At 66.3% G+C, this 230686-nt stretch carries 194 protein-coding genes, 2 tRNA genes and 3 pseudogenes (1 of these 199 cut by a window edge); 102 read left to right on the plus strand and 97 right to left on the minus strand.

The window, feature by feature from the left end:
• The coding region (locus U1703_RS00005) for an integrase core domain-containing protein (RefSeq protein ID WP_332784056.1) at positions 1 to 313 on the plus strand (313 nt) is incomplete at its 5' end.
• On the opposite strand, the gene U1703_RS00010 is transcribed toward U1703_RS00005, so the two are convergent.
• Positions 299 to 907: a class I SAM-dependent methyltransferase gene (locus U1703_RS00010; protein WP_332784057.1), complete on the minus strand. Its 609-nt coding sequence runs from the start codon at positions 905 to 907 to the stop codon at positions 299 to 301. The two genes, U1703_RS00005 and U1703_RS00010, sit on opposite strands and share 15 nt — an antisense overlap.
• Before the next feature lie 87 nt (positions 908 to 994).
• Here U1703_RS00010 and U1703_RS00015 point away from each other — a divergent pair, with 87 nt between their 5' ends.
• Positions 995 to 1426 (plus strand): Rrf2 family transcriptional regulator, encoded by a 432-nt coding sequence (locus U1703_RS00015; RefSeq protein ID WP_332784396.1) that lies wholly within the window; start codon positions 995 to 997, stop codon positions 1424 to 1426.
• Here U1703_RS00015 and U1703_RS00020 read toward each other — a convergent pair.
• Positions 1423 to 2331 carry a LysR family transcriptional regulator gene (locus U1703_RS00020; protein WP_320451219.1) on the minus strand — a complete coding sequence of 303 codons (909 nt, stop codon included), beginning with the start codon at positions 2329 to 2331 and terminating at the stop codon, positions 1423 to 1425. The genes U1703_RS00015 and U1703_RS00020 overlap by 4 nt on opposite strands.
• A 106-nt stretch (positions 2332 to 2437) precedes the next feature.
• On the opposite strand from U1703_RS00020, the gene U1703_RS00025 reads away from it, so the two are divergent.
• From U1703_RS00025 to U1703_RS00035, 3 genes and pseudogenes are all read left to right on the plus strand, one after another.
• The gene (locus U1703_RS00025) at positions 2438 to 3265 is read left to right on the plus strand and encodes an oxidoreductase (protein WP_332784058.1); all 828 of its coding nucleotides are present in this window, start codon (positions 2438 to 2440) and stop codon (positions 3263 to 3265) included.
• A gap of 181 nt (positions 3266 to 3446) precedes the next feature.
• Positions 3447 to 4433, plus strand: coding sequence for an alpha/beta hydrolase (locus U1703_RS00030; RefSeq protein ID WP_332784059.1), 987 nt, complete (start codon positions 3447 to 3449; stop codon positions 4431 to 4433).
• A 198-nt stretch (positions 4434 to 4631) separates the two neighbouring features.
• Positions 4632 to 5188: pseudogene (locus U1703_RS00035) on the plus strand (transposase family protein); the annotation flags it as partial.
• Positions 5189 to 5692: 504 nt separating this feature from the next.
• On the opposite strand, the pseudogene U1703_RS18945 reads toward U1703_RS00035, so the two are convergent.
• Together U1703_RS18945 and U1703_RS00045 are read right to left on the minus strand one after the other, a co-directional pair.
• A pseudogene (locus tag U1703_RS18945) lies at positions 5693 to 5815 on the minus strand (IS630 family transposase); the annotation flags it as partial.
• An 82-nt stretch (positions 5816 to 5897) separates the two neighbouring features.
• A complete protein-coding gene (locus tag U1703_RS00045) occupies positions 5898 to 7475 on the minus strand; it encodes a hypothetical protein (protein WP_332784060.1) in 1578 nt (525 codons plus the stop codon).
• Between the two features lie 202 nt (positions 7476 to 7677).
• On the opposite strand from U1703_RS00045, the gene U1703_RS00050 reads away from it, so the two are divergent.
• From U1703_RS00050 to U1703_RS18950, 3 genes and pseudogenes are all read left to right on the plus strand, one after another.
• Entirely contained in the window at positions 7678 to 8223 is a 546-nt protein-coding gene (locus U1703_RS00050) for a hypothetical protein (protein WP_332784061.1), read from the plus strand.
• On the plus strand, positions 8216 to 8458 hold the full coding sequence (locus tag U1703_RS00055; protein ID WP_332784062.1) for a hypothetical protein: 243 nt from the start codon (positions 8216 to 8218) through the stop codon (positions 8456 to 8458). Before U1703_RS00050 ends, U1703_RS00055 begins: the two co-directional genes overlap by 8 nt.
• Before the next feature lie 124 nt (positions 8459 to 8582).
• A pseudogene (locus tag U1703_RS18950) lies at positions 8583 to 8663 on the plus strand (CorA family divalent cation transporter); the annotation flags it as partial.
• 8 nt (positions 8664 to 8671) lie between these two features.
• Here the strand turns inward: U1703_RS18950 and U1703_RS00060 are convergent.
• From U1703_RS00060 to U1703_RS00070, 3 genes are all read right to left on the minus strand, one after another.
• On the minus strand, positions 8672 to 11635 hold the full coding sequence (locus tag U1703_RS00060) for a TIM-barrel domain-containing protein (RefSeq protein WP_332784063.1): 2964 nt from the start codon (positions 11633 to 11635) through the stop codon (positions 8672 to 8674).
• A 378-nt stretch (positions 11636 to 12013) separates the two neighbouring features.
• Positions 12014 to 12955, minus strand: coding sequence for an SMP-30/gluconolactonase/LRE family protein (locus tag U1703_RS00065; protein ID WP_332784064.1), 942 nt, complete (start codon positions 12953 to 12955; stop codon positions 12014 to 12016).
• Positions 12952 to 13437, minus strand: a complete 486-nt coding sequence (locus tag U1703_RS00070) for a cupin domain-containing protein (protein WP_332784065.1) — start codon at positions 13435 to 13437, stop codon at positions 12952 to 12954. The genes U1703_RS00065 and U1703_RS00070 overlap by 4 nt, the downstream gene beginning before the upstream one ends.
• A 284-nt stretch (positions 13438 to 13721) precedes the next feature.
• Between U1703_RS00070 and U1703_RS00075 the strand changes: the two genes are divergently transcribed.
• The gene (locus tag U1703_RS00075) at positions 13722 to 15224 is read left to right on the plus strand and encodes an FAD/NAD(P)-binding protein (RefSeq protein ID WP_332784066.1); all 1503 of its coding nucleotides are present in this window, start codon (positions 13722 to 13724) and stop codon (positions 15222 to 15224) included.
• On the plus strand, positions 15221 to 16156 hold the full coding sequence (locus U1703_RS00080) for an AEC family transporter (RefSeq protein ID WP_332784067.1): 936 nt from the start codon (positions 15221 to 15223) through the stop codon (positions 16154 to 16156). Before U1703_RS00075 ends, U1703_RS00080 begins: the two co-directional genes overlap by 4 nt.
• A gap of 5 nt (positions 16157 to 16161) precedes the next feature.
• Here U1703_RS00080 and U1703_RS00085 read toward each other — a convergent pair whose 3' ends face one another.
• The 4 genes from U1703_RS00085 to U1703_RS00100 all read right to left on the minus strand — a co-directional run bounded on the left by U1703_RS00085 (position 16162) and on the right by U1703_RS00100 (position 20179).
• Entirely contained in the window at positions 16162 to 17259 is a 1098-nt protein-coding gene (locus U1703_RS00085; protein WP_332784068.1) for an alpha/beta fold hydrolase, read from the minus strand.
• A gap of 100 nt (positions 17260 to 17359) precedes the next feature.
• Positions 17360 to 18478 carry an acyl-CoA synthetase gene (locus tag U1703_RS00090; RefSeq protein WP_332784069.1) on the minus strand — a complete coding sequence of 373 codons (1119 nt, stop codon included), beginning with the start codon at positions 18476 to 18478 and terminating at the stop codon, positions 17360 to 17362.
• 32 nt (positions 18479 to 18510) lie between these two features.
• Positions 18511 to 19800, minus strand: a complete 1290-nt coding sequence (locus tag U1703_RS00095; protein ID WP_332784070.1) for a sensor domain-containing diguanylate cyclase — start codon at positions 19798 to 19800, stop codon at positions 18511 to 18513.
• A 10-nt stretch (positions 19801 to 19810) separates the two neighbouring features.
• Positions 19811 to 20179, minus strand: coding sequence for a PAS domain-containing protein (locus tag U1703_RS00100; RefSeq protein WP_332784071.1), 369 nt, complete (start codon positions 20177 to 20179; stop codon positions 19811 to 19813).
• A 353-nt stretch (positions 20180 to 20532) separates the two neighbouring features.
• Between U1703_RS00100 and U1703_RS00105 the strand changes: the two genes are divergently transcribed.
• Positions 20533 to 21900, plus strand: coding sequence for an amino acid permease (locus tag U1703_RS00105; RefSeq protein ID WP_332784072.1), 1368 nt, complete (start codon positions 20533 to 20535; stop codon positions 21898 to 21900).
• Positions 21901 to 22025: 125 nt separating this feature from the next.
• Here the strand turns inward: U1703_RS00105 and U1703_RS00110 are convergent, their stop codons facing one another.
• From U1703_RS00110 to U1703_RS00125, 5 genes are all read right to left on the minus strand, one after another.
• Positions 22026 to 22874: a YihY/virulence factor BrkB family protein gene (locus U1703_RS00110; RefSeq protein ID WP_332784073.1), complete on the minus strand. Its 849-nt coding sequence runs from the start codon at positions 22872 to 22874 to the stop codon at positions 22026 to 22028.
• A gap of 212 nt (positions 22875 to 23086) precedes the next feature.
• A complete protein-coding gene (locus tag U1703_RS18955; RefSeq protein ID WP_443025739.1) occupies positions 23087 to 23380 on the minus strand; it encodes an aminotransferase class V-fold PLP-dependent enzyme in 294 nt (97 codons plus the stop codon).
• A gap of 72 nt (positions 23381 to 23452) precedes the next feature.
• On the minus strand, positions 23453 to 24346 hold the full coding sequence (locus tag U1703_RS00115) for an aminotransferase class V-fold PLP-dependent enzyme (protein ID WP_443025740.1): 894 nt from the start codon (positions 24344 to 24346) through the stop codon (positions 23453 to 23455).
• Complete coding sequence (locus tag U1703_RS00120) at positions 24346 to 26745, minus strand: TonB-dependent receptor plug domain-containing protein (protein ID WP_332784074.1); 2400 nt, start codon at positions 26743 to 26745, stop codon at positions 24346 to 24348. The genes U1703_RS00115 and U1703_RS00120 overlap by 1 nt, the downstream gene beginning before the upstream one ends.
• A gap of 291 nt (positions 26746 to 27036) precedes the next feature.
• A complete protein-coding gene (locus U1703_RS00125; RefSeq protein ID WP_332784075.1) occupies positions 27037 to 27630 on the minus strand; it encodes a TetR/AcrR family transcriptional regulator in 594 nt (197 codons plus the stop codon).
• Between the two features lie 101 nt (positions 27631 to 27731).
• Between U1703_RS00125 and U1703_RS00130 the strand changes: the two genes are divergently transcribed.
• The 3 genes from U1703_RS00130 to U1703_RS00140 are packed head-to-tail and all read left to right on the plus strand — an operon-like array spanning position 27732 to position 33680.
• Positions 27732 to 28937, plus strand: a complete 1206-nt coding sequence (locus U1703_RS00130) for an efflux RND transporter periplasmic adaptor subunit (protein WP_332784076.1) — start codon at positions 27732 to 27734, stop codon at positions 28935 to 28937.
• A gap of 6 nt (positions 28938 to 28943) precedes the next feature.
• Positions 28944 to 32147, plus strand: a complete 3204-nt coding sequence (locus U1703_RS00135) for an efflux RND transporter permease subunit (RefSeq protein ID WP_332784077.1) — start codon at positions 28944 to 28946, stop codon at positions 32145 to 32147.
• 3 nt (positions 32148 to 32150) lie between these two features.
• On the plus strand, positions 32151 to 33680 hold the full coding sequence (locus U1703_RS00140) for an efflux transporter outer membrane subunit (protein WP_332784078.1): 1530 nt from the start codon (positions 32151 to 32153) through the stop codon (positions 33678 to 33680).
• A 244-nt stretch (positions 33681 to 33924) separates the two neighbouring features.
• On the opposite strand, the gene U1703_RS00145 is transcribed toward U1703_RS00140, so the two are convergent.
• From U1703_RS00145 to U1703_RS00155, 3 genes are all read right to left on the minus strand, one after another.
• Entirely contained in the window at positions 33925 to 35697 is a 1773-nt protein-coding gene (locus U1703_RS00145) for a HAMP domain-containing methyl-accepting chemotaxis protein (RefSeq protein ID WP_332784079.1), read from the minus strand.
• A 250-nt stretch (positions 35698 to 35947) separates the two neighbouring features.
• Positions 35948 to 36955: a DUF2332 domain-containing protein gene (locus tag U1703_RS00150; RefSeq protein ID WP_332784080.1), complete on the minus strand. Its 1008-nt coding sequence runs from the start codon at positions 36953 to 36955 to the stop codon at positions 35948 to 35950.
• A 158-nt stretch (positions 36956 to 37113) separates the two neighbouring features.
• Entirely contained in the window at positions 37114 to 40137 is a 3024-nt protein-coding gene (locus U1703_RS00155) for a TonB-dependent receptor domain-containing protein (protein WP_332784397.1), read from the minus strand.
• Positions 40138 to 40478: 341 nt separating this feature from the next.
• On the opposite strand from U1703_RS00155, the gene U1703_RS00160 reads away from it, so the two are divergent.
• Positions 40479 to 41726 (plus strand): MFS transporter, encoded by a 1248-nt coding sequence (locus tag U1703_RS00160; RefSeq protein WP_332784081.1) that lies wholly within the window; start codon positions 40479 to 40481, stop codon positions 41724 to 41726.
• Here U1703_RS00160 and U1703_RS00165 read toward each other — a convergent pair.
• A complete protein-coding gene (locus U1703_RS00165; RefSeq protein ID WP_332784082.1) occupies positions 41654 to 42697 on the minus strand; it encodes a LacI family DNA-binding transcriptional regulator in 1044 nt (347 codons plus the stop codon). The genes U1703_RS00160 and U1703_RS00165 overlap by 73 nt on opposite strands.
• A 309-nt stretch (positions 42698 to 43006) precedes the next feature.
• On the opposite strand from U1703_RS00165, the gene U1703_RS00170 reads away from it, so the two are divergent.
• The 5 genes from U1703_RS00170 to U1703_RS00190 all read left to right on the plus strand — a co-directional run bounded on the left by U1703_RS00170 (position 43007) and on the right by U1703_RS00190 (position 51937).
• Complete coding sequence (locus U1703_RS00170; RefSeq protein WP_332784083.1) at positions 43007 to 45271, plus strand: beta-glucosidase; 2265 nt, start codon at positions 43007 to 43009, stop codon at positions 45269 to 45271.
• A 138-nt stretch (positions 45272 to 45409) separates the two neighbouring features.
• On the plus strand, positions 45410 to 48661 hold the full coding sequence (locus U1703_RS00175) for a TonB-dependent receptor (RefSeq protein WP_332784084.1): 3252 nt from the start codon (positions 45410 to 45412) through the stop codon (positions 48659 to 48661).
• Positions 48662 to 48721: 60 nt separating this feature from the next.
• Positions 48722 to 49426 (plus strand): SapC family protein, encoded by a 705-nt coding sequence (locus tag U1703_RS00180; protein ID WP_332784085.1) that lies wholly within the window; start codon positions 48722 to 48724, stop codon positions 49424 to 49426.
• Complete coding sequence (locus U1703_RS00185) at positions 49419 to 50447, plus strand: cupin-like domain-containing protein (protein ID WP_332784086.1); 1029 nt, start codon at positions 49419 to 49421, stop codon at positions 50445 to 50447. Before U1703_RS00180 ends, U1703_RS00185 begins: the two co-directional genes overlap by 8 nt.
• Positions 50444 to 51937, plus strand: coding sequence for a tryptophan halogenase family protein (locus U1703_RS00190; RefSeq protein WP_332784087.1), 1494 nt, complete (start codon positions 50444 to 50446; stop codon positions 51935 to 51937). The genes U1703_RS00185 and U1703_RS00190 overlap by 4 nt, the downstream gene beginning before the upstream one ends.
• Positions 51938 to 52041: 104 nt before the next feature.
• Here the strand turns inward: U1703_RS00190 and U1703_RS00195 are convergent, their stop codons facing one another.
• Positions 52042 to 52224: an alpha/beta fold hydrolase gene (locus tag U1703_RS00195; RefSeq protein ID WP_332784088.1), complete on the minus strand. Its 183-nt coding sequence runs from the start codon at positions 52222 to 52224 to the stop codon at positions 52042 to 52044.
• A gap of 35 nt (positions 52225 to 52259) precedes the next feature.
• On the opposite strand from U1703_RS00195, the gene U1703_RS00200 reads away from it, so the two are divergent.
• Genes U1703_RS00200 through U1703_RS00210 form a run of 3 tightly spaced genes read left to right on the plus strand, consistent with a single transcriptional unit; the run spans position 52260 to position 54767 of the window.
• Positions 52260 to 52985 carry a sensor histidine kinase gene (locus tag U1703_RS00200; RefSeq protein WP_332784089.1) on the plus strand — a complete coding sequence of 242 codons (726 nt, stop codon included), beginning with the start codon at positions 52260 to 52262 and terminating at the stop codon, positions 52983 to 52985.
• Positions 52982 to 53953, plus strand: a complete 972-nt coding sequence (locus U1703_RS00205; protein ID WP_332784090.1) for a 2-hydroxyacid dehydrogenase — start codon at positions 52982 to 52984, stop codon at positions 53951 to 53953. Before U1703_RS00200 ends, U1703_RS00205 begins: the two co-directional genes overlap by 4 nt.
• Positions 53943 to 54767, plus strand: a complete 825-nt coding sequence (locus U1703_RS00210) for an AAA family ATPase (RefSeq protein WP_332784091.1) — start codon at positions 53943 to 53945, stop codon at positions 54765 to 54767. Before U1703_RS00205 ends, U1703_RS00210 begins: the two co-directional genes overlap by 11 nt.
• Here U1703_RS00210 and U1703_RS00215 read toward each other — a convergent pair.
• Positions 54739 to 56172: a serine hydrolase domain-containing protein gene (locus tag U1703_RS00215; RefSeq protein ID WP_332784092.1), complete on the minus strand. Its 1434-nt coding sequence runs from the start codon at positions 56170 to 56172 to the stop codon at positions 54739 to 54741. The genes U1703_RS00210 and U1703_RS00215 overlap by 29 nt on opposite strands.
• 197 nt (positions 56173 to 56369) lie before the next feature.
• On the opposite strand from U1703_RS00215, the gene U1703_RS00220 reads away from it, so the two are divergent.
• Positions 56370 to 58151: a M14 family metallopeptidase gene (locus U1703_RS00220; RefSeq protein WP_443025741.1), complete on the plus strand. Its 1782-nt coding sequence runs from the start codon at positions 56370 to 56372 to the stop codon at positions 58149 to 58151.
• 25 nt (positions 58152 to 58176) lie between these two features.
• On the opposite strand, the gene U1703_RS00225 is transcribed toward U1703_RS00220, so the two are convergent.
• The 3 genes from U1703_RS00225 to U1703_RS00235 all read right to left on the minus strand — a co-directional run bounded on the left by U1703_RS00225 (position 58177) and on the right by U1703_RS00235 (position 60179).
• Positions 58177 to 58752, minus strand: a complete 576-nt coding sequence (locus U1703_RS00225; protein WP_332784093.1) for an FKBP-type peptidyl-prolyl cis-trans isomerase — start codon at positions 58750 to 58752, stop codon at positions 58177 to 58179.
• A 49-nt stretch (positions 58753 to 58801) separates the two neighbouring features.
• Positions 58802 to 59269: a YaiI/YqxD family protein gene (locus U1703_RS00230; protein ID WP_320451182.1), complete on the minus strand. Its 468-nt coding sequence runs from the start codon at positions 59267 to 59269 to the stop codon at positions 58802 to 58804.
• Between the two features lie 67 nt (positions 59270 to 59336).
• A complete protein-coding gene (locus tag U1703_RS00235; RefSeq protein ID WP_332784094.1) occupies positions 59337 to 60179 on the minus strand; it encodes a hydroxypyruvate isomerase family protein in 843 nt (280 codons plus the stop codon).
• A gap of 118 nt (positions 60180 to 60297) precedes the next feature.
• On the opposite strand from U1703_RS00235, the gene U1703_RS00240 reads away from it, so the two are divergent.
• Positions 60298 to 62502, plus strand: coding sequence for a putative bifunctional diguanylate cyclase/phosphodiesterase (locus U1703_RS00240; protein WP_332784095.1), 2205 nt, complete (start codon positions 60298 to 60300; stop codon positions 62500 to 62502).
• Positions 62503 to 62590: 88 nt separating this feature from the next.
• Here the strand turns inward: U1703_RS00240 and U1703_RS00245 are convergent, their stop codons facing one another.
• Genes U1703_RS00245 through U1703_RS00255 form a run of 3 tightly spaced genes read right to left on the minus strand, consistent with a single transcriptional unit; the run spans position 62591 to position 66132 of the window.
• On the minus strand, positions 62591 to 63181 hold the full coding sequence (locus U1703_RS00245; RefSeq protein WP_332784096.1) for an NADPH-dependent FMN reductase: 591 nt from the start codon (positions 63179 to 63181) through the stop codon (positions 62591 to 62593).
• Between the two features lie 33 nt (positions 63182 to 63214).
• The gene (locus U1703_RS00250; RefSeq protein ID WP_332784097.1) at positions 63215 to 65068 is read right to left on the minus strand and encodes a DUF885 domain-containing protein; all 1854 of its coding nucleotides are present in this window, start codon (positions 65066 to 65068) and stop codon (positions 63215 to 63217) included.
• Positions 65069 to 65118: 50 nt separating this feature from the next.
• A complete protein-coding gene (locus U1703_RS00255) occupies positions 65119 to 66132 on the minus strand; it encodes an SDR family oxidoreductase (protein ID WP_332784098.1) in 1014 nt (337 codons plus the stop codon).
• 124 nt (positions 66133 to 66256) lie between these two features.
• Between U1703_RS00255 and U1703_RS00260 the strand changes: the two genes are divergently transcribed.
• Positions 66257 to 66850, plus strand: coding sequence for an exopolysaccharide biosynthesis protein (locus U1703_RS00260; protein WP_332784099.1), 594 nt, complete (start codon positions 66257 to 66259; stop codon positions 66848 to 66850).
• Between the two features lie 101 nt (positions 66851 to 66951).
• Here U1703_RS00260 and U1703_RS00265 read toward each other — a convergent pair whose 3' ends face one another.
• Positions 66952 to 67866, minus strand: coding sequence for an alpha/beta hydrolase (locus tag U1703_RS00265; RefSeq protein WP_332784100.1), 915 nt, complete (start codon positions 67864 to 67866; stop codon positions 66952 to 66954).
• 223 nt (positions 67867 to 68089) lie between these two features.
• Here U1703_RS00265 and U1703_RS00270 point away from each other — a divergent pair, with 223 nt between their 5' ends.
• Together U1703_RS00270 and U1703_RS00275 are read left to right on the plus strand one after the other, a co-directional pair.
• On the plus strand, positions 68090 to 68776 hold the full coding sequence (locus U1703_RS00270) for an acetylxylan esterase (RefSeq protein WP_332784101.1): 687 nt from the start codon (positions 68090 to 68092) through the stop codon (positions 68774 to 68776).
• A gap of 32 nt (positions 68777 to 68808) precedes the next feature.
• On the plus strand, positions 68809 to 70275 hold the full coding sequence (locus U1703_RS00275; RefSeq protein ID WP_332784102.1) for a family 43 glycosylhydrolase: 1467 nt from the start codon (positions 68809 to 68811) through the stop codon (positions 70273 to 70275).
• Here U1703_RS00275 and U1703_RS00280 read toward each other — a convergent pair.
• Both U1703_RS00280 and U1703_RS00285 read right to left on the minus strand, forming a co-directional pair.
• Positions 70250 to 73852, minus strand: a complete 3603-nt coding sequence (locus U1703_RS00280) for a family 43 glycosylhydrolase (RefSeq protein ID WP_332784103.1) — start codon at positions 73850 to 73852, stop codon at positions 70250 to 70252. The genes U1703_RS00275 and U1703_RS00280 overlap by 26 nt on opposite strands.
• A gap of 313 nt (positions 73853 to 74165) precedes the next feature.
• Positions 74166 to 74255 (minus strand) — tRNA-Ser (locus tag U1703_RS00285).
• 190 nt (positions 74256 to 74445) lie between these two features.
• Between U1703_RS00285 and U1703_RS00290 the strand changes: the two genes are divergently transcribed.
• Genes U1703_RS00290 through U1703_RS00305 form a run of 4 tightly spaced genes read left to right on the plus strand, consistent with a single transcriptional unit; the run spans position 74446 to position 78309 of the window.
• Positions 74446 to 75462: a lytic murein transglycosylase gene (locus U1703_RS00290; protein WP_332784399.1), complete on the plus strand. Its 1017-nt coding sequence runs from the start codon at positions 74446 to 74448 to the stop codon at positions 75460 to 75462.
• Positions 75446 to 76123 (plus strand): septal ring lytic transglycosylase RlpA family protein, encoded by a 678-nt coding sequence (locus tag U1703_RS00295; protein ID WP_332784104.1) that lies wholly within the window; start codon positions 75446 to 75448, stop codon positions 76121 to 76123. The genes U1703_RS00290 and U1703_RS00295 overlap by 17 nt, the downstream gene beginning before the upstream one ends.
• Before the next feature lie 31 nt (positions 76124 to 76154).
• Positions 76155 to 77327, plus strand: coding sequence for a D-alanyl-D-alanine carboxypeptidase family protein (locus U1703_RS00300; RefSeq protein WP_414712000.1), 1173 nt, complete (start codon positions 76155 to 76157; stop codon positions 77325 to 77327).
• Between the two features lie 10 nt (positions 77328 to 77337).
• A complete protein-coding gene (locus tag U1703_RS00305; protein ID WP_332784400.1) occupies positions 77338 to 78309 on the plus strand; it encodes a DNA polymerase III delta subunit-related protein in 972 nt (323 codons plus the stop codon).
• Positions 78310 to 78443: 134 nt separating this feature from the next.
• Here the strand turns inward: U1703_RS00305 and U1703_RS00310 are convergent, their stop codons facing one another.
• Both U1703_RS00310 and purF read right to left on the minus strand, forming a co-directional pair.
• A complete protein-coding gene (locus U1703_RS00310) occupies positions 78444 to 79154 on the minus strand; it encodes an SDR family NAD(P)-dependent oxidoreductase (RefSeq protein ID WP_332784105.1) in 711 nt (236 codons plus the stop codon).
• On the minus strand, positions 79154 to 80605 hold the full coding sequence (purF, locus tag U1703_RS00315) for an amidophosphoribosyltransferase (RefSeq protein WP_320451171.1): 1452 nt from the start codon (positions 80603 to 80605) through the stop codon (positions 79154 to 79156). The genes U1703_RS00310 and purF overlap by 1 nt, the downstream gene beginning before the upstream one ends.
• 144 nt (positions 80606 to 80749) lie before the next feature.
• Between purF and U1703_RS00320 the strand changes: the two genes are divergently transcribed.
• The 4 genes from U1703_RS00320 to U1703_RS00335 all read left to right on the plus strand — a co-directional run bounded on the left by U1703_RS00320 (position 80750) and on the right by U1703_RS00335 (position 82378).
• Positions 80750 to 81001, plus strand: a complete 252-nt coding sequence (locus U1703_RS00320; RefSeq protein ID WP_332784106.1) for a Rho termination factor N-terminal domain-containing protein — start codon at positions 80750 to 80752, stop codon at positions 80999 to 81001.
• 68 nt (positions 81002 to 81069) lie between these two features.
• On the plus strand, positions 81070 to 81432 hold the full coding sequence (hisI, locus tag U1703_RS00325; RefSeq protein WP_332784107.1) for a phosphoribosyl-AMP cyclohydrolase: 363 nt from the start codon (positions 81070 to 81072) through the stop codon (positions 81430 to 81432).
• An 8-nt stretch (positions 81433 to 81440) separates the two neighbouring features.
• Positions 81441 to 81935: a hypothetical protein gene (locus U1703_RS00330; protein WP_332784108.1), complete on the plus strand. Its 495-nt coding sequence runs from the start codon at positions 81441 to 81443 to the stop codon at positions 81933 to 81935.
• A gap of 32 nt (positions 81936 to 81967) precedes the next feature.
• On the plus strand, positions 81968 to 82378 hold the full coding sequence (locus U1703_RS00335; RefSeq protein WP_332784109.1) for a MerR family transcriptional regulator: 411 nt from the start codon (positions 81968 to 81970) through the stop codon (positions 82376 to 82378).
• Between the two features lie 4 nt (positions 82379 to 82382).
• Here U1703_RS00335 and U1703_RS00340 read toward each other — a convergent pair whose 3' ends face one another.
• The 3 genes from U1703_RS00340 to U1703_RS00350 are packed head-to-tail and all read right to left on the minus strand — an operon-like array spanning position 82383 to position 85935.
• A complete protein-coding gene (locus tag U1703_RS00340) occupies positions 82383 to 83669 on the minus strand; it encodes a cell wall hydrolase (protein WP_332784110.1) in 1287 nt (428 codons plus the stop codon).
• Positions 83666 to 84586 carry a cysteine synthase A gene (cysK, locus tag U1703_RS00345; RefSeq protein ID WP_332784111.1) on the minus strand — a complete coding sequence of 307 codons (921 nt, stop codon included), beginning with the start codon at positions 84584 to 84586 and terminating at the stop codon, positions 83666 to 83668. The genes U1703_RS00340 and cysK overlap by 4 nt, the downstream gene beginning before the upstream one ends.
• Entirely contained in the window at positions 84583 to 85935 is a 1353-nt protein-coding gene (locus U1703_RS00350; RefSeq protein ID WP_332784112.1) for an MFS transporter, read from the minus strand. The genes cysK and U1703_RS00350 overlap by 4 nt, the downstream gene beginning before the upstream one ends.
• A gap of 171 nt (positions 85936 to 86106) precedes the next feature.
• On the opposite strand from U1703_RS00350, the gene pdhA reads away from it, so the two are divergent.
• The 4 genes from pdhA (at position 86107) to U1703_RS00370 (ending at position 90127) form a co-directional block, all read left to right on the plus strand.
• On the plus strand, positions 86107 to 87150 hold the full coding sequence (gene pdhA, locus U1703_RS00355) for a pyruvate dehydrogenase (acetyl-transferring) E1 component subunit alpha (protein ID WP_320451163.1): 1044 nt from the start codon (positions 86107 to 86109) through the stop codon (positions 87148 to 87150).
• A 1-nt stretch (position 87151) separates the two neighbouring features.
• Positions 87152 to 88582 (plus strand): pyruvate dehydrogenase complex E1 component subunit beta, encoded by a 1431-nt coding sequence (locus tag U1703_RS00360; RefSeq protein ID WP_332784113.1) that lies wholly within the window; start codon positions 87152 to 87154, stop codon positions 88580 to 88582.
• A gap of 88 nt (positions 88583 to 88670) precedes the next feature.
• A complete protein-coding gene (locus U1703_RS00365) occupies positions 88671 to 89363 on the plus strand; it encodes a squalene/phytoene synthase family protein (protein WP_332784114.1) in 693 nt (230 codons plus the stop codon).
• Positions 89364 to 89635: 272 nt separating this feature from the next.
• Entirely contained in the window at positions 89636 to 90127 is a 492-nt protein-coding gene (locus tag U1703_RS00370) for an EF-hand domain-containing protein (protein ID WP_332784115.1), read from the plus strand.
• Here the strand turns inward: U1703_RS00370 and trmFO are convergent.
• Entirely contained in the window at positions 90036 to 91430 is a 1395-nt protein-coding gene (gene trmFO / locus U1703_RS00375) for a methylenetetrahydrofolate--tRNA-(uracil(54)-C(5))-methyltransferase (FADH(2)-oxidizing) TrmFO (protein ID WP_332784116.1), read from the minus strand. The two genes, U1703_RS00370 and trmFO, sit on opposite strands and share 92 nt — an antisense overlap.
• Before the next feature lie 74 nt (positions 91431 to 91504).
• Here trmFO and U1703_RS00380 point away from each other — a divergent pair, with 74 nt between their 5' ends.
• Positions 91505 to 91939, plus strand: a complete 435-nt coding sequence (locus U1703_RS00380; RefSeq protein ID WP_332784117.1) for a DUF488 domain-containing protein — start codon at positions 91505 to 91507, stop codon at positions 91937 to 91939.
• Between the two features lie 4 nt (positions 91940 to 91943).
• Here the strand turns inward: U1703_RS00380 and U1703_RS00385 are convergent, their stop codons facing one another.
• The 6 genes from U1703_RS00385 to U1703_RS00410 form a co-directional block, all read right to left on the minus strand.
• Positions 91944 to 93227, minus strand: coding sequence for a methyl-accepting chemotaxis protein (locus U1703_RS00385; protein ID WP_332784118.1), 1284 nt, complete (start codon positions 93225 to 93227; stop codon positions 91944 to 91946).
• Between the two features lie 73 nt (positions 93228 to 93300).
• Positions 93301 to 93651 carry a DUF952 domain-containing protein gene (locus U1703_RS00390; RefSeq protein ID WP_332784119.1) on the minus strand — a complete coding sequence of 117 codons (351 nt, stop codon included), beginning with the start codon at positions 93649 to 93651 and terminating at the stop codon, positions 93301 to 93303.
• Complete coding sequence (gene gyrA / locus U1703_RS00395) at positions 93648 to 96398, minus strand: DNA gyrase subunit A (RefSeq protein ID WP_332784120.1); 2751 nt, start codon at positions 96396 to 96398, stop codon at positions 93648 to 93650. The genes U1703_RS00390 and gyrA overlap by 4 nt, the downstream gene beginning before the upstream one ends.
• Before the next feature lie 346 nt (positions 96399 to 96744).
• Positions 96745 to 97761 carry an LLM class flavin-dependent oxidoreductase gene (locus U1703_RS00400; RefSeq protein WP_332784121.1) on the minus strand — a complete coding sequence of 339 codons (1017 nt, stop codon included), beginning with the start codon at positions 97759 to 97761 and terminating at the stop codon, positions 96745 to 96747.
• Between the two features lie 73 nt (positions 97762 to 97834).
• Positions 97835 to 98545: an anti-sigma factor family protein gene (locus U1703_RS00405; RefSeq protein ID WP_332784122.1), complete on the minus strand. Its 711-nt coding sequence runs from the start codon at positions 98543 to 98545 to the stop codon at positions 97835 to 97837.
• Positions 98542 to 99033 carry an RNA polymerase sigma factor gene (locus tag U1703_RS00410; protein WP_443025745.1) on the minus strand — a complete coding sequence of 164 codons (492 nt, stop codon included), beginning with the start codon at positions 99031 to 99033 and terminating at the stop codon, positions 98542 to 98544. The genes U1703_RS00405 and U1703_RS00410 overlap by 4 nt, the downstream gene beginning before the upstream one ends.
• Positions 99034 to 99157: 124 nt before the next feature.
• Between U1703_RS00410 and U1703_RS00415 the strand changes: the two genes are divergently transcribed.
• Positions 99158 to 100408, plus strand: coding sequence for a S8 family serine peptidase (locus U1703_RS00415; RefSeq protein WP_443025746.1), 1251 nt, complete (start codon positions 99158 to 99160; stop codon positions 100406 to 100408).
• A 69-nt stretch (positions 100409 to 100477) separates the two neighbouring features.
• Entirely contained in the window at positions 100478 to 101335 is an 858-nt protein-coding gene (locus U1703_RS00420) for a hypothetical protein (RefSeq protein WP_332784125.1), read from the plus strand.
• Positions 101336 to 101397: 62 nt separating this feature from the next.
• Here U1703_RS00420 and U1703_RS00425 read toward each other — a convergent pair whose 3' ends face one another.
• The 3 genes from U1703_RS00425 to U1703_RS00435 all read right to left on the minus strand — a co-directional run bounded on the left by U1703_RS00425 (position 101398) and on the right by U1703_RS00435 (position 106950).
• Positions 101398 to 102513, minus strand: coding sequence for a glycoside hydrolase family 43 protein (locus tag U1703_RS00425; RefSeq protein ID WP_332784126.1), 1116 nt, complete (start codon positions 102511 to 102513; stop codon positions 101398 to 101400).
• Between the two features lie 113 nt (positions 102514 to 102626).
• Complete coding sequence (gene mgrA / locus U1703_RS00430) at positions 102627 to 103709, minus strand: L-glyceraldehyde 3-phosphate reductase (protein ID WP_332784127.1); 1083 nt, start codon at positions 103707 to 103709, stop codon at positions 102627 to 102629.
• A gap of 61 nt (positions 103710 to 103770) precedes the next feature.
• Positions 103771 to 106950, minus strand: coding sequence for a helicase-related protein (locus tag U1703_RS00435; protein WP_332784128.1), 3180 nt, complete (start codon positions 106948 to 106950; stop codon positions 103771 to 103773).
• 152 nt (positions 106951 to 107102) lie between these two features.
• On the opposite strand from U1703_RS00435, the gene U1703_RS00440 reads away from it, so the two are divergent.
• Positions 107103 to 107906: an SDR family NAD(P)-dependent oxidoreductase gene (locus tag U1703_RS00440; protein WP_332784129.1), complete on the plus strand. Its 804-nt coding sequence runs from the start codon at positions 107103 to 107105 to the stop codon at positions 107904 to 107906.
• A gap of 76 nt (positions 107907 to 107982) precedes the next feature.
• Complete coding sequence (locus U1703_RS00445; RefSeq protein ID WP_332784130.1) at positions 107983 to 108840, plus strand: glycoside hydrolase family 16 protein; 858 nt, start codon at positions 107983 to 107985, stop codon at positions 108838 to 108840.
• A 6-nt stretch (positions 108841 to 108846) separates the two neighbouring features.
• Here the strand turns inward: U1703_RS00445 and mgtE are convergent, their stop codons facing one another.
• On the minus strand, positions 108847 to 110205 hold the full coding sequence (gene mgtE / locus U1703_RS00450) for a magnesium transporter (RefSeq protein WP_332784131.1): 1359 nt from the start codon (positions 110203 to 110205) through the stop codon (positions 108847 to 108849).
• A gap of 276 nt (positions 110206 to 110481) precedes the next feature.
• Between mgtE and U1703_RS00455 the strand changes: the two genes are divergently transcribed.
• The 4 genes from U1703_RS00455 to U1703_RS00470 all read left to right on the plus strand — a co-directional run bounded on the left by U1703_RS00455 (position 110482) and on the right by U1703_RS00470 (position 117606).
• The gene (locus U1703_RS00455; RefSeq protein WP_332784132.1) at positions 110482 to 113631 is read left to right on the plus strand and encodes an autotransporter outer membrane beta-barrel domain-containing protein; all 3150 of its coding nucleotides are present in this window, start codon (positions 110482 to 110484) and stop codon (positions 113629 to 113631) included.
• A gap of 140 nt (positions 113632 to 113771) precedes the next feature.
• Positions 113772 to 114266 (plus strand): RNA polymerase sigma factor, encoded by a 495-nt coding sequence (locus U1703_RS00460; protein ID WP_332784133.1) that lies wholly within the window; start codon positions 113772 to 113774, stop codon positions 114264 to 114266.
• On the plus strand, positions 114263 to 115210 hold the full coding sequence (locus U1703_RS00465) for a FecR family protein (RefSeq protein ID WP_332784134.1): 948 nt from the start codon (positions 114263 to 114265) through the stop codon (positions 115208 to 115210). Before U1703_RS00460 ends, U1703_RS00465 begins: the two co-directional genes overlap by 4 nt.
• 32 nt (positions 115211 to 115242) lie before the next feature.
• Entirely contained in the window at positions 115243 to 117606 is a 2364-nt protein-coding gene (locus U1703_RS00470; RefSeq protein ID WP_332784135.1) for a TonB-dependent receptor, read from the plus strand.
• A gap of 1 nt (position 117607) precedes the next feature.
• Here the strand turns inward: U1703_RS00470 and U1703_RS00475 are convergent, their stop codons facing one another.
• Positions 117608 to 118846: an SGNH/GDSL hydrolase family protein gene (locus tag U1703_RS00475; protein ID WP_332784136.1), complete on the minus strand. Its 1239-nt coding sequence runs from the start codon at positions 118844 to 118846 to the stop codon at positions 117608 to 117610.
• A gap of 119 nt (positions 118847 to 118965) precedes the next feature.
• On the opposite strand from U1703_RS00475, the gene U1703_RS00480 reads away from it, so the two are divergent.
• Positions 118966 to 121428 carry a glycosyl hydrolase 115 family protein gene (locus U1703_RS00480; RefSeq protein WP_332784137.1) on the plus strand — a complete coding sequence of 821 codons (2463 nt, stop codon included), beginning with the start codon at positions 118966 to 118968 and terminating at the stop codon, positions 121426 to 121428.
• On the opposite strand, the gene U1703_RS00485 is transcribed toward U1703_RS00480, so the two are convergent.
• The gene (locus U1703_RS00485) at positions 121425 to 122429 is read right to left on the minus strand and encodes a cupin-like domain-containing protein (protein ID WP_332784138.1); all 1005 of its coding nucleotides are present in this window, start codon (positions 122427 to 122429) and stop codon (positions 121425 to 121427) included. The two genes, U1703_RS00480 and U1703_RS00485, sit on opposite strands and share 4 nt — an antisense overlap.
• Positions 122426 to 123115: a SapC family protein gene (locus U1703_RS00490; protein WP_332784139.1), complete on the minus strand. Its 690-nt coding sequence runs from the start codon at positions 123113 to 123115 to the stop codon at positions 122426 to 122428. Before U1703_RS00490 ends, U1703_RS00485 begins: the two co-directional genes overlap by 4 nt.
• Before the next feature lie 236 nt (positions 123116 to 123351).
• On the opposite strand from U1703_RS00490, the gene U1703_RS00495 reads away from it, so the two are divergent.
• Positions 123352 to 126375, plus strand: a complete 3024-nt coding sequence (locus U1703_RS00495; protein WP_332784140.1) for a TonB-dependent receptor — start codon at positions 123352 to 123354, stop codon at positions 126373 to 126375.
• 69 nt (positions 126376 to 126444) lie between these two features.
• The gene (locus U1703_RS00500) at positions 126445 to 127989 is read left to right on the plus strand and encodes a tryptophan halogenase family protein (protein WP_332784141.1); all 1545 of its coding nucleotides are present in this window, start codon (positions 126445 to 126447) and stop codon (positions 127987 to 127989) included.
• Positions 127990 to 128000: 11 nt separating this feature from the next.
• Here U1703_RS00500 and U1703_RS00505 read toward each other — a convergent pair whose 3' ends face one another.
• The 6 genes from U1703_RS00505 to U1703_RS00530 form a co-directional block, all read right to left on the minus strand.
• On the minus strand, positions 128001 to 129557 hold the full coding sequence (locus tag U1703_RS00505; protein WP_332784142.1) for a glycoside hydrolase family 43 protein: 1557 nt from the start codon (positions 129555 to 129557) through the stop codon (positions 128001 to 128003).
• Entirely contained in the window at positions 129554 to 131221 is a 1668-nt protein-coding gene (locus U1703_RS00510) for a glycoside hydrolase family 43 protein (protein ID WP_332784143.1), read from the minus strand. Before U1703_RS00510 ends, U1703_RS00505 begins: the two co-directional genes overlap by 4 nt.
• A complete protein-coding gene (locus U1703_RS00515) occupies positions 131218 to 132354 on the minus strand; it encodes an endo-1,4-beta-xylanase (RefSeq protein ID WP_332784144.1) in 1137 nt (378 codons plus the stop codon). The genes U1703_RS00510 and U1703_RS00515 overlap by 4 nt, the downstream gene beginning before the upstream one ends.
• 81 nt (positions 132355 to 132435) lie before the next feature.
• Positions 132436 to 134346: an NPCBM/NEW2 domain-containing protein gene (locus U1703_RS00520; RefSeq protein ID WP_332784145.1), complete on the minus strand. Its 1911-nt coding sequence runs from the start codon at positions 134344 to 134346 to the stop codon at positions 132436 to 132438.
• Between the two features lie 96 nt (positions 134347 to 134442).
• Positions 134443 to 136779 carry a glycoside hydrolase family 95 protein gene (locus tag U1703_RS00525; protein ID WP_332784146.1) on the minus strand — a complete coding sequence of 779 codons (2337 nt, stop codon included), beginning with the start codon at positions 136777 to 136779 and terminating at the stop codon, positions 134443 to 134445.
• Entirely contained in the window at positions 136779 to 137849 is a 1071-nt protein-coding gene (locus U1703_RS00530; RefSeq protein WP_332784147.1) for an alpha/beta hydrolase, read from the minus strand. Before U1703_RS00530 ends, U1703_RS00525 begins: the two co-directional genes overlap by 1 nt.
• A 304-nt stretch (positions 137850 to 138153) precedes the next feature.
• Here U1703_RS00530 and U1703_RS00535 point away from each other — a divergent pair, with 304 nt between their 5' ends.
• The 3 genes from U1703_RS00535 to xylA are packed head-to-tail and all read left to right on the plus strand — an operon-like array spanning position 138154 to position 142076.
• Positions 138154 to 139296 (plus strand): glycoside hydrolase family 43 protein, encoded by a 1143-nt coding sequence (locus tag U1703_RS00535; RefSeq protein WP_332784148.1) that lies wholly within the window; start codon positions 138154 to 138156, stop codon positions 139294 to 139296.
• An 8-nt stretch (positions 139297 to 139304) separates the two neighbouring features.
• On the plus strand, positions 139305 to 140753 hold the full coding sequence (gene xylB, locus U1703_RS00540; protein ID WP_332784149.1) for a xylulokinase: 1449 nt from the start codon (positions 139305 to 139307) through the stop codon (positions 140751 to 140753).
• Positions 140754 to 142076: a xylose isomerase gene (gene xylA / locus U1703_RS00545; RefSeq protein WP_332784150.1), complete on the plus strand. Its 1323-nt coding sequence runs from the start codon at positions 140754 to 140756 to the stop codon at positions 142074 to 142076.
• 132 nt (positions 142077 to 142208) lie between these two features.
• Here the strand turns inward: xylA and U1703_RS00550 are convergent, their stop codons facing one another.
• Entirely contained in the window at positions 142209 to 143399 is a 1191-nt protein-coding gene (locus U1703_RS00550; protein ID WP_332784151.1) for an amino acid aminotransferase, read from the minus strand.
• A gap of 501 nt (positions 143400 to 143900) precedes the next feature.
• Between U1703_RS00550 and U1703_RS00555 the strand changes: the two genes are divergently transcribed.
• From U1703_RS00555 to U1703_RS00570, 4 genes are all read left to right on the plus strand, one after another.
• Positions 143901 to 144620 (plus strand): Crp/Fnr family transcriptional regulator, encoded by a 720-nt coding sequence (locus U1703_RS00555; RefSeq protein ID WP_332784152.1) that lies wholly within the window; start codon positions 143901 to 143903, stop codon positions 144618 to 144620.
• A gap of 116 nt (positions 144621 to 144736) precedes the next feature.
• A complete protein-coding gene (locus tag U1703_RS00560; RefSeq protein WP_332784153.1) occupies positions 144737 to 145327 on the plus strand; it encodes an SRPBCC family protein in 591 nt (196 codons plus the stop codon).
• On the plus strand, positions 145324 to 146499 hold the full coding sequence (locus U1703_RS00565; protein ID WP_332784154.1) for a zinc-dependent alcohol dehydrogenase: 1176 nt from the start codon (positions 145324 to 145326) through the stop codon (positions 146497 to 146499). Before U1703_RS00560 ends, U1703_RS00565 begins: the two co-directional genes overlap by 4 nt.
• Before the next feature lie 11 nt (positions 146500 to 146510).
• Entirely contained in the window at positions 146511 to 147293 is a 783-nt protein-coding gene (locus U1703_RS00570) for an SDR family NAD(P)-dependent oxidoreductase (RefSeq protein WP_332784155.1), read from the plus strand.
• A 52-nt stretch (positions 147294 to 147345) separates the two neighbouring features.
• Here U1703_RS00570 and U1703_RS00575 read toward each other — a convergent pair whose 3' ends face one another.
• The 11 genes from U1703_RS00575 to U1703_RS00625 are packed head-to-tail and all read right to left on the minus strand — an operon-like array spanning position 147346 to position 157906.
• Positions 147346 to 148056: a ZIP family metal transporter gene (locus U1703_RS00575; protein ID WP_332784156.1), complete on the minus strand. Its 711-nt coding sequence runs from the start codon at positions 148054 to 148056 to the stop codon at positions 147346 to 147348.
• A gap of 57 nt (positions 148057 to 148113) precedes the next feature.
• On the minus strand, positions 148114 to 148845 hold the full coding sequence (locus U1703_RS00580) for a 3'(2'),5'-bisphosphate nucleotidase CysQ (protein ID WP_332784157.1): 732 nt from the start codon (positions 148843 to 148845) through the stop codon (positions 148114 to 148116).
• Positions 148842 to 150755 (minus strand): sulfate adenylyltransferase subunit CysN, encoded by a 1914-nt coding sequence (gene cysN, locus U1703_RS00585; protein ID WP_332784158.1) that lies wholly within the window; start codon positions 150753 to 150755, stop codon positions 148842 to 148844. The genes U1703_RS00580 and cysN overlap by 4 nt, the downstream gene beginning before the upstream one ends.
• A 1-nt stretch (position 150756) precedes the next feature.
• On the minus strand, positions 150757 to 151656 hold the full coding sequence (gene cysD, locus U1703_RS00590; protein WP_332784159.1) for a sulfate adenylyltransferase subunit CysD: 900 nt from the start codon (positions 151654 to 151656) through the stop codon (positions 150757 to 150759).
• A 49-nt stretch (positions 151657 to 151705) separates the two neighbouring features.
• Entirely contained in the window at positions 151706 to 151924 is a 219-nt protein-coding gene (locus tag U1703_RS00595; RefSeq protein ID WP_320451116.1) for a hypothetical protein, read from the minus strand.
• Positions 151925 to 151962: 38 nt separating this feature from the next.
• On the minus strand, positions 151963 to 153216 hold the full coding sequence (locus U1703_RS00600) for an N-succinylarginine dihydrolase (protein ID WP_332784160.1): 1254 nt from the start codon (positions 153214 to 153216) through the stop codon (positions 151963 to 151965).
• Positions 153217 to 153221: 5 nt separating this feature from the next.
• On the minus strand, positions 153222 to 154241 hold the full coding sequence (locus tag U1703_RS00605; RefSeq protein WP_332784161.1) for an arginine N-succinyltransferase: 1020 nt from the start codon (positions 154239 to 154241) through the stop codon (positions 153222 to 153224).
• Positions 154238 to 155440 (minus strand): hydrolase, encoded by a 1203-nt coding sequence (locus tag U1703_RS00610; protein ID WP_332784162.1) that lies wholly within the window; start codon positions 155438 to 155440, stop codon positions 154238 to 154240. The genes U1703_RS00605 and U1703_RS00610 overlap by 4 nt, the downstream gene beginning before the upstream one ends.
• A gap of 50 nt (positions 155441 to 155490) precedes the next feature.
• On the minus strand, positions 155491 to 156402 hold the full coding sequence (locus U1703_RS00615; protein ID WP_320451112.1) for a DUF481 domain-containing protein: 912 nt from the start codon (positions 156400 to 156402) through the stop codon (positions 155491 to 155493).
• Between the two features lie 11 nt (positions 156403 to 156413).
• Positions 156414 to 156929, minus strand: coding sequence for an RNA pyrophosphohydrolase (locus U1703_RS00620; RefSeq protein ID WP_332784163.1), 516 nt, complete (start codon positions 156927 to 156929; stop codon positions 156414 to 156416).
• Positions 156930 to 156931: 2 nt separating this feature from the next.
• Positions 156932 to 157906, minus strand: a complete 975-nt coding sequence (locus tag U1703_RS00625; RefSeq protein ID WP_332784164.1) for an alpha/beta hydrolase — start codon at positions 157904 to 157906, stop codon at positions 156932 to 156934.
• Positions 157907 to 157925: 19 nt separating this feature from the next.
• Between U1703_RS00625 and U1703_RS00630 the strand changes: the two genes are divergently transcribed.
• Both U1703_RS00630 and U1703_RS00635 read left to right on the plus strand, forming a co-directional pair.
• Positions 157926 to 158849, plus strand: coding sequence for a histone deacetylase family protein (locus tag U1703_RS00630; protein ID WP_332784165.1), 924 nt, complete (start codon positions 157926 to 157928; stop codon positions 158847 to 158849).
• A 7-nt stretch (positions 158850 to 158856) separates the two neighbouring features.
• Positions 158857 to 160227, plus strand: a complete 1371-nt coding sequence (locus U1703_RS00635; protein ID WP_332784166.1) for a cryptochrome/photolyase family protein — start codon at positions 158857 to 158859, stop codon at positions 160225 to 160227.
• A gap of 60 nt (positions 160228 to 160287) precedes the next feature.
• On the opposite strand, the gene U1703_RS00640 is transcribed toward U1703_RS00635, so the two are convergent.
• Genes U1703_RS00640 through U1703_RS00650 form a run of 3 tightly spaced genes read right to left on the minus strand, consistent with a single transcriptional unit; the run spans position 160288 to position 162067 of the window.
• Complete coding sequence (locus U1703_RS00640) at positions 160288 to 160428, minus strand: DUF2256 domain-containing protein (protein ID WP_332784167.1); 141 nt, start codon at positions 160426 to 160428, stop codon at positions 160288 to 160290.
• The gene (gene aroB, locus U1703_RS00645) at positions 160428 to 161528 is read right to left on the minus strand and encodes a 3-dehydroquinate synthase (RefSeq protein ID WP_332784168.1); all 1101 of its coding nucleotides are present in this window, start codon (positions 161526 to 161528) and stop codon (positions 160428 to 160430) included. Before aroB ends, U1703_RS00640 begins: the two co-directional genes overlap by 1 nt.
• Positions 161525 to 162067 (minus strand): shikimate kinase, encoded by a 543-nt coding sequence (locus U1703_RS00650; protein ID WP_332784169.1) that lies wholly within the window; start codon positions 162065 to 162067, stop codon positions 161525 to 161527. Before U1703_RS00650 ends, aroB begins: the two co-directional genes overlap by 4 nt.
• 81 nt (positions 162068 to 162148) lie before the next feature.
• On the opposite strand from U1703_RS00650, the gene U1703_RS00655 reads away from it, so the two are divergent.
• The 4 genes from U1703_RS00655 to U1703_RS00670 are packed head-to-tail and all read left to right on the plus strand — an operon-like array spanning position 162149 to position 165963.
• On the plus strand, positions 162149 to 162283 hold the full coding sequence (locus U1703_RS00655) for a hypothetical protein (RefSeq protein WP_320451105.1): 135 nt from the start codon (positions 162149 to 162151) through the stop codon (positions 162281 to 162283).
• Positions 162267 to 164105, plus strand: a complete 1839-nt coding sequence (locus U1703_RS00660; RefSeq protein WP_332784170.1) for a hypothetical protein — start codon at positions 162267 to 162269, stop codon at positions 164103 to 164105. Before U1703_RS00655 ends, U1703_RS00660 begins: the two co-directional genes overlap by 17 nt.
• On the plus strand, positions 164102 to 165001 hold the full coding sequence (locus U1703_RS00665) for a tyrosine-type recombinase/integrase (RefSeq protein ID WP_332784171.1): 900 nt from the start codon (positions 164102 to 164104) through the stop codon (positions 164999 to 165001). The genes U1703_RS00660 and U1703_RS00665 overlap by 4 nt, the downstream gene beginning before the upstream one ends.
• A gap of 11 nt (positions 165002 to 165012) precedes the next feature.
• Positions 165013 to 165963, plus strand: coding sequence for an acetyl-CoA carboxylase carboxyltransferase subunit alpha (locus U1703_RS00670; RefSeq protein ID WP_332784172.1), 951 nt, complete (start codon positions 165013 to 165015; stop codon positions 165961 to 165963).
• A gap of 66 nt (positions 165964 to 166029) precedes the next feature.
• Here U1703_RS00670 and U1703_RS00675 read toward each other — a convergent pair whose 3' ends face one another.
• The 3 genes from U1703_RS00675 to U1703_RS00685 all read right to left on the minus strand — a co-directional run bounded on the left by U1703_RS00675 (position 166030) and on the right by U1703_RS00685 (position 166888).
• The gene (locus U1703_RS00675) at positions 166030 to 166242 is read right to left on the minus strand and encodes a Flp family type IVb pilin (RefSeq protein WP_332784173.1); all 213 of its coding nucleotides are present in this window, start codon (positions 166240 to 166242) and stop codon (positions 166030 to 166032) included.
• A 157-nt stretch (positions 166243 to 166399) separates the two neighbouring features.
• A complete protein-coding gene (locus U1703_RS00680; RefSeq protein WP_332784174.1) occupies positions 166400 to 166573 on the minus strand; it encodes a Flp family type IVb pilin in 174 nt (57 codons plus the stop codon).
• A 129-nt stretch (positions 166574 to 166702) separates the two neighbouring features.
• Entirely contained in the window at positions 166703 to 166888 is a 186-nt protein-coding gene (locus U1703_RS00685) for a Flp family type IVb pilin (RefSeq protein ID WP_332784175.1), read from the minus strand.
• 40 nt (positions 166889 to 166928) lie between these two features.
• Between U1703_RS00685 and U1703_RS00690 the strand changes: the two genes are divergently transcribed.
• Positions 166929 to 167399 (plus strand): (deoxy)nucleoside triphosphate pyrophosphohydrolase, encoded by a 471-nt coding sequence (locus U1703_RS00690; RefSeq protein ID WP_332784176.1) that lies wholly within the window; start codon positions 166929 to 166931, stop codon positions 167397 to 167399.
• Here U1703_RS00690 and U1703_RS00695 read toward each other — a convergent pair.
• Positions 167345 to 170092: a DUF5695 domain-containing protein gene (locus U1703_RS00695; RefSeq protein WP_332784177.1), complete on the minus strand. Its 2748-nt coding sequence runs from the start codon at positions 170090 to 170092 to the stop codon at positions 167345 to 167347. The genes U1703_RS00690 and U1703_RS00695 overlap by 55 nt on opposite strands.
• Positions 170093 to 170194: 102 nt before the next feature.
• Here U1703_RS00695 and U1703_RS00700 point away from each other — a divergent pair, with 102 nt between their 5' ends.
• The 9 genes from U1703_RS00700 to U1703_RS00740 all read left to right on the plus strand — a co-directional run bounded on the left by U1703_RS00700 (position 170195) and on the right by U1703_RS00740 (position 180504).
• Positions 170195 to 172570 (plus strand): beta-L-arabinofuranosidase domain-containing protein, encoded by a 2376-nt coding sequence (locus tag U1703_RS00700; protein ID WP_332784178.1) that lies wholly within the window; start codon positions 170195 to 170197, stop codon positions 172568 to 172570.
• Positions 172567 to 173577 (plus strand): Ldh family oxidoreductase, encoded by a 1011-nt coding sequence (locus U1703_RS00705; protein WP_332784179.1) that lies wholly within the window; start codon positions 172567 to 172569, stop codon positions 173575 to 173577. Before U1703_RS00700 ends, U1703_RS00705 begins: the two co-directional genes overlap by 4 nt.
• Before the next feature lie 74 nt (positions 173578 to 173651).
• Complete coding sequence (locus U1703_RS00710) at positions 173652 to 175385, plus strand: DUF885 domain-containing protein (RefSeq protein ID WP_332784180.1); 1734 nt, start codon at positions 173652 to 173654, stop codon at positions 175383 to 175385.
• A 71-nt stretch (positions 175386 to 175456) separates the two neighbouring features.
• Positions 175457 to 176371 carry a dihydrodipicolinate synthase family protein gene (locus U1703_RS00715; RefSeq protein ID WP_320451093.1) on the plus strand — a complete coding sequence of 305 codons (915 nt, stop codon included), beginning with the start codon at positions 175457 to 175459 and terminating at the stop codon, positions 176369 to 176371.
• Positions 176371 to 177081 (plus strand): GntR family transcriptional regulator, encoded by a 711-nt coding sequence (locus U1703_RS00720; protein ID WP_332784181.1) that lies wholly within the window; start codon positions 176371 to 176373, stop codon positions 177079 to 177081. Before U1703_RS00715 ends, U1703_RS00720 begins: the two co-directional genes overlap by 1 nt.
• Positions 177082 to 177120: 39 nt before the next feature.
• Positions 177121 to 178524, plus strand: coding sequence for an amino acid permease (locus U1703_RS00725; protein WP_332784182.1), 1404 nt, complete (start codon positions 177121 to 177123; stop codon positions 178522 to 178524).
• Positions 178525 to 178601: 77 nt separating this feature from the next.
• Positions 178602 to 179210: a TetR/AcrR family transcriptional regulator gene (locus U1703_RS00730; RefSeq protein ID WP_332784183.1), complete on the plus strand. Its 609-nt coding sequence runs from the start codon at positions 178602 to 178604 to the stop codon at positions 179208 to 179210.
• 198 nt (positions 179211 to 179408) lie between these two features.
• Positions 179409 to 179828 (plus strand): hypothetical protein, encoded by a 420-nt coding sequence (locus U1703_RS00735; RefSeq protein ID WP_320451089.1) that lies wholly within the window; start codon positions 179409 to 179411, stop codon positions 179826 to 179828.
• A 79-nt stretch (positions 179829 to 179907) separates the two neighbouring features.
• Positions 179908 to 180504 carry an alpha/beta hydrolase gene (locus U1703_RS00740; protein ID WP_332784184.1) on the plus strand — a complete coding sequence of 199 codons (597 nt, stop codon included), beginning with the start codon at positions 179908 to 179910 and terminating at the stop codon, positions 180502 to 180504.
• Between the two features lie 111 nt (positions 180505 to 180615).
• Here U1703_RS00740 and U1703_RS00745 read toward each other — a convergent pair whose 3' ends face one another.
• Positions 180616 to 180846 carry a hypothetical protein gene (locus U1703_RS00745; protein ID WP_332784185.1) on the minus strand — a complete coding sequence of 77 codons (231 nt, stop codon included), beginning with the start codon at positions 180844 to 180846 and terminating at the stop codon, positions 180616 to 180618.
• Between the two features lie 69 nt (positions 180847 to 180915).
• Between U1703_RS00745 and U1703_RS00750 the strand changes: the two genes are divergently transcribed.
• Both U1703_RS00750 and U1703_RS00755 read left to right on the plus strand, forming a co-directional pair.
• On the plus strand, positions 180916 to 182166 hold the full coding sequence (locus U1703_RS00750; protein WP_332784186.1) for a chymotrypsin family serine protease: 1251 nt from the start codon (positions 180916 to 180918) through the stop codon (positions 182164 to 182166).
• Between the two features lie 64 nt (positions 182167 to 182230).
• Positions 182231 to 183235 carry a zinc-dependent alcohol dehydrogenase family protein gene (locus U1703_RS00755; RefSeq protein ID WP_332784187.1) on the plus strand — a complete coding sequence of 335 codons (1005 nt, stop codon included), beginning with the start codon at positions 182231 to 182233 and terminating at the stop codon, positions 183233 to 183235.
• A 71-nt stretch (positions 183236 to 183306) separates the two neighbouring features.
• Here the strand turns inward: U1703_RS00755 and U1703_RS00760 are convergent, their stop codons facing one another.
• Positions 183307 to 183951 carry a GntR family transcriptional regulator gene (locus tag U1703_RS00760; RefSeq protein ID WP_320451084.1) on the minus strand — a complete coding sequence of 215 codons (645 nt, stop codon included), beginning with the start codon at positions 183949 to 183951 and terminating at the stop codon, positions 183307 to 183309.
• Positions 183952 to 184059: 108 nt separating this feature from the next.
• Entirely contained in the window at positions 184060 to 186114 is a 2055-nt protein-coding gene (locus tag U1703_RS00765; RefSeq protein WP_332784188.1) for an NAD(+) synthase, read from the minus strand.
• Between the two features lie 239 nt (positions 186115 to 186353).
• Between U1703_RS00765 and U1703_RS00770 the strand changes: the two genes are divergently transcribed.
• The 5 genes from U1703_RS00770 to der all read left to right on the plus strand — a co-directional run bounded on the left by U1703_RS00770 (position 186354) and on the right by der (position 191191).
• Positions 186354 to 186698 (plus strand): ArsC family reductase, encoded by a 345-nt coding sequence (locus tag U1703_RS00770; RefSeq protein ID WP_332784189.1) that lies wholly within the window; start codon positions 186354 to 186356, stop codon positions 186696 to 186698.
• Positions 186699 to 186748: 50 nt separating this feature from the next.
• Positions 186749 to 187615 carry a 3-methyl-2-oxobutanoate hydroxymethyltransferase gene (gene panB / locus U1703_RS00775; RefSeq protein WP_332784190.1) on the plus strand — a complete coding sequence of 289 codons (867 nt, stop codon included), beginning with the start codon at positions 186749 to 186751 and terminating at the stop codon, positions 187613 to 187615.
• 117 nt (positions 187616 to 187732) lie between these two features.
• Positions 187733 to 188401: a tetratricopeptide repeat protein gene (locus U1703_RS00780; RefSeq protein ID WP_332784191.1), complete on the plus strand. Its 669-nt coding sequence runs from the start codon at positions 187733 to 187735 to the stop codon at positions 188399 to 188401.
• Positions 188398 to 189720 carry an outer membrane protein assembly factor BamB family protein gene (locus tag U1703_RS00785; protein ID WP_320451079.1) on the plus strand — a complete coding sequence of 441 codons (1323 nt, stop codon included), beginning with the start codon at positions 188398 to 188400 and terminating at the stop codon, positions 189718 to 189720. The genes U1703_RS00780 and U1703_RS00785 overlap by 4 nt, the downstream gene beginning before the upstream one ends.
• Before the next feature lie 97 nt (positions 189721 to 189817).
• Positions 189818 to 191191 (plus strand): ribosome biogenesis GTPase Der, encoded by a 1374-nt coding sequence (gene der, locus U1703_RS00790; RefSeq protein WP_320451078.1) that lies wholly within the window; start codon positions 189818 to 189820, stop codon positions 191189 to 191191.
• A 188-nt stretch (positions 191192 to 191379) separates the two neighbouring features.
• On the opposite strand, the gene bfr is transcribed toward der, so the two are convergent.
• From bfr to U1703_RS00810, 4 genes are all read right to left on the minus strand, one after another.
• A complete protein-coding gene (gene bfr / locus U1703_RS00795; RefSeq protein WP_332784192.1) occupies positions 191380 to 191901 on the minus strand; it encodes a bacterioferritin in 522 nt (173 codons plus the stop codon).
• An 86-nt stretch (positions 191902 to 191987) separates the two neighbouring features.
• Positions 191988 to 192063 (minus strand) — tRNA-Ile (locus U1703_RS00800).
• Between the two features lie 136 nt (positions 192064 to 192199).
• Positions 192200 to 192466 (minus strand): hypothetical protein, encoded by a 267-nt coding sequence (locus U1703_RS00805; RefSeq protein WP_320451076.1) that lies wholly within the window; start codon positions 192464 to 192466, stop codon positions 192200 to 192202.
• A gap of 191 nt (positions 192467 to 192657) precedes the next feature.
• The gene (locus U1703_RS00810; protein WP_332784193.1) at positions 192658 to 194055 is read right to left on the minus strand and encodes a M20/M25/M40 family metallo-hydrolase; all 1398 of its coding nucleotides are present in this window, start codon (positions 194053 to 194055) and stop codon (positions 192658 to 192660) included.
• A gap of 107 nt (positions 194056 to 194162) precedes the next feature.
• Here U1703_RS00810 and ettA point away from each other — a divergent pair, with 107 nt between their 5' ends.
• Positions 194163 to 195842 carry an energy-dependent translational throttle protein EttA gene (gene ettA, locus U1703_RS00815; protein ID WP_320451074.1) on the plus strand — a complete coding sequence of 560 codons (1680 nt, stop codon included), beginning with the start codon at positions 194163 to 194165 and terminating at the stop codon, positions 195840 to 195842.
• Between the two features lie 148 nt (positions 195843 to 195990).
• Positions 195991 to 197175, plus strand: coding sequence for a sensor histidine kinase (locus U1703_RS00820; protein ID WP_332784194.1), 1185 nt, complete (start codon positions 195991 to 195993; stop codon positions 197173 to 197175).
• Between the two features lie 24 nt (positions 197176 to 197199).
• Here U1703_RS00820 and U1703_RS00825 read toward each other — a convergent pair whose 3' ends face one another.
• The 4 genes from U1703_RS00825 to U1703_RS00840 all read right to left on the minus strand — a co-directional run bounded on the left by U1703_RS00825 (position 197200) and on the right by U1703_RS00840 (position 201029).
• Entirely contained in the window at positions 197200 to 197976 is a 777-nt protein-coding gene (locus U1703_RS00825) for an NYN domain-containing protein (RefSeq protein ID WP_332784195.1), read from the minus strand.
• 26 nt (positions 197977 to 198002) lie between these two features.
• Positions 198003 to 198383, minus strand: coding sequence for a DoxX family protein (locus U1703_RS00830; protein WP_320451071.1), 381 nt, complete (start codon positions 198381 to 198383; stop codon positions 198003 to 198005).
• Positions 198384 to 198495: 112 nt separating this feature from the next.
• Positions 198496 to 198978, minus strand: a complete 483-nt coding sequence (greB, locus tag U1703_RS00835; RefSeq protein WP_332784196.1) for a transcription elongation factor GreB — start codon at positions 198976 to 198978, stop codon at positions 198496 to 198498.
• Positions 198979 to 199019: 41 nt separating this feature from the next.
• Complete coding sequence (locus tag U1703_RS00840; RefSeq protein ID WP_332784197.1) at positions 199020 to 201029, minus strand: lytic transglycosylase domain-containing protein; 2010 nt, start codon at positions 201027 to 201029, stop codon at positions 199020 to 199022.
• Between the two features lie 80 nt (positions 201030 to 201109).
• Here U1703_RS00840 and dapA point away from each other — a divergent pair, with 80 nt between their 5' ends.
• The 12 genes from dapA (at position 201110) to U1703_RS00900 (ending at position 215496) form a co-directional block, all read left to right on the plus strand.
• On the plus strand, positions 201110 to 202009 hold the full coding sequence (gene dapA, locus U1703_RS00845; RefSeq protein WP_320451068.1) for a 4-hydroxy-tetrahydrodipicolinate synthase: 900 nt from the start codon (positions 201110 to 201112) through the stop codon (positions 202007 to 202009).
• A 65-nt stretch (positions 202010 to 202074) separates the two neighbouring features.
• The gene (locus U1703_RS00850) at positions 202075 to 202401 is read left to right on the plus strand and encodes a 5'-nucleotidase (RefSeq protein WP_332784198.1); all 327 of its coding nucleotides are present in this window, start codon (positions 202075 to 202077) and stop codon (positions 202399 to 202401) included.
• Positions 202402 to 202479: 78 nt separating this feature from the next.
• Positions 202480 to 202959, plus strand: coding sequence for an SsrA-binding protein SmpB (gene smpB / locus U1703_RS00855; protein WP_320451276.1), 480 nt, complete (start codon positions 202480 to 202482; stop codon positions 202957 to 202959).
• Positions 202959 to 203534 carry a DUF2062 domain-containing protein gene (locus U1703_RS00860; RefSeq protein WP_414712005.1) on the plus strand — a complete coding sequence of 192 codons (576 nt, stop codon included), beginning with the start codon at positions 202959 to 202961 and terminating at the stop codon, positions 203532 to 203534. The genes smpB and U1703_RS00860 overlap by 1 nt, the downstream gene beginning before the upstream one ends.
• A gap of 95 nt (positions 203535 to 203629) precedes the next feature.
• Positions 203630 to 205687 (plus strand): M13 family metallopeptidase, encoded by a 2058-nt coding sequence (locus U1703_RS00865; protein ID WP_332784199.1) that lies wholly within the window; start codon positions 203630 to 203632, stop codon positions 205685 to 205687.
• A gap of 60 nt (positions 205688 to 205747) precedes the next feature.
• Positions 205748 to 207775 carry a M13 family metallopeptidase gene (locus U1703_RS00870; protein WP_332784200.1) on the plus strand — a complete coding sequence of 676 codons (2028 nt, stop codon included), beginning with the start codon at positions 205748 to 205750 and terminating at the stop codon, positions 207773 to 207775.
• Positions 207776 to 207850: 75 nt separating this feature from the next.
• Positions 207851 to 210268, plus strand: a complete 2418-nt coding sequence (locus U1703_RS00875) for a hybrid sensor histidine kinase/response regulator (protein ID WP_332784201.1) — start codon at positions 207851 to 207853, stop codon at positions 210266 to 210268.
• A gap of 43 nt (positions 210269 to 210311) precedes the next feature.
• Complete coding sequence (locus tag U1703_RS00880) at positions 210312 to 210662, plus strand: response regulator (RefSeq protein WP_320451275.1); 351 nt, start codon at positions 210312 to 210314, stop codon at positions 210660 to 210662.
• Positions 210663 to 210821: 159 nt separating this feature from the next.
• The gene (ilvD, locus tag U1703_RS00885; protein ID WP_332784202.1) at positions 210822 to 212543 is read left to right on the plus strand and encodes a dihydroxy-acid dehydratase; all 1722 of its coding nucleotides are present in this window, start codon (positions 210822 to 210824) and stop codon (positions 212541 to 212543) included.
• Complete coding sequence (locus tag U1703_RS00890; RefSeq protein WP_332784203.1) at positions 212530 to 212916, plus strand: hypothetical protein; 387 nt, start codon at positions 212530 to 212532, stop codon at positions 212914 to 212916. Before ilvD ends, U1703_RS00890 begins: the two co-directional genes overlap by 14 nt.
• Positions 212913 to 214295: an NAD(P)H-hydrate dehydratase gene (locus U1703_RS00895; RefSeq protein WP_332784204.1), complete on the plus strand. Its 1383-nt coding sequence runs from the start codon at positions 212913 to 212915 to the stop codon at positions 214293 to 214295. The genes U1703_RS00890 and U1703_RS00895 overlap by 4 nt, the downstream gene beginning before the upstream one ends.
• A gap of 4 nt (positions 214296 to 214299) precedes the next feature.
• Positions 214300 to 215496 (plus strand): class I SAM-dependent RNA methyltransferase, encoded by a 1197-nt coding sequence (locus tag U1703_RS00900; RefSeq protein WP_332784205.1) that lies wholly within the window; start codon positions 214300 to 214302, stop codon positions 215494 to 215496.
• On the opposite strand, the gene truA is transcribed toward U1703_RS00900, so the two are convergent.
• Entirely contained in the window at positions 215478 to 216227 is a 750-nt protein-coding gene (gene truA, locus U1703_RS00905; RefSeq protein ID WP_332784206.1) for a tRNA pseudouridine(38-40) synthase TruA, read from the minus strand. The genes U1703_RS00900 and truA overlap by 19 nt on opposite strands.
• Positions 216224 to 217129 carry a methionyl-tRNA formyltransferase gene (gene fmt / locus U1703_RS00910; protein WP_332784207.1) on the minus strand — a complete coding sequence of 302 codons (906 nt, stop codon included), beginning with the start codon at positions 217127 to 217129 and terminating at the stop codon, positions 216224 to 216226. The genes truA and fmt overlap by 4 nt, the downstream gene beginning before the upstream one ends.
• A 55-nt stretch (positions 217130 to 217184) precedes the next feature.
• On the opposite strand from fmt, the gene recR reads away from it, so the two are divergent.
• From recR to U1703_RS00925, 3 genes are all read left to right on the plus strand, one after another.
• A complete protein-coding gene (gene recR, locus U1703_RS00915; RefSeq protein ID WP_320451056.1) occupies positions 217185 to 217781 on the plus strand; it encodes a recombination mediator RecR in 597 nt (198 codons plus the stop codon).
• 45 nt (positions 217782 to 217826) lie between these two features.
• The gene (def, locus tag U1703_RS00920) at positions 217827 to 218348 is read left to right on the plus strand and encodes a peptide deformylase (RefSeq protein WP_332784208.1); all 522 of its coding nucleotides are present in this window, start codon (positions 217827 to 217829) and stop codon (positions 218346 to 218348) included.
• A gap of 106 nt (positions 218349 to 218454) precedes the next feature.
• Positions 218455 to 219921: a DNA recombination protein RmuC gene (locus U1703_RS00925; protein ID WP_332784209.1), complete on the plus strand. Its 1467-nt coding sequence runs from the start codon at positions 218455 to 218457 to the stop codon at positions 219919 to 219921.
• A 117-nt stretch (positions 219922 to 220038) separates the two neighbouring features.
• On the opposite strand, the gene U1703_RS00930 is transcribed toward U1703_RS00925, so the two are convergent.
• The 7 genes from U1703_RS00930 to U1703_RS00960 are packed head-to-tail and all read right to left on the minus strand — an operon-like array spanning position 220039 to position 225138.
• Positions 220039 to 220851, minus strand: a complete 813-nt coding sequence (locus U1703_RS00930) for a TrmH family RNA methyltransferase (protein ID WP_332784210.1) — start codon at positions 220849 to 220851, stop codon at positions 220039 to 220041.
• Entirely contained in the window at positions 220851 to 221123 is a 273-nt protein-coding gene (locus U1703_RS00935; RefSeq protein WP_320451052.1) for an HPr family phosphocarrier protein, read from the minus strand. The genes U1703_RS00930 and U1703_RS00935 overlap by 1 nt, the downstream gene beginning before the upstream one ends.
• Positions 221120 to 221527 carry a PTS sugar transporter subunit IIA gene (locus U1703_RS00940; RefSeq protein WP_320451274.1) on the minus strand — a complete coding sequence of 136 codons (408 nt, stop codon included), beginning with the start codon at positions 221525 to 221527 and terminating at the stop codon, positions 221120 to 221122. The genes U1703_RS00935 and U1703_RS00940 overlap by 4 nt, the downstream gene beginning before the upstream one ends.
• 18 nt (positions 221528 to 221545) lie before the next feature.
• Entirely contained in the window at positions 221546 to 222457 is a 912-nt protein-coding gene (rapZ, locus tag U1703_RS00945) for an RNase adapter RapZ (protein ID WP_332784211.1), read from the minus strand.
• Entirely contained in the window at positions 222457 to 222894 is a 438-nt protein-coding gene (locus tag U1703_RS00950; RefSeq protein ID WP_332784212.1) for an HPr kinase/phosphorylase, read from the minus strand. Before U1703_RS00950 ends, rapZ begins: the two co-directional genes overlap by 1 nt.
• 2 nt (positions 222895 to 222896) lie before the next feature.
• On the minus strand, positions 222897 to 224462 hold the full coding sequence (locus tag U1703_RS00955; protein WP_332784213.1) for a sensor histidine kinase: 1566 nt from the start codon (positions 224460 to 224462) through the stop codon (positions 222897 to 222899).
• Positions 224431 to 225138, minus strand: coding sequence for a response regulator (locus U1703_RS00960; protein ID WP_320451048.1), 708 nt, complete (start codon positions 225136 to 225138; stop codon positions 224431 to 224433). Before U1703_RS00960 ends, U1703_RS00955 begins: the two co-directional genes overlap by 32 nt.
• A gap of 215 nt (positions 225139 to 225353) precedes the next feature.
• Between U1703_RS00960 and U1703_RS00965 the strand changes: the two genes are divergently transcribed.
• Positions 225354 to 226961, plus strand: coding sequence for a phosphoenolpyruvate carboxykinase (locus U1703_RS00965; protein WP_332784214.1), 1608 nt, complete (start codon positions 225354 to 225356; stop codon positions 226959 to 226961).
• 53 nt (positions 226962 to 227014) lie between these two features.
• Here U1703_RS00965 and U1703_RS00970 read toward each other — a convergent pair whose 3' ends face one another.
• Positions 227015 to 227458, minus strand: coding sequence for an NfeD family protein (locus tag U1703_RS00970; protein ID WP_332784215.1), 444 nt, complete (start codon positions 227456 to 227458; stop codon positions 227015 to 227017).
• Between the two features lie 2 nt (positions 227459 to 227460).
• Complete coding sequence (locus tag U1703_RS00975; protein WP_332784216.1) at positions 227461 to 228435, minus strand: SPFH domain-containing protein; 975 nt, start codon at positions 228433 to 228435, stop codon at positions 227461 to 227463.
• Positions 228436 to 228561: 126 nt separating this feature from the next.
• Here U1703_RS00975 and guaB point away from each other — a divergent pair, with 126 nt between their 5' ends.
• Positions 228562 to 230019: an IMP dehydrogenase gene (guaB, locus tag U1703_RS00980; RefSeq protein WP_320451044.1), complete on the plus strand. Its 1458-nt coding sequence runs from the start codon at positions 228562 to 228564 to the stop codon at positions 230017 to 230019.
• Between the two features lie 18 nt (positions 230020 to 230037).
• Positions 230038 to 230686, plus strand: the 5' portion of a protein-coding gene (locus tag U1703_RS00985; protein ID WP_332784217.1) for an RsmB/NOP family class I SAM-dependent RNA methyltransferase. 539 nt of this gene lie beyond the right edge of the window; only the first 649 of its 1188 coding nucleotides appear in the window; it begins with the start codon at positions 230038 to 230040; its stop codon lies off the right edge, out of view.

Below are 230686 nucleotides of genomic sequence, written 5' to 3' on the forward strand. Positions count from 1 at the left end.
CGGCACCGAACTGACCAGTCATGCCGTGCTCGCCTGGTGCCAGGACACCGGCGTCGAGTGGCATTACATTGCGCCCGGCAAGCCGCAGCAGAACGGCTTCGTAGAATCGTTCAATGGGCGCTTGCGCGACGAATGCCTGAACGAGCACCTGTTCCCCTCGCTGGCTGCGGCAAGACGGATCATCGAAGCATGGCGGACGGACTACAACACCGTGCGTCCGCACAGCAGCCTCGGCGGCATGGCACCCGCCGACTTCACCAACCGCCCGCGCCACGGGCATGAGGACACCGAAGCTAACTTATCGGTGGCCTGAAAATGGGGAGCAGGTCAGGGGATCCTGATATCCCGCGGCGATGAGTTCGCGGGCAAAATCGCTCGGGTCGCTCAACGCCTTGACGGCATTCGGCATGGTCATGCCGTCGCGCCCGGGAAACAGCTTGCGACGGATCTGGCCGAGCAGGAGAAAGGTTGCCGCCCCGCCATCCTGCCAAGTCGTGATCACGCCGTGGCCACCCGGCCGCGTTACTCGTGCCATTTCCGATAGACCCTTGCGCCAGTCAGGAAACATGATGACTCCGAAGATCGAGAAGACCGCATCAAAACGGCCGTCTTCCAGAGTCAGGGCCTGTCCATCCATGATGCATGCTTCGACATTGGGCAGGTTCGCAGCAGCGATGCGTGCCACCATGCCGGGGGAAAAGTCGGTCGCAAGCACGCATGCGCCGGTACGCGCCGCTGCCAACGTCAGCGCGCCAGTCCCGGCCGCCACGTCCAGCACGTGGCTTCCCGATGTCAGAGCGACCTTTGCGAGTGCCGCCTCGGCATAAAGCGACGTGAATGGATGCGCCGTCTTCTCATAATGCAGGGCGGCTGTGTCCCAATGATCTGGGTTTTCATAGGCAGACATAATCGACGCTCCGCGAATCACGTAACATTATAAGTATCGTGATACTGAGCCCTTGCCAATCTCGATGGCGCCGTGAAGGATCTCATCGTGCGTAACGACAGCCGCCTTTCGCGAATGCTCCATGTGCTGCTCCACATGGCGCGGCATGAGGGACCAATGACCTCCGAGGCGCTCGCCCGCATGCTGGGTACCAACCCGGTCGTGGTACGGCGCACGATGGCTGGTCTTCGGGATGCAGGGTATGTGCGGTCGGAAAAGGGCCATGGCGGCGGCTGGGTGATCGCGCAGCCCTTGCAGAACGTTTCGTTGCTGGACGTACACCGCGCGGTTGGCGGACCCCGCCTGTTCGCTATCGGCCATGAGAACGCCAATGCCGACTGCGCTGTCGAGAAAGCCGTTAATACTGCGCTGGAGGGTGTGCTCCGTGACGCCGAGGCGCTGCTGGTGGCGCGCCTCGATTCCGTCAGCCTGGCCGAACTGGCGCGCGATTTCGACGCACACTGCGATGCGGCTAGCTAGAAAGCCGCATCCTCACCCGATCTGATCATATCGATTACCGCGCGCAGGGCCGGTGCCATCTGCCGTTGCTGGGGGTAACACAAATAATAGCCGGGAAAGGGAACCGACCACTCCGCCAGCAGCGGAACGAGGGCACCTTGCGCAAAAGCGTTGACGACAGACTCCTCCTTAAGGAAGGCGATCCCGATGCCAGCAAGCGCGGCGTCCACCATCACGGCGCGGCTGCTGGTGATCAACGGCCCTTCGACCGCCACCGAGAACCAGTGGCCCTTCTCGAAAAACTCCCATGCATAGGGGCCGGGCTGCCCCGGCCAGCGCCAGCGGATGCAACGATGCTGGAGCAGATCCTTTGGCGTTTGCGGAACGCCGTGCTCGGCCAAGTATGCGGGCGCGGCGACAGCCAGCTGGCGAATATCCTCGCCTAGCCGAAGTGCGACCATGTCGCGTTCGATCACCTCGCCGATACGGATTGCGGCATCATAGCCGCTGCCGACGATGTCGACGCCCGTGTCATCAATCGTGAGATCGAGCGTGATGTCGGGGAATGCGCGCGCCAGCCTCGGCAGGATCGGCACCACGAACCTGTCTGCGGCAGCATGGAAGCAGTGCAGGCGGACTGTACCGGCCGGCAGCTTCGCGGCAGTACGCGCCTGCTCCAGGGCGCCCGTCAGGCTGTCGATCGCGGGTGCGATATCACCGAGCAGCGCGGCGCCAGCCTCGGTCAACGACACGCTGCGGGTGGTGCGATGGAGCAGGCGGATGCCTAGCCGCTCCTCCAGGCCGCGGATCAACTGGCTCAGCGCCGAGGACGATACCCCCAACTGCTCGGCCGCCCGGCTGAAACTCCGTTGCTCGGCGACGGCTGCAAAGGCGCGCAAGGCACCGAACTCGCTAGGATGGATCATAGGGGGCATCTCAGCATTGTGAAGCTGACCTTACAAGCCTGGGTGGCAAATGGTCGATTATCCGCTTGGAGTGAAGCGCTACATCTGGCGGTGAAGGAGAACAGCTATGAAGACATGGTTCATCACGGGTATTTCCCGCGGCCTCGGCAAGGCGCTCGCGCAGGCAGCGCTCGCCCGGGGCGACACCGTCGTCGGCACGGTGCGCGAGGCTGCGCCGGATTTGGAAGTGGGTCATGGTACGCTGCATGTCCTGACCGTCGATCTTACCGATGCGGCGGCGATCGCACCGGCTGTAAGTGCGGCGTTCGACAAGGTTGGCCACATCGACGTGCTGGTCAACAACGCCGGCTATGGCCTGCTCGGGGCGATCGAGGAAGCGACGGACGCCGAGTTTCAACGGCTGTTCGCGGTCAACGTCTTTGCACCCTTTGCCATCATCCGCGCCGCGCTTCCCGTCTTGCGGCGGCAGGGCAGCGGTCACATCCTGAACATCACCTCGATCGCAGGCCGTGCGCCGGCGGGATCATCCGGCCTCTATTCGGCGACCAAATCCGCGCTCGAAGGCCTAACACAGAGCCTAGCCCAGGAAGTCGCGCCTTTCGGTCTCAAGGCCACGGCCATCGCACCCGGTGCCTTTCGCACCGACTTTCTCAGCGATCATTCGATCCGCCGCAGTCAGGGCAGCGAGCAGTATGCCGAAAGCGTCGGGACCGGAATCGCACGGCTTGACGCGATGGCCGGGCGCCAGATCGGCGATCCGGACAAGGCGGCTGCGGCGATCCTCGAATTGGTCGACACGCCCAATCCGCCGCTTCATCTGCTGCTTGGGAGAGACGCGCTGCGACGTGCCCGAGAGAAGCTCGACGTGGTGATCGACGAGATGAATCGCTGGGAAAGCGTAACGCGTTCGACCGATTATGAGGAAGATGCCTGAGCGGCTGGGCCTGAGCAGCTATCACCTTAAACGACGGCGCAACCCAGCGGTGCAAGACCAACCCGCTCAAGGTCCGTTTGCGGGAATAGGGGAGGGGGCGCTTTGACGCAATGCTTGGGCCCTGTCAGCATCGCTTGCGGCGCAGCTGCGATCCAGCGCGCGTCATGAGGAGCGCAACGACATGACCGGCCAGAAGAGCGGCATCATGGTCCAGGGCCGTTTGATACCGTTTCCCTCATCGATAAGCCAGGAAGCTCGCGCCAGTCTCGAACGACTGGTGAATGACGATGGCGTCCCGATCAACGCGCTCTACTTGATGCCACCGCCGGACGATCATGCGGGCTGGATGAAGATCAAGGCGGCAGCGGACGGGCATTATGCGGCTGCAGTGAAAGGGCTGGCCGGTACGTTGCGTGCCAGCGCTGAGACGCTTCGCATCGGCGAGACCACGATCCATGTCGCGACGCCCGAGACCATATCGGTGCCGGATGGCGCCTATGTGGATTTCCATGGCGGAGCGTTCGTGTTTGGTGGCGGCGAGGCGTGTCGCGTGCAGGCGCGAATGCAGGCGGATCGGCTTGGGGCGCTCAGCTACGGCGTCGATTACAGGATGCCGCCCGAGCATCCCTATCCGGCGGCATTGGATGACGCGATGGCGGCGTATCGCTACGTGCTGGAACGGCACGCACCATCGCGCATCGTCGTGGGCGGGCGATCGGCGGGCGGCAACCTTGCTGTCGCGATGCTCCTGCGCGCGAAGGACGAAGGGCTGCCCATGCCCGCCGGCATGGTTCTCCTGTCTCCAGAGGTCGATCTGACCGAGTCCGGCGACAGTTTTCAGGTTAATCAGATGGTGGATGTCGTGCTGCCCGGATCATTGATGCGGAACAACGCGCTGTATGCCGGTGGGGCAGACCTGTCGCATCCTTATCTCTCGCCATTGTTCGGAGATTTAAAAGGCCTGCCGCCGGCCTTCCTTCAATCCGGCACGCGAGACCTCTTCCTGTCCAACGCTGTACGGATGCACCGTGCACTGCGCCAAGCGGATGTGGATGCCGAACTGCATGTCTTTGAAGGGATGCCGCACGGAGGATTTCAAGGGAACACCCCGGAGGACGACGACTTGGCGGCCGAGATAGCCCGGTTCGTTAAAGCTCGCTGGCAGTGACGTACTCTCCCGCAATTGTACCCCAGTGAAAACATTGATGCATTCAGTCTCGATGCGACTTGCAGCCTCATAGTCGAGCCGCCGATGCTTGGACCATTTGTCGCAGATTTTCACCGCATCGGCGCCTTCAGACCCGGCTAGGTGTTTGATCCCACGGTTTGATGGTGCGATCCTTTCGTTGGAATGGAAGAAGGCTGTATGGGACAAGTACGTCATGGATGCGCCACGACCGCGCACGCCGTCCGAGCAGCAATACAGCGATCGCAAGCTTCGCTCTCGACGCTGAGCCGTGAGCTGGCGATGAACCCGAAGACGGTCGCGAAATGGCGCAAGCGAGCAACCGTTGAGGACCTGAAGACCGGGCCAAAGGCCCCTCATTCAACGACCTTGTCCGAGGCGGAGGAGGCGATGGTTGTAGCGTTCCGGCGCCACACGCTGCTGCCGCTCGACGACTGTCTCTATGCGTTGCAGCCGCCGATGCCGCACCTGACGCGGTCAGCGTTGCATCGTTGCCTGCAGCGTATGGCATCTCCCGCCTGCCCGACATCGAAGGCGACAAACCGAAGCGGCAGCGCTTCAAGCGTTATCCGATCGGCTTCTTCCACATCGATATCGCCGAGGTCCAGACCGCCGAAGGCAAGCTATACCTGTTTGTTGGCATCGACCGCACAAGCAAGTTCGCCGTCACGCAACTGGTCGACAAGGCCGATCGCCGGACAGCGTGGGAGTTCCTCGAACACCTGCTGAAAGCCGTATGGGAGCACCGCCACCGGAGGTCGCTGCTCAAGCCGAGATGAATGGATGTCCGATTGTAGGGCTGGACTCGGGCGCGTTGAGCGTCTGCAAGTGGGTCTCTTACGCGTCGTAACCGGCCGCCGACTATCCCGCGATATGCGATGGGCTGCCACGTCTCATCGCACATTTCTGTCACGTTAACGCGTTAGCATTCAGGTGGGGGTACTCGCGGGGGTGCTTACGGCCCGCCTTTCGAAATCGCGAGCAAATCCAACTTGTTGAGGTACGCCGTGGGTGCGAAATCATCCTGCCCCCGCAACCATTACGCCACATATACCATACGCCGCCCTCCAGGGCGGCGTCGGCGTTTGGGCAATACCCCATCAGCGATGCCACACTCGCAACCACCTCAGCCTCTGGGCCATCCGGCGTGCCCTGGCGGCTTGATCCCGTACCGCAGGGTCTTCCAGCATAGTGCGCAGGCACCAATCAGCTGGTGAGCAGAGGTCGAGGATGCCCCCAGTAGCGTTCCAGAGGCAACGACTCGCGCGCTCGGCTGCGTTGCGTGGATGAGTGTTCAGCTTTGCGAAGGGCTGTTCGATCGGGTTGAAGTCTGGGCTCGACGGCAGGAGATAGAGAAGACTCGCGAAGACAACTCATCTCATCTCGCATATTGTTGGCGTCCGGCCTATGACCTCATGCCCGAAAGAATAACGGCGCGGCGCAGGGTCAGACCGAACCGGGCCCTAGCGGCTTGTCGCTGGGGCGCGTCCGGAAGGGATCGAAGCCTTCTGGAATACCTCGGTTGAGCGGTTGAGGCAGGATGCGACCGACCTTGTTCGCTGCTGCGATCACATCAGGTGCGCTGCGAACCGCCTGCTCGACCGGTTTGATCAACCGGTCGAGTGGCGTGACGACCAAGTCCGCGCTCACCGGCTGCACGAAGCGCAGCGCCCAGTCGCGGCTGGACAGATCGGCCAGCCGCGACACGACCAGCGCGCGTGCGCCCGCGCTGTCGCCGCGGCAAAGATAAAGGTCCATCGCCGTGCCGGGCATCAGGGCCTCGGTCAAAAAGACATTGGCCGCCGCCCGCTGTGCCGCGTCCTTGCGGCCGAGCCGGTGCAGGGCGCAGGCCCGCCACGCCTCGACCTGCAATGTCGCCGATCGATTGACGCTGGGCCCAAGGCTCTTGGCTCTGGCCAGGAACAGGTCCGCCCGCTTCACGACCTCGGGCCAATCGGTCTGGAGCGATGCCAGCGTCAGATAGGCTCCGTCAATGTTCAGCGCATTGCCCTGGTCGTCGGCGGGCATCGCGGCGGCCACCTTCGCCAACAGCCCGCGCGCTTCGGCTTCACGGCCCTGTAATAGCAGGGCGCGCGCGACGATCGGGGCAAGGAACTCGGCACCCTCCTGTTGCTCCGCATCGGGATCGGGGCGTACCCGGTCGAACATCGGCAGGAAGAGCGTCGTGATCGCCTTGTACGCCTGCATGCTCGCCAGCTGCCGGGCATAGGGGGCGGCCGTCTCGAAGCTGTCGGCCGTTTGCCAGTCGGCGCGCAATTCCTCCAGATAACGGCGGCTCTGGCCGGTCAGATCGGGGCCTGCCCAGTCGGCGATGCGCGGCCACAGGTCCGCATAACCCCGATCGATATAGATGGTCAGCAGGTCGTTGGGGTCCCCGATGGCCGACACGGATGCCGCCGCGTCTTCCGTGCGCTGGTCGCGCCATGCTTCGCGCGTTCGGGCCAGCGCGGCGTGCGACCGGTCGGGCGCTACGCCGGTGCTGAAGCCGATCTCGGCCAATCGGGCGTTGAGCCGGTCCGCGCGCACCCGGTCGCCAATGTCCACCAGACGCCCCGCCAGCGCCATGATCATGTAGCGATCGGTCATCCGCGCATAATCAGGGGCCACACGGCTGACCTCAATCCACAAATCCGCCGCACGCTGCGGCGAACCGGAAAAGGTGAAGATGCCGGCGGCTACCAGTTTGGGGCGCGGATCGTCGGGCAGCAGGCGCAGTGCCTCCTCGATCGCGGCCACCGCCGGTCCCGCATCCTTCTGATTGGCCAGCACACCGGCGCGGACGGTCTGCACCATGCCGCGCAAAGGCGTCGGGCGCGGCAGCTTGGCGAGGACCATGTTCAGTCGCGCCAGATCGGGCGTTCGGCTCGATATGGCGGATGCCGCTTCGGCCATGACCGCCTGGTCTCCGGCATCGGTCGTCATCGCGAGCGGATCGGCCAACTGCGCCGCACCCGGAGCCGCCATCGCCAGCAGCAACACCATCGCCGACGCCCGATACACCATGCCATTCCCCCTTCTGGACCTGTCCGGTCCCCTTCGCCCCGATCACCGATGTGACATGCCGTGGCGCTGGCCGCCAGCCAAAGATGGGGCATGTCCGCCGTAAATCCCGCTGCACTATGCCAACACTATGTCATTGCCGGAAATCGATCTCGAATTGCTATGCCGCGGTCGATAGCTGGAGGGCCGTAACAAGGATTATGGCATGGCGGCGTGGCATCGGTCGCGGCGCGCCGACGTCGGTCTGCGCGCCACGGGACTTCTTCTTGGCTCCCTGAGCTATGTGGCGTTCGCGCGGCTGTTCGCGCTGCATCCGGTGTCGCCGTCGGCGGGTATCCTGGCTTACGGGCTGGCCACGATCGGCTTCATGGCGGGAAGCAGCGGCAGCGCGCTCGCCTTGCTGGGGCGTCATCTGTTCGACGAGGTCGAGGTCGGAACGCGGTGGCAGCACCGCGCCGTCGCCAGCCATTTCCCACAATCGGAGACTGTACCCGCAATGGATATGCCGGAACCGGTCATGCTGGTCGTCGGTCGCGATGTCGATGGCGACTGGACCGTAAGCGACAGCGTGGGCGGAGTGCTCGGTCGCTTCGCCTCGGCGCAGGCGGCGCAGCGTTTCGCCGAGGCGGAACGGCGCGGCTGGTCCTCCGTGACGGTCGCCACCTCGGCGGGCAGCCCGCGCCGGATCGACGGGCGACTGAGCCTCGGCTTGGCGGGGCATGCCTCGCGGGCGGGCACCGCGCGTGGCTAGACTGCCGCCGCGTTTCTGGGGCGTTGTCCTCCTGGCCGGGTCGGTGGGTTCGACGCTGGTCCACCGCACGGTCTATGAAGCAGCGCGCCACGGCCCGGCACAGGTTGCGGAGTTCGGCCTGGCGCTGTTGACCTTCATTCTTGCGGGCACCGGGGTGCTGCTGCTGATCCATGGCGGGCGGCTGTTCGCGCCCGTCACTCCTCCGACCGGTCCAAGTTCGTCTGGATCGGCCTGACCGACCCGTACGCCGAAGAGATCGAAACTCTTCAGCGGTATACCAGTTGAATCCTCTGGCGACGGGAGAAGCCACTGAAGGGTGGCGAGCGCGCTGCGCGACCTGCCGTCCTCGGTGCTCGAGTGAAGAGCAGCGAGCTGGTGCGATCACCCGCCAGCTCGCCGCCTGGGCTGCGATACTGGCGGTTCCGCAAGGTGGGGGGGGGTGCGGTTTTCAGAACGTCAGCCGCATCGCCTTGCCGGTATAGGTCACCGTCCTCGTCGCGGGCCGCTCTGCGACGCCGCCCTCCGTGCCGGGCTTCACGACGACGATGTTCAGTTGCCGGGTCGGCACCATGCCGGGGAACCTGCCGGTGCGTGCGCCGATGGTCAGGGTGCGACGGGCATCGTCCCATGCCAGCTCGTAGGTCGCGCGCTGGCCCCGCTCATAGGCATAGGTTTCGTTGTCGTCCTCATAAAGGGTGAAGCGGCCGTTCGCGCCGGGATAGACGCGGATTTCATACGGCGCTTCGGGTTTTTCGGTCGCATATTGCTGCACCGGCCCCATCGGCAGGATCGTACCCGCGCGGACATAGAGCGGCATGATGTCGAGGGGGACGTCACGCGACACGTCCCGGCCGCCCGCCAGTCGAGCGTTGGTCCAGAAATCATACCAGTCGCCGCCTGCGGGCAGATAGGTCTGCACCGCCAGCTGCGGCCGCTCGCTGGCGCGGGCGGTCACGCGGGCCAGTTCGTCGGGCCGCCGCCATGCAAAGCGCAGGTCGCGCTGGCCGTCGCCCTGATAATATTCGATACGGATCGGCACTCGCTGGCCCTTGCGCAGCGTCACCTTCGCACCGCGATACCGCGACGCGCCACCCGTCCAGTCGTCGACCAGCTTGCGACCGTCGACGAACAGCCGCACGCCGTCGTCGCCCTGCAGGCCGAGTTCATATTCGCCGTCCTCGGGCGCCTCCAGCATACCCTCCCACCGCGCGGAGAAATCACTCAGGCCGGTCAGGCCGGGCGGCAGCGGCTGGAGCGGGGGCTCGGGCCAGCTCTTGTCGATGATCGTGTCGACGACGCGACCGGCGGGCTTGTCAAAATTGCGGCCCTGGAAATACTGGCCTGCCAGCCCCGGCTTGCCGTCCATCGTCGACAGTACGGAGGCAGGCACCGTCGCGGCGGGTTCCGGTTCGACATGGTACATCGCCCGCGTGACCGGATGGACCAGCAGCGACCCGCCGAACATGAAGGCGTCCTTGATGCCGTGCACCCGCGCATCGTCGGGGAAGTCCATCGCCAGCGGGCGCATCATCGTATAGCCGCCCGAGGTCACCTGCCATCCCATCCCGTAGATATAGGGCAGCAGGCGATAGCGCAGGTTCGTCGCGCCCAGCAGCGAGGAATAGACCTGCGGGTCGATCGTCTTGAAGATATAGGGCTCGCGCTCGATGTCGGTGCCGTGCACGCGCATCAGCGGGTTGAACGTCGCATATTGGAACCAGCGCGCGAACAATTCGCGATAGGCGGGATTTCGGGCACCGCCATTATAACCGCTGACGAAGAAGCCGCCGGTATCCTGCGTCCAATAGGGGTTGCCGGTGACGGTGACGTTCACCCCGCCCGCGATCTGATGGCGCAGCGTTTCCCAGCTCGCCTGTGTATCGCCCGACCAGGATGTCGCGGCGGTCCGCTGTGCCCCCGCCCAGGCCGATCGGGTCAGGGTCAGCGCCCGCTTGTCGCTCGTCGCCCGCTGCCCCTCATAGGTCCCCAGCGTCGTCATCAGCGTATAGGCGTTCAGGTAGCGCGAAAAGTCGCCCATGGCGTTGCGGCCCAGCGACTTGATGTCGTCGACCGCCGCCTTGGCGTCGTGCATCGCGGTGCTGACCTCGACCTCGGTCCCGTCCATCCACAGCGCGTCGACGCCTTTGTCGAGCAGCCCGGATTTGGCATATTTGAAGTAGATTTGCCGCCCCAGCGGGCTGAACGCGTCATAGATCCGCGCCTTTTTCGAAATCCAGTGCAGCGGTGCGAAGCGCAGGCCGTGCTGGTCCAGTTCCTTGCCCAGCGCGGTATCGTTGCCAACCGAAGGCCAGATCGACACCATCAGCTTCATGTGCAGGTCGTGGATGCGGCGGATCGCGCCGACCGGATCGGGAAAGCGGGTCTTGTCCCACGTCATCCCGCTCCAGCTGCCGTCGTTGCCACCCCAATATTGCCAGTCCTGAACGATGTAATCGAGCGGGAAGCGCTCGCGCCGGAACGTCTCCGCCACCTCGACCAGGCGGGCCTGCGTCGTGTAACGCTCCTTGCTCATGAACAGGCCGAAGGCCTGCTTGGGATACATGGGGGCATCGCCGGTCAGCTTGCGATAGGCCTGGACCACGCCGTCCATCGTGTCGGCGCCCATGAAGTAATAATCGACCCCGCCCGGCGCATCCTCCGCCCAGAGCCGCGTGCCGCGGGCATCGTCGGCAAAGCGCATGTGGGAATAGGTATCCCACATCACCCCGTAACGGCGGTTCGACACCATGACCGGGATGATGATGCCGATATTGGTCTGGACGAGGTTCAGTTCGGTGCCGCGCCGGTTGATCGCCCCGTCGTCGGTGAAGCCGAAACCATAGATCGCCTCGTCCGGGGCCAGGCGGAAACGGTTCTCGACCTCGTAGCTGGGATCCTTGGCGCTGGTGATCGGCTTGATGCTCTGCGGGGCGGCAGGGTCCTCGCTCGTGTACAGCCGACCGGCCGCGTCGAGGAAGCGGACAGCGCCGGTCGCCTTGTCGATCGCCACGCGGAGCCGGGCGCTGGCGATGGTCAGCGTCCCGGCGTCATCGGCGAGGGTGAAGTCGATATCGGCCGGGGGCGCGACGACGACGATGCTCTTGGCGGTCCAGTGATTGCGGCCCAGATTGGCGTTCACGCGCACGGTCGACGGACCGTAGAACAGGATGGTCTTCGATACCCCGTTCACGCGGACCTGCACGCCGTTGCGCAGCCGGGTATAGGCAAAGCCCTGAGCCGGCACGGCGCCGACCGCTATCGGCTGTCCGTGTTCGTCCAGCGCGGTCGGCAGTAACGGGGCAGGGGCCGGTGCCTGAGCCGCGCCCACCTGAGCGACGGCTGGTACGTTTGCCGTAAGCCCCGCCATGCCTACGCCGATGAACAACGCCGTCCGATATAGCCCATGCCGCATATTCGTCTCTCCCGTGACCGCCCTCTGATCCGTTGCCGATCCGACAGGCCGGTTTTCCAAACCACCGGATCACTCGACCTTTTGTCGGACTTAACACAGGTGATATCGTATCCGTCCTCAGGCGCAAGAGGGGATGTGACGCTCGGCTGATCTGGCGCGTTTTTCTCTCGCCCCTATGTCCGGTGAGGTGCGCAAAGCTCTGCGGGACACCGGCCTAGACAGCACGTGGTGCACCGCTCAGCGCCCTCGCGGTCAAGACCTCCAGCAGGGCAGCCTGTTACAGAGCGAAACCGTCGATCTCGCGCGTCACACGGGCCGCGTTGATGCTCCACGATCGCGACCGGCTTCATTCCATGGCGTCGCCATGGCTGTGCGCATTCAGGGCAGCGATAGCATCCACAGGCAGGACCCGCCGGTGACGAACAACCGCCTCTGATCGGCGTCGAACGTACAGTTGCTGCACAGCCCCGGTGTCGGCACGGTGGCGAGATGGCGTCCGGCGTCGTCGAAGATCTCCACCCCCGCACTCGAACTGCTCCATAGCCAACCGCGCCGGTCGACCGTGAAACCGTCTGGAATCCCCTCGGCCACCGTGGCGAAGCGGCGGCGGTTGGACAGCGCCTCGCCATCCCAGTCGAAGGCGAAGATCGCGACCTCGCCTTCGCCATGTTCGGGCGTTTGCGATGCGTAGAGGATGCGGCCGTCCGGTGAGAAGGCCAAACCGTTGGGCTGGGCCATGTCGACCATTCGCCTTGCCGCGCCGTCGGTGCCGATCCGGCATATCGCGGTCCGCCCGCTTTCGCTGTGGCCGGGCACGCCCTGTTTGGGATTTTCCAGGCCGAAGGTCGGGTCGCTGAACCAGATCGCGCCATCGGCGGCGACGATCAGGTCGTTAGGCGCATTCAGGCATGTCCCCTCCGCGTGGCGAGCGATCACGGTCGCGACGCCGGTCCCGTCGGACCGACTGATCGCCCGACGACCATGTTCGCAATGCACCAGCGTGCCGTCGGGCAGCACGGCGTTGCCGTTGGTGAACGGGGTCGCGTCGAGCAGCACGTCCACCGCCCCGTCCTCGCGCCAGCCGAGCACGCGGCGGCCGACGATATCGCTCCATACCAGGTTCGCCTCGCGCGGCCACCATATCGGCCCCTCGCTCCAGCTCGCCTGATCGTACAGCGTGACGAGGATGGCCCCGCCCAGCACCGCGCGCGCTTCATCACGGTGGATGCGGGGCGGGGGCATGTCGGTCGGCGCGGGCGGGCCGGGTTGGCGCAGCCGTGCCGGGGTCAACAGTGCGGGCTGCATCGTCGCGTCGGTCATGCCCCGAACGGATCGCGCGTCTGCGCGGCGGGCGAGGTAGCGAACTGGATCATGATCTGCAGGCACGGTTCGTCGCCGATCTGGCCGGAGCGATGCCCCTTTTCGTCCGTCGTGCCCTGGTCCTGGCCGAAATGGATATCGCCTGGCCCCATCTCCACACGGTTGCCGTCCATCGTCTCGATGAACCAGCGGCCACGCAGCGGGATCACCCATTGCGGCTTGGGACTTTCATGCCAGTCGCCGGTCCAGCCGACCGGCAGGATGGCGAAGTTGATCGCGGCGACCTCACCGGGGAAGGGGCGCATCCATTGCGGATCGGCTCCGCCGCCCACGCTCTTCATGCCGAACCCCGTCATGCGGGACAGGTCGATCCGGCTGATGCCGTCGAGTTGGGTCCACATGTGTAGGAACGGCAGGACCGGGGGCTGGTCGGCGTCGCTGCCGTCATTCGGCAGAGGTGTCTGGGTCGGCAGATCGGTCATTCCTGTCTCCTGATCGGCTGCGGAAAACGCCGCGAAGGACACGCATGGCTTTCGCGCGTCGTCCGTTCAACGATGCGAAGGCGATGCGGTTTCGCTCGGAACATGTCGGAGTTTTCAAGGCTATCGTTGCGCTTGCGAGGTGAGGGTTGCAGCACTTCCAACCGTCACCAGAGTACTTTCAGAAACAAAACGTAACACCGGCTGCGCGGAACGCTGACTGACACGAAGCCCTTTAAGTCCGCGATCGCGCCTGACCCTTTGGCGCTGTGGCGCACGGGGACAAAATGGCTTTTTCCATCACCATCATCGGCATGGGGACATGCGGTGTCGCCGCCTTTGCCGAAGCGACCATCCGGCTTGCGGCGGCGCCCATTCCCGGCATCGAACTGCACCTCGTGTCGCGGGAGGAGGACATGGGGCCCGGACTGGCGTTCGGGACCGACCAGCCGGGGCATCTGCTCAACACGGAGTCGCGGCTGATGGGACTATATGCGAACGAGCCGGGCCATTTCCGCGAATGGCTCGCCGAACGTCGGCCGCTTGACCCGGACGGTGTCGAATATGCGCCGCGCGCGGAATATGGCGAATATATCCGCCAAGTGCTTGCCGATGCCCATCGCCGTGCCGACGCGGCAGGCGTTCCCGTGCACGTGCATCGCAGCGAGGCGGTCGCGATCGAGGGCAACCGGGATGCGGCCCTTATTCACCTGCGGGACGGAAGCGTCGTCGAGAGCCACTATACGCTATTGGCCATCGGCACCCCCAAACCGATCCGGTTCGAGGATCTGGAGAACCAGCCGGGCTATTTCGATTTCCCCTGGCCCGCCCGGCGGTTGCGCGAAGGGATCGGCGAGGAGCAGGACGTGATCGTCCTGGGCAGCAGCCTGAGCGCGATCGACACCTTTGCGACGCTGATGGACCAGGATCATCGCGGCCTGATCCATTTCGTATCCAAGGACGGGATGCTGCCGCGGGTTGAAATTCCGGCACCCGAGGATAGCTATCCCAGGGTCCATTTCACGCTGTCGGAGATGCGACGCCTGATCCGCGAGCGGGGACCGCGCTTTTCGATCGTCGACCTTTTCCGCCTGTTCCGCCGGGAAGCCGACGAAGCGGCGGCGGCGCAAGGCGAGCGGATCGACTGGCAGGCCGAGGATCGGATGCGGCGATCCGCCCTGGAGCTGCTGCCGATCGACATAGCCCGGGCCGACAGCCGCCGCGAGATCTTCCAGCGCATCCTGACCTCGGCCCGGTTCGAGGCATCGGAGATGTGGGACCTGCTGGGGCCGCGCGATCGCGATCGCTTTACCCGGTGGCTTGCCCCGCATTTCGCCACCGCACGCTTCACCATGCCGATGACGAATGCGTGCAGGCTTGCCGAAGCGGCCGAGCGGGGGCAGTTGCAGGTCCTTGGCGGCGTAGCGAACACGGTGCGCGATGCGGAGAAACCGCTGTTCGTCTCCACCCTCGCCGATGGACGGACGGTTAGCGCGCCGGTCGTCGTCAATGCGACGGGCACCGCGATGACGCTGGACGAGATACCCGACGACTTGATCGTCCAGCTGGCCGAACGACGATGGCTGCATCCGCACCCCTCGGGCGGGATCGAGGCGCATCGCCAGACGGGTGAGGTCATCACCCATGACCGCGAAGCGCCCCGCCTCTACGCGGTGGGCCAGCTGGTCAACGGCGTACAGCGCGATACGAACGCGGTGTGGTTCAACGTGCAATGCGCCGAGCGGGCGGTGCAGGACATGCTGATCAAGATCGCAGGGGAAAGCCGATGAACGGAAGCGTGGGCGATGTTCTGGCCCAGGTTCTGCCGCTGTTCGGTGTCATCATGCTCGCCTGGGGCGGGGGGCGGTGGTTGCCATGGGCGCCGAAGCTGATCTCCGCATTGCTGGTCTATGGACTGATCCCGCTTCTGGTCATCGACAAGGTGCTGCGGGCCGAACCCGCCGAACTGGCCGTCATTCCGCCGATGATGTTCGTGGTCGCCGCGCTGATGGCGCTGCCCGCGCATTGGCTGTCGAAGAGACACGGTGACGATTTCGATCCGCAGCTTCTGTCGGCGAGCTTCTCGTTCTTCAACGTCGCCTTCTTCGGCATGCCGGTCGCCAGCGCGTTGTTCGGTGAAGCGGCGGTGTCGACCATCATCTGCGCCTTCGTCGGCACCGCGCTCTATGGCGACACGATCGGCTATTACCGCGTCGCGCGGACCAAGGAGGGGCGTGCCAAGGCCGCGTCAAAGGCTTTGCGGATCCCGCTATTCTACGCGTTCGTCGTGGCCGTCATATTGAAGCTGTCCGGGGTTCAGGCACCGCAATCGCTGCGCGGACCGGCCGACATGGTGTCGACCCTCGTCTCGATCCTTGGGATGGCGGTGATCGGGTTCAATCTGGCCAAGGTGAAGACCGGTGAGACAAACGGACGGGTGCTGGTCCGCATCCTGGCCGTGCGACAGGTCAGCGCGGTGGTGCTGGTCGCGGCCGCCTTGGCGATCGAAGCGCTGTTCGTCGGGGTGCTGGGCCAGCGCGAACAGATCCTTGTCGGTCTGATCGCATTGTTCCCCATCGCGGCCAACGTCTCGCTCTTCGCATCGCTGCTCGGCACGCGCGAGAAGGAGGCCGCCACCCTGGTTGCGCTGTCGAGCGTGGTGGCACTGATCCTCGTGACGGCGGCGATCGGGCTGCTGGGGCTGGCCGGCTTGCAGGGCTGACCCGCCTATTCGGTGCGTCGCAGCAGGTCGGTCAGGTCCTGCGACCAGAACCGGGCTGCGGTGTGCGTTCCATGGCCGCGCGTGTCTGCCGTCTCGGGGATCAGGCGGAAGCGGGCGTCCTGCATCCGCTTCACCGCGCGCTGCGGATAATCGAGACCGCGCGGGTTGATGAAATCGTCGGCCGAGTTCACCCACATGGTCGGCGCGGTGATCGCCTCCAGTCGCGGCCATGGATTATAGGTTCGTGAAGCGTCGATCTGGTAGATCAGGTCGTTCGCGTCGGTTCCCGCTATGGACGCGGCCACCCGTTCGCGCGCGAACGCCTCGGCCGCTTCCCGGCGGGGATATTGTGACTGGAAATAAAGCGGGGCGGCCCCTGCGACAAAGAGCAGGCTGGCGGCGGTGCGCAGTCCTTGGCTCGGCGGCGAACGATAGTCGCCACCCGACCATGCGGGGTCCGCCTGGATCCCGTCGATCGCCAGCTTGCGCCACATGCGGTTGAGACCGGCGATCTCGACCGGCTCGCACGCCAGCGGCATCAACGCGCGGGCAAAGTCGGGATGGCTCTCACCCCAGACCAGGCTGTGCATGCAGCCCATGGAGGTTCCCATGATCAGGCGCATCCGGCGGATGCCGAGCCCGTCATGCAACAGCCGATATTGCGCCTCGACCATGTCGTCATAATCGTAATGCGGGAACCGCATGCGCAGGCCGTCGGACGGCTTGGACGACTTGCCATGCCCGATCCCGTCGGGAAGAATGATCCAATAGCGCGTGATGTCGAGTGGCTGCCCCGGGCCATAGAGCGCATCTGCGAACTGCGGCGCCAGGAACTGCCGACCGGTGCCACCGGTACCGTGCAGCACCATGACGGCATTGTCGATCTCGCCCCGGGCGTTGCGGTGTGGCGACCCCAGCATGGTATAGTTGATGCGCAACGCCGGCATCGTCTCACCCGAGCGAAAGCGAAAATCGCGTATCGTGAACTGCGCATCCCGCGCGGGCCATTTGGAGACGGACGGCGCGGGCCTGCTCGCCGGGGTCAGTGGAGGCACCTGAACCGGCGCGGCCTGGAGGAGCAGAAGCGGGAGGAGGGACAGCATGCCGCATCGTCACGCCGGATCGCCCGGCGCGCAAGCGGGCATTTGCGTGTGGCCCGTGCTTGCCCGGAATATCGCCACGTCAGTTAGATAAGGGCGTGGATCATGTCCAGTCGGCAAGCTTGCCCATGGTATTCTTCGGCAGGGCAGGGCCGAACGTCAGGTTGCGTGGCCTTTCCGGGACGGACAGCGACGCGGCCATGCTTTCCTCGATGACCTTGGCCAGTTCGGCGGGATCACGGCTGTCCTCCGGCACGACAAACGCCTTCAGGCGGCCATTCCCATGCAAGCGGACGGCGGCATCCGCCACGCCGTCGATGCGACGAAGCGTCTCCGCCACATGGGTCAGGCTGACATTATGCCCCCCGATCTGTACGGCGCCGTCACGCCGCCCCGTGGGGCGGATGCGGCGTTCGCCCGTCCGATCGATATGATCGGGCAGGGCGTATCGCGCGCCGCGCCCGTCGGTCAGTTCCCAGTCGCCATCGCTTGGCAACAGGCTCCAGCGTGGCAGCAGGTCGTATTCGGTCGCCGGATGCTCGCGTATCGCGATCCCCCCGGTTTCGGACGATCCGTAGATATCGAACAATCCGGCAAGCCCTGCGGCGATCAGCGCATCGGCGAGCATGTCCTGCAACGGAGCGGCGGAGCTGACGCCGATGATATCGCCGGGAAACTGGCGGGTCAGCATGCCGATGGCCTGCCACTGATCGGGCACCGCCACGACAAGGTCGCCGGGCACGAGGTCGAGCGCGGTGCCGATCTCGCGCATGACCACCGGTACGCCCAGGGCATCGGGCAGCAGCGCGGTCCAGATCAGTCCATAGAGATGATGTGCGGGGACTAGGGCGACGATACGACGGCGGTCGGCCAGTCGCTGCGCGAAATATCCTGCTTCGTCGACGAGGTCCGACAGGGGGTGGGTGCAGGAGACGGACGGACCGGTCGAACCCGATGTCTTGATCGTGATCCGGCTTCCGCCCGGTGGATGGCCTTGCATGACCCAGTCGACCCAGTCGCCGACGTATCGCGCGGGCCGGTCGGGCAGGGTCGCGTCGTCCAGGCCGAACACCTCCGCCAGTCCCCCCAGCGCGCCCAGCCGTTCGAGCGAGTCCAGCCCCAGTCCCTGGTCACCGATCGGCGTCGTATCTTCCCAGTCGGGCGAATTGGGAAGGTCCGCGTGGCGGAGACGGCGTATTTCGGCCGCGACCACGGCGGTCACAATTCGCCGGAAGGCCGGGCGCCCTATGATCGTCACGCAGCATGGGCCTGTGGACGACAGACCTGGTTCCGGCCACCGCGTTTGGCCGCGTAAAGGCGTTCGTCGGCCAGCTTGATCAGCCCGTCGATCGATCCATTGGCTTCGTCCAGCGCGGCACAGCCCAGGCTGGCGGTCGCCGTCAGTATGCCGAGCGGGGTTTCGATCTGCAGCGCGGCGATCGCCTCGCGCATTTCTTCCGCCAGGGCGAAGGCCTGATCACGATCGAAGCGTGGCAGCAGTGCGCCGAACTCCTCCCCGCCGAGCCGCGCGAAGATGCCGCGAGGGGGAAGCAGGGCGGTGCAGGTTTCGACGACGCGACACAGCAGCGCGTCGCCGATCGGATGGCCGTAGGTATCGTTGACGGCCTTGAAGTGATCCAGATCGACCACGACGAGCGAGAGCGACTGGCGCAATTCGCGCCACAGCACCTGCTCGCGTTCCATGACGTCGCCGAAATGGCGGCGGTTGGCGGCGCCCGTCAGATGATCGCAGGTGAGGAGGCGGCGCAAATCCTCGGCCGCACCTTCGCGGCGCGGCACGTTGCGCAGGACCACCGAATAGCCGGACGGGCCACCCATCGCTTTGTCCGACTGCGCGACCACCAGGCGCTGGCACCAGTAGCGTTCGCCGTCGGCCCGCATCTGCCACCCCTCCTGAAGGTGCCAGCCGTCCCGCCCGGCGATCTGGATCTGTTCGTTCAGGCGAAGGTCCCCGCCTTGGTCGGTTTCCTTCAGAACCTCGGCAAGGCCCCGCCCGACCGCCGCGTCCCAGGCATGGCCCGTCTGCCTGGTAAAACAGGTATTGGCCGAGGTGATCATTCCATCGGGGCCGATCATCAGCGCGGCATAGTCGTGGACGCCGTCCAGCAGCGTGGCGAACCAGGTGTCGGCCTGGCGCAGCCTGTCCTCCTGGACGACCTGTTGGCTGATATCCGACAGCGTGGCCATCAGGCGATCCGGGCCCAGCTTTACGATGGTGCAGGCCAGGACCTTGGGCACCTGCGCCCGGCGGTCGCGCCCCAGGTCGACGAAGATGCGATGGCCATCGCATATCCGGCCCGTCGAGGATGCATAGGCCGCGACGAGGCTGCGCAGTTCGGGGGCATGCTGTTCCAGGGTGGTGAACAGGTTGCCCGCATCGCGCCCGCCCGCCAGTGGCAGCAGGTGCTGCATCGCGTGCGGGTTCATCAGGCCGATGTCGCCGACCATATTGCACTCGATCAGGCCGACCGGGCATGCGTACAGGAATTCGAGGAGCTGCTCTTCGCTGGACTTTTCGCTCACGGGAGCTTCCTCACCGTTCGATCAGGACATAGCGGCATGGCACCTCGGGGTCCGCGAGGAGGCGGAGACGGACCTTGGTCGGGCGCATGCGGAGCGTCAGCACATAAGGAATGATATCGTCGATCGACGGCTCGTCCTCGAAACGCTGGGCGACCAGGAAATTGTTCATGCACTGGGCCACGGCGTCGAAAAACGGAACGCCGATCACCGTCGACGGGTCCAGCCCGGACATGCGCGCTTCGGTGGCGTTATACACCCGGACGATCGTGTCCGCGCCAATGCCGACCACGCCGAACGGCAGAGCGTCGCGATCCGTCCCGTCCATCCGTTCCAGGTCGTTCAGGGTAACGGTTTCGAAACTCGGTTCTTCGATCGACAAGGGGCAACTCCTCCAATTGGGCCGTTATGGACCCTAAGGAGTTAAACATAGGATAAAAATGACGTCAGCCTAGGGCTTTGCGCGACCCGAAGGATGCCGACTTCGCATGGCGAAACCGGACGGTATTTGGGATGCCGTCCCCGATCGGGCGCGCACCTTCGACCTTTGTCGGTCAGCCCCGCCGCCTGAGGCCGATCGTGGTGCGGCGATATCCGCGGGGCAGGGACGTCGAATGGGACTGGCGCCTGACGGCTGCGCTGTCCTACGCCTTTGCCGATGGATTTGTCTTTGGGGCGACCTCGCAATGACCCGCGCGGATTTAATGACGATCTCCAGCAATGCGGGGTGGTGACGTGACGGAAGCGGCCGAGCAGGGCGATCTTCACCGCCGGTTGACCTCGGGTCAGTTGGCGATGATCGCGATCGGCGGCGCGATCGGTACGGGCCTGTTCCTGGGCAGCGGCCTGGCGATTGGCCTTGCCGGACCTGCGGTACTGATCAGCTATGCCATTGGCGGGGTCATTGCCCTCCTGCTGATGGGGTGTCTGGCCGAGATGACCGTCGCGCACCCGACCAGTGGTTCGTTCGGCGATCTGGCCGAGCATTATCTCGGCCCATGGGCCGGGTTCGTCGTACGCTATGCCTATTGGTCGGCGCTGGTGCTGGCGGTCGGCACCGAACTGACAGCGGTTGCGATCTACATGCAGTTCTGGTTGCCGACGATGCCCGGCTGGATTTGGATGCTGCTGTTCGGCACCGCGTTGCTGCTGGTGAACGCGGCCAGCGTCGGCCTGTTCGGCACGGTCGAATATATCTTCTCCGCGATCAAGATCGTCGCGATCCTCGGTTTTCTGCTCCTCGGCTCGCTGGTGGTCGCGCGGGCGCCTGCTGGATCGGCGATCGGCCTGGCGAATTACGTGTCCCATGGCGGCTTCCTGCCGCATGGGCTGGGCGGCCTTTGGAGTGCGGTCATCGTCTCCATCTTCAGCTATCTCAGCATCGAGATGATCGCCGTCGCGGCGGGCGAGGCCGTCGATCCCGAACGGGCGATCGTGCGGGCGTTTCGCGCCACGATGCTGCGGCTGGCGATCTTCTATCTCGGCACGCTGGCGTTGATGCTCGCGATCGTCCCCTGGACACAGGCCGGTACGGCATCGAGCCCGTTCGTCGCCGTGATGCTCGCGATCGGCATTCCGGGCGGGGCCGGTCTGCTCAACGCCGTGGTTCTGATCGCCGCGCTGTCGGCGATGAACAGCCAGCTCTACACCTCGACGCGCATGTTGTTCAGCCTTGCGCGGGCGCGGCAGGCACCCCGGCGCCTGGGTCGGGTGAGCCCCGCGGGGGTGCCGCTCATGGCGCTCCTCGCATCCGCGTTGGGTATCGCACCGGCGACGCTGCTGTACCTGATCGAGCCGCAGCGGGCTTTCGGCATCATGATCGGCATCTCTGCATTCGGTGCGATGTTCGCCTGGATGATGATCTTCCTGACGCACCTCGCCTTTCGGCGGCGCTCGGGGGCTGGCGAGCAGGGATTTCGCATGTGGGGCTATCCCTTCACCAGCATTGCCGGTGCGGCGGCGATGGCGGCCATCCTGCTTTCCACGCCCTTCACCGGCCCGTTCGCATCGACCTTGCTCTATGGTGTTCCGTTTCTGGTGCTCCTGTCGCTGAGCTATCTCTTCGTCAGGCGGACAAGCCCCGGCAACCTGCCCCGCGAATGACCCTCCGCTTTCGGAAGATCACCGTTCATAGGAACAGCCGCTTGCCGCTATCTGGGGCGGCGTGGCGGCCGTCGCTGCCCCTTGCTCCGGTGCGCATCGTTGCCATCATGCGCGGGAAGTAGCGGTCATTCACGATGTTCCTTGATACGTGTCCCGGCATCGTCCATCGCCTCGGCATTCAGGCGTGCACCGAGCAGCAGCGCCCAGGCGGACACCATCAGCCACAGCATCAGGACGACCGCGGCCGCCAGTGAGCCATAGGTGTCATCGAACCGCGCGACATGGGCGACATAAGCGCGGAAGAGGATGGTCGAGGCGAGCCACATCGTCACGCCCGCGATCGTCCCCGGCAACGCGTCACGCCACGCGATCGCCTCCTCGGCGGCCGAGCCATAACGATAGACCAGGATCAGACCGGCCCCCGCTCCCAAAGTGAGCGACCCGAACAGCGTCAGGGTCGAGACAAGCCGCGCACCGGGCAGGCCGTCGGGCACATAGCTTTGCAGGAAGGCCAGGACCGACAGCGAGGCGAGGGCGGTCAGTACGAGCGCCGCGCAGCCCAGCGCCAGAAGCGTGGATACAAGCTGCCGCCGCAGACCGCGCCGCTCGACTTCGATACGATAGGCCAGGTTGATGCCGTGGAGAAGCGACCGCCCGGCACGCCGCGCGCTGAACACCGCAATGCCGACCGACACCAGCAGCGTCGCGATCGAGGCGCGGTCGATGTTGAGTGCGTTGTGCAATCCCCGGATCACGATCTGTCGCGCCTCGAGCGGCATGATCGCGGTCAGTGTCGCCAGATTGCGCGCGACCGTCGCGGGCGGCACGAACAGGCTATAGGCAAGGGTGATCATGCCGACCAGCGGGATGATGGCCAGAAAGGCCGCGAAGGCGATCGAGCTGGCGGCGATGCCGAAATCGTCGCGCAGGCCGCTGCGGACCGTTCGGAACGACAAAATGGCCCATCGCAGCAAATGCGACGAAAACCTCGTCCGGCCCCTGCCGGCAAGCAGCCGGATAGCCCATGCCATATCGCGATACCCCCGTTCGATCCCGATGCCCTCAACCGGGTGTATAGGGCCGTAACGATCATCGTCGCTTTCGGTGGCATCGACATCCGAAACGAATGGGCAGCGCGGTCATCTGGGGGCAGGGGACGGATGCCGCAGCGGCTTTCGACAGTGGCCTACACTCGCCCGGCTATATCCCGCAGGGCGGCGACCAGGTGGTCGATATCGGCCATGCTGGTAAACAGGAAAGGCGTCACCCGGACGCAGGCGCCCTTGGCCACGCCCGTCCGGTGCACCGTGAAGATACGATGCCGGTCGAGCAGTTGCCGGGTGATGGCGGCGTTGGCCTCCGGGCTGGTGGCGCCGTTTAGGCGAAACGACGTGATGGCGCCGTGCATCGCGGTGTCATCGGGCGTCAGTACCTCCAGACCCGGAATGGCGCGGGCCTGCCGAACCCAGTGGTCGCGCAAAGCCCGCAGCCGCGCGGCGCGGGCGGCACGGTCGATCCGCTGCTGAAAGGCAAGCGCGGCGGGGGCGGTGAGCTAGGCGGCATAGTCGAGCGTCCCCGTATGGATACGCGCCATGACGGTGTCGGGCCCGTCGGTCGGCTCGGCCGGATCGCGATCGATGCGGGCGAGCGCGGCTTTGCGGATATGAAGGATCCCAAGGCCGAGCGGCGCGCCCAGCCATTTGTGGCCGTTCAGCCCGACGAAATCGCAATCGAGATCGGGCAGCGCGAAATCGAGCTGCTGCCAGCTATGCGCCGCGTCGACGATCACGTCGATGCCGCGCGCGCGCGCCATGGCGGCGATTTCCCGCACTGGAATGACCAGCCCCGTCCGGTGGCTGAGATGGGTGAGCAGGATCAGCTTCAGCCGGGGTTCGTCGGCCATGACCTGTGCATAGGCGTCGATCACGTTGGCACGGGTCGCCGGTTCGGGCAGGGCGATACGGCGGACCCGGACGCCGCGACGCCGGGCCAGGCTCTCCATGCACGCCTGCATGCTGTCATAATCGAGATCGGCGTACAGGATCGTGTCGCCCGCGCTGAGGCGATTATAGCCGAGGATCAAGGCCTTCAACGCCTCGGTCGCGTTGCGCGTGAAGGCGATCTCGTCGGCGGGCACGCCCAGCTCGCCGGCGATGGCGGTGCGCGCGGCGGCAAGGTCGGCCACCATCCCGCGCCGGGCATAATAGCTTGTGTCGCGGTTCACCCGCGCGACGGCCTGTTCATAGGCGGCCTGGACCGGGCGTGCCATCGGCCCCCAATTCCCGTTTTCCAGCTGTATGACGTCCGCCGGAACGTCATATTCACCGGCCACCCTTGCCCAGAAGCCCTCGTCGTCGGCCGCCGGGTGCGCCAATGGCTCGGCGCGCGTCGTCAGGGGCAGGGTGGCGGCCATCCCGCCCGCCAGCAACGCGCGCCGATCGATCATCAGAAGCTCACCCCGAGCCGAACGTAGTAACGGCCGCCATCGGTATCGTAGGGGGCGTTGCGCGAATAGATCAGACCGCGATTGGCCTGGTTGGTCGCCTCGGCCGGATAGGTGCCGAAGACGTTCTCCGCTCCGCCCCGGATCGAGATACTGGGCGTCATCCGGTAAGTGAGCGACGCGTCGAACAGGGCGATGCCGCCGAACCGCTGGAACAGCTCGCCGGTCGCATTGCCGGTCACGTCGGTCCACGGCCCGTAATAGCGACCGCGCAGCATCACGCCCACGGGGCCGATGTCGTAACCCAGCGTGCCGGTCGCATTATGCTGCGGCAGGCGTTCCTGGAAGATGCGCCGCTGCGTGTCGTTGGCGATCGCCGCGCTGTTGCCGCTGCGCACCGTGGTGCGGTTGTAGTTATACGCCAGCGTGGCGCTCGCCCGGCCGGTTCCGAGCGACCGGGCATAGCTCACCACGACGTCGACGCCCCGCGTGCGGGTGTTGAAGTCGTTGGTGAAATAGCTGATCGACGTGAAACGGTTGGGGTTGGGCAGGCTGGCCGGAATGGCGATCGTCGCCGACTGGCTGAAGCGATCGTCGACATCGATCTGATAGAGGTCGAGCGTCGCGCCGAGCCCGATATGCGTCTGCGCGACGAGGCCCGCGCTGATGTTGCGCGACGTTTCGGGACGCAGCGGCTTGGCCCCGAGCGCGACGGCCAGCGTATCGCTGGGGGCGAGACGCCCCTGGTTGAACACCTGCAGCGTGCGGGTGTCGAGGCCCTGGCTCACCACGCGGGTGTTGAGCTGCGCCGGGGTCGGCGCGCGGAATCCGGTGGAATAGGTGCCGCGCAGCGCCAGCCACTCGACCGGCTCGACCCGGCCGGAGAATTTATAGGTGAACTTGTCGCCGAAGCTCGAGAAATCCTCGTAACGGCCCGCCGCGCCCAGCGTCAGCATCGTGATCGGATGCCAGGCGAGGTCGACGTAACCGGCATTGCTCGTCTGCTGGAAATTGCCCGCCTGTTGCGGACCGAAGCCGGGGAAGCCGTTGGAATTGGGGGCCAGGCCCGTCGCCGCCCCCGCACCGATCGCATAGGAGGCGGGGTCGCCGACGCCGACCGCATAACGCTCGATCCGCCGTTCACCGCCAAAGGCGATGTTGAGCGGTTCCACGCCGCCCACGGGCAGGCGATAGACGAAGTCGGCGTTCAGGTTCGTCTCGCGCTGCGTCAGGCGGCCGAGATAGAAGCTGGTCGGACTGGAGGGCCCAAGCGAGGCGTTGAGGGTCTGCGAAATCGTATAGTCGATGCGGCTGCGCCCGGCCGAGGCGCTGAGGTCGTAGCTCAGCGCGTCCGACAGGTTGCCCCGCAGCCCGCTGACGAGTTGCAGGTCGGCGAATTGCGTACCGAAACGCGGCGTGAAGCCCGCCGGATAGATGCTGCGAAAGGTGAAGCCGGGAAAGGCGCTGCTGGCGTTGTAGACGCTGCCGGTGTTGCTGGGGTTGCGCCAGTTGAAGTCGGTCAGCCCCTCACCCTGCTGCACTGTGCCGAAGGCATAGACGGTCGCCGCATCGGCCAGGTCATAGTGCATGTCCACCGCACCACGTACGCGCTCCTCGTCGGGCTGGCCCCAGCGCTGGACCGGATTGGGAACGGCGAGCGTCGGATTTGCCGTCTGGAAGGCGATGGCGTCGGGGCGCTGGCGGGTGCGTGAGGTCGCTTCGCCATGCTCGAACTGGCCGGTGAAGACGATGGCGCCCTTGTCGTCCAGCGCGATGCCGCCGCGTGCGCCGGACTGATAGTTGTTGCCGTCACCGGCATAATATTGGCTGAACTGGCCATAGGCTTCCATCCCCGGCTGGTCGTCGAGGATGATGTTGACGACGCCCGCGATCGCGTCGGAGCCGTATTGCGCCGACGCACCGTCACGCAGCACCTCGATACGCTTGATCGCGAGGGCAGGGATACTGGCCAGGTCGGGCGCCTGCGCACCACGCGTGCCGAGCAGCGCCGAGCGGTGATAGCGTTTGCCGTTGACGAGGACGAGCGTCTGGTCGGCGGACAGGCCGCGGAGCGTCGCCGGGCGAACGAACGCCTGGCCGTCCGCTGCGGGCAGCCGCTGGACGTTGAAGGAGGGCAGAAGCTGGGCCAGCGCGGTGTTGAGATCGCCCGACGCGCTGGACCGTATCAACGCCTCCGGCAGCACGTCGACGGGCGCGAGCGTGTCGAACTGGGTACGCCCCCGCTCGCGCGTGCCGGTGACCACGACATCGTCGCCCGTCGGCGCATCCGCCACCGTCTGGTCGGACCCGGAAGCCGCAGGCGACACGGTGTTCTGCGCGAAGACCACAGGCGCGAACAGAATTTGCAACGCCACGACGGCGCTGGCTGTAGCGAATTTCATGATGGTGCTTTCCCCCCAGGGGCCGCTCTTCCCGGCTCCCGTGGGCGGCGCGCTAAAAGGGTTTCGTGACACTGTGACTTCGATTTCGAGTCACTGCCGTTTCGGAAATGTGAAGATCGTCAGTCAGCATCAGCGCTCGGATGGCGTGACCATTCCTCCCCTCGCAGGGGAGGTGGCGCGCCGCAGGCCTGACGCAGGGGTGTCGCAGGCCGAGAGGTTGGACTCAACCGACGACCAATGACACCCCTCCACCGTGCTTCGGATGGTCTTGCAGGCGGAAAAAGCGCCGCATCACGGACGGGCGCAGTCGATCAGGCAGGCGATCAGCGTGTCGCTGCCGGGCTTCACATTTTCCTGATGCAGTGTTCTGGCGCAGACCGAGCCCAGCGAGATGATCATGAACGCCTGGGCAAGCTTGCGATGCTCGTCATTGATCGAGTCGCTTCCCATCAGGCCCGCAAAGGCCCGGCTGATATTTTCGAACGCCCGCTCGCGCACGTCGAGGAAGATCGCCCTGATCCGATCGTTGCGGGCCGCCTCCGCCGCGATCTCCAGGAACAGGCGGTCGCTGGCATCGTCCTTGCGGCACGGGTTTCCGACCAGCCAGGCGATGATCCCCTCGCGGTCCTTGGTCGACAATGCGGCGTTGAGCGTATTCTGGTCAGCGATGCGTTCGCAATCCGCCGCCACGATGGCGGCGATGATGTCCTCTTTCGATGGAAAGTCGCGGTACAGCTGCTGCACGGCGACGCCCGATTCCTTGGCGATCGCGGCGATGCCGGTGGCGTGAAAGCCATTCTCCACAAACAGGCGACGCGCTACCTCCTTGATATTGCACCGACGCAACTCCGCGCGGGTGGGAAGCGAGCACTTGGTATTCGACACGACGGAACCTCTCTCAAGCATGTTGACGCACTCGAATGGCGGGTCTAACGACGTGCTTTGTGAGTGATCGCTCTCATACAATTTAGCAAGCGGGAAATGATATGTCTTCCAATCGGCTTATGGGTCGTGTGTTGGCATCGGCCGCCCTGCTGGCCCTGGCCGCTTGCGGCAGCGGTGGCAAGCAGCAGCAGCAGGCGGCGCAGGGACCGGCACCGGTCGCTTATGTGGTGGCCAAGGAACAGCCTGTCACCCTGACGACCGAATTGCCGGGCCGGACGGCCGCCTTCGAAACCTCGGACGTCCGCCCCCAGGTCAATGGCCTGATCACCCAGCGGCTGTTCGTCGAGGGAGACGTGGTTCGCGAAGGCCAGCCGCTCTACCGAATCGACCCGGCCCCGTATCAGGCCCAGGTGGCCAGCGCCCGCGCCGCGCTGACCCGCGCCCGCGCCAGCATCGCGTCCACCGCAGCACTCGCACGCCGTTACGGCGAACTGGTCAAGATCAACGCGATCGCCCGCCAGGAGGTCGAGAACGCCCAGACCAGCGCGGACCAGGCCCGCGCCGATGTCGCCGCGCAGCAGGCCGCGCTGCGCACCGCCGAGATCGATCTGGCCCGCACCACCATCCGTGCGCCGATCACCGGCCGGATCGGCCGGTCGGTCTTCACCACCGGCGCGCTGGTTTCCGCCTCGCAGACGGGCGCGCTGGCGACCATCCAGCGGCTGGACCCCATCTATGTCGATATCCAGGAGCCGAGCGCCGAGTTGCTGAAGCTGCGGCGGCAGATCATGAGCGGCCAGCTGACCCGCGACGGCAATGCCCGCGTCAAGCTGACGCTCGAGGATGGCAGCGAGTACGGGCCGCAGGGCACGTTGCGCTTCGCCGACGTCACCGTCGATCCGACCACGGGATCGCAGGTGATCCGCGCGCTGTTCCCCAATCCCAACGGCCTTTTGCTGCCCGGCATGTTCGTGCGCGCCTCGCTGGTCGAGGGAACGCGGTCCAACGCCATGCTGGTGCCGCAGCGCGCGGTCAGCCGCGACGAGAAGGGCCAGGCGACCGTGATGGTGATCGGTGCAGGCAACAAGGTCGAGGGTCGTACGCTCCAGACCGGCCGGTCGATCGGCGACAACTGGCTGGTGACCGGCGGCCTGAAGCCCGGCGACAAGATCATCGTCGAAGGCGGCATGATGCTGCGTCCCGGCATGCCCGTGCAGGGCAAGCCATGGGACCCCAATGCCAAGCCCGCCGGCGCACAGCCGCAAGCGGGCAAGCCCCAGGCTCAGGCCCAAGCACAGGCGAAGTAACCAGCCATGTCACGCTATTTCATCGATCGCCCGATCTTCGCCTATGTGCTGGCGGTGCTGGTCGTCATCGCCGGCCTGTTGTCGCTGCGCACGCTGCCGATCGCGCAGTTCCCGGCGATCGCACCGCCCGCGGTGTCGATCACGGCCAATTATCCGGGCGCCGACGCGCAGACGCTGGAGAACACCACCACCCAGATCATCGAGCAGCAGATGAAGGGGATCGACCACCTTCGCTACTTCTCGTCCTCGTCCTCCTCGGCGGGCAGCGTGACGATCACGCTGACCTTCGAACAGGGGACCGATCCCGACATCGCGCAGGTGCAGGTCCAGAACAAGCTGCAGGCGGCGACCCCGCTGCTGCCGCAGGAGGTCCAGCGCCAGGGCATCATCGTCGCCAAGGCGACGCAGAATTTCCTGCTGTTCGTCGGTCTCTATTCCGAGAACGGCAAGCACAACGCCGACGACTTGGCCGACATCGTCGCCTCGCGGATTTCCGATCCGCTGTCGCGCGTCACCGGCGTCGGCGATACCCAGATCTTCGGCTCGCAATATGCGATGCGCATCTGGGTCGACCCGATCAAGCTGAACAACTATGCGCTGACCATGGCGGACGTGACCAACGCGGTCACGGCGCAGAACGCGCAGGTCTCGGCGGGCCAGATCGGCGCGCAGCCCGCGCCGAAGGAACAGATGCTCAACGCCACCGTCTCGGTGTCGTCGCGGCTGACCTCGCCCGAACAGTTCGCCAAGATCCGCCTCAAGAGCAACACCGACGGCTCGATCGTCCGCCTGAGCGACGTCGCGCGGGTCGAGATCGGCGCGGAGAATTACGCCTTCTCGGCGCAGTGGAACGGCAAGCCCGCCTCGGGCATCGGCATCAAGCTGGCGCCGGGCGCCAACGCGCTGGACACCGTCGTCGCGGTCAAGGAGCGGGTGAACGAGCTCGCCAAGACCTTCCCGTCGGACGTCAAGGTCATCTTCCCCTACGACACCTCGCCGTTCGTGCGCCTGTCGATCGAGCAGGTCATCGAGACGCTGGTCGAGGCGGTCGTGCTCGTCTTCCTCGTGATGTTCCTGTTCCTCCAGAATTTCCGCGCCACGCTGATCCCGACGATCGCGGTGCCGGTGGTGCTGACGGGCACGTTCGCGGTGCTGGCGGCGTTCGGCTATTCGATCAACACGCTGACCCTGTTCGGCATGGTGCTGGCCATCGGCCTGTTGGTCGATGACGCCATCGTCGTGGTCGAGAATGTCGAGCGGCTGATCACCACCGAGCATCTGTCGCCGAAGGAAGCGGCGCGAAAGTCGATGGACGAGATCACCGGCGCGCTGATCGGCATCGCCGCGGTGCTGTCCGCCGTGTTCCTGCCGATGGCGTTCTTCGGCGGGTCGACCGGCGTCATCTATCGCCAGTTCTCGATCACCATCGTCTCGGCCATGGTGCTGTCGGTCGCGGTCGCGCTGATCCTGACGCCCGCGCTGTGCGCCACCATCCTGAAACCGCACGATCCCAACAAGGGCGAGGGCCATGGTCCGCTGGCGCGCTTCTTCCGCTGGTTCAACGACCGGTTCGACCGGGGTCGCGACCGGTATGAGAAGGGCGCACGCTCCACTGCGCGTCGCTGGGGCCGCTCGCTGATCGTCTATGCGCTGATCGTCGCGGGCATGGTCGTGCTGTTTGTGCGACTGCCCAGCGGCTTTCTTCCCGATGAGGATCAGGGCGTGATGATCGCTCTGGTCCAGGGACCGCCGGGCTCGACCACGGCGCGCACGCAGAAGGGCCTCGACCTGGTCCGCGATCACTTCCTGAGCGATGCGGGCGGTGCCATTCGCGGCGTCTATACGATCAACGGGTTCAGCTTTGCGGGGCAGGGCCAGAATAGCGGCATCGCCTTCATTCCGATGAAGGAATGGAAGGACCGACCCGGCGCGGAGAACAAGGCGCAGGCGATCGTCGGCCGGGCGATGGGTGCGTTCGCGCGCTACAGCGACGGCCTGATCTTCGCGATCATCCCGCCTGCCGTCCAGGAACTGGGCAACGCCACCGGCTTCGACATGCAGCTGGTCGACGAAGGCGGGATCGGCCACGACAAGCTGCTCGCCGCGCGCAACATGTTGCTCGGCATGGCGTCGCAGAACAAGGCGCTGGTCGGCGTGCGTCCCAACGCGCTCGACGATGCGCCGCAGCTGAAGGTCGATGTCGACCAGGACAAGGCGCGCGCGCTGGGCCTGGACCTGTCGACCGTCAACAACACGATCGCGACCGCCTGGGGCGGGTCCTATGTCAACGACTTCATCGACCGGGGCCGCGTGAAGCGCGTCTATATCCAGGCCGATGCCGCCTATCGCATGGCGCCCGAGGATATCGGCGACCTGTATGTGCGCGGGGACACCGGCACGATGGCGCCGTTCACCGCCTTCTCGTCGGTCGCCTGGAAGCAGGGGCCGATGCAGCTGACCCGCTATAACGGCCAGCCGTCGATGGAAATCCTGGGCCAGGCCGCACCGGGCGTCTCGTCCGGCGCCGCGATCAAGGCGATGGAGGAAATGCAGGCCAAGCTGCCGCCCGGCACCCGCCTCGACTGGACCGGCCTCAGCTATGAGGAACAGCTGTCCGGCGGTCAGGCGCCCGCGCTCTACGGCCTGTCGCTGCTGATCGTCTTCCTGTGCCTTGCCGCGCTGTATGAAAGCTGGTCGGTGCCGGTCTCGGTCATGCTGGTCGTGCCGCTGGGCGTGGTCGGCGCGCTGCTCGCCGCGCTTCTGACGGGCCTGAACAACGACATCTATCTGCAGGTCGGCCTGATCACCACGATCGGCGTGTCGGCGAAGAACGCGATCCTGATCGTCGAATTCGCCGAGGAGCGGATGCGCGAGGGGTATAATGCCTTCGACGCGGCGATCGAGGCGGCCAAGCTGCGCCTGCGACCGATCCTGATGACCAGCCTCGCCTTCATCTTCGGCGTGTTCCCGCTGGCCATCGCCAATGGCGCGGGCGCGGGTGGGCAGAACGCCATCGGTCGCGCGGTGGTGGGCGGCATGTTTTCGGCGACGATCCTGGCGATCTTCTTCGTGCCGATGTTCTTCGTCGTCGTCATGCGCCTGTTCGATCGCGGAAAGGGTGACAAGCCCCAGGGCGACGTGCGTCATCCCGATGATGCACGGCCCGACCATGGCGAACCGGGCTCGCCATCCATGCCGCAGGGAGTTTGATCGATGATCCGTTCCAAATCCGCACTCGCCCTGCTGGCCGCCAGCGCGCTCGCCGGGTGCAATTTCGCCCCAAAATATATTCGCCCCGTGGGGGCCGTCCCGGCGACGCTGCCCCAGGACGGCATCTATCCGGCCGCGGCGTCCGACGCCCCCGACGTGACGAAGATCGGATGGCAGTCGTTCTTCACCGACGATCGCCTGCGCCGCACCATCGCGATGGGGCTGGAGAATAACCGCGACCTGCGCATCGCGGCGGCCAATGTGCTGCAGGCCAGGGCGCAGTACCGCATCCAGCGGGCGGACCTGGTCCCCTCGACGACCCTGTCGGGCTCCGCGACCTATACCAACAACATCCAGGGCGCGACCGGCGCGCTGGGCGGTGCGGCCGGTGGCGGCACCGGGACGGGTACGGGCGGGGGTACGGGAACCGGCACAGGCACGGGGACCGGTGCCGGGACCGGCGGCGGCACCGGCCTGGGCGTCGGGGTCGGGGCCTCGTCGCCTAACCTGGAATTCTACTCGGTCAATGCCGGTTTCTCGGCCTTCGAGCTCGATTTGTTCGGCCGTGTCCGCAATCTCAATCGTGCCGCGCTCGAGCAGTATTTCGCGACCGAGGAGGCCCAGCGCGCGACCCGTATCAGCCTGATCGCCGAGATCGCGACGGCGTGGCTGACCTATGCCTCCGATCAGGACCAGCTCCGCATCTCGCAGGAATCGCTGACCTCGTTCGGCAAGTCGCTCGAATTGACGCGGGCGCAGTTCCGGATCGGCGTCGCCTCCGAACTGGAGGCGCGGCAGGCCGAAACCACTTATCAGGGCGCGCGCAACGACATCGCCGTCCTGAAGACGCGGGTGGCGCAGGACAAGAACGCGCTCGACCTGCTGGTCGGCGCGCCCGTGGTCGCCGAGCTGCTGCCCCAGGGGCTGGGCGACGGCAATGCGGCCTTGCCGCTGTTGCCCACCGGCCTGTCCTCCGAGATACTGTTGCGTCGGCCCGACGTCATTCAGGCCGAGCATCAGCTGATCGCGCAGAACGCCAATATCGGCGCGGCGCGTGCGGCGATGTTCCCCCGCATCTCGCTGACCGCCACGCTCGGCACGATCAGCACCGCGCTCAGCGGCCTCTTCGCGGGCGGCAGCTTCACCTATACGGGTGCACCGGCGGTATCGTTGCCGCTGTTCGACGGCGGGCGGCTGCGCGGCAATCTCGACGTCGCCCGCGCCCAGCAGCAGGCGGCCGTCTCGACCTATGAAAAGACGGTCCAGACCGCGTTCCGCGAGGTCGCCGATGCCCTGGCCCAGCGCGGCACCATCGACGAGCAGATCGCGGCCCAGACGGCACGGGTGGAGGCGGCGAACGTCGCTTTCAAAATTTCGGATGCGCGTTACCGCACGGGGGTCACGTCCTTCCTGACGACGCTCGACTCTCAGCGCACCGCCTATTCGGCGCAGCAGCTGCTGGTCACGACCCGGCTCAATCGCGAGAGCAATATGGTCGAGCTGTACCGGTCGCTGGGCGGCGGGCTGAATTAAGGACCAAACGACGTTCAGGCTACCCCCCTTGAATTCCTCCGCTGCAAGGGGAAGGGGGGGGCATGGTGGCGGGGTGTCGAGGGGCGTGAGGTTTGACCAACCTCTCAAGGCCGGGACACCCCTCCGTCAGGCCTTCGGCCTGCCACCTCCCCTTACAGGGGAGGAATGAAATGGATGTTGACTGGCCATAGGCGCCATGAGCGGCGGTCCCAGCAGTCGGATCGGAGAACGTCCCGTCCCGTGGTTACGCGGCCCGCATGGCGGGGGACGCACGTAAATCATCGGAGCGATACGCCGGTGATCGGGGTGCGGGAGCCGTATCCACATTGAAGCGCATGACCGATGCCATCAGCGTCCCGCATTCCTGGGCGAGCAGGCTGGCGGCCGCGGTCGATTCCTCGACCATTGCGGCATTCTGCTGCGTGACCGAGTCGATTTCCCCGATCGCGATATTGACCTGGCCCAGGCTGTGCGCCTGCTGTTCGGACGAGCGGGCGATGACGTCGACGACGGTGCTGACGTCCGACACCTTGCCGATGATCCGGTGCAGCGCGTTGCCGGTCTCGTCGACCAGCACGACGCCCGATTTGACATGCTCGATCGCCGACAGGATGCGTGCCTTGACGTCCGACGCAGCGGCGGCGGAACGCTGCGCCAGCGCGCGGACTTCGGAGGCGACGACCGCGAAGCCCTTGCCCGCATCGCCCGCGCGTGCCGCCTCGACACCCGCATTGAGTGCGAGCAGGTTGGTCTGGAACGCGATGCCGTCGATGACGGTGATGATGTCGACGATCTCGCGGCTGGCCTGGTCGATGCCGTTCATCGCCGCGATCGACTTGGTGACGATCTCGCCGCCCTTTTCGGCCTCGTCGCGCGCCTCGGTCACCGCGCGATTGGCCTGGCTGGCGCTGGCGGCGCCGTCGCGCACGCCCTGGGTGATCTCGCCCACGGCGGCCGCCGTTTCGCGCAGGCTCGCCGCCTGCTGCTCGCTGCGGGCCGAGAGATTGTCGGTGGCCTGACGGATTTCCTCGATGTTGGAGCGGATCGTGCCCGCACTGCCGCGCACGTCGCTGGTCAGGCCCGACAGGTTCTGGATCGCCCGGTTGAAGTCGGCCGCCAGCTCGTGGAACGACGGCGGCAGGCCGGTCAGGCGGACGGTCAGGTCCGCCTCCGACAGGCTGTGCAGGCCAGCGCCGATTGCCTGAAGGGCCTGGTCCCGCTCTTGATCGTCTCGGACCTTGGCCGTGGCGGCATCGCGGAAGATGACGACGGCGCGGGCCATGTCGCCCAGTTCGTCGCCCCGCTCGCTGCCGGGCACCTCGATATCGTTGCGACCGCGCGCCAGTTCGGCCATCAGCCGGGTCAGGGCGGTCACCGGCCGGGCGATGCTGCGGCTGAGCAACATCTGGAAAGTGATGACGACGCCGATCAGCATCACGCCGCCCACGATCAGGGCGATGATGGCGGTGCTGATCGCGTGCTCCTGCGAGGCCGCGTTGCTGGCGATCGCGGCGGTTTCCTGTTCGCGAATCGCGCGAAGCGGCAAGACGATGTCGCTGGTCAGCACGGCCTTGCCCGCGTCGCGGACCGCCTGCTGCGCTTCGTCGCGTCGTCCGTCCTTGACCCAGCGGGTCAGCCGGTCGCTCCAGTCATGGCGCCACTTCGCCGTTTCGGCATGGGATTTGGCCACCAGCGCCAGTTCGGTCTGGTCGGTCAGCATCGCGGTCAGGTCGCGACTGGTGGTGTCGTAATCCTTGCGCGCTTCTTCATAGGATTTCAGGTAGCTTTTGTCGGCCGTGACCAGAAAGCCGCGCAACTGACTGTTTTCGCGCAGGATCGACGTCTCCAGGGTCAGCGCCTTGGCATAGACGTCCTGGGCGTGGTTGTTCCGCTGCGTCGCGTTGCGGATTTCCCAGATGTTGGTGAAGAAGACGATCGTCATGATCGCGGCCGACAAGCTCACGATCAGGAACGACACACCCAGCTTCTTGGGAATGTTCATGTTCGTCAGCATCATGAATTCTTCTCAACAGATCGGTCGGACGCCGATGTGCAAGGATCGACGAGTCCGTCGGTACGACCGGCGCTGGCCTGCAACGGCCTGTATCCTGGCGTGACGAGTACCAAATTCGACGGTGGCACTGTTATTGCCCGATGCTCGCTCGTCATGACCCCCCACGCTGAACTTCGTTTTGCTGGCTAAGTCGTAGATTTGCACCGTTAATTATGGATGAAGCCGCCAAATATTGTCCGCGACGGGGCAAATTTTAGACGTCGAGCCATTCGAGCCATGCGCCGTAAGGGTGGCAGTACGCCAGCACCCGGTCGCGGCCGTCCGGCCAGGAGCGCAGGCGCAGTTCGACGCGGTCGCGCGCAGCATTCCATTCGAAGCCTATACAGGCAAAGGGCCGGGCTTCCGTCGCGGCTGCCCCGGCCTGTTGCAGGCTCGCCTCGATCGTCGCGCGGCTTGCGGCGCCCAGATATTGCAGCACCATCGAATGCAGCACGACGCGGTGCCGATGATCGGCACCGGGCGCGGCCAGTCGGTCCGCCAGCCAGATCGCGGCATCGCCGGTATCGAGCTGGGGCGGATGCCGCCGTGCGATGTCGAGCGCGCGATCCAGGCGGCGGGCGCGGTCGGGCTGGTCGGCGAAGATGAAAGAGGCCAGCCGCTCGCAGGCCGCCGGGTCGTTTACGTCGAGCGGATGGAGATCGACGCCGCGTGCCTGCGCGACGGTCACGATCGCAGCGGGCGGCGGCGGGCCGCGCCACTCGGGTGCGATCCGCACCGTCGAGGCCGCATCGCCCGTGCGGACCCCGCCCAGTTCATAGGCATAGCGTGCCAGATTGAGGTTCAACCCGGCGCTCGCCCCGATCTCGAACAGGTGGAAGGGGTGGCCATGGTCCGTCGCCAGGACCATGAGCGCGGCGTGGAAGCCAGCGGCGCGGCCGATCTCATTGGTTTGCGGAACGCGCAGCAGCCAGTCGACCAGGAATTCGTCATGGCTGGCCAGCGCCAGCGCGACCGCCTCGTCGAAACGGGCATGTTCTCCGGCGTAAAGGGCGGCAAGCTCGGGCTCCGCCCCTCGCCGGGCAAGAGCGTGCAGCGCGGCATTGATCCGCATGGCGATCGCCGAAGAGGCGGCGGTGTCTCCCCATGACCGGATCAGTGCGGCGCTGAGCGGTGCCTTGTCCAGTTGTCGGTCGACCGCTGCCAGCAGATCGGCGACGAAGGGCGTGCCGATCGCCCGCATGACCTGGGACTGGCGGTGCAATTCACTCGGCAACCCAGCCGGTTCGTTCGAACCCAGACCCATGATTGTGGAACGCTCCGGCTGCATCGGTCGCCTATGAGACCGCGATAGGGACCATGGCAAGACGCATCGGGACGACGGGAAGGCCGTCCCGATGCGCTTTACCCCGGCGGGCGAAATCAGAAGTTGAAGTTCGCGCCGGCGCTGAAGTTACGACCGACCAGCCCTGCATAATGCCAGCTGCTCAGATAGTTCGGGTTGCTGGTATAGGCCCCTGCCGCCAGCGGAGCGCGGGCGTTGGTCAGGTTCTGGACGCTGAAGAAGAAGCGGAAGTCGTCGTTGACCCGCACGCCGATGTTCAGGTCCGTATAGATGAACGGCCGCACATAGCACTGGTTGTTATAATCCGTCGTGCGCGACACGACGGGCACCAGCGTGTTCTTGCACGACAGGTCGATCACGCCGTTCACCGGATCGATGCGGTCGGCCGCCACCTGCTTGATCCGCCCGACATAATAGGTCGTGGAGGTCAGCGAGACGTTGCCGAACTCGATCGTGTTCTGCCAGTTGCCACGGATGCGCGGGGTGCCGCCGCCCGACGACAGCTCGTACGGCCCCAGCGTACCCGCATATTTCTGGACCACGCCCGCCGGGGTGACGAGGTCGAGGCGAAGGACGCGGGTCACGTCGACGCGGCTGATGAACTTCACGTCGTTCGTCAGGTGGACGACCGCATTGGCCTGCATGTCGATGCCCGAGCTGACCATGTAGTTGGCGTTGACGTAGGGCACGTCGAACACGAGCAGACGGGGCAGGGCGTTCGGGTTGATGGGATCCGGCGCGTCGATGACGTTGCACTTGTAACCAGGACCCACCTTCGCCAGCGCGGCGCAGGCGTCGGCCGTGTTGGTCTGGCCATAATAGGCCTTGATCGCTTCGGCGCGCAGCGGCCCGCTGACGATCAGGTTCGACTTGCGGATGTTGTAATAGTCGACCGTGAGGTTCAGCCAGGGCACCGGGTTCAGGATCGTTCCGACCGTGAAGCTGCGCGACACTTCCGGCAGGATGTCCGGATTGCCCTGTGCGCCGCTGCCGATGTTGTAGGTGGTGTTATAGGCCGGGTTGCCCGGATGCGCCGCGATGAAGCTGTCGGGCGGGGTGTAGGACGAGAAGCCCGAATAGCTGCTCGCCGGGTTGTATTCGGCGAAGGTCGGCGCGCGGAAGCCCTGCGAATAGGTCGCACGGAGCGAGAATTCGTGGACCGGCGTGAACTTGGCGCCGATCTTGGGCGAAAAGTGGCTATAGCCCTGCGAGTAATGGTCGTACCGGCCCGAAACGTTCAGGTCGAACGAACGCGCAAACGGCGCGTCGATTTCGAAGAACCCGGCGGTGACGGTCTGGGCACCCTGCGCCGACGAGGTGTTCAAGCCGTAATAGGACAGGTCGAAATTCTGGTTGCGGTTCATCAGCGTCTCGCGACGCACCTGGAAACCGGCACCCACATTCAGGTCGCCGCCGGGCAGCTTCATCAGCGACTTCAACAGCGAACCGCCGATCGTCGCGATCGTCGAATAGGACGGGGTCGTCCGCTCCGGCGAAATCTGGTTGCGCACGGCCTGCGTGTTCTGCTCCGGATTGACGAAGTTGTATGCGCCGGTGTTGACCGCGTTCAGCAGGCCCTGGATGTTGATGAAGCCGCGCTGCGTGACCGCGAAGTTGTCGCGGGCATAGACACCGTTCAGACGGAACTTGAAGCCGTCACCCAGATCGCCCGAAATGCCGCCGGTCGCGCGGAATACGTCGACATAACGGTGGCTGCCTGCCGGGATGTCACCGAACAGGTAATAGATACGCGCGGCGTTCTCCGCCGGGTTGGCACCCGCCACCGCATAGGGATTGTTCGGGTTCAGGCGACGATCGGCCGCCGTCGCGCAGTTCACCCCCGCCGAGCAGACATACATGGGCAGCACGATGCCCGGGCTGCTTGAGGCCAGCGCGGCCGAGCCGCCGAACGGCTGGGTCTGGCGGATGCCCGCCGGGGTGCCGCGAATATCGACTTCGGAATGCGAATAGCTGCCGCTGGCGAAGGCTTCCCAGCCCTCGGCGATGCGGACGTTCAGGCGCGCGGTGGTCGAATACCGCTCCTGGCGCGGCTGGATGATCGAGTACTCGTCCGGCAGGTTGTGCTTGCAGCCGGTGCCCTGGGCCGCGCCCGAGGTCACGGTGAAGGTGCCGAAGGGGCAGGCATTCGGGTTGAGCAGGCGATACTGGTTGGTCGGCGGCGAGCCGACCTGGCCCGACAGCGGGTTGTTCAGGTCGCTCTGCGACACGCGGGTGACGACGGCCTGCGGATTGGCCGCCAGCAGCGAGTCGTCGTTGCGGTTGCGGTCCAGCAGCCCGCTCGGGCTCAGGTCCAGCGTGTTGAAGGGATAGCCGCGCGAGTTGTTGGTGATGAACCCGTCATAGGTATACTCACCATTGACGTAGAAGTTGAACCCCTGTTCGCGATAATCGCCGAAACCGGCGGTCAACGTGGCGCGATAGTGCGAACCATCGGCCTTTTCGGTGGTGCCGCCCTGGACTGTGCCCGAAATGCCCTGGACGTTCTTCTTGCTGATCAGGTTGACGACACCGCCGATTGCGTCCGCGCCATAGGTCGACGATGCGCCGTCCTTCAGCACTTCGATCCGCTCGATGGTGCTGAACGGGATCGAGTTCAGGTCGACATAGGCGTTGTGGCCGTCATCGTTCAGCGGGAAGTTGGCCGAACGCAGGCCGTCGATCAGCACGACGGTCGACGACACGCCCAGGCCGCGCAGCGACACCGCCGCGCCACCGGCCGAGAAACCGTTCTTGAAGCCGGTCGAGATCGACCCGGCGCTGTCGGCCGACACCGAGCGGATGGCCTCCTGCGCGGTCGTGATGTTCGCACGCTGGAGCACGTTCGAGCTGACGACGGTCACGGGCGAGATCGAGCTGGCGTTGGAATCGCGGAACAGTGTGCCGGTGACGACGACCGTGGCGTTTTCGCCCGAGACCGGGGCGGGTGCCGCCCGCTTGATCTGCACGTCCTGCGTGCCCTGAACCTGCGTGGTCAGCGTCTGCGGATCCGATGCGGCAGGGTCGGTCGGTTCGGCCGTCGTGGCCGGTGCCGCCTGCTGTGCATACGCCGGGGCGGACAGTGCGGTTAGTAGCGCTACCATCGAGATGCCGACGGGCAGTTTGCCAAATGTAGTTTTCGTCAAAGTCACGTAGATGTTCCCCCTCCGCGCAGTAGCGGCCACCGTTGCCGGTGTCCTGCGCGCCATCCCCTGGCGCTGCGCTAAGAGGCTCTTATTCCGCGCTAAGTTACCGAGCCGTTAAAGTGACGTTCAGGTCATGGCATGAGGTTCGGCGAGGCGTTGCCGCTGCGAACATGATGCTCCGCGTCCTGTAAAGACCGGCAAATCCCGCGTCGAATGGGGGCGGCTACTCGGTTCGACCAAGGGTTCAAATGTCGGATCGGGTCTGGCGATCGGGCGGGTCACGCTGATAGGGTGCGAGGATGACCAAGGCCGAGCCCCGCGCGACATCGCATGACTGGATTGCGGCGAGGCTGTTCCGCCTGTCGCTGGGCGTCTTCTTCATCGGCGGGTTCGTGGCGTCGTCGGTCAGTCTGCTGGTGCCCCGGCTGCGGCTGGCCTGGGGACTGAGCTATGGGGAGGCCGGGGCGGTACAGTTCGCCTCCTTCTCCAGCTATCTGGTCTTTGCGTTGCCGGTCGCCACTTTTGTCGGTCGCCGTGGATATATGCGGGCCAGCGCGGTGGGGCTCGTCGTGATGGCCATGGGCTGCGCGCTGTTGATCGGAGGCTTGGGCAGCCGCCATTATCCCATGGTCCTGGCAGCGCTCCTCTGCGTGGCGACCGGTGCGACCTTTTTGCAGATTGCCGGAAACAACGTCGTGACCGTGGTCGGTGATCCGCGCCGCGCCGCGACCAGGCTGAACGTGCTCCAGGGGTTCAACTCGCTGGGGACGGTCGTCGGGCCACTGGTGGGGGCCACGACCTTGATCCCTGCCGTGCCTGGAGGGCAGGGCGGGGCGATACTGCCTGCATTGTCCTTCGGCTTTGCGGCGCTGATGCTCGCGGCTCTGGCCTGGGCTTTTGCGCGCAACAGGAACCTGCTTCGCGGGCAGGATGCCGGTCGGGCAAGCGGTCTTGGCGGCGGATGGCGCTTTGCCCTGCGCGATCGGCGGTTGCAGGGCGGGGCGATCGCCATCTTCGCCTATGTCGGCGCGGAGGTGACGATCGGGGCGCTGCTGACCGATTTCCTGATGTCGGCGCATGCGGCGGCCTGGCCGCCGGTCGTCGCCGCGCGGCTGGTCGCGCTTTATTGGGGCGGGGCGATGGTCGGCCGCTTCGTCGGTGCCGCCGTGCTGCGGCACATGGCTCCGTCACGGTTGCTGAGCATGGCGGCGGCCATCGCGCCCGCCCTGGTCCTTGTCGCGGTGATCGGAAGTGGCTGGACCGCGGCGGCTGCCTTGCTGGCGGTCGGGCTGGTCAATTCGGTCATGTACCCGACCATCTATACGATCGCGCTGCCGCCCCAGGCCGATCGGGCACCCGTCGGGGGAATGGTCCTGTGCGTCGCGGTGGTGGGCGGTGCGATCATTCCCGTGCTGACCGGCCTGCTGGCCGATCGGATCGGGCTGGTCCCGGCACTGCTCATGCCGGGCCTGTGCTATTTGCCGATATTGGTCTTTGCGCTGGCCGAGCCGAATGCGCAGGAACTGGCCCTGACGATCAACTCATAGGGAAGTTCGATCGACCTCCGCGCGCCATCCGGTCCGTCGCCGCGATCCGCCAACAGGCTGATGGCGGCGGCGGCCAGATCGGCATTGGGCTGGCGCACGGTGGTCAGTTGCGGCCATGCCATGCGCGCAAGCTGGGCGTCGTCGAACCCGGTGATGGACAGTGCCTGCGGCACTGCGACCTGCGCCCGCATCGCCGCCACCATCACGCCGAGCGCCATCTCGTCATTGCTGGCGAAGATTGCGCTGGGGCGGCGGGGGGCATTGAGCAGCGCCTCGGCCGCGAGGATGCCGGACCGGAAGGTAAAGTCGCCCTGGCACACCAGGCTCTCGTCCAGGGGCACGCCCGCCGTCTCCAGCGCGTCGCAAAAGCCCAGCCAGCGGCGCTGTGCGGCCGTATGCGTCGGATTGCCCTTGATGAAGGCGATGTCGCGGTGACCCAGGCCGAGCAGATGCTCGGCCATGGTCCGTGCCGCAGCCCGGTCGTCGATGGTGACATGGGGCGTCCGGCCGACATCCGTGCCGGGGGCGATGCGGACCAAGGGCACGCCGTGCCGCTCGAAGATCGCGATCAGTTCCTCGTTATCGCAGATCGGCGGCGTCAAGATCGCACCGCCGAGTTTCAGCCCGGCCAGGCTTTCGTCCAGCCGCGCCTGCCAGTCCGGGCGGTCGAGCGACACCGTCTCGATGACGACATGGCGGCCGAGCGAGCGTGCCCGGTCGAGCGCACCGAGCAGGACGTCATTGGCGTAGCTGCACGCCGGATCGTCGAAGAACAGCCCGATCAGGAAGGAGCGGGCGCTCGACAGGCTGCGGGCAAAGGCGTTGGGCTGGTAGTTCATCTCCGCCACGACGCGGGCGACGGCTTCGCGCACTTCGGGCCGGACATGCGCTTCGCCGTTGATGACGCGCGAGACGGTCTTGGGGGAAACGCCGGCCCGGCGGGCCACGTCCTTGATGGTAAGCGCCTTCATGGAAAGATCCGGACGAAAGACAAAAGGCGGCACGCCGCACGGGCGGGGCCGAGAAGATGCGAGGGACGAAGGCGAACCGTCCCACAGGCCGGGGCCTTATGCAATCGGGTGCGTTCCGCGCGCGCTAAGTGCCGTGCCCCTAATTGGGAAGCCACGTAATTGACCGTTGACATCGTTGTCAGTCTTCAGGACAACGCAAGGCGAAAACGGGAAAACCGGGAGAGGATCATCACGTCGACCTGCGCGCTGCGATGGCGCGGCGTCGGGTGAACCCCAGCCTAGATCCCGCGCCATCGTTGGGAGCGCCTCATGACCTATCGCCACGCCCTGATCGTCGCGCTGCTTGCGGGCGCTGCTCCGGTCGGCGTCTCTGCCCAGCAGGGTGCCCCGGCACCGGCTGGTTCCGACGAGGGTGCCTGGCGCAACAAGGGGGCGCCAGCGCTTGATCGGGCGCGGGCACTGGTCAAGGCGATGACCCGCGAGGAAAAGCTGGCCTATGTCCACGGGCTGTTCCCGCCGATGACCAAAGAACGTCATGCCGACATGATCCCGTCGGCGGGTTATGTGCCGGGTGTGCCGCGCCTGGGCATCCCGACCTTGCGCGAAAGCGACGCCAGCCTGGGCGTGGCCAACCAGGTCGAGCAGCGCAAGGGCGATACCGCGACCGCGCTGCCCGCCAGCCTGGCGACGGCAGCCAGCTTCGATCCCGCCATCGCCTATGCGGGCGGCGCGATGATCGGGGCGGAGGCGCGCGCCAAGACCTTCAACGTGTTGCTGGCGGGCGGCGTGAACCTGACGCGCGACGCATGGAACGGGCGGAATTTCGAATATCTGGGCGAGGATCCGCTGCTCTCCGGGATCATGGCGGGGGAGTCCATCCGCGGCGTCGAATCCCGGCACATCGTGTCGACCGTCAAACATTATGCGCTGAACGCACAGGAGACGGGCCGCAACATCCTGGATGCCCGTATCGACGAGAAGGCCCTGCGCGAAAGCGACCTGCTGGCGTTCAAGATTGCGATCGACGGGGGCAAGCCGGGATCGGTCATGTGCGCGTACAACAAGGTCAATGGCGACTATGCGTGCGAGAATAGTTTCCTACTGACCAGGGTCTTGCGCGACGAGTGGCGCTATCCCGGCTTCGTGATGAGCGACTGGGGCGGCGTCCATTCCACCGAGAAGGCCGCGCTGGCCGGGCTTGACCAGGAATCCGGGCAGGAACTGGACAAGCGGATCTATTTCGGCAAGCCGCTGGCCGAGGCGGTGGCGAGCGGCCGGGTGCCCGAGGCACGGCTGAACGAGATGGTGACCCGGATCCTGACCGGGGTCATCGCCAGCGGCCTGTATGACGACCCGACACCGGCGAGCGCACAGCCCATCGACTATACCGCCCATGCCGATGTCGCGCAGCGCGCCGCCGAGGCGGGCATCGTCCTGCTGAAGAACGATCGCGGCGTCCTGCCATTGGCGGCGACGGCGAAGCGGATCGTGCTGATCGGTGGCCATGCCGATGTCGGCGTGCTGTCGGGCGGCGGGTCGAGCCAGGTCCGCTCGGTCGGCGGCGTGCCGATCGAAATCCCGCTGACCAAGGGGGCGGCGGCGTCCTTTGCGCGGATCACCTATCACAATTCATCGCCGCTGCGCGCGATGCGGGCGATCGCCGGCAACGCGCAAGTGAGTTTCGTCGACGGACGCGACCCGGCGGCGGCGGCCGAGGCCGCCAGGACAGCCGATGTCGCGATTGTCTTTGCGACCCAGTGGCAGACCGAGGCGCAGGACGCGACCTCGCTGTCGCTGCCCGATGGCCAGGACGCCCTGATCGCCGCCGTGGCCAAGGCCAACCCGCGCAGCGTGGTGGTGCTGGAGACGGGCGGGCCGGTTCTGATGCCCTGGGCCGGTCAGGTCGCGGGTATCGTCCAGGCCTGGTATCCCGGCCAGCGCGGGGGTGAGGCCTTGGCGCGTGTCCTGTTCGGTCGGGTCGATGCGTCGGGCCATCTGCCGATCAGCTTCCCGGCGCGCGTCGACCAACTGCCCAGACCGCGTCCGGTGCTGCCCGCCGGGGTGACCGCGCTAACCGACGCGTCCAGCAATGCGGGCGTCGTCGACACCGGCGATCTGGCCCCGTTTCCCGTCGATTATGCGGAGGGCAGCAATGTCGGGTATCGCTGGTACGCCGCGCGCGGCGACAAGCCGCTCTATCCATTCGGCTATGGCCTGAGCTACACGCGTTTCCGTTATGGCGCGGCACGGTTCACCGGCGGCGCGACCCCGGCGGTCGAGGTTGCCGTGACCAACACCGGGCGGCGTCGCGGCGTGGCCGTGCCGCAGCTATACGTGACGGCCGCGGGGCAGGGGCCGCTTCGGCTGGCTGGCTTCCGGCGTGTCGAGCTCGCGCCCGGCGAAACCAAAAAAGTGTCGATCGCCGCCGATCCGCGCATCCTGGCGCGGTGGACGGCGGGCAGCGGCTGGGCGACCGCGCCGGGCCGTTATCGCCTGACGCTCGCCACCGATGCGCAAAACCCGGTCGCGAATGGTGAGGTGAGTGTGGCGGCGGGAACACAGTCGCCCGGCTGATTGACCGGGCACCGCCCCGTCGCGGCATTTTGATTGACACCGATGTCGGTCGGTATAGCAATGATCTATAAAGAAAATAATTAGCCGAAACCATCGGCGTAAACGCGGCGCAACGAAAGCCGCAAAGGGAGAGGTGGGATGAAGGGGAAGACGCTTGCGCGCGTGCTCGTGCGCTCGACATCGGTTCTGGGCCTGACGGCGGGATTGCTGCTGGCCTCGCAGGGCCAGGCACAGACCGCGCCGATCGATCCGCAACAGGGTACGCCCCAGGCCGATACCGGCAGTCAAACACCCCCGCCGGGCGAGGCCAGCCCGACCAATCCCCAGCCCGAAACCAGCTCCGGCGACATCGTCGTTACTGGCGTTCGCGCCTCGCTGGAACGCTCGATCGCCATCAAGCGCGACTCCAACGGCGTCGTCGACGCGATCAGCGCGGAGGATATCGGCAAGTTCGCCAACACCAACCTGGCCGAGTCGCTTCAGCGGATCACCGGCGTTTCTATCGACCGGCGCAATGGCGAAGGTTCGACCGTCACCGTGCGCGGTTTCGGCGCGCAGTATAATCTCGTCACGCTCAACGGCCGCCAGTTGGCGACGTCCAACATCGTGGCCGTCGGCGGCGACCAGGGCGGCGACGGCGCTGGCGGCTTCGGGCGCTCGTTCGACTTCTCCAACCTCGCCTCGGAAGGGGTCAAGACGCTGGAGGTCTACAAGACCGGACGCGCGGCCATTCCGTCGGGCGGTATCGGCGCGACGGTCAACGTGGTCAGCCGCCGCCCGCTCGACAATGCCGATACGGGCCTGGTCGGGTCGCTGGGCGTCAAGGGCAGCTATGACAACAGCTCGGCCGATTGCATCGACTGCGGCGCGCGGGTCACCCCGGAAGCGTCGGGCACCGCCAGCTGGACCGACAGCGAGAAGCGCGTCGGCGTGTCGCTGTTCGGCAGCTATCAGAAGCGCAATTTCAGCTTCGCCAGCGTGGCGCCCGACAACTGGAATATCCGGTCGCTGAACGACTTCCTGAACCCCTCGAACGGCTTCGTGAACGGCGCGACCAAGATCAACAATCGCCCGACCGGCAACCCGCTGGTATCGGTGCCCAACGACTTCCGCTACCACTTCTCCGAGGCCAGCCGCGAGCGGATCAACGGGCAGGCGATCCTGCAATTCCGCCCGACCGACACGCTGACCTTCACCGCCGACGGCCTCTATGCCCAGCTTCGCCAGTCCGAACGCCGGTCGAGCCAGTCCAACTGGTTCAATCGTCCGTTCAGCGAGGTGACGTTCGACGATGCCAGCAACGGCATCGCCACCACCCAGTTCCTGGCCGAGACGATCAACGGCGTGAAGGACGCCGCGTTCGAGCAGGCCTATCGCGCGCAGAAGAACAAGCTCTACGATATCGGTGGCAATATCGAATGGAAGCCGAGCGAGCGCTTCACCCTGTCGATCGATGGCCATGTCGGTGAGGCGCAGAGCCTGCCCGACAATCCCAATGGCCAGACCTCGACCACCGTGGCGATCAACGCGCCGGTCGTGACCGGCCACACGCTGCGCTGGACCGATCGCGGCTTCCCGCAGCAGACGCTGGCGATCAACGACGGCACCACCAGCGTGTCGCCGACGGGTCAGACCTTCATCAAGGGCAACAATAACGGTGTGTTGGACGTCGGCGATCTGGCGAGCGCGGTGCAGCGCCAATTCGCCTCCAACCAGACGCAGCGTATCCGCGAATTGCGGGCGGACGCCGCCTGGGAACTGACCGACCAGGTCCGCTTCGATGCCGGTGCCGATTACCGCACCACGACGACCCGCCAGACCCAGTTCAACACGCGTCAGGTGCTGGGCGACTGGGGCAACTCGCTGCCGCCCGATATCGCGCGGCTGGCACCCGGGCAGGTCTTCCAGTTCTGCAACACCTGCAAGTTCGAGCATAACAACCCCAACGCCGATCCGAACACCCAGATCGCCTTCCGTACAGAGGATGCGACCAAGCTCTACAACACGCTGTTCAACTATTATTCCGGCGTGACGAACGACGGGGTCGACCACCGCAACAATATCGACGCCAACAGCGACAATTCGGTGCGCGAGAATATCTGGTCCGGCTATCTTCAGGGGAGCTGGAACGGGCAGGTCTTCGGCCGCAACGCACAGGTCGTGGCGGGGCTACGCTACGAGAATACCAAGGTGCGCGCCGTGTCGTTGCAGCCGGTGCCGCTGGCGATCGTGTGGACCGCGGACAATGACTTCGTGGTGCAGAACAGCACCGACCAGCAGGCGATCTCCGCGCGGGGATCCTACAACAACTGGCTGCCCGCCGTGGACGCCAAGATCGAGGTGCTGGACAATCTGTTCGCCCGCGCCTCTTACAGCAAGACCATCTCGCGGGCGCCATATGGCAACCTCTTCGCCTCGACCGGGGTCGGTGCGCCGGGGCGGCCGACCGCGATCGGCGGCATCGCGACGGGCTCGTCCAACAATACCGGCCTGCTGCCGCTGTCGTCGGACAATATCGACCTTTCGGTCGAATGGTATCCGCGCAAGGACGTCTTCCTGTCGGCGGGCTTCTTCGACAAGCGGGTGCACGATTTCATCGGCAACACGGTCGTGAACCGCAACCTGTTCGGCCTGCGCGATGCGACGTCGGGGCAGGCGGGCACCCGGTCGGGCACGGCCCGCGAGCAGCTGGCGAACACGTTCGGTGCGGACATCACCGACGTGAACCTGTTCACCTATACGGCCCTCCTGCAGCAGAATGCGGGCAATGTCGCGGCGGCCAATGCGCAGTTCGCGGCCAATTACAACACGCAGAGCCGCGCGCTGAACCAGGGCTTCGTCGACTCGATCCTTAGCCAGATCGACATCAGCCCGAACTCCAGCGACCCGCTGTTCAACTTCGCGGTGAACACGCCGATCAACAATCGCGATGCGCATATCTACGGCGTCGAGCTAGCGGGCCAGTATTTCTTGGGCGACACCGGCTTCGGCGTGGCCGCCAGTTACACGCTGGTCCGCGGCAATATCGGCATCGACATCGCCGCCGATCCCAGCGTGAACACCTTCGCGCTGGTCGGCCTGTCCGACACCGCCAACGCCACGCTGATTTATGACAAGAGCGGCATTTCGGTGCGCCTGTCCTATAACTGGCGCGACAAGTTCCTGAGCGACATCAACCGTGGCGGCGATCGCAACCCGGTCTTTACCGCGCCCTATGGGCAGCTCGACCTTTCGATGAGCTTCGACCTGACGCCGCGCTTCGCGCTCGGCTTCGAGGCGATCAACCTGACCGAGGAGGGTGTCCAGACCTATGGCCGCGACCGGATGAATACCTGGTATCTGGCGGAAGGCTCCGCCCGCTATCTGGTCGGCGCCCGGTATCGTTTCTGATTTCGTGAAACTCGGAAGGCCGCTGTCCCCCCTGCGGTCTTCCGGGTACATGGGGCGATCATGGCCGCACCTGTCCTGCTCAACAATATCGACCATCGCGACCTGCGCGTCGCGATCGGCCATCACGCGCGCTTCGGCGATGCCGTCAACCAGACGCGGGTGTTTCCGGCCGAATATGAGGAGTTGCAGCGCGAATATGCCATCGTGCTGCGCCGGGACGAGGCGGGGGCGTTCTATGCGACCGTCCTGCTGGGCCTGGACCCCGACGAAAATCTGTTCTTGGCCGACGACCGCTGGGACGCGCGCTACATTCCCGCGACCCGCGCACGCGGGCCCTTTTCGATCGGCCATGACCCGGATGGCGAACCGATGGTGTTCGTGGATCCCGAGCATCCGCGCCTGACCGCCGATGGCATGGCGGTATTTCGTCCGCATGGTGGCAACGCGCCGCTGCTCGACCATGTCTCGGTCATGCTCCAGCGCATCTATCAGGGGGTGCAGGGTGAGCAGGCACTGTTCCAGGCCTGGGACGCGCTGGGCCTGCTGATGCCCGCCGTCCTCCAGCTCGATCTGGACGAGGGGCGGCGGTACAATGTCCCGGATTGCCTGACCATCGACACCGGGCGGCTGGCGGCGTTGGAGGGCGAGGTGCTGGGCGGACTCCATGCGCGCGACCATCTGCGTCCCGCGTTCTGGATCGCGTCCTCGCTCGGCAATCTCCAGCATCTGATCGACCGCAAGCTGCGCCGGGACGTCCATGGCTGATCGCCTGCCCGTTGCGCGGCAGGCGCATGAGATGACGATCACAGGCGAGCCCGACCTGGCCGCACTGGTCCTGCGGAACGAGCCGGTGATCCTGCGAGGCTATGCGGCGAACTGGCCGCTGGTCCGCGCCGGTCTGGAGTCCGCCCGCACGGCCGCCGACTATGTGCTGCGCTTCGATCGCGGGCGGCCTGTCACCGGTTATGTCGGCGATGCGGCGATCGAGGGGCGGTTCCACTATGACGCCACCGCGACCGGCCTGAATTTCCAGGCCGTGACCGTGCCGCTGCGCGACTTCATGGCGCAGGTGCTGGACGGGGCGGAGGGTTCGCCCGCGCTATACATGGGGTCGACCGATCTCGACACCTATCTGCCCGGTTTTCGGGACGAGAACGCGCTCGTGCCGTCGGACGGGCTGTTCGCGCGGCATCCGCCGATGGCCAGCATCTGGATCGGCAACCGCACCATCGCCTCGGCACATTACGACATGGCGAACAATGCGGCGATCTGTGCGGTTGGTCGGCGCCGGTTCACGCTGTTCCCGCCCGACCAGATCGGCAATCTTTATCCCGGCCCGCTGGCCCCGACGCCGGGCGGCCAGGTCGTCAGCATGGTCGATTTCGCCAGCCCCGACCTGACACGCTATCCTCGCTTCGCCGAGGCGATCGACCATGCGGTCGTGGCCGAGCTCGAACCCGGCGACATGCTCGTCTATCCGGCGCTGTGGTGGCATCATGTCGAGGCGCTGGAGGCGTTCAATATCCTCGTCAATTACTGGTGGAACGCCGCGCCGGATTATCTCGACACGCCGATGGACACGGTGCTGCACGCGATACTGTCTTTGCGTGACCGGCCGGACGCCGAGAAGCAGGCCTGGCGGGCGATCTTCGACCATTATGTTTTCAGCCAGCCCGAGGCGGTTATCGGTCATCTGCCCCCGGCGTCGCACGGTCCGCTCGCCCCGCTGGACGAAGCCACGGCACGGCGGCTTCGTGCCTATCTTCTGCAAAGGCTCAACCGATGAGCGATCCCCGGCCGCAGACCCGTGTCGTCATCGCAGGCGGCGGGACGGCGGGGTGGCTGGCGGCGACCGCATTGGTGCGGCAACTGGGGCCGCTGGTCGATGTCGTGCTGGTCGAGTCCGACGAAATCGGAACCGTCGGCGTGGGCGAGTCCACCATCCCCACGGCGCGCAGCTTTCATGCGTTCCTGGGGATCGACGAAGCGGCGTTCATGAAGGCGACGCAGGCGACCTTCAAACTCGGCATCGCGTTCGAGAATTGGGGAGGACTGGGCGAGCGCTATTTCCACCCCTTCGGAACGGTGGGCCGATCGGTAGCGATCGCCGATTTCCAGCATTTCTGGCTGGAGGCGCGGCGGCACGGTTTCGGCGGCGCCTATACCGATTACTCGCTGGAAGCGCGGGCGGCGGCGGCGGGCCGGTTCGGGCGCGATGGCGCCGATACGCTGGCCTATGCCTATCATCTCGACGCGACGGCCTATGCGCGTTTCCTGCGCGGAATCGCCGAACCCGCCGGCGTGCGACGGATCGAGGGACGTATCGTGCAGGTCGAGCGCGACGATGCCAATGGCGACATCGCGGCGCTGCACCTGGCAACGGGTGACCGGATCGCGGGGGACCTGTTCCTCGACTGCACCGGATTTCGCGCGCTGCTGATCGACGGGGCGCTTCAGACCGGCTTCGAGGATTGGAGTGAATGGCTGGCCTGCGACCGCGCGCTGGCCGTCCAGACCGAAGCGGTCGGCGCGCCAGTGCCCTATACACGGGCCATCGCACATCGGGCGGGGTGGCGCTGGCGGATACCGTTGCAGACGCGGGTCGGAAACGGCCTGGTCTATTCCTCCGATCATATGAGCGAGGACGAGGCGACGGCCACCCTGCTCGACGGCATCGAGGGGACCCCGTTGTTCGCCCCCCGTGCCCTGCGCTTCCGCGCCGGGATGCGGCGAAAGGCGTGGAGTCATAATTGCGTCGCGCTGGGTCTGGCGGCGGGTTTCATCGAGCCGCTGGAGTCGACCAGCATCCACCTGGCCATGATTGCGGTGATGCGCCTGATCCAGTCCTTCCCGTTCCAGGGCGGGGAGAGCACGGCGCTGGCGGCGCGGTTCAACGCCCAGTGCCGCCACGAATGGGAGCATATCCGCGACTTCATCATCCTGCACTACGCACAGACCGAACGTGCGGACTCACTATTCTGGGATCGTTGTCGATCGATGGCGGTGCCCGAGACACTGGCCCAGCGCATGGCGCTGTTCGCCGAGAGCGCGGGGGCGTGGCAGGGGCAGGACGACCTGTTCAAGATCGACTCCTGGGTTTCGGTCATGTTGGGGCAGAAGCTGATCCCCAAGGACCATCACCGGATCGTGCGGATGCTGTCCGAACAGGCGCTGCGGGAGTCGCTACAGGGGCTGGACGAACAGCTGTCGAGGCAGCTGCAGCCCATTCCTGATCATGCCGCCTTCCTCGCGCGATATTGCCCGCATTCCGCTTAGTCCAAGGCCTGGCCGCCTACCGCGCGCCGTTCAACCAGTCGCATAACAGCATGGTGACTTCCCCCCAGCCGCTTGATCGGTGCCAAGTGGCCGCAGTTGCCGGTTTAATGGAAACGGGCACCTGCAATGCGAACGGACAAAGCGCGCGCGTCGGTGGGCACGCAGATACGGTCGCGCTCGCCCCCGGCCACCAGCGTCGGCACCCGGACGGCGGCGTTGGCGGGCCTGCGCGGGGCGGTGGCGGCACGCGACACGCACGCGACGCCCGACCTGTCGCCGCTCGACACCGGGCCGCTGCCGGTCGAGCTGCGTCCGCTCGCCGATGCAGTTCAACCATCTCCTTGCCCGGCTGGACAGCGCGACGGCGGGGATGCGGCGCTTTACCGCCGATGCCTCGCACCAGATGCGCACGCCGCTGGCGGCGCTGAAGGTGCAGGTGGCGCTGGCCCGCCGGGGCAGTCCGGCTGCGCTGGGCGAGATTGCCGACGCCGCCGATCGGCTGGAGCATCTGGTGACGCAGCTCCTGTCCTTGGTCCGCGCCGAGGAGGCAGGCGTCGCACCGCCGCGCGAGCGCGTCGATCTGCGCAAGGTGGCGGTCGCGGTCATCAATCGCCGGATCGCGCAGGCGATCGAGGCCGGGGTGGAGATCGATCTCGACGCCCACGCCAAGATCGTCATCGCCAGCCACCGGACCCTGTTGTTCGAGATCCTGTCCAACCTGCTCGACAATGCGATCCGCTATAATCGGCGCGGCGGGCATGTGATGCTGACGGTAACGGACGAAGTCGGGGAAGGTGTCAGGGTCATGGTGGCCGATGACGGCCCCGGCCTGCCCGAGGGCGAACTGGCCCGGCTGGGCGAGGGGTTCATGCGTCTGTCGACCGCGCGGGATAGCGAGGGCAGCGGGCTGGGCCTCGCCATCGTCCGTTCCGCCGCATTGCGGCTCGACGCCGCGTTGGACATCGTCAACACGCGGCCGGGGTTGCGGATCACGCTGGGTTTTCCGGAGTTGGTCCTGGCCCGCCATGAGGATTGTCGACGACCATGACCGACCGACCCAAGCTGCTCGTGACCCGCCGCCTTCCCGAGGCGGTGGAGCGTCATTTGGCCGAGACCTGGGACACGACGCTCAGCACCGATGACCGGCCGCTCGACGCCGTCGCGCTGGCCGAGGCGATGACGGGTTACGATGCCTGGATGCCGACGATCACCGACCGGATCCCCGCCGAACTGTTCGCCGTGCCGGGGCGGCGGGTGCGGATCATCGCCAATTACGGGGCAGGCGTCGACCATATCGACCTGGCGGCGGCGGGTGAGGCGGGCGTGGTCGTGACGAACACCCCGGACGTCCTGACCGAGGCGACCGCCGAGATCGCGATCCTGCTGATGCTGATGACCGCACGACGCGCGGGCGAAGGCGAGCGCGAATTGCGCGCAGGCCAGTGGCGCGGATGGCGCCCCTCGCATCTGATCGGGCAGGGGCTGTCGGGCAAGACGCTGGGGCTTGTCGGTTTCGGCCGGATCGCGCAGGCGACGGCGGCCAAGGCGCGCGGGCTGGGTATGACGATCCGTTATGCCAGTCGCTCGGCCGCTATGCCGGAGGTCGAGCAGGCGCTCGGTGCCGAGCGCGTGCCGTCGATCGCGGAACTGGCGCAGGCTTGCGATGTCCTGTCGCTGCATGTGCCGGGTGGGGCGGACACCCGGCACATGGTCGATGCAAGCCTGCTGTCGCAGATGCGGCCCCATGCCATCGTGGTGAACACCGCGCGCGGGTCGGTGATCGACGAGGCGGCGCTGGTCGATGCGTTGGATCGGGGTGTCATCGGCGGCGTCGGGCTCGATGTCTATGAGCGGGAGCCGCAGGTTCATCCCGGCCTGCTGGCGCATCCCCGTGCGGTCCTTTTGCCGCATATGGGCAGCGCGACGATCGAAGCACGGACCGCGATGGGCCTGCGCGCGGCGGACAATCTGGCGGCTTTTTTTCGTGGCGAGGAGCCTGCTGATCGTGTCGCCTGAGGCCGTGATCGCCGCATTGAGCCGCGACCGGCTGGCGGCGCGCGGGGCAGGCGATCCGCCGCTGGTCCTGGGCCTGTGCGGCGCGCAGGGCAGCGGCAAGTCGACCGTCGCCGCCCGGCTGGCCGAACAATTTGCGGGCACCGCGATCCTGTCGCTCGACGACCTGTACCTTACCCTTGCCGAGCGGCGGCGGCTGGCGGCCGAGGTCCATCCCCTGTTCCGGACGCGCGGGGTGCCGGGCACGCATGACGTCGCGCTGGGCGTCGAGACGCTGGCGGCGATCCGGCGCGGCGAACGGCCCGCCTTGCCCCGGTTCGACAAGGCGATCGACGACCGAGCCTGCGCCAGTGGCTGGCCCCGAGCGCCGGCGTCCTGTTCGTTGCTGATCTTCGAGGGCTGGTGCGTGGGCGCGCGCCCGGATAGCGACGAGGCGCTGATCGCGCCGCTCAACCGGCTGGAGGCGGAGGAAGATGCCGACGGCGTCTGGCGCCGCCATGTCAATCATGCCCTGGCCACCGCCTATCGGCCGCTGTTCGATCCCATCGACCTGCTCGCCGTGATGACGCCCCCCGACTGGTCCATGGTGCTGCGCTGGCGCACGCAACAGGAAGAAGCGTTGCGCCGCTCGCGGGGGCGTGAAGATGGGGTGATGGACGCCGCGCGGCTGACCCGCTTCGTCAGCCATTATGAGCGGCTGACCCGCCACATCTGCGCAGAAATGCCGAGCCGGGCCGACCTGTGGCTACCGCTGAACCCCGATCGCACCCTGGCGGCCGTGCCCGGTGTCAGTCCTGTTTGCGAAAGGCCATGTTGAACGGACCGGTGACGATCCGGCCGGTGATCGGCGTGGTGCCGGGGTCGAGCTGGACGATCAGGTCGGTCGACAGGATGAAGAAGCGGTCGGGGCCTGCGGCGTAGAGCTGCTCGCTGGCGCCGTCCTTCAGCGACAGGGTCAGGCCATCCGCCGCCCCGCCGATCGAAAAAGTGCCAAGCCCGGGAATGGCGTAGGTCCCGGCCAGTCGCGCCCGCGTCGCGGCGGGGATCGGGACGCGGGCGCGCTCGATGGTGCGATAACGTGGCCAGTCATAGGCGGCCGCGACGCTGCGCGTGATTTCGAGCGCGAGTTCGTTGCCCTGCGCGCCGTTGGTCATGACCGCGACGCCGTCTCCGGTCCCGGTGAAGCTGACCAGGAAATTTTCATACCCCATATTGCTGCCGCCATGGGAGGCATCACGATTGTCGGGCGCGCCGTGCACCTCCAGGCCCAGGCCGTAATCGCCCTTGCCGGGCGTCAGCATCTCAGTCGCAAGCTGCTGATCGAGCAGCGCCCCCCGTTTGCCCTGCGCGCTGTCGCGCACCGCGACGGCATAGTGCAACAGATCGGTCGGCGTGCTCCAGAGCCCGGCGGCGGCCAGTTCGGGATAGGTGCGCGGACCACCGGTCAGCGGATGGCCCATGGCGTCATGCGGCAAAGCCGCGCGGGCCAGCTCAACCGAGGGGAGGGGCTGGGCAAAGCGGCTGTCCGTCATGCCCGCCGGACGCAGGACCTCGTCGGCCAGCACCTGGGCAAAGGGTCTCCCGGTCACATCGCCGATCAGTTTCTGCACGACGGTATAACCGCCGCCCGAATAGCGCCAGGCCGTGCCCGGCGGCGTATCGACGACGACCGCTTCCGTGTTGGCGGGCGCGCGCCCAGCCAGGATATCCTCGACAGTCGGCAAAGGGGCACCGGCGGGGTAGCCGGGGAAGCCGTGCACGGTCGTCCCCGCCCTATGGGCCAGGAGTTCGCGCAGCGTCACCGGCGCGCCGGGCGGCACCGGCAGCTTCCACCCCTTCAGCCGGGCGTTGACGTCGCCGTCGAGGGAAAGCCGATGCCGCTGGACCAGCCGCAAGGCGGCCAGCGCGGTGACCGGCTTACTGATCGACCCGGCCTGGAACAACGTGTCGGGGGTGACCGGCCCGCCATCGGCGCGGGTGACGCCATAGCCCTTGGCCCATTGGATGACGCCGTTGTGCATGACCGCGATGCTGACGCCGGGGACGTGCAGCCGGTCCATCTCGGCCGTCAGGGTACGAAGCGGCGGCGGCGATCCCGCCAGCATCACCGCAGGCCGCAAGCCCTGCTCGATCATCGCGACCGTCTGGGGCCGCAATTCCTGCGCCGACGCGGGGGCCGAAAGTGCAGAGAGGAGGCATGCCAAGCCGGTCAGTCTGCTCATGTCTCACACCCATCTGCGTGCTGTATCGGCCATGCAGGTGGGAAGCGTCCCACAACGCCACAAGCCGACCGACGTACAGTTATACATCCTGCAACGGAGGCAGTGGAACGGTAACCCGGATTTGTCCGACCGTTGCGGTATGATGCAACGTCTCATATGTGGCGTCCGACATGATCCATCGAAGCGGAAGTCGATCCTTGAACTTGCATACTGCCGCCATTCTCGGCCTGATCCTGCTTGCGACGGGCGGTGCGTTGCCGGCGCAGGAGCCCCTGCGCCTGCCGCCGGCACTGCCCTGGTCGGGAAAGAGCGAGACCCTGATCGCCCCGGCGAACGACCCCTGGATCACCCCGGCGGAGGCCGCGCAATTCCGGACGACGCCGCGCTATGCCGAGGTGCGGGGCTGGCTCGATCGCCTTGCCGCCGCGTCGCCGCTGATCAAGGTGCAGACATTCGGCCGCACGGGCGAGGGGCGCGAGATGGTCTATGTCCGCGCCAGCAAGGGCGGCGCGCGCAAGCCCGTGGTTCTGGTCCAGGGCGGTATCCATGCGGGCGAGATCGACGGCAAGGATGCCGGGCTGATGCTGCTGCGCGACATCGCGCTGCGGGGCAAGGACAGCCTGCTGGACAAGGTCGATCTGGTCTTCGTGCCCATCTACAATATCGACGGGCATGAACAGGCCAGCGCCTATAACTACCCGCATATCCGGGGACCGGCCGAGAAAGGCCGTGATACGAATGCGCGCGATATCGACCTGAACCGCGATTACGCCAAGCTGGACGCGCCGGAATCGCGTGCGATGATCGGCCTGATCCGGTCGCTCGATCCCATCCTCTATATCGACTGCCATGTCAGCGAAGGCTTCGACATGCAGTATGACGTGACCTTTACCTATGCCGGTTGGGGCACCTATGCGCGCCACCGCGCGACCGCCGACTGGCTCCAGGGGCGCTTCGGTCCGGCCGTGTCCGGTGCGCTGACCGGGGCGGGGCACACCCCGATCATCTATCCCAGCCCGATCGATGCGCGGCACCCGGAAAAGGGTATCCGCTACAGCCCGGAGGGGCCACGCTACTCGACCGGCTATGGCGATTTCGTCGGTATCCCGACCGTTCTGGTAGAGAACCACATGCTCAAACCCTATCGCCAGCGCGTGCTGGGCACCTATGTCCTGCTGGAGGCGGCGCTGAAGATCGCCGCCAGCGATGCCGACCGGATCGCCGCCGCCAAGGCACGTGACCGTGCCAGCCGTCCGGCCGAATTGCTGACCCGCTGGCAACCGAAAGCCGAGCCGATCGGATGGATCGATAATTTCAAGGGCGTGGCGTTCGACACCTATCGCTCACCCGCATCGGGCCGGGACGAACAGCGTTGGCTGGGCAGGCCGATCACGTTTCGGATGCCGATCATCGGCCAGCAGCCGACCGAGACGGTCCGCCTGCCCCGCGCCTGGTGGGTGCCGCCATCGCAGACCGACGTGATCAAGCGTCTGCGCCTGCACGGTATCGCATTCGACACGATCGCCGCCCCCCGCACCCTTCGCGTCGACCGGGTCCGGCTGGTCGATCCTCAGGTCCGGAAGGCCAGTGAGGGACGCTATCCGATCACCGCGCGCTTCGTCCACGAACCGGCCGAACAGACGCTGGCTGCGGGCAGCGTCCGGGTGTCCGCCGACCAGCCGCTCGGCCTGCTGGCGGCGGCGTTGCTGGAGCCCGAGAGCCAGGACTCGTTCCTGGCCTGGGGTTTCTTTCCCGAGATGCTGTCGCCAGCCCCCAGTACCGATGCCTATATCCTGGCCGCGCTGGGCGAGCGGTTGCTGGACACCGATGCGAAGGTAAAGGCCGCGTTCAAGGCGAAGCTGAAGGCCGAACCGGGCTTTGCGGCCGATCCCGATGCCCGGCTGGCCTGGCTTTACGCCCAGGCCGGGCCGGGTCATCCCTATCCGTTGCGTTACCCGATCCTGCGCGAGGTCGACTGAGCCCCCGCGCGACGGCCCGCCAGGATCAAGGCTGCGGCTGCGACGGGGTCGGTGCAGCGGCTTCGGCGGCCTTGCGCATCTCGGCGATTTCCGCAGCCGTCTTGAAGTCGAGCATCTCGACCTGGAAGACCAGGTCGGAATTGGCGGGGATCTGTCCGGCTTCCCGTGCGCCATAGCCGAGCGCGGCGGGAATGCAGAGCCGGATGACCCCGCCGCGTCCGACCAGTTGCAGCCCCTGCGAAAAGCCCGGAATGACCGCGCCGACCGGCATCGGTGTCTGCATCGACTGGTCGAAGGCCGCGCCGGTCGCGGCGAGATAGCCGATATAGTTGACCAGAACGGTGTCGTCGGCCGTCGGCTTGGCACCCGTCCCCGGACGCAGCACCGAATAGCCCAGGCCCGACGGCGTCTTTGCGGTGCAGGTTCGCTGCGCCGCCGGGACGATCGGGTTCAGCGGCAGGGATATGATACCGGCACCGGCCGGAGTCGGTGCGGCGGCCGGTGGCCGCGTCTGGGCCTCGGCGATCACAGGCGATGCCATGACGGCGGACAGGGTGAGGGCGGCGGCGAAGCGGCGGCGCAGGTGGGGGAACATGGTCATGCTCCGGGGCCTAACCGCCCGGCCGGGGGCGATCAAGCGGGCGAACGGATCAGCTTCTGGTCTTGCGCAGGATCGCGGTCAGCGCCGTATCCAGCGCGGACAGAAAGCGCGACCGGTCCTCCTTGCCGAAAGGCGGCGGCCCGCCGATCCGGTCGCCGCCCGCCCGCAGGTCGGCCATGATCGCGCGAACGGCAACCGCGTTGCCGATCGAGCTGGTGGTGAACGGCTTGCCGTTGGGCGAGATCACCGCCGCACCGACCTTCAGGCAACGATCGGCGAGCAGGATGTCGGCGGTGACCACGACGCTGGCCGGATGGGCGCGCTCGGCGATCCAGTCGTCGGCGGCATCGAAGCCCGCGCCGACGACCTCGCGCGTGATGAGCGGATGCGGCGGCACCCGCAGATGCGCGTTGCTGACCACGATCACCGGCACCTCCAGGCGATAGGCGACGCGGTAGATTTCCTCCTTTACGGGGCAGGCGTCGGCATCGACGAGGATCTGGGGTTGGTGTTGCACCCTCCCGCCATGCCACGGTGCGACCGCAGACGGCAATGTTTGTCGGACCGTCGCGCGGATCGCCCGGTCAGACGGTGCAGGTCCGCACCGCCTGCGCCAGCGCGGTCAGCGGGTCGCCGGTCGGCACGAATTCATGCGCGAAATAGCCGTCGAAAGGCAGGTCGGCGACGCTCCTGGCGACCGCCCGCCAATTCACCTCCTGGCTATCGTCCAGATTGTGGCGGCCCGGCACCCCGCCGGTGTGGAAGTGGCCGATCCAGCGGATATTCCTGCGGATCGTGGCGATCAGGTCGCCCTCCGTGATCTGCATGTGGTAGATGTCGTAGAGCAGCTTGACCCGTGGCGAGTTCACCTCGCGGGCGACGCGGACTCCCCAGTCGGTGTGGTCGGCCATGTAATCGGGATGGTCGACCTTGCTGTTCAGCAGTTCGACGCAGATGGTCACGCCGTGATCCTCCGCGATCCGCTTCAACCGGTTCAGGCCTATCACGGTGTTCGCCGCGCCCTCCTCGTCCGACATGCCGCGCCGATTGCCCGAAAAGGCGATGACATTGGGTACGCCCGCCTTGGCGGCTTGCGGAATGCCGGTTCGAAAGGCGCGTTCGATCGCGTCGTGATGCTCGCGCCGGTTGAGCCCGTCGGCGATGGTCATCATTTCGGCGGCATAGCCCATGGTGCAGCGCAGGCCGTGGCGGCGCGGCACGTCATATTCGGCGGGTTGCAGCAGGTCGATGCCCTGCAAGCCGATCCGCGCGGCCGCCGCACACAGCGTATCGAGTGGAATATCCTGATAGCACCAGCGGCTGACCGACTGTTTCAACCGGCCACGCGGAGCCGGCGTTGCGGCGATCGCACGGTGCGTGGCGCAGGCGGCGAGGGAGGATCCGATGAGGTGGCGCCGGTTTATCATGGCGACAGCCTAGCCCGGCAGACGGCCAGCGCAAGGCCGTGACCGCTCGCTCGACGATGGCAACGGAGCATTAAGCATCGTGCATTACGTATAGGGTAATGAAGGTGCGGGAGAGGCCGTGAAGACAGTGACGAAGACGCCTGGCCCGGATCACGCGGAGCCCTTTTGCTCCGATGGACGACCGCGTCCCGATCCGTCGGCCGATGCCGGTCGGATCGCAGCGCTGGAAGCGGCGGTGGCGGACCTGCAGGCACGGCTGGCCGACAAGGAGGCGCGCTTCCAATATGCCTGCGATCTCAGCAACCAGATCCTGTGGACGACCGCGCCCAATGGCGATGTCACCGAACTTCCTGCTCTCTGGGAGACGCTGACCGGCCTCGGCATTCGCGACAGTCTGGGTGCCGGCTGGACACGGGCGCTGCATGGCGACGACAAGGCCACGACGCTGGCCCGGTGCCGGGCCGCGCTGGCACTGGGCGAGCCGTTCGAGTTCGAGCAGCGACTGGTGATGCGGAACGGTGAGGCCCGCTGGTTCCACAGCCGCCTGACGCCGCGCCGGGGACCGGACGGCGCGATCCGGTGCTGGTACGGCACGATGGAGGACCGGCACGATGCCCGGCTGGCCGAGGAAGCGCTGAAGGCCAGCGAGACGCTGACCCGCAACATTTTGGAAAGCACGACCGACTCCGTGGTCGTCATGGACCGCGAATGGCGCATCACCTTCATGAACATGCGCGGGGCCGAGTTCGTCAAGCTGATGCGCGGCGGGACGGTCGGCGACTCCTTCTGGGATATCTATTCCGAATATCGCGGGTCAGAATACGAGCTCCGCTATCAGGAGGCGATCGACACCGGCAAGCCGGTCCGCTTCGACGCCTATCTGCCGAATGTGAACAAATGGCTGGAGATCAAGGCCTGTCCGACGGGTGACGGGCTGGCGGTCTTCTTCCATGACGTGACCGAAGCGCGCCGGGCCAGCGACACGCTGGTCCAGCTTGCCCATCAGGACCCCTTGACCGGGCTCGCCAACCGGGCGGTCTTCAACCAGGCGCTGGGCCATGCCTTTGATGGTCGCCTGGAGCGGCAGACGCACATCCTGCTGCTCGATCTCGACCAGTTCAAGGAGGTCAACGACACGCTGGGCCATTCGGTCGGCGACGATCTGCTGCGCGCCGTGGCGGGCCGTTTCACGGCGGCGCTGGGCGAGGGGGATGTGCTCGCGCGGCTGGGCGGCGACGAGTTCGCGGTCGTCCATCTTCCCCAGTCCGGTGCCAGCGATGCCGAGGGACTGGCCAGTGCCCTGATGGCCGCGCTGGCGAAACCCTTCGCCGTCGACGGGGTGGCGATCAAGCTGGCCGCGAGCATCGGCATCGCCTCCTCGTCGCCAAGCCATAGTTCGGAGAACGACCTGTTCCGCGCGGCCGACATCGCGCTCTACCGCGCCAAGGCGGAAGGGCGCGGCGTCATCCGGACCTTCGACGCGCCGATGGCCGAGCGGGCGCAGGCGCGCCAGTCGATGAAACGCGACCTGGAGGTGGCGTTGGGCCGGGGCGAATTGCGGCTGGTCTATCAGCCCATCATGGACATTGCGACCGGCCAATATGCCGGTGCCGAGGCATTGCTGCGCTGGCGGCATCCGGTGCAGGGAGAGATTTCGCCAGCCGAATTCATCCCGCTGGCCGAGGATACCGGCCTGATCGTGCCGCTGGGCAACTGGGTCCTGTCCGAGGCATGTCGAACGGCAGCGTCCTGGCCGCAGGACAGGATGATCGCGGTCAACCTGTCACCGGTCCAGATCCGCGACGAAAGCCTGCCCCTGCGGGTGATCGGTGCCCTTGCGGCAGCGGGACTGGCAGCAGGGCGGCTGGAATTGGAGATCACGGAGTCGGTGCTGCTGAGCGAGAACGAACGCAATCTCGCCATACTGCATAGCCTGCGCAAGGCGGGTGTGCGGATCGCGCTGGACGATTTCGGAACCGGCTATTCCTCGCTATCCTATCTCCGGCATTTCCCGTTCGACAAGCTTAAGCTCGACCGCTGCTTCGTCGGCGATCTCGGCAGTTCACGCCAGTCGCAGGCGATCGCGCGCGCGGCGGGCGAGATGGGACAGGCCTTTTCCATGACGACCACCGCCGAAGGCGTCGAAACCCAGCAGCAATTCGATTGGCTAAGCGCCAATGGCTGGTCGCAGGCACAGGGGTGGTTCACCGGACGGCCGATGGAAGCGGCAGCGATTGCGGAGCTGTTCGCGGTCTCCGGCGAATACCGGAACGAAGGCATCGCGGCGGTATCATCCCCGCCCGCGATGCGCCGCGTGAGCTGACGCTACCGCGTTCGGGCCTTGCCGCGATCTTCGCAAATCGCCGGTAACGCCCCGTACTTCGAACCGAAGCGAGCGGTCGCCGCCGCCGTCAATAGGGCGGCGCTACCTTGGCGCGATGTTCGCGGGCGGCGGCGGCCCACCAGGATAGGTCGTCCGCAAAGCGGGGAAAGGCGCGGGCCAGCGAAGCACCGCCATCCCCGGTCGGTCGCCGCTGTTCATCAAGCGCCTGGCCGATGCCACCGACCGCCAGTGTGCTCGACACGACGACCATCCCCATCTCGGTCAGCGTACCGTGCCATCCGACGCTGGCATGCGCACCCCCAAGTCGTCCCGCCGAATAGCTGGCGATGGCGGCAGGTCGCCAGAACCATTCCTCGAGGAAATGGTCGGTCAGGTTCTTGAGGCCGGGCTGCGGCCCCCAATTATATTCGCCGGTGACGAACACGAACGCGTCGGCGGACCGGATCTTGTCGGCCAGTGCCTCCAGCGCGGGGGGTGCTTCGCCCTTGGGATATTCCTTGTACATACGGTCGAGCATCGGCAGGTCGATGGCCTTGGCGTCGATCAGCTCGGCCTCGGCACCGCGATCCCGAAAGGCGCCGACCAGATAATCGGCCAGTCGGATGCCCTGCCGATCGGATCGGTAGGAGCCGTAGAAGATCAATATCCGGTCAGCCATGACGTTACGCCTGTTCCTTGCCTGCTCGCCGGATCAACGCCGGCGACGGGGCGTTGATCCGGCCTGGCGCTTGGTCAGCGCGATATAGCGCGAGACGTTGTCCGCCAGGACGTTGAGCGGGACATTGCCGCCATCGACGACCGCCTGGTCGAAATCGCGCAGATCGTACCGCGCACCCAATGCCGCCTGCGCCCGTGCCCGCTGGGCGACGATCTCGGCCCGTCCGACCTCATAGCCGCAGGCCTGGCCCGGCCAGGCGCAATAGCGGTCGACTTCGCTGACCGCATTGGTGCGCGGCAGGCCGGTGGCGGCTACAAATTCGGCCAGCGCCTTGTCGCGCGACCAGCCGAGGGCATGGATGCCCGTGTCGACGATCAGCCGCACCGCCCGCCACGCCAGCCCCATCAGATAGCCCAGACGTCCGGCAGGATCGTCACGATACATGCCCAGCTCGTCGGCCAGCTGTTCGGCATACAGCGCCCAGCCTTCCGAATAGGCGTTGAACGCCAGGATCGAGCGGATCAGCGGCAATTTCTGCGCATATTCGCCCTGCCAGACATGGCCCGGAATGCCCTCATGATAGACGAGGTCGGGGATGGTCACGCGGTTGTGGATGGTCGGATCGCCCAGATTGACCCAGACCTTGCCCGGCTCCCGCCCGTCGATCGTGCCCGGCCCGCCATAGGCGGCGGGCGCCCCGGCCTCCTGCGCCAGCGGCATGCGCCGGATCTCCAGATTTCCGCGCGCCAGACGGCGAAAGGCATCGGGCAGGCGCGGGCGGATCGCGTCGATCCGGGCCTGCATATAGGCGATGATCTGACGCCGCCCGTCGTCATTGTCCGGGAAACCGATGCCGGGGCGGCGCTGATAGGCGATGGCACGCTCGGCCACGCTCCCCTCGGTCAGGCCTTCCTTGCGCAGGATCACGTCCATCTGCGCCTGAAGCTCGGCCAGCCGGGCCCGGCCCATCCGGTGAAGTTCGGTCGGGCTGCGGCGGGTGGTCGTGCCCGCGCGCAGACCCCAGGCATACCATTCGGGGCCGTGCGGGCGGGTGCCCAAGCCCGCCGCATCGCTCGCCACCGCACGCTGGGCGCGCAGTTCGGCCAGCTGACGCTCCAGCGCGGGCACGATGCCGGTACGAACGATCGGCACCGCGCGGCCTGCCCAGTCGCCGGGGATCGCCTTGGTCTTGCGCACCAGCGGGCCGACGAGCGGGCCATCGGGCGTGGCGGCCTCGGCGATCGTTCGGGTCATGCCGGTGATCGTCTTGTCGAGCAGGAAGGAGGGGGGCACCAGCCCCTGTTCGCGGGCCTGCCGGATGCGTACCGTCTCTCCGTCCAGCTGGGCGGACATGGCGGCCAGGCGAGCGAGATAGGCTTCCGCGTCGGCGGCGTTGCGAACCGGCTGATCGCCGTCGAGCATCTGCGGCACGTCGAGCCAGGCCCCGACATTCTGGATCACGCCGTACGGCGTGTTGCGCCAGTCCCCGATCGTGGCGACGCCGTAGGGCAGAGCCATGCCGTCGAGGGCGGTGCGGAACGCGCTTTCGACGACGGCGATGCTGGTCGCGGTCGACGGGTCGAGGCCTTCGCGGGGCATCTGTGCCAACGTCTTCAGGCTGTCGGTCAGGAAACGCTGGCGCGCAGCGATCCCGGCGGGCGAGCGATCCTCCAGCCGTCGCCGCAGATCGGCTTGGGTGCCTTCGTCCACGCCCAGCGTCGTCGCGCGTTCGGGCATCAGGGGCAGGAGCCCCCAGGCGATGCGGTCGAGCGTCGCCCCCGCATCGGCGGGCGCGGTGGCGGCGCTCAGCGCGGTCGGAAGCGCCGTGGCGGCGGTGAGGGCGGTCGCGCCGATCAGGGTCTGGCGACGGGAGAGCAGGCTGGTCATCCCCGATTGATGACCGTCCACCCGCCGCCCGTCAAATATGCTTTACCATGTCACGGAAAGCCCTTGCCGCCATGCGCGCCGACGGCCGTACCGGTCGAGAAGGTCGCCTCGCCCGACGCCAGCGCGACATAGAGCGATGCGAGCTCGGCAGGCTGTCCGGCGCGACCGAGCGGCGTGTCCTGGCCGAACTCGTGCATCTTGCCCGCCAACTGGCCGCCCGCCACCTGAAGCGGGGTCCAGATCGGGCCCGGCGACACCGCGTTGACCCGGATGCCCTTCTTGGCGAGCTGCTTGGCCATGCCGCGCGTCAGGTTCTGGATCGCCGCCTTGGTGGAGGCATAGTCGATCAGGTCCTCGCCGGGATCATAGCTGTTCTGCGAGATGGTGTTGATGATCACCGATCCGGGCGGCATCGACGGAATCGCCGCCTTGGAAAATCGGAAGACGTGATAGACGTTGGTTTCATAAGTGCGGACGAACTGCTCGTCGCTGATCTCCATGATGTCCGCCTTCGATTGTTGATAGGCGGCGTTGTTGACCAGCAGGTCCAGCCCGCCAAGCTGGGCGATCGCGCGGCGCACGGTGTCCTCGCATGCCTTTTGCGTGCGGATGTCGGCGGGCAGCAGCACCGCCTTGCGCCCGGCCTGGCGGATCAGGTCGGCGACCTCGCGTGCGTCGGGTTCCTCGGTGGGATAATAGTTGATCGCGACGTCCGCGCCTTCGCGGGCAAAGGCGATGGCGGCGGCGCGCCCGATGCCGCTGTCGCCACCGGTGATCAACGCCTTGCGACCGGTCAGCTTGCCCGATCCGCGATAGCTCGTCTCGCCGTGATCGGGACGCGGCGTCATCTTGCCAGCCAGCGCGGGCCAGGGCTGGCGCTGTTCGGGGAAGGGGGTGCTGGTGTACGCGCTGCGGGGATCGTGCAGGCTCGGCACCGGCGTGATCGGCGCACCCGTCGGGGAACCTGCAGCCTGGGCGACGGCGGCGCCGGGCGCGGCAGCGGCGGCCAGTCCGAACGCGGCCCCGCCCAGGACGCTACGGCGGGAAGTGTAGGCGTCGCTCATCATCTCGTTCCTTCGGGACAACCGGTGGAAGGGTCGCGTATTTCCTGTTGGAACCATCGACATGCGCAAGCGATCCTCGACCGCATCGCAAGGAACCGTGCGGCGCACCTGCCGTTTGCGAAGAATGACGGACGGCCCCAGCAGCATCGGCGACATCCTGAAGACACTTCGCGGTCTGGCGGACAAGCAGGACCGGGTCGCGCTGGACGATGTGGTCGAGGCGTTCGGGCGGCGCTCGTTCGGCCCGTTGCTATTGATCCCCGCGCTGATCGACATTTCGCCGATCGGCTCGATCCCGGGACTGCCGACGGTTCTGGCCGCGATCATCATCCTGGTCGCCGTCCAGCTGGCCTTCGGGCGCAAGCATTTGTGGTTGCCGGGCTTCATCCGGCGGCGTTCGGTCGCCAGCAAGACGGTACGCCGTGCGATCGACAAGGCCAGGAAACCCGCCGCCTGGGCGGATCGCTGGTTTCACGGACGGCTGCCATACCTGACCCACGGGCCCTTTCCTCGCGTGGCGGCGGTGGCGTGTATCATCTTGGCGCTGGCGGTGCCGCCGCTGGAGCTGTTGCCACTGGCCACCACCGCCCCGATGGCCGCCATCGCTGCCTTCGGCCTGGCATTGATGGTCGGCGACGGGCTGGTGATGATCGTCGCGATCCTGCTGGCGGTGGTGGCGGTCGGCGTCGGGACCTATCTGGCGATCACGCAAGCCTGATCGCGTTTGCCCTCAGAAGCCGAGCGACGCTTGCGTAATGCATTTCCGTCACCAATGCGACGCTGCCCGCCTTGATGATCAGCGCCGCGCCGCCGACCGACCTAGCGTTTCTGCAACAGCGCATTGCGGTCGAGGGTCAGGCGCGGATCGCGGCAATAACCACAATCGGCCCCGACGAAGCGTTGCCGGGCCTTCGCGTCGCCCTTGAGCTGCCAGTCGAGCCAGGCGGTCACGACCTCCGCCGCGACGCCGCCATGTGGTAGCATATAGGTGCCGCCATGCCCGACCGGGATGTTGACCAAGGCCGCTGGAATATGCGTGATCCGGCCGAAATCATCGGTGCCGTTGCCATGCGCGATATCGCTCGTGCCCCCCAATACGTAGAGCGTCGAGCCGTGCAACCGCTTCAGCAGTGCCTTGTCCGACACGATGCCGGGAATGGGATTGGCACCGGCTGGAAAAAAGCCGCTGTTCATGATGACGCTGGTCTTGACGCGCGGCTCGACCGCGACGGCCAGGGCCTGCAACCCGCCACAGCTCCAGCCCGAGGCGGCGATCTCGTCGGTGGCGATGCGATCGCGAAAGGGGCTGTCCGCCCGGCCGTTCTCCCGGACCGCCCAGTCGATCGCGTCGGATAGCAGGTGGGTGGCCGTCGCGACCTGAAGCCCGCCACCGGGTGGGGACGCCTTGGTCTTCACGTCAGCGGGCTTAGGGATCGTGCCGGAGGCGATCACCAGATAGCCATGCGAAGCGATTTCCAGAAGGTGGTTGCGCGACGCCGTCCCGTCCGAACCGCAGCCGCCATTGCCGAAGACATAGATGCCCAGCTTCGCCCGGCCCAGCGCCGCCATGTCGCGTGGGCGATAGACGACATGATCGGGAAGGTCGGCCCGCTCCTCCAGCATCGCGGGAAAGCGTCCCGTGCCGTGTTCCACTGCGTTGTCGGCCGCGCCTGCCCAACTCGCCGTGCCGATCAGCGCCGCCGCTGCGATACCCCGAAGCCATCCCGCCGCCATCATCGCTCTCCCTCACCACGCGCCGTTCGCCGTCGTCATGTTAGCGCCAACGTGGAGGACTTCGGCCTGACCCGCAATACGGTAATCGGCATAAGAAATGAGGGCTGGCTGCAAGCGATTGGAAAGTTGACGCGCTAACATTCAGGGCGTTAGCTTGTTTCGACCGGACGAGACGAGGGCGGCACATGACTGCCCCGGCGACTGGCATGAGAGGGAGAGCAGGATGCGACGCACGGCATGGATCGCAGGCATCGTGGCGATCGCGGCACCGGTCGCCGCCCAGACAGCGCCGCCGCCGGTGCCGCCGCTCGGCGATCTGTTCGCGCCGGTGACGTCAGCTCCCGCCGCTCCGGACGCGGATGGTTTCCTGCGCCGCTGGTTGATCCTTGAGCCCGTCGCCAAGCCCAACCCGACCAATGCGGTGTTCACCGGCACCTATGTCCGCCAGGCCTTGTCGCCCGATACCTATCCGGGTCGCTGGGCCGTGCTGCCCAGGGCGGGGCAGACGGTCCGCGTCGGGGACCAGTCGTTGCGCTGGCACGCCTATGACTCGCGGATTTGGGACGTGAAGCTGTTCCACTTTGCCCAAAGCCTGGGTAAGCCGAAATATGGTGTCGTCTTCTGGACGACGACGGTGGTAACCAGCCCGCGCGAGCGGCGGAACGTTCGCCTTGCGGTCGGCTCCAACTCGGCCTCGCGCTGGTGGTTGAACGGGGCGAACGTCGCCGACCTGTATGACGACCGGCGGATGGTGATGGACGATGTCCTGTCCGACCGGCTTACCTTGCGCCGGGGACGCAATATCCTGCGCGGCGCGGTCATCAACGGGCCGGGGCTCAGCGATTTCGCAGTCCGTTTCGTCGATGCCGATGGAAAGCCTGTCCGCGACCTGACGCTGGCCGTCCAGTGAGCGCCTCCCGACCGACCCAAGGAGTGCCCCCGATGCGCCGTGCCCCGCTTGCCGCCCATATCGCCCTGGCGTGCGCCTGCGCCTGCGTGATGCCCGTCCCCGCCGCCGCGCAGCTGGCGGGGGAGGTCTTCATCCATGATCCCTCGACCGTCACCCGATCGGACGGCAAATGGTACACGTTCGGCACGCGCGGCGGCGGGCTGATCTCCGACGATGGCTGGACGTGGCGCGGCGGCGCGGTACGCCCCGGCGGCGGTGTCGCGCCCGACATCATCAAGATCGGCGACCGCTATTACGTGGCCTATGCGGTCGGTGGTGGGGGCATGTCGGGCGGCCATGCCAGCGACGTGAAGATCATGTGGACCCGGACGCTCGACCCCAAGTCGCCCGATTTCGGCTATCACGATGTCGGCACGGTCGCATCGAGCGACGGGATCGAGAACAACGATGCGATCGACCCGGCCTTTCTCTATGCCGATGGGCGATTGTGGCTCAGCTACGGCACCTACTTCGGTGCCATCCGCATCGTCGAGCTCGATCCCGCCACCGGGCAGCGCATGGCGGGCAACAGGCCGGTCGACATCGCGATCGACATGGAGGCGACCGCGCTGATGCACCGTGACGGCTGGTACTACCTGCTCGGCACCCACGGGACCTGCTGCGACGGGCCCAATTCGACCTACAATATCCGTGTCGGCCGCTCGCGCAGCGTGCTGGGCCCCTATGTCGATGCGATGGGGGTGCCGCTGCTCAAGGGCGGCGGCAAGCTGGTCGCCAGCGCGCGCGGGCGGGCGATGGGGCCTGGGCATTTCGGCCTGATCGATCTGGGCGGCGGCATGCAGAAATTCTCGATGCATTACGAGGCGGACATGAACCGTTCGGGCCGCAGCGTGCTGGCGATCGAGCCGCTGCTATGGCGCGACGGCTGGCCAGTTGCGGGCAGCAACGTCCGCCCCGGCACCTATGAGATCAAGTCGGAGCGGAGCGGCAACGCGCTTCAGCTGCTCGTCGACTTCGTCCGCATCCCCTTCGACGCACGGGCCAGCTTCCGCGCCAAGCCGACCGATCCGGTCGTATCGCTGCCCGACCAGACCCTGGCGCAGGACAGCGCGAGCTGGCCGCAGGGGGCGACGCGGGTCGACATGGCGGCCTATATGATCCGCCCGCACCAGCAATGGACGATCACCCCGGTGGCCATGGCGGGCGGCTATATGGGCGCACCCTATTACCGGATCGGCATCGCGGGCACCGAGCGCACGCTGGCCGCAACCGGCGCGGGCGAGGTCGAGGCGGTGCCCCGCTATACCTGTGCCGACGCGCAGCTCTGGCGGATCGACCAACTCACCGACGGCAGCTACCGCATCACCCCCAAGGTCCAGGCCAAGGGCGAGGATACCGCGTTGATGGCGATCGGCACCAGCACCGTAACGCTGACCCGCTTCGACCCCGACAGCGATGCCGGGCGATGGAGGTTCAGCGAACGGTCACCGTCATCGTGACACGACGGTTGGGAGGGGCAACCTCTTCATCGGGCGTCATGTCGAGTAGCGGTCGACCATCGGCCGCCCAGTGAACACGACGGATGCGCGCGTCCCGTCCGTTCCCGCCGACGCCATTGCCCCAGCTGTGATAGACATAGAGGGGGGTGCCGTCCTCGTCGCTCGTGAAGGCGCCGTGCCCCGGCCCTTGTTCGTATCGGCGATAGTCCTCGTCGCCCGCGGGCATCGGCATGCTTTTCTGCAGCGGGGAAGACCATTTGCGCCATGAATCGATCCGGGTCAGATCCGCATCGACGGGCGCGGAGATGCCGTTGACGACATAGGTCGGGCTGACGCCGGAACTGGAATAGATGAGCGTCACCCGCTTGTCGTGGACGAGCGCGAACGCGCCCTCGGCAAGGTTCTCTTCGACCGAGGTTACGGGCGCGACGATCGGGGACGGCGCGCTGGCAAGTCGCGTCGGCTTGGTGGGATCGACCTTGGCGATCCATGTCAGGGGATCGCCCAGAGGGCCGGATTTAGGAAGATAGCGCTGCGACCAGGTGTAATAGCCTTGGCCCTTCACCTCGAAATAGGACATGTCGAGGCTGATATTGGCCGGCATTTCCGCTCGGCCCAGCGCGCTGCCGTCGGCCTTCAGAATGGCGGCGGGTTTTGACCAGTCGGCGGGATTGGCCGGATCGCCACCATCGCGCAGCTGGATGATATGCGACTGGACGGTCGACCATAATCCCCCATCGCTCGATCGACCGTCCTTCGGGTTGAAGCAAGGCGCGAAGAGGATCGACAGCTTCCCGCCGATCTCGTGAATTTCGGGTGCCCAGTAACAGCCCGCGATCACGTGCCCCTCGGCCGTGCGATCGTGGCGGGTCCGTCGATTGAGCAGGTCCACTTCGCGCGCGCGGCCGCCATTGTCGTCGGCGAGATCCGCGATGCTGTCCGCGACACGAAGCGGCAGATGCACAGAGCCGACATTGTCGTTGTCCGTGTCGTCGGTGGCGACGAAAAGATAACGGACGCGACCCTTATGCTCCCACCGATAGATGTCGGGGTCGGCTCGGTTAAAGGCGAAGATCGCCGGATAGCGCCGCTGGCGGACCGCGCCGTGGACCAGATAGCGGCCCGGCCGGGTCAGGCGCGCAAGATCCTCGGCGTCCCAATCGACCGCACGCGTGGCGGTGGAGCCGTCCGAGTATCCCAAGGTCACGCGCGCGCCGTCGAGGGCACGGGCCTGTCCCACGCCGATGCTTTGCGGGGCCATGGTCACCGTGGTGTTGACGACACGGCCGTACCGCGCGGTCAGTGCTGCTGCGGTGGCGGCGTCGATCGGCAATGTGTCGCTCGCCGTCACGGCCACGTCACCGGTGCGGACCTGTCCGACATTACCCGTGGAGGCGATCCGCGGCCTTCGTCCCCCCGTTTCGGGATAAAAGGGTGTCACCTGCCACTCCTGCCGCGCGAGATCGGCGACGGTCGTCCAGCGTGGATGGCCTGAGCGGTCGATCCATGACACGATATAGCGCCGGGTAGAGCTATCCCAGATGGCCCGTGGCATGGTCATGCCAACCGCTGTCTCACCCAGGTCCAACGTGCCGAGCTCGCGAAAGTCCGAGGTCTGGGGATCGCGACGGAAGACGACCGCCGCACCAGGGTCCGGATTGCCGTCCATGTCCACGCGTGCGGCGATGATGCCGATTTCGCCATCCGCGAAGTAGAAGAGCGACGGGTATGCGACGCCCCGAAGCGCCACTCGGTCGATCCCGACATAGTCGCCCCGCGCGAACGCAACGCCGTAATCGTCGTTGAGCGGAACCATCCGGCCGTCCGCATCCGTCAGTCCCATATGAACGCTTCGCGCTACGGTCGGTTGGTTGGCATCCTGGATCGTGGTCGGCACCCGCGCATAGGCCTCGATCCGCCGGGAGGATGCTGCCAGCAGATTGACGGTGAACTGCTTGGTCAGGCTCGTGCCGTTTGCCCCAGTCAGCGTACCCTCCAGGCGGATGACCCGTGCCTGCGTAACCGTGTTGGTCAGGACGCCGTCGGGCACGACGCGGCCATCGGCGCGCCATACGGCCTTGTAACCCGCCGGGACAGGCAGGCGGGATCCCGACGCCAGGACCGGAGCGACGATCCAGCGATCGGCAAGGGTCGTGGTGTCGGGATCGGCACGGTCCCAACGCGTTGCCAGCGCATCGCGCTCGGCCGCCGTGATGGCCAGCACCGTGCCATGGCGTGGCGATTTGGGCAGGTTGAACTGCCGGGGATAGGTCCACCGGATCTTGCCCTGAAGCGAATGGGTGGCGAGCGGAATATAGCCCACGCCGCCATAATCATCGACCCACAGGAAATAACGAAAGCCGCTGGTATCGCCGGGATTGGCACGGAACACGGTGGGGCCTTCCACCTCCGGCGTGCCGCTGCGACGACCGATGCAGCGGTCGATGATCGTCCATGCACCGGAGGCACCATCGGCGCGGAGCGAGGGAGAAGCTTGCGCAAGGATGTCGCTGGACGGACAGCCCTCGGCATCGCTGACCTTGGTGAAGCGGTAATATCGGTCGCCGTCCTTCAGGACCGTGGCATCGATCATGCCCTTGGCCTTGACGGCACCGGGGACGTCGGCCGCCTTGAACCAGGGCACGGGGGCGGAAAAGGTGCGGAAGTCGCGGGTGGTCGCGCGCAGGATCTGCGGCCCGTTGCCGTCCTCGATCCTATGCGCGGCGTCCTTGTACATTGTGGACGTCCAGTAGACGACATAGGCGCCGATCATGGGGTCATAGGTCGCCTCGGGCGCCCAGGTCATACCGGCATTGGGCAGGTTGACCCGCACATGGCGCTGCTTGCCCCAGTGGATCAGGTCGGTCGATTCCCAGATTTCGAGATACCGGCTGCCCTGGCTGGTCGATCGATCCCAGCCGGTACGTCCCGTCGAAAGGTCGGTGGCGAGCAGGAAGAAGCGATCCCCCTCGGCCGAGCGCATGATGAAGGGATCGCGAAGCCCCCGCGTGCCCTCAGCGGATTCCAAGATCGGCTGCGCATCGTTCAGCGTCTTCCACTGCAGCGCGTTGTTGCCGTCGGACACCGCAAAGCGCAGCTTTTCCCCGTCGATCGTGTTGCCGGTGAAATAGACGAACATATAGGCGGAGGGCGGGGGAGGTGCTGTCGGCTTGGCCTGCACGACCACGTCGACCGGCACGGCAAGCGGGCGGTGACCGGGAAGCGAAACCGTGGCGGTCAGGCGTATGCGCTGATCGACCGCGCCGCGCATGACCACCCCTTTGCGCACCACGTCAGCGCCACGACCTCGATCGGTGTCGGAGATGACGGCCGGGTTGGAGGAATGCCATGCGATCCGCGCGGCGGCGGTATCCGCATTGCGGGGAAGTCCGGTCAGAGCCGACGCATTGTCGGGCAATGTGATGTTTCCCCGGATCGGAGCCGCAAAGGCGGGATCGCCGCGAAGAGCCTGGGCGATGGCGGCCGTCGTCGAATCCACGACCGGCGCGGCCCCTGCCAGCGCCAAGCCGGACGCTGCGATGATGATCAGGCTCAGGGGGCAACGCGCGTCGTTCATCCAGACTCTCCCGGTGGCGACGATGATGACCGCGTCATCTCGTCACGTCATATCGCCACATTATGTAGGACATTTGCGGCATGGCAAGAGCGTGATTTAGAGGGTCGTGGACTAGTTTGACCGCGCAAATCCTCACTGACCTAAGTCTGGCTTTTGGTGGCAGGGTTGGACGAACACACTAATTAGTCGGACGAAGAATGGCCGCTCACCGCCTCCGCGACCGACCGAAGCTATCGTCCCGCGTGCGACAACCGACCGCTCTTCGCGGACATGATAGACAAATAGGTGAGAGCGGCAGGAAATTGCAGCGTTCTGGCGGAAGAGGTGGGATTCGAACCCACGGACGGCTCACACCGTCGCCGGTTTTCAAGACCGGTGCCTTAAACCGCTCGGCCACTCTTCCGGATCGGCGGACAGCGCCTGTACGCCAAGCGTGAGGCGGAATCCACCATCGAATGCACTACCGTTCGTGAAGCGTGGTGGCGGTGCCGGAGAGCGGCTGGCTGTGCCTGGGTTGCGGTGGTGCGAGGTTCCGGCGCGGCCCCGGCTATGGCACACAGTCGGGCATGTGGGGGACAATTACCCGGCGCGTGATGCGCCTTGGCTTTATTTCGACCTTGGCGATGCTGGTCGGCGGTGTACCGGCTCAGGCGCAGGACGAGGCTGGCTTTCAAAGCTATCTTCAGCAGGTGCGGGGCACCGCGACGGCGCAAGGGGTCAGCCGCGCGACGCTGGACTCGGTTTTGCCGACGCTTACCCTGAATGCCCGCGTGATCGAACTGGATCAACGCCAGCCCGGCGGCCCGGCCAATTCGGGGTTCAGTCCCTTCGCACCCTATAAGGCCGCGCATGTCGATGCCGCGCGGATCGGCCGGGGGCGGACCAAGTATCTGGCGCAGCGCCCGCGTCTGTCGCGGATCGAGCGTGAGACGGGCGTGCCCGAATCGATCATGGTTGCCATCTGGGGGCATGAGACGAATTACGGGGCCTATACCGGCAATTTCGATCTGCTCCGCTCGCTTGCCAGCCTGGCCTATGAAGGGCGGCGGCGGCCCCTGTTCGAGGGGGAGTTCATCGCCGCGCTGAAGATGATGGACCGGGGCGTCACCCGCGACCAGCTGAAGGGCAGCTGGGCGGGGGCGACCGGCAATCCGCAGTTCCTGCCCTCCATCTATCTGCGCCTCGCGCGTGACGGCGATGGCGACGGGCGTGCGGACATCTGGAACAGCGAGGCCGACACGCTGGCCTCGATCGGCAACTACTTCGTCAATGCCGGATGGCGCGCGGGCCAGCCCTGGGGCTTTGCGGTGACGGTGCCGGCGGGCTTCGACCGTTCGATGGTCCGCAACCGGCTGGTCAGCCCACGCTGCCCGCGCGTGTTCGAGCGGCACAGCGGTTGGCGGACGATCGCCGAGTGGCGCGCGATGGGCATCGTGCCGCAGGGCGCGGCCTGGCCGAACGACCAGGTGCTGGCGACGCTGATGGAGCCCGACGGGCAGGGGGCGACCGCCTATCTGCTGACCGGCAACTACCGGGTGATCCTGGATTATAACTGCTCGAACTTCTACGCGCTCTCGGTGGGGTTGCTGGCCGATGCGATTGCGGGCTGAGTGGATCGCCCTGGCCGCGGCGCTGCTCGCGGCCCCGGTCGCGGCGGCGACCACCGATGGTTCGGCGTCGCCGCGTTATGGCGGGTATGACGCGACCGGACGGGCGAGCTGGTACGGCCATGAACTGGCGGGACGGCGGACGGCGACCGGCAAGCGCTTCGACCCCGATGACGTGATGATCGCCCACCGCACCCTGCCGCTCGAATCGATGGTCGAGGTGACGGACGTCGATACGGGGCGCACGATCGTTGCGCGGGTGGGCGACCGCGGGCCGGGCCGGGGTGACCGGGTGGCGGATCTGTCGCTGGGCGCGGCACGGTTGCTGGGCACGAACAAGCGGTCGGTCGCGCATATCCGTTTGCGGGCGCTGAGCCCCGGAACCGATCGGCCTGGCCTGATCCTGGCGGGCGCGACGGCGGTGGCGCCGGTCGTCCGGCCGATCGCCCTCGATCCGCGCGCGCAATATCGCGTGCAACTGGCGAGCTTTTCCAGCCATCCGCGCGCTGTGGCGCTGGCCCGGCGGTTCGATGCGCATGCGACCGCGGCTGGCCGGCTATGGCGGGTCGAGCGGTCGGGCATGAGCGCCGAAAGTGCCAAAGCCCTGCGTGACGCGGCGGTCCAGGCCGGTTATGAAGACGCCCGCATCCTGCATCAGGATTGACCTCCCGGCTCCCTTTGGTCACGGAACACCCATGAAGACCCTGTACGCATCATTTGCCGCTCCGCTCGCCCTGGTCGCGATGGTTACCCCCTCGGTCGCCGCCGCGCCGCAGTTCGACACGCCCGCGCCGGTCGCGTTCATGAAGGACCTGTCCTCGGGCGCGATCCTGTTCCAGCGGGATGCCGATCGCCGGATGCCGCCCGCGTCGATGGCGAAGATGATGACGGTCTATGTCGCCTTCGACCTGGTCAAGAAGGGCCAGCTGAAGCTGAGCGACATGGTCACCGTGCAGCCGGAAACCTGGAAGAAGTGGCATGGGCCGCAAGCGGGCTCGACCATGTTCCTGTCGCCCAACGAGCAGGTCAGCGTCGCCAACCTGCTGTACGGCATCGTCACGCTGTCGGGCAACGACGCCTGTGTCGTGCTGGCCGAGCATATCGCGGGCACCGAGCAGAACTTCACCGAGCGGATGAACCGCACCGCCAAGCAGATCGGGCTGAACAACAGCCATTTCGGCACCTCGAACGGTTGGCCGGACGGCGGTGTGACCTATGTCACCGCGCGTGACCTGGCCGACCTGGCCGAGCATACGATCCAGGACTTCCCGCAGCTCTACAAGCAGTTCTACTCGCGCCGCGACTTCTCGTGGGGCAAGACGATGGGCGGCAATGCCATCACCCAGGCGAACCGTGACCCGCTGCTGGGCCGTGTCGCGGGGGCCGACGGGCTGAAGACCGGCCATACCGAGGAGGCTGGCTATGGCTTTACCGGTTCGGCCGAGCAGAATGGCCGCCGCCTGGTGATGGTGATGGCGGGCCTGAACAGCTCGAATGCACGCGCCGAGGAATCGGTGAAGTTCATGAACTGGGGCTTCCGTGCGTGGCAGGCCAAGCCGGTCGTCGCCAAGGGCAAGAAGGTCGCCGATGCCGAGGTCCAGATGGGATCGTCGAGCAGCGTCGGGCTGGTCGCGCCGCGCCAGCTGACCGTCACGCTTCCCGCCGGGCTCGACCCCGCGATCAGCGGCAAGGTCGTCTATCAGGGCCCGATCAAGGCACCGATCAAGGCGGGCCAGCATATCGCCGATCTGGTCGTCACCTCGCCCGACATGCCCGCGCAGCGCCTGCCGCTGGTCGCCGACAAGGACGTCGCCGAGGCGGGCTTCTTCGGCCGTGCCTGGTCGGGGCTGACCTCGTTCTTCGGCTGATCGCTTGACCATGCTGCCGGTCGGCAATGATGCGGGCCAGGCTGCCTTCGCCGCCGCGCTGGGCGGGGCCAAGCTGCACCATGCCTGGCTGATCGCCGGGCCGGAAGGTGTGGGCAAGGCCAGCTTCGCGCGCGCGGCGGCCACCCGGCTGCTGGCGCGGGCGAGCGGGGCGGGGGGCTTGCCGCCCGGCCTTGCCGTGCCGGAGGATCATCCCACTGCGAGGCTGATGGCGGCGGGATCGCACCCGGATTTCCGGGTGCTGGCCCGGTTGCCGAAGGATGCCGAAAAGCCCGATCAGGATCTGGCGCGGTCGATCACCATCGCGCAGGTTCGCACGCTGCAACCCATGTTCGCGACCGCGCCCGCCATGGGACCGGCGCGCGTCGTACTGATCGACGCGATCGACGATCTGGAGCGCGGCGGGGCCAATGCGCTGCTGAAAAACCTAGAGGAGCCGCCTGCGGGGACGGTCTTCCTGCTGGTCAGTCACGCGCCGGGGCGACTGTTGCCGACGATCCGGTCGCGGTGCCGGTTGCTGCGCTTCGAGCGGCTGTCCAATACCGATGTCGCGCGGGTGTTGCGCCAGCAACTGCCCGAAGCGGACGAGAACGAGATCGCTTCGCTGGTCGCGGTGGCGGACGGGGCACCGGGGCGGGCCCTGCGCTTTGCCGGACTCAACATTGCCGGGCTGGACAGCGCGATCGCGCGGATTGCCGAGACGGGCGATCCGGGCAATGCCGAGCGGGTGAAACTGGCCAAGTCGCTGGCGGGCAAGGCGGCGCAGGCGCGGTACGAGGCGTTTCTGGACCGGGCGCCCGCGTTCGTCGCCGGTCAGGCGCGGGGTCGGTCGGGCCCTCGGTTGAAGATCGCACTGGACGCCTATGCGGCGGCGCAGGACCTCGCGGGGGCGGCGCGGGGGCTCTCACTCGATGCCCAGGGGACGGTGTTTGAGATGGCGGGGATTATCGCGACGTTGCGGTGAGAGTTCCGGGTAGGAGCAGGGCGCGGGCTTCGACTTCGCTCAGCCTGAACGGTTTTTGGGAAAGGCCAACGCTCCTAACTCCGCTCAGCCTGAGCGAAGTCGAAGGCCACGCCCCACCGTCAGCCAAACAGCCCTTACAAACCCACCCGCTCGAAATGCCCCGGGTCGAAACCGTCGACCGCCAGCGCCAGGATTCGCTCGGCCACGACTTCCGGTGCCTTGACCGAAGCTGGATCTTCCCCAGGATAGGCCTTGGCCCTCATCTGGGTCCGCGTTGCGCCGGGATCGACGATGGCGGTGCGGATCTTGCTGATCTCCGTCGTCTCGTCGCCGTAGGCACCAAGCAACGTCTCGAACGCCGCCTTGGATGCGCCATAAGCCCCCCAATAGGCACGCGGTTTGCGGCCGACCGACGAAGTGACGCCGATCACCCGCGCCGCCGCCGAGCGGCGCAGCATGGGGTCGAACGCGGCGATCATCGCGGCCTGTGCGCTGACGTTCAGCGTCAAGACGCGCGCGAATTCCTTGGCGTCGATCGCGGGCACGGCGGCCAGCGTGCCGAGCATCCCGGCGTTCAGCACCAGCACGTCGAGCGCCTGCCAGCGCTCGCCGATCGCAGCGGCCAGACGGCCGATCGATTCATTCTCGGCCAGGTCGAGCGGCGCGATGGTCGCCGAGCCGCCAGCGTTGAAGATGGTCTCCTCGACCTCCTCCAAGCCCTTCGGCGTGCGCGCGGTCAGGACGACGTGCGCGCCTGCCGCCCCCAGCGCGATGGCGGTGGCCGCACCGATGCCGCGACTGGCGCCGGTGACCAGCGCCAGCTTGCCGTCGAGCGCACCCGCCATCAGGCGACCCGCTCGGCCAGCATCGCGAACTGGTCGACCGAGGCGGTTTCGTCATGGTCGGTCAGCGTGGTCGGATAGTCGCCAGTGAAGCACGCATCGCAATAGCTGGGCTTTTCGCCGCGCGTCGCGTTGAGCGCCTTGTACAGGCCCTCGATCGACACGAAGGAGAGGCTGTCGGCATGGATGAAGTCGGTCATGCCGCCCAGGTCGAGCTTGGCCGCGAGCAGCTTGGCACGCTCGGGCGTGTCGACGCCGTAGAAGCACGAATGGCGCGTGGGGGGCGATGCGATACGCATATGCACTTCCGCCGCACCCGCCTCGCGCATCATCTGCACGATCTTGAGGCTGGTCGTGCCGCGCACGATCGAATCGTCGACCAGGATGATCCGCTTGCCCTGGATCAGCGCGCGATTGGCATTGTGCTTCAGCTTGACGCCGAGATGGCGGACCTTGTCACCTGGCTGGATGAAGGTGCGGCCGACATAGTGGGAGCGGATGATGCCCAGCTCGAACGGAATACCCGATGCCTGGGCATAGCCGATCGCGGCAGGCACGCCCGAATCGGGCACCGGGATGACCAGGTCGGCCTCGACCGGTGCTTCATGGGCCAGCTGCGCACCGATTTCCTTGCGCACCGAATAGACGGACTGGTCGCCCGCAATCGAATCGGGGCGGCTGAAATAGACCCATTCGAAGATGCACGGGCGCGGATCGACCGCCTGGAAGGGGCGGATCGAGCGGATTTCGGTACCCTGGACGATGACCAGCTCGCCCGGTTCGACCGCACGCTCGAAGGTCGCGCCGCACACGTCGAGCGCCACCGTCTCCGAGGCGAAGATCACCGCGCCGTCCAGGCGGCCCATGACCAGCGGACGGATGCCCAGCGGATCGCGGCAGGCGATCATGCCCTCCGGCGTCATCACGATCAGCGCATAGCCGCCCTCGACCTGCTTCAGCGCGTCGATGAAACGGTCGAGCAAGGTGCGGTAGTTGGAGGTCGCGACCATGTGGATGATTGTCTCGGTATCGCTGGTCGACTGGAAGATCGAACCGCGACGGACGAGTTCGCGACGCAGCTTCATCGCGTTGGAAATATTGCCGTTATGCGCGATGGCGAAGCCGCCGGTCGACAGATCGGCATAAAGCGGCTGGACGTTGCGCAGCGAGGTGTCGCCGGTCGTCGAGTAGCGGACATGGCCGCAGGCGACCTCGCCGGGCAGGCCACGGATCACGTCGTCGCGGTCGAAATTGCCCGCGACATGGCCCATCGCGCGGTGGGTGTGGAACACGGTGCCATCGAAGCTGGTGATGCCCGCCGCTTCCTGCCCGCGATGCTGGAGCGCATGAAGGCCCAGCGCGGTCAGCGCGGCCGCGCCGGTGGCGCCGGACACACCGAAGATGCCGCATTCCTCGCGGAGTTTGTCGTCGTCGAAGGGGTTGGTGGTCAGCATGGGAGAGGCGCTCGCAACGTTCGCAACTAAGGGGCAGACGGGGCGCATATAGGAATGTGATCGGCGTTTGTCGCCTGTTTGTCATCATCGGCGGGATCATTTTCGCGAAGACTGCGTTTCGGGCCCCAACGGAAGGGATGGCATATGGCACGCGATCACGGCGCCCAGATCAAGGACGATGCGCTCTACGAAGAGCTGCGCAAGCAGGGCCAGTCCAAGGAAAAGGCCGCACGCGTCGCCAATGCCAAGGCGAATGGCTCCCTGAGCCACAATGCGACCCATTTGGAGGATCGCACGAAGGTCGACCTGATGGCCGAGGCGCGCAAGATCGGCATCGCGGGCCGGTCGAAGATGACCAAGGCTGAACTCGTCGACGCGATTCGCGGTCATGGGTGAGGTGGGATCAGCGGCGGGCAACACCGGCAACGGATGACTTTCGCCCCGTTTCACTCTAACCCCGCCGCATGGCCGACCACCGCGACACCGGGCTGACGCTCGACCCCAAATTCGACGCCCATGGCTTGCTGACCGCGATCGTGACCGATCGCGCGACCGGCGAACTGCTGATGGTCGCGCATATGAATGCCGAGGCGCTTGACGCCACGCGGACCACCGGTGAGGCCCATTTCTGGTCGCGTAGCCGTGGGCGGTTGTGGAAGAAGGGCGAAAGCTCGGGCAATGTGCTGCGCGTCGTGGAGATGCGGATCGACTGCGATCAGGATGCGCTCTGGCTGATATGCGAGCCGGCGGGTCCGGCTTGTCACACCGGCGCGCGCAGTTGCTTCTTTCGCCGGATCGAGGGCGACGGGTTGGTGTCGGTCGCGTGAAGCGGGGCGTGATCGCCCTGGCAGGTCTCCTGATTTTGGCGGGGTGCGGGCAGGGGGGTGACGGCGCCGACAATGCCGCGGGCGAACGTCTGGAAACCGCGAGCATTGCGGCCGGACTGGTCGCGGACCCCGCCGCCGCGCCGCTCGACGGCGTCTGGTCGCGTGACAGCGACCGGATGTGCATATCCCCAACGCGAAGCGGTGATGGCTCGGCGCGGCGGATCGGCGTGACGCTGGATTATGGTGAAGGGCAGGGCTGCGTCGCGTCGGGCACGCTGCAGCGTTCGGGCCCCGAATTGAAGGTCGCGTTCGGGGAGTGCCGTTTTGCAGCGCGCTTCGATGGGGACAGCATCGAGTTTCCGGCTTCACTGCCCGCCGCCTGCACCACCCTGTGTACCGGCCGCGCCACCCTGTCCGCGTTGATCGTCGAGCGGGTCAGCGCATCCCTGGCGGAGGCACGGACGCTGCGCAGTCCGGGAGGCAAGGCGCTTTGCGTCGATTGACGTTCACGTAAAGGGTATATAGCCTGATCGTGATGACCCAGGTCGCCGCCTCCGCCGAACCGCTGCCGCGCGCCGATCGCGACGATTACTCGATTACCGAACTATGCGCCGAATTCGGCGTTACCGCGCGGGCGCTGCGCTTCTACGAGGACGAGGGGCTGATCTCGCCCGAACGGCGGGGGACGCAGCGCATCTATTCTCAGCGTGACCGGGCCAGGCTCGCCTGGATTTTGCGTGGCAAGCGGGTGGGGTTCAGCCTGGCCGATATCCGCGAGATGATCGACCTCTACGATCTGGGCGATGGCCGTCGCCAGCAGCGCGAGGTGACCGTCGCCCGCTGCACGGCCAAGATCGACGCGTTGCTGGCTCAGAAGCGTGATATCGACGCGGCGATCGCCGAACTGACCGACTTCGTCGCGGTCGTCCGTTCTCACCACGACTGAGGCCTTACGGCTGGGGCGATGGCTTGGCCTCGCTTGCAGGATTGCCGGCCCGCCGAACCCCGCCCAATTCGCCCGAGGGGGTGGGCGAAGGGCTGGGCTGCGGCGTCGGGCTGGCGACCGGCGTGGGGGGCGTGACGGTCAGGGTCTGGCGCTTCATGCACCGGGTCGACGGCACCGCCGGATAGAATTTGCAGTTCCACAGCGTGCGCTCCAGCCCAGAGGCCGCGTCGCGCAGATAGCTGAACGCCATGGTCTCCATCTGAGGCGCGGTCAGGGGAACCGCCTGCGGTATGGGCGCTTCGCGCCACAGCATGACCGTGCAACGCTTGCGCTCACCGCACAGCGTCGTCGCATAGGCCGGGAAACCCTCCGGCGTCAGGCCGACCGGCAAGGGCGCCAGGAACATGTCCGGGTCACTGGCCAGCGGAACCGCGACGCCCGTCACCACCCCTGCTTCGGCGAGTGCGGCCCCCGCCTGGTCGGTGGCTTTGGCCCCTGCGCTATGGGCGGGCGAGAAGGGGGCGAGATGCTCGATCACCGGCTCGCCGGGAACGAGATGCCGGTTGAAGGCAGGCGGGGTTCCCCACCAGCCGGACCAGCGGAAGAACAAATGGCTGCCGACCCGCGCCACCTTGTCCAGACTGGCCTGCCAATAAGGGACGACCCAGTCGGTGTGATAATGGGTCGAATGGCCGACGGGGCGGAAGACCTTGCCGTTCAGGGCCATCGCCGCAATCTCGCGCGCGCGGGTCCAGGCGGCTTCGGGCGGTTGCCATTTGGTCAGCGCGCCGTCGCAGCTGAAGGTGAATTGACAGCCGGTCGATCGCTCCTGCCCCTCGAACACCACACCGCACACCGTCTTGGGAAAAGCAGGGTGGCGCAGGCGGTTGAGGACGACTTGCGCCACGGCTTGTTCGCCCGTCACATCGTCGCCTGCCTCATAGAGCACGCCCGCCGCCAGACAGTCGAGCGCCCGCGCCTTGTCCTCGGCCGCGCCCCGATAGACGAACGGGCGCGCGGCGGGATTGGGGTCAGTGGAGAAGGGCACGCCTTCATTATAGGCGCGCGCCTCGTCCGGGCTCATGTCGATGAAGGCGACCGGTTCGACCGGCGGCAGCTCGGCGGGCGGCACGACGCGTTGCGCCTGCCGCAGCCGCTGGGTGGCGGCGCGCTGGGCCTTGGGGATGGCGGGGGCGTTCGCCACGAGCAAAGCCGGCACGACACTGGCCGTACCGGCGATGGCGAAAAGCGCCGCGCGGATGCCGCCGCGCGGCCGATCCGGCGTGCTCACTGTTCGGGCAGGAAGTCCGGCACCGACAGATAGCGCTCGCCCGTGTCATAGTTGAAGCCCAGCACGCGCACCCCCTCGGGCAGGTCGGGCAGCTTCTGCAGGATCGCCGCCAGCGTGGCGCCCGACGAGATGCCGACCAGCAGCCCTTCCTCGCGGGCCGAGCGACGCGCCATGTCCTTGGCGACATTGGCATCGACCTCGATCACGCCGTCGATCGCCTGGGTGTGGAGGTTGGCGGGGATGAAGCCCGCGCCGATGCCCTGGATCGGGTGCGGACCCGGCTGGCCACCCTGGATGACCGGCGAGGCGGCGGGCTCCACCGCATAGACCTTCAACTGCGGCCATTCCTTCTTCAGCGCCTCTGCGACGCCGGTGATGTGGCCGCCGGTGCCGACACCGGTGATGATGACGTCGATCGGCGAATCGCGGAAATCGTTCAGGATTTCCTGCGCGGTCGTGCGGACATGCACGTCGATGTTTGCCGGGTTCTCGAACTGCTGCGGCATCCAGGCGCCGGGCGTCTCGCGCACGATTTCCAGCGCGCGCTCGATCGCGCCCTTCATGCCCTTTTCGCGCGGGGTCAGGTCGAAGGTCGCGCCATAGGCCAGCATGAGGCGGCGGCGCTCGATCGACATGGATTCGGGCATCACCAGGATCAGTTTGTAACCCTTGACCGCCGCGACCATCGCCAAGCCGACACCGGTGTTGCCGCTGGTCGGCTCGACGATCGTACCGCCGGGCTTCAGGTCGCCATTGGCTTCGGCTGCCTCGATCATGGCGAGCGCGATACGGTCCTTGATCGAGCCGCCGGGGTTGGAACGCTCCGACTTGATCCAGACCTCGGATCCCGGGAACAGCCGCTGGATCTTCACATGCGGCGTGTTGCCGATCGTCTCCAGGATGGTGTTGGCCTTCATGGCTTGGCTTCTCCGTGGGTTGGTTCGGTTACAAGGATTTCAGGCGGATCAAAGGTTCGCGCGCGCCGGAGTTCCGGAAACAGTCGCGACCAGAGCAGGGTGACGCCGATCGCGCCGACCCCGCCGAACACCACCGCGCCGACGGGACCGAGCAGCGAGGCCATGACCCCGCTCTCGAACTCGCCCAGCTCGTTGGAGGCCGAGATGGTCAGCTGCGACACTGCGCTCACCCGCCCGCGCATGGCGTCGGGCGTGTGAAGCTGGATCAGCGACTGGCGGACATAGACCGACACCATGTCCGCGCCGCCCGCCACGATCAGCGCGACCAGGCTGAGGAGGAAGGCGGGATGGACGAAGATGTTCGCCCCGCCCAGTCCCACCGTGCCGCTGGTCAGGCCGAGCGCGCCGGTGATGTGGCTGGCGATGCCGAAGGTCAGGATCGACAGGCCGAAGACGACGACGGCGATCAGCATCTTCACGCCGACATTCGACGTCATCGGCTTGATCGAGAACCAGATGGCGGTGGTCGCCGCGCCGATGCCCATCCCCGCCGCCAGCACGCCCAGCCCCTGCGACCCGACATGCAGGATGTCGCGCGCATAGACCGGCAACAGCGAGGTCGCCCCCGCCAGCAGCACCGCGAACAGATCGAGCGTGATCGTCGCCTGCACCAGCCGGTTGCGGCGGACATAGCTGAACCCCTCCACGATTCGGGCCAGCGGGCGATGATCGGTCTGGACAGGCGGTTGCGGCACCGGGCCGATCAGGAAGATGCAGAACAGCGCGACCGCGAACAACAGCGTCGCGACGCCGTAGGCGAACTCCGGGTGCACCGCGTAGAGCAGGCCGCCGACGCTGGGCCCCGCGATCGTGCCGACCTGCCACGCGATCGAACTGACGGCGATGGCGGTGGGCAGGCTCTCGCGCGGCACCAGATTGGGGGCGAGCGAGGAATAGGCCGGTCCCGAGAAGGCGCGGGCGATGCCGAAGGCGACGGCGGCGGTGAACAATGCCCCCAGCGACAGATGCCCCGACCATGTCAGGCCCCACAGGCTCGCGGCGGTCAGCACCAGCAACGCGGTGGTCGCCCGCACGATCCAGCGCCGGTCGACGCTGTCCGCGACCAGCCCGGTGATCGGGGTGAGGAGGAACAGCGGCACGAACTGCGCAAAGCCGATCATGCCCAGCATGAACGCGGCCTGGCGCACGTCCATCGTCTCACGCGCCAGATTGTACACTTGCCAGCCGATGACGATCGACATGGCCGATACCGCGATGGTCCCGCTGAACCGCGACAGCCAGTAGCTGCGGAAATTCGCGATGCGGAACGGGTGAAGAGGTCTATCCATAATCTGCCAGCGTTGTAGGCTGCGCTTCGCCGACAAGGCAACCGAGGCAAAGCTATTCGCCCCTAAATTCCTGCTGTGCTGATGGGAATTAATAGGGGGAATTGAGTTTCGTCACAAAGCACGCCAATAGGCGTCGATCCTTCCCTAACGGAAACAAAGGTGTTCCCGACTGTGGCAAAAGCTCCAAGCCGTACCAGCGAGCCCCCCATTCCCAATCGGGAGCGTCCCGCCGAACCGCAACCGTTCCAGGCTACCAAGGAACAGTTGCTGGATTTCTACAAGCAGATGCTCCTGATCCGCCGCTTCGAAGAAAAGGCGGGTCAGCTTTATGGCCTCGGCCTGATCGGCGGTTTCTGCCACCTGTATATCGGCCAGGAGGCCGTGGCGGTGGGTCTGCAGTCGGCGCTCGACGGCGACAAGGATTCGGTGATCACCGGATACCGCGACCATGGCCATATGCTGGCTTACGGCATCGATCCCAAGGTCATCATGGCCGAGCTTACGGGGCGTGCCGCCGGCATCTCCAAGGGCAAGGGCGGGTCGATGCACATGTTCTCGACCGAGCATAAATTCTATGGCGGCCACGGCATCGTCGGCGCGCAGGTGTCGCTGGGCACCGGCCTGGCGTTCGGGCACAAGTACAGCAATGACGGCGGCGTCTGCCTCGCCTATTTCGGCGATGGCGCGGCCAATCAGGGCCAGGTGTACGAGAGCTTCAACATGGCCGAGCTGTGGAAGCTCCCGATCATCTTCGTGATCGAGAACAACCAGTACGCCATGGGCACGGCGGTCAACCGCGCCTCGTCCGAGGATCAGCTGTATCGCCGTGGCGAGAGCTTCCGCATCCCCGGCATCCAGGTCGACGGCATGGACGTGCTGGCCTGTCGCGGTGCCGCCGAGGAGGCGCTGGCCTGGGTCCGCGCGGGCAAGGGTCCGGTCATCCTCGAGATGAAGACCTATCGCTATCGCGGTCACTCCATGTCCGACCCCGCCAAGTATCGCAGCCGCGAAGAAGTGCAGGGCGTTCGCGACAAGTCCGACCCGATCGACCACGTCAAGAAGCTGCTCGAAGAGCAGGGCGTCACCGAGGCCGATCTGAAGGTCCTGGAGCAGGACATCCGCAAGCAGGTGAACGAAGCGGCGGACTTCGCCGAGCAGACCCCCGAGCCCGATGTGGCTGAACTCTACACTGAAGTGCTGGTGGAGCGTTACTGAGATGGCGATCGAGATCAAGATGCCGGCCCTTTCCCCGACGATGGAAGAGGGCACGCTCGCCAAGTGGCTGGTGAAGGAAGGCGATACGGTCAAGTCCGGCGACATCATGGCCGAGATCGAGACCGACAAGGCGACGATGGAATTCGAAGCCGTCGATGAGGGCGTGATCGCCAAGATTCTGGTCGCCGAGGGCACCGACAATGTGAAGGTCGGCACCGCCATCGCGCTGCTGGCCGAAGAGGGCGAGGACGTCGCGACTGCCGCCGCGTCGGGTTCGCGTTCGGGTGATGCGGCCAACGCCGCGCCGAAGAACGAAGCGACCGACCAGAGTGCTCCGCCGATGCCGGAAGGTGCGGCTGCGGCCGAGCAGGAAAGCGGCACGCAGAAGCTGGTCGCCGCCGCCGAGCAGGAAGCGCCCGCCTCGCCGGAAATCCCGGAAGGCACGGAGATGGTGAAGACCACCGTCCGCGAAGCGCTGCGCGACGCGATGGCCGAGGAAATGCGCGCCGACGACCGCGTCTTCGTAATGGGCGAGGAAGTCGCCCAGTATCAGGGCGCGTACAAGGTGACGCAGGGCCTGCTCGACGAGTTCGGCGACCGTCGCGTCATCGACACACCGATCACCGAATACGGCTTTGCCGGTGTCGGCACGGGTGCGGCCATGGGTGGCCTGCGTCCGGTGATCGAGTTCATGACGTTCAACTTCGCCATGCAGGCGATCGACCACATCATCAACTCGGCCGCCAAGACCAACTATATGTCCGGCGGCCAGATGCGCTGCCCGATCGTGTTCCGTGGTCCCAACGGTGCCGCCAGCCGCGTCGGCGCGCAGCACTCGCAGAACTATGGCCCGTGGTACGCCTCGGTCCCCGGCCTGATCGTGATCGCGCCCTATGACGCGGCCGATGCCAAGGGTTTGCTGAAGGCGGCGATCCGCTCGGAAGACCCGGTCGTGTTCCTTGAGAACGAACTGATGTACGGTCGTTCGTTCGACGTGCCCAAGCTCGACGATTTCGTCCTGCCGATCGGCAAGGCGCGGATCATGCGTGAGGGCAAGGACGTGACGCTCGTGTCCTACTCAATCGGCGTGGGCGTCTCGCTCGAAGCCGCCGAGAAGCTGGCCGCCGAAGGCATCGACGCGGAGGTCATCGATCTGCGCACGCTGCGCCCGCTCGACACCAAGACGGTGTTGAAGTCGCTTGCCAAGACCAACCGCCTGGTCGTGGTCGAGGAAGGCTGGCCCACCTGCTCGATCGCGTCGGAAATCGCCGCCGTCGTCATGGAAGAGGGCTTCGACGACCTCGATGCGCCGGTGCTGCGCGTGACCAACGAGGACGTGCCGCTGCCTTATGCCGCGAACCTCGAGAAGCTGGCGCTGGTCGATGCCAACAAGGTCGTCGCCGCCGTCAAGAAGGTCACCTATCGCGGCTGAGCCGTGGGGTGATCGGTGAATGGAATGGGGCCTTCCGGGAAACCGGGAGGCCCTTTTTCGTGGAGGCCATCCGTGCGAAGGGCGCGTCATGACCGACACCCTCGCTTCCGACACGCCCCATCCCGCCATTGAGGCGATCATGCGCGAACAGGCATTGGCGGTGGGTTATGCTCCGGCAGCGGCGCGTGAAGGGTTTGCCGCGCTGCTCGATCTCGATCACCAGCTTGCCTCGATCCTGCAAAGCACGACCGAGCCGATGATCGGCCAGATGCGCCTGACCTGGTGGTATGAGGCGCTGGAAAAGCTCGACCGAGAACCTGCGCCTGCGCATCCGGTTTTGCAGCGGCTGGGGGCGTCGGTGCTGCCTGCTGGTGTGAGGGGCGCGGACCTCGCCCCGATGATCGAGGGGTGGGAGGCGCTGCTCGATGACGGCGAGCCATTGGACGGGGAGCGGATCGCCCGTCATGCCGAGGCGCGGGGCGGGGTCCTATTTGCTGCCACGGGCAAGCTGCTGAGTGTGGATGGGATGGAGGCGATAGGCGTCGCTTGGGGCAAAGCCGATCTAGCGTCGCATCTTTCCGATAAGGCGGTCGCGGCGTCGGCCGGTGGAATGGCGGAGGCCGAATTGGATACGGTGCTGGCGCGAAAATCGCCCAAGCCTGCTCGTGGGTTGACCGGCCTGGCGGTCTTGGCGCGCGAAAGTCTACGCCACCCGGATCGCTTGCCGGGCCATCCGCTGCGGGCTACGCGGCTGGCGTGGCATGGCCTGACGGGGCGCTGAACGACCCTTATCCCGCTATCTACCCCGGCGAAGGCCGGGGTCCAGTAGCGGTGCCTTATTGAAGGCGTCGGGCCCTTGCCTCCCACTCGAATGAGGAGCGCGCCACCGGCTTCGGAGATACTGGGCCCCGGCCTTCGCCGGGGTGGACACGGTGGGGAGGAGTTGCACCCAACGTCCGTTCCGCCTGAGCGAAGTCGAAGGCCAAGGGAATTGCCTTGCCGCCCATCCCCGACCCTGGTTAACCATAGCGGGTCAGACGGGGGGAGACGAAGATGTGGCGCTATCTGGCGGGTGGCTTGGGCACGCTCGTGCTGGTGGGGGCAGGGTTGTTCCTGTGGGGCAGCCGTCCCGATGCACCATCCCCGCTTCCCGCCGCCAGTGCCGCTTCGGGCCCCGCTGCGCAGACGGTCGATGACGACGCGCCCCTCCCCGAAGCGTCCGCCAAGACCCGCGAGCAGAAGCGCTTCGACCGTTACGACAAGGACCGCGACGGCACGATTACCCGCGAGGAATATCTCGCCGCCCGGCGCAAGGCCTATGCCAAGCTGGACCGGGACGGCGACGGCAAGCTGTCCTTCGACGAATGGGCGATCAAGGCCACGACCAAATTCGCCACCGCCGACCGGGACAAATCGGGCACGATGAACGCGCCCGAGTTCGCCACCACCGCCGTCAAGCGTCGACCGGCTGCTCGGCGGGACTGTCCACCGGCACGAACGGCACCGGCTGAGGCACCGGAGGCGGGCCCGGCGGAAGAGAGTTGAGCCAGCCGGGCAGCGCTTCGCGCGCGCGGTCGGTGTACATTTTCTTGCGATCGGCCTTCTTCGTCCGGCCGGGGATGGGCGGGAAAAGGCCGAAATTGACGTTCATCGGCTGATAGGTCTCGGCCTCCGCCAGGCCCGTGATGTGACCGAGCAGCGCGCCCAGCGCCGTTTCGACCGGTGGCGGCGCGATCGTCCTGCCGGTCAGTTCGGCAGCGGCGAAACGCCCGGCGAGCAGGCCGATCGCAGCACTCTCGATATACCCCTCGCACCCCGTGATCTGGCCCGCAAAGCGCAGGTTCGGCCGCGCCTTCAGGCGCAGCGTCGCATCCAGCAGTTCCGGCGAGCGGATGAAGGTGTTGCGGTGCAATCCACCCAGCCGCGCAAATTCGGCCTTTTCGAGGCCAGGAATGGTGCGGAAGATGCGGATCTGCTCGGCATATTTCAGCTTGGTCTGGAAACCGACGATGTTCCACAGCGTGCCCGCCGCATTGTCCTGCCGCAACTGGACGACGGCATAGGGCCAGCGCCCGGTGCGCGGATCGTCCAGCCCTACACCTTTCATCGGCCCGAAGCGCAGCGTCTCGACCCCGCGCTCGGCCATCACCTCGACCGGCATGCAGCCGTCGAAATAGGGCGTGTTCTTTTCCCACTCGCGAAACTCGGTCTTCTCACCGTCGAGCAGCGCCTGATGGAAGGCGTAATATTGCTCCTTGTCCATCGGGCAGTTGATGTAATCCTTGCCCGTGCCCTTGTTCCAACGGCTCTGGAACCAGGCGACTTCCATGTCGATCGACTCGCGGTGGACGATGGGCGCGATGGCGTCGAAAAAGGCCAGTGCCTCCGCACCCGTTGCCTCGCCGATGCCGCCCGCCAGTGACGGCGCGGTCAACGGCCCGGTCGCGATGATCGCCGGCCCTTCGGGCAGGGCGTCGATCCGCTCGCGCACGATGGTGATGTTGTGATGCCCCGCCAGCGCCGCCGTGACGCCGCCCGAAAAGCCGTCGCGATCGACCGCCAGTGCCGAACCGGCCGGCACGGCATGGACGTCGCCCTTGGCCATGATGATCGAGCCGAGCGCGCGCATCTCTTGATGCAGCAGGCCGACCGCGTTGGAGGTCGCATCGTCCGAACGGAAGGAGTTCGAGCAGACCAGCTCCGCCAGGTCGCCACCATGATGGGCGGGCGTCGTGTCCGCCCCGCCGCGCATTTCGGAGAGGCGCACCTTCAGCCCCGCCTCGGCCAGCTGCCAAGCGGCCTCCGAGCCTGCAAGCCCGCCACCGATCACATGAATGTCATACGTCATCGCGCTGCCTTAAACCCGGAAGCCTCAGGTTGGAAGGACTTGGCGCGCCCGACTCGGCTCCCCACCTCGGTTCGATGACAACCATCTTTACCATCGGCTATGAAGGCGCGACCGTCGACGGCTTTCTGGCGACGCTGAAGCAGGCGGGGGTTGCGCGGTTGATCGACGTCCGCGCCTTGCCACTGTCGCGGCGGCCGGGCTTTTCCAAATCGCCGCTTGCCGCCGCCCTGAAGGAAGTCGGGATCGAATATGTCCATCTGAAGGATCTGGGCACGCCGAAGCGCGGACGCGATGCGGCCAAGAAGGGTGACGTGGGGACGTTGAGTGACGTTTACGACGACCAGCTTGCCTTGCCCGAGGCGCAGGCGGCCGCCGCCCGGATGCTGGATCTGGCAGGGGAGAAACCCAGTGTTTTGCTCTGCTTCGAGCGCGATCCCTGTCATTGCCACCGGACGCTGTTGCTGGAGGCGGTGGGGCAGGGGGTGACGGTCGTCGACCTCTACGTCTGATCGGTCAGGCGGCGACTGTCTCGACGAACAGCGCGGTACGGCCGCGCAACGTGTCGATCATTCGCCCCAGGGCATCGGCCAAGGTCAGGAGCGCGCCCGCGTCATGGTCGATGCGCGTGGCGTCGGCCTCGATCTGCTGAACCTGCTGGCCCATTTGCCGGGCGGCGGCGACCGACTGGTCTACATTCGCCGCGATCGCGGTCGTCGCCACCGCCTGGTCCGCGACCGACTGGTCGATCGAATGCGACAGGGTGCCTATCTGGTCGATGCCCTTGTTCAACCGGGATTGTTCGGCCAGCAGCGCATGAAGGTGCGTCTTCACCTCCGCGACGTTGCGCGTCGCATCCTGCGCGGCGGCGCGGGTCTGGCCGGACAGGGCCTTGACCTCATGCGCGACCACCGCAAAGCCGCGCCCCGCGTCTCCGGCTCGTGCCGCCTCGATCGCGGCGTTGAGCGCAAGCATGTTGGTGCGCGCCGCCACCCCTTCGATCAGTGCAAGGAGTGCGTCGATCGCGGTCGCGCTGTCCGCCAGTGCGCTTGCCCGCTGATCGGTGGCGGTGATCTGGTCGCGCACCGCGTTGCGAATGACACGGGCCTGCTCCATGTCGCGGGTGATCGCGGCAAAGGTGGCGGCCAGGCCGTGACCGCGTCGTGCGATATCGCCCAGCGCCTGGCCGGTATCCTCCATCGCCTGGGTCATGCGTTCGGCCCCCCGGTGCGTGGCGTTTGCATAACCGCCCAACTCGCGGGCCATGGCCGTCATGTCGCCGGTCGCGCGCAGCAACGTGTCGGAGAGGATGGATATGTCCGTGTTGAACTGGCGAGCCGCAGCGTCGACCCGCTCGGCGCGGGCGATACGCTCGCGAGCCAGGGCCGTCTGCGCATCGACGGCATGGCGTGCCAGGGTCGCGGCATCCAGCAGCCCGGCGAACCGCCCCCGATCGGTCAGGATCAGCGCGTCGGGCGCGTCCCAATCGGCATGCAACGCCAGCTTTTCAGCCAACGGCACGTCATGTTCGCAACAGGGATGTGCCCGGACATAGCCGGTGAACGACGCGCCAAAATCGGGGTTCTGCAACAGCGCATGGCCGAACGGATTGTAGAGCAGCCCCTTCACGTCGCGCTCCCGAATGGCGCCGATCGGCCGCTGGTCGTCATCGAGGACCGGCAGCAGCCGCATGTCGGGATACTGGCGGAACAGCGCAATGGCCGCGGTCAACGTCTCCCCGGCCGCGATCACCGGGCATTCGGCCGAATTGGGGCCGGTAGAGAAGAAGGGCGGCTTCATTGCCCTATTGTCTACCGGTCACCGGTAAATGTCGTGTTAGGGTTTGGTGACGTTTCGATGACGAAACGGTCGTTCAGCCCGAAATGGGCAGACGTACCGTTGCGTCGTCATCGCGCCGCATCGGGCCATAGGCGACGACCGCCGACAGCGGCAGATCGGCATAGAGATGCGGGAAGAGCTGGCCGCCACGGCTCTCTTCCCACTTCACCGCCTCGCCCATGGCCTCCAGGTCGACCGCCGCGATGTGCAGGTCGTCCTGCCCGGCGAAATGCTTGTCCACCGTCTCGGTCAGCTGGGCGGCGGTGGAGAGGTGGATATAGCCATCGGCCTTGTCCACCGGGGCGCCCGTGAAGACGCCCTCCTGCTCCAACGCCGTCATCTGATCGGCGGTCAGCACCTTATAGGCGGTGGTCGGCCGGGTCACTCGCCATCCTCCGGCCCGGCGGCGAGGTTCTCGCCGATGACTGCGTCCGGCTCGGGCGCGATCTCCTGCGTGCCGTCGGCCAGGTTCATCTCGGCGTCTTCCTCGGTCTCTTCGATGCGCGCGGCCGAGACGACATGCTCACCCGGTGCCACGTTGAACAGCCGCAGACCCGCCGAGCCGCGGCCGATGACGCGCAGGCTCGCCAGCGACATGCGGATCAGCTTGGCCTGGTCGGTGACGAGCATCAGCTGATGCCCCTTGGCCGCCGGGAAGCTGGCGACGACATCGCCGTTGCGGGCGATATTGTCGATATTGGTGATGCCCTGGCCACCACGGCCTGTGCGGCGATATTCATAGGCCGAGGACAATTTGCCATAGCCATTGGCGCAGACGGTCAGGATGAACTGCTCGCAATTGCGCAGCTCGTCATACCGCTCGACCGACAGCTCGGGCTCGCCTTCCTTCTCGCCCTTCCAGGGGGCGAAGCGGAGATAGGCCTCGCGTTCGTCCTGGGTGGTGCCGACGCGGTGAAGGACAGACAGCGAGATGACCTCGTCATTGTCCTTCAGCGTGATGCCACGCACGCCGGTCGAGGTGCGGCTCTGGAACTCGCGCACATCGTCCGCCGCGAAACGGATCGCGCGGCCGCAACGCGTGGCGAGCAGCACGTCGTCCTCCGCGCCCAGCAAGGCGACGCCGATCAGGCGATCCTCGCTCTCGTCGTCGAAGCGCATCGCGATCTTGCCGTTGGACGGCACGTTGGTGAACGCGTCCATCGAGTTGCGGCGCACCGCGCCCTTGGCGGTGGCGAACATGACATGCAGGGCACCCCATTCCGCCTCGTCCTCCGGCAACGGCAGGACGGTGGAGATGACCTCCCCCGGTGCCAGCGGCAGCAGGTTGACCATCGGTCGTCCACGGGTCGCAGGCCCGCCCTCGGGCAGGCGCCACACCTTGTAACGATAGACCTTGCCATGGTTCGAGAAGAACAGGACCGGCGTGTGGGTGCTGGTCACGAACAGCTCGGTAACGACGTCCTCGTCCTTGGTCGCCATGCCCGAGCGGCCCTTGCCGCCCCGGTTCTGCGCGCGGAAGGCATCGAGCGGGGTGCGCTTGATATAGCCCTGCATGGTCACGGTGACGACCATGTCCTCACGCTCGATCAGGTCCTCGTCGTCGATGCCATCGGCGGCGGCAGCGATTTCCGAGCGGCGCGGGGTCGCGAACTGGTCGCGGATTGCCACCAACTCGCCGCGCATGACCTCGTACAGCTTCACGCGGTCGGCCAGGATCGCCAGCAACTCGGTGATCGAGTCCGCCAGACCCTTCAACTCGTCGCCGATCTCGTCACGGCCGAGCGCGGTCAGGCGATGCAGGCGCAGGTCGAGGATCGCGCGAACCTGGGTTTCCGACAGGCGATAGGTGTCGCCAAAGCCCTCATGCTCGACCGCTTCGACCAGGCGAATATACTGCGCGATCTCGGCGATCGGCCATTCGCGTGCGAGCAGCGCTTCGCGTGCGGCGACCGGCGAGGCCGAACCCCGGATGATGCGCACCACCTCGTCCAGGTTCGTCACCGCGATGACGAGGCCCAGCAAGATGTGCGCCCGCTCGCGGGCCTTGGCCAGTTCGAACTTCGAGCGTCGGGTGATCACCTGCTCGCGGAACTGGACGAAGGCCTGGATGATGTCGCGCAGGTTGAGCAGCTCGGGCCGCCCGCCGCGAATGGCGAGCATGTTGGCCGGGAAGCTGGTCTGGGCGGGCGTGTGCCGCCAGAGCTGGTTGAGCACGACCTCGGGGGTCGCGTCGCGCTTCAGGTCGATGACGATGCGAACGCCTTCGCGGTTCGACTCGTCGCGAATGTCGCTGATCCCCTCGATCCGCTTTTCCTTGGCGGCCTCGGCGATCTTCTCGACCAGCGCGTTCTTGCCCTGTTGGAACGGGATTTCGGTCAGGACGATCGCCCGGCGGTCGCCGCGCGACTCCTCGATCTCGTGCCGCGAACGAACGATGATCGAGCCGCGTCCGGTCTGGTACGCCGAGCGCGCGCCAGAGCGGCCCAGGATCAGCGCGCCGGTGGGGAAATCGGGGGCGGGAACGATCTCGTTCAGTTCCTCGACCGTGATCGCGCCGTTTTCCATATAGGCCAGGCAGGCATTGACCACCTCGCCCAGGTTATGCGGCGGGATGTTGGTCGCCATGCCCACCGCGATACCGCCCGCGCCGTTGACCAGCAGGTTCGGATACTGGGCGGGCAAGACCGAGGGTTCGCGCTCCGAGCCGTCATAGTTGGGCTGGAAGTCGACCGTGTCCTTGTCGAGATCGTCGAGCAGCGAATTGGCGACCTTGGCCAGACGCGCCTCGGTGTAGCGCATCGCGGCGGGCGGATCGGGATCCATCGATCCGAAGTTGCCCTGACCGTCGATCAGCGGCACGCGCATCGACCAGTCCTGCGCCATGCGGGCCAGCGCGTCGTAGATCGCGCTGTCGCCGTGCGGATGGTATTTACCCATCACGTCACCGACGATGCGCGCCGACTTGCGGTACGGCTTGCCCGCGACGAAGCCGCTCTCGGCGGCCGAATAGAGGATACGGCGATGGACGGGCTTCAGGCCGTCACGCACGTCGGGCAGCGCACGCGCCACGATCACGCTCATCGCATAGTCGAGATAGCTCGACTTCATCTCGTCGACGATGGAGATCGTCGAAATATCGGAAGGTTCCGCGAGGGTCGTCTCGTCGGCCAAAGTCTGTTGCTTTCCGGCTTGATGGTCAGATGGGAGCCAGAGGTACTAGACCAGCGTGAGCCGCCTGACCACCCCCGCTCAACCCATTCGCGAGGGGCCGTTCGGGAGGAACGGCGGCGGCGGGACGGGGCGGCGGGGATGGGCCCGGCGGCAGTGCTCCCCCCTCGGCAGCAGGTTCGCGGGACTTGCAGGATACTGGCCACCGACGGGAGTGAACGGTGGCCAGCACGGGTCTTATGCTATCCGACGGCTTTCGCGAGAATGTCTCGGATGTTACGATCCTGTAATCCGAACGATAAATTCGGCCGTTCTCGCACGCCTTTGCGGCAAGCCAGGCCGCGGTGCCTCAGCGCCAGCCGAGCGCCGGGGCGATGTGGCGCAGGATATTCTCGATGACATGCGCATTGTAATCGACACCCAGCTGGTTGGGGACGGTCAGCAGCAACGTATCGGCCTCCGCGATGGCTTCGTCCGCGCGCAGCAGTTCGATCAGCCGCTCGGGCTCGGCGGCATAGGAACGGCCGAAGACGGCGCGCATGTTGTCGATCACGCCGACCTGATCCTGGCTGGTGTCGCGGCCGAAATAGGCGCGGTCCTGATCCGTGGTCAGCGCAAAGATCGAACGCGAGACCGAGACGCGCGGGGTGCGCGTATGACCCGCCGCCGCCCAGGCTTCGCGATAGGCGCGGATCTGCTTCGCCTGCTGGACATGGAAAGGTTCGCCGCTTTCATCGGCCTTCAGGGTCGAGCTTTGCAGGTTCATGCCCTGCTTGGCCGCCCAGATGGCGGTGGCGTTCGACGCTGATCCCCACCAGATGCGATCGCGCAAGCCCGCCGAATGCGGCTCGAGCCGAAGCAGGCCGGGCGGGTTCGGGAACATCGGGTTCGGACTGGGCTTGGCGAAGCCCTGGCCCTTCAACAGGTGCAGGAACACCTCGGCATGGCGACGGCCCATATCGGCATCCGTCTCGCCCTGTGCCGGGCCATAGCCGAAATGCCGCCAGCCATCGATCACCTGCTCGGGCGAGCCCCGGCTGATGCCCAGTTGCAGGCGGCCGCCGCCGATCAGGTCGGCGGAGCCCGCATCCTCGACCATATAGAGCGGGTTTTCGTAGCGCATGTCGATCACGCCGGTGCCGATCTCGATCCGCGACGTCCTGGCTCCCACCGCGGCGAGCAGCGGGAAGGGGGAGGCAAGCTGCTGGGCGAAGTGATGCACCCGGTAATAGGCACCGTCCGCGCCCAGTTCCTCGGCCGCGACGGCCAGGTCGATGGACTGGAGCAGCACGTCCTGCGCCGAGCGCGTGGCGGACTGGGGCGAGGGCGACCAATGGCCGAACGACAGGAAACCGATCTTTTTCATGGGCTCAAGATAGGTCGCATGCGTATCCGGTCCAGCCGGTCGCGCGGAAACGATCGCTTTCCGAAAACCGCCGTCAGCGACGCCAGTTCTTGGCCATCGCCGCCTTCTCGCCCGCCGCATCCAGCGGCATGTCGGCCATCATGTTCTGCGCAGCCGCCATCAGTTCGGCATCCGACGAGCCTGCCTGGGCATAGCCGCCGTTCGTGGCGGGCGGGGTGCCCGGCATGGTACGCCGGAGCGCCCAGCCCTGAGGGTCGCGACAGGCGATCCCGTCCGCCTGCGCCGATTGAAAGACCCGGCAGAACCCGTTGTCGCTGGCCCGGAAACTGACCGCGACCCGTACCGGGCCGGTGCCGCCGCTCGCCTGATCATCGAGCGCGCGGGCCAGCGATCCGGCGGCATAGAGGCCATCGCCCTTGGCCGCGATCGGCCCCTGGTCGAACCTCCAGTCGAGTCCCTGTCCGACGAAGACGCCGACGACCAGGCAGGCCGCCATCGCCGCCGCCGACCGCCAATGCGGCAGCGCGAAGCGGGAAGCGGCGCGGGGCGCTGGTGCCGGCATCGGCACGACATTGCTGGTCAGCAGCGCGGCAAGCCGATCGGGCACGGGTTCGTCCGCGATCGGAGCATAGTTTTGCGCGATCGTGGCTCGCAGGCGTCGGTGGCGCGCGACCTCCTCGGCCAGGGTCGGATCGGCGGCAACGGCGCGTTCGACCCGTTTCGCGGTCAGCGGATCGAGCGCATCGTCGGCATAGGCCATGAGCAGTTCGGGTTCGATCGTCATGCCGCTTCTCCCAGCCGCGCCATCAGCGCCTGACGTCCGCGCACCAGGCGCGATGTCAGCGTTCCCATCGGAATGTCCAGTATTTCGGCCGCCTCCTTATAGGCCAGCCCCTCGACCAGGACGAGGGCGACCGCCTCGCGCTGGTCGTCGGGCAGAGCGCGCATGGCGGCGTCGACTTCGCCCAGCGCGACCCGCGCCTCGGCATTGCCCTGCGCACCGACGGACAGCCCGGCGTCTTCTGCGACGAAGGTTTCCGCAGCGCGGCGGCGTGCGCGGGCGGTGTCGATCCAGGCGTTGCGCATGATCCGGTACATCCAGCTATCCAATCTCGTCCCCGCCTGCCACGACGCTCGCGCCAGCAGCGCCTTTTCGATCGTGACCTGGCACAGATCATCGGCATCCGCCGCATCATGGGTGAGCGAACGCGCAAACCGCCGCAGACGCGGGAGCAACGCCAACAGCTCATTCTCGAACGCGGCCAAGCCAATTTCCTTCTTGTGGGGATGAAACGGATGACGAGGATCGTTTAATCCATGTCAACGCCAATTTTGGCAATGGGAGAGCGTGAATGGAGGAAGGTCGGGAATGAGGTGGCGGGGGCGGACCTGTCTGATGCTGGCGTTGGCGACGGCCACGATCGCGGGCGGTACCGGCATCGGCCGGGCACAGCTGGGCGGGGGGCTGCCTCGCTTGCCATCGCCCGCCGATGCCCTGTCGTCGCTGGGCGTGCCCCGAGCCCAGGGCCTGTTGCAGCCGGTCGACGATGCGGTTCGCGCCACGGCCAGCCGTCTGGAGGCGCTGCGCCGCGAGGCCTTCGCGCAGCTTGTACGCCAGCATCCCGACGCGATCACGCTCGACCCACAGGGTTTTCCGGCACGCGCCGGGGAGGTGGTGGTCGATGCGCCCAGCGATACCCTGATCGCGGCGGCGAAGCTGGCGGGCTATGCGGTGATCGAGCGGGATGACGTTCTGGGCGTCGGCTTCGTCCGGTTGCGCGTGCCGTCGGGTTTACCGCTGAAAAGGGCGCTGGACCAGCTTCGCAAGCTGGGGGGGGAGGTCAGCGCCGATCAACTATATCTGGCGAGCGGCGGCGGACGTCCAGTGGCCTCCATGCCTGTCACGGGCCAGGCGGCGGCATCCGACACGATGGTCGGGGTGATCGACGGCGGCGTCGAGGGGGCCGCGATGACGCGCGGCTTTGCCAGCGGTGCTCCGCGACCCAACGACCATGGCACGGCGGTCGCATCCTTGATTGCGGGCGGGCATGGCATCCGTGGGGCATTGCCCGGTGCACGCATCGCCTCGGCCGATGTCTATGGCGATGATCCGGCGGGCGGCAATGCGACCGCGATCGCCAGGGCGCTGGGCTGGCTGGTCGGTGCGCGGGTGCCGGTGGTGACGATCAGCCTGGTCGGGCCGTCCAATCCGGTACTGGCTCGCGTGGTCGCGGCGGCGCGTGCGCGGGGCACGATCATCGTGGCGGCGGTGGGCAATAATGGCCCGGCGTCTCCACCCGCTTATCCGGCGTCCTATCCCGGCGTCGTCGCGGTCAGCGGCGTGGATCGCCGCAACCGCCCCCTGATCGAGGCGGGGCGGGCCGATCATCTCGACTATGTCGCGCCTGCGGCGGACATGCTGGCGGCGGGCGTCGGCGGGCGGCGCTTCGCGGTGCGTGGCACGTCCTTTGCCGCGCCCCTGGTCGCGGGGCGGATCGCCGCCATTTATCCGCAGCCGGATCCCGATAAGATCCGCAGTGCCCTGGCCAGGATCGACGAGGAAGCGCGAAAAGCCAACTTGCGGGGGGCAGAAAAATTCATAGGTCGTGGAATGGTTTGCGGCGCCTGTCGCACGATTTCCGAATAAAAATCGCATGTCGTGGGATTAAATGCCCGGCTGGTTTCGTTGTCATCCCAGAAGTTGAGGAGAATGACGATGAAGAATTTCCTGTCCGGCACCGCGATCCTGGCCGTTGCTATGCTGGCGGCCCCTGCATCGGCACAACTGCTTGGTGGGGCAGGCCTGGGCGGCGGACTGGGTGGTCAACTCGGTGGTGCGACCGGTGGCCTGACCGGGTCGGCAGCCGGTACGCTCGACGGTGCGACCCGTCAGGGCCGCGTGGCGACCGACAATGCGGCAAGCGCGCGGGGATCGGTGCGGGGTGATCGCAATGTCGACCTGCGCCGTGGCCGGGTCAGCGCCTCCGGGACCGCAGCGGGCGATACGGCGGTCGACAGCGCGACCCGCACCACACGTCAATCGGGCGGCGCGAACGGTGCGGTATCGGGTTCGCTGGGCGGAAGCGCCGATGCCCAGTTGATCGGCACCGACGCCGTTCGCGACGTCGCGGGACGCGGGGTGAACGCCGTCGGCACCGTCGCCGAGCGGACCCGCAGCACGGCAGGCGCGGTCGCGAACCGGGCGCGCGGGACGGTCGGCAATGTCGCCAATCGGGCGGGTGCGGTCGGCAGCAGCGCGGCGGCTGGTGCGAATGATGCCGCATCGGCGGGTGGCGGCAACGCCTCGCTGGCGGGAAATCTGGCGCTGGCAGGTAGCGGTGCGGCGCGCGGCGGGGCCTTCCCGGTGGGCAGCGGCATGGCGGTTACCGATGCCCAGGGCCGTGCGATCGGCGCGGTTCAGTCGGTCCGCACCAACGCCCAAGGTGCCGTTGAGCGGGTCTTGGTCAAGGTCGGCGACAAGGTCGCCAATCTGCCCGCCGCCAACTTCTCGGGATCGGGCAGCGTGCTCGTCTCGACCATGGGGCAGGGCGAAGTGAACAACGCCGCCCGATAACCCCGAAATGTCACATAGATATGCGCCCGACCTAACAAGTCGGGCGCATAGTCGTGTGAGGCTCAGGGGCGCGAGAAATGCTGCTCCAGCCGCGTCGCTTCGGCCGGGCTGATGGCAACGACGGCTCCATGTTTCGGTCGGTCGAAATTCGTCGCCTTCATCGGCGAGCCGGGTTCGTTGAACCGGCCGATATTACGATAGGTGACGAAGTCGCTCGTTTCGGAAAATCCCATATTGTTGGGTGAGATACCAAACACATCATACATCAGGACATAGGTATTCGTACCGTGGCGGCGCCACAGGGTGGGAGCCTCCGATGCAGCGGTTTCGGGATCGACCTTGCGCAGGCTTTTGGTCCAGTCGCGGTTGATCTTCGAGGATTCCGAATGGCGGATATTGCCCGGTGCCTGATGCGCGACATAGAACATGTGGTATTTGCCGCCGACCTTGGTGATGTCCGCGTCGATCACGTTCACCTTGGGATCGGGATAGTCGAACAGTTTCTTGGGCGTCTCGGTCAGCGTCGTGAAATCGGCATCGGCATAGGAATAGACCAGATAGTTGGGCCCGTTGCCGTCGCGCGTCGTGAAATAGACCATCAGCTTGCGCCGGGCGGGATCATAGATCGTCTCGGGCGCCCACATATTGCCCGCGTCCCGATATTGCGGGAAAAGTTTGGACGGCGTCACACGCGCGATCGTCCAGTGAACGAGGTCGTATGACTTCATGAAGATCATGTTGCGATTGTTGCCCCAACCATATTGCGGATCGGGCCGTTCCCACTCCGTGTCGCGCAGCCCTTCGCGCTTGACGAAGATGTGAAGGTCGGTCATCGACATGTAGAACGCGCCGTCCGGCCCGCGCATGATATGGGGGTCTCTGATGCCCTTCTGCTCGGCGATGTCGCGCCCGGACAGCACCGCCTTGCCACCATTGACGTCGGTGAAGCTGTAACCATCGCGCGAGGTTGCGAAGTGGAGTGAATGATCTTCGTCGGTGAAGAAGCTCATCAGATAGGCCGTGCGCGCGTCACGGGCGGCGGGTGGCCGGGGCAAGTTCCCCTTGGCGACGATCTCCAGCCGTCGTGGGGCAGCCTCCGGGGCCTGCCCGCTGGCGTGCAGCGTGGTGGCGGCAAACAGCGCGACCAGCGCGCTGCCCATCCTCAACGTCAGTCTCATGATCCTCTCCTGCTTTTGGGGGAGGCTAAGTCAACTGTCGGACAAATGCCAATCCTGTTTTTTCGGATGATGTTACAAAAGGTCTAACCTGTTGGCGCTGATACCCGGAGATCTTACGGCCGCCCAGATATGCCCTGGGCAGCGGGAAGCGTTTCAATGTCGGAGGATTCGGCCCACAGATTGATGCCGCCATCCGCCGCCGCTTGGTCGATCGCCGCCAGTTCGTCATCCGTGAAATCAAGCCGCGCAATCGCATCGAGTGAGTCGTCCAGCTGCTCGACGGTCCGCGCGCCGATCAATGCCGAGGTCACCCTGGGATCGCGCAGGACCCAGGCGATCGCCATTTGGGCCAGCGTCTGCCCGCGTGCCGAGGCAATGTCGTTCAGCCGCCGGATCGCCGCCAGATTCTGCTCGGTCAGCAGCGACGTCGAGAGCGAGCCGCCGCGATTGGCGCGGGCATCGTCCGGCACGCCGTTCAGATATTTCCCGGTCAGCATCCCTTGCGCCAATGGCGAAAAGGCGATGCAGCCGGTGCCCAGATCCTCCAGCGTCGCCAGCAGATCGCGCTCGATCCATCGATTGAGCATCGAATAGCTTGGCTGGTGGATGAACAGCGGCACCTTTTCCTCCGCCAGGATCGCGGCGGCGCGGCGGGTGAGCCCGGCGTCATAGGACGAGATGCCGACATAGAGCGCCTTGCCCTGTCGGTGCAGCTGGACCAGCGCGCCCATCGTCTCTTCCAGCGGCGTCGTCGCGTCGACGCGGTGCGAATAGAAGATATCGACATAGTCGACACCCATCCGCTTCAGGCTCTGGTCGCAACTGGCGATGAGGTATTTCTTCGACGATCCGATATCGCCGTAGGGACCGGGCCACATGTCCCAGCCCGCCTTGGTCGACAGGATCAATTCGTCCCGGTGCGCGGCGAGGTCGCTGGCCAGCACACGCCCGAAATTCTCCTCCGCCGATCCGTAGGGCGGGCCGTAATTGTTTGCGAGATCGAAATGGGTGACGCCACGGTCGAAGGCGCGGCGGAGCACGGCACGGCCGGTTTCGAACACGTCGGTCCCACCGAAATTCTGCCACAGCCCCAGGCTGATCGCGGGCAGCTTAAGGCCGCTGCGCCCCGTCCGGCGATAGGGCATGCGCCCGTCATAGCGGGCCGGATCGGCGGCATAGGGCGTAGGGAAGGGCATAACAGGTTTCCTCTCGTCTCGGCGGCGTTCTAGGGCCGGCGCAGGACCGCGCCAACGCCCATCAGTCCAACAGCGTCATCAGGCGTTCGAGCCGTTCGGTCGGGTCGTCGTGCCGCTCCTTGAGCAGATAGCGCCCATCCTTTTCCTCCAGCCCGTCGATACCGCTCAGGTCGGCATCGCGGCCATGCGGAGTCATGGCGATTGCGGCGGGCCCTGCGTCAATCCTTGCGATCCCCAGGGCGCGCATCCGCTGTCGCAGCCGGGCCAGCGCGAGCAACGTCTCCGCTTCGGGCGGCAGGGGCCCGAACCGGTCCTCCATCTCCTCCTCGAAGGCATCGAGCATGGCATCGTCGCGCAGCCGCCCCAGCCGAGCGTAGAGCGACAGGCGGAGGTCTTCGTCGGGTAGCCATTCGGCCGAGAGGCACCCTTCGATCCCCAGATTCAGTTCGGGTGTCCAGCGCTCAACCGTCTCGCCGCGGGCGGTCCGCAGTGCGTCCTCCAGCAACTGCTGGTAGAGCTCGACCCCAATCAGTCGCATATGCCCGGCCTGGGTATCGCCAAGCAGATCGCCCGCGCCGCGCATGTCCAGGTCGCGCGCGCTGATCGCGAAGCCCGCGCCCAACCGGTCGAACGCTTCCAGGGTGCGCAGGCGTTTCAAGGTGCGTGGCGCGATCGCATCCTCACCCTTGGCGAAGAGCAGCACCTGGCCACGACGGTGCCCACGCCCGACGCGCCCACGCAACTGGTGGAGCTGCGACAGGCCGAAGCGGTCGGCATGGACGATCGCCATGGTGTTGGCACGGGGCACGTCCAGCCCGGCCTCGATGATGTTCGTCGCCAGCAGCACGTCGCCGTCGCCCCGGCCAAAGCGGACCATGACATCGTCTATCTCGGCGGCAGGCAGCTTGCCATGCGCCTGCATCACCTCCAGCTCGGGCACGATCCGGCCCAGCTGCTCGGCGAGCGGCGCCATGTCGGCGATGCGCGGCACCACGACGAAGCTCTGGCCACCACGCGACCGTTCGCGCAGCAATGCCGCACGCAGCGTCTCGGGCGAGAAGGTCGATACGGCGGTGCGGATCGGCTGGCGGCGGGCAGGGGGCGTCGCGATGACCGATAGCTGGCGCAGCCCGACCAGCGCGGACTGCAAGGTGCGCGGGATGGGGGTGGCGGTCATGGTAAGGACATGGGCGTTCGACAGCGCCTGCAGCCGTGCCTTGTCCGCCGCGCCGAAGCGTTGCTCCTCGTCGACGATGACAAGGGCCAGATCCTTGTACGCGACACCCTTGGCGGCCACCGCGCCGGTGCCGATGACCACCCGGATGCTGCCATCGGCCAGCCCCGCCTTGACCTTCCGCTTCTCGGCAGCGGTGGAGAGGCGCGACAGGCCCGCCACGGCAATGCCGCTCTCGGCAAAGCGCGCGGTGAAACTTTCCAGATGCTGGCGGGCCAGCACGGTGGTGGGGGCGGCGAGGACGACCTGTCGCCCGGCCAGCGCGGCGACGGCGGCGGCGCGCAGGGCAATCTCGGTCTTGCCGAAGCCGACATCGCCCACCACCAGCCGGTCCATCGGCCGCCCGGAGGCCAAGTCGGCACGCACCGCCTCGATCGCGGTCAACTGGTCGGGGGTTTCGGTGAACGCAAACCCGGCGGCGAACCGCTCATAATCGGCGACCGGGGGGTCGAGGACGGGGGCGTGGTGATCGGCGCGTTCGGCGGCCAGCGCGGTCAGCTGGCGCGCGGTGTCCGCGATCGCCTCGTCGACCCCGCGCCGCCGATCCTGCCAGGTCCGGCCGTCGAGTGTGTCCAGTCGTACCGCATCGTCCTCGCCGCCATAACGCCACAGCCGGTCGGCATCGGCGACGGGCACCAGACGGGTGGCGGACTTGGCATATTCCAGCTTGATCGCATCGCCCGAAACCCCGTCACCGGCATCGACAGGCTCCAGCCCGATGACGGTGGCGATGCCGTGATCCTCGTGGATGACGGTGTCGCCGACCCTGATCTCCGCGGTCTGCATCAGCGACAGGTCGACGAAGCGCGCCGCGCCGTCTTCCCGGTCGGCGCGACTGCCCAGCAAATCAGCGGCACTGACTGCCATCACGCCGTCGCGGACGAACCCGCGCTCGGCGGGGGCGATCAGGGTCAGCAGGCTGGCGGGCTCGGCCGCCGCCACCTCGCGCCAATGGCCGACACGCCGCGCGGTCGTGCGGAGAACGTTGTCGACCCGCCGCCCCAGGAAGCGCAGGTCCCGTTCGCTGCCGATCAGGACGACAGACTGCCCTCCCTTCATCGCGGCACGTGCGGCCACGGCGAAGTCGCGCAAGGGACGCGGCTGCTCGACGAAGCGCGGCGGCGGTGTGTCCGCCCGGACGATCTGGGTCGTCTGCCGGTCCTTCAGCGCTTTTTTCCAGGCGCTGTCGCCGATCATGTCGCGCGCCGCGCGCTTCGATCCGCGCTGCGCAACGTCGGCGCTCAGCAGCAACAGGCGTCGACGGCGTTCGTCGGCCGCCGGTTCGATGACGACGCAGGCCTCGGGCAGATGGTCGAGCAGGCTGGTTGCCTTGGAGCCCAGCGACGGCTCGGAAACCCGGCCCAGTTCGCGCCGTTCGATCTCCCCGGTGCTGCGCTGGTCGGCCGGGTCGTAGGAGCGGATGGCGGTGATGCGCCCCTCCGCGACCTCGATCCGCAAGGGCTGCTCGGCATCCGCCGGAAACACGTCCAGCACCTGGCCACGCGTTGCGACCTCGCCGGGCTCGTCGACGCGTTCGTCGGCGATATATCCCAGGTCGAGCAGCATGGCATATAGTTCGGCCAGGTCACAGGCATCGCCCGTTGCGACACACGGCGGCTCGGCCGCGAACGTCTCGGGAGAGGGCAGGGCGCGCGCCAAGGCCTCGCCCGAGGTGACGAGGGCGATCCGGCCGCGCTTTTTGTCCCGCAAGGCGGCGCGCAGGCGGTGGAGCGCCGATACCCGCTGCCCGACATTGGCAGGCGAGGCGGGGGCATGGTCACCGGGCAACGCGTCCGATCCGGGAAAGAACAGGATCGTCGCATCCCCCGCCATGGCCTCCAACATGCGAACCGTGGCGAGGGCGCGGGTTTCGTCGGTGACCGCCAGGATGATGTCGTTGTGCTCCAGCACCTCCGCTGCCCCGGCCGCCAGTTCGGCGATGCCCAGCTTGACGTGGGGCGCGTCCTCCGACGGCGACAGCGTGGCGATTTCGACCTTGGACAACATGCGCAACGGACGATCACTCCGGTGGAACAGGGACAAGGCGAACGGGCGGAGCGTGCCGCTGTTCCCCGTGCGGTCAAAGACTTATCCGTCCCCCAAAACGGAACTCTATGTCGCGCAGTTTCTTGAAGACCGGGATTTCGAGGAGAGAGACGATGGACCTGGGTATCAAGGGGCGTATCGCGCTGATCAGCGGCGCGGACTCGGGAATGGGCAAGGAAACCGCGCGGCTGCTGCTCGAGGCGGGGGTGAAGGTCGCCCTGACCGACAAGCCCGGCGGCACGCTGGACGAGGCGGTCGAGGAGCTGAAATCGCTTGGCCAGCTGATCGCGGTGACCGGCGATGTGACCAGGACGGATGACGTCACCGCGCTTTGGGCCGAGGTCCGCGAGCGGCTCGGCGAACCGGACATCTACGTCAACGCGGCCGGGGTGACGGGTGCGACCGGCGACTTCCTGGAAATCGATGACAAGGGCTGGCAGGATACACTCGACATCGACCTGATGGGCGCGGTCCGCATGTGCCGCGAGGCGATCCCGGCGATGCGCAGGAAGGGTTGGGGCCGCGTGGTCCTATTCGCCTCGGAGGATGCGGTGCAGCCTTATATCGACGAGCTGCCCTATTGTGCCGCGAAGGCCGGGATCCTCAGCCTGGCAAAGGGTCTGTCCAAGGCGTACGGCCCCGACAATGTCCTGGTGAACACGGTGTCGCCTGCCTTCATCGCGACGCCGATGACCGACAAGATGATGGAGAAGCGCGCCGAGGAAAAGGGCGTCAGCGTCGAGGAGGCGATCGACAGTTTCCTCGACGAAGAACGCCCCGGCATGGCGCTGAAACGACGTGGCCGTCCCGAGGAAGTGGCCGCCGCCGTCGCCTTCCTGGTGTCCGAACGTGCCAGCTTCATCAACGGTGCGGGCATCCGGGTAGATTCCGGTTCGGTGTTCACGATCGCGGGCTGATACCTAGCCGCGAACGGCGTGGCGTTCGCTAGCGGCGGGCGCTACGCTGTCCTCATAAGATGTGAGGGGAATGCGGATGCGCTGTTTGGGTTGGTGGCTGGCGGCGATGGCTGTGCTGGCGGCGGGTACGGCTACGGCGCAGCAAGTTGCGGCGCCGTCCCTTGGTGCCACCAACTATGCCTATGAAGGGGCGATGGCCACGCCGTCTGGTAGGCCGAGTTTCGGCGACGAGTTCTCCCGATCGATCGATGCGCGCCGCTGGCGCTGGGATACCGGTCAGAACAAGCAGGGCTGGCCCAATCACGAGCTGCAATATTATGCCGGGCCGGAACGGTCCAACGCGCGGGTCGAAAAGGGGGCACTGGTCATCGAGGCCCGCGTCGAAAGCCTGAGTGACGCGACCGATTGGGGCGGGCAACGCTACACCTCCGCCAAGCTCGTCTCGCGTCAGCCGTTGGGCTATGGCTTCTATGAGGTTCGCGCGCAGCTACCCTGCGGGCGGGGCATGTGGCCTGCCATCTGGCTGCTCCCGACGGACGGATCACGCTGGCCCGACGGCGGTGAGATCGACATCATGGAAATGGTCGGCTGGAACCCCGACGTCATCCATGCGACCGTCCATTCGGCGGCCTTCAACCACCGGCTGAAGACCCAGCGCGGCGCGGAGGTTCGCGTGGCGGGCGCGTGCTCGACCTATCATCGCTATCAACTGGATTGCAGGCCCGACACGATTACCATCGGCGTCGATGGCCGCGCCTATATGCGGGTGAAGAACGACCAGCCGGGCGGGGCGGCGGCCTGGCCCTTCACCCGCCCCTATTCGCTGATCCTGAACCTGGCGGTCGGCGGCGACTGGGGCGGGCAGAAGGGTGTCGACGACGCGGCCCTGCCGCAGGTGATGAAGGTCGATTACGTCCGCTATTGGAAGCGCTGAATCCGATTACAGCAAGGTCCCCGACAGGATCGCCAGCGCGATGCTGAAGTAGATGACCAGCCCCGTCACATCGACCAGCGTCGCGACGAACGGTGCCGAGGCGCTTGCGGGATCGAAACCCAGTCGTTGCAGCAGGAAGGGCAGCATCGACCCGGCCAGTGAGCCGAAGGTGACGATGCCGACAAGGCCCGTGCCGACCGTGGTCGCGACCAGCATCCAATGGGGTCCGTAATCGTAGAATCCGAAATTCTGCCACAGCGTGATCCGCGCCATGCCCAGAATGCCCAGGATCGCGCCCAGCGTCAGCCCGGCGGGCAGTTCGCGAAGTGCTACCCGCCACCAGTCGCGCAGCCGCACCTGGCCCAGCGCCAGCGCGCGGATGATCAGCGAAGTCGCCTGGCTGCCGCTATTGCCGCCCGAGCTCATGATGAGCGGGATGAACAGGGTAAGGACGACCGCGCGCTCCAATTCGGATTCGAAATGCTGCATCGCGCTGGCGGTCAGCATCTCGGAGAAGAACAGGATGCTCAGCCACCCGGCGCGCTTGCGGATCATCGCGAGGAAGCCGGTTTCCAGATACGGATCGTCCAGCGCCTCGACCCCGCCGAACTTCTGCGTATCCTCGGTATGCGCGGCGACCAGCGCGTCGAGCACGTCGTCGACCGTCACGATGCCCATCGGTCGACCCTGTTCGTCGACGACCGGCAGTGCGAGCAGGTCGTGGCGGCGGATCAGGTGCGCCACCTCCTCGCGGTCGGTGGTCGGTGCGACGGTGATCGGATCATGGCCACGCGCCAGATCGAAGGCGGGCGATTCCGGCTCGGCGGCGATCAACTGACGCAGCGAGACGGTGGCGACCAGCCGCCCCTGCGGCTCTAGCAGGAAGACCGAATAGACGGTTTCGCGGCTGCGCTCGACGGTGCGGATATCCGCCAGCACCTCGGCGACGGTCGCGTCGGCGGGGGTGGCGACATATTCGGTCGTCATCATGCCGCCCGCGCTGTCGGGTGGCCAGCGCAGCAGGGTGTCGATCGAGGCGCGGACGGGGGCGGGCAGCGCGGCGCGGATCGCGGCGGCGTCTTCCTCATCCATGTCGCCCAGCACGTCGGCCGCGCGATCCTCGGACATTTGCGAGACGAGCGCGACGGCCCGTGCCGATGTCAGCCGGACCAGTATCTCGGATGCCGAGCGCAGTTCGGGACTGTCGAGCACCGCCACGGCACGCGCGTCGGGCATTTGCGACAGGGCATCGGCCGCTTCCTCGACGGGCAGCGACTGGAGCGTATCGACGAGATCGGCGATGGACACGCCGCGCCGGGAGGAACGGAAACCGGCAGTGACACCGGCAATCAGATCGTTGACCATTTCAAACCTTTCGTCCGCACGACCCGGGGCGGACGAAAGCCAGTTGCGAAACTAGCGGACGAGCCCGAGGCGTGCGGCGCTACTGGAACTGTCGCTGGACATGTTCTCGCTTTCTGGAACGGCGCGGGGGCTCCCACGCCTGCGCCGCCCTCTGATCCCGCGCGCCGCAATCGTCAACACCCGCACGCATACCTGACAAAATTTTAATCCGGCGACCAAGGGTTTGGCGTCGCGGCTCCGTCTGGGGGGCAAAGGTATATCAAGGGGACCTTATCCGTGCATCGCCTGCTCTTCGCCTCGACCGCCACGCTCGCGCTGGCGGCGGGGACGGCCGCCTCGGCCCAGACCGTGATCGACACCAAGCGGACGACGCCGGTCCGCACCGCCACCATCAACAACGGGGCCGCCGCCGATATCAGCATCGTGGCGGCCGGCAGCGTCGTGACGAGCGGCAGCGGCACGGCCGTCACGATCGACAGCAACAACAAGCTGGCCAATGCTGGAACCATCCAGACGACCGATGCGAACGACGCGATCGGGATTGGCGCGGCGGCGGGCGTGACCGGGGACATCGCCAATAGCGGCAAGATCATCCTGGACGAGACCTATACGCCGACCGACATCGACAAGGACGGCGATCTGGACGGCCCCTTTGCGCAGGGCGCGCGGCGGACCGGTATCCGCACGGCGGGCGGGTTCACCGGCAACATCGCCAATAGTGGCGAGATCACGATCAAGGGCAACGACTCGGCAGGAATATTCCTGAACGGCCCGCTGACCGGCAACCTCACCCAGTCGGGCAAGATCAACATGCTGGGCGATCGCTCGGTCGGCGTGCGGACCGGCGCCGTGACGGGCAATGTGACGCTCGGCGGCACCATCGTCGCGGTGGGTGAGGGCGCGGTCGGCGCACGGGTCGACGGCGACATCGGCGGCGCATTGATCGTCGAGGGCGGCATCGGTTCGACCGGCTATCGCTACACCACGCCGCCTGCCAACGTCTCGAAGCTCGACCCCGACGACTTGCTTCAGGGCGGTTCGGCACTGGTCGTGGGCGGAAACGTCGCGGGTGGCATCACCCTGGGCAATACGACCGGCAAGGCGGCGGACCTGATCTCGAATGGCGCGGCCCCCGCGATGCAGATCGGCTCGGCCAGCCGCGCCGTCCTGATCGGTGCAACGGGTGGGGCGACGCCTGCGGCCGGTCTGGTCGTCAACGGTCGGGTAACTGGCATCGGCGTCTATAGCGGGGTACGCGCGACGGCGCTGTCGATCGGCGGACTGGGCGGAACGGTGCAGATCGCACAGGGCGTGTCGGTCGGCGGGACGGTGCAGGCGACCGCGACCGGAGCAGAGGCCACCGCGATCCGCTTCGGCGCGGGTGCGTCCACGCCCGGCCTGACGGTCGGGGGCTCGGTCACCGCCGCAGGCGGCGGCGCGCCCACCGCACTGACCACCGCCGTCCTGATCGACACCGGCGCATCGGTGCCGACCATCCGCAATACGGGCGCGATCCGCGCCACCGCGACGGGGGCCAGCGCAACGGCGATCCTGGATCGTACCGGCGGCCTGACCCTGGTCGAAAATGCCGGCGCGATCGCAGGCGCCGGTGCCGACAGCTCGCGCAGCACTGCGATCGACCTGTCCGCCAATAGCGCCGGTGCGATCGTCCGCCAGATCGCACCCGCCGCCGGGGCGACCGCGCCAACGATCACCGGCGCCATCCGCTTCGGCAGCGGCGACGACCGGCTTCAGGTCGGTGCAGGCGCGGTCAGTGGTGACGTGACCTTCGGGACCGGCAACAACCGACTGGAGATGAGTGGGACGGGCACCTATGCGGGCACCGCGACCTTCGGCACCGGGGCGGACACGCTGACCATCGCCGATACGGCGCGCTTCGACGGCGTGGCGGATTTTTCCGGGCGCGGTCAGGACCTGGTGGCGATCACGGGGAAGGGCATCTTTGCCGGACGCCTGACCAACGCCGCGCATGTCGCGGTCACGGTCGCGAGCGGCGGCGGCACCTTCGCCGCCAATGGCGTGACGAACATCGCCTCGCTCAGCCTGGGCGACCAATCGATCCTGAGCGTCGCACTCGACAAGGCGAACCCGACCGGCAACCTGATCCAGGTCGGTGGTGCGACCGCGATCGGCGCGAACAGCCAACTGGCGCTTCGCGTTTCGGGGGGGACGGACGTGACCGGCCGCTATGTCGTCCTGCGCTCGGGGACATTGACCGGGGCTGGCAATCTGACGCTCGCCGCGTCCGCCATGCCCTTCCTCTACAAGGGCGCGATCGTCACGGCGCAGGCCAATGAGATTGCGGTCGAGGTCACTCGCAAGGCCAAGACCGAACTGGGCCTGAGCAAAGCCGGGGTCAGCGCCTTTGACGCGATCGACGCGGCGATCGGCAGCGACGCCAAGCTGTCCGACGCGATCCGTGGGCTTTACGATGGTGCCGCGTTCCGGGGAGCGGTCGAGCAGATGCTGCCCAACTACACCGGCAGCGTGTTCGAGGGCGTGACCCTGGCCTCGCGCGCGGCCGCAGCACAACTACGCGAACCGGCGGGTGAGTTCAGCGAAGAGGGCAAATGGGGCTATTGGCTAAGCCCGCTGGGCTGGGATGCCTCCAAGGGCATGCGTTCGACCCGTAGTTACGATGTGCGCGGCTGGGGCCTCAGCGGCGGCATCGAGAACAAGACCCGGGCGGGCAATTTCGGCGTGTCGCTGTCCTATATGAGCGGGCGCGACAATGAGGGGTCGGCGGTCAACCGCGTGAACCACAGCCAGTATGAGCTGGCCGGTTTCTGGCGCGCCCGCTGGGGTGCGCTGGCGGCGCAGGCGCGGGGTTCGGCGGCGTTCCTCTCCTTCGATGCGCAGCGCCAGTTCAACGGCGTAGTCGGCACCGAGGCGGTACAGCGCCGCGCGACCGCCGATTGGAACGGCATGCTCTATTCGGGTTCGGGCTCGGTTTCCTGGGAGCATTGGGTCGGTCAGTTCAACGTGCGCCCGATCCTGGCCGTCGACTATTATCGGTTGAACGAGGACGGTTATCGCGAAGTGGGCGGCGGCACCGGTTACGACCTGACCGTCGCCAAGCGGACCAGCGACGAACTGGCGCTGACCGCCAGCGTGGCGGCGGGCATCAACTTCGGCGGCGACAATCGCTACGCCCAGTGGAGCCGCCTGGAAATCGAGGGCGGACGACGCGAACGGGTCGCGGGGACGCTGGGCCGCACGATCGCGCGGTTTGGTGACGGCACCCCCTTCATCCTCGACCCCGAGGCCCGCGACGGGGGCTGGATCGGCAGGGTGCGGGCGATCACCGGCACCAGTGAGATCCGCCTGAGCGGCGAGGTCAATGCCGAACAACGTCTCGGCAACGTCGCGCTGTCTGCGCGCGCGGCCCTTCAGTTCGCCTTTTAGGCGAGTTCGCCCGCGTGCATCCCCCCTGTAGCGCACGCGGTCGATCGGAGCCCCACCACGCGTCCCGGTGGGGCTCCTTTTCACAGGGGCCCGGTTCGGCTAAGCCACGCCAGTCCCTCCCATTTTCGCCGGTTCCATCCATGTCGCCCACCGGGATCGAGGCCGTTTTCCTCGCCAATCGCGAAAAGCTCGTCCGCTTCCTCGCGGTGCGTGGTGCGGGCGATGCGGCGGAGGATCTGGTCCAGGACCTGTGGGTCAAGCTGGCGGGACGGATGGACGGGCCGATCGCCAATCCGCTGGCCTATCTCTACCGCGCGGCCGACATGTTGATGGTCGACCGTTATCGTTCGCGCCGTCAGGCCGAACGACGCGAACAGGATTGGGTAGAGGAGCAAGGCGGCGCTGAGCCGCCGGCGGCCGAACGCGCCCTCGTCGCGCGCCAGACCGCCGAGCGGATCGCCACGACGCTGGCGGCACTGGGCGAACGGCCTGCCACCATCTTTCGCCGGGTGCGGATCGAGGGCGTCCCGCAAAAGCGCATCGCCGAGGAATGGGGGATCAGCATCAGTACTGTCGAAAGCGACCTCCGCCTGGCTGCCCAGGCCATCGCCGCGCTCAAGGATCAGATCGGATGAGCCAGGACCGATATTCTCCAGCCCCCGGCGTCGATGTCGAGGCACTCGACTGGGCACTGCGCATGGCGGACCCGGCGCATGCCGACTGGGATGCGTTCACCGCATGGCTCGAGGCCGATGCGTCGCATGTCGAACGCTACGACCGGATGGCGGCAACCTTGCTGGACGCGGAGGAAGCGCTGGCCGCGCATCCCGATCTGCTGGCCGAGCCGCAGCCGGTCGAGCCGGTCGAGCGTCGGCGCGGTGCGCTCCGCTGGATCGGTGGGGCGGTGGCCGCTGCGCTGGTCGGTGCGATCGGGTTGCAGGCGTGGCAGGACCGGGCACGACCCTATGCCGTCGAGACGGCCGCTGCCGAGACGCGCGACGTGCCGCTGTCCGATGGCACCGTTATCACGCTGGCCGGGGGCAGCCGGATCGCACTCGACCACGCCGATCCCCGCCGGGCGGTGCTGGAGCGGGGCGAGGCGCTGTTCCGGGTGAGGCATGACGACCGGCATCCCTTCGCGGTGCGGGCGGGCGACGTCGCCCTGGTCGATCTGGGCACCGTGTTCGATGTGCGGATGGGCTCGCGGCTAACGCGCGTGGCGGTGGCCGAGGGGGCCGTCATGGTCGATCCGAAGGGTTCAGCGTTGCGCCTCGACGCCGGGCAGGGCGTGACGGTCGAGAAGGACCGGCTGATCCGCGCGGCGGTCGATCCGGGCGATGTCGGCGGCTGGCGGGACGGGCGGCTGGCCTTTGACGGTGCGCCGCTCAGCGAGGTGGCCGAAGACCTCAGCCGCTTCCTGCGACAGCCGGTGTCGGTCGCTCCGGCCATTGCGGCCCGGCCGTTTCGCGGGGTGATCGACCTTCAGGCCGTCCGCCGCGATCCGGCGCTGCTGGGGCCGCTGATGGAGGTGCGGGTGCGGCGCGATGCCGCTGGCTGGACGCTGGAACCGCGCGGGTGAGATTGGCGGGGGGCGGGATCGTCGGAATAGCCGTGTTCGCCAGTGCCCCTACGCTGGCGGCCGAGCGTGTGCCGGTCGACCTGCCCGCCGGGACCGTCGGGACGCAGGTCATGGCGCTGGGGCGTGCGTTGCGGGCGAACATCTCCGTGCCCGATGCCGGGCTGTGGAGCCGTCCGGTGCCGCCCTTGCGCGGCCGATTGTCTGTGGAACAGGCGCTGTCGGTGATCGCGCGGGGTAGCGGGGCGCGGGTTGAGCCACTGGGCCGCGGCGCGTGGCGGCTGACCCCGCGCCTGCGCACGCACGCGCCCCGTATCGCGCGCCGCCCGCCCGTATCGCTGCCGCCTCACGTCTCCGGCGGTGATATCGTGGTGACGGCCAGCAAGCGCGACACGACCCGCGATCATTTCGCCGGGCAGGTGGTGCAGGTGGCGGGGGCCGATCTGGAACTGGGCGGCGTCGGTGGTACGTCGAAGCTGGCCGACCGGATGACGGTGATCGCCTCGACCTATCTGGGGGCCGGGCGCAACAAGCTGTTCATCCGGGGTATCGCCGACTCCAGCTTCACCGGGCCGACCCAGGCGACCGTCGGCCAGTATTTCGGGGATTTGCGGCTCAGCTACAACGCGCCCGATCCCGATCTGCGGCTGGCCGACCTGGCGGCGGTCGAGGTGCTGGAGGGGCCGCAGGGTACGCTATACGGCGCGGGGTCGTTGGGCGGGCTCATCCGGCTGGTGCCCAACGCGCCCGACCCGACCCGCACCGGGGGATCGGTCAGCCTGGGTGGGTCCGCGACGACCGGCGGAGCACCGGGCGGCGATGCGCAGGCGGTGCTCAACCTGCCCATCGTGGCCGACCGACTGGCGGTACGACTGGTCGCCGATACGGCAAGCGAGGGGGGTTATATCGACAAGCCGTTGCTCGGCCGCACCGACGTCAACCGGACGCGGATCGCCGGTGGTCGCGCGGCCGTGAAGGCCGAGCTTGGCGGCGGCTGGAGCATCGAGGCGATCGGTATCGGCCAGCGCATTCGTGGCGCGGACAGCCAATATGCCGATCGCGACGGCCCGCCGCTCACCCGATCGGCTCCCGTCACCGAAGGTTTCTCCGCCGATTTCGGGCAGGCGCAGCTGATCGTGTCAGGACGGCTGGGGCAGGTCCGCTTTCGTTCGAGCAGCGGCGTCACCGCGCACGACCTGATGGAGCGGTATGATGCGACCCCGCCGGGTGGTCCGGTCCAGTTGTTCGCGCAAGCCAATGCGACGCGGATGCAGGCGAACGAGACACGCGCTTGGCATTCGGCGCCCGACGGATCGGGGTGGCTGGCGGGATTCAGCTATGTCCACAATCGAACGCGCCTGACCCGGCTGTTCGGCGAGCCGGGGCAGTTGGTGCCGCGCACCGGCGTCGTCAACACGGTCGAGGAGGCGACGCTATACGGCGAGGCGAGCCTGCGGCTGCTGCCCGGCCTGTTGACCACGGGGGGCTTGCGCGTCACCCGATCGGTGCTGGACGGCGCGGGCGAGGACCTGCCCGCCGCCCTGTCCTTCCAGGCGCTGGCGCGGTTGCGCGAGGTGACGGCCCGGCGCGCGCAGACGATCCTCTTGCCCTCCGCCTCCGCACTGATCGACCTGACGCCGGGGGCACAGCTGTTCCTGCGTTATCAGCAGGGTTTCCGCCCCGGCGGGCTGACGATTGAAGGGCCACTGGTCCGCCGTTTCCGCAATGACCGGGTTTCGACCATCGAGACAGGCCTGCGGACCGGGCGGCCAGGCCGGGAGCGATTCGATGCATCGCTGACGCTGGCGCATACATCGTGGCGTGACATCCAGGCGGATTTCATCGACGCGACGGGCCTGCCCAGCACTGCCAATATCGGTGATGGCCAGCTTTGGACCCTCGAAGCGCTGGCCAGCGCCCGCATCGCCCGCGGGCTGCGGATCGAAGCGGCGGTGTCTTATAATGACAGTCATATCGACGAGCCGTCGAATGCGCGGGCTTTTCTCCTGATGGACGGGCAGGCCGCCGATCGCGCCATGATCCTTGCGCGGTTGAGCCAGATCCCCAACATCGCCCGGATCACCGGGCGGACGGGCATCGTCTATCACGGCACGATAGCGGGGGGACGCGACCTGCGGGTCGATGGCTGGCTGCGCTATGTCGGCGCGTCCAGGCTGGGGGTCGGGCCGATGCTGGGCGAGTTGCAGGGGGATTATCTCGACAGCGGGCTGACTGCGCGCCTGGGCTTCGAGGCGTTCGGGGTAACGGCGGGCATCACCAACCTGGCCGATACACGCGGCAACCGCTTTGCGCTCGGGACACCGTTCACCACCGGACGCGATCAGGTGACGCCGCTCCGCCCGAGAACCCTGCGCATCGGGCTGGACGCGGCGTTCTAGCTCAGGGCCGGGTGAAGAGGGACAGCGGCACCGCCTCTGCCATCGCCCGGTATCCGGCCATGCTCGGATGGAGGTGGTCGCCGGAGTCGTAGGCGGGGCGCAGATGATCGGGCCTTGCGGGATCGCGAACCACCTGATCGAAGTCGATCACCCCGTCGAAAAGGCCGGACGTACGGATGAAGCGGTTGATCGCCTGGCGATCCGCTTCGGTCTCCGGGCCCGGATGGTAATAGTCGCTGCCCTGAAACGGTGTGATGGTGCCGACGATCAGGCGAATGCCATGCGCGTGCGCACGCTCGGCCAGTTGGCGATAGGCCCCGGTGATCTGGCGAACGATCGCCCGATGCGCGGCGGCATCGACCGGGTGCTCGCGGGTCAGCACGCCCAGATCGTTGACCCCCTCCAGCAGGACGGCGTGGCTGACGCCCGGGCGGGCGATCACATCCCGGTCGAACCGGGCCATCAGATTGGGGCCCAGCCCATCGAGCAGCACTCGGTTGCCACCAATGCCCGCATTGACCACGGAGAACCCACGTGTCGTCGGTGCGGCAGCCAGACGGCGGGCCAATACGTCCGGCCAGCGTGCATTGCTGTTGTCTGCAATGCCATAGCCGTCGGTGATCGAGTCGCCGATCGTCACGATCGTCCGACGCTGAACCGCATCCTGCACTTCGACATCCGACAGGCTCCACCACCCGCCGATACCTTGCGCATCGGCCACGGTGGTGCGGCGCGTGGCATCGCCCGCGATCAGGAAGGTGGTCCCGCGTGCGGCGGCATGGCCGGTCGGGGTGGTGACGGCGTCGGGAAAGAACAGGCTGACCGCCACGTCGGCTCCGGCCTGGACGGGCAGGGCGACCGGATCGGAGTACAGGTCCGCACCCGGCGGCACGATCACCTCGGCCTGGCCATCGAAGCGGACCGGCATCGGTGCAGCGACGCTCGACTGGCCGGTCGTCGCCAGGCCGATGCTCGCCGCACCGATCCGCAGCGGAGTCGTACCCGTCAGGTTCGACACGCGAAGGCGGATCGTCTTGCCCGTGGCGGTCAGGCGGACGAACTGGCGGATGGTGGCGGGACCGGCCTTGGCCAGCTTGTCGGCATTGGCACCGTCCACGCGCATCTGCGACGCGCCCCAGGCGGGGGTCCAGCGACCGCCCTGCGCCTGGGCCGGTATCGCCGCCAGCAGTGACAGCGCCAGCAGCCCGGTGGCGCGCGCGGCCAAGCGATGTGCCTTCATCCTCATCCTTTCCATCCGTCACTCGGCGCTTGCGGCCTAGCCTTATGGTAGCGATAACGCGATCCAAGGCAAACGAGAAGGCCCCGATCGCGTCGAGCGCGCGGGCAAGGAGAGAGATGATGCGTCACCTGCTATGGTCCGCTGCGTGGCTGGCGTTCGTGCCGGGTGTGGCCTCGGCCGCGCCGTCGGACTGCGCCGGACCGGTGGCCCCGTGCGAACGGGCGAGCCCGGGTGCGTTGGCGCTGCTGACGCCCGGACGCGCAGGTGGCGTGCTCGTCGATCCGAACGACGAACCCGGCGTCCGTCGTGCCGCGGCCGATCTGGTCGCCGATCTGAAGGCGGTCGGCGGCGGCGAGGTTCGCCTGATCGACACCGCCAGTGCGAATGTGTCGATCATCGCCGGGACATTGGGCCACAGTGCGGTGATCGACGCACTGGTTAAGGCGGGCAAGCTCGACGTCCATGGGCTGCCGGGACAATGGGAGGGTTATGTCGAGCAGGTCGTCGACAACCCGCTACCCGGTGTCGATCGTGCGCTGGTGATCGTCGGTGCGGACCGGCGCGGCACGATCTTCGGCCTGTACGATATCAGTGCCAAGGCAGGCGTCAGCCCGTGGACCTGGTGGGCCGATGTGCCGGCGCAACGTCATCCGACACTCTACCTGACGGCGGGTCGGGTCGCCGATCATCCGGTCGTGAAATATCGCGGTATCTTCATCAACGACGAAGAGCCCGGCTTCGGCGGCTGGGCGCGGGCGAAGTTCGGTGGGGTCAATCACCTGGCCTATGAAAAGGTCTTCAACCTGCTGCTTCGTTCGAAGGCCAATTTCCTGTGGCCCGCCATGTGGGGCAAGTCGCTGTGGGAGGATGATCCGGCTTCGGCCCCGCTGGCGCAGGAGATGGGGGTGCTGCTCGGCACCTCGCACCACGAGCCGATGCAGCGCGCGCAGGCCGACTGGAAGCGAGAGGGCAAAGGCCCGTGGGATTATACGAAGAACGCACCCGCTCTTCAGGCCTTTTGGCGCAAGGGGATCGAGCGGCGCGGCAAGGCGGAGGATCCCGTCACGATCGGGATGCGCGGCGACGGCGACGAACCGATGACGGAGGGCACCGCGATCGACCTGCTCCAGGGGATCGTGCGCGACCAGCGACGGATCATCGCCGACGTGACGAAACGCCCGGCGGCCGAGACGCCGCAGGTCTGGGCGCTCTACAAGGAAGTGCAGGATTATTATGACAAGGGGATGCGCGTTCCCGACGACGTCACCCTGCTGTTCGCCGACGACAACTGGGGCAATATCCGCCGCCTGCCGCCGCCCGGCTCCAGGCGGGCCGGTGGGGCAGGCATCTATTATCATTTCGATTATGTCGGGGGGCCGCGCAACTATAAGTGGCTCGACACCAATGCCGTCCCGCGTATCTGGCAACAGATGCGCATGGCATCTGATTATGGCGCGGACCGGCTGTGGATCGTCAATGTTGGCGACCTGAAGCCGATGGAATATCCGACCAGCTTCTTCCTCGACATGGCCTGGAACCCGGCGCGGATGGATCTGTCGGCGATGCAGGCCTATCCGGTGCGCTGGGCCACGCAACAGTTCGGCGCGGGCCAGGGCCCCGCGATCGGCGCACTGATCGCCCGCTATGGCCAGCTCGCCAGTCGCCGCAAGCCCGAGTTGCTCGACGCAACCAGCTATGACTTCCAGAACGGTGAGTGGAACCGCGTTGCCGGGCAGTGGAATGCGCTCGACAACGATGCCCGTCGGCTCGAGCGCCTGATCCCCGCCGACCGGCGCGACGCCTATTACGAGCTGGTCCTTCACCGGATCGAGGCGATGGCCAATCTGCATCGCATGTATCTGGCGGTGGCGACGAACCGGGCGATGGTCGATGCGGGGCGCTATGCCGCCGCCGCACGCGCGGCCGACGATGCGCGGCGCTATTTCGCGCAGGATGCGGTCATCCGGCGACGCTATGAGGAGCGGACGGCGGGCGGTAAGTGGACCAGCATGATGGCCCAGACGCATATCGGCTATACCGGCTGGCAACAGCCCGATCGAGACGTCATGCCTGCGCTGGCCACCAGGGAACGGCCATTGCCGCTACCCGTCACAAGCGGGTCGCGACCGGCCCTGATCCTCGCCGATACCGGACGCGCCATCGACGGGCGAGGCATCAAATGGCAACGCGTGACGGACTTTACCGCCGAAGGGGCCGCGATGGTTGCCACGCCGACCACCGCGCCCGCGATCGAACGGCCGGGCGGCGATACGCCGCGCATCGTGTATGACGTCACCTGGAAGGGTGGCGGCGGAGCCAAGCTCGACGTCATCGCCGCGCCCGGCCTGGACGTCCGGGGCGGAGCACAGCACCGGATCGCGGTGTCGGTCGACAACGGTTCGCCCGTCATCCTGAACCTGATGGCGGGTGAGAACGAGGCCCGTTGGGAACGGTCGGTGATCGATAACCGGCGTGTTGCCACCACGTCGCTGCCGTCGCTGGCGGCGGGCCAGCACCGTGTGACCCTGTGGCTGGTCGATCCCGAGGTGGTGGTCGAGGGCTTGGCGCTCCGCGCGGGTTAGCCGCCGCGCAGCAGCCGCATGGCATGGGCCCGGACGAACTTGGCGTTTTCCGAGCTGTCACCCAGGATACCGTGGCGCGCTTCGGGCAGATGGGCGAGCGGATGGCCATCGGGCCGAAAGACATAATGGTCGAACCAGGCGCGCCACGCGGCCCGCTCCGCCTCCGGCCGGGCCGCGATCGCGCTCATGGCGAGCAGCATCGTGGCAAAGGGCAGATCGGGCGCCACCGGAAAAGCGTCCCACCAGTAATTGACCAGGATGTTGAAGGCGCCGCGCGCCTCGACCCGGTGCCACCACAATTTGGGCATGTAGAGCGCATCGCCCGGCGTCAGATCGACTGTGATGGCCCGGTCCCGCGCCTGTCCGAACCGGGGATAGCGCGGATCGCCGGGCGCGGCCTCTGCGGCCAGGGCAACGGGCTGGCCCGCCATCGTATGGTCGATCGGGCCGACATAGAGGTCGCCGATGGCATCGGGCGGATACAGGGTAAAGCGGCGCTCGCCTGCCACCACACAGGCAAGATTGTCCATCATGTCGTAATGACAGGCCACGGTCGATCCATGGCCGATCCAGATGCGCGGCGCGACGCCGGGCGGCGTGAAAGTGAGCGGGTTCGCCTCGGCCAGCCCCGGCAGGACGAAGGAAGTAGGCAGCGAGCCGACATAAAGCGTCTCACCGGTGTCGCGTGGGGTGGTGATACGCCCGACCGCGTCGGCGAAGGGCATGGCCTCGCGACGGAAATTGAAGCCCGCCAGATCGTCGGTATAGGTATATCGGCCCGCGATCGCGGCATCGCCGACAAAGGCATCGACCTGCCGTCCCGCGTCGAACTGCGCCAGATAGGTCCGCAGCCCGTCGCCCTCGGACGCGGCGCGGGCGAGCGACCAGTCGGCGACGGCCCCGCGGATCACCACCGGGCGGCAAGGTTCGACCACCCATTGTCGAAAGGCGTCGGAGTCGACCAGCAGCGCGCGATCGATCTCGACGGCCCCGCCGCTCACTGGACCAGCCCGCTCAACCGGTCGTTCCGTCGCGCCGCCAGATACGGGATATGCCGTACCGAGGCCGTGACCGCATAGATGAGTTGCAGATCGCCGTTGCGGAACAGCGTCAGCGCCGCCGCATCGGGCAGGGCGTGCAGCGCATCAAGGCTGATGGTGTAGAGCGAGTCAAGGCGCAGGCTCTCGCCATTGTCGAACTGAAAGCTCAGCTCGATCGGCTCGACCAGCTTGTTGGCCATCAACCGTGCGATGAAGCCGTCGGTCTCCGGCAGTCCGGTATGGAGCGTCCGCAATGCATTCTGGATACGCCGCAGCGCGGGGGCCGCGCCGCCGTCCGCCTCGAACAGGGCGGCGCCATCGGGCTGGCCGAGCGCCGGATGGCGCGGATCGATCGCGATATTCTCGCCCGAGACATAGAAGGCCTGCCGCTCCAGATCGGCGGGGCGATAGCCGGTCAGGGTGTGTTGGGGCCCCAGGGAGAGGTTTTCCTCCGGCACCAATCCCATCAGCGCGCCGGGATACAGGTCCCCCGTCTCGGGATGGCGGGCGAACAGGATCGGATAATGCAGCGCGGCGGCAAGGAACTCACCCGCGACCAGCTGTACGAAATGGCGTGTCGCGTCGGGCGCGGCGGACACGCGCAGCGCCCCATGTCGTGCGCTGTCGAGCAATTCCATGTCGGCCATGATCGTCGGTCCTCTCGCATCCATTCCATGACCCCGACCGGTGCAGATATCCGGCGGGGCGGGCGGCGGCATCGGTTCCTTGTCCGTGCCTGTCCGCCCGTCGTCAAGGCGGATGAGTAGCGCGGCACAAACGACTTGTCGCGGGTTTGTTATACCGCTAACATCCGCACATCGAATGTTCGGTACGGTGAATCAAAGCCGATCGGCCAACGACAAAAGACGTAGGAGAGGGGAAAATGGTGGCACGCACTGCTTTCGTGGCGGCACTTGTTTCGCGCCGTGGCCTGATGGCCGGGGTTTCACCGTTGATGGCGCTGGCGCTGGTCGCGCCGGGTACCGCCTTTGCACAGACCGGTGCCATCCGCCCGGACGTGCCTGTCCAGGCCAACTCGACCTCCGCTCAGGAAGCCGGAACGCCGCAGGATCAGGCGACCGCGCCGAGCGCCCAGAACAACAGCCCGGCCCCGGACGGCAGCGTGACGGAAGGCGAGATCATCGTCACCGGCCTGCGCAGCTCGCTGCAGCGCAATCTCGACATCAAGCGCACCGCGACCGGCGTGGTCGATGCGATTTCCGCCGAAGACATTGGTAAATTTCCGGATTCCAACGTCGCCGCCTCGCTTCAGCGTCTGCCCGGCGTTTCGATCCAGCGGTCTGGTGCGCGCGGCGAGCCGACCGGCATCACCGTTCGTGGCTTTGGTGGCGACTTCAACACCACCCTGTATGATGGCCGCCGCATCTCGACCGCAACGGGCGGTCGCCAGATCGACTTCAGCACCGTCGGCTCGGACTTCATCGGCGGGATCAGCGTCCTGAAGACGCCGGACGTCTCGCTGGCGTCCAGCTCGATCGGTGCGACGGTGGACATCCAGTTCCCCAAGCCGTTCGACCATCCCGGCTTCCGCGCGGCGGTCAGCGCCTCGGGCTCGATGCAGGATCGCGCGGGGCGTGTGGTGCCGACGCTCGGCGCGCTGGTCAGCGATACCTTCGCCGATGATACGATCGGTATCCTGTCGAGCTTCATCTACACCCGGCGTGATACCGATACCAACCGCGTCTTCGTGTCGGGTTGGCCGGGCAATGGCTTTGCCCCGTGTCAGTTGCAGGGCAGCACTGCCACCGTCTGCAATCCGGGCAGCAGCACCACCGACCCCACCCAGGTACGCAGCCTGACCGGCTGGTTCCCGCAGCAGTACGGCGCGGAACAGCAGCGCGTGCAGGACGAGCGCGTCGATGGCCGCATCGCGTTGCAATGGCATCCGTCCGACGCCCTGATGGTCACGTTGGACAACAACTTCTCGCGCCAGACGCTGAACACCGACGTCTATGGCTTTGGCGTGTGGTTCAGCCAGGAGTCGTTGCGCAACGTCAAGCAGGACGCCAACGGCACCGCCGTCAGCTTTACCCAGGCGGGCTCGCCCACCGACTTCACCTCGGCGCATAACCGCCAGATCCTTCAGACCAACCAGACCGGCCTGAACGTCAAATGGGACGTGACCGAGAAGCTGACGGTCGAGGCGGACGGCGCCTATGCCAAGAGCTGGCTGAACCCCGGCAATGTCATCGGCAGCCAGAATGGCGATATCGGCTATGGCGGCCGCCTGGGCACCAACCTCGGCTTCAACATCACGGGCGACAGCAACAAGGCCTTCCCGACGATCAGCAATTTCGGCCCGGCCGGAAACGCCGCGAACTGGGCCGATCCCAGCGCGATCGGTTCGCACGTCACAGTCAATCAGACCCAGCAGAATACCGACGAGCTCAAGCAAGTCCGCGGCGTGGCGACGTGGAAGGAAGACAATATCACGCTGAAGCTGGGCGGCCAGTATGTCGAGGACAATTTCCAACTATTGAACCGCAGCACCTTCACCAACAATTTCTGGCAGGCCTATTCGGGTTACGGCGCCCCTTCGGGTCAGGGCGGCGGCGTGTCGCCATTGCCGTCGAACCTTTATCAGGGCTCGATCAGCCTCAACAACTTCATCTCCGGGTTCAGCGGCGGCCTGCCGCCATCGGTCCTGATCTATAGCCCGCAGGCCTATCAGGCCTATCTCTCGGGGCTCGGCAATCCCTATGCCCAGAATATTCCGGGCTTCAACTATCCGGTTGCCACCGATACGGGCAATGGGCTGCTGGGTTTCCGAGGCCAGTTCAGCGAAGCGGTTGACCCGGCGAGCATCCTGACGGTCAACGAAAAGACTCTGTCCTTCTTCCTCAGTTCGGCAATGGAAGGCCGCATCGGCGAGATGCCACTGCATGTCGCCTTCGGTGTCCGGACCGAGAATACGCGCCTGCGCTCGATCGGGCAGGGTCGCCAGCCGATCTCGATCACCCGCAGCACGACCGACCCGACGCTGCTGACGATAGGGTTCTCGGGTACGCAGCCCGTGTCGCGCAGCAACAGCTATACCTATGTGCTGCCATCGGTCGATGCGCGGTTGGAGGTGACGGACAATCTGCAGCTGCGTTTCGACGCATCGCGGACGCTCACCCGTCCGGGCCTCAACCTTCTGAACCCGGTGCTGAACGTCGGCATCGGCCAGCGCGTCGGCGCACTGTCGGGCAGCGGCGGCAATCCCAATCTGCAGCCCTATCTGGCGGACAATTTCGACGTCGCGGCCGAATGGTATTACCAGCGCAACTCGTACCTGGCGGTCGACTTCTTCCTGAAGAACGTCAGCAACTTCATCGTCGGCGGCGTCGCGCGCCAGACGGTGAACGGCGTGATCGACCCGACCACCGGCCAGCCCGCCAGCTTCGCGATCTCTGCCCAGATCAACGGACCGAACGCGACGGTGCGCGGCGTCGAAATCGCCTGGCAGCAGGTGTTCGGCGACAGCGGCTTCGGCTTCCAGGCGAATGCGACGCTGGTCGACACCAACAAGCCCTATGACGCGACCAATATCTCGCAGACGGGCTTTGCGGTGACGGGCCTGGCGAACTCGGCGAACTTCGTCGGCTTCTACGACAAGAACGGCTTCCAGTTTCGCACCGCGCTCAACTGGCGCGACGAGTATCTGGCGGGCTTCGGCCAGAACCAGAATACCGGGGCGTATGGTGCCGAGCCGACCTTCGTGAACCAGAGCTTCCAGATCGATCTGACCAGCAGCTATGACGTCACGAAGGACTTCTCGATCTTCGGCGAAATCCTGAACGTCAACAACAACAAGCAGAGCACGCATGGCCGGTTCAAGAACCAGCTGCTCGACGTGTTCGATTATGGCCGGCGCTTCACGCTCGGCGCACGCTATCGTTTCTGACGATGGCCAAGGGGTGGGGATGGCAGGCCACGGCTTGACATCCCCGCCGCTTCTTGGACCTACTGATCCATGGTTCGACCCGTTCAGAATATCGTGATCGTCGGGGGCGGTACGGCCGGTTGGCTGACCGCAGGCGTCATCGCCGCGCGGCATCAGGGGCGGCGGCCGCATGGCTTCACCGTCACTCTGGTGGAATCTCCGAACGTTCCGATCATCGGGGTGGGCGAGGGGACATGGCCGACGCTGCGCACGACGCTGCGCAAGATGGGCGTGTCGGAGACGGCGTTCTTTCGTGAGTGCGACGCCTCGTTCAAACAGGGTGCGCGCTTCAACCGCTGGACCACCGGCGCGGCCGATGACGGCTATTATCACCCGCTGATGCTGCCGCAGAATTTCGGACAGGTGAACCTCGCGCCGCACTGGCTGACGGGGGAGGGCGAGGTCAGTTTTTGCGACGCGGTCACGCCGCAGGGGCGGATTTGCGACGCGGGGCTTGCGCCCAAGACCATCGCGACGCCGGAATATGAGGCGATCGCCAATTACGCCTATCACCTCGATGCCGGGAAATTCGCCGACTTCCTGCGCCGCCACTGCTGCGAGCAACTGGGCGTTCGCCATGTGCTGGCCGATGTCGAGGAGGTGCTGCTGACCGAGGGCGGCGACATCCGGGCCGTTCGAACGGTACAGGCGGGCGAGGTGACGGGCGACCTGTTCGTCGACTGCACCGGCTTTCGCTCGCTTCTGCTCGGCGAGGCGATGGGTGTGCCGTTCAAGCCGCTGAACGATGTGTTGTTCTGCGACACCGCGCTGGCGATCCAGGTGCCCTATGACGATCCCGAGGCACCGATCGCCTCGCACACCATTTCGACCGCGCAATCCTCGGGCTGGATCTGGGATATCGGCCTGCCGACCCGGCGCGGGGTCGGCCATGTGTTTTCCAGCAGCCATATCGACCGCGACGAAGCCGAGCGCGAACTGCGCGCCTATCTGGGCGAGGCGGGGCGCGACCTGCCCATTCGTGAGCTGAAGATCCGGGCCGGACACCGCACGCGTTTCTGGGAGCGTAACTGTGTTGGCGTCGGCTTGGCCGCCGGTTTCCTCGAGCCGCTGGAGGCGTCGGCCATCGTGCTGATCGAATTGTCGGTCAAGCTGATCGCCGAGCAGATGCCCGCCTGTCGTGAGGTGATGGACACGGTCGCCAAGCGGTTCAACGAGACGACCCTATACCGCTGGGGGCGGATCGTCGATTTCCTGAAGCTGCACTATGCGCTGACCCAGCGGACCGACAGCGACTTCTGGCGGGATAATTGTCGGCCAGAGACGATGCCGGACCGGTTGCAGGAGCTGATGGAGTTGTGGCGTTACCAGGCGCCGTGGATGCACGACGAGTTCGACCGGGTGGAGGAGGTTTTCCCCTCCGCCAGTTACCAGTATGTCCTGTACGGCATGGGCCAGCGCACCGATATCGCACCCGGAAGCCTGATCGCCGAGACGATCGCCGCCGAGCGAGCGCGGCGGGAGAATGACGTGCAGACCGGGCGGTTGCTGGCGGGCCTGCCCAAGCATCGCGACCTGATCCGCAAGATCGTGGAGCGGGGCTTGCCGACGATGTGAGGGTCAGGCGATTACCGCCCCGACAGCGTGAAGCCGTCCACGTCCATCCACCCCCCCTTGCCACCGGGATTGTAGCAGAACAGCGCATATTGCTGTCCCTGGAACGTTCCCGTCCGCCAGTCGAAGGCCAGTGGGAAATCCCCACCCAGCGTCTGCCAGTCGCGGCCATCGAGGCTGTACGCCACACTCGCCCGGTCGGTCTTGAAGTCCATGTCGGTCCGCAGGAACAGGCGCTGTCCCGCCACGGGCCGCGCATCGACCCGCACATCGGTCTTCTGTGTTGTACCCTTGTCCGCCGCGACATCCTCGATCACGCGCATGGTCAGGGTCAGCCGCCCGTCACCACCCCGGCCGACCGCGATATGGCCGCTATATTTGCCGAAGGTGCCGAAACCGCACTGGTCGCCCGCCCGGATGTGCGACGCGTCGATCGCCACCGTGCCCCGGCTGAACGGACCTTGCCCCTTTTGCAGCAGCGTGTTGCGCGCGCTCCACAGCGCGGGCGCCTGGCCTGCGCGGAGCCGCAGATAACCGGGCCGCTCGGTCAGCGACCAGCCCCTGGCGACGGGATTGTGGTTCCACTGCCATTGCAGGCCAAGGCTGGGGCCAGAGAAATCGTCCGAGGCGGGCAGCACGCTGACCGGCTGACCCTGGATCGGCTTGGTCGCGGTGGCGGGTACGCGGCCCGGCGCTTGCGGCGTGCCCCAGACCGGCCAGCCGTCCTTCCAGAAGACGGGGCTGATATTGGTCATCCGGCCGACCGCGCCCGCATCGACCATGACGAAGCCGTAATCGGTGCCGTCGGGCAGATCGACGATCGCGCCTTGGTGCCCGCCGGTCTTGTCGTCGATCTGGTCACGCGTCTCCCATGGGCCGAACAGGCTCTTGGCACGCGATACGGTCATGCCCAGCCGCCGGGGGATGGCGTTGAACATGTAGTAATAGGCGCCCCGCTTGACGAGCTTCGAGCCCTCCGCGCCCTTGTTATAATAGACCACGCGCTTGTCGGTGACGGTGCGAAGGTCGCGGTCCAGGCTGAGCAGCGTGTTGGTGCCGTCGGACCCGACGGAGGTCATGATATAGGCGCTGCCATCGGTGTCGAAGAACAGGCCCGGATCGAAGGCGGCTTCGCCGATCCGGTTCATCGCCCAGGGGCCACGAATGTCGCGCGATCGATAGATGCGGGTCTTCTCGCCCACCGGCGTGACGGCGATATAGAAGACGCCGTCGCGGTAGCGCAGGCTGGGCGCGAAAATGCCCTTCCGATACGCGCCGCCGTCCTTCAGGTCATATTGCGGCAGGCCTTCCAACCGGTCGATGACGTGCCCCACGAAGCGCCAGTTCACCAGATCACGGGACGTCATGATCGTCAGGCCGGGCACATTGGCGAAGGTCGTCGTGATGAAATAGAAATCCCGCCCCACCCGGATGATGTCGGGATCCGGATAATCGGCGTAAAGCGGCGGATTGGCATAGGTGCCGTCACCGCGATCCGACTGCCAGGCCTGGGCCCCCGCCAGGGCAGGGACCGCCGCCAGCAGCATGAGCGAAAGCGGACGCCAGTTCATCGCGGCGTGTACACATAGGGGCCCATGACCGTACCGACGAACCCGCCCGCCCGCGCCGTGCTGAGGAAGCGGGTGTCGAAATCGCTCGTCAACGTTGTGCGCTTGCCGCCGCTTTCATAGTCGAAGGCTATCGTCCCGCCATTGGCATGGATGGTCAGCGTCACGGGCCCCCGGGATGCGAAGGGCGCGGAGGCGACCAGCGTCTCGGACGCGGTTTCATCCCGCGTATTCTTGCCCTCTCGCTTGTAGAGCGCGATACGCGGCTGGCCGTCGATACGGGTCAGCCCGAAGAACAGATAGGCATAGTCGTTCTGCATCGCGACCAGACCGGCGCGGGCGCCGTCCTTGGCGGGGGTGAAGCGCAACGTCGTTGACACGTCCGCGATCGCGTGCTGCTGGCGCCGTCCGACAAAGCCCGGCACGCCCTGCCGGTTGCCCAGCGCGTCGCCGCCCTGCATCTTCAGCGATCCACCCGCGACCGTATAGAAGGGCGCCCTGGGCGTCCGGACGCCGATCCACTGCATCGCCAGCTTCGTGCCGTCGAACTCGTCCGTATAACCGAAGTCACCGCTGGTCGGCAGCTTCGGGGCAGGCGAGGTGGGCAGGTTCGGGGCCTTGTGCGTCCAGGGCACGGTCTTGCCCTTGTCCAGGATGACCGGCCAGCCGTCCTTCCACGTCACCGGCAGCAGGAACGTCTCGCGCCCGATATTGTAGTAATCATCGGCATAGGGCCGCGTCGCCAGGAAGGTCGCCCACCAGTCGCCATTCTGCGTCTGGATCAGTTCGGCATGCCCCGCCGCGCTGATCGGGTGGGGGCGCTTGGGATCGAGGTCGCGCTGGGTCAGGATCGGGTTGTCGGCATAGGGACTATAGGGCCCGCGCAGCTCCTTGGAGCGCAACACGACTTGGGAGTGGTTGACGCTGGTTCCGCCCTCCGCGGCGGTCAGGTAATACCAGCCATCCTTCTTGAAGATGTGCGGCCCCTCGATCCAGATGGGCTTCTTCGACAGGTCGACGCCGCCATTGACCAGTTGCGTGCTCTCGCCGACCATCTTGCCCGCCCGCCAGTCATATTCCTGGACCCAGATGGCGCGGTGGCCGTCATAGCGCGGCGTCTCGTCGGGTGCGCGGTTGTTGACGATATAGGCGCGGTCGCCCTCCCAATAGATGGATGGGTCGATTCCCTCGAACGGCAGCCATATCGGGTCGGACCAGGGACCCGCCGGGTTCTTCGCGGTGATGACGAAATTGCCCCGGCACTGGACGCAGGTGTTGACGATGTAGAAGATGCCGTCGTGATAGCTGATGTCGGGGGCGAACACCGCCTCCGACACCGAACGCCCGGTGAAATCCAGCTGTCCGGGCCGGTCGATCGCATTGCCGATCTGGGTCCAGTGGACGAGGTCGGTCGAGTGGAAGATCGGCAGTCCGGGGAAATGGGCGAAGGACGAGTTGACGAGGTAATAGTCCTTGCCCACCCGCGTCACCGAGGGGTCGGGATAATAGCCCGCGATGATCGGGTTGAGATACTCGCCCGCCTTGGGCTTGGCCTGTTCGATCGAACGGCCCTGATAGGTGAAGCGGTCGAAGCTCGCCGTCTGGGCCGACGCGGCACCCGCCATGCCGAGCGACAGGGCCAGCGTGGCCATCGGCAGGCGGATCATGCGATACCCTTTCGAACGGGTGCGGCGCGCAGTGCATCGGCGATGGCGGCGCGAAGCGGCTTGGGCTTGAGCGCATCGTCATAGGGCAGGGGACGCTGCGGCAGCCCATCGGCACGCGGGGCGAAGCCGTTGAGCCAGCTATGCTTGTCCCACAGCCCCCAGCACAGGAACTGGTCGAGCTGCGGATAGGACAGCATCATGTCGAGATAGCTTTTGGCGACCGAGGCGACCTGGGCATCGCGTTGCGCCACGTCCTTGGGCATCTCGCGATCGTTGATGTCGAACTCGGTGATGAGCAGGCGATAGCCCATTGCCGTGACGCTATCGAGGAAGCGTTTCCACTCGGCGCGCTGTACCTTTGAATGGCTGCCGTCATTGCCGAGATGGCTCTGGATGCCGAGCGCATCGACGGGCACGTTTTCCTTGCGGAACCGCTCCAGCAGGCGGAGCACGCCCGCGCGGTGGGTCTCGTTGCCGACCTCCCACGACATATAGTCGTTATAGACGCGCTGCGCCTTCGGGGCGTGCTCGCGCGCCGCGCCATAGGCGATCTTGAACACGTCGAAGCCGAGCGCCTTGTCGAACACCGTGCCCCGGACCTCGCCGGTCTTGGGATCGATCGTCTCGTTGACCACGTCCCAGCTATAGATCTGGTCGCCGAAATGCCCGGCGACGGCGGCGATATAGCTGCGCAGCCATTTCTCGGCGCCGGTCTTCGTCACCGTCTCGGCCAGCGCCGGAGAGATATATTTGCCGTAATTCCAGAGCAGCGTGTGCCCGCGAAGCTTCATCCGGTTGTCGCGCGCAAAGCCCGCGATCCGGTCGGCGGGACCGAAGTTCAGCCGTGCCGGATCATCGCCCAGCACATAGACCTTCATCTCGTTTTCTGGGACGATTACGCCACATTCGCGCGCGACGATCGCGCGATAGGCCGGATCGTTGATCGGCGAACCCCGGCCCGCATTGATCGCGGAGCCGAACAGGATGCCTTTTTGCGCCGCCAGATCACGCAAGGATTGCGTGCCGTCGGCCGCCCAGAGTGCGCTAGGGAGCGCTCCCATCGAGAGGCCGCCTGCGATCCCGGCCAGTTGCTGACGACGGGTCAGCAACGGCCCTTGCCATGTGGGTTCCATCACCCTCTCCTTATTATATGCGCGGACAGTTGCATGGCGCAGCGCAAACGGCAAGGCCATGAAAGTCCGTCCAAACATTCGTCAGCCGGTCAGGCGAGCGTCCGCCCAGACCACGGGCAGGGCGGCGTCGGGAGCGCTATCGGCGCGGGCGACCAGCTCGATCAGCTTGCGGCCGCGAATATCGGCATCGATCGCGACGGGCGCTTCGTTCAGCGCCACTGCGCGCGAGCGGGTGAGGAGCTGGCCATCGCCATAGACCTCGAACACGACACGCTGTCCGCGCGCGGTGGCGGAGTCGTCGATGCCGACCATGGCGTCGAAGCGCGTTTGGCCGCGATTGCGCACCTCCAGCCGCGAATTGGCCAGCACGCCGATGCCGGTGTCATAGACCTTGCCACCAAGCCGCAGCGGCCGTCCGAAGGGCGTGCGATCCGCTTGCGCACCGCCCCAACCGGCATATTGCGGGAAGTCGCCTGGCCCCTTGCTGCCACCCCAGGGGCTGAGTTCATGATGGATGGTCGGATCGCCCTCGGGCGTGCGAATGCCGTCCTCGGCAGGGTTCACGTCGCCGGGCGCTTCGGACAGGTAATGGCCGTTCGCCAGCCGGTGCGCTCCGGTTACGCGGTAGATCAGCGTCTGGTGCGGTGCGAGCGTCAGCTTGATCTCGCCCGCAAAACGGCTCTTCGTCCCAGTCCACAGGTCGGTCATGGCGACATCGCCGCGCAGCTTCAGGTGATCGGCGGTCAACACGGGTTGAACGGGGGCGGCGGTGCGGTTCAGGATCGCCACCGCCTTGTCGCCATTGGCCAGGCTCTTCACGAAGATCTGGACGTCGTCAGAGAGATAGGCGGGCACCGCCTGGTTCGCGCCCGCATCCTGGTTCAGCGCGATGATCGCGCGGTTGCCCAACAGCGCGATCTGCTCGGCATTGGCCTTGCGCAGGTCGAAGCCGATCAGCAGCGGCGCATTCATCATCGCCCACATGGCAAAGTGCGAGCGTGCCTCGATCATGTGGTTCGCATCGAACTCGCCCGAGCCGACGAACAGCATGTCGGGGTCGTTCCACGTATGCGGATGGGCATAGAGCGCGCGGGTCGCGCTGGTATCCAGATTGGTCAGCATCCGCGACCAGTGCGCGGTGATGTCGTCGCTGGTCCGCGAGACGTTGCCGATCTGCTTGCCCCAGCTACGCACGTCCGACGAACCCCATAGGCACAGCGAGAACAGATAGTCGCCGTCCGGGTTCTCGCGCTGCAAGGCGGTCGCGACCTGATCGTAAAGCGCCCGCACTGCCGGGATATCGGTGCGCGCCAGCGAATTCATATCGATCAGCGGCGTCAACGCGCGGTAATCGCCCTTGCGGACATGGTCGCTGTCCTTGCCCAGCCCACGAATGCCGCAGCCATCGACCTTGATGTAATCGAAGCCCCATTCGCGGAAGTACAGCGCGATATCCTGGTCGATATGGCCGTACAGCCCGACCTCGCGTTCGGCGATCGTTCCCTCGGGCTGATTGGCGAAATTGGGCGTATAGACCTGGCCGCAGCTGTTGCGCCCGATGTCGGAATATATGCCCGCTTTGAACCCCATGGCGTGAAGCCGGTCGGTCAGCGGACGAAAGCTGGTCTGCTGGTTCGGGCCTGCGGCGGCGGACGGGAATTTGTCGGCGCGGATCACCATCCGCCCATCGGGTTGGCGACGGCGCAACCACCAGCCATCGTCGATATTGATATAGCGATAGCCCGCTTCTGCCAGCCCCTTGGCGACGATCAGCCTGGCCGAGGCCATGACCTTTTCTTCGTCGACATCGCTGTTAAAGGCGTTCCAGCTGTTCCAGCCCATCGGCGGTAGGGCGGCCTGACCGTCCTGATTGGCGCTCCATCGGCCGGTCGGGGCCAGCGGGTCGACCTTGTCGGCCGCCATGGCGGAACCGGGACACAGCCAAGCCATGGCAATAGCGCTCGCGAGCGCCTTGGCGATGATGGGTTGCATGTCATCCTCCCGATTATGGTGTTTGTCTGATCTTGTCGGAGTAAATGCGAACTGTCCATCGCTTGGAATTGAAAAGACGGCAGAAATTAGCGCTGATCAGGCGAGCACCGGGCCGTTCAATCGGACCGGTCGTCCCGGCGCGACCGTCACCTGTCGTGATGTCGTGCCCAGGCGGACGGTGCGCGTACCCGCTAGGCCAGCGGTCAGCGTGGCGGAAACCAGCCGACCATCGCGCCACGCCATGTCGATCACCATCCGTCCGGGGCCGCGCAGACCCCGCACCGATCCACTCGGCCACGCGCGGGGCAGCGCGGGCAGCAGCCGGATTTCGTCCCCCCGCGCCTGCACCAACATCTCCGCGATCGCCCGCGTCCCGCCGAAATTACCGTCGATCTGAAATGGCGGATGCGAGTCGAACAGATTGGGGTAGGTGCGCTGCGGCCCGAGCTGATAGGCGATGATCCGGTGAGCATGTTCGCCATCGTGCAGCCGGGCCCACAGGTTCGCGCGCCATGCCGTCGCCCAGCCGGTCGACTGATCGCCACGAATCTCCAGCGACTTGCGCGCCGCCTGCGCCAGTGCGGGCGTTCCATCCGGCGTGATCTGGTCGCTGGGAAACAGCGCGTACAGGTGCGAGACGTGGCGATGGTGCGGGTCGGGCGCGCGGGCGTCCCAATCCTCCTGCCATTCCTGCAACTGGCCATCCTTGCCGATCCGGTCCGGGGCCAGTCGGGCGCGCGTGTCGTTCAGTTGGGCGACGAGATCGGCATCGGTGTCCAGGATGCTGGCGGCACGCGCGACCTGGTCGAACAGGTCGCGCAGGATCTGCTGGTCCATCGCGGGGCCCGCACAGATCGAAACGCCCGGCGAATGTTCGTTTTCGGGCGAGACCGAGGGGCTGGTCACGAGCTGGCCGGTCCTGGGGTCGCTCTGCAACGTATCGACGAAGAACAGCGCCGCCCCCCGCATCAGCGGATAGACCGAGGCGAGAAAGGCCCGGTCGCGACTATAGTCGTAATGCTCCCAAAGATGCGTGCACAGCCAGGCACCCCCGGTCGGCCACATGCCCCATGGCGCACCGTCGATCGGCGCGGTCGCCCGCCACAAATCGGTATTGTGGTGACAGACCCAACCCCGCGCGCCGTACATCGCGCGCGCGGTCCGCTCGCCACTGACGCTGAGTTCGCGGATCATCTGCACCAGCGGCGCGACACACTCGCCAAGACCCGTCACCTGGGCAGGCCAGTAGTTCATTTCGGTATTGATGTTGACCGTGTATTTCGATCCCCAGGGCGGGTTCACGCTCTCGTTCCACAGCCCTTGCAGATTGGCGGCCTGCCCCCCGGCGCGTGACGCCGCGATCAGCAGATACCGGCCATAGTTGAAATAGAGCGTGGCGAGCGCCGGGTCGTCGCCCGCCCGATCGGCGCGGACCCGCTCGTCGGTCGGCCGCCGGCCTTGTTCGCTGGTGCCAAGATCGAGTGCGACCGGGGTGTAGAGACGACGATGATCGGCCAGCGCATCGGCGGCGATCCGGGCGCGACCCTTCGCCACCGCCCTGGCGAGTGTTGTCCTGGTCAGCGCCAGCGGATCGGCGTTCAGATCGTCGAACCGGCGATAGCTGGTCGCCATGGCGACCAACAGCGTGACGCCGCGTGCGCCCCGGACAGACAGGCGATCGTCGGCAGAGGTGATACTGCCACCCGTCGCCTGCGCGCGGATTTGTGCTGAAAAGCGAAGCGCCGCCTTCACCCCGGCGTGATCCGCATTGCGTCCGGCAAGCGTCAGCAGCGACCCCGATGCCGTCACTGTGACACCCTTTTGCGGAGAGGTCATGGTGATATCGAGATCGAACGGGCGATCCGCCTCGATCCGGAGCATCAGGACGCCGTCGACCGGCGACGCGATGACGGTGCGGCGATGTGCCACGCCACCCACCATGAAGCGGGTCGTCGCGGTTGCGGTGTCCAGGTCCAGCTCGCGGTGATAGCCGCTGGCATCCTCGGACAGGCCGGGCCAATTGAGGATCAGATCGCCGACCGGCTGATAGGGCATCTGGGTGCGCGGCGTACCGATCAGCGCACGATCGGCCAGCGCCTGGGCTTCCTTCAACTGGCCCGCCGCGATCAGGCGGCGCACTTCGGGCAGGGACTGGCGGGCGGCGGGGTTGACCGGATCGTAAGGGCCGGCCGCCCACAGGCTATCCTCGTTCAGCTGCAATCGCTCGCGCGCGACGCCGCCGAAGATCATCGCGCCCAGCCGCCCGTTGCCGACCGGCAGCGCCTCGGTCCAGGCCTTGGCGGGCTGGCGATACCATAGCACATGCGCGGGATCGGGGGCGGTCACTCGTGCCGCCGAAGCGTGTCGGGGGAGCGTTCCCGCAACCGCGCCCACCGCCAGGCCGCGCAGCAGGCCGCGTCGCGACGCACGCATTATAGGTTCACCAGCGCTCGTCCGAAAAAGGGCAGCACCTTATCCTGGAAGCGTACCCCGATCCGGTTGACATGGTCGCCGTCATAGATTTCGAAGGTGTGCGCAATGCCGTAACGATCGAAGGCGTCATGCAGCGCCTGCGCGTCGCCCTTCAACCCGTCCTGCGACCCGACGTCGAGCGCGATGGCGCGGTAGGTGCGCAAAGGCGTCACATATTGGTCGACGAACGCCAGCGGCGTGTTGGCCAGCCATTTGGCGGTGATGTCGTCCCGCATCTTGCCGTCCTTGACCGGCAGGTCGAGATAGAGCGGCGGGTTCTTCGGATTGGGCGACCAGGCCGCGGAGGCCGCGAGCATGGCGCGCTGACCCCAGTTCAGCTTTGCGGAGTCGGCTGGCGAGGCGAGGCTGGTCAGCAGCTTCTCGTCGGTCCCCTCGGGCCGCGCCATCATGCGCGGCGACAGGCAGCATGGGCTCATCATATAGATCGCGCCGTACATGTCGGCATGTTTCATCCCGATCCGCGTCGTGCCGTATCCGCCCATCGAATGACCCGCCAGGCCACGGGCTTCGCGGCGCGGGATGGTGCGATAGCGCGCGTCGATCGCGGCGATCAGGTCATGGCTGATGAACCGCTCGAAATCGCCGACCGTCTGCGACGAGGAATACATCGAGCCGTTGTGCATCGTCTTGCTGTCGGGAAAGACCAGGATCATCGGCGGCACCCCCCGCGCAAAGGCGCCCTCGACCGAGGCGGGGACGTGGATTTCCTTCGCCCACTGGTCGGCACCGATCGAATAGCCGTGCAGCGCATAGACCACCGGATAGCGGCGTGTCCGGTTCCTGGCATAATCGGGCGGCAGGACGACGATGACGTCGCGGTCGGCGCTGTTGCCCTCCAGATTGCCCTCGATCGCGGCCGAATGGACCTTGATCCGCTCGACCGTGACCGGCTTGGCGCCCGGCACGACCGCAGGCGACTGGGTCGTCATCTGGGCGGGCACGCCAGCGATCGGCGCGAAGGCAAGACCGGCCGCCAGCAGCCATCGGGTTTGCGAGAAGCTAAGGGCCATGGGGGTCTTCCTCTGTCCTGAACATAGGCCGGTCTGTCGCGCCGGATATCGTTACCAACAATGTGCGGGGTGCCCGTGTCAAGCGTGGGGGCGGGCGCATTTGCCTTGGCCTTCGACTTTGCTCCCGCTGAACGGCATTTGGTGCGACGGGCATTATCCCTCCCTCCGTTTCGCCTGAGCAAAGTCGAAGGCCACGCCGCAACCTGTCCTAACGCAAAACGCCGAACCTACCTTGCATCGGCCCCGCTGATAGCGCTATCGTGCCGCCAAAGCCCCGAAGATGGGGATTGGGAGAGGAAAAGCGATGAAGCGCTTGATGATGGCCAGCGTGGTTGTGCTGGCTCTGGGCACGGCGGCCTGCGGGACGTCGGCACAAAACGGCAACGCGGTTCAGGAAAACACGACGACCGCGTCGAACGATGCCAACCCGACCTCGCCCGATGGGCGTCATTATCTGTCGCAGCCGCTGGTGCGCGAGATTTTCACCGCCGATCCGTCCGCGCATGTCTGGGGCGACGGCAAGATGTATATCTACCCCAGCCACGACGTGCCGACCGACACGCCGAACGACGATCTGGGCAACCAATACGCCATGCGCGACTATCGCGTGCTGCGCATGGACGAGCCGGGTGGCAAGGTCACGATCGGCCCCGTCGCGCTGGACGTGAAGGACGTGCCCTGGGCCTCGCAGCAGATGTGGGCCCCCGATGCCGCCTATAAGGACGGCACCTATTATCTCTATTTCCCGGCGCGCGATAAGACCAAGGACCGCAATGGCCTGGGCGCGTTCCGTATCGGCGTCGCCACGTCGAAGAACCCGATGGGCCCGTTCAAGGCCGAGCCCGAGGCGATCCCCGGCAGCTTCTCGATGGACCCGGCCGTCTATCAGGACACGGACGGCACGGCGTATATGTATTTCGGCGGCATCTGGGGCGGGCAGCTTCAGCGCTGGAAGGACGGCAAATACGATCCGAACGGCAGCGACACCGACCTGAAACAGGACGATCAGCCCGCCATCTCGGGCAAGATCGCCCGGATGAACCCGGACATGAAGACCTTCTCGGAAACCCCGCGCGACGTCGTGATCCTTGATGAAAAGGGCAAGCCGGTGCTGGGCGGCGACCATGACAAGCGCTTCTTCGAGGCGTCCTGGGTCTTCAAGCGCGACGGCAAATATTATTACACCTACTCGACCGGCGACACGCATTTCCTGAACTATGCGATAGGGACCAGCCCCTATGGTCCGTTCACGTACAAGGGACATATCCTGAAGCCGGTGCAGGGCTGGACCAGCCATCACTCGATCGTGGAGTGGAAGGGCAAGTGGTGGCTTTTCTACGCCGACACCCAATTGTCGGATAAGAACCACCTGCGTAACGTCAAGATGACCGAGTTGAGGTTCAACCTGGACGGGACGATCCCGACCATCGACCCGTTCGTGAAGTAAGGACGACGATGTTCCTAGGGATTGATATCGGCACGTCGGGCGTGAAGGCCGTCGTGCTGGACGAACATGGCGCGGTCGTGGGGCAGGGGACGGCGGCGCTGACCGTACAGCGTCCCCACCCGCTCTGGTCCGAACAAGACCCCGAGGCTTGGTGGCAGGCGACGACGGCGGCGGTCCGCGTGATCGACCCGGCGGTGCGCCGGGCGGTGCGCGGCATCGGGCTGGCCGGGCAGATGCACGGCGCGACGTTGCTGGGCGCGGACGGCCAGGTGCTGCGCCCCGGTATCTTGTGGAATGACGGCCGCAGCCATGCCGAGTGCGCGGAGCTGGAGGCCAAGGCCCCCGATCTCCACCGGATCGCGGGCAATCTGGCGATGCCCGGCTTCACCGCCCCGAAGCTGCTCTGGGTCGCGCATCATGAGCCGGAGATTTTCGCGAAGATCCGCACCGTCCTGTTGCCCAAGGATTATGTCCGGCTGCGCATGACCGGTGAAAAGGCGTCCGACGTGTCGGATGCGGCGGGCACGCTCTGGCTGGATGTCGAGCGCCGCGAATGGAGCGACGAGATCCTCGCCGCGACCGGACTGACCCGGGAGCAGATGCCGCAGGCGGTCGAGGGTACGGCGCAGACCGGTCGCCTGCGCGCCGACGTGGCCGAAGCCTGGGGTATCGACCAGGTGCCGGTCGCGGGTGGCGGCGGCGACAATGCCGCCGGGGCTGCGGGCGTGGGTGTGGTCAAGGACGGTGACGCCCTTCTGTCGCTGGGCACGTCGGGCGTGATCTTCGCTGCGACGAAGGATTTCCGCCCCAATCCGGCGGGTGCGGTTCATGCCTTCTGCCACTGCCTGCCGGATGTCTGGCACCAGATGTCGGTACATCTGTCGGCCGCTGCCTGCATCGACTGGGTCGCCCGGCTGACCGGCACGCCCGGCGCGGCCGAGCTGTTCGCGCGTGCCGAGAGCGTGGGACCTGCAAGCGGCCCGGAAATCTTCCTGCCCTATCTCTCGGGCGAGCGGACCCCGCACAATGATGCCGAGGTGCGAGGGGGCTTTCTGGGCCTCGACCATGACACCACGCCCGAGCGGCTGGCGCAGGCGGTGCTGGAGGGCGTGGCCTTTGCGCTGGCCGACGGCCTGTCGGTACTGCGCGACGCGGGGACCGAGCTGTCGCAACTGTCGGTCATCGGCGGCGGCGCGCGCTCGTCCTATTGGGGGCAGACGCTGGCCGCCGCGCTGAACGTCGAGCTCGTCTATCTGAAGGGTGGCGAAGTCGGCCCGGCACTCGGTGCCGCGCGCCTGGCCCAGCTGGCGGTCGATGGCGGTTCGCCGGAGGAGGTCTGTGCACCCCCGCCGGTCAGCCACACCATCGCCCCGGATCCCGCACTCGCCGATCGCTTCGCCCCCAAGATCGCGCGCTTCCGCGACAGCTATTCCCGCATCACTCCGAGGAACCGTTAAATGGCTACCGACTTTTTCGCCGATATCCCGACGATCCGTTACGAAGGCCCGGACAGCGACAACGAGCTGGCCTATCGTTTCTACGACAAGAATCGCATCGTCCTGGGCAAGACGATGGAGGAGCATCTGCGTTTCGCCGCATGCTTCTGGCATACCTTCTGCTGGCCGGGCTCGGACGTGTTCGGCGGCGGCACCTTCAACCGTCCCTGGCATGCCGGTGCGAACGACAGCGCGGCCGCCGCGCAGAAGCGTGAAGTGGCGTTCGACTTCTTCTCGAAGCTCGACGTGCCCTACTACTGCTTCCACGACGTCGACGTGATGGCCGATGCGCAGGGTGTTGCCGAGCATCGCCGTTACTTCGCCGAGGCGGTCGACCACCTCGAGAAGCTGCAGGCCTCGTCGGGCCGCAAGCTGCTCTGGGGCACGGCCAACCTGTTCAGCCATCCGCGCTTCGCCGCCGGTGGCGCGACCAACCCCGATCCGGAAGTCTATGCCTTCGGCGCGATGCAGGTCCGCGACGCGCTGGAAGCGACGCATCGCCTGGGCGGTGCCAACTATGTTTTGTGGGGCGGTCGAGAGGGTTACGAGACGCTGCTCAACACAAACATGAAGCGCGAGCTGGACAATCTCGGCCGTTTCCTGAGCCTCGTCGTCGAGCACAAGCACAAGATCGGCTTCAACGGCACCATCCTGATCGAGCCGAAGCCGCACGAGCCGACCAAGCATCAGTATGACTTCGACACGGCCACCGTGTACGGTTTCCTGAAGGCTTACGGCCTCGAGAACGAAGTGAAGGTCAATATCGAGGCGAACCACGCCACGCTGGCCGGTCATACCTTCGAGCATGAGATCGCGACGGCGGGTGCGTTGGGCATCTTCGGATCGATCGACGCCAATCGCGGCGACCACCAGAATGGCTGGGACACCGATCAATTCCCCAACTCGGTCGAGGAACTGACGCTGGCGGTGCTGGAGATCATCCGCGCGGGCGGCTTCACCACCGGCGGCTTCAACTTCGACGCCAAGGTGCGTCGCCAGTCGATGGACGCGGTCGACCTGTTCCATGGCCATGTCGGCGGGATCGACGTGGTGGCCAAGGGCCTGCTGAACGCTGCCGCGCTGATCGAGGACGGCCGCCTGGATGCGATCAAGTCCGAGCGTTATGCCGGTTGGGACGGTGCGTTCGGCCAGCAGATCGGCGGGCTCGACCTCGCCGGGATCGCCGACCTTGCCGAGCAGAACGCCGTCGATCCAAAGCCGCGTTCGGGCCGTCAGGAGCGGATCGAGAACCTGGTCAACCGCATCGTGCATTCGGCCAAGTAAGCCAGGGCGGGTCTTCGGGCCCGCTTCACCTGCAAGAAGGGGCGCGTCCGGTGATCCGGGCGTGCCCCTTTTTTTGGTCGTTGAAGGCCACGATCCCCCGCCGTCCGACACGAACGGCGGGAGGGTGTGAAATCAGACCACGCCGTTCGCCACCATATCGCGCAGCGCATCATGGAAGGTCGCGATCGCCGCCATGTTGAAACCGGCGATGTTGATCCGCCCCGACCCGGCCATGTAAATCGCATGACGGTCGCGCAGCCATTCCACCTGTGCGGGCGACAGCGGCAGGGTGGCGAACATGCCCTTGCCATGCGCCACGGCACCCAGGTCGATCGTGCCGATCCGGCCACCGTCCGCCAGTGCGGCGCGCAGCCCTGCCAGACGCTGGCGCATGGTTTCCAGCTCGTCGCGCCACTCGGCGGTCAGGCCTTCGTCCTCCAGGATGATGCGTACGATCGCCGCGCCGTGATCGGGCGGCATCGACCAGTTTGCGCGAGCCAGCGACAACAGGTTGGACAGCACCACCGCGCCCGTATCGGCGTCGGGCGAAACGGCAAAGAGCGCACCGGTACGCTCGCGATAGAGCCCGAAATTCTTGTCGCACGAATAGGCGAGCAGGCACTCCGGCACCGCCGACAGGATCGTGCGCGCCCCGTCCGCATCGACGTCGAAGCCGTCGCCCAGCCCCTGATAAGCGAGGTCGACCACCGGCAGCAGCGCACGCTCGGCGACATGCCGGGCGATGGTCGCCCAGCCCGCCGCGTCGGGATCGATACCGATCGGATTGTGGCAACAGCCATGGAGCAGGACGGCATCTCCCGCCGCCGCCTCGCCCAGTCCGGCCAGGAAGCCGTCCAGGTCGAAGGTCTGGCTGGTAAGGTCGAAGCACGGGATCATCGCGGGTTCGACCCCGGCCAGCCGGAACAGCGGCGCATGGTTGGCCCAGCTGGGGCTGCCGATCCAGATGCGGGCGACGCCCGCACGTGCGAGAACCTCGGCCGCCAGGCGAAGCGCACCGGTGCCGCCGGGGGTCTGCAACCCGACGACGCGGTCGGCCGCCACCGCATCACCGATGACGAGGGTGGCGAGAGCACGGACGAAGCCGATATCGCCTTCCGGGCCGAGATAGGATTTGCTCGCCTGGTCGGCGAGCAACCGCGCCTCTGCCGCCTTGACGGCGGTCATGACGGGGGTGCGGCCTTCCTCGTCGCGAAAGACGCCGACGCCCAGGTCGATCTTGCCGGGGCGGGGGTCGGCGGCATGCTGCCCGATGATCCGCAGCAAGGGATCATCGGGTTGGCGGGTCAGGGTCGCGAAACGCATCGGAAGATAGCCTCATGTCCAGATTCGCGCGCACCATAGGGGCTCGATCGCGAAAGGGAATGTCCCATGTCCCACCGCCAAGCGGGCATCGCGATCACCATCGGCGCAGGCCGATCCCGGCAATCGAGAGGGCCTGAAAGATATCACGGCCAAATAACGAAAAACGCGCGATATTGATGTGTATTATGGTGCGCAAGAGGCACTTGTCCATACACATGAGGAACGGAACAGGGGGCAGCGGTATCGACGCCGATCGTCCTGTCGGTGGTGGCGGATGGGCGCGAACTTCGACCTCTGGTCGGTCCGGCCTGAACCCACTCCGACGTTCCCGATGACGTGCCTTGCGTCATCGCCCCTATTGCACGGCCGCAATTGGCCGGCGGCCTGATGAGGATTCCTGGCGATGCAGGCATTTGGAAACGAGCCGAGGCCGACATTGCGGGTTGGGCCGCAAACCTTCCGGATATGTCCAGGGAGCGGCCGGTCGGCCGGAACGCTGCGATGAGTATTGTCGCAAACCGTGCATTGCCGCCGATCTTTCCGGCGCTCAGCCGCCTGTCCCGTATCACGCCGCTGGAACCACCAGCCGTAGCGGCCCTTAGGGAGGTCATGCGCCAGCCCCAGCTTCTGCGACCGCGTCGGGATCTGACCGTGGAGGGGCGGGAAATTGGCAGCCCACTGCTGATCCTGTCGGGCTGGGCAGCGCGGGTTCGGATCTTGCTCGATGGACGGCGGCAGTTCCTGAATTTCCTGCTGCCCGGCGACCTGATCGGGCTTTACCACCACCCGCGCGCGGTCGCCACGAGCAGCATCGTGACCCTGACCGATGTAGCGACCTGCGTTCCGCCCGGATGGGGCGTGTGCCCGAGCCTCGACCAGGCCTATGCGATAGCCGCAGCGCTGGATGAAGCCTATCTGCTCGCACAGATCGCCAGGCTTGGACGGATGAACGCTCTGGAGCGGATCAGCGACTTGATGCTCGAACTTCATGAGCGGCTGGCAAGCAGTGAGTCGGTCCATGGGCGCAGTTTCGAGCTGCCGATCACCCAGGAGACACTGGCCGATGCGCTGGGGCTGACGGCGGTCCATGTGAACCGGATGCTGCAGGCGGCGCGACGCGCGGGCGACCTTCACTGGTCTTCGCGTTCGGTGACCATTCCCGATCCCAAGGCACTGTCCCGCAAGATCGGACGTGTGCCGATCCGCGTCACGAACGACTGACCCGCTATCCTGCAGCTTATCACTAATGTGTATCAAGATATTGTAAAAACGTGGGAATGTAAGGAACAAGCCGCCTCGCCCGACGCTGTCCGAGCAAGGATTGAGGAGAGAGGCTTGTGCCGGACATCGCCGACAGACCCTATGACGACGCGCCATGGTCCACGTCGAAGGACGCCGCCGGGGCCACCCGCGCCATCACCACGGAAGCGATCGAGGATCGCGGCAACAGCCTGACCGGTTGGGCGGTGACGATCAATCGCCCGGTCGCCGATCTCTATGCCTGGTGGCGGCATTTCCCGAACCTGGCCGACGTGATGGAGAATGTCGAACGGATCGACATTCTCGACGATCGCCGGTCGCACTGGGTCGTGAAGGCGCCCGGCGGCACGACGGTGGAATGGGATGCGGTGGTCACCGACGACCGCGAGGGCGAGATGATCGCCTGGGCGTCCGCCGAGGGCGCCGACATCGCCAATTCGGGTCGCGTGACCTTCCGGGATGCCGGGGCGCGTGGCACCGTCGTCACCGCCACGATCCTTTACGATCCGCCCGCCGGGGTGATCGGCAAGCTGGTCGCCAAGCTGTTCCAGCGCGAACCCAATATCCAGGTCCGCCGCGACCTCGCCCGCTTCAAGCAGCTGATGGAAACCGGCGAGGTCGCCACCAACGCGATGAACCCCAAACAGCGTGAGGAGCAGGACGCATGAAGGCGCTGACCTGGCATGGCAAGCATGACGTCCGCATCGACAATGTCGAAGACCCCGGCATCGTCAATCCGCGCGACGCGATCATCAAGGTGACGGCGACCGCGATCTGCGGCTCCGACCTTCACCTGTATGACGGCTACATCCCCACGATGCAGTCGGGCGACATTCTCGGCCATGAATTCATGGGCGAGGTGGTCGAGACGGGGTCGGCTTCGACCTTGAAGAAGGGACAGAAGGTCGTGGTGCCGTTCACCATTGCCTGCGGCTCCTGCTATCATTGCGGCAAGCATCAATATTCCGGTTGCGAGAACGGCAATCCAGCCGACAATCAGGATATCGCGCGCGAGCTTTACGGCCATCCGATGTCGGCCCTGTTCGGCTACAGCCACATGACCGGCGGCTATGCTGGCGGTCAGGCGGAATATGTCCGCGTCCCGTTCAGCGATAGCGGCCCGATCGTCATTCCCGATGGCGTCGACGACGAGAAGGTGCTGTTCCTCTCTGATATCCTGCCCACCGGCTGGATGGCGGCGGAGAATGCCCAGATCGAGCCGGGCGATACGGTCGCGGTCTGGGGGTGCGGCCCGGTCGGGCTGTTCGCTGTTCAATCGGCCTTTCTGATGGGGGCCGAACGGGTCATCGCGATCGACCATTTCCCGCATCGACTGGAATTGGCGCGCAAGTTCGGCGCGGAGACGATCAATTTCGAACAGACCGCCACCTATGACGCGCTGATGCAGATGACCGGCGGGATTGGCCCCGATGCGGTGATCGATTCGGTGGGGCTGGAAGCGCACGGGATGTTCGTCGACAATGTGGTCGACCAGATCAAGGCGTCGACCTTCCTGGGCACCGACCGGACCCACGCGATCCGCCAGGCGATCCTGGCCTGTCGCAAGGGCGGCCGGGTGTCGATGCCCGCCGTCTATGGCGGCTTCGTCGACAAGTTTCCGCTGGGCGCCCTGATGCAGAAAGGCCTGACGCTCAAGACCGGCCAGACGCATGTCCAGCATTACCTGCCGGGCCTGCTCGCCGCGATCATGGAGGGCAAGATCGATACGACCTTCCTGATCTCGCACCGGATGCCGTTGGAACAGGCGCCGGAGGGGTACAAAATGTTCCACGACCAGCAGAACGAAGTCACCAAGATCGTGCTGAAGCCCGGTCAGTAAGGAGCCACGCCATGGCAGAGAAATTCGCGATCGTGACGGGCGCTTCGACGGGCATCGGCTATCACCTGGCGGATTGTGCGGGCAAGGACGGCTATGACGTCCTGATCGTCGCCGACGAGCCTGCGATCCAAACCGCCGCGAGCAAGCTGTCGGCAGGTGGCGCGCAGGTTCGGGCGGTCGAGGCCGATCTGTCGACGCTGGAGGGTGTCGACAAGTTGCTCGCGGCGGCCGGTGGGCGGCGCTTCGACGTGGTTTGCGCCAATGCGGGCAACAGCAAGGGCGGCGCGTTCCTCGATCAGTCCGTCGAGGCCTGGCGTCGCTCGATCGACACCAACGTGACCGGCACCGTGTATCTGTTGCAGCGGGTGTTGTCTGACATGGTGCGGCAAGGTGAGGGGAAGGTCCTGGTCACCGGCTCGATCGTCGGTTTTATCCCTGGGCCGTTCAACGCGATCTACAATGCGACCAAGGCCTTTATCGACAACTTCACCGAGGCGCTTCGCAACGAGTTGAAGGATAACGAGGGCGTCACCCTGACCACGCTGATGCCGGGGGCGACCGATACCGAATTCTTCGCGCGTGCCGATATGCTCGATACGCGTGTCGGTGCGGCGAAGAAGGACGATCCCGCCGAGGTCGCACGTGCCGGATGGGACGCAATGCTGGCGGGGACCGGCCACATCACCCCCGGCCTGCTCAACAAGGCGCAGGTCGCAGGCGCAGGCGTGGTGCCTCAGTCGGTCCTCGCCGCCGCGCATCGCCGGATCGCCGAGCCGGGATCGGCCGACGGCTAAACCATTTGTCGGGGACGCTGCGAGGCTGGTTGCGGCCGGTCGGTGTTCCTCGTCAATGGGCGAAATGGGTGACGGCGAGCATCAGCAGGATACCTGCGATGGTCGCCATCCCGGTCCTCAAGCGCGGCTCGAGCGTCTGGCTGCGCGGCACCAGTTCGCAGGCACCGATATACAGGAAGATACCGGCGAACAGGGCCATTAATGGTGCCAGCATCGTGGCGGGGATCGTGATGCCCAGTCCGATGACCACACCCAACATGGGCGCGACCCCGTTCAATACCAGCCAACGCCGTGCGGCGGCCTCCGATCGGGCAGCGAGGCTGAGCGAGACGGTATTGACGCCGTCGGCAACGTCATGGGTCAGCACGGCCAGTGCGATCATCCATCCCGCCGCCGTGTCGATCTGAAAGGCGAGGCCGATGCCCAGCCCGTCCATCAGGCTGTGCAGACACAACATCGCCGGGCCGAGATCGCCGCGCCATGAGGCCGCGGCCGCGCGCGGTATTTTGGCAAGCAGCCGGTCCAGCATCATATAGCCCGCCAGTCCGAAGGCGGTGAACGTCATGAGCTGACGCACCGGCCAGCGATCGCCCGCCAGGTCCCATGCCTCCGGGATCAGGTCGAAGAGCGCGACACCGATCACGATCCCGGCGGTCACGCCCAGCACCAACCCGATCCGGTGACGCAATCGCAGCGCCAGCAGTCCGCCCGCCAGCGTCGCGACCATGGCCGCCAGTCCGAAGGCAAGGGGGATGAGCATCATCGGCGACCCATGGACGAGGGAATGAGACGTTACAAGGTCACATTTGCGCAACCGCGTTCAGCCTCTTGCGATGGCTTTCAATACGATATCCGCGACTTCGCGGCGACAGATGAGCAAGTCCGGCAGGAGCGGGTCGTGACAATTATAGACGAGCGGACTGCCATCGATGCGTGAGGCATGAAGACCGGCGGCCAGCGCGACCGCTGCCGGCGCGCAGTTGTCCCATTCATATTGGCCGCCGTCATGCAGGTAGACGTCGGCGCGCCCCTCGACCACGGCCATCGCCTTGGCGCCCGCCGATCCCATCGGCATCATGATCGCGCCCAGCCGGTCGCCGACGCAGCGCGCGATGTCGGGGGCGCGGCTGCGGCTGACGACGACGCGCAGACCCGCCGGGCAGGGCGGGTGCTTGGGCGGCAGGTCATCGGTCGCGAATACCTGATCACGATCGGGCACCGCCACAGCCCCCAGCGCCGGACGGCCATCGATCGCCAGGCCGATGTGCACCGCCCATTCGCTCGACCCGCTGGCATATTCGCGCGTGCCGTCGAGCGGATCGACGATCCAGACGCGGCTGGCGGCGCAGCGGGCACGGTCATCGACCGACTCCTCCGACAGGATGAAGTCGTCGGGCCGTGCGGTACGCAGCCGGTCGAGGATCAGCGTATTCGCATCCCGGTCGCCCAGCGCGCCCAGTGCGGCGCCCTCCAGCCCGCTTGACAGACGAATGGCTTTGAGCAACTTGCCCGCCTCGACGGCGACCGACCGCGCGAGTTCGGCATCGGTCACAGGTCGTAGCTCCAGATGCCCAGCACATGCTCGACGATACGCGATGCCGCCTGTTCCGCCGTTTCCTTCGTCGTATCGACGCGGATTTCGGGGCGCACGGGTGCTTCATAGGGGCTGGAGATGCCGGTGAATTCGGCAATCTCGCCGCTTCGCGCCTTGGCGTACAGGCCCTTCACGTCGCGGTCCTCGGCAACCGCGAGCGGGGTGTCGATGAAGATCTCGACAAACTCCCCCTTGGTCAGCAGCGCACGAACCATGTCGCGCTCGGCCTTGAAGGGCGAGATGAAGGCAGTCAGGACGATCAGGCCTGCATCCGCCATCAGCTTGGCGACCTCACCCACCCGGCGGATATTCTCGATCCGGCCCGCTTCCGAGAAATCGAGATCGCGGTTCAGGCCGTGGCGGATATTGTCGCCGTCCAGCAGGAAGCTGTGCCGTCCCATGCTGTGCAACTTCTGCTCGACCAGATTGGCGATGGTCGACTTGCCCGAGCCCGACAGGCCGGTGAACCACAGCACCTTGGGTGCCTGACCCTTTTGGCGGGCATGGGCTTCGCGGGTGATGACCGCCGACTGCCAATGGACGTTCCGCGCGCGACGCAAGACATGGTCGATCATCCCCGCCGCCACGGTCGCGTTGGTCGCACGGTCGATCAGGATGAAGCCGCCAAGCGCGCTGCCCTTCGCATAGGGTTCGAACACGATGGGTCGGTCGGCATAGACTTCGGCGAAACCGATATCGTTGAGCGCCAGCGTGTCCGCCGGGCGCTGCTCCTGGCTGTTCACGTCCACGACGTGGCGCGGCGGCTGCACCGTGGCGCTTACCAACTGGGTGCCCAGCTTCAGTGAGTAGCTGCGTCCCGGCACCAGCGGCGCGTCCGCCATCCAGACGATGGTGGCGACGAACTGGTCGGCGATCTCGGGCGGATCTTCGGCTCCGGCGATGACGTCGCCGCGCGAGCAGTCGACTTCCTCGGCCAGGACCAGCGTGACGGCCTCGCCAGCAACGGCCTGCGCCCGATCACCATCATAGGTGACGATCCGTGCGATGCTGGTGGTGCGGCCCGACGGCGCGATCCGTACCCGATCACCGACCGCCACGCGGCCGCTGGCGATGAGGCCCGCAAAGCCCCGAAAGTCGAGGTCGGGCCGGTTGACCCATTGCACCGGCATACGAAACGACGCCGCGACCGCCCGGTCGCCGTCGATCGCCACCGTCTCCAGATGCGGGAGCAGCGGCGGGCCATCATACCAGGGCATGTCGGGCGAGGCCGTGGTGACGTTTGCGCCCGTCAGGCCCGACAGCGGGATGGCGGTGAAGCGCTCGATCCCGATGCTCTTCGAGAAGGCGGCATAGTCGGCGACGATGGCGTCGAAGACCGAGTGGTCATGCCCGACCAGGTCCATCTTGTTGACCGCCAGCACGATCTCCTTGATCCCGACCAGATGCGCCAGATAGCTGTGCCGCCGCGTCTGGGTCAGCACGCCCTTGCGTGCGTCGATCAGGATCACCGCCAGGTCGGCGGTCGAGGCGCCCGTCACCATGTTGCGGGTATATTGTTCGTGACCCGGCGTGTCGGCGACGATGAACTTGCGCTTCTCCGTCGCGAAAAAGCGGTACGCGACATCGATGGTGATGCCCTGCTCACGCTCGGCGGCGAGGCCATCGACCAGCAGCGCGAAGTCGATATTGGCCCCTTGCGTGCCGACCCGGCGGCTGTCCGCTTCCAGCTGACTCAGTTGGTCCTCGAAGATGGTCTTCGAATCGTAGAGCAGCCGACCGATCAGCGTCGACTTGCCGTCATCGACCGAGCCGCAGGTGATGAACCGCAGCATCGACTTGGCGGCATGGGTGGCGAGATAGGCGTCGATATCGGCGGCGATCAGCGCATCGGGTTGATAGGCGGTCATCTCAAAAATACCCCTCGCGCTTCTTCTTCTCCATGCTGGCCGCCTGATCGTGATCGATCGCGCGCCCCTGCCGCTCGGACGTGGTGGTCAGCAGCATTTCCTGGATGACGTCGGACAGGGTGGCCGCCTCGCTCTCGACCGCGCCGGTCAGCGGATAGCAGCCGAGCGTTCGGAAGCGGATCGAGCGGTCGACCGGCACCTCGCCCGGCTTCAGGCGGAAACGGTCGTCATCGACCATCAGCAGCATCCCGTCGCGCTCCACCGTCGGGCGCGGCGCGGCGAAATAGAGCGGCACGATCTCGATGCCTTCCTGCAGGATATACTGCCAGATATCGAGTTCGGTCCAGTTGGACAGCGGGAAGACACGGATGCTCTCCCCCTTGTGGATGCGGCTGTTGTAGAGGTTCCACAGCTCGGGTCGCTGCGCCTTGGGGTCCCAGCCATGCGTGGCGGAGCGGAAGGAGAAGACACGTTCCTTGGCACGGCTCTTTTCCTCGTCGCGGCGCGCGCCGCCGAACGCCGCGTCGTATCCGCCCGCGGTCAGCGCCTGCTTCAACCCTTCGGTCTTCCACATATCGGTGTGGCGGCTGCCATGATCGAAGGGGTTGATGCCCATTGCCTCGGCCTCCGGGTTGCGGTGGACGATCAGCTCCATGCCCGCTTCCTCGGCCGCACGGTTGCGCAGCTCGTACATCGCGCGGAACTTCCAGGTCGTGTCGACATGCAGCAGCGGGAAGGGGGGGCGCGCCGGGAAGAACGCCTTCTTGGCCAGATGCAGCATCACGGCCGAGTCCTTGCCGACCGAATAGAGCATCACCGGACGCTCGGTCTCGGCGACGACTTCGCGAAGGATATGGATGCTCTCGGCTTCGAGGCGTTGCAGGTGGGTAAGGCCAGTCATCGGATTGTCAGATAATGTCGCCAGCGAACCGTGCGACCAACTTATCCTGTCAATCGCGATAGTCCCGCTCCAGCGAGTCCAATATGCGACCGCCCGCCATGAAGACCGCAATGGGGCAGGCGGCGAACAGGATCTTGCCGGCAAACCCCGGATAAGCGGTCAGATAATGCATCCCACGCTCGACCGCACCCAGGCCGAGGCCATAGATGACGAGGAACGCCTCGAACTTGGTCTTGATCGTGAACAGGGCGACGAGGCGGGACCACATGGTGCCGTTACACCACCGGATCGCCCCGTCGCCAAGGGTCAAGTTCTTGCCAATATGAGACAGTCGAGCTCGCTGAGGAGCGCGGTTCGCGCCGACTCGATCCGCGCGATCAGTGCGGGATCACCGATCTCCGTCGGGTCGATCGCCTCGGGCCAGTGCGCCTCGACCACGGCGGCGATCCGGTCGAGCCGGGCATGATCGACCAGAAAGCGCTGGTCGATGGTCGCGGGATCGGCGACGACGCGCAGGCGCAGGCAGGCGGGGCCGCCGCCATTGGCCATCGATTCGCGGACGTTCACCACCTCCAGCCGCCGGATCGGGCCGTTGCCCGCGACATGATCCTGGAGCCAGGACCAGACCGGGGCGTTATCGCGCGCCTCCTGCGGCAGGATCAGTGTCGGTTCGCCGTTCGGTGGCGTCACCAGCTGTGCGTTGAACAGATAGGAGGCGATCGCATCCTCCAGGCTGACGCGATCGGCGGGAACCTCGACGATCTCGACATCCGGCATCAGGCTGCGCAAGTCGGCATGGAAGCGGTCACGGTCGGCAAAGGCCTGTTCATGCGCGAACAGTACGCGCTCGTTGGCGACGGCGACGACATCGTTGTGAAAGGCCCCCGCCGCGATCGCCGCGTCCGACTGGCGGACGAACAGCACCTGGTCGGGCGACAGATGGTGGCTGCGCGCGACGACTTCGCAGGCTTCGCGATGCTGGCGGGCGGGGAAGGGGCCGCCGCTTTCGCCATAGACGAAGACCTCGACGCCGGGATGGTCGTGGCCGCTGCACAGGCGCATGTGATTGGCCGCACCCTCGTCGCCAAAAGGCGCCGGGACCGGGGGATGGACGATGAAGGCCGGGTCGGCGAAGATCAGCCGCAGCTGGGCCAGCGTCGCGGGCCATTCATGGCTGCGATGCGGCATGGTCAGCAGGTTGGCGACGGTCAGGTGGCACCGTCCGTCGCGCGTATCCGGCGCGGGCGAGACGGTCGCGGCATTGGCCGCCCACATCGCCGAGGCCGACAGGCTCTGCGCCTGAAGGACGGGCGAGGCATTTTCGTAATCGGTCGCCAGCTGCTTCAGCCAGTGGTGATCCGGCCGGGCATGCGGCAGCAAAATCCCCTGCACCAGCCCCAGTTCGAGGTTCGCGCGCATCTTCGCGATCCCCTGAAGCGCGGCGGCCCTGGGGTGCGAGGTCTTGCCCGCATTGCGGGTGGCGGCGAGATTGCCGTGGCTGAGGCCCGCATAGTTATGGCTCGGCCCGATGATGCCGTCGAAGTTGATCTCTCTCAGCATGACGCTCACCGATCGATGTGAAGGACAGTGTCGCCGACGACCAGGTCGAGCGTGCGGGCGGTTTCCTCGGACAGGATGATCCCCCCGTCTCCGTCACGGATTTCCGCCAGCGCGCAGCGGAAATCGGTCAGCCGTCCTGCCGCGACCAGCGCCTCGCGGCCGGGCAAGGCGTCGATATCGACGATCACGCTTTCGCGCGCGTCGCGGATCGTGCGGACCTGATCGGTGCGCGCGGTCATCGTCGGGCCGCCGTCGAAGATGTCGATATAATGCTCGAACGCGAAGCCTTCATTCTCCAGCATCCGCATCGCGGCGCGGCCCGACGGGTGGGGCAGGCCGATGGCGGCGCGCGCGGTGTCGGTCAGCATCGCGGTATAGATGGGGTGCTTGGGCATCAGGTCGGCGATGAACTGGTGACCATGGATGGCGTTGAACTGGTCGGCCTCCTGGAAATTCATCCCGAAGAACCGCCCGGCCAACCCGTCCCAGAAGGGCGATCCCCCCGCCTCGTCGATCACCCCGCGCAACTCGGCCAGCACGCGGTCGGCAAAACGCGGACGATTGGCGCGCATGAACAGATAGCGGCTGCGGGCGAGCAGCAAGCCGAGCCCCCCGGCGCGTTCACCAGGGTGGAGGAACAGCCCGCCGACCTCGCTCGCCCCCTCGAGATCGGTGGCGAGCGACAGCATCTCGGCCCGGAACGTCCGCTCCAACTCGCGGCTATGTTGGGTCAGGGTGCCGATGCGATAGCTGTAGAAGGGATGCTTCTGCCCGACATGGGTGAATATCTGACAGGTGCCGCGAACATCGCCGTTCGACCGGTCCTCCAGCATCAGGACGAACAATTCGTCCTTGACCTGACCGTCGCCGTCCCCGGCAAAGGCCTCATGGCTGCGTGCCAGCTTGGCGGTCAGCGCGCTGCGGTCGGGGGGCAGGTTGGTGAAGCCGCCGCCGGTCAGCTTGGCCATTTCATACAAGTGGCGAAGGTCGCTATCGACCGCGGGGCGGATGCAAAAGCTGCTCATGCGGCCCCGATGATGCGCAGGATGGTGAGCGCCGACAAGCCCGCGCGTTCGGGCAGGCTGTCGATCAGCATATATTCGTCCGGAGAATGGATCGCACCGCCGCGCACGCCCATCGTGTCGACGACGGGCACGCCCGCCGCCGCGATGTTGTTTCCGTCGCACACGCCGCCGGTCACACGCCAGCCGACGGTCAGGCCCAGATCGGCACCGGCGCTTTTCACCGTCTCGAACAGGCGGGCCGCGCCGTCGTCTATGGGCTTGGGTGGGCGGTTGAAGCTGCCGTGCACCTCCACGCCCACGTCATGCTCGACGGCAATGCGCTCGGCGATGGCCTTCATCGCGGAGCCGGTGCGATCGATCGCGGCGAGCGCCCGGGGGCGGAAGTTGACGTGCAGCATCGCCAGATCGGGCACGACATTATTGGGGCCTCCGCCGTCGATCCGCGCCGGGTTGACGGTAATGTCGTCGGCGGCGAGCTGTGACAGCTCCATCGTGATCCGGGCGGCCGCCACGATGGCGTTGCGCCCCTCCTCCGGGTTGCGGCCCGCATGGGCGCTGCGCCCGCGCACGACGATGGTGAAGTTGCCGGTCCCGCCCCGTGCACCCGCCAGCGTCCCGTCCGGCAAAGCAGGCTCGTAGGTCAGCGCAGCCACCTTGCCGGTCGCGCACTTCGCGATCAGCGCGGCGGAGGAGGCCGATCCCGTCTCTTCATCCGAATTGATCAGCACGTCATAACCGAGCCGTTCCGCCAGCGGACTGGCCTCCACCGCGGTCAGCGCGGCGAGCAGCACGGCCAGCCCCCCCTTCATGTCCGCGACACCCGGCCCGCCCAGCCGGTTCTTGTCAAGCCGGGTCAGCGTCTGAAAGGGGTGATCGACCGGGTAGACCGTGTCCATATGACCGGTGAACAGCATCTGGACCGGTGCGTTGGGGCGGACGGACAGGCGCAGGTGGCGACCATGGGGCAGGGCGGCGGGGCAACCATCCGCGCCGATCCGCTCGACCCGCTCGGGCTCGACCAGCATCGGCGTGCCGGGCAGACGACCGAACGTGTCGGCCAGCCGCTCGGCCATGGTCGACAGCCCAGCGAGGTTGCGGGTGCCGCTATTGATCGCGGCCCAGTCCTCGACCAGCGCCAGCATGGGATAGGCGGCAGCGGACGCCACGGCGTCGCGCTCGATCGTGTTCAATCTCTCCATGACCATAGCCTAGGCCATGGAAGCGGCAAAGGTGAACCCCGCCCCCGAAATTAGAAGCTGTACACCACCGAGGCCCGCGTGATCGTGTCCGTCGTGCGGCGGCCGATCGGCGGTTCGCTTTCATATTGGACATTGTAGGACAGCGAGGCCGCAAGCGGACCGAACACCTTGGCGTTCAGCGCCGAATTGGTGCTGACCGTGCTGTTGAACCGCTGGAGATAGGCCGACGCGCTCTGGTTGACCGAGATCGCTGGGGTTAGTTTCCAGACGAAGTTCAGATTGCCGCGCGCCGCCAGCGCACTCTCGATCCGGTTGTCGGTGAACTCGGTGTGCCGGAAGGCCGGGCCGAGTTCGACGTCCAGCGTCATGCGCGGCTTGCGGATCGCGCTGTAACCGGCACCCGCCGAGGCCGAGACACGATTGAAATAGCCGAGGAACCGATCGCTTTCATATTGCGCGGCGCCGTAGACATAGTTGTTGGCGCTCAGCTTGAAGTTGGGTTCGTAGGACGCGACGTAATGCTCGCGGCTCGTGACGTTGAAGCTTTCCTGATAATCGCCCTGAAATCGCAATTTGTGGCGCCATTGCAGCCCCTCGCGGGTCAGGTCGACGATGCCGGTCAGGCCGATATTCTGGCTGTTGCCGGTGGAGGCGAAACCGCCCAGCTCGACGCGGCCATGCCACAGGTCGAAAAAGGTCGCCTCGCGGATCGTCCGGCTGCGGCTCGCGGTCTTTTCGTCACGCCAGACATCGGCCATCGCATCGATCGCATCGGCGGCCTCGGGCACGGCGTTGCGGGCATAGCGCACGACGGTGGTGATGTCGTTCTCGTTACCGCTCGCGATCGCGGCCTCCAGCATCGCGCGGATCTGGGGCGGGATCAGCGCTGGATCGGGGTCGTTCGGCTCGGCATTGGCGAGCAGACCCAGCGCCATGGGGATCAGGAGCAGCCGCTTCGACATGAGGTGCAGCCTTAAGCCTTTGCAGGATCGGAGGAAACCGCATGATCGCCACCATGTGCGGCGAAATGGCCGGCGAAGACGACCAGCAGTTCCTCGTACAGCGCCTTCTTGAACGGCACGATCATCGCGGGCAGCGTCGCGGGCTCGGCCCAGCGCCAGGCGCGGAACTCCGGGTGCTCGGTGTCGATGCGGATGTCGGCATCGTTGCCCAGGAAGCGATAGAGGAACCAGTCCTGCCGCTGGCCACGCCACTTGCCCTTCCAGACCTTGCCGATCATGTCCTCGGGCAGGTCGTAGGTCAGCGGGCGCGGGGCACGGGCGATCAGTTCGACCTTTTCGGCAGTGACTCCGGTTTCCTCGAACAACTCGCGAAGGGCGGCGGTGTCGGCGTCCTCGCCGGGGTCGATCCCGCCTTGCGGCAACTGCCACGCCTCCAGCGTCGAATCGATGCGCTGGCCGACAAAGACGCGGCCGTCGCGGTTCATCAGGATGACGCCCGCGCAGGGGCGATAGGGAAGTTCGGTCATCATCATTGTCCCATCGGGCTGACGCCCTCCGCCTCGACGATCACGGCCTTCAACGCAAGCAGGAAAGCGGAAAGATCGGCAATGCCGGAAGGGATCGCCTTGCGCAGGGTGGCAAAGCCGTGGATCGTTCCCTTGGCCTCGCGAAACGTCACGGGCACGCCCGCACGCGCCAGTGCGGCGGCATAGGCGCGGCCCTGGTCGCGGATCGGATCGCACTCGGCGGTCGTCACGACGGCGGGCGGCATCCCGGCCAGTTCGCCGCGCATCGGTGCGGCGCGTATGTCGCTGAGGTCGGCGGCATAGCAGGTGACGAACCAGTCGAGCATCGCGCGGGTCAGGAAATGCCCGTCGGCAAAATCGCGCAGCGACGGATGCCCCCGTGCCATGTCCGTGGCTGGATACAGCAGCCCCTGGGCGATGACCGGCGCGTCGGGGGGCTGATCGCGCAGGGCCATGGCGGTGACGGCGGCAAGCGTACCCCCGGCGCTGTCCCCGGCGAGGATCAGGCCGGTCGTATCCGGTTGTGCCGCCAGCCAGCGCGCGGCCGTTTCGCAATCATCGGGCGCGGCGGGCCAGGGATGCTCGGGCGCCAGTCGGTAATCGATCGATACGACCGGCAAGTCGAGCGTGCGTGCGATCTCGGCGGCCAACGGTGCGTGGGTATCGATATCGCCCAGCACGAAACCGCCGCCGTGCAGGAAGAGGACGACCGGCCCGGGGCTCCGGCTTTCGCGAGGATCGAAGCGGCGGGCGGGGATCGGGCCCGCCGGACCCGCGATCGTGAAGCACTGGTCGAGCCTCAGCAGCCCGATCGGCGGATCGGTCAGGTCGCGCGCGGCGCGCATCATCTGGCGGGCGGCCTCGGGCCCCAGATCCTGCTGGGGCGGGCCGGGCAGGCGATTGTAATAGCCCAGGAAGCGGGCGACATCGGCGCGCAGTTCGGGCAGTGGGGCGGGAGCCCTCCTATCGGCGGTCATGGCTTCCTACCTAGGCCCGATGATCCATATCGTCCATCACCCAGCCTATGTCACCGAGGCGCCTGCGCGTTCCACCTATCGCTGGGGCAAGAACGGCGCGATCCGCGACCTGTTGCGCGCACAGGGTGATGCGGTGGTATGGACCGAGCCGGATCTGATACCCCGCGACTGGCTGGAGGCGGTGCACGACCCGGATTACGTCGCCGAGGTTCTGGAGGCGCGGGTGCCGCCGGACAAGACACGCCGGACCGGCTTCCCCATCACCGAACAGGTGGCGTTCCGGGCTCAGGCGGTGCCGGGCGGGACATGGACTGCGGCGGTGCTGGCGTTGCGGCACGGCTTTGCCGCGAATACCGCCGGGGGCAGCCATCATGCCCTGGCCAATACTGGCGCAGGGTATTGCGTGTTCAACGACCTGGCGGTGGCGGCGGTGCGCCTGGTCGAGGACGGCATCGTGGCCCGTGTGGCGATCGTCGATTGCGACGTGCACCAGGGCGACGGCACGGCGGCGCTGACCGCCGGGCGGCCTGATATCGTCACCTATTCGATCCATGCCGAGAAGAACTTCCCCGCGCGCAAGGCACGCTCGACATTGGACGTCGCGCTGCCGGACGGTGTCGACGATGACGGCTATCTCGCCGAACTGTCCGCGACGCTGACGCCGTTCCTCGACGAACATCGCCCCGACATCATCCTGTATCAGGCCGGGGTCGATCCCTTTGTCGACGATCGGCTCGGGCGGCTCTCCTTGACGCAGGCCGGGCTGATCGCGCGCGAGAACATGATCGCCGACATGGCACTGGCGCGGGGCCTGCCGCTCGCCAGCACGGTGGGCGGGGGGTATGGCGACGATGTGATGGCGATCGCGCGGCGGCATGTCGATGCGATCCTGACCTTGGGCGAAAGGCTGTCCCATCGGAACCTGGCGGGGATCGAAGCGTAACGGCTGGATGACCGCATCTCCCACGATCCTGTGGTTCCGCCAGGATCTTCGCCTTCACGATCAACCCGCACTTGTGGCTGCCGCGAATGAAGGACCCGTCATCCCGGTCTATATCCTGGATGACGAGACACCCGGCGACTGGCGCATGGGCGCGGCTCAGCGTTGGTGGCTGCATCACAGCCTGACGTCGCTGGGCAAGGACCTGAAGGATCTCGGCAGTCGCCTGATCCTGCGGCGCGGTCCGGCTGTCGCGACCCTCCGTAAGTTGATGGAGGAAACGGGCGCGACGACGATCCATGCCATCCGTCACTACGAACCCTGGTGGCGGGCCACCGAAGAAGAACTGGGCGATGCCCTCTACCTGCAGGACGGCAACCATCTGGCCCGTCCCGAACTGGTGACGACGGGCAGCGGCAAGCCTTTCCGTATCTATTCGGCCTTCTGGAAGGGGTTGCAGGAACATCTTCCCCCCGAACATCCGCTCGATCCGCCCAAGGCGCTGACCGCCCCCGCCCATTGGCCGAAGGGCGAGAAGCTGTCCGACTGGTCACTGCTACCGACCAAGCCCGACTGGTCGAAGGGCTTCGACGCGGACTGGATTCCGGGTGAGGCGGGCGCGCGTGAGCGGATGGACGATTTCGGCGACAAGGCCGCCGCCTACGACACCGCCCGCAACATGCCGTCCGAGGAGGGCAGCTCGCGCCTGTCGCCGCACCTCCATTTCGGGGAAGTCTCGGTCCGAGCCGTCTGGCACTCGCTGGACCGGCGCGGCGATACCGAGACGTTTCGCAAGGAATTGGCGTGGCGGGACTTCACCGATGGCGTCGTGATGGCCTTGCCCGATTATGCCGATCGCAACGGCCGCGAGGCCTTCGACGCCCTGCCATGGCGGACGGGTGCGGAAGCGGAGGCCGATTTGAAGGCATGGCAGACCGGGCGGACCGGCTATCCGATCGTCGACGCCGGGATGCGACAGCTTTGGGCGACGGGTTGGATGCACAACCGGGTGCGGATGATCACCGCGTCGTTCCTGATCAAGCACCTGCTGATCGACTGGCGAGAGGGGGAGCGCTGGTTCTGGGACTGCCTGATCGACGCCGACTACGGGAACAACGCCGTGAATTGGCAATGGGTCGCGGGGACCGGCATCGACTCGAACATGTTCGGGCGGATCATGGCGCCGCTCAGCCAGTCGGAGAAGTTCGAGGCGGGGGACTATATCCGTGAATGGGTGCCCGAGCTGAAGCATGTATCCGACGCGGCAATCCACGATCCCGACGAGGCCGGATGTCGGCCGAAAAGCTATCCGGCCAAGATCATCGGCCATCGCGAGGGTCGCGAACGGGCATTGGCGGCGGTGAAAAAGACGCGGGGATAGGGCCGGATATACGTTTCGACTTCGCTCGGCGTGAGCGAGGTCGAACGCCACGGGAAACCGTTATCGCTTCTTCCGGCAGGCATCCGAGCAGTAAATCACCTGATCCCAGTCCCGCGCCCATTTCTTGCGCCAGGTGAACGGGCGCCCGCAGGCCTGGCATGTCTTGCTCGGCAGATTCTGCTTGGCGACGCCGTTCGGCATCAGCGCGGCTCGGCGTCGAGGAAGGTGGCCACGTCGGTCAGGTCCACCGTCTTGTCGAGATAGGTCTGCCCGATCCCGCGTGCCAGCAGGAAGGGCAGGGTGCCCGCCGCCATCTTCTTGTCGTGTTTCATATGCTCGACCAACGTCGCGGAGGGCGCATCGATCCCGGCGGCGGCAAGGCCGTCGGGCAGGCCGATGGCGCGGAGATGGGCGGCGACCCGCTCGGCATCCTGACGGTCGCAAATGCCGTTGCGCACCGAATAGCGGAATGCCAGCGCACAGCCCGCTGCGACGCCCTCTCCGTGAAGCAATCGCTCGGAAAAGCCCGCCTCCGCCTCCAGCGCGTGACCGAAGGTGTGGCCCAGATTGAGCAGCGCGCGGATGCCGTTGGTTTCATGCTCGTCGGCGGCAACGATCCGCGCCTTGGCCGCGACCGAATGGGCGATGGCGTGGACGCGCGCATCGGCGTCGCCCGCCAGCAGCGCAGGTGCATTCGCCTCGCACCATTCGAAAAAGGCGAAATCGTCGATCAGGCCGTATTTCACGACCTCGGCATAACCCGCGCGCACCTGTCGGGCGGGCAGGGTGTCGAGCACGTCCGGATCAATCAGTACCATGGCAGGCTGATGAAAGGCGCCGATCAGGTTCTTGCCTGCCGAGGTGTTGATCGCGGTCTTGCCGCCGACCGACGAATCGACTTGCGACAGCAAGGTCGTCGGGATCTGGACGAAGCGGCAGCCGCGCTTGACGATCGAACAGGCGAAGCCGACCAGATCGCCGATCACCCCGCCGCCCAGCGCGACGACGTGATCGGCGCGCTCGATACCCAGTTCGAGCAGTCGGTCGCAGACATGCTCCAGCATCGCCCAGCTCTTGGTCTTCTCGCCGGGCGGCAGGATGATCGCCTCGCTGGCGACGCCCGCCGCGTCGAGCGCGGCCTGCAGCACGGTCAGATGCGGGCGGACATTCTCGTCCGTCACGATCGCCATGCGCCGTCCGCGTGACAGCGGCGCGAGATATTCGGCGGCGCGGGGTAGCAGCCCGGCCTCAATATGGATGGGGTAGCTGCGGTCGCCGAGCGACACGGTGACGGTCTTCATCGTCCGATGGCTTTCAGGATGGCGTTGACGGTGGCCTCGTGCGGCCCGCGCTTGCTGGAGATATGGATCGGGGCGAGCGCGTAGATCGGGTTGCGGATCGCGGACAGCTCGCGCAGCACCTTCAGCGGGTCCTTGCCGCGCAGCAGCGGGCGGGTGTCGCGCCGCCGGACCCGCTCGGCCAGGACTTCCGGGCTGGCGTTCAGCCAGATGGCGGTGGCCTGTTCCAGGATCAGCGCGCGTGTTTCGTCATTGACGAACGCACCGCCGCCGGTCGCGATCACCTTGGGACGGCCATCGACCAGCCGTGCGATCACCCGGCGTTCGCCGTCGCGGAAATAGGGTTCGCCGAATTGTTCGAAGATTTCCGATACGCTCATGCCGGCGGCTTGCTCGATCGCATGGTCGGCATCGACGAAGGGCACGCGCAACCGATTCGCCAGGCGGCGGCCGACGGTCGACTTGCCCACGCCCATCAGGCCGACGAGCACGATGGGTGACCCGTTCCAGCTTGCATCTACAGGGTTGTGGCTTTGCAACATTGCGCTCTGCGCTATACAGCGGGCGCGCGCCCGGCAACACCGGCCGGGCTTTCACGGGTCCATTATAAGGTTTTGCGTTTCATGTCCCGTATGGTCGTCACGCTCATCGTCCTTCTCGTCATCATCGTCGGGGGCCTGTTCCTGCTCTCGGGCCGGGCGACCGAACGGCCGACCACCCAGGTCGAAAAGGCGGTCTCGCTTGGCAACCTGCAATAAGCGGGGCGGCGCCTTTCGCCACCTGCCCAGGGCCGTCGCGCTCCTGATGGTCGGGGCCGCGGCCATCGCCGCGGCTCAGGATCGCCCCGAATCGCTGCTGCCCCCCGGTTTCGGCCAGCCCGCCGCGCAGCCCAGCCCGCGCGGTACGCCGCGCAGCGGCGCGACGCCGGTGCGTGCGGCGCCCGGCGCCACCGCCACGCCTGTGTCCGTGCCGACTCCGGCGCGCGCGGATCCGGTCGGCGCGCTGATCGAATCGCTGTCCACGCCGACACCGTCGCCCACCGTCACGCCGTCGCCCACCCCGACGATGAGCGCGCGCGAGATGGCCGAATATGAGCTGCCTGCCTCCGCCCGCCGTTCGCTGTCGTTGGTCGGCCCGGCGGGGCCGCGCGAGGGTGCGCTGGACGAGGACGCCTTTGCCGGGGCGGACGGACGTGTCGCCGAGGCCTTGATGCGCCGGCTGTCCGCGCCATTGCCGTCGCGCTGGACCTCGATCCTGTTGCGCCGGACGCTGGCGGCCCGCCTGACTACGCCGCGCGGCGTGAACGGCGCGGACTTTGCCGCCGAGCGGGCTTGGCTGCTGCTTCGCATGGGTGAGGCACAGGTTGCGCGCGCCGTGGTGCAGTCGGTCGATACGGCCAATTGTACGCCCAAGCTCTATCAGGTCGCGATCAACGCCCTGCTCGCCAGCAGCGACCCGGCCGGGCTCTGCCCGCTGGCCGACCGGGGCGCCGGTGTGACCGGGCTTGGCGGGTATCGCTTGGCGCAGGGCTGGTGCGCGGTCCTGTCGGGCGAGGGCGCACGCGGCGCGGCGCTGGTGCAGCAGGTTCGCCGCCAGCAGGTCGCCGACGCCTTCGACGTGAAGCTCGCCGACAAGCTGATCGGGGCTCGTGCAGGCGGCCGCCGTGTGGTGACGATCGAATGGGGCGACGCCGATCGCCTGACGACCTGGCGCTTCGGCCTGGCGACCGCGACCGGTGTGACGGTGCCGCCGGATTACCTGGCCTATGTTGGGCCGCAGGTGCGCGGTTGGCTGGCGACCTCGCCAGCCGTCGCCATGACCGAACGTGCGACCGTCGTCGATCAGGCGGCGGCGATGGGCGTCCTGTCCAACGTCGCGCTGGTCGATTTCTATGCGGCGCTGGCCGATGACGACCAGGCCAGTCGCGAGCAGGCCCGGATCGGCAATGATCTGCGCAACGCCTATGCCGCCAGTGACGAGGGGCAGCGGCTGACCGCGATCCGGTCATTGTGGGGCGATGCCGCGCGCACACCCTATGCCCGGCTGATCCTGACCGCCCGGGCGGCGGCGCGACTGCCCGTCGTGGCGGGCGACGATACCGATCGCCTGATCGCATCGATGCTCTCCGCCGGGCTCGATCGCAACGCCGCCAGCTGGCGTGAGAGCGTCAAGAGCGGCAGCGACGGCTGGGCGATGATCATGCTCAGCGATCCGGATCGTCAGGGCGAGGTCGGCTATGACCAAGTCAGCGGCTATGGCGGCGGCGATGCATATAGGCAGCGCATGTTCTTTGCCGGGCTGGCGGGCCTGGGTCGCCTGTCGCGCGGCGATGTCGAGAAGGGCGCCGAGGCACTCGACGTGCGCGTGGGCCAGCGCAATGCCTGGACCGACGCCCTTGACGAGGCGGTGGCGGCGGAGCGGCCCGGCATGGTCGTGCTGCTCTGCGCGATCGGGATGCAGACCAGCGATTGGCACGGCGTACCACCCCAGGCGCTCTACCGAATCGTGGGTGCGCTTCGTTCCGTCGGGCTGGATGCGGAGGCACGGATGATCGCGGCGGAGGCGATCGCGCGCGCATGACGTCCGACGACGCTGCGCTGCTCGATCGTTTTCTGGAAATGATGGCGGCCGAAGCGGGCGCGGCGGGCAATACGCTCGCCGCCTATCGCTCCGACCTGCGGCTGGCGGGCGAGGCGATGGGCGCGCTGGTGGCGGCGGATGAATCGGCGCTGCGTGGACTGGCCGATGGCTGGAGCCGTTTGGCCCATTCGACGGTGGCTCGAAAATCGGCCGCGCTGCGCCGCTTCTATAGTTTTCTGCACGAAGAGGGCTTGCGCAGCGACGACCCCTCGTCGGTCCTGCCGCGACCGGGGCAGCGACGGGGTCTGCCCAAGGTCCTCAGCCATGCCGATATCGACCGGCTGTTCGCGGCCATCGCCGAGCGGACCGGTGCGGCGCATCCGAGCGCTTACGACCTTCGCCTGGCAGCCCTTATCGAGCTTCTCTACGGCTCGGGCCTGCGTGCGAGCGAACTCGTCGCCCTCCCGCGCGGCGCGGTGCATCCCGACCGGCCGTTCCTGATCCTGAAGGGCAAGGGCGGCGTCGAGCGGATGGTCCCCATCTCCGACCGGGCGCGGGCGGCGGTCGCGGTGTGGCGCGTCTGCTTGCCGGTGGAGGCGGCATGGCTGTTTCCCGGCGGCAAGAAGCATCTGACCCGCATCCGCCTGTATCAACTGGTCAAGGCGCTGGCGGCGGAGGCGGGCATTCCGCCGGACCGGGTCAGCCCGCATGTCCTGCGCCATGCCTTTGCCACGCACCTGCTGGGCGGCGGTGCCGATCTGCGCGCCGTGCAGGCGATGCTGGGCCATGCCGATATCGCCACGACCGAGATCTACACCCATGTCGAGGCAGCAAAGCTGGTCGAACTCGTCAATGCCCGCCACCCGCTCGTTGATTTTCGGACAAAGCGCCCTTAGGCGCTAGGCCCATGTCAACGACCTTCCTCGATTTCGAGAAACCGATCGCCGAGCTTCAGAGCCGGATCGACGAACTGCGCGACACCACCGCCGAAGGGACGGTGGATATCGGCGCGGAGATCGCCAAGCTGCAGGCCAAGTCGGACAAGCTGCTGCGCGACACCTTCGCCCGGCTGACCCCGTGGCAGAAGACGCAGGTCGCGCGCCATCCGCAACGCCCGCATTTCAAGCATTATGTCGCCGGGCTGTTCGAAGAGTTCGTGCCGCTGGCGGGCGACCGAGCGTTCGGCGACGACCAGGCGATCATGGGCGGCTTCGCGCAGTTCCGTGGCCAGCGCGTCATGGTGCTGGGCCATGAAAAGGGCGAGGATACCGCGAGCCGCCTGCGGCACAATTTCGGCATGGGCAAGCCCGAGGGCTATCGCAAGGCGATTCGCCTGGTCGAGCTGGCCGATCGCTTCGGCCTGCCCATCGTGACCCTGGTCGACACGTCCGGCGCGTTTCCGGGCATCCAGGCCGAAGAGCGCGGCCAGGCCGAGGCCATTGCGCGTTCGACCGAAGCCTGTCTGGCGGCGGGCGTACCGGTCGTGTCGGCGATCGTCGGCGAAGGCGGCTCCGGCGGCGCGGTGGCGCTGGCGGCTGGTAACCGCGTCCTGATGTTCGAGCACGCGGTCTATTCGGTCATCTCGCCAGAGGGCTGCGCCTCGATCCTGTGGCGGACCGCCGACAAGGCGGCCGAAGCGGCCGAGGCGATGCGGGTCACGGCACAGGACTTGAAGAGCTTCGGCGTGATCGACACCATCGTTCCCGAGCCGGTCGGTGGCGCGCATCGCGATCACGCGGGTGCCATCGCCAATCTGGGCGACGCCGTCGAGAAGGCGTTGGGTGATCTGAGCGGCCTCGGCCGTGACGAACTGAAGCGCGGTCGTGCGGCGAAGTTCCTCGCGATGGGCCGCCTGTAATTAAACGGGGCCGTCGACACGAAAGGTCGACGGCCCCTATCGGCTGCTTAAATATCGAAGCAAGCCTCAGATGTGGCTGCTGAGTGAATTCGCTATACGGTCGAAGCTGCCGCTGAGCGAGTTGCCCAGCGCGGACATTCCACCGATCGCTGCGACCGCGACCAAGGCGGCGATCAGCCCGTATTCGATCGCGGTAGCGCCTTTGCGATCGCAAAGAACCTGCCAAATTTTATTCATGCCGTTCTCCAGATGTAAATCCGGAGCCGAGGCGTGACCCAAGTCGCTGAGTTTCGTCGGCGAGCGAAGCGCTGCGGCGGCACCGGGCGGTAAGAACAGGACGCAAGGTGTCAAAGTCCGATGGTCTAGGCCTGCGGACCATAAGTGTCTCTGGAGCAGGTCAGATGACTCATCACGCCACTGACCTGCTCCGGACGGCTTACTTGACGTTGTTGTCCAGCTTACCTGCGATATTGGTGAACGCGGTCTTCAGGCTGGTCCCGAGCGAAGACATGCCCGTAATTGCAGCCACGGCAACCAAGGCAGCGATCAGGCCATATTCGATCGCCGTCGCGCCCTTGTTGTCCTTCACCATCTTGCGAAGCGTCTTCATTCCGGTCTCCGTTGATTGCAATGCGTGGTCGATCACCCGGCTGAGCCGGAGCGCCGGATCAGCTTCGGGCTGGTATGCCGCTGCACTGGTTGACGAAGGCTTAAAGTTTTAGGTTCGCTGGAGAAAAACCTAGCCGGTTGCCCGCTGGAGATGATCGGAGATCGTGGTCATCAGATTCTGAATGCCGCCACTGACCGCGGACAGGCCGACAAATATGGTCAGCATCACCGCAACCAGGATCAGGCCATATTCCACAGCCGACGCACCACGCGTATCGGCGCAGACATGTCGCAGGTCGCGGATGGCCTTCGGCATTTTCATGACGCAAGCGACATAATCGGAAAAGGGTTAACAAATGGTAGATCAGTCGGACTCTGCCATCGCAACGCTGTTTCCCGTCGTCGCGGCGGCGCTGGTAGACGAACATGGTCGCGTCCTGTTGCAGCAGCGTCCGGCTGGCAAGGCGTTGGCGGGGCTATGGGAGTTTCCCGGCGGCAAGCTCGAACCCGGTGAAAGTCCGGAGGAAGCACTGGTGCGTGAGCTGCACGAGGAGTTGGCGATCACGGTCGATCGAGAGGCGCTGGAGCCAGCCGGGTTCGCGACCGAAGTCCTGCCGGGGCGCCATCTGCTCCTGCTGCTCTACGTCGTTCGGGCGTGGCGGGGCGTGCCGGTCGCGCTGGAGGCGGACGGGCTGACCTGGTGCGAACCGGCGGCGATGAGCGCATGGCCCATGCCGCCCGCCGACGGGCCGCTCGTCCGCCAGTTGCGCGCCTATCTGGCGGACAGCACAAGCTCGGTCGGTACGTCCGACAGGGGGACGGTGTAACCGCCGCGCTCCGGCGTGCCCCGGTCGGGGCGATAGGCCCGGCCGTTCGGCGTGGTCGTCTCCACGAACAGTCGCGCGTTCGAGGTGCCGGTGGTCGCCGGGTCGAGCGTGACACGCACCATGGCGCTGGCCGGATCATAATCGACGCCGGCGATCTTGCCCGCCTCCAGCGTCAGCCACAGGCCCGCCGGAGCGATGAACAGGCGCGACCGGGCCCCATCGCGCGGGACCACGCGGATGCGCCCTCCGACCTGTGACACATTGCCGCCATAGCTGAGCCAGCCGAGCGCCGGATCGTTCACCACATAGGTCGCGGCGGCATAGGCGTGACCGAAAAAGCCCATGCCATAGTCGCCGCTATACGGGTCCCATTCCATCTTGTCGGGCCAGCTGTGGAAGGCAGCGGACGACGCGCCCTGCTGGTCGATATTGGTAATTCCCCCGAGAAGCCCACCATAGGCGACCCGCAGCAAGTGCATGTCGCTGGGCTTGCGACGGAAGGCATCGAACAGCGGAATGGCGTTCAGCGTCGATCCGTAATGATGGATCTGCCGCTCCAGCCGGGGATATTTGCCGCCGTACAGGAAATCCCAATAGCGCCGGGCATTGCCGTTATATCCCCAATGCGGGATCGACGGATCATAGCCGAGTATGACCTCGCGCGTGACGTCCGCCTGCGGGCCGTATCCGAAATAGCGCATCCAGGCATAGACCTCAGCCTGGCCTGTCGAGTCCCACGCCATCTCGCTGCCGAACGGATATTTCAGGGTGCGCCAATGGTCCGCACGGCCCTTCATCAGCCGCTCGATCTCGGCGGCCTTGGCGGTCCAGCCCTCGCGCTTCAGATCGGTCAGGATATCGATGAAGACATCCCCCTCCATCAGGCCGAACTGCGCATAATGCGGTGCGTCGCGCATCATCGCGACGATCGTCTGGTAGGCGTGATCCAGATACCAGTCCCAGGCGTGGACCTTCGTCATACCGGGATGATTGCGCGCGACCCGATACAGAACCCAATGTCCCGCCGCGACATGCGGGTAATTATAGGCACGCCCCAGATCGTCGGCCTGGTCCTTTTTCCAGGAGGTCCAGCTCTGCCAGTCCTTGGCGGGCTGATACAGATCGGGGAAGGCGGCTGGATCGTAATAGAACAGGCTCTTCTTCACCCCGCCCGCATGGGGTCCTTCGGCCACTTGCAGGCGTCCGACGATGGTCTTGTCGACCAGCTGCTCGATCCGGGCGATTTCCTGCGCATCCGGATTGTCGAGCTGTTTCATGACCGCCGCGACCCAGCTGCCCGCGCCGCCTTCGTCGCTCATGCCCGAAATCCAGACGCGCGGGTCGGCGGTGACGACTTGTCCTGCTTCCCGGTCATAGGTCAGGATCGCGGGTGACCGACCGAAGGGATCGCCCTTGCCCTCGAACCACTGATTGGTCGTCGAGAAGCGCCCCAGATCCGCCATCGTTCGCTCGAGCGGCTTGGTGATGAAATACTGGACCGTCTGGACGCTGCCGTCGGCATAGGACAGCGTCAGGCGGGCACGGCCCCATTGCTTGCCGCGTACCGACAATCGGGTCCAGCCCGGCCGGCCCGGCTGCCGCGATACGTCCAGCGCCCCCGCCGGATAGCTGGCGATGCCGGTGATCGCGGTGGGAGCATGGACGAACAGCGTGGCATCCAGGTCGGTCGGCACGACATAGCCGGGCACGCCGACGACGACCGGCCGCTTTTGCGCCATGAGCGTCGGCTCGATCGCGCGAATGCTGGGCGCGGTGACCAGCCGCAGCCCGATCGTGCGGTGCTCGCCCGGCGCCAGGGTGAAGCTGGTCGGGTCGTTCCACGGCTTGCCCGCCTTCGCCCAATCGGTCTGGGCATAGGCCTCACTGGCGACCATCCAGTCGTAAAAGCCTTCCGACGTCTGCGCACGCGGGCTGGCCTCGACGATGACACCCTGACCCTTGGTCTCGCGCAGGGTCGGGATGGGGACATAGGCCTCCAGCGGGGTCGCGCGTTCCGGCAGGACCAGCAGGGCGGGACCCGCGCCGTTCAGCCGCGTGACCTGCACATAACCCGCATCGCGACCGATATAGGGATCGGCAAAGCTCGCCTGCGCATGGGCCTGTTCCAGCGTGCGGTCGGTGATGATGTTGTCGAACACCATCGGGATGCCCAGGCCGCCAATCTCGACGGGTTGGGCCGAGGTGTTGGTCAGGGTAAAGCGGAGGACCGGCGCTCCTCGGTCGTTCACCCATTCCCGAACGATCCGCAGCGGCAGGCCCGATCCCATCGACGCGGTGATGTCGGCGGAGGCCAGGACGGAACCGCGCGCGGACAGCGCGCGAACCGGCCGCCGATCCCGCGACGAGGAATAGTCGCGCCATGCGCCCGCCCCGGTGCGCAGCCGGACGTGAATATCGCCAAGATGGTTGTATCCATTGCCCGCCCGCTCCTTGGCACGGCCCACGGGCAGGAAATCGAAGCCCGGCGTCGCGACCGGCGACAGGCTGCGCGCTGTCTGGCTGGTGGGGTCGAGCCGCAGACGGAACGCGCCGACCTGTATATCAGAGGCAGCGCGACCTGTGGCGGCAGGATGCACTTGGGTCTTTCCCGCGTCAGCCGGTCCATGGGCACCAGCCATCATCGGCAGCATGGCGACCGACAGCGGCAGCAGGTGGATCAATCGGTAACGCATCGCAAGAACCCCCTTTTGACGGGCCGTCAGGTCGCACCCGCATTGCGATTGACCCCCTCCCGGTCGGTCGATATTAGTATACAGTATTAGCAGGAGGGCAAGATGGTGCGCACCAACAGACGCGAATGGATGCGGGGAGCGGCCGGTCTGGCCATGGTGGGCGTCGCGCCCAAGGCGATCGCAGCGGGCTCGTCGACGCTGCCCGACAAGGCCGAGCCGCTGCCGCTCTCGGCCATTCGCCTGCGCCCGTCCATCTATGCGACCGCGGTCGAGACGAACCGGCGCTACCTCTATCGTCTGAGTGCCGATCGGCTCCTCCACAATTTCCGGGTCTATGCCGGGTTGGAGGCCAAGGCGCCGATCTATGGCGGCTGGGAAAGCGATACGATCGCCGGGCATACGCTGGGCCACTATATGTCGGCGCTGGTGCTGACGTGGCAGCAGACCGGCGATACCGAAATGCGTCGCCGCGCCGATTATATCGTCGGCGAGTTGGCGGAGGCCCAGGCCAAGCGCGGCACCGGCTATGTCGGTGCGCTGGGGCGTAAGCGCGCCGACGGCAAGGTGGTCGACGGGGAGGAAATCTTTCCCGAGATCATGGCGGGAAAGATCAAGTCGGGGGGCTTCGACCTCAACGGGTCCTGGTCGCCGCTCTATACGGTGCACAAGCTGTTTGCCGGTCTGCTCGACATTCATGGCGGTTGGGGCAATGCGCAGGCGCTGGACGTGGCGGTTCGGCTGGGTGGTTACTTCGCGCGCGTGTTCGCCGCGTTGGACGATGCGCAGATGCAGGCCGTGCTGGGCTGCGAATATGGCGGCCTGAACGAGAGTTTTGCCGAGCTGTACCAGCGGACCGGCGATCGCCAGTGGCTGACGCTGGCGGAGCGTATCTATGACCGCAAGGTGCTGGATCCGCTGGTCGCGGGCGAGGACAAGCTGGCGAATTTCCATGCCAATACGCAGGTGCCCAAGCTGATCGGCCTGGCGCGTCTGCACGAGATCACCGGCAAGCCGGAACCGGCGAAGGGGGCGGCCTTTTTCTGGGAAACGGTGACCGGCCATCACAGCTATGTCATCGGCGGCAATGCCGACCGCGAGTATTTCTCCGCGCCCGATACCATCGCCCGCCACGTCACCGACCAGACGTGCGAGCATTGCAACACCTATAACATGATGAAGCTGACCCGGCATCTTTACGGGTGGAAGCCGGACGGGCGACTGTTCGACTATTATGAACGCGCCCATCTGAACCATGTGATGGCGGCGCAGCATCCCGAGAATGGCGGCTTCACCTATATGACGCCGTTGATGTCGGGCGCGGCGCGCAGCTTTTCCACGCCGCAGGACGACGCGTTCTGGTGCTGCGTCGGATCGGGGATGGAGGCGCATGCCAAGCATGGCGAGTCCATCTTCTGGCAGGGCGGCGAAACCCTGTTCGTCAATCTGTACATCCCGTCGGAGGCGCGGTGGGAGAAGCGGGGTGCGCTGGTCACGCTCGACACCGCTTATCCGATGGACGGGGCGAGCACGGTGACGTTCGCGCATCTCGCGCGACCGGGACGCTTCCCGGTGGCGTTGCGCGTGCCGGGCTGGGCGAACGGAAACGCGGTGGTCGAGGTCAATGGCCAGGCGATCGCGCCGGTGATCGAGCGCGGTTATGCCGTGGTCGACCGGCGGTGGAAGGCGGGCGATACGCTCGTCATCCGCTTGCCGCTCGACTTGCGGACCGAAGCGGCGCCGGGGGATGACACGGTCGTGGCCGTCCTGCGCGGACCGATGGTGATGGCCGCCGATCTCGGTCCTGCCGCCACGCCATGGGACGCACCCGATCCCGCGATGGTCGGGGCAAACCCAGTCGCGGCATTCACCCCGATGCAGGGGAGCGCGATCCGCTACGCGGTTGGCGATGCCTTCCGGCCGAAGGGGCTTGGGTTCGTGCCCTTTTTCGGACAATATGAACGCCGTAGCGCCGTCTATTTCAAGCGTTTCACCGAGGCGGGGTGGAAAGCGGAGGAGGCCAGCTATCTGGCCGAGCAGGCGAAGGCCCGCGACATCGCGGCGCGATCGGTCGATGTCATGTATCTGGGCGAAATGCAGCCCGAGCGCGATCATGCACTGACCTCGGACATTTCCTATCCGGTATCCTATCTGGGCAAGCAGGGGCGCGATGCGCGGTCGGGCGGCTATTTCGAATTCACCATGGCGGTGCGACCCGGTCCGCTGATCCTCCAGGCCACCTACTGGGGCGAGGAGCGGGCACGCGACTTCGACATATTGGTCGACAATGTGAAGATTGCGACGCAACAGCTTGAAAATGATAAGCCGGGCAAGTTCTTCACCGTCGAATATGCGCTGCCCGAGCCGTTGATGAAGGGCAAGAAATCCGTGCGTATCCGAGTGGTGCCACATGATCGCAGCACCGCCGGGCCGATCTTCGGCATGCGCCTGTTCACCGCGAAGAAGGACCCGGTCGCATGACCGGCGTGCGTCTCTCGCTCGACGAGCTCCGGGATCTCGCCCGCGCCAAGCTGATCGGCGCGGGGCTGGCCGTGCCGCATGCCGAGGCGGTGGCCGAGACGATGGTGGCGGGTGAGCGCGACGGTTGCGCATCGCATGGTATCTATCGGCTGCTCGTTGCGGTCTCCAGCATCAATAAGGGCGTGGTCGTGCCCGATGCCGAGCCGTTCCTGTCCGAACCCGCCCGCGCGCTCGTCCGTGTCGATGGTGGCGGCGGCTTTGCCCAACTGGCGTTCCAGACGGGCAAGCCGATGCTGATCGAGAAGGCCCGCGCCAACGGCATTGCGGCGCTGGCGCTCAACAATGTCGTCCACTTCGCTGCGCTATGGCCCGAGGTCGAGGAACTGGCCGAGGCCGGGCTGGTCGCGCTGGCCTTTACGCCCAGCCATGCCTGGGTCGCTCCGTCGGGCGGGGCACAGCCGGTATTCGGCACCAATCCCATCGCCTTTGGCTGGCCGCGCCCCGACGGGCCGCCCTTCGTCTTCGATTTTGCCACCAGCATGGTCGCGCGCGGCGAGATCGAGTTGCACCGGCGCGCGGGCAAGGCCGTGCCGGAGGATTGGGGCGTCGACGCCAAGGGTCATGCGACCACCGACCCGGCCGAGGTGCTGTCAGGGGCCATGCGGACGTTCGGTGGGCATAAGGGATCGGCGCTCGCCTCAATGGTCGAGCTGCTCGCCGGGCCGCTGATCGGGGACATGACCAGTCGCGAGTCGATTGCTTGGGATGCGGGGCGGGGCGGTTCGCCATTGGGCGGCGAACTGATCATCGCCATCGATCCCAAAGGCTTCCTCGGCGACCTGCTGCCAGAGCATCAAGAGCGCGCGGAGGCGATGTTCGGGGCGATCACGGGGCAGGGGGCCAGGCTGCCGTCCGCCCGGCGTTATGCCGCGCGCGCGGTTTCGCTGGCCGAAGGGGTCACGATCGCGCCCGATCTGTACCGCGATGTGATGGCGTTGAACGGTTGAGCAAGGGGACGAATATGACGCGATCGATCGGGCGGCTTTTGGCCGGTGTGGCCTTGGTTGTTGCTCCCGCCACTATGGTGGACGCGAGGGTTGCTGCGCGGGCCCAGGCGGCCCGAGCGACCTCTCAGTCCGCCGACGCCCGTTTCCGGGCCCTTGCCGAAGCGGAGTATAAATGGCGCATCAGCCAGAGCGCCGCAGACGAGGATAGCGGCAGCGCCGGATCGCGTCAGTTGCCCGATGTCGGCCCTGCGGCCCAGGCGGAACGACTGGCGCGTTGGGAGGCGACCGCCAAGGCGCTGGACGCTATCGATCCCGCCCGGCTCTCGGCCAATACCCAGATCGACTATATGGTCTATCGCGGCCAGATCGATGCGCTGCTCGCGGCGCAGCGTTTCCGGGAATATGAAAAGCCGCTGACCGCCGACACCAGTTTCTGGGGCAACCTGGCCAGTTGGGCGCGGGGCAGCTTCACTACCGAACGCCAGTATCGCGACTATCTGGCAATGCTGCGCCAGATGCCGCGTTACTATGACCAGCAGATCGCCAACATGCGTGCGGGCCTCGACCGGGGTTTCACAGTGCCGCGTATCACGCTGAAAGGGCGGGATATTGGTGTGGCGCAGGTGGTCGATGCGGGGACCGGTGAGGACCAGCCTTTTTACGAGCCGTTCCGCAAGATGCCCGCCACCATGGCCCCGGCGACGGCCGCCGCGCTCCGGGCGGAAGCCAAGGCCGCGATCCGTGACGACGTGTTGCCGGTGCATGCACGGCTGCTCGCGTTTCTTCGTACCGATTACATGCCGCGCGCGCAGGTCAGCACGGCGGCGTATGACCTGCCCGACGGCAAGGCCTATTATCGTTCGAAGATCCGCGAATATGTCACCGCCGACATGAGCCCGGAGCAGGTCCACGCCATCGGCCTGTCCGAGATGCAGCGGATCCGCGCCCGCATGGACGGGGTGATGAAGGAGGTGAAGTTCCAGGGCGACTTCCCGGCTTTCCTGACGTTCCTGCGCACCGATCCGCAATTCTACGCCAAGACGCCGCAGGAACTGCTCGACCGCGCGGCCTGGTTCGCCAAGAGCTTCGACGGCATCGCCTCGCAGTGGTTCGGGCGCCTGCCGCGCAGCCGGTTCGCGATCAAGCCGGTACCCGCCGATTTGGCGCCCTTCTACACTGCCGGGCGCGGTGGCACGGGCATTTACCTGGTCAATACCTATGACCTGCCATCGCGCTCGCTCTATGCCCTGCCCGCGCTGACCCTGCATGAAAGCGCGCCGGGCCATGCCTTCCAGATGCCACTGGCGGCAGAGAACAAGGACCTGCCTCGTTATCGCCGCGACAGCTATCTGTCGGCCTATGGCGAGGGCTGGGCGCTGTATTGCGAGGCGCTGGGCGAGGATATGGGCTTTTACAAGACGCCTTATGATCGGTTCGGCATGCTGTCCTATCAGGCGTGGCGTGCGGCCCGACTGGTCGTCGATACCGGCATCCACGCCATGGGGTGGAGCCGCGAGCGGGCGCAGGCCTATCTGCACGACAACACCGCTCTGTCGGACCACGAGATCGAGACCGAGGTCGATCGCTATATCGCATGGCCGGGCCAGGCCCTGTCCTATTACATGGGCCAACTTGCCTTTCAGCGGGCGCGCGCAAAGGCCGAGAAGGCCTTGGGTCCGAAGTTCAACATCCGCGCTTGGCACGATGCGATGCTGCAACTGGGCTATGTGCCGCTGCCGGTCATCGACCGTCGCACCGATCGCTTCATCGCAGAGGGGGGCAAGGGGCCTTATCCCGACGAGGAATGATGATTGACCGGTCGCGCTGAATGCGATAGCAACAGTATACGATATCTAAAACAATAGCAGGAAGACAGATAGTGAGCATCGGCTGGCGTGGCGTATTCCCCGCAGTGACGACCCAGGTTCGGGAGGATCTGTCGATCGACCTCGCCGATACGCAGCGTGTCGTCGACGATCTGGTCAATGACGGCGTAACCGGCGTGATCGCACTCGGCACGGTCGGCGAGAACAACTCGCTCGATTATGACGAGAAGGTTACGGTCCTGACCGCGATCGTCGAGGCGGTGGCGGGGCGCGTGCCGGTCATCACCGGCTGCTCGGAATATGACACCCGCCGTGCGGTCCGTTATGCCCAGGCCGCCGAAAAGGCCGGTGCCGACGGCCTCATGCTGCTGCCGCCGATGGTCTATGTGCCCAAGGCGCATGAGCTGGTGAACCACTTCAAGGGCGTGGCGGATCAGGTCGGCCTGCCGATCATGCTCTACAACAATCCGCCTGCCTATCGCACGGTCATCGACCAGACGGTCCTGGAAGCGCTGATCGACGTGAAGAACATCGTGGCGGTCAAGGAGTCTGCACCCGATACCCGCCGCTTCACCGATTTCCGCAATGCGTTCGGCGATCGCTATGTCCTGTTCGCGGGCCTCGACGACGTCGCGCTCGAGGGGCTTTACCTCGGTGCGCAAGGGTGGGTCTCGGGCCTGACCAACGCCTTCCCGAAGGAGTCGGTCGAGCTGGTCGCCGCCTTCGAGCGTGGCGATCATGCCAAGGCGATGGAAATCTATCGCTGGTTCATGCCGCTCCTTCACCTCGATGCCGAGCATGACCTGGTCCAGTCGATCAAGCTGGCCGAGCAGGTCATGGGCCGTGGTTCGGAGCGCGTCCTGCCGCCGCGCTACGTACTGGAAGGCGCCCGTCGCGCCGAGGTGATCGCGATGGTCGAAAAGGCCGCCGCGACCCGCCCGACGCTCGGCCAGGCCAAGGCCGCCTGATGGCCACGGCGCTCTCGTCCGATGGGTTCGCGCCTGATGAGGGGCGGGCCCTGGGCGGGGGCGCGATCGTCGTTCAGACGCTGGCGGACCGAATCTTCGCGATCGTTCGCGAACGCATCATCGCGGGGATGATCCCCGCCGATCGTACGATCCGCCAGGATGCGCTGGCCGCTGAACTGGGTGTCAGCAAGATCCCGCTTCGCGAGGCGATGGCCCGGCTGGAGCAGGAGGGGCTGCTCCTGGGCGTGGCCAATCGCGGATACCGGATCGCGCCACTGTCGGCGGCCGAGGCCGAGGATATCTACAGCCTTCGCCTGAAACTGGAGCCTGCGGCGGCGGCCCGCGCCGTCGGGATGGCCGACGATGCCGACCGTGCCGGCCTGATTGCCGCATTCGAGGCGCTCGACCGAGCCGCCAGCGACGACCTGGCCCGGGTCGCCATCTGCAACCGGCAATTCCACATGGCGATGGTCCGTCCGATCCGGCAACCGCTGACCATTCAGATCATCCGGCAGCTCGCGCTGCTCGCCGAACGCTATGTCGTCGCGCATCTTCAGCCTGCGGGACGCGACGCGCGGGCGCATCTGGAGCACCGCGAACAGCTCGATGCCTTTCTGGCCGGCGATGCGGCGCGGCTTCAGGCATTGCTTGGCGCGCATATCCGGTCCACGCTGGCCGACCTGAAAGGCGGGTTCGTGCCCGTCGATTGAAAAGCATAAGCCCATGGGGCGGGGGGATTATTCACCATCATGTTCGGACCATTCAAACCGCTGGGCAGCGCGACCCGCCACGCCGAGGGGCAGGCGCTCGCCAAGACGCTCAGCTGGCCGCATCTGATCGCGCTGGGTGTCGGCGCGATCGTCGGCACCGGCATTTACACGCTGACCGGCGTCGGGGCGGAGCGGGCAGGGCCCGCCGTCATCCTGGCCTTTGCGATCGCCGGGGCGGTCTGCGCCTGTGCCGCACTCGCCTATGCCGAGCTCGCCACGTTGATCCCGGCGGCGGGCAGTGCCTATACCTTCAGCTATACCGCGCTGGGCGAGACGCTGGCCTGGGTCGTCGGCTGGAGCCTGATCCTGGAATATTCGCTGGCCTGCTCGACCGTCGCGGTGGGCTGGTCGGGCTATCTGGTCGGCTGGATCCAGGCGGCGGGCGTGCACCTGCCGCCCGAACTGCTGTCGGGCCCGCATGGCGGCGGCATCATCAACCTGCCGGCCGTCCTCGTCGCCTTGTCGGTCATGGGCATGCTGATCGCCGGCACGCGCGAGAGCGCGACGCTGAACATCATCCTCGTCATCGTGAAGCTCGTTGCGCTGGGCGTCTTCGTCGCCTTTGCCGCACCGGCCTTCAATGCCGACAATCTCCACCCGTTCATGCCGTACGGTTTTGCCGCGCATGAAGTCGACGGCGCCAAGCGCGGCGTGATGGCGGCCGCCGCGATCGTGTTCTTCGCCTTCTATGGCTTCGACGCGGTCGCGACTTCGGCCGAGGAAGCCAAGAATCCGGGGCGAGACCTGACCATCGGCATCGTCGGATCGATGCTGGTCTGCACGTTGATCTATATGGCGGTCGCGGTCGCCGCGATCGGCTCGCTGCCGTTCCAGCAGCTGGCGAACTCGCCCGAGCCGCTGGCGCTGGTCCTGCGGTCGCTGGGCCAGCCGACCGCTGCGCACCTGATCGCGCTGGCTGCCGTCATCGCGCTGCCTTCGGTCATCTTGGTCATGATGTACGGGCAGAGCCGCATCTTCTTCACCATGGCGCGCGACGGGCTGCTGCCGCAGTCGCTGGCGGTGGTCAGCAAGCGGAGCGGCGCGCCGACCCGCATCACGCTGGTCACCGGCGTATCGATCGCGCTGGTCGCCGGCATCTTCCGCCTGGATGAGATTGCCGAGCTGGCCAATGCCGGTACGCTGCTCGCTTTCATCGCGGTCGGCGCCTGTCTGATGGTGCTGCGTCGCAAGGCCCCCGATGCCAAGCGGCTGTTCCGCTGTCCCCAGCCCTATATCGTCGGTACGCTGGCGATCCTCGGCTGCCTGTATCTCCTCTTCAGCCTGCCCGGCTCGACCATTATCCGCTTCGTGATCTGGAACATCGCGGGGCTGGCCTTCTACTTCGCCTATGGGCGGCGTCGAAGCATGCTGGCCAAGGGCTGATCGGTTTCTCGCTCCCGGACGCGACGTCCGGGGGCGAGGGCTTTCCAATCGATACGATTAGTTCTATACCGAGCGTTATGAAAAATATCCTGCCCGCGTGCAAAGGGCGTCCGCGCGAATTCTGCACCGAACAGGCGCTGGCCTCCGCGCTCCGCGTCTTCTGGAGCAAGGGGTATGAAGGCGCGTCGATGGCCGACCTGACCGAGGCGATGGGTATCACCAAGCCCAGCCTCTATGCCGCCTTCGGCAACAAGGAAGCGCTGTTCCACAAGGCGCTCGACCTCTACGAGGCCGAGAAGCTGGCCTATATCCGCGACGCGCTCGACCAGCCGACCGCGCGTGGCGTGGCCGAACATCTGTTGCGCGGCGCATTGGAGGCGATGACCAGCCAGTGCGAGCCGCAGGGTTGCCTGGGCGTAATCCATTCGGTCGCCTGCGGCTCGGAGGCGGAGTCGATCAAGGCGGAGGTCGTGTCGCGGCGGGCATCGTCGCAGGCGGCGATCGTTGCCCGGTTCCAGCGCGCGGTCGACGACGGCGATCTGCGTGACGATGTCGACCCGAACGGCCTCGCCAACCTTCTCTATGCCTTGTTGCAGGGAATGGCCGTACAGGCCGGATCGGGCGTTTCGCGCGAACAGCTCGAAAGTCTGATCGTCACCGGGCTGGTACTCTGGCCGTCACGCTGACGGCGAATAATTACATACCACCCGGTATAAAATGCTTGACGGCTGTACGCAGCATTAATATACCAACCGGTATCGAAGGCAAGTGCCTTCCTGCAAGTATGAAGGCGAGACAGCAGTGCCGACGGCGTGGGGCCGTCGACTTCGACGGGCGATGGTCTGTCGGGGCGGGATGTCGCGCGACGGAAGAGGGGTTTCATCATGGCCTATGTCGCTTTTCAGGAAATCGGCGCGGCGCGGATCGCGCGTGATGCGGTGCTGGCGCAGCAGGGTGCCGCGGCCGTTCGGCCCGACGCGCGTCTGTCGGCGCTCGAATGGCAGGTCGTGGCGCTTGCCCGCCGCGACCGGGTTTCGAGCCTGCGCGAGCCGAGCCGCCTGACCCGCGCGATCAGCAACATCTTCGGCGAAACCCGCAATCCACGCCTGGCCGATCCCTCGCTGGAGGCGCTGCGCCGGATGGCCGTGCTCAGCTGGCACAATGGCTATAGCGTGCCCTCGCATGAGGTGCGGGCATTCCTGGCCTCGGGCTATTCGGCCGACCAGTATGAGTTGATGGTCGACAGCATCGCGGTTGCTCTCAGTGATTCGCGGCGGGCTGCGCGCGGTGTCGCGGCGGAGTGAGGCTGCACCGCGCCGACGCCCCCTTGCCCTTTGCGATACCTAGCGTACCTTGGGGGCAGGATCAGCGACGGAGCAGATCATGGCGGCCGAACTGCGTCTGAACGACCCATTCTCGATCATCACCCTGTCCATGGCCACGCCGGGTGATGAGGCCGACCGCGCCATGCCGTGGGAAAACCTGTTTGCGTGGCCGCGGCGGGGCGATGTGCAACTGGCCCTGGACGACCATTCGCGCGAGGCGCGTGACATATGGGCGACCCGGCTGGACCATGCGGTGGCGCAGGCGGACAAGGCCGTGCTGCTGGTCGCCGAAGGGGCCGCATGCCTCGCCAGCATCTGGTGGGCACGCCTGTCGCCCAGCCATTATGTCTCGAAGGTGGCGGGCGCGGTCTTCTTCCAGCCGCCTGCGCCCGGCGCGCTCGACCGGCAGGGGGGGCAGCTCTTTGCCTCGCCTGATATCGCCTTGCCTTTTCCATCGCTGGTCGCGGATCCATCGATGCGCGGGTCGGCATTGGCGCAGCTTTGCGGCGGACGCCTGCTGGAGGCGCCGGTCGCCGCTCCGATTCCGACAGGCATGTGGCGGCAGGCGCAACGGCTGATCGAACGGCTGTCGGCGGGTGTCGTCGAACAAGACCTGCGGGTCCTGCGCACGCTGGGCGTCGCTGATCGTTCATAAAAAACGGCCCGACGGAGTGCGATCCGCCGGGCCAGTCATTCGCCGCAGGGAGCTTCCATTGGCGAGGCAGGAGCGGCGAGGGGGCAAACGGCCCCGCCACCGAGAGAGAAACTACAGGCCAGCCGCACCATTGGCGGCGGTTTCATTCTCCGACAGCACATCGTTCGAGAGCGCGGCATTGTCGGCCGGGCCGAAATCGTCGTTCGCGAGTCCATCGCCGCCAAGCGTGGCGACATTGCCATTGTCCGTCGCCGTGACGTTCGCCGAACCCTGGGGCGAACAGGCGGCCAGCGCCAGCACAGGGATCGTCAGGATCATCGGCAGGCTGTGGCGTCGCGTCATTGGTTCGATCCCCTTGGCAAGTCGTGTATGGGCCTGTTCGGCTTGCAGGATTTAATACAGACCAAATTGATGGGATATAAGCACGGGAAATCTTGGGAGCGCGATAGCTGGGCTTTGTGGCGTAGCGTGGTCGTCGCGGTCCTGGCCCTGGTCACGTGCCGGACGGCACAGGCGCAGGTGCCCCTGACGGGCGATGCGATCGACGAGCGCGCCGCCCTCATGCTCGATGCGACGCAATATGCCGCCGCCTCCGGCCAGTCGCCGGATGCCGCCTTTCGGGCGCTGACGGTGCAACAGGCCTCGGTCGCGCTGACCGACGCACTCCAGTTGGAGTTTGCGGACCGCTTGGCGGGACTCTCGGTAGGCCACACGCCATTCCATGTCGATCTGCTGCTGACCGGTGATGCCCCCGTGGCCGATCGGACCGTGATGGTCGCGGGGCAGCCGGTACTCGTGCGGTTTCGCACCGGGGCCTTTGCGACCCATGCCCAACTGATCGTCGCGCTCGCACTGCACCAGACCGAGATACGCGCCAGTCTCTTACGGCCGCCCGGCATGGGTATCGATCCGCGCATCGGCGCGCTGGTGGTGATGGTGTCGCGCGCCGATCTGGAAGTCGAGCCGGCCGATGCCATGCGCGACCGTATCGCGCGGCTGGCCGGTGTTCCGGTCCGCATCGCGACACTGGAGGCACCCGACAGGGACCTGGCCGATCTGCGGGGCGGCACACGCATGGTCGGCGTCGATCCCGCCGATGGGCGGCGTTACGCCTGCACCAGCGGTTTCGTCGTCCGTCGCGGTGTCGAGAGCGGGGTCGTCACCGCCGCCCATTGTCCCGACGATCTGTCCTGGATCGACCGTGACGGGCACGCGCAGCCGCTGCGTTTCGCGGGACAGTGGGGCTGGGGCTATCAGGACGTTCAGGTCCATGTCAGCCCGACGCCGCTCGCGCCGCTCTTCTGGAGCGACACGGCCAAGACCATCTCGCGGCGTGTCGTCGGGCTCCGTCCGCGCAGCGGCACTCGGGCAGGCGACATCGTCTGCCATCGGGGCGAACGGACGGGCTATAGCTGTGCCGAGGTCTGGATGCCCGACTTCGCACCCGCCGGCGATCTGTGCGGCGGGGGATGTACCCCGACCTGGGTTGCGGTACGCGGCCCGACCTGTCGCAGCGGCGATAGCGGTGGGCCGGTCTTTCTGGGCGGGACCGCCTATGGCATCGTCAAGGGCGGCAGCTATCGTGGCGACGGAAGCTGCGCCTTCTATTATTATATGTCGCTCGATTTCCTGCCCGATGGGTGGACGCTCGCGACCGGTTGAAGGATCAGATTATCGACCTACCGCGTTGGCCTGATCACGGAACAACGTGGCGGAAGGCCCTGATATGAAAGCGATGATCCTCGATGCGCCCGGCGGGCTCGACCGGCTGCGTCTGGTCGAGCGGCCCGATCCGGGCGCGCCCGGACCGGGCATGATCCGGGTCCGGCTTCATGCGACCTCTCTCAACTATCATGATTACGGCGTGGTGTCGGGGCGGATGCCGACCGAGGATGGGCGTATCCCGATGGCCGACGGCGCCGGGATCGTCGAGGCGGTGGGCGACGGCGTCGGTGATTTCGCCGCCGGGGATGCGGTCGTGACCTGCTTCTTTCCCGATTGGCAGGAGGGCCCGGCACGGGTGGGCGATTTCCAGCGTGTGCCGGGCGACGGTATCGACGGCTATGCCTGCGATGTCGTCGTCGCGCCCGCCACCGCCTTTACCCGCGCGCCAAAGGGCTATGACCATGTCGAGGCCGCGACGATCACTACGGCGGGGCTGACCGCATGGCGAAGCCTGGTCGTCGATGGTGGGCTGAAAGCGGGTGACCGGGTGCTTGTGCTCGGCACCGGCGGCGTGTCGATCTGGGCACTGCAGATCGCACGAATGATGGGAGCCGAGGTCGCCGTCACCTCGTCATCGGACCAAAAGCTTGAGCGGGCCCGCAGCCTGGGTGCGGCGCATGTCGTCAATTATCGGACGCAGCCGGATTGGGGCAAGGAGGTCTATCGCTGGGCAGGTGAAGGCGTCGACCATGTGGTCGAGGTCGGCGGCCCGGCAACGCTTGCCCAGTCTATCGACGCGGTACGGATCGGCGGCCATATCGGGTTGATCGGCGTCCTGACCGGCCGCGCAGGCGAGGTGCCAACCGCCACCCTGATGGCCAAGCAAGCGCGGCTGCAGGGCCTGATCGTCGGCAGCCGCCGGATGCAGATGGAGTTCGTCCGGGCGCTGGACACCGCGCAGTGGCGGCCTGTGGTCGATCGCCGCTTTCCGCTGGCCGAACTGGCCGGCGCCTTCCGGCTGCAAGAGAGCCGCGGACATTTCGGCAAGATCGGGGTCGAATGGTAACAAGGCCGACCACATGTTCTCACCGGGGAGGCGGGAGCGGGACGGTCTGACGCTTTCCGCTCCCCCGCGCCTCAGCGGCCGAGCTGGGCCCGCAGATCGACGATGGTGGCACTGATATGGTCGATCAGGAAGCCCGCCACCCGCGCCTCGTCGCGTGCCAGCCAGGCGTCGAGCAGCGCATGATGCTCCTCATGTGCCCGGTCCTCGCGGCCTGCGGGCTTCAGGTGCTGAACGACGTAACGCTCGGCCAGCACCTGCAACCGTTCGATCAGCTGAAACGTCAATGCGGCACCGAGTGGACGGACCAACGCCAGGTGGAAGGCGCGATTGCGGTGCGCGACCTCGTGAAGCGCATCGCTGGCCGCGACGTCGAGCGCGTTCAACGCCTCGCGCGCGGCATCCTGGTCAGCCGCCGTGGCGACGCGGGCGGCGCGGGCTGCTGCATCCGGTTCGATGGCGAGGCGAAGCTCATAGATTTCTTCGGCTTCCGCCGCGCCCAGGGAGCGCACGAAGAAGCCGCGATTGGCCTGGCTGGTCAGCAGGCCTTCCTGTTCCAAGCGAGCCAGCGCCTCGCGCAACGGAATTTTGCTGACGCCCAGTTCATTGGCCAGCGCGTCCTGCCGGATCGGCTGTTCTTCGGGAAGGTCGCCGCTGATGATGCGTTCGCGGATGATCGTAAAGATCTGTTCGGACAGCGTGCGAACGACAAGGCTCATTATTCTCTCTCATGCCGACAGGCCAAGAGAAGCCTGTAAAATTAGGACAATGGAATGCAATAAGTCAGTAACATAGACCTGTTTGCCACGACCTGCCAAGGGCATGAATTATCCCAACGGAACACCGTCGCGCAGTTCACGAAGCCACACCGTCGCGGTGCCATCCGATGGCGCGCGCCAGTCGCCGCGCGGTGACAAGGCACCGCCGGGCGATACCTTTGGACCATTGGGCAGGGCCGAACGCTTGAACTGGCTGGTCTGGAAGAAGCGGGTCAGGAACCGTTCCAGCCAATGGCGAATGGTCGCCAGATCATAGGCGACGCGCGCATCGTTAGGCAGGTCGTCGGGCCATCCACCCGCCTGGGCGTCGTGCCACGCATGCCAGGCCAGAAACGCGATCTTCGACGGCTTCAGCCCATAGCGGATGACGTAATGCGCGAAGAAGTCGTTGAGCGCATAGGGGCCGATCATCGCCTCGGTAGACTGCATCGCGCCGCTGGCATCGGCGGGCACCAGTTCCGGCGAGATTTCCTGCGCCAGGATCGCGGCGAGGACGCGATTGGTCTCGCCGTCATATTGTTCGGTGCGGATACACCATCGAATGAGGAACTGGATCAACGTCTTCGGCACGCCCGCATTGACGGCATAATGGCTCATCTGATCACCGACGCCATAGGTGCACCAGCCCAGCGCCAGTTCCGACAGGTCGCCGGTGCCCAGCACGATGCCGCCACGTTGATTGGCGAGGCGGAACAGATAATCGGTGCGCAGGCCCGCCTGGACATTCTCGAACGTCACGTCGTGCACCGGCTCGCCGCTGGCAAAGGGGTGCTTCATGTCCTTCAGCAGTTGCTGGGCCGCCGGGCGGATGTCGATTTCCTCGGCCGATACGCCCAAGGCGCGCATCAGCGCCCAGGCATGGGCCTTGGTCCCCTCGCCGGTGGCGAAACCCGGCATGGTGAAGGCCAGGATACGGTTCCGCGACCAGCCCAGCCGGTCGGTCGCCTTGGCGGCAACGATCAACGCATGGGTGGAGTCGAGTCCGCCCGACACGCCGATGATGAGTGTCCTGGCACCGCTTGCGGACAGGCGCTTGGCCAGCGCCTCGACCTGGATGTTATAGGCCTCGTAACAATCGGCATCGCGGCGCGCCGGATCGTCCGGCACGAACGGAAAGCGATGGACCGCGCGGCGAAGACCGTGCTCGGCCGCCTCCGCCCCGTGGACGAAGCCGATCCGCCGGAACCTCTGCTCGGGGTGCCCCGCAACGGCCGCCGCATCGTTGAAGGTCCCGAAGCGCAGCCGCTCCTGCAGGATTCGCTCGACATCGATATCGGCTGTGGTCAGCGACGGCTCGCGCAGGAAGCGTTCGGATTCGGCGATCGTCTCGCCCAGTTCGTGGATCAGACCCTGACCGTCCCAGGACAGGTCGGTCGTGCTCTCGCCGATCCCGGCGGCCGAATAGACATAGGCGCAGGCGGCGCGCGCGGACTGGGCCGCGGCCAGCATCGCCCGGTCGCGTGCCTTGCCGATGACGATGTTCGATGCCGACAGGTTGCAGCAGATCGTCGCCCCGGCCAGCGCACCCAGCGTCGAGGGCGGGGTAGGCGCCCAATAATCCTCGCAGATTTCGGCATGGAAGACGAAGCCGGGCAGATCCTCGGCCGCAAAGATCAGGTCAGTGCCGAAGGGCACGTTCTGCCCGTCGAGATCGATGGTCAGGCCGGTCAGCCCCGCGCCGCTCGCGAACCAGCGCTTTTCATAATATTCACGGTAATTCGGCAGAAAGGTCTTGGGCACCACACCCAGGATCCGCCCCCGCGCGATGACGATGGCGCAGTTGTAGAGCCGACCGTTGCGGGGCAGCGCCGCCCCCACCAGCATGACCGGCGACAGTGCCGCACTGGCATCCACCATCTCGCCCAGCGCCGCGAGCGTCGCCGCGTGCATCGCACCCTGAAGATGAAGGTCGTCGATCGCATAGGAGGTCAACGACAATTCGGGAAAGACGATCAGGTCGACCCCGTCCTCATCCGCCCGCCGTGCAAGGTCCAGCATGGCCAGTGCATTGGCCTCGGCATCGCCGACCGAAGCCGCAGGCGTCGCGGCGGCGACGCGGATCAGGCCATGGGTGTGAAGCGCGTAAAAGGGGTGATCCTGCATTCTGCCGGGATAGCGGGGTGGGGAGGGGCGCGCCAGCCCGTGTGACTTGCTGGGGGATAGGATGCGAGGGTTTCCCTTAGCCTTCGACTTCACTCAGGCTGAACGGGGTGGGGATAAAACCCCGCGTACCCAAACATCCGTTCAGCCTGAGCGAAGTCGAAGGCCATGCCCAACCTATCCTGCTGCAATTCAAACCTCGCTGAGATAAGCGCGAGCGATACACCTTTGGCTGAGGCTCTATGACCATCACCCTTCACGGCATTCCCAATTGCGACACGATGAAGAAGGCTCGCACCTGGCTCGACGAACATGGCGTCGTGTACCGCTTTCATAACTACAAAAGCGACGGCATCGACGAGGCCACGCTCCGCCGCTGGGTCGATCAGCTCGGCTGGGAGGTGCTGCTCAATCGTGCCGGGACCACTTTTCGCAAGCTGGACGAGGCCGACCGGCAGGACATCGACGCTGACAAGGCGATCCGCCTGATGCAGGCGCAGCCCTCGCTCATCAAGCGGCCGGTGCTCGACCGGGACGGCGCGCTGACCGTGGGGTTCAAGCCGGAGCGATACGCCGAAATCTTCTAGTCCGGTTGAGGGGGGTGGAGCGCGGCGGGCGGCGGGGTTAAGGCGGCCTCATGTCAACGACCTACACGCTCGACACCGCGACCAGTCGCGCCAATCCCACGCCCGCGCCGATGAAGCGGCTGACCGTGCCTGCGATCCGCCGCGCCAAGGGTGGCACACCGCTCGTCATGCTGACCGCCTATACGGTGCGTTCGGCGCAGCTGCTCGACCCGCATTGCGACATGCTGCTCGTCGGCGACAGCCTGGGCCAGGTCATTTATGGCCTGCCGTCGACGGTGCCGGTCACGCTCCAGATGATGGCGGCGCACGGCGCGGCGGTCGTGCGGGGCAGCTATCATGCGGTCGTCGTCATCGACCTGCCCTTCGGCAGTTATGAAGCTAGCCCGGAAAAGGCGTTCGAAAACGCGGCCTGGCTGCTCAAGGAAACCGGTGCCGCCGCGGTCAAGCTGGAGGGCGGCGTTGCGATGGCGCCGACGGTTCGCTTCCTGGTCGAGCGTGGCATTCCCGTCATGGGGCATGTCGGCCTGACGCCGCAGGCGGTCAACGTGCTTGGCGGCTATGGCGCGCGCGGCCGAACGTCGGAGGAAGCCGCCAAGATCGTGGCCGATGCCGTAGCGGTGGCCGATGCGGGGGCGTTTTCGGTTGTGATCGAAGGCGTGGTCGAGCCGATCGCGATAGAGATCACCCGCACGCTGGCCTGTCCGACGATCGGCATCGGCGCGTCCGCCGAATGCGACGGCCAGGTCCTGGTCGGGGAGGACATGCTGGGGCTGTTCGACCGCACCGCGCGCTTCGTTCGCCGCTATGAAACCATGGGCGAGCGCATCGGCGATGCCGCCCGCGCCTATGCCGAGGATGTCCGCGCCCGCCGTTTTCCGGGGCCCGAGCAGATCTATGCCCCGCGCGACGGGGGATAAATCAAGGCCGCTTCCCACCGGGCCCGCTCCTCGCTAAAGGTCGCGGCTTCATTGTTGCCTTGATCCAGAATAGCGGAGCCCGTCTTGGCCCTAACGCCCCAATCCAGCCAGGCCTTCATGAGCGAGGTCGACGACGAACTGCGTCGCGAGAGGCTGACGACCTTCTGGACCCGCTGGGGCTTGACTATCGGTGGCATCCTCGTCGTCGTCCTCGCGGCATTCGGTGGCTATCTGTACTGGCAGCATCGCCAGCATCAGGCGGCCGCCGCGGATGGCGAGCAGTTGCAGGCCGCCTATGACGCGCTGGCTCAGAACGACGCGAAGGCGGCGGGCGACAAGCTGAAGACGCTGGCCGGATCGAATGTCGATGCGTACCGCGCGCTGGCCGAGTTCACCCAGGCCGACATCCTGCTGCAAAAGGATGACATGAAGGGTGCCTCGGCGCGGTTCGCGGCGATCGCCAACGACGCCTCGCTGGCCAAGCCGTTCCGCGACCTGGCGCTGGTCCGCCAGACCATGGCGGAATATGACACGCTGAAGCCCGAGGCGGTCGTGGCGCGCCTTAGTGGCATGGCGGTTCCCGGAAACGCCTATTTCGGCAGCGCTGGCGAGATGGTCGCCGTCGCCTATCTGCGGATGAACAAGCGTGACCAGGCGGGCCGCCTGTTCGGGCAGATTGCCAGCGACAAGGATGTGCCCGATACGCTGCGGCAACGTGCTGTTCAGATGGCCGGTGTATTGGGGGTCGACGCGGTCGGCCAGAGCGAGGACACCAAGACCCAATGACGAAGAATTTCCGCACCTCCGCGGCGCTTGCCGCGCTGATGGCGCTGGGCGCCTGCGGGGTGTTCAAGTCCGCCCCCAAGAAGACGCCGACCGTGGGCAACCGCGTGCCGATCCTGGTGTCCGAAACTGGTGTCGAGGCCGACAAGACCATCGCCGACGTGCAGGTGACGCTGCCCGCGCCCGAGACGAACCCCGAATGGGCGCAGCCAGGCGGCAATGCGGCCAAGTCGATGGGCCAGTTGGCCCTCGCCGAGCAGCCTCGCCGGGTCTGGGATGCCACGATCAACGGCGGTTCGGCGCGCGATCCGCTGGGCGCCGCACCAGTCGTGGCCGAGGGCAAGCTGTTCGTCGTCGATGCCGAGGGCGACCTGGTGGCGTTGAATGCCGACACCGGTGCGAAGCTGTGGTCGACGCCGGTCACCGAGGGGGACGATAATCGTCTGGCCCGCTTCGGCGGCGGGGCGAGCTATGACAGCGGGACCGTCTATGCGACCGATGGCCTGGGTGATGTGATCGCGGCCAGTGCGGCCGACGGCAAGATCCTGTGGCGCGCCAAGCCGAGCGGCCCGCTGCGCGGTTCGCCGACGGTTGCCAACGGCAATGTCTATGTCCTGACCCAGGACAACCAGTTCTACGCGATCAACCAGGCCGACGGTAAGGTCGTCTGGGCCGGGCAGGGCACGCTGGAGACGCAGGGTGTGTTCGGCGTTGCGGCGCCCGCCGCCAGCCAGGGCACGGTCGTCGCCGGTTTCTCGAGCGGTGAGCTGAACGCCTATCGCTACGAGAATGGCCGTATGCTGTGGCAGGATGCCCTGTCGCGGACCAGCATCTCGACTTCGGTGTCGACCCTGTCGGATATCGACGCGGCACCGGTGATCGACCAGGGCCGCGTCTATGCGCTGGGCCAGGGTGGTCGCATGGTCGCCCTGGAACTGTCGACCGGCCAGCGGCTGTGGGAACAGAATTTCGCAGGCATCTCGACGCCGTGGATCGCAGGCGAGTGGATTTTCCTTGTCACCGACGATGCGCGTTTGGTGGCGCTGGCCCGATCGAGCGGCAAGGCGCGCTGGATCGTGCAGCTTCAGCGTTTTCACAACGAAAAGAAGAAGAACGGCGCGATCACCTGGTTCGGTCCGATCCTGGCGGGCAACCGCCTGATCCTGACCAATTCCGAGGGGCAGATCGTCTATGCCAATCCGGGTGACGGATCGGTGCAGGCGACGGTCGAGGGCAAGACGCCTTTCGCCCTGCCGCCGATCGTGGCCAACGGGACGCTGTACGTCCTGGATCAAAAGGGGCGTATCAGCGCCTATAAGTGAGTTCGCGACCGCCCCGTGGGACATTTGTCCCACGGGGTGGCGTATTTCATACCGCTATACGCGTGACGAAAGGCTCGCCTTTCGCTAACGGCATGCGATGGCTAATCTCCCTATCGTCGCGATCGTCGGACGTCCCAATGTCGGCAAGTCGACGCTGTTCAATCGTCTTGTTGGAAAGAAGCTGGCGCTGGTCGATGACCGCCCCGGCGTGACCCGCGACCGGCGCGAAGGCGACGCGCATCTTCTCGGCCTGGACTTCCGCGTGATCGACACGGCCGGTTACGAGGACGAGGACCCCGATACGCTCCCCGGCCGTATGCGCCGCCAGACCGAGGCGGCGGTCGGTGAGGCCGATGTCGCGCTGTTCCTGGTCGATGCGCGCGCGGGTATCATGCCGCTGGACGAGGAAATCGCCCGCTGGCTGCGCAGCTCGGACACTCCGATCGTGCTCGCCGCCAACAAGGCGGAGGGCCGTGCGGCCGAACAGGGCATCCTGGAGGCTTTGGCCTTGGGCTTCGGCGATCCGGTCCAGCTTTCGGCCGAACATGGCGAAGGCATTGGCGATCTGTTCGAGGGACTGCTTCCCTATATCGACCGTGAGGTCGAGGAGGAGGAAGAAGATGTCGACCTTGAAAATCCCTATGCCCCGCTGAAGCTGGCGATCGTGGGGCGCCCCAATGCGGGCAAGTCGACGCTGATCAACCGCTTCCTAGGCCAGGATCGTCTGATCACCGGGCCCGAGGCCGGGATCACGCGCGATTCGATCGCGATCGACTGGGAATGGCATGACCGCGATGGCGAAGTCCGCCAGGTCCGCCTGATCGACACGGCGGGTATGCGCAAGAGGGCCAAGGTGCAGGACAAGCTGGAGAAGCTGTCCGTCGCCGACGCGCTGCGCGCGGTCGACTTTGCCGAGGTCGTGGTGTTGTTGCTCGACGCGACGCTGGGGCTGGAGTCGCAGGATCTGCGTATCGCCGACCGTGTGCTCGAAGAAGGTCGCGCACTGCTGATCGCGCTGAACAAGTGGGACGTGGCCGAAAGCCCGTCGTCGCTGTTTAACGGCGTTCGCAAGGCGCTGGAGGACGGACTCAGCCAGGTGAAGGGCGTGCCGCTGCTCACGGTGTCGGGCGCAACCGGCAAGGGGCTCGATACGCTGATCGAAGCGGCGTTCGAGACCCGCGCCGCCTGGTCGAAGCGTGTGCCGACCGGTGAACTCAACCGCTGGTTCGAGCGTGCCGTCGACGCCAATCCGCCGCCAGCCCCCGGCGGCAAGCGGATCAAGCTGCGCTACGTCACCCAGGTCAAGTCGCGTCCGCCGAGCTTCGTGATCTTCGGCACGCGGGTGGATCAGTTGCCCGCCAGCTATGAACGCTATCTGGTCAATTCGATGCGGCGCGAACTGGGCTTCGGCGCGGTTCCGGTACGGCTTACGCTGCGCGCGCCCAAGAACCCGTTCGCCAAACAAGACTAAGGGCAGGGGCGAAAGCCCCGCCCGCTATTTTCGCATCCTTCGTCCTTTCTGAGTGAAGGCCAAGGGGCATTCCAGCCACGCTGGTGGTGGAAGGGCTCGCTTGGCCATCGCCTTCGCTCAGGCGGGACGAGCCGGGATGGCTTTGGTCAAAAATAGCGGGGCGGGTTGTCGGACCCGCCCCGTCACCATTACCCGTGCAGATGCGGTGCGGCGCCCGACTTCGGTGTGTCGTCTTCCGCCATGGCGTTCAGCTGGACATAGTTCTGGATGCCCATGCGCGCGATCATCTCGAACTGGCGCTCGAGCGTATCGACATGCTCTTCCTCGCTCGCCAGGATGCGCTGGAACAGGTCGCGGCTGACATAGTCGCGAACTTCTTCGCAATAGGCGATGGCTTCCTTGAGCTGGGCAACGGCCTCGATCTCGATCGCCAGGTCGCCCTTCAGGACCTCCTCGACCGTCTCGCCGATGCGCAGGCGGCCAAGCAGCTGGAAGTTGGGCAGACCGTCCAGGAAAAGGATACGCTCGGCCAGCCAGTCGGCGTGGCGCATCTCGTCGATCGATTCCTTATACTCGAACTGGGCGAGCTTGTAGACGCCCCAATGGTCGAGCAGCCGGTAATGCAGGAAATACTGGTTGATCGCGGTCAGCTCGTTCTTGAGCGCCTCGTTCAGAAATTCGATAACCTTCGGATCGCCCTTAACCGCCATGTGTCCGTCCTTTGTGATTTTGGCGCACCCTAGTTGGGCGACGGACCGGACGGCAACCGATTTTTATGCGTGAACAATATGGGCATTGGTGGGCCCGGCAGGACTCGAACCCGCAACCTAGCCGTTATGAGCGGCCAGCTCTAACCGTTGAGCTACAGGCCCCACCGAAGATGTCAGTAGCGTGACGCGCGCGCCGTTCGCAACGGGAAAAGTCAAAGAAAAAGGGCACCTCCGCAAAGGAAGGCGCCCTTTTCCGACATAACAGTCGGCGCTCCGGACCCGAGGGTCCGGGGCGGCATTACTGCATGTTGTCCGCCTTGGCGTCGGCAGCGTCACGGACGTTGTCGGCGGCAGCGTTCATGTTGTCGGCGGCGTTCTCGAGCACGGCAGCAGCGGCGGTGTTCGAGGTGTTGTCGGCAACCGCGTCGAGGTTGTCGGCCTGCATTTCCATGTTGTCAGCCATCATGTCCGCGTTGTTCTCAACAGCGGCCGCTTCCGGCGACTTCGTGCAGGCGGCCACGGACATCAGGCCGGCGGCAGCGAGAATAAAGGCAATCTTCTTCATTCGAATGCTCCCAAGCATAAGCAATCATCGCGGCCGACCCGATTGCCGTCGCGAAGCGGCTCAAATAACGCGCGGTTCATCGCGGTCAATCCGCAAAATTCACTTCGCGGCAAGGTTCGCGACGAACCGATGGCGGCTATCGGGCTTTTTCAAGGCGTTGTCGTTACGAAAACGTTACCGACGGACCCCGCTCAGCGTGGCGTCACGGGGCCGATCGACTCGGACGCGTTGGCGACGACCGCCAGCATCGCGGTCCAGGCGGCGACATTCTGACGCAGTGCGGCGGGGTCCACGCGGTCGAGTACGTCATCGGGCGTGTGATGGGTATCGAAATAATCCCAGCCCGACTGGTTCAGGTCGATCGCGGCCGTGCCCTGCTTCAACGTCGGGCCGATATCGGTGCCGTCGCCGCCCAGGCCGCTGCCTCGCGTGATGCCCAGGGGCGCCAGCGCGGTCTGCAGACGATCCGCGACCGGCTTTGCCCCAGTCGGCAGGTTCACTTCGAAACGCCAGATGCGATCCGCGCCGAAATCGCTTTCGGATGCCGTGGCATGGCGTTCGCCCGCATGAGCCGTGGCATAGGCCGCGCCGCCCATTCCGCCGACTTCCTCGGCCCCGAACCAGACGACGCGAATGGTCCGGCGCGGCGTGCCCGCGTCCAGGATCCGCTTGGCCGCCGCCGCCGTGATCGCCACCCCGCTGGCATCGTCAATCGCGCCGGTGCCCAGGTCCCAGCTGTCGAGATGGCCACCGACTAGGACGATACCCGCCGAAGGATCGCTGCCAGGCACCTCGGCGATGACATTGCCCGATTCGCGGGTGCCGACCATGCGCGGCGTCAGGACCAGCTTCATGCGGACCGGGCGGCCACGTGCGGCGATTCTCTCCAGTTGCTCGGCATCGGGGACTGATAGCGCCGCGGCCGGGATCGGCTTCACGCCTTCGGGAAAATTGGTCGTGCCGGTATGCGGGAAGCGGTGATGGTCGGTGCCGATCGAGCGGATGACGATGGCGACCGCGCCGCGCTTCGCCGCCAGTGCCGGGCCGGTGAAGCGTGCGGTGCCATAGGCACCGTAGCCTGAGCCGTCCTGCGTCCGGGGCATCGCATTGCCGATATAGACGATCCGGCCCTTGATCGCGTCGTCCGGTGCCGCCTGGAACGCGGCCATGCTCGGAAAGACGGCCACCTCGGCGGTCAGCCCGGCGGCAGGTGTGGCGCCGGAGTTGCCCAGGGCGGCCAGGGTCAGTTTCTGGGGAAAGGGCGCGACAATCTCGGCCGTCTCGGCGCCGCGTTCCCATACGGGCATTTGATAGGGTTCGATCCGGACGTTCTTGAAACCGAGCGCGGTCAGCTTGGCGACCGCCCATTGCCGGGCGCGAGCCTCGGCCTCGGTGCCCGCCAGTCGCTGGCCGACCTCGGTCGTCAGCCCCTCGACGATGTTCCATGCGACATCGTCGTTCAGCGCGGCGTCGCGCAGGCGCTCGACCTCGGGCGCTATCGACGCAGGGGGCGGCGGCGGGGTGCGTTGTGCCAGGGCGGGGGAGGACAGGGCGGAGGCGGCCAGGGCCGCGAAAAGTAAGCGCTTCATGGCGCGGAGTGTTACGCAGCCGGTCTCGTTTGCCAACCGCCCGCGCAACCACTACATGGACGGGCAAACATCCTACAGTCGCACAAAGCACGGAGCCTCGCGCCGCCATGGCCGTCCAATATACCTATGTGATGAAGGGTCTGACCAAGACCTTCCCCGGCGCCAACAAGCCTGTCCTGAACAACATCCATCTTCAGTTCCTGCCGACCGCCAAGATCGCGATCATCGGCCCGAACGGCGCGGGCAAGTCCACGCTGATGAAGGTGATGGCGGGCATGGACACCGACTTCACGGGCGAAGCCTGGGCCGCCGAGGGGGTCCGCGTCGGCTACCTCGCGCAGGAGCCGCAGCTCGATCCGACGAAGGACGTGATGGGCAACGTCAAGGACGGCGTGCGCCCGGTCGCCGATCTGGTCGATCGCTTCAACGCCATCTCGGCGGAGATGGGCGATCCCAAGGACGACACCGATTTCGACGCCCTGATGGAAGAAATGGGCGAGCTTCAGGCCAAGATCGACGCTGTCGACGGCTGGTCGCTCGACAGCCAGCTGGAACAGGCGATGGAAGCGCTGCGCTGCCCGCCGGGCGATGCCGATGTGTCGAAGCTGTCGGGTGGTGAGAAGCGCCGCGTGGCACTGTGCAAGCTGCTGCTCGAAAAGCCCGACGTGCTGCTGCTCGACGAACCAACCAACCACCTCGACGCCGAAAGCGTGTCGTGGCTGGAAAATTACCTGAAGGAATATGCGGGTAACGTCATCCTCGTCACCCACGATCGTTACTTCCTGGACAATGTCGTGAACTGGGTGCTCGAGCTCGATCGCGGCCGCTATTACACGTACGAGTCCAACTATTCCGGCTATCTGGAAAAGAAGGCCAAGCGCCTGGAGCAGGAAGAACGCGACGAGGCGGGCAAGCAGAAGGCGATCGCCGACGAGCTGGCCTGGATGCGTCAGACGCCCAAGGCCCGCCAGACCAAGTCGAAGGCGCGTATCCGTGCGTTCGACGAGCTGATGGCCAAGCAGGAGAACCGCGTCGCGGGCAAGGCGCAGATCCTGATCCAGATCCCCGAGCGCCTGGGCGGCAAGGTGATCGAGGCCAAGGGCCTGACCAAGTCCTATGGCGACAAGCTGCTGTTCGACAATCTCGACTTCATGCTGCCGCCCGGTGGTATCGTCGGCGTCATCGGGCCGAACGGCGCGGGCAAGTCCACGCTGTTCAAGCTGATCACCGGCCAGGAACAGCCCGATGCGGGCACGATCGAAATCGGCTCGACCGTGAAGCTCGGCTATGTCGACCAGAGCCGCGACGACCTCGATCCCAACAAGAATGTCTGGCAGGAAATCTCCGACGAGCTCGAGGTCTTCCGCTTCGGCAAGCAGGAACTGGGCACGCGCGCCTATGTCGGCGCGTTCAACTTCCGCGGGCCCGACCAGCAGAAGAAGGTCGGCCAGCTGTCGGGCGGTGAGCGCAACCGCGTTCATATGGCCAAGATGCTGAAGGAGGGCGGCAACGTCCTGCTACTCGACGAACCGACCAACGACCTCGACGTGGAAACGCTGCGCGCGCTGGAAGAGGCGCTGGAGACGTTCGCGGGCTGCGCCGTGGTCATCAGCCACGATCGCTTCTTCCTCGATCGCCTCTGCACCCACATCCTGGCATTCGAGGGCGACAGCCATGTCGAATGGTTCGAGGGCAATTACGAGTCGTATGAAGAAGACAAGCGCCGCCGCATGGGCGACGCCGCCGATCGCCCGACGCGCCTGGCCTATAAGAAGCTGACCCGCTGATCGAACGATCCTTCGGGTTCACGCTACGCCCTTCCCGAGCGATCGGGGAGGGCGTTCGCGTATCCGGGCGCGGCGGCGCTTTACACCGGCGCGGCCAATCCCCATCTGAACCGTTATAACGATAGAGAAAAAAAGGGCGCGGTCGGGAATGGCGGTAGTGGAGCAGGCGCAAGGCGACGATCGGGAAATCGCCAGCGCAGGGCAGTTGCATTATCGGCTCCGCCAGCAATCGGTCCTCGCGGCCTTCGGGATCGAGGCGCTGCGTGCGCGCGATCTCGACCCAATGCTGCAGCGTGCGACGGAGTTGTGCGCGGAAGGCATGCGATCCTCTTTCTGCAAGTTCCTGGAATATAGAGCCGATCGCGACACGCTGCTGGTCCGTACCGGGGTCGGTTGGGGCGAAGGGGTCGTCGGATCGACCGAGATGCGGACCGACCTGGGCTCGCCGGCGGGCTTTGCGCTCCAGACGGGTCAGGGCGTCATCTCCAACCATCTCGACCTGGAAGAACGGTTCCGTACGCCTCAGTTCATGACCGATCACAGGATCCGCCGGGCGATCAACGTCCTGGTCGAGGCGTCCGGCCAGCGTTACGGCGTGCTGGAGGTCGACAGCCCTGACGAGGGGCGGTTCGAGGAAGCCGACCTCGCCTTCATGCAGGGCTTCGCAAACCTGATCGGCGTTGCGATCGAACGGCAGGAGGCGGAACGTCGTCTGGCCGAGGCGGTGGAGCATCAGCAACTCCTGACCCGCGAGGCGAGCCACCGCGTAAAGAACAGCCTTGCGTTGGTATCCGCCATGCTCAACCTGCAAAAGCAGGAGGATGACGACCCCCGCGTCCTGCGCATGCTGAACGACGCACAGGCGCGAATCGCGGCCATCGCGCAGACGCATGACCGGCTGTGGCGTAGCGAGCGGGTGGGCATGGTCGCGCTAGACGATCTGGCTTGCGGCATCGCCGAGGAACTGGCGCAGCAGGCCAAGGATCATGAAGTCCGCTGCGACATCGAGGCGATCGAGATGAACGCCGACATCGCCATCCCGATCGGTTTGATGCTGACCGAGTTACTGACCAACGCGATCAAATATGCCTATGGCGAGGAGGGCGGCGTGATCGACGTCTCGCTTCACGCCCGCGACGGCCAAATCATCCTGTCGGTGCGCGACAAGGGGCAGGGCCTGCCGGTCGATTTCGACATCAAGGCGGCCTCGCGTCGCAGCTTGGGTATGCGAATGATCACCAGCCTGGCGCGACAGGTGCGGGGTGAAATCCGGTTCGAGAATGCCGAACCGGGCACGGTCGCAACCCTGACCATGCCGGATCCGAGGGATTGAATATCCTTCCCGCTACGGGGAGGATTAGCGCATCCGCTTTACGAAGGTCCGGCCGTCCTCGCGTCGTTCGGTCTGGAAATTGGGCACCGCCTCGATCAGGTCGGCCAGACGCTTGAACCCGTAATTGCGCGTGTCGAAGCTCGACCGGTTGCCCGCCAGCTGGCCCATCGACGAGAGGCTGGCAAAGCCGCGTTCGTCGCGCTTGACCGAATTATAGGCGTCGACCAGCAGCTTGAGCAGTTCCTCGTCGATCGGCCGGGGCGTGCCCGCCGTCCGCTTCCCTTGGTCGATCGACGGCGGCAGTGATTCGGCAAGTGGCACATCCGCCGCAGCCGGCTTCGCGCTTGCCGGGCGGGCCGCTTCACCGATCAGTGCGCCGACGTCGATGAAGCGGCTGCACGCCTGCTTGAAGGCCTCGGGCGTCCGGCTGTTGCCGAAGCCATAGACCGGTGAGCCGTCTTGGCGGATACGCGTCGCCAGCGGCATGAAGTCGCTGTCCGACGACATGATGCCGAAGCCATCGATCCGCCCCCGGAAAAGAAGGTCCATCGCGTCGATGGTCATCTTCATGTCGGTGGCGTTCTTGCCCTTGGTCAGGTCAAACTGCTGCTGCGGCTCGATCCCGTGCTTGACCATGACGTCGCGCCAGCCTTTCAGCCCAGGCTTGGACCAGTTGCCATAGGCGCGACGGACATTGACGGTGCCGAGCTCGGCTAGCACCGTGAGCACGGGGTCGATGGCGGCCGACTGGGCGTTGTCGGCGTCGATGAGCAGCGCGATGTTGCGGGTCAGGGCGTTCATGCATGCCCGTCTAGCAAAGCGGGCGGTCAGCTTCCACGTCGCATTGCATCGACGCCGATCGACCCGCCACCCGCAGCCGCCAGATACAGGAAGGCGAAACAGTACAAGATCGCGGCTTCACCGCCATTGGCAAGCGGCAGGAAACCCTGCGGCGCGTGTGCCATGAAATAGGCAACCGCCATCTGGCCCGACAGGATGAAGGCGACTGGCCGGGTGAACAGGCCCGCCAGCAGGAGCGCGCCTCCGACCAATTCCATCACGCCTGCGGCCGTCAGCAACGGATTGAGCGGCATGGGGAAGGGCGGCAGCGCGAAGAACTTCGAAACGCCGTGTGACAGGAATAGCAGGCCGAAGACGGCGCGGAACAGTGACAGGAGCGGGGCGGACCAGCGAGCGGGAATGGGCATGGTCGATCAGCTTTCGCAACGGGCCACGCCGATCGCGGCCTCTTGCGGCCATCATCGCCAATCCTTGATTCCTGACAAGGATCGGTTCCGAAACGATTGGTTGCCCGTACCGTTACTGATCGGGATAGGTGATTGCCATCACTTCATATTCCCGCTCACCTGCGGGCAGTACGACGCGTCGCAAATCCCCTATGGCCGCGCCGCGGAGTGCGCGGGCCAGCGGCGCATTCCAGCCGACCCGGCCTTGGCCCGCATCGGCTTCGTCATCGCCGACCAGGGTCAGGACGCGCTGGTTGTCATCCTCGTCGGCGATGGTGACGGTCGCCCCGAACCAGACCTTGCTCCGGTCTTCCTGCCGGGCGGGGTCGATGACCTTGGCCGCCTTCATCCGCTTGGAGAGCCAGCCCAGCCGACGATCTATCTCGCGCAGCCGCTTGCGACCATAAATATAGTCGCCATTCTCCGACCGGTCGCCATTGCCCGCCGCCCAGGCGATGGTGTCGACCAGCTTCGGGCGCTCCACCGCGAACAGCGCCTCATATTCCTGGCGAAGCGCCGCATAGCCGGCGGGGGTGATGTGGTTGGGACGGTCCATCACCCCGCTCTATCGCACGACCAGCAATCTTCAACCGCGCTTCAACCGGGACGGGAGGACTTGCCCAGATACCAGCTGAGCGGCGTCGGGCCCCGGCTGGTGGCACGCGCCGGGTTCATCAGGTCGTAGACGACGGCATTTTCCAGCACCCGCTGCACATAGTTGCGGGTTTCCGAATAGGGGATCGCTTCGATCCAGTCGACGATGTCGACCGTGCCGGTGCGGGGATCGCCATTGGCGCGCAGCCATTTGTTCACATTGCCGCCGCCTGCATTATAGGCCGCGATCGCCAGCGGATAGCTGCTGAAATTGCTGCGGACCCGTTCGAAATAGCTGGCACCGAGCTGGATCGACAGATTGGGGTCGGTGGTCAGCGCGGCGGGCGAATAGGACAGGCCGATCTTGCCCGATTGTTCGGCGGCCGTGGCGGGCATCAGCTGCATCAGGCCGCGCGCACCCGCATGGCTGACGGCGGCTCGGTCGAACTGGCTTTCCTGGCGGGCGATGGCGTGGATGATCGTCCAGCTTTGCTCATAGCCGGGCGGCACCGTGATCGTCGGAAAACCGGCGGCGGAATAGTCGGTCAGCCCGTTCTGCATCGCGCTGCGCCCGACCATCACCGCCAGATCGGGTCGGTTGATGGCGCGGGACAGATCGGCGGCGAGCAGATGATCGGTTTCGGTCTCCGCATCCGCCGCGATCTGGCGGACGAAGGCGCTCTGGTCCTGCCACTGCCCGATCTGGCCCAGGAACCGGGCGGCGCGAACCGTCTCGCGCGTGTCGAAGGCGGCGCGGATGGCAGGCGGTACGTTCGTCGCGGCGATCGCGGGCGGCGCGACCAGGGGGCGACCGGTCCGCTCGAGCGCGAGCTGGCCATAGAATTGATCGCGATATTGCGCCGCGCGGTTGTAGAAAGCGGCGGCATCGGTCGATCGTCCCGCCGCTTCCGCCGCGCGCCCGGCCCAGTAAAAGCCCTTGGCCCGCGTCTGCGGCGACTGGCTGCCCCGGCCATAGCGGTCGAACAGCGTCATCGCATCGGCGGGGCGCGCCAGCTTCATCGCGGTCTGCCCGCCAAGCCAGACCAGGCTCGTATAATCGTCCCGCTCGCCATAAGGCTTGGTCGAGACATCGGTGCCGACGGGATAGGCATCGTCGACCTGCCGCGCGATGTCATAGGCGGTTTGAAGCTGGCCATCCGCCGCCGCCGCGCGCGCGTTGACGAGCAGCGCCTCGTAGAATTTCTCGACATTGCCCGGACGAACCGTGAGCTGTCGGGTGCGAGCCAGCCAGGATCGTGCGGTCAGGCTGTCGCCGGTATCGCGCAGCCAGCTGGCCCGGTCTGCCACGTAACCCGCATCGTTCGCATAGAGTTCGGCGGTGGAGGCGGACAGGCTGGCGGCATCGGCGGACTTGGTGCGAAAGGCGAGGCGGGCTGCGAAGACCGGCCGCCGTGCAGCGCTGGTATAGCCCAGCTGGCGGGCGGCGGCGCTCGTCTGCCCCGACCAGAGCAGCGCGTCCATGCGCGCGTCATGATCCTCCGGGCTGATCGCGGAGGCGAAGGTCGTCATCACCAGCGCCTCGTCGGTCGGTGACAGGGTGCCGCGCCGCCATGCCGTCCGCGCCGCCTGCGCCGCTTCCGCCGGGGCGCCCGTTGCCAGCAGGGCACGGGCATAGGCGACACCGCCCGCTGCCGACTGGGGCGGGAAGCGACGGAAATAGGCGACGATGCTGGACGGCGCGGCGGTGAAGTTCGCCGCCTGCTTCTCGGCGGCGCGACGATTGCCCGCCTCGCCCGGCCAGCCGGGATGCGCCATCAGGAACCCGGCATAGCTGTCGAAGGGCAGCGCATCGGTCTGTTGCAATGCCCGCCACTGGGCAAGCGCGGCCGCGATCGCACCATCGGCGGGCGCGGGCATGGCCTGCGACGCCTGGTTCGGGCTCATGTTCGCCATCTGCGTGCGATACCGTTCGAGCTGGTCCTGCCCGCCCGGCGCTATCATCGATCCCGCCAATGTTGCAAGGAGCGCCCCCGCCTTCGTCAATGCCATCATGGTGGACAGAATAGGGACTCTACCCGTACATGTCCTGAACAAATTGTCCCACTCGGCGCAGCAGGAGCGCATTTCCTCTCATGTTTTCAGGGTCCATTCCGGCGCTTGTGACGCCGTTCGACGATCAGGGCGGTCATGTCGGCGGAGCGTTCGACGAGGCGAAATTCCGCGATTTCGTGGAATGGCAGATTGCCGAGGGTTCGACGGCGCTGGTCGCCTGCGGCACCACCGGCGAAGCCGCGACCATGCCGAAGGACGAGCATTTCCATGTCGTGCGCGTCTGCGTCGACCAGGCGCGCGGTCGCGTGCCGGTGATCGCGGGGGCCGGGTCGAACGATACGATCGTCGCCATCGAGAACCTGAAGGCCGCGCAGGAAGCGGGCGCCGATGCCGCGCTGATGGTGCCGCCTTATTACAACCGACCCAGCCAGGAGGGCATCGCGCTCCACTTCGCCGAGCTGGCGAAGAATGCGCCGCTGCCCATCGTCCTGTATAATGTGCCCGGCCGGACGGTGACGGATATCCAGCCGGCTACGCTGGTTCGTGTGGTCCAGAATGCGCCCGAGATATTCGTGGGCGTGAAGGATGCCAGCGGCGTGCTGGCCCGTGTGTCGCACCATCGCAAGGGACTGGGCCCGGACTTCTGCCAGCTGTCGGGCAATGACGATCTGGCGCTTGCGTTCAACGCGATGGGCGGGGTCGGCTGCATCTCGGTGACGGCCAATGTCGCGCCGCGTCTGTCCGCCGATTTCCAGGCGGCCTGCGCCGCCGGGGACCAGGTGCGGGCGCTGGAGCTGCACGACCGGCTGTTCCCGCTGCATGAGGCGATGTTCGCCGATGCCTCGCCGGGGCCGGTGAAATATGCGCTCAGCCGGATCATGCCGCATTTCCCGCGGGGCGTACGCCTGCCCATGACCTGGCCGTCCGAGGCCGCCCGCGCGCAGGTCGACGCGGCGCTGGCGCATGCGGGGCTGATCTAGGCCGCGTTTCGGCCGCATTCCTGCGTCAGCATCGACCATGTCGGGCAACGCAGGGAGAACGGCGGATGTGGACGGTGGTGATGCTGGCTTTGCAGGCCGGTGCGGTGGCGGGGCCCGTATTGCCGGTGCCGAGACGTGCCCCCACGGCCCGCCGCTGCCCGGCGGACGATACCGGCGATGATGTCGTCGTCTGCGGACGATCGGCGGATGCCGACCGGATCGGCACGGTGCCGGACTATTCGCGCGCCTTCACCCTGCCGCGGGCACGAACCGACATTCCCGGCGTCGGCACATTGTCGGCCGAAACCGAGCAGGCTGGCGTCGGCGGCTTTCCCAGCAATCGCGCGATGATCCGGCTTAAAATTCCCCTGGGCGGTCGTCGCAAGCCATGACCGTCCCGTTTCGGAAACCAGACAAAGGCCGAACAGCGGCTTTTCATGGCGGCATTCAGCGCCTACATCGACCCGTCCATGCGCCCGAAACCCCAAACCTTCGACAAGAAGAAGATCGTCGCCGAGAACCGGCGCGCCCGCTTCGACTATGCCATCGAGACCACCTATGAGGCCGGTATCGCCCTGACCGGGACCGAGGTGAAATCGCTTCGCTTCGGCGAGGGATCGATCGCGGAATCCTATGCAGAGGTGCGCGGCGAGGAAGTGTGGCTGGTCAATTCGAACGTGCCCGAATTCAGCCACGGCAACCGCTTCAACCACGAGGCAAAGCGGCCCCGTAAATTGCTCCTTCATGAGCGCGAAATAAACAAGCTCCACGGTGCGGTGGCGCGCGAGGGCATGACCCTGGTGCCGCTGATGATCTATTTCAACTCGCGCGGCCGCGCGAAGGTGGAGCTGGCTTTGGCGAAGGGCAAGAAGGCGCACGACAAGCGCGATACGATCAAGGAGCGCGACTGGAAGCGCGAGCAGGGCCGCATCCTGCGCGATCGCGGTTGATGGCCACGGCCGTGCCGACCATGTGGGGCCGTTCCATGGCCTGGGTCCGCCGCAACATGCCGACCCGCGATTCGATGGAGAATAACCGGCTGCTCCGGCCGGTCGCCCACCGTGTCCTGGCGCCCGAGCTGTGGCGCTTCACCCGGCGGTCGGTGCCGCGCGGTGTTGCGCTGGGGGTGGTGGCAGGGTTCTTTTTTCCGGTCGCGCAAATCGCGATCGCGGCGGTCTTCGCGCTGCCGTTCCGCGCCAACGTGCCGGTCGCCGCACTGACGACCTTCATCACCAATCCATTGACCACGCCGATCCTGTGGGTCATCGCCTATCGGATCGGCGCGTTCCTGCTGCGCAGCGAGACGCCGATCAACACCCAGCCGGTGGCCGAGGCGGCGACCGGCTGGCTGCAATGGGCATTCAGCGCGTTTCACTGGCTATGGGAAAAGGGGCCCGCCTTCGGACTGGGGCTGTGCGTGCTGACCGGCGGTTGCGCGGTGATCGGCTATGCCGCCTCCGCCCTGGGATGGCGGCTGTGGATTGCGCGAAAGTGGCGCAACCGACGGAAAAGCCCTGCGATCTGATAGCGGTATCGCCGTTCACCGCGCAGTTCTAACGGTTTGACTAGGCGTATCGTCTCGCTACAACAGTGACATCACAATCCTTTTTGGGAATTCAGATGCGCTGTCTGCTGCTCGCTGCTCTACTCTCGACCGCCATTTCCCCCGTCATTGCGCAAACCAAGAACCCCGTCGACAAGGCCGCTGTCGGTCCGGTCAAGCCCAATGCCAAGAACGGACCGGAGATCGGCGATTTCGGCTTCGACATGGCCGGGCGCGATACCTCGGTGAAGCCGGGTGACGACTTCTTCGATTACTCGAACGGCACCTGGTATAAGGCGACGACGATCCCGGCGGATCGTTCGTCCTATGGCATGTTCCACGTCCTGCAGGACCGCTCGCTCGAGCAGACCCGCACGATCCTGGACGCTGCCACGAAGCAGCCCGGCAACAAGGCCGGTGACTTCTATGCCAGCTTCATGGACGAGGCGGCGGTGAACGCGAAGGGCGTCGGCCCGGTCAAGCCATGGCTGGAACAACTGCGTGGTACGAAGGACCGCACCGCGCTGGCGGTCGAAATGGCCAAGTTGCAGCGCCAGGGCGTCGGCGCCCCGTTCGGCGTCTATATCGGCCAGGACGACAAGGCCCCCGACACCTACATTGCGAACTTCGGCCAGAGCGGCCTGGGCCTGCCTGACCGCGACTATTATCTGAAGGACGACGCCAAGCTGGCGACGATCCGCACCGCCTATCAGGCGTATCTGGCGCGTATGCTGACCCTGGCGGGCGAGCAGAATGCCGAAGCGCGCGCCGCGGCGGTCTTCAACTTCGAAAAGGCGCTGGCGAACGTCCACTGGACCCGCATCGAAAGCCGCGACGCGGACAAGACCTATAACAAGTGGATGGCGGCCGACTTCACCGCCAAGGCTCCCGGTTTCCCCTGGGCGCAATATATGCAGACGCTGGGCGTAGCGGGCCGTCCGGCCTACCTGGTCGCGCAGCCCAGCGCGATCACTGGCGAGGCCAAGCTCTACAACGAAACACCGCTGAACGTCCTTCAGGACTATGCGATGTTGAAGGTCCTGCGCAGCTATGCCGGGTACCTGTCGAGCGATTTCGACAAGACCAACTTCGCCTTCTACGGCACCACCCTGTCCGGCACGCCCGAGCAGCAGGCGCGGTGGAAGCGCGGCGTGGGCCTCGTCTCCAACGGCCTGGGCGAGGAAGTCGGCAAGCAGTACGTCGCCAAATATTTCCCGCCGGAATCGAAGGCCGCCGCCGACGCACTGGTCAAGAACCTGATCTCGGCGATGGGCGACCGCCTGCGCAACCTGGAATGGATGGCGCCGGAGACCAAGCAGAAGGCGCTGGCCAAGCTGGCCGCCTTCACGCCCAAGATCGGCTATCCCGACAAGTGGAAGGATTATTCCGCACTGGCGATCCAGCGCGGCGACCTGGTCGGCAATGTCGCGCGCGCCAACGCCTTCGAGTTCCAGCGGGACCTCAACAAGCTTGGCCAGCCTATCGATCGCGGCGAGTGGTTCATGACGCCGATGACGATCAACGCCTATGCCAATCCGCCGATGAACGAGATCGTGTTCCCGGCGGCGATCCTCCAGCCGCCCTTCTTCGATCCGAAGGCCGATCCCGCGGTTAACTATGGCGGCATCGGTGCGGTCATCGGGCATGAAATCAGCCACCATTTCGACGACCAGGGTCGCAAGTACGACGCGACCGGCAAGCTGACCGACTGGTGGACGCCGCAGGACGTGGCGCGCTTCAAGACCTTCACCGACGCGCTCGTGAAGCAGTATGACGGCTATGAGCCGCTGCCCGGCCAGCATGTTCAGGGCGAATTGACCCTGGGCGAGAACATCGCCGATCTGGCGGGCCTGACCGTGGCGCTCGACGCCTATCACAAGTCGCTGGGTGGAAAGCCTGCGCCGATCATCGACGGGACGACGGGTGACCAGCGTTTCTATTATGGCTGGGCGCAGGTGTGGCGGACAAAGTGGCGCGAACCCGCGCTGCGCCAGACGCTGTTGTCCGATCCGCATTCGCCCGGGCATGAGCGCGTGCTGACCGTTCGCAATCTCGATCCCTGGTATGCCGCGTTCGGCGTGAAGCCGACCGACAAGATGGCGCTGACGCCGCAACAGCGCGTCCGCATCTGGTAATCGCGTGATCATGGCTCCCCGGCGACGACCGGGGAGCCTTTTTTGTTTTGGGAGACGATGATGAAGAGCTTGGCCTTCGCCGCGCTGCTCGGCGCGACCGCGATCGGCGGTGCCGTTGCGCTCAATGCCCAGGACCGCCCGGCCGCCGCCAGCGGCCCGACCTATGGACGGTTCGGCTTTGACGAGAAGGGGATGGACAAGTCGGTCCGCCCCGGTGACGATTTCTATGCCTTTGCCAATGGCGAATGGGCGCGGTCGACCGCGATCCCCGCCGACAAGGCCAGCTATGGCGCGTTCGATGTGCTCGCCGACCTGTCGCGCGAGCGGACGCACACGATCCTGGAGCAGGCCAAGGGGCAGGGGAGCAAGATCGGGACCGCCTATGCGACCTATCTCGACACCGCCGGGATCGAGGCCAAGGGGCTGGCACCGATCCAGCCGTGGCTGAAGCGGATCAAGGGCCTGGGCGACAAGGCGGGCTATGCCGCCCTGCTGGCCGAGGCGGATCGGAACGGCGTCGGTGTTCCCTTCGGGTCCGGCGTCGGTCAGGACTCACGCCAGCCCGAGCTCTATACGGTCAGCCTGCGCCAGTCGGGCCTCGGCATGCCCGATCGCGATTATTATCTCAGCGACGATGCCAAGCTGGTGGCGGCGCGGACCGCCTATCAGGCGCATCTGGCCAAGCTGCTGACGATGGCGGGCGAGCCGGATGCCGCCGCGCGGGCGCAGGCGATCGTCGCTTTCGAGACCGAGATCGCCAAGGTCCACTGGACCCGGATCGAAAGCCGCGACCGGGAAAAGACCTATAACAAGATGACCGTCGCCGACCTGACCAAGGCCGCGCCCGGTTTCGATTTTGCGACGTACCTCAAGGGGGTCGGCACGCCGGTCGACACGCTGATCGTCGGGCAGCCGAGCGCGATCACGGGCATCGCCGCGCTGATCCGGGCGACCCCGGTGGCGGTGCTGAAGGACCAGCTGCTGGTCCGTTCGCTCGACGAATTCGCGGATGTCCTGCCCGCCCAGTTCGATCGCGAGCAGTTCGCCTTTTACGGCACGGTCCTGTCGGGCACGCCGCAGCAGCAGGAACGCTGGAAGCGTGCGGTCGACTTCACCAGCGGCGCGCTGTCGGACGACGTCAGCAAGGTCTATGTCGCGCGCTACTTCCCGCCCGCGACGAAGCTGGCCGCGGACGCGCTGGTCAAGAACGTCCTGGCGGCGATGGGCAAGCGGATCGACCAGCTCGACTGGATGGCGCCCGAAACCAAGGTGAAGGCGCATGCCAAGCTGACGGCCTTTACGCCCAAGATCGGTTATCCCGACCGCTGGAAGGATTATTCGGGGCTGAAGATCGTCAGCGGCGATGCATTCGGCAATGCCCTGCGCGCGGCCCAGTGGCGGCATCAGGAGAATATCGGCCATCTCGGCAAGCCGATCCAGCGCTGGGAATGGGGCATGACCCCGATGACGGTAAACGCCTATGCCAATTTCGGCATGGTCGAGATCGTGTTCCCGGCAGCCATCCTGCAACCGCCCTTCTTCGATCCGAAGGCGGACCCGGCGGTCAATTATGGCGGCATCGGCGCGGTGATCGGCCACGAGCTCAGCCACCATTTCGACGACCAGGGGTCGAAGTTCGATGCCAAGGGTCAGTTGACCAACTGGTGGACCGACGCGGATGTGGCGGCGTTCAAGGCCCGTACCGGCGCCCTGGTCAAGCAATATGACGCCTATGAACCGCTGCCCGGCCTGCATGTGAAGGGCGGCCTGACCCTGGGCGAGAATGTCGCCGATCTGGCAGGCCTGTCGGTCGCCTACGATGCCTATCATACGTCGCTGGGCGGCAAGGCGGCCCCAGTGATCGACGGCTTCAGCGGCGACCAGCGCTTTTATCTGGGATGGGCGCAGGTATGGCGGCGCAATTACCGCGAAGCGAACCTGCGCAATCGCCTGCTGACCGATCCGCATTCGCCGTCGCAGCAGCGCGCCTGGGTCGTGCGCAATCTCGATCCTTGGTATGCGGCCTACAACCCCAAGCCGACCGACAAGCTGTATCTAACGCCTGAGCAGCGCGTCCGTATCTGGTGATACCCGTAAACCCGTCATGGGTGCGGCGCAGGATCGCGCTTGACCCATGACGGGTCGCCGGATGAAGAGTTCATCATGGCGATCGCGGCTTTCGAAAAATTCCATCCTGTCCGCGTCGCGGCTCTGGTCTCGGTCGCAAGCGGCTTGGCGGCGGCGGCGCTGCTGTTCGTGGCCGTGCGCAGTTGGATCGTCGCGGCGGGCTTTCTGGCGGCGGCGCTGCTGGCGTTCGGTATGATCCTGGCCTGGCGACTATTGACGCCGAAGGTCGAACAGGCGCGGCGCAGCATCGACTGGGACTTTGCCCGTGTCGTGGCGGATGCCAGTCACGACGCGATCGCGGTGACCGACCGCGCCGGGCGGCTGGTCTGTGCCAATGACGCCTATGCCTCGCTCTTTCCCATGATGCCGACGCCGCCCGGTGTGCCGCTCGATATACCGAGCGTCGAAGCACTGGCACAGGCGGGCCGGACGGCGTGGCGCGAGGGGCTGGGCCGCGCCGACCGGATCGCGGTGATGGGAACCGAGCTGTCGGTGCTGGTCACGCGCGCCGGTGACGAGGCCGATCTGCTTGTCTGGCGCTTCGCCGTGGCCGACGAACAGGATCTGGCCGAGACGGTGGAGCGACTGATCGGCGGCATCCATGGTGACCGGCTGGGCACCGCCGGGGTCATGGCGGCGCTGATCGCTCCCGATGGCCGGGTACGGGCGGCCAACCGCGTGCTGTGCGCCCGCGCGATGGGCGGCGAGATGCTATCGATCGTCGGGCGCGATTTCGCGACCTTTCTGGCGCACGATACCTCCGGCCAGGTCCGTTTCGCCGCCGAACTGGGCAAGGGCGAAGGCCGGCCGCTGCGCATCCTCCAGATCCCCTTTGTCGAAGGGGAGGGCACGCCGATGCTGGTCGTGCTTCTCGACGAGGACGAGCCGCTCGTCGCGGCCGCTGGCGCCAATGCGGGCAGCCATGTGCGCGGCCTGGTGTCGCTCATGCCCTTCGGCATCGCGCTGGTCGATCGCGATGGGCGGTTCCTCCAGATGAACTCCGCCTTCATGCGCGCCGCAGGGGTCACCGGTGGAACGCCGCCGCTTTATCCGGGCGATCTGGTCGTGCGCGAGGACAAGGCCGCCGTCGCCGACGCGATTCGCCGTTTCGCCGGGGGCGCGACCCATTCGGCCGATATGGCCGTGCGCCTGAAAGACCATCCCGAGGAACCCGTCGCCCTGACCATCGCCGGAGCGCGGGGGCTGGGCGAGGCGGCGGTACTGCTCAGCCTGAAGGACAATTCGGAGGAAAGCCGCCTGAAGCGCGAGGTTGCGCAGGCGACCAAGATGCAGGCGGTCGGCCAGCTGGCGGGCGGCGTCGCGCACGACTTCAACAACATCCTGACCGCGATCATCGGCCATTGCGACCTGATGCTGATGCGCCATTCGCCCGGCGACAGCGACTATGACGATATCCAGCAGATCCGCACCAACTCCAACCGTGCGGCCAGCCTGACCCGCCAGCTGCTCGCCTTCTCGCGCCAGCAGACGCTGCGCCCGCAGATCCTGCAACTGCCCGACGTCGTGTCCGAGGTTTCGAACCTGCTCAAGCGCCTGCTGGGGGAACGGGTCAGGCTGGATGTCAGCCATGGCCGCAATCTGGGGCCCGTCCGCGCCGATCCGGGGCAGCTGGAACAGGTCGTCGTCAACCTCGCGGTCAATGCGCGCGACGCTATTCTGGAGAACGAACCGGTGGGCGGCGGCATCCTGACCATCCAGACGCGGGCCATATCCATGGCCGATGCCCGCGCGCTGAACAACGACATCCTGCCCGCCGCCGACTATACCGCGCTGATCATGAGCGACAACGGCACCGGTATCCCGCCCGAGATACTGGGCAAGATCTTCGAGCCGTTCTTTACCACCAAGGAGCTGGGCAAGGGGACGGGGCTCGGCCTTTCGACCGTCTATGGCATCATCAAACAGTCGGGGGGCTATATCTTCGCCGATTCGCCGCCCGGCGGCGGGGCGAAATTCTCGATCTATCTGCCCGTCCACGCCGCGCCCGTTTTGCCCGCCGCCAAGACCAGCGAGGTCAAGCCCGCCGCTCGTGCGGCCACCCATTGGGGGACCGGCACCATCCTGCTGGTCGAGGACGAGGACATGGTTCGCGCGGTCGCCGAACGGGCCCTGTCGCGCCAGGGCTATACCGTATTGGCTGCCGAGAATGGCGAGGCGGCGCTCGAGATGCTCGACAAGCACGGCAAGCCAGACCTGCTGATCTCGGACGTGGTGATGCCGACCATGGATGGCCCCACGATGGTCGGCCATGTCCGCAAACGCTATCCCGACCTCGCGGTCCTGTTCATGTCGGGCTATGCTGAGGAACAGCTGCGCAAGTCGATCACGCTGCCCAATGTCGGTTTCCTGCCCAAGCCGTTTTCGGTGCAGCAGCTGGCCGAGGCGACGTTGGCCGCATTGTCACAGGATGCCGGGCCGGATCGCCGAACGTAACAAGCGGCTGGCGGATGGCGTAAAGCATGATATGGCAGTGCCGATGACACAGCCCGTGCAGATCCTCATCGTCGAGGACGAACCCCTGATCGCCATGATGCTCGAGGATTTCCTGGATGTCCTCGACAAACAGGTCGCGGGCACCGTGGACAGCGTCGATGACGCGCTGGCCCGCGTGGCCGAAGGCGGCATCGACGCCGCGATCCTCGATGTCAACCTTCGCGGGGGGCAGAAGAGCACGCCGATCGCCGAAGCGCTCGCGGAGCGCGGCGTGCCGTTCGTCTTCGCCACCGGCGGCGCCGACGACGCGGTCGATGAACGTTTCCGCGATCGCCCACGCCTGCAAAAGCCCTTCACGATGGACGGCGTGGCCAAGGCTCTCGGTTCGCTCTGACCGGGCAACCCCCATCGCCAAGGGGGTGTCTTCCAGGCAACGGCGGGGAGGCACTGTCGGGCAGTCGGGCGAACGCCAAGGACCTGATTACACGTTCTGATGCGCGACCTGCGAAATTTGCTTGCGTCAAAGGCCGGTCTGGCGACATAGGGCTGCGCCATGACACGCCCATTCGACAAGTCTCGCCTGCCGTCCCGCCACGTTTCCGTCGGCCCGGAGCGCGCGCCCCATCGCAGCTATTATTATGCCATGGGTATCCAGGAAGAGGATATCGCCAAGCCGTTCGTCGCGCTGGCGAGTGCGGGTAACAATTCGGCACCCTGCAACACCACGCTGGATGCACAGGCCGATGCCGCGCAGGCGGGCGTCATTCGCGGCGGCGGCATGCCGCGCCGGTTCAACACCATCACCGTGACCGACGGTATCGCGATGGGCCATCAGGGCATGAAGTCCTCGCTGGTCAGCCGCGAGGTCATCGCCGATTCGGTCGAGCTCTCGGTGCGCGGCCACTGCTATGACGCACTTGTCGGCTTTGCGGGGTGCGACAAGTCGCTGCCCGGCATGATGATGTCGATGTTGCGCCTGAACGTGCCGTCGATCTTCGTCTATGGCGGTTCGATCCTGCCCGGCCGTCATCAGGACCGCGACGTGACCGTGGTCGACGTGTTCGAGGCGGTGGGCCAGCATGCGGCAGGCAACTGCCCGCTCCACGACCTGATCGCGTTGGAAAAGGTCGCATGTCCCGGCCACGGCGCGTGCGGTGGCCAATTCACCGCCAACACCATGGCCTGTGTCGGAGAGGCGATCGGCCTGTCGCTGCCCAACAGCAACATGATGCCCGCCCCCTTCCTCGACCGTCACGGCATTGCCGAGGCGGCGGGCGAGCAGGTGATGGAACTGATCGCACGCAACCTGCGTCCGCGTGATATCTGTACCCGCGAAGCCTTTGAGAATGCGGCGCGCGTCGTCGCGGCAACCGGCGGTTCCACCAATGCCGGGCTTCACCTGCCTGCCATGGCGAATGAAGCCGGCATCGATTTCGACCTGTTCGACGTGGCCGAGATCTTCAAGACCACCCCGTACATCGCCGACCTGAAGCCGGGCGGCCGTTATGTCGCCAAGGACATGTACGAGGCGGGTGGCGTCTATATGCTGATGAAGACGCTGCTGGCGGGCGGGTTCCTGCATGGCGACTGCATCACCGTCACCGGCAAGACGCTGGCCGAGAATATCGACGAGGTCACCTGGAACCCCGACCAGAAGGTCATCTATGACGTGAAGACGCCGATCACGCCGACCGGCGGCGTCGTGGGCCTGCGCGGCACCCTGGCGCCCGAGGGTGCGATCGTGAAGGTCGCGGGCATGAAGCGCCTTCAGTTCGAGGGCGTCGCACAGGTCTTCGACTGCGAGGAAGAGGCCTTCGCGGCGGTCGAGGCGCGCGCGATCACCGAGGGCACCGTCGTCGTTATTCGCTATGAAGGGCCAAAGGGTGGCCCCGGCATGCGCGAAATGCTGTCGACCACTGCGGCGCTATATGGCCAGGGCCTGGGCGAGAAGGTCGCCCTGATCACCGATGGCCGCTTTTCGGGCGGCACGCGCGGCTTCTGCATCGGCCATGTCGGTCCGGAAGCGGCCGATGGCGGTCCGATCGCGCTGGTCGAGAATGGCGATACCATCCGCATCGACGCGGAGGCGGGAACGGTCGACCTGCTGGTCGAACCCGCCGTCCTGGACGAGCGTCGCGCGCGCTGGGCCCCGCGCATGAACGATTACCAATCCGGCGTGTTGTGGCGCTATGCCCAGAATGTCGGCCCCGCGCATCAAGGCGCGGTCACGCACCCCGGCGCCAAGAGCGAGCGCCATGTCTATGCGGACATCTGAGTTCCGCTGGCTGGCCAGCGCCATGGTGCTGGCTGGCTGTTCGGGCGGGCAGGGCGACCGGGAGACGGCGGCGGCCAATACGCCGTCGGCACCGCAGGCCCCCGGCCTCGCTATCGAATGCGCGCTGGCGGGTGCTCAGAGTTTCTCACGTGACTGCACCGTCGAACAGTCGGCCTCGGCGAGCGGCACGATCCTGACGGTTCGCTACCCCGATGGCGGGTTCCACCGCTTGCAGGTGACCCGCGACGGGCGCGGCGTTGCAACGGCGGACGGAGCATTGCCCGCGCAGGTCAGCGTCGCGGGCGATCGCCAGATCGAGATTCAGGTCGGTGACCATCGGTATCGCCTGCCCGCGACCATCGAAACGCCATGATCCCGATCGAAGGCCGCCCCATCCTGACAGCCGACGAAATGCGCGCAGCCGAGCAGGCCGCGATGGCGGACGGTACGACCGAGGCAGCGCTGATGGATCGGGCGGGCCGGGCGATTGCGGAGGCCGTCTCGCGGCTCGCTGCCACTCGCGAAGTGCTGATCCTGTGCGGACCAGGCAATAATGGCGGCGATGGCTATATCGCCGCTGCGATCCTGGCCGAACGTGGCAAGGCTGTGCGGGTCGCTGCGGCGAGCGAACCCGAAAGCGATGGATGCCGTCGGGCGGCCGCACGGTGGCAAGGGCCGGTCGAGTCGCTGGCAAGGGCATCAAGCGCGCCGGTGCTGGTCGATGCGTTGTTCGGGACCGGTCTGTCGCGGGGGCTGGAGGAGGCGACGGCTCACCATCTCCGGCGACTGGCGGACAAGGCCGAACTCAGGATCGCGGTCGACCTGCCGAGCGGTGTCGCCACCGATAGCGGGCATGTGTTGAGCGACATACCGTGCTTCGACGTCACGCTCGCCCTGGGTGCGGTGAAGCCAGCGCATCTCCTGCAACCTGCCGCGTTGCATATGGGCGTGGTTCGCCTGCTCGATATCGGCGTACCGGTCGGTGGCACCGCACGCGTCACGACGTCACCCGCCTTACCGGAGCCGGGCGCCGGGTCGCACAAGTATAGCCGGGGCATGGTGGCGATCGTCGCGGGCAGCATGTCGGGTGCATCCGAACTGGCCGCGATCGCCGCCGCACGGGCTGGGGCGGGGTATGTGCTGCATCTCGCCGCCGATACCGGCGTGGCCGCCACCCAACCTCATGCGATCGTCCGCCGGAGCTTTACACCCGAGGCACTGGACGATGCGCGCATTGGCGCGGTCGTAATCGGGCCCGGTTTGGGACGCGACGAGTATGCCGGGGAACGGCTGCGCGCGGCAATGGACAGCGGGCGGCCATTGGTGATCGACGGCGATGCGCTCCGCCTGGTCGATCTCGACGCACTCGCCCATCACGACGGAGCGAAGATCCTTACACCCCATGGCGGCGAATTTTCGCATCTGTTCGGCGACATGACCGCCGACAAGCTGACCGCGACACGCGACGCCGCGTGCCGGAGCAGGGCGATCGTCGTCCATAAGGGTGCAGACACGGTGATCGCCGAACCCGGTGGCAGGGCGATCCTGTGCCCGTCGGCCAGCCCTTGGCTATCGACAGCCGGCACGGGCGACGTATTGGCGGGTGCGATCGGCGCGATGCTGGCGGCGGGGCTCGATCCGATGGCGGCGGCCGAGGCGGGGGTGTGGCTTCATGGTCAGGCGGCAAGGCTGTGTGGCAAGGCTTTCATCGCGGACGACTTGGCAGATGCCCTTTCCGCCGTCAGAGGCTGACCGCATGAGCGATACTATCATCCGCGTTGCCGCCCGAGGCGACGGCGTGACCGCGAACGGCCGCCACGCCGCCCTTGCCGCCCCCGGCGACACCCTGTCGGCCGACGGCATTCTGACGCCCGGCCCACATCACCAATCGCCTCCATGCGGCCACTTTCCACGCTGTGGCGGTTGCCAGCTCCAGCATCTGGACGATGAAAGCTATGCCGGGTTCGTGACCGACCGGGTCGCGTCTGCGCTTGAGGCGCAGGGGCTGTCCGCGCCGCTGCGCCCGACGCATGTCTCACCATCGCACAGCCGCCGCCGGGCGACGCTCCATGCCGAGTTCAAGGGTGGCCGGGTCCTGATCGGCTTCTCCGAGGAAAAGAGCCATGCGATCGTCGACATGGCCGAATGCCATATCCTCGATCCCGCGCTCTTCGCCCTCGTCGCACCGCTGCGCATCCTGCTCCAGCGACTGGGGTTCAAGCGGCGCGGCGACGTCCATCTGACGCTGGCGGATCAGGGCGCGGATATCCTCGTCACCAACCTGTCGCCCGACGGGCTGGACGCGGCCGAGGCGATCATCGGTTTTTGCCAGCGTTATGGCGTGGCCCGTTTCTCCGTCGATGACGGGCTGGGTGCCGAAACCCGGTGGGAGCCGGAGCCTGTCACCGTCACGCTGGGCGGTGTCGCGGTGCCGCTGCCGCCGGGCGCATTCCTGCAGGCGACCCGCGATGGCGAGGCGACGCTGGTCGCGGCGGTACTCGACGCGGTGGGTCGCCCGCGCACGACGGCCGACCTGTTCGCCGGGCTCGGCACCTTCACCTTCGCGCTGCCCGGCAAGGTCTACGCCGCCGAGGGCGCGCGCGATGCCATCATGGCGTTGAAGGGTGCGGCGAACGTTACCGGACGACTGGTCTTTGGCGAGCATCGCGATCTCTATCGCCGCCCGCTGACCAAGGCGGAGCTCGATCGGTTCGATGCGATCGTCCTCGATCCGCCGCGCGCCGGGGCCCGCGATCAGGCGGAGGCACTCGCCGAAGCCGAGGTCGCCACCGTCGCCTATGTGTCGTGCAATCCGTCCAGCTTCGCGCGCGATGCCAAGGCGATGGTCGAGAAGGGCTGGTCGCTTGATTGGGTGCAGCCGGTGGGCCAGTTCCGCTGGTCGACCCATGTCGAACTGGCCGCACGCTTCTCGCGTCAGCCGTCGGCCGGGTAATCCGCCGCCACAAAGAACAGCCCGTCCGACGGTGCGTTCAGCCCCAGCTGAGCGCGGTCGCGGGCGTTCAGCGCGGCCTCTACATCGTCGGGTGTCCAGCGGCCCATGCCGACCAGCGCGAGGCATCCGACCATCGACCGCACCTGATGGTGCAGGAAGGACCGTGCGGCCGCCCGGACGAACAGGCGGTCGCCGTTCCGCTCGACCGACAACAGGTCGAGCGTGCGCACCGGGCTGTCCGCCTGGCAATGCGCCGAGCGGAAGGTCGTGAAGTCATGTCGCCCGACCAACCTTGTCGCCGCCTCGGCCATGGCGAACGTGTCCAGGGGCTGCGGCACCTGCCATGCCAGCCCCGCCTCGAAGGTTAGCGGCGCCCGGCGGTTGACGATGCGATATTCATAGGACCGGCGGATACACGAAAAGCGCGCATGCCAGTCGGGCGCGACCTCGACGCACGCCAGCACGGCCACCGGTGCCGGGCGGACCCGCGCATTGATCGCCTCCATCAGGCGGAACGGGGTGATCGCCTTTTCGATCTCGACATGCGCCCGCATCGCCAGGCCGTGCACCCCGGCATCGGTTCGCCCGGCGGCATGGACTGCCGTGCGCTCGCCGGTGACCGCGTAGACGGCATCTTCAAGCGCCTGCTGCACGCTGGGGCCATGCGACTGGCGCTGCCAGCCCATGAAGGGACGGCCATCAAACTCGACGGTCAGCGCGAATCGGGTCAAAGCCGCGTCCCCGCTGGGATCGCAAAGCCGCGAAGCAGATCGTCGGCGCTCGATACGCCGCGCCCTGCGCGCTGGACGTCGACGGGGCGCAACGCCCCTCCGTCGCAGGCGATGGTCAGCCGGTCGTCCAGCACGGTGCCCGCTGCGCCCTTGGCATCGACGACCTCCGCCGACAGGATTTTGATCCGCTCCCCCTGATACTCGAACCAGGCGCCGGGCGCAGGATGGAAGGCGCGGACCTGGCGTTCCAGTTCGATCGCGGGTTTGCCGAAATCCAGCCGCGTTTCCGCCTTGTCGATCTTGGCGGCATAGGTGACGCCATCGACCGGCTGGGTCCGGGCGGGATAACGTTCCGGATCGGCGAGCACCCTGACCATCAGCGCAGCGCCCATCGCGGCCAGTTCTTCGGTCAGTTCGCCGGTCGTCTTGCGCCCAATCGGCGTCGAGCCCTCCAACCGGACCGGGCCGGTGTCGAGACCGGCCTCCATCTGCATGATGCCGACACCCGTGACCATGTCGCCGGCCAGGATCGCCCGCTGGATCGGTGCCGCCCCCCGCCATCTGGGTAGGAGCGAGCCGTGGACGTTCAGGCAACCCAGGCGCGGCGCATCCAGGATCGGCTGCGGCAGGATCAGGCCATAGGCCGCCACGACTGCCACATCGGCGTGGAACGCGGCAAAGCGCGCCTGTTCCTCCGCCGAGCGCAGCGATACCGGGTTCAGCACCGCTATGCCGAGCGCTTCGGCCGTCTGCTGGACCGGGGAGGGCACCAGCTGTCGTCCGCGTCGCCCGCCAGGGCGCGGTGGTTGGCTATAGCTGGCGACGACCTCGTGCCCGGCCTCGACCAGCGCCTGCAGGACCGGGACGGCAAAGCCCGGCGTACCCATGAAGATGATCCGCATGGCATTCGCCTCTCTCCGCTGGCGGGACGGCACGCAACCCCCTATCTGTTCACATATGGCATCCCCCGAGATCGAGGCGCTTACTCAGGCGCTGGCGCGTATTCCTGGCCTAGGCCCCCGATCGGCACGTCGCGCCGTCCTGCATCTGCTCAAGAAGCGGGAGGCGGCGCTGGTGCCGCTGCTGACGGCGCTGGGCGCGGTCGAGGAACGGCTGGAGACCTGTACGACCTGCGGCAATATCGACACGGCCAACCCTTGCGCGATCTGTGCCGACCCCCGCCGTGACGCGGGCGCGCTGTGTGTCGTGGAGGAAGTCGCGGATCTCTGGGCGCTGGAGCGGTCGCGCCTGTTTCCCGGACGGTTCCACGTCCTGGGCGGCCGGTTGTCGGCGCTGGAAGGTATCCGGCCCGAGGATCTGGCCATCGACGCGCTGGTCCGGCGGATCGAGGGCGGCGGGATCGACGAGGTCGTGCTCGCGATGAACGCCACGCTCGAGGGACAGACGACCGCGCATTACATCGCCGAGCGGATCGAGCGTTTTCCGGTTCGCGTGACCCAGCTTGCGCATGGCCTGCCGGTCGGGGGTGAACTTGATTATCTGGACGAGGGCACGCTGGCCCAGGCGCTGCGTGCACGGCGGCCGGTGGTCTGATCCGCCGGCTTGACGGTTCGGGCCGCTGACCGTAGCGAAACCGTCATGGCCATTCTTCCGATCGTCGAAGTTCCCGACCCCCGCCTGCGTCTCGTCTCCAAGCCCGTCGAGACGGTCGATGACGCCGTCCGCCAGCTCGTCTCCGACATGATCGAGACGATGTACGATGCGCACGGCATCGGTCTCGCCGCGATCCAGGTCGGCGTCGATCAGCGCATTCTCGTCATCGACCTACAGGAGGAAGAGGACGAAGAGGGCAAGCCGGTCAAGAACCCCAAAGCCTATATCAATCCCGAAATCCTGTCGGTCAGCGAAGAGCTGTCGACCTATAACGAAGGTTGCCTCTCCATCCCCGAGCAATATGCCGAGGTGAAGCGCCCCGCCTCCTGCCGCGTCAAGTGGCTGGACGAGAAGGGGCAGGCGCATGAGGAAGAACTGGACGGCCTGCTGGCGACATGCATGCAGCATGAGATCGACCATCTGAACGGCGTGCTGTTCATCGACCATGTCAGCCGGTTGAAGCGCGACATGCTGATGCGCAAGCTGAGCAAGATCCGCAAGGGCTGAGCCCACCCGCATCGCTGCATTTCCCGAAGCCGGTCGAATAGCCTTGTTCGACCGGCTTCGTTCGTTCTATGTTCCAACCTGTAATCGTATCTGACAGGTTGTTGAAATGCCCGAACTGATCGCCGTCGCGTTGCTCGCTCTCCTGTTGGGGGGCGTGGTCGGCTGGATCGTGGCCCGGCGCAAGGCGGACGGGGTGGCAGCGGAACTCGCCACCGCCACGACCCGCGCCGCCGAGGTCGAACCGCTCCGCGCGAGCCGAGACAAGGCAGAGCGAGAGCGGACCGACGCGCTTCAGGCGCTGGCCGAACTGCGTGGTCGGGCGGCCGACCTGGACATGATCCGCGCCGCCCGCGATGCGGTGGAGGCCGAGCGCAACGCCGCGCTGCGTGATATCGCCGAGTTGCGGGCGCGAGCGCAGGAGCGGGAAACCGCCTATGCGCAGACGCTGGAGGCGCTGGGCCAGGCGCGCGAGCAGATCAACGCGCAATTTGGTGAAGCGGCGGCCCGCGCGCTGGAGGTCGCCCAGCGTCAATTCCTGGAGCGTGCCGAGGCGCGTTTCCGCCAGTCGGAGGAGGCTTCGGGGCAGACGCTGAAATCGCTGCTCGACCCGGTGCACCAACGGTTGCAGCGTTACGAGGAGGGTGTCCGCAAGGTCGAGGATGAACGCCGCGATGCGTTCGGTGAGCTCAAGGGGCAGATCGAGGCGATGCGGATCGGCCAGGAGCGCGTCTCGGGCGAGGCGGCCAAGCTGGTCAACGCACTACGGAACGCGCCCAAGGCGCGCGGCCGCTGGGGCGAGCAGCAGCTCCGCAACGTGCTGGAAAGCTGTGGCCTGTCCGAACATGCCGATTTCCAGACCGAGGTCAGCGTGGCGGACGGCGATGGCGGACGGCTGCGCCCAGACGCGATCATCCGCGTTCCGGGTGGAAAGTCGCTGGTGATCGACGCGAAGGTCTCGCTCAACGACTATCAGGATGCGTTCGGGGCGGTGGACGATTCCGAACGGCAACTGGGGCTAACCCGGCATGCCGCCGCGATGCGCGCGCATGTCAACGGGCTGGGCAACAAGAGCTACTGGAGCCAGTTCGACGACGCGCCGGACTATGTCATCATGTTCGTACCGGGCGAGCATTTCCTGTCGGCTGCGCTGGAGCATGATCCGACGCTTTGGGATTTTGCATTCGAAAAGAAGGTTTTGCTGGCGACTCCTACGAACCTGATCGCGATTGCGCGTACCGTTGCCGCCGTCTGGCGTCAGGAGAAGCTGGCACAGCAGGCGCAGGAGATCGGCGTGCTGGGCAAGGAATTGTACAGCCGCCTGTCGGTAATGGGCGGGCATGTCGCGAAGTTGGGCAAGAACCTCGATACGGCGATGACCGCATACAACGCGTTTGTCGGCAGCCTGGAAAGCAACGTCCTGACCAGTGCCAAGCGGTTCGAGGCGCTGAACATCGATACGGCCGGCAAGACGATCGAATCCCCGCCGCTGATCGAGCAATCGGTACGTCCGCTGACCAAGCTGATGCCGGTGCCCGAGTTGACCAGCACCGATGACGGCGTGGCGGCTGTTTGATGCACCTGATCTGAAATATCGTCCCGCCATCCCGGCCTTCGCCGGGGTGGCGTTTCAGCTTGGCTGAATCAAGCTTCAGATCTGCTCGACATCGACGGTAACATATCGCGTAGCCGTTCAGCCCGCCTTGCCGCCACCCTGCTGCGCCAGCACCTCATAGGCCATGACGGCGGTTGCGACCGCTGCGTTCAGACTATCGGCCTTGCCCAGCATCGGGATCTTGACCAGCGTGTCGCAGGCGGCGGCATATTCGGCGGGCATGCCTTGCGCCTCATTCCCGGTCAGCAGGAAGGTCGGCGTGGCGTAGCGGACGGCGCGATAGTCCGAATCGGTGTCGAGGCTCAGTCCGACGAGCTGGCCCGGCCCCTGACGGAGCCAGTCGAGAAACGGCTGCCATTCGGTGCGCACGATCGGCATCGTAAACAGCGCCCCCATGCTCGCGCGGACCGCCTCGACCGAAAACGGGTCGACGCATTCACCGATCAGGATCAGGCCGCCTGCGCCCACCGCGTCACCGGTACGCAGGATCGTGCCGAGATTGCCGGGATCGCGCAGGCGCTCGGCGACCAGCCAGATGTTCGACGACGATCGGTCCAGCCCGTCGAGGGTCAGGCCGAATTCCTCGAAGACGCCGACGACCGCCTGCGGATTGTCCTTGCCCGACAGTTTGGACAGGATGTCCGGCGTGGTCTCGATCGCCTCGCCCTCGGCGGCCTCAACCGCCTCGACCAGTTCGCGGACCAGCGGATGGTTCGCCGATGGCTTGGCGTAGAACAGCAGGTGCGGTAATCGCCCCGTCTCGCGCGCCTCGGTCAGGATGCGCAGTCCCTCGGCCAGAAACTGGCGCGCCTGTTTGCGATGACGCTTGTCACGAAGGTCGCGGGCCCACTTGATCAGCGGGTTCGAATAAGCGGTAATCTCACGCGGCATCAGTCTTCGCCGAACTTCGCTTCCACCAAGGCGACCAGCGCCTCGACCGTTTCGCCCGCGCCGTCGCCGGCCGCGCTGATCGTGATGCTGTCGCCCATGGCGGCGCCCAGCATCATCAGGCCCATGATCGACGTGCCGGTCACGGTGCTTCCGTCCTTGGCCACCCGCACCTCGCAAGGTTGGGTCGAGGCGAGGGTGACGAACTTGGCGCTGGCGCGCGCATGAAGTCCCCGGCGGTTGGTGATGAGGACGGTCCGCGTCTGCTCGCTCATGCCGCGGCCTCGCCCAGCACTTCGGAGGCGACCGAGATATATTTCCGGCCCGCCTCGCGCGCCGCGGCGACGGCATCGACGACCTGCATCGACTTGCGTGCCGAACCCAGGCGAATCAGCATCGGCAGGTTCATGCCCGCGATCACCTCCACCCGGCCGCGTTCCATCAGCGAGATGGCGAGGTTGGAAGGGGTGCCGCCGAACAGGTCGGTCAGCACGATCACGCCGCGCCCGGCATCGACGGTGGCGATCGCCCCGGCGATATCGGCACGGCGCTCCTCCATATCGTCCTCCGGCCCGATCGCGATGGTGGCGATCCGCTCCTGCGGCCCGACCACATGTATCATCGCGGTCACGAACTCATCGGCGAGCCGCCCGTGCGTCACCAGAACCAGACCGATCATGTCAGACACGCATATCCATCATTGCTTGGCCGGCCTGGCTTCAAGAGAGTCTTTCGGCACGGCGCTCAAATCACGATGCACCACCGTGGGGGAAAAACCGCTTTTGCGCAACCGTCCCGCAATTCGTTCGGCGACGTGGACAGAGCGATGCCGCCCGCCGGTGCAGCCGATCGCGACGGTGATGTAGGATTTGCCGCTGGCGATGTAGCGTGGCACCAGTGTGTCGAGCAGGCCTTCGATCTGTTCCAGGGCGGTTTCATAGGCCGGGTCGTGCCGGATATAGTCGATCACGCCCTGGTCGAGCCCGGTGCCGGGGCGCAATTCGGCGGACCAATGGGGATTGCGCAGGAAACGCATGTCGAACACTAGGTCGGCATTGCGGGGCAGCCCCTTGGAAAAGCCGAAGGACATGACCGCCAGAACGGGTTCGCTCAGGCCCTCGACCGCATAATTCGCGCGCAACCACTGGCCCAGGTCGTTGCTGGTCATATTGGTCGTGTCGAGCAGGCGGTCGGCCATGTCCCGGACCGGCGCCAGCAGCGCGCGTTCATGGGCGATGCCATCATCCGCCGCACGGTCCATCGCCAGCGGATGGCGGTGCCGCGTCTCGGCATAGCGACGCTTCAACTCGGCACCGCCGCAATTCAGGAACAGCGTCTCGATCGCCAGGTTGGGGCTCTCGTTCAGCCGCCGGATGCTCTGCGTGATCTGGTCGGGGGCAAAGTCACGCGTTCTTACGCCGATGCTGATCGCCAGCGGCCGGTTCTTGCCCTCCATGCCGGTGGGCGGGGCGGCATCGAGAAGCCCGTCGAGGAGGAAGAGCGGCAGATTGTCCACCACCTCCCAACCAAGGTCCTCCAGCGTCTTGAGCGTGGTCGAGGTGCCTGCTCCGGACATGCCAGTGACCAGCAGAATGCGTTTTCGGTCCATCAGGGACGCTCCTTGAGACGCGATACCAGAAGCTCGACCTTGATCGGGGCCGAAGCGGGAAAGGGGGCGATGCTATAGATAGGAAGGGTGACGCCCGCGATCACCGTATCACGCGCGTCCGGCAGGCGCTCTTCGGCATCGGAGCCGGATACAAGTGCGACGACGAGGTTGATGACGGCGGAACCATCATATGGCACCGGCACGATACCCACCCCGCGCACCTCGATCAGCCCGGCGATCCGATCGGGAACCGTTACGCGCAACATGGTGCCGTCCTGGCGAGCATGGAGATAATCATCGCCGATCAGCGTCGCCCCTCGGTCGATCAGTCGCAGCGCCAAATCCGATTTGCCCGCCCCGGACGGTCCGATCAGCAGAACGCCGACACCGTCGATGACGAGGCCGGTGGCATGGATCAGCTCGGTTTCCCGATCCACCCTCAGGCCCCCGCCGCCAGCGGCAGGCGGACGACGAAGCGCGCTCCGCTCAACCGATCCTCACGCGATTCGACATAAATCCGGCCTTGATGCGCGTCGACGATCGTCCGCGCGATGGCGAGACCCAGGCCGGAATGCTGGCCGAAATGCTCGCTGCTCGGGCGGATCGAATGGAAACGACGGAAAATTGCCTCGCGTGCTTCCTCGGGTACGCCCGGCCCCTCGTCCTCGACGCGGACGACGAACTCGCTCTGCTCGCGGGCGAGGCTGATCGCCACGACCGCTTCGGCGGGTGAGAAGGAAAGGGCGTTGGCGACGAGATTTTCGAACACGCGTTCCAGCCTGGCGCCTTCGCCCGATACCATCGCCGGACCGGGCTCGGTTGAATCGAAGCGCAGGCGGATGCCACGTTCGACCCCGCGCGCCTCGCGCTGGGCGATAAGCCCGGCGAGCAGCGCATGGAGGTCGACCGGATCGAACTTGGCGCGACTGAGCTGCGCATCGAGCCGCGACGCATCCGAGATGTCGGTAATGAGCCGGTCGAGCCGCCGGACATCGTCGCGGACGATCGCGAGCAGCTGTGCCTGGAGATCGGGGTCGTGAACCGTCTCCAGCGTGTCGACCGCCGAGCGAAGCGACGCCAACGGGTTCTTCAGCTCATGCGTGACGTCGGCGGCAAAGGCTTCCGTCGCATCGATCCGCGCACGTAGCGCCAGGCTCATGTCGGAGAGGGCGCGCGCCAGCATCCCCAACTCGTCCCGCCGGTCAGGCAGGCGGGGCACCACCACTTCACGTGCCCGGCCCAACCGGACCCGTACGGCCGCCCGCGCCAGGCGACGCAGCGGGCGCACGATCGTCCGCGCCAGAAACAGTGACAACAGGACCGAGATCAGCGCGACCAGGGCGAGCAGGACACTCAGGCGAAACCGCTCGATCCGAACCGTCTCGGTGATGAACCGGGCGTTCTCGGTGGCCATGATCGCCCCGCCGCCGGGCAGGGGAGCGGCGGCGGTGATGACGGGGGTACGGTCCGGTGCGCGCCAGATCGAGGCGGAAATCCGCCCGTCGCGGGCCCGGGCGACATCAGGCCATTCCGCCCCGCCGCGCCGCTCCCGGTAAAGCGGCGGCCGCGCCGCGCCGACCACCGTGTCGATCCCGGCGTCGAGAAACCGGGCGATGACCTGGCCCCAATCCTGTTTGTCGGGGTCGCGGAACACCACGTTGCGCACACCCAGCGCACGGCTGTCGCCGGTCAGGCGGCCGGATATGTCGAACAGACGAAGCCGAGCCCCGGTGTCGCGCGCAAGCCGTCCGACAAGGGCGTCACGCTCGTCATCGCGGACCGAGGTCAGGGCCTCGCCCATCAACCGCACCTCGCGCAGCGACTGGGCGACCCGGTTGTCCAGCAGGCGGGTGCGATAGGAGTCGAGATAGAAGAAGCCGCCGGCCAGCAGCAGCAAGGCAAAGATGTTGATCGCCAGAATTCGCTGCGTCAGCGAAATCTGGCCCGACCAGCGCAACGCCAGGTCGGGAGCTTCACTCCTCGGAGAATCGGTAACCGGCGCCATAGAGCGTCTCGATGGCATCGAAGTCGGGATCTACCTGGCGGAACTTGCGCCGCAACCGCTTGATGTGGCTGTCGATGGTGCGATCGTCGACATAGATGTCGTCCTGATAGGCCGCATCCATCAACTGGTTTCGTGTCCGCACGATGCCGGGACGCTGTGCCAGCGTTTCCAGGATCAGGAATTCGGTGACGGTCAGCGTTACCGGCTCACCCTTCCAGGTCACACGGTGCCGTGCGGGGTCCATCGCCAGTGCGCCGCGGGTCAGCGGGCCCTGAACGTCCGCGGCGGGCGTGCCTTGCGGTGCCCCGACATTTTCCGACCGGCGCAGGATGGCGCGGATACGGGCGATCAGCAGCCGCTGGGAAAAGGGCTTGGCGATATAATCGTCGGCGCCCATCGCCAGGCCCAGCGCCTCGTCCAGCTCGTCATCCTTGCTGGTCAGGAAGATGACCGGGATCTGGCTCTTCTCGCGCAGGCGGCGCAGCAACTCCAGCCCGTCCATGCGCGGCATCTTGATGTCGAAGATCGCCAGGTCCGGCGGATTGTCGATCAAGGCCTTCAGCGCGGCCTCGCCATCGGCATAGACGCGGGTCACGAAACCCTCCGCCTGCAGCGCGATCGACACGGATGTCAGGATGTTCCGGTCGTCATCGACCAGCGCGATGGTGGCCGTCATGCGATGCGAAAACCCCAATGATGATCGAGCGAGGATACCGCCATGCGCCTCGGTTAGGCGAAAGCGGCACACGGCTCAACCGTCTTCACGAAAAGCGGTGTTTGACGTGTTTAACAAAACGGCTATGGGAGGAGCAACGCCGAGGCAAACTCGCGTGCGATCAAAACGGGATCCGGTTCTTTGAAACAGGGTCCATGGGGAACGAGGAAGCTCTAATGAACGAACGGATTCCGGAAGTCGGCCTGCAGGCGCAGGGCATCGAAACCCGCGCCACGCTGCATTGGAACCTCGTGACCGCCCGGCTGATCGAAACCGCCGTCGCACGCGGCGAGGGCAAGCTGTCCGCCGATGGTCCGCTGGTCGTCGAGACGGGCGAGCACACTGGTCGCTCGGCGCAGGACAAGTTCATGGTCCGCGACGACGAGACCCGCGACACCGTGTGGTGGGGCAAGACCAACAAGCCGATGAGCCCGGACGACTTTGCCGCGCTGAAGGCCGATTTCTTCGCCGCGCTGGGCCAGAAGGAAGACCTGTTCGTCCAGGACCTGTATGGCGGTTCGCAGCCCGAGCACCGCGTCCGTGTTCGCGTCGTGACCGAACTGGCCTGGCACAACCTTTTCATCCGCACGATGCTGGTCCGCCCGCAAGAGCATGAGCTGCGCAAGTTCGTCGCCGACTACACCATCATCGACCTGCCCAGCTTCCGCGCCGACCCGGCCCGCCACGGCTGCCGCTCGTCGACCGTGATCGCGGTCAACATGACCGAAAAGCTGATCCTGATCGGCGGCACGCGCTATGCGGGCGAGATGAAGAAGTCGGTCTTCGGCCTGCTCAACTATCTGCTCCCGACGACGGGCGTGATGCCGATGCATTGCTCGGCGAACATGGGTGCCGACGGATCGACGGCGGTGTTCTTCGGTCTGTCCGGCACCGGCAAGACAACCCTGTCGGCGGATGCCAGCCGCACGCTGATCGGCGATGACGAGCATGGCTGGTCGGACACGGCGGTCTTCAATTTCGAGGGCGGTTGCTATGCCAAGATGATCCGCCTGTCGCCCGAGGCTGAGCCGGAGATTTTTGCAACGACCAAGCGGTTCGGCACGGTGTTGGAAAACGTCGTCATGGATCAGGTGACGCGCCAGCTCGACCTGAACGACAACAGCCTGGCCGAGAACAGCCGAGGCGCTTACCCGATCGACTTCATCCCCAATGCGTCGAAGGACAATATGGGGGGCGTGCCGCGCAACATCGTGATGCTGACCGCCGACGCCTATGGCATCCTGCCGCCGATCGCCAAGCTGACGCCCGAACAGGCGATGTACCATTTCCTCTCGGGCTATACCGCGCGTGTCGCGGGCACCGAGATCGGCGTGACCGAGCCGGATGCGACCTTCTCGACCTGCTTCGGCGCGCCGTTCATGCCGCGTCACCCCTCGGTCTATGGCAACCTGCTGAAGGAGCGGATCGCCAAGGGCGGGGTGGATTGCTGGCTGGTCAACACCGGCTGGACCGGCGGCAAATACGGTGTCGGTCATCGCATGCCGATCAAGGCGACCCGCGCCTTGCTCAATGCCGCGCTCGACGGCAGCCTGAACCACGCCGAGTTCCGCACCGACCCGAACTTCGGTTTCCAGGTGCCCGTCTCGGTGCCCGGCGTCGATCCGGCGATCCTGAACCCGCGCGACACCTGGGCCGACAAGTCCGCCTATGACGCGACGGCGACCAAGCTGGTCGACCTGTTCAACGAGAATTTCCAGCAGTTCGCCGAGCATGTCGACGAAGGCGTGCGGGCGGCGGCGCCGAAGGTTACCGTGCTGGCGTAATTCCTGGGTCGGGGAGGGCGCTCATGGCGGTCGTTCTCCCCTGGCCTTCGGTCTCAATCCTCAATCGGCTCCACCAGCAAAACCCCGTTGTCGACATGCGCCACCCGCAGCCGGGTCCCGCTTTCCGCGTCCAGCCCACGTACCGGCCATTCCCCGTCCGCCAATCGCGCCCGGCCTTCACCGCCGATGATCGGCGTCGTCACGGTGACGATCTGCCCGCGCAGCCGCAGGACTGGCTGGTTGAGCACCGGACCATCGCCGTCCACCGCGAAATCGCGATACCAGCGTCGTCCGACCAAGACGCACACGACACTCCAGATCGCGAAATCAACCAGTTGCAGTACCACCGGCATATCCGGCAACGCCCAGACGGTGAGGGCCGTCACTCCCGCAGCGATGGCCAGGAAGATCAGGAACACCCCCGGCACCAGCAACTCCGCAATGCCCAGCACCAATCCCGCCGCCAGCCATAGCGCGGCGGGATCGATCTCGGGCATGGTCACGAGACGGGCTTGTCGAACGGCCCGGGCTTGGTCGTGACGCGCGGAGTGGTCGCGTCGGGCTTGTGCGGGGCGAGGGCTTCCTTGGCCAGTTCACCAATGCCGCCCAGCGTGCCGATCAGTTGCGTCGCCTCGACCGGGAACAGGATCGTCTTGGCATTGGGGCTGGTGGCGAACTTGCCCACTGCTTCGACATATTTCTGGGCGATGAAATAGTTGATCGCCTGGGTGCCGCCCGACTCGATGGCTTCGGACACGACGCGGGTCGCCTTGGCCTCCGCCTCGGCAGCGCGCTCGCGCGCTTCCGAGTCGCGATAGGCCGACTCGCGGCGGCCCTCCGCCTCCAGGATGCGGGCCTGTTTCTGTCCCTCGGCGCGCAGGATTTCGGAAGCGCGCGATCCCTCGGCCTCCAGGATGTTCGCGCGCTTCTCACGCTCGGCCTTCATCTGCCGGGCCATGGCGTTGACGATATCGACCGGCGGGCGGATGTCCTTGATTTCGACGCGGGTGATCTTCACGCCCCAGGGCGTCGTGGCATGATCGACGACGTTCAGCAGCCGGGCGTTAATTTCGTCGCGCTTGGACAAGGTTTCGTCCAGATCCATCGCCCCCATCACGGTGCGCAGGTTCGTCGTCACCAGGTTCAGCAGCGCGACATACAGGTCGGATACCTCATAGGCCGCCTTGGGGGCGTCGAGCACCTGGAAGAAGACGACCCCGTCGGTGGAGATCATCGCATTGTCCTTGGTGATGATCTCCTGACCCGGGATATCGATCACCTGCTCCATCATGTTCACCCGGCGGCCGACGCGATAGAAAAAGGCGGGATAGAAGTTGAAGCCGGGGGCGGCCGTGGCGGTGTAGCGGCCGAAATGCTCGATCGTGTACTGATAGCCCTGGCGGACGATCTTGATCGACATCATCAGGTACATCAGCACCAGCAGCACCGCGAGCGCGGCGACGATCAGGCCCATGGACGGCTCCTCCACTATCTGTCTGCGACGGGTTCTAGCATGGTGATGCAGCAAGGGCCTAGCGGGAACGGCTTGCTTTGGTTACATGGCCCGCCACTTGTTCCCTCCGCAGGATTTGGCAGCCCCATGGATATCCGCCTCGGCCTCACCTTCGACGACGTGCTCCTCGTGCCCCAGGAGTCCGACGTTCTGCCGAGCACCGCAGACACGCGTACGCAACTGACCCGCTCGATCGCGCTGAACATTCCCGTCCTGTCGGCGGCGATGGACACCGTGACCGAGGCCGACATGGCGATCGTCATGGCGCAGCTGGGCGGCATGGGCGTGCTCCATCGCAACCTGACCGTCGAGCAGCAGGTCGCCGCCGTGCGGCAGGTCAAGCGGTTCGAGAGCGGCATGGTCGTCAACCCGATCACCATCTCGCCGACCGCGACCCTCGCCGAGGCGCAGGCGCTGATGGCGCGTCACCGGATCAGCGGCATTCCCGTCGTCGAGTTCGACGGCCGCCTGGTCGGCATCCTGACCAACCGCGATGTGCGCTTCGCCGAAAACCCGCAGCAGCCGGTTTCCGAACTGATGACGCACGAAAATCTCGCGACGGTGAAGGTCGGCGTCGGCCAGGACGAGGCGCGTCGCCTGCTCCATGGCCGTCGCATCGAAAAGCTGCTGGTCGTCGACGAGAGCTATCGCTGCGTCGGGCTGATCACGGTCAAGGACATCGAAAAGGCCGTCACCTATCCCTCGGCCACCAAGGATGGCTCGGGCCGCCTGCGTGTCGCCGCTGCCTCGACGGTCGGTGAAAAGGGGTTCGAGCGGACCCGTGCGCTGATCGAAGCCGAAGTCGACTGTGTCATCATCGACACCGCGCATGGCCACAACCGCGACGTCGCGCGTGCCGTGGAAGCGGCCAAGAAGCTGTCCGACACGGTGCAGGTGATCGCCGGCAACGTCGCCACGGCTGCTGCTACCCGTGCGCTGATCGATGCGGGCGCGGATGCGGTGAAGGTCGGCATCGGGCCGGGTTCGATCTGCACCACGCGCGTCGTCGCGGGGGTCGGCGTGCCGCAGCTCACCGCGGTGATGGACTGCGCCGAGGAAGGCTGGAAGTCCGGCGTGCCGGTGATCGCCGATGGCGGCCTGCGCACCTCGGGCGATCTTGCCAAGGCGCTGGCGGCAGGCGCTGGCGCGTGCATGGTCGGCTCGCTGCTGGCGGGCACCGAGGAAGCACCGGGCGAAACCTTCCTGTATCAGGGTCGTGCTTACAAATCGTATCGCGGCATGGGCTCGGTCGGCGCGATGGGCCGGGGCTCGGCGGACCGTTATTTCCAGGGTGATATCAAGGACCAGATGAAGCTGGTGCCCGAGGGTATCGAGGGCCAGGTCGCCTATAAGGGCCCGGCGCGCGACGTCATCCACCAGCTGGTCGGCGGTGTGAAGGCGGCGATGGGCTATACCGGCTCGGCGACGCTGGAAGCGCTGCGCGAGCGCGCCCAGTTCGTCCAGATCACCGGCGCGGGGCTGAAGGAAAGCCACGTTCATGACGTGACGATCACGCGGGAAGCACCCAATTACCCTACCCGTTAAGCTCACGGAGCGCATCGCATGACCCCAGGCGCCCGTACCCAGGCGGCGATCGAGTTGCTGGACGAGATCGTCGCGGCGGCCGCCAGTGGCGGCGCGGCGGCGGACACGTTGATCGCGCGCTACTTCGCCACGCGTCGCTATGCCGGGTCCAAGGATCGGCGAGCGGTCCGTGAACTCGTCTATGCCGCCATTCGCCAGGCGGGGCCCGCCCCCGTCTCCGGACGGGCCGCGATGGTCGCGCTGGCCGATCGCGATCCGGCGGTGGCGGAGACGTTTGACGGGGCGGGGCATGGCCCGGCGGCGATCTCCGCCGACGAACCGCGCGCGGAGGGCGGCATTGCCCCGGACTGGCTGGTCGAGGCGCTGACCGCATCGGGGCTCGACGCGCGTCAGCAGGCGGCACTGGTCGACCGTGCACCGCTCGACGTCCGGATCAACAGTCTGGCCAGCACGCGTGAGGCGGTGCTGGAGCAGTGGCCCGAGGCGCAACCGACCGCCAACGCGCCGCTCGGCCTGCGCCTGGCCAGTGGCACGGCGGTCGAACAATCCGACCTGTACCGCGCCGGCCTGATCGAAGTGCAGGACGAGGGCAGTCAGTTGGTCGGTGCCGCACTCGCGGCCAAGCCGGGCGAGTGGCTGGTCGACCTGTGCGCCGGGGCCGGGGGCA

The organism is Sphingomonas flavida (genome assembly GCF_036663655.1).
Lineage (GTDB): Bacteria > Pseudomonadota > Alphaproteobacteria > Sphingomonadales > Sphingomonadaceae > Sphingomonas.

What these genes read in the sequence shown, in the direction of transcription:
- U1703_RS00740 (WP_332784184.1), top strand. Translation starts at nt 179,908, where the DNA reads ATGGCGGCCGAACTGCGTCTGAACGACCCATTCTCGATCATCACCCTG.
- U1703_RS00490 (WP_332784139.1), bottom strand. Translation starts at nt 123,115, where the DNA reads ATGGCCGACATGGAATTGCTCGACAGCGCACGACATGGGGCGCTGCGC.
- dapA (WP_320451068.1), top strand. Translation starts at nt 201,110, where the DNA reads ATGTTTTCAGGGTCCATTCCGGCGCTTGTGACGCCGTTCGACGATCAG.
- U1703_RS00335 (WP_332784109.1), top strand. Translation starts at nt 81,968, where the DNA reads ATGACCCAGGTCGCCGCCTCCGCCGAACCGCTGCCGCGCGCCGATCGC.
- U1703_RS00770 (WP_332784189.1), top strand. Translation starts at nt 186,354, where the DNA reads ATGACCATCACCCTTCACGGCATTCCCAATTGCGACACGATGAAGAAG.
- ilvD (WP_332784202.1), top strand. Translation starts at nt 210,822, where the DNA reads ATGACACGCCCATTCGACAAGTCTCGCCTGCCGTCCCGCCACGTTTCC.
- U1703_RS00925 (WP_332784209.1), top strand. Translation starts at nt 218,455, where the DNA reads ATGCCCGAACTGATCGCCGTCGCGTTGCTCGCTCTCCTGTTGGGGGGC.
- xylB (WP_332784149.1), top strand. Translation starts at nt 139,305, where the DNA reads ATGTTCCTAGGGATTGATATCGGCACGTCGGGCGTGAAGGCCGTCGTG.
- U1703_RS00525 (WP_332784146.1), bottom strand. Translation starts at nt 136,779, where the DNA reads ATGCGTGCGTCGCGACGCGGCCTGCTGCGCGGCCTGGCGGTGGGCGCG.
- U1703_RS00160 (WP_332784081.1), top strand. Translation starts at nt 40,479, where the DNA reads ATGACCAAGGCCGAGCCCCGCGCGACATCGCATGACTGGATTGCGGCG.
- U1703_RS00730 (WP_332784183.1), top strand. Translation starts at nt 178,602, where the DNA reads ATGAAAAATATCCTGCCCGCGTGCAAAGGGCGTCCGCGCGAATTCTGC.
- U1703_RS00865 (WP_332784199.1), top strand. Translation starts at nt 203,630, where the DNA reads ATGCGCTGTCTGCTGCTCGCTGCTCTACTCTCGACCGCCATTTCCCCC.
- U1703_RS00870 (WP_332784200.1), top strand. Translation starts at nt 205,748, where the DNA reads ATGAAGAGCTTGGCCTTCGCCGCGCTGCTCGGCGCGACCGCGATCGGC.
- U1703_RS00695 (WP_332784177.1), bottom strand. Translation starts at nt 170,092, where the DNA reads ATGCGTTACCGATTGATCCACCTGCTGCCGCTGTCGGTCGCCATGCTG.
- U1703_RS00045 (WP_332784060.1), bottom strand. Translation starts at nt 7,475, where the DNA reads ATGGTGTATCGGGCGTCGGCGATGGTGTTGCTGCTGGCGATGGCGGCT.
- U1703_RS00710 (WP_332784180.1), top strand. Translation starts at nt 173,652, where the DNA reads ATGGTGGACGCGAGGGTTGCTGCGCGGGCCCAGGCGGCCCGAGCGACC.
- U1703_RS00225 (WP_332784093.1), bottom strand. Translation starts at nt 58,752, where the DNA reads ATGACCATGTTCCCCCACCTGCGCCGCCGCTTCGCCGCCGCCCTCACC.
- U1703_RS00435 (WP_332784128.1), bottom strand. Translation starts at nt 106,950, where the DNA reads ATGTTGTCCAAGGTCGAAATCGCCACGCTGTCGCCGTCGGAGGACGCG.
- U1703_RS00170 (WP_332784083.1), top strand. Translation starts at nt 43,007, where the DNA reads ATGACCTATCGCCACGCCCTGATCGTCGCGCTGCTTGCGGGCGCTGCT.
- recR (WP_320451056.1), top strand. Translation starts at nt 217,185, where the DNA reads ATGGCATCCCCCGAGATCGAGGCGCTTACTCAGGCGCTGGCGCGTATT.
- U1703_RS00370 (WP_332784115.1), top strand. Translation starts at nt 89,636, where the DNA reads ATGTGGCGCTATCTGGCGGGTGGCTTGGGCACGCTCGTGCTGGTGGGG.
- U1703_RS00685 (WP_332784175.1), bottom strand. Translation starts at nt 166,888, where the DNA reads ATGCCGAAGGCCATCCGCGACCTGCGACATGTCTGCGCCGATACGCGT.
- U1703_RS00475 (WP_332784136.1), bottom strand. Translation starts at nt 118,846, where the DNA reads ATGAAGGCACATCGCTTGGCCGCGCGCGCCACCGGGCTGCTGGCGCTG.
- purF (WP_320451171.1), bottom strand. Translation starts at nt 80,605, where the DNA reads ATGCTGACCACCAACCCCTTCGACGACGACAAACTCCGCGAGGAATGC.
- U1703_RS00665 (WP_332784171.1), top strand. Translation starts at nt 164,102, where the DNA reads ATGACGTCCGACGACGCTGCGCTGCTCGATCGTTTTCTGGAAATGATG.
- U1703_RS00495 (WP_332784140.1), top strand. Translation starts at nt 123,352, where the DNA reads ATGGTGGCACGCACTGCTTTCGTGGCGGCACTTGTTTCGCGCCGTGGC.
- U1703_RS00010 (WP_332784057.1), bottom strand. Translation starts at nt 907, where the DNA reads ATGTCTGCCTATGAAAACCCAGATCATTGGGACACAGCCGCCCTGCAT.
- U1703_RS00255 (WP_332784098.1), bottom strand. Translation starts at nt 66,132, where the DNA reads ATGAGCGACGCCTACACTTCCCGCCGTAGCGTCCTGGGCGGGGCCGCG.
- U1703_RS00965 (WP_332784214.1), top strand. Translation starts at nt 225,354, where the DNA reads ATGAACGAACGGATTCCGGAAGTCGGCCTGCAGGCGCAGGGCATCGAA.
- U1703_RS00385 (WP_332784118.1), bottom strand. Translation starts at nt 93,227, where the DNA reads ATGAAGCCGCCCTTCTTCTCTACCGGCCCCAATTCGGCCGAATGCCCG.
- U1703_RS00625 (WP_332784164.1), bottom strand. Translation starts at nt 157,906, where the DNA reads ATGACCGCCGATAGGAGGGCTCCCGCCCCACTGCCCGAACTGCGCGCC.
- bfr (WP_332784192.1), bottom strand. Translation starts at nt 191,901, where the DNA reads ATGGCGGTTAAGGGCGATCCGAAGGTTATCGAATTTCTGAACGAGGCG.
- U1703_RS00640 (WP_332784167.1), bottom strand. Translation starts at nt 160,428, where the DNA reads ATGCCGAACGGCGTCGCCAAGCAGAATCTGCCGAGCAAGACATGCCAG.
- U1703_RS00465 (WP_332784134.1), top strand. Translation starts at nt 114,263, where the DNA reads ATGAGCCAGGACCGATATTCTCCAGCCCCCGGCGTCGATGTCGAGGCA.
- trmFO (WP_332784116.1), bottom strand. Translation starts at nt 91,430, where the DNA reads ATGACGTATGACATTCATGTGATCGGTGGCGGGCTTGCAGGCTCGGAG.
- U1703_RS00305 (WP_332784400.1), top strand. Translation starts at nt 77,338, where the DNA reads ATGCTGCCGGTCGGCAATGATGCGGGCCAGGCTGCCTTCGCCGCCGCG.
- U1703_RS00620 (WP_332784163.1), bottom strand. Translation starts at nt 156,929, where the DNA reads ATGACCGAACTTCCCTATCGCCCCTGCGCGGGCGTCATCCTGATGAAC.
- U1703_RS00755 (WP_332784187.1), top strand. Translation starts at nt 182,231, where the DNA reads ATGAAAGCGATGATCCTCGATGCGCCCGGCGGGCTCGACCGGCTGCGT.
- U1703_RS00555 (WP_332784152.1), top strand. Translation starts at nt 143,901, where the DNA reads ATGAGTATTGTCGCAAACCGTGCATTGCCGCCGATCTTTCCGGCGCTC.
- U1703_RS00630 (WP_332784165.1), top strand. Translation starts at nt 157,926, where the DNA reads ATGATCCATATCGTCCATCACCCAGCCTATGTCACCGAGGCGCCTGCG.
- U1703_RS00975 (WP_332784216.1), bottom strand. Translation starts at nt 228,435, where the DNA reads ATGGGCCTGATCGTCGCCGCGCTCGCGGTGCTGCTGGTGCTGATGTAC.
- U1703_RS00310 (WP_332784105.1), bottom strand. Translation starts at nt 79,154, where the DNA reads ATGGCGGGTGCGCTCGACGGCAAGCTGGCGCTGGTCACCGGCGCCAGT.
- U1703_RS00190 (WP_332784087.1), top strand. Translation starts at nt 50,444, where the DNA reads ATGAGCGATCCCCGGCCGCAGACCCGTGTCGTCATCGCAGGCGGCGGG.
- U1703_RS00900 (WP_332784205.1), top strand. Translation starts at nt 214,300, where the DNA reads ATGAGCGATACTATCATCCGCGTTGCCGCCCGAGGCGACGGCGTGACC.
- greB (WP_332784196.1), bottom strand. Translation starts at nt 198,978, where the DNA reads ATGGACCGTCCCAACCACATCACCCCCGCCGGCTATGCGGCGCTTCGC.
- cysK (WP_332784111.1), bottom strand. Translation starts at nt 84,586, where the DNA reads ATGAAGGCCAACACCATCCTGGAGACGATCGGCAACACGCCGCATGTG.
- U1703_RS00060 (WP_332784063.1), bottom strand. Translation starts at nt 11,635, where the DNA reads ATGCGGCATGGGCTATATCGGACGGCGTTGTTCATCGGCGTAGGCATG.
- cysD (WP_332784159.1), bottom strand. Translation starts at nt 151,656, where the DNA reads ATGACTGGCCTTACCCACCTGCAACGCCTCGAAGCCGAGAGCATCCAT.
- U1703_RS00155 (WP_332784397.1), bottom strand. Translation starts at nt 40,137, where the DNA reads ATGGTAGCGCTACTAACCGCACTGTCCGCCCCGGCGTATGCACAGCAG.
- U1703_RS00350 (WP_332784112.1), bottom strand. Translation starts at nt 85,935, where the DNA reads ATGGATAGACCTCTTCACCCGTTCCGCATCGCGAATTTCCGCAGCTAC.
- U1703_RS00460 (WP_332784133.1), top strand. Translation starts at nt 113,772, where the DNA reads ATGTCGCCCACCGGGATCGAGGCCGTTTTCCTCGCCAATCGCGAAAAG.
- U1703_RS00270 (WP_332784101.1), top strand. Translation starts at nt 68,090, where the DNA reads ATGCGACGCACGGCATGGATCGCAGGCATCGTGGCGATCGCGGCACCG.
- U1703_RS00635 (WP_332784166.1), top strand. Translation starts at nt 158,857, where the DNA reads ATGACCGCATCTCCCACGATCCTGTGGTTCCGCCAGGATCTTCGCCTT.
- U1703_RS00515 (WP_332784144.1), bottom strand. Translation starts at nt 132,354, where the DNA reads ATGGAACCCACATGGCAAGGGCCGTTGCTGACCCGTCGTCAGCAACTG.
- U1703_RS00550 (WP_332784151.1), bottom strand. Translation starts at nt 143,399, where the DNA reads ATGCGTTTCGCGACCCTGACCCGCCAACCCGATGATCCCTTGCTGCGG.
- U1703_RS00600 (WP_332784160.1), bottom strand. Translation starts at nt 153,216, where the DNA reads ATGCTGAGAGAGATCAACTTCGACGGCATCATCGGGCCGAGCCATAAC.
- guaB (WP_320451044.1), top strand. Translation starts at nt 228,562, where the DNA reads ATGGATATCCGCCTCGGCCTCACCTTCGACGACGTGCTCCTCGTGCCC.
- U1703_RS00890 (WP_332784203.1), top strand. Translation starts at nt 212,530, where the DNA reads ATGCGGACATCTGAGTTCCGCTGGCTGGCCAGCGCCATGGTGCTGGCT.
- U1703_RS00280 (WP_332784103.1), bottom strand. Translation starts at nt 73,852, where the DNA reads ATGAACGACGCGCGTTGCCCCCTGAGCCTGATCATCATCGCAGCGTCC.
- U1703_RS00235 (WP_332784094.1), bottom strand. Translation starts at nt 60,179, where the DNA reads ATGATAAACCGGCGCCACCTCATCGGATCCTCCCTCGCCGCCTGCGCC.
- U1703_RS00780 (WP_332784191.1), top strand. Translation starts at nt 187,733, where the DNA reads ATGAGCGAGGTCGACGACGAACTGCGTCGCGAGAGGCTGACGACCTTC.
- smpB (WP_320451276.1), top strand. Translation starts at nt 202,480, where the DNA reads ATGCGCCCGAAACCCCAAACCTTCGACAAGAAGAAGATCGTCGCCGAG.
- hisI (WP_332784107.1), top strand. Translation starts at nt 81,070, where the DNA reads ATGGCCGACCACCGCGACACCGGGCTGACGCTCGACCCCAAATTCGAC.
- U1703_RS00420 (WP_332784125.1), top strand. Translation starts at nt 100,478, where the DNA reads ATGAAGAATTTCCTGTCCGGCACCGCGATCCTGGCCGTTGCTATGCTG.
- U1703_RS00180 (WP_332784085.1), top strand. Translation starts at nt 48,722, where the DNA reads ATGGCCGCACCTGTCCTGCTCAACAATATCGACCATCGCGACCTGCGC.
- U1703_RS00955 (WP_332784213.1), bottom strand. Translation starts at nt 224,462, where the DNA reads ATGGCGCCGGTTACCGATTCTCCGAGGAGTGAAGCTCCCGACCTGGCG.
- U1703_RS00070 (WP_332784065.1), bottom strand. Translation starts at nt 13,437, where the DNA reads ATGACCGATCTGCCGACCCAGACACCTCTGCCGAATGACGGCAGCGAC.
- U1703_RS00185 (WP_332784086.1), top strand. Translation starts at nt 49,419, where the DNA reads ATGGCTGATCGCCTGCCCGTTGCGCGGCAGGCGCATGAGATGACGATC.
- U1703_RS00250 (WP_332784097.1), bottom strand. Translation starts at nt 65,068, where the DNA reads ATGACCAGCCTGCTCTCCCGTCGCCAGACCCTGATCGGCGCGACCGCC.
- U1703_RS00830 (WP_320451071.1), bottom strand. Translation starts at nt 198,383, where the DNA reads ATGCCCATTCCCGCTCGCTGGTCCGCCCCGCTCCTGTCACTGTTCCGC.
- U1703_RS00295 (WP_332784104.1), top strand. Translation starts at nt 75,446, where the DNA reads ATGCGATTGCGGGCTGAGTGGATCGCCCTGGCCGCGGCGCTGCTCGCG.
- U1703_RS00705 (WP_332784179.1), top strand. Translation starts at nt 172,567, where the DNA reads ATGACCGGCGTGCGTCTCTCGCTCGACGAGCTCCGGGATCTCGCCCGC.
- U1703_RS00735 (WP_320451089.1), top strand. Translation starts at nt 179,409, where the DNA reads ATGGCCTATGTCGCTTTTCAGGAAATCGGCGCGGCGCGGATCGCGCGT.
- U1703_RS00820 (WP_332784194.1), top strand. Translation starts at nt 195,991, where the DNA reads ATGGCGGTAGTGGAGCAGGCGCAAGGCGACGATCGGGAAATCGCCAGC.
- U1703_RS00320 (WP_332784106.1), top strand. Translation starts at nt 80,750, where the DNA reads ATGGCACGCGATCACGGCGCCCAGATCAAGGACGATGCGCTCTACGAA.
- U1703_RS00140 (WP_332784078.1), top strand. Translation starts at nt 32,151, where the DNA reads ATGATCCGTTCCAAATCCGCACTCGCCCTGCTGGCCGCCAGCGCGCTC.
- U1703_RS00085 (WP_332784068.1), bottom strand. Translation starts at nt 17,259, where the DNA reads ATGCTGTCCCTCCTCCCGCTTCTGCTCCTCCAGGCCGCGCCGGTTCAG.
- U1703_RS00025 (WP_332784058.1), top strand. Translation starts at nt 2,438, where the DNA reads ATGAAGACATGGTTCATCACGGGTATTTCCCGCGGCCTCGGCAAGGCG.
- U1703_RS00165 (WP_332784082.1), bottom strand. Translation starts at nt 42,697, where the DNA reads ATGAAGGCGCTTACCATCAAGGACGTGGCCCGCCGGGCCGGCGTTTCC.
- U1703_RS00615 (WP_320451112.1), bottom strand. Translation starts at nt 156,402, where the DNA reads ATGTCGAAGCGGCTGCTCCTGATCCCCATGGCGCTGGGTCTGCTCGCC.
- mgtE (WP_332784131.1), bottom strand. Translation starts at nt 110,205, where the DNA reads ATGGTCAACGATCTGATTGCCGGTGTCACTGCCGGTTTCCGTTCCTCC.
- U1703_RS00935 (WP_320451052.1), bottom strand. Translation starts at nt 221,123, where the DNA reads ATGAGCGAGCAGACGCGGACCGTCCTCATCACCAACCGCCGGGGACTT.
- U1703_RS00575 (WP_332784156.1), bottom strand. Translation starts at nt 148,056, where the DNA reads ATGATGCTCATCCCCCTTGCCTTCGGACTGGCGGCCATGGTCGCGACG.
- U1703_RS00445 (WP_332784130.1), top strand. Translation starts at nt 107,983, where the DNA reads ATGCGCTGTTTGGGTTGGTGGCTGGCGGCGATGGCTGTGCTGGCGGCG.
- rapZ (WP_332784211.1), bottom strand. Translation starts at nt 222,457, where the DNA reads ATGGACCGAAAACGCATTCTGCTGGTCACTGGCATGTCCGGAGCAGGC.
- U1703_RS00365 (WP_332784114.1), top strand. Translation starts at nt 88,671, where the DNA reads ATGACCGACACCCTCGCTTCCGACACGCCCCATCCCGCCATTGAGGCG.
- U1703_RS00680 (WP_332784174.1), bottom strand. Translation starts at nt 166,573, where the DNA reads ATGAAGACGCTTCGCAAGATGGTGAAGGACAACAAGGGCGCGACGGCG.
- U1703_RS00725 (WP_332784182.1), top strand. Translation starts at nt 177,121, where the DNA reads ATGTTCGGACCATTCAAACCGCTGGGCAGCGCGACCCGCCACGCCGAG.
- U1703_RS00415 (WP_443025746.1), top strand. Translation starts at nt 99,158, where the DNA reads ATGCTGGCGTTGGCGACGGCCACGATCGCGGGCGGTACCGGCATCGGC.
- U1703_RS00175 (WP_332784084.1), top strand. Translation starts at nt 45,410, where the DNA reads ATGAAGGGGAAGACGCTTGCGCGCGTGCTCGTGCGCTCGACATCGGTT.
- U1703_RS00535 (WP_332784148.1), top strand. Translation starts at nt 138,154, where the DNA reads ATGAAGCGCTTGATGATGGCCAGCGTGGTTGTGCTGGCTCTGGGCACG.
- U1703_RS00530 (WP_332784147.1), bottom strand. Translation starts at nt 137,849, where the DNA reads ATGGCCCTTAGCTTCTCGCAAACCCGATGGCTGCTGGCGGCCGGTCTT.
- U1703_RS00605 (WP_332784161.1), bottom strand. Translation starts at nt 154,241, where the DNA reads ATGAGCAGCTTTTGCATCCGCCCCGCGGTCGATAGCGACCTTCGCCAC.
- U1703_RS00595 (WP_320451116.1), bottom strand. Translation starts at nt 151,924, where the DNA reads ATGTGGTCCCGCCTCGTCGCCCTGTTCACGATCAAGACCAAGTTCGAG.
- U1703_RS00020 (WP_320451219.1), bottom strand. Translation starts at nt 2,331, where the DNA reads ATGATCCATCCTAGCGAGTTCGGTGCCTTGCGCGCCTTTGCAGCCGTC.
- U1703_RS00300 (WP_414712000.1), top strand. Translation starts at nt 76,155, where the DNA reads ATGAAGACCCTGTACGCATCATTTGCCGCTCCGCTCGCCCTGGTCGCG.
- U1703_RS00805 (WP_320451076.1), bottom strand. Translation starts at nt 192,466, where the DNA reads ATGAAGAAGATTGCCTTTATTCTCGCTGCCGCCGGCCTGATGTCCGTG.
- U1703_RS00405 (WP_332784122.1), bottom strand. Translation starts at nt 98,545, where the DNA reads ATGACGATCGAACCCGAACTGCTCATGGCCTATGCCGACGATGCGCTC.
- U1703_RS00690 (WP_332784176.1), top strand. Translation starts at nt 166,929, where the DNA reads ATGGTAGATCAGTCGGACTCTGCCATCGCAACGCTGTTTCCCGTCGTC.
- U1703_RS00940 (WP_320451274.1), bottom strand. Translation starts at nt 221,527, where the DNA reads ATGATCGGTCTGGTTCTGGTGACGCACGGGCGGCTCGCCGATGAGTTC.
- U1703_RS00655 (WP_320451105.1), top strand. Translation starts at nt 162,149, where the DNA reads ATGTCCCGTATGGTCGTCACGCTCATCGTCCTTCTCGTCATCATCGTC.
- U1703_RS00850 (WP_332784198.1), top strand. Translation starts at nt 202,075, where the DNA reads ATGTGGACGGTGGTGATGCTGGCTTTGCAGGCCGGTGCGGTGGCGGGG.
- U1703_RS00260 (WP_332784099.1), top strand. Translation starts at nt 66,257, where the DNA reads ATGACGGACGGCCCCAGCAGCATCGGCGACATCCTGAAGACACTTCGC.
- U1703_RS00650 (WP_332784169.1), bottom strand. Translation starts at nt 162,067, where the DNA reads ATGTTGCAAAGCCACAACCCTGTAGATGCAAGCTGGAACGGGTCACCC.
- U1703_RS00840 (WP_332784197.1), bottom strand. Translation starts at nt 201,029, where the DNA reads ATGATGGCATTGACGAAGGCGGGGGCGCTCCTTGCAACATTGGCGGGA.
- aroB (WP_332784168.1), bottom strand. Translation starts at nt 161,528, where the DNA reads ATGAAGACCGTCACCGTGTCGCTCGGCGACCGCAGCTACCCCATCCAT.
- U1703_RS00130 (WP_332784076.1), top strand. Translation starts at nt 27,732, where the DNA reads ATGTCTTCCAATCGGCTTATGGGTCGTGTGTTGGCATCGGCCGCCCTG.
- U1703_RS00075 (WP_332784066.1), top strand. Translation starts at nt 13,722, where the DNA reads ATGGCTTTTTCCATCACCATCATCGGCATGGGGACATGCGGTGTCGCC.
- U1703_RS00245 (WP_332784096.1), bottom strand. Translation starts at nt 63,181, where the DNA reads ATGGCTGACCGGATATTGATCTTCTACGGCTCCTACCGATCCGATCGG.
- ettA (WP_320451074.1), top strand. Translation starts at nt 194,163, where the DNA reads ATGGCCGTCCAATATACCTATGTGATGAAGGGTCTGACCAAGACCTTC.
- U1703_RS00480 (WP_332784137.1), top strand. Translation starts at nt 118,966, where the DNA reads ATGCGTCACCTGCTATGGTCCGCTGCGTGGCTGGCGTTCGTGCCGGGT.
- U1703_RS00400 (WP_332784121.1), bottom strand. Translation starts at nt 97,761, where the DNA reads ATGAAAAAGATCGGTTTCCTGTCGTTCGGCCATTGGTCGCCCTCGCCC.
- U1703_RS00425 (WP_332784126.1), bottom strand. Translation starts at nt 102,513, where the DNA reads ATGAGACTGACGTTGAGGATGGGCAGCGCGCTGGTCGCGCTGTTTGCC.
- U1703_RS00670 (WP_332784172.1), top strand. Translation starts at nt 165,013, where the DNA reads ATGTCAACGACCTTCCTCGATTTCGAGAAACCGATCGCCGAGCTTCAG.
- U1703_RS00785 (WP_320451079.1), top strand. Translation starts at nt 188,398, where the DNA reads ATGACGAAGAATTTCCGCACCTCCGCGGCGCTTGCCGCGCTGATGGCG.
- U1703_RS00700 (WP_332784178.1), top strand. Translation starts at nt 170,195, where the DNA reads ATGGTGCGCACCAACAGACGCGAATGGATGCGGGGAGCGGCCGGTCTG.
- U1703_RS00265 (WP_332784100.1), bottom strand. Translation starts at nt 67,866, where the DNA reads ATGGCGGCGGGATGGCTTCGGGGTATCGCAGCGGCGGCGCTGATCGGC.
- U1703_RS00290 (WP_332784399.1), top strand. Translation starts at nt 74,446, where the DNA reads ATGCGCCTTGGCTTTATTTCGACCTTGGCGATGCTGGTCGGCGGTGTA.
- U1703_RS00765 (WP_332784188.1), bottom strand. Translation starts at nt 186,114, where the DNA reads ATGCAGGATCACCCCTTTTACGCGCTTCACACCCATGGCCTGATCCGC.
- U1703_RS00745 (WP_332784185.1), bottom strand. Translation starts at nt 180,846, where the DNA reads ATGACGCGACGCCACAGCCTGCCGATGATCCTGACGATCCCTGTGCTG.
- U1703_RS00895 (WP_332784204.1), top strand. Translation starts at nt 212,913, where the DNA reads ATGATCCCGATCGAAGGCCGCCCCATCCTGACAGCCGACGAAATGCGC.
- U1703_RS00215 (WP_332784092.1), bottom strand. Translation starts at nt 56,172, where the DNA reads ATGAGCAGACTGACCGGCTTGGCATGCCTCCTCTCTGCACTTTCGGCC.
- U1703_RS00135 (WP_332784077.1), top strand. Translation starts at nt 28,944, where the DNA reads ATGTCACGCTATTTCATCGATCGCCCGATCTTCGCCTATGTGCTGGCG.
- U1703_RS00440 (WP_332784129.1), top strand. Translation starts at nt 107,103, where the DNA reads ATGGACCTGGGTATCAAGGGGCGTATCGCGCTGATCAGCGGCGCGGAC.
- def (WP_332784208.1), top strand. Translation starts at nt 217,827, where the DNA reads ATGGCCATTCTTCCGATCGTCGAAGTTCCCGACCCCCGCCTGCGTCTC.
- U1703_RS00505 (WP_332784142.1), bottom strand. Translation starts at nt 129,557, where the DNA reads ATGAACTGGCGTCCGCTTTCGCTCATGCTGCTGGCGGCGGTCCCTGCC.
- U1703_RS00200 (WP_332784089.1), top strand. Translation starts at nt 52,260, where the DNA reads ATGCAGTTCAACCATCTCCTTGCCCGGCTGGACAGCGCGACGGCGGGG.
- U1703_RS00120 (WP_332784074.1), bottom strand. Translation starts at nt 26,745, where the DNA reads ATGAAATTCGCTACAGCCAGCGCCGTCGTGGCGTTGCAAATTCTGTTC.
- xylA (WP_332784150.1), top strand. Translation starts at nt 140,754, where the DNA reads ATGGCTACCGACTTTTTCGCCGATATCCCGACGATCCGTTACGAAGGC.
- U1703_RS00960 (WP_320451048.1), bottom strand. Translation starts at nt 225,138, where the DNA reads ATGACGGCCACCATCGCGCTGGTCGATGACGACCGGAACATCCTGACA.
- der (WP_320451078.1), top strand. Translation starts at nt 189,818, where the DNA reads ATGGCTAATCTCCCTATCGTCGCGATCGTCGGACGTCCCAATGTCGGC.
- U1703_RS00610 (WP_332784162.1), bottom strand. Translation starts at nt 155,440, where the DNA reads ATGGAGAGATTGAACACGATCGAGCGCGACGCCGTGGCGTCCGCTGCC.
- cysN (WP_332784158.1), bottom strand. Translation starts at nt 150,755, where the DNA reads ATGACCGCCTATCAACCCGATGCGCTGATCGCCGCCGATATCGACGCC.
- mgrA (WP_332784127.1), bottom strand. Translation starts at nt 103,709, where the DNA reads ATGCCCTTCCCTACGCCCTATGCCGCCGATCCGGCCCGCTATGACGGG.
- U1703_RS00145 (WP_332784079.1), bottom strand. Translation starts at nt 35,697, where the DNA reads ATGATGCTGACGAACATGAACATTCCCAAGAAGCTGGGTGTGTCGTTC.
- U1703_RS00360 (WP_332784113.1), top strand. Translation starts at nt 87,152, where the DNA reads ATGGCGATCGAGATCAAGATGCCGGCCCTTTCCCCGACGATGGAAGAG.
- U1703_RS00275 (WP_332784102.1), top strand. Translation starts at nt 68,809, where the DNA reads ATGCGCCGTGCCCCGCTTGCCGCCCATATCGCCCTGGCGTGCGCCTGC.
- U1703_RS00500 (WP_332784141.1), top strand. Translation starts at nt 126,445, where the DNA reads ATGGTTCGACCCGTTCAGAATATCGTGATCGTCGGGGGCGGTACGGCC.
- U1703_RS00570 (WP_332784155.1), top strand. Translation starts at nt 146,511, where the DNA reads ATGGCAGAGAAATTCGCGATCGTGACGGGCGCTTCGACGGGCATCGGC.
- U1703_RS00860 (WP_414712005.1), top strand. Translation starts at nt 202,959, where the DNA reads ATGGCCACGGCCGTGCCGACCATGTGGGGCCGTTCCATGGCCTGGGTC.
- U1703_RS00720 (WP_332784181.1), top strand. Translation starts at nt 176,371, where the DNA reads ATGGCCACGGCGCTCTCGTCCGATGGGTTCGCGCCTGATGAGGGGCGG.
- U1703_RS00205 (WP_332784090.1), top strand. Translation starts at nt 52,982, where the DNA reads ATGACCGACCGACCCAAGCTGCTCGTGACCCGCCGCCTTCCCGAGGCG.
- U1703_RS00050 (WP_332784061.1), top strand. Translation starts at nt 7,678, where the DNA reads ATGGCGGCGTGGCATCGGTCGCGGCGCGCCGACGTCGGTCTGCGCGCC.
- U1703_RS00930 (WP_332784210.1), bottom strand. Translation starts at nt 220,851, where the DNA reads ATGCCGCGTGAGATTACCGCTTATTCGAACCCGCTGATCAAGTGGGCC.
- fmt (WP_332784207.1), bottom strand. Translation starts at nt 217,129, where the DNA reads ATGCGGATCATCTTCATGGGTACGCCGGGCTTTGCCGTCCCGGTCCTG.
- U1703_RS00810 (WP_332784193.1), bottom strand. Translation starts at nt 194,055, where the DNA reads ATGAAGCGCTTACTTTTCGCGGCCCTGGCCGCCTCCGCCCTGTCCTCC.
- U1703_RS00875 (WP_332784201.1), top strand. Translation starts at nt 207,851, where the DNA reads ATGGCGATCGCGGCTTTCGAAAAATTCCATCCTGTCCGCGTCGCGGCT.
- U1703_RS00565 (WP_332784154.1), top strand. Translation starts at nt 145,324, where the DNA reads ATGAAGGCGCTGACCTGGCATGGCAAGCATGACGTCCGCATCGACAAT.
- U1703_RS00030 (WP_332784059.1), top strand. Translation starts at nt 3,447, where the DNA reads ATGACCGGCCAGAAGAGCGGCATCATGGTCCAGGGCCGTTTGATACCG.
- U1703_RS00380 (WP_332784117.1), top strand. Translation starts at nt 91,505, where the DNA reads ATGACAACCATCTTTACCATCGGCTATGAAGGCGCGACCGTCGACGGC.
- U1703_RS00750 (WP_332784186.1), top strand. Translation starts at nt 180,916, where the DNA reads ATGGGATATAAGCACGGGAAATCTTGGGAGCGCGATAGCTGGGCTTTG.
- U1703_RS00880 (WP_320451275.1), top strand. Translation starts at nt 210,312, where the DNA reads ATGACACAGCCCGTGCAGATCCTCATCGTCGAGGACGAACCCCTGATC.
- panB (WP_332784190.1), top strand. Translation starts at nt 186,749, where the DNA reads ATGTCAACGACCTACACGCTCGACACCGCGACCAGTCGCGCCAATCCC.
- U1703_RS00825 (WP_332784195.1), bottom strand. Translation starts at nt 197,976, where the DNA reads ATGAACGCCCTGACCCGCAACATCGCGCTGCTCATCGACGCCGACAAC.
- U1703_RS00970 (WP_332784215.1), bottom strand. Translation starts at nt 227,458, where the DNA reads ATGCCCGAGATCGATCCCGCCGCGCTATGGCTGGCGGCGGGATTGGTG.
- U1703_RS00065 (WP_332784064.1), bottom strand. Translation starts at nt 12,955, where the DNA reads ATGACCGACGCGACGATGCAGCCCGCACTGTTGACCCCGGCACGGCTG.
- U1703_RS00510 (WP_332784143.1), bottom strand. Translation starts at nt 131,221, where the DNA reads ATGATCCGCCTGCCGATGGCCACGCTGGCCCTGTCGCTCGGCATGGCG.
- U1703_RS00115 (WP_443025740.1), bottom strand. Translation starts at nt 24,346, where the DNA reads ATGATCGATCGGCGCGCGTTGCTGGCGGGCGGGATGGCCGCCACCCTG.
- U1703_RS00520 (WP_332784145.1), bottom strand. Translation starts at nt 134,346, where the DNA reads ATGCAACCCATCATCGCCAAGGCGCTCGCGAGCGCTATTGCCATGGCT.
- U1703_RS00080 (WP_332784067.1), top strand. Translation starts at nt 15,221, where the DNA reads ATGAACGGAAGCGTGGGCGATGTTCTGGCCCAGGTTCTGCCGCTGTTC.
- U1703_RS00760 (WP_320451084.1), bottom strand. Translation starts at nt 183,951, where the DNA reads ATGAGCCTTGTCGTTCGCACGCTGTCCGAACAGATCTTTACGATCATC.